General features: G+C 66.3%; 201 protein-coding genes, 5 tRNA genes and 1 pseudogene (2 of these 207 only partly in view). 108 read left to right on the top strand and 99 right to left on the bottom strand.

From position 1 onward, the window contains the following. From AC3DEZ_RS06185 to AC3DEZ_RS06175, 3 genes are all read right to left on the bottom strand, one after another. Positions 1-309 carry the beginning of an HNH endonuclease gene (locus tag AC3DEZ_RS06185; RefSeq protein WP_488387438.1) on the bottom strand. It extends 342 nt beyond the left edge of the window, so only the first 309 of its 651 coding nucleotides appear in the window; the start codon lies at positions 307-309; the stop codon falls past the left edge of the window. A 138-nt stretch (positions 310-447) separates the two neighbouring features. Beyond that, complete coding sequence (locus tag AC3DEZ_RS06180; protein ID WP_488387437.1) at positions 448-2,238, bottom strand: acyl-CoA dehydrogenase C-terminal domain-containing protein; 1,791 nt, start codon at positions 2,236-2,238, stop codon at positions 448-450. A gap of 143 nt (positions 2,239-2,381) precedes the next feature. Next, positions 2,382-2,858: an LEA/WHy family protein gene (locus AC3DEZ_RS06175; RefSeq protein WP_488387436.1), complete on the bottom strand. Its 477-nt coding sequence runs from the start codon at positions 2,856-2,858 to the stop codon at positions 2,382-2,384. Between the two features lie 209 nt (positions 2,859-3,067). Between AC3DEZ_RS06175 and AC3DEZ_RS06170 the strand changes: the two genes are divergently transcribed. From AC3DEZ_RS06170 to AC3DEZ_RS06155, 4 genes are all read left to right on the top strand, one after another. Continuing rightward, positions 3,068-4,912 carry a diguanylate cyclase domain-containing protein gene (locus AC3DEZ_RS06170; RefSeq protein ID WP_488387435.1) on the top strand — a complete coding sequence of 615 codons (1,845 nt, stop codon included), beginning with the start codon at positions 3,068-3,070 and terminating at the stop codon, positions 4,910-4,912. Between the two features lie 867 nt (positions 4,913-5,779). After that, positions 5,780-7,732, top strand: coding sequence for an RHS repeat domain-containing protein (locus AC3DEZ_RS06165; RefSeq protein ID WP_488387434.1), 1,953 nt, complete (start codon positions 5,780-5,782; stop codon positions 7,730-7,732). A gap of 2 nt (positions 7,733-7,734) precedes the next feature. After that, positions 7,735-8,013: a hypothetical protein gene (locus tag AC3DEZ_RS06160; protein WP_488387433.1), complete on the top strand. Its 279-nt coding sequence runs from the start codon at positions 7,735-7,737 to the stop codon at positions 8,011-8,013. Positions 8,014-8,164: 151 nt separating this feature from the next. Then, positions 8,165-8,518, top strand: coding sequence for a DUF5076 domain-containing protein (locus tag AC3DEZ_RS06155; protein WP_488387432.1), 354 nt, complete (start codon positions 8,165-8,167; stop codon positions 8,516-8,518). Between the two features lie 127 nt (positions 8,519-8,645). Here the strand turns inward: AC3DEZ_RS06155 and AC3DEZ_RS06150 are convergent, their stop codons facing one another. From AC3DEZ_RS06150 to AC3DEZ_RS06140, 3 genes are all read right to left on the bottom strand, one after another. Beyond that, on the bottom strand, positions 8,646-8,804 hold the full coding sequence (locus tag AC3DEZ_RS06150; RefSeq protein WP_488387571.1) for a helix-turn-helix transcriptional regulator: 159 nt from the start codon (positions 8,802-8,804) through the stop codon (positions 8,646-8,648). Positions 8,805-9,037: 233 nt separating this feature from the next. Then, entirely contained in the window at positions 9,038-10,225 is a 1,188-nt protein-coding gene (locus AC3DEZ_RS06145; protein ID WP_488387431.1) for a serine hydrolase domain-containing protein, read from the bottom strand. A 338-nt stretch (positions 10,226-10,563) separates the two neighbouring features. Continuing rightward, positions 10,564-11,745 carry a serine hydrolase domain-containing protein gene (locus AC3DEZ_RS06140; protein WP_488387430.1) on the bottom strand — a complete coding sequence of 394 codons (1,182 nt, stop codon included), beginning with the start codon at positions 11,743-11,745 and terminating at the stop codon, positions 10,564-10,566. A gap of 687 nt (positions 11,746-12,432) precedes the next feature. Here AC3DEZ_RS06140 and AC3DEZ_RS06135 point away from each other — a divergent pair. The 5 genes from AC3DEZ_RS06135 to AC3DEZ_RS06115 all read left to right on the top strand — a co-directional run bounded on the left by AC3DEZ_RS06135 (position 12,433) and on the right by AC3DEZ_RS06115 (position 17,357). After that, the gene (locus AC3DEZ_RS06135; RefSeq protein WP_488387429.1) at positions 12,433-13,548 is read left to right on the top strand and encodes a nucleoid-associated protein; all 1,116 of its coding nucleotides are present in this window, start codon (positions 12,433-12,435) and stop codon (positions 13,546-13,548) included. A gap of 1 nt (position 13,549) precedes the next feature. Further along, complete coding sequence (locus tag AC3DEZ_RS06130) at positions 13,550-14,494, top strand: GTP pyrophosphokinase (RefSeq protein WP_488387428.1); 945 nt, start codon at positions 13,550-13,552, stop codon at positions 14,492-14,494. Between the two features lie 128 nt (positions 14,495-14,622). Continuing rightward, positions 14,623-15,288, top strand: coding sequence for a hypothetical protein (locus AC3DEZ_RS06125; protein ID WP_488387427.1), 666 nt, complete (start codon positions 14,623-14,625; stop codon positions 15,286-15,288). Between the two features lie 11 nt (positions 15,289-15,299). After that, on the top strand, positions 15,300-16,481 hold the full coding sequence (locus AC3DEZ_RS06120; RefSeq protein WP_488387426.1) for a hypothetical protein: 1,182 nt from the start codon (positions 15,300-15,302) through the stop codon (positions 16,479-16,481). 3 nt (positions 16,482-16,484) lie between these two features. Beyond that, complete coding sequence (locus AC3DEZ_RS06115; RefSeq protein WP_488387425.1) at positions 16,485-17,357, top strand: phage tail sheath protein; 873 nt, start codon at positions 16,485-16,487, stop codon at positions 17,355-17,357. A 36-nt stretch (positions 17,358-17,393) separates the two neighbouring features. On the opposite strand, the gene AC3DEZ_RS06110 is transcribed toward AC3DEZ_RS06115, so the two are convergent. Together AC3DEZ_RS06110 and AC3DEZ_RS06105 are read right to left on the bottom strand one after the other, a co-directional pair. Next, positions 17,394-18,317: a hypothetical protein gene (locus tag AC3DEZ_RS06110; protein ID WP_488387424.1), complete on the bottom strand. Its 924-nt coding sequence runs from the start codon at positions 18,315-18,317 to the stop codon at positions 17,394-17,396. Between the two features lie 665 nt (positions 18,318-18,982). Then, positions 18,983-19,058 (bottom strand) — tRNA-Phe (locus AC3DEZ_RS06105). Positions 19,059-19,241: 183 nt separating this feature from the next. Between AC3DEZ_RS06105 and AC3DEZ_RS06100 the strand changes: the two genes are divergently transcribed. Beyond that, complete coding sequence (locus AC3DEZ_RS06100) at positions 19,242-19,691, top strand: DUF6491 family protein (protein ID WP_488387423.1); 450 nt, start codon at positions 19,242-19,244, stop codon at positions 19,689-19,691. A 50-nt stretch (positions 19,692-19,741) separates the two neighbouring features. On the opposite strand, the gene AC3DEZ_RS06095 is transcribed toward AC3DEZ_RS06100, so the two are convergent. From AC3DEZ_RS06095 to ftsY, 4 genes are all read right to left on the bottom strand, one after another. Then, a complete protein-coding gene (locus AC3DEZ_RS06095) occupies positions 19,742-20,011 on the bottom strand; it encodes an oxidative damage protection protein (RefSeq protein WP_447105091.1) in 270 nt (89 codons plus the stop codon). A 69-nt stretch (positions 20,012-20,080) separates the two neighbouring features. Continuing rightward, on the bottom strand, positions 20,081-21,130 hold the full coding sequence (gene mutY, locus AC3DEZ_RS06090; protein ID WP_488387422.1) for an A/G-specific adenine glycosylase: 1,050 nt from the start codon (positions 21,128-21,130) through the stop codon (positions 20,081-20,083). Further along, on the bottom strand, positions 21,127-22,377 hold the full coding sequence (locus AC3DEZ_RS06085; RefSeq protein WP_488387421.1) for a hypothetical protein: 1,251 nt from the start codon (positions 22,375-22,377) through the stop codon (positions 21,127-21,129). Before AC3DEZ_RS06085 ends, mutY begins: the two co-directional genes overlap by 4 nt. Then, complete coding sequence (gene ftsY, locus AC3DEZ_RS06080) at positions 22,374-23,630, bottom strand: signal recognition particle-docking protein FtsY (RefSeq protein WP_488387420.1); 1,257 nt, start codon at positions 23,628-23,630, stop codon at positions 22,374-22,376. Before ftsY ends, AC3DEZ_RS06085 begins: the two co-directional genes overlap by 4 nt. Here ftsY and rsmD point away from each other — a divergent pair. The 7 genes from rsmD to AC3DEZ_RS06045 all read left to right on the top strand — a co-directional run bounded on the left by rsmD (position 23,563) and on the right by AC3DEZ_RS06045 (position 29,410). Further along, positions 23,563-24,213 (top strand): 16S rRNA (guanine(966)-N(2))-methyltransferase RsmD, encoded by a 651-nt coding sequence (gene rsmD, locus AC3DEZ_RS06075; RefSeq protein ID WP_488387419.1) that lies wholly within the window; start codon positions 23,563-23,565, stop codon positions 24,211-24,213. The two genes, ftsY and rsmD, sit on opposite strands and share 68 nt — an antisense overlap. Beyond that, entirely contained in the window at positions 24,210-24,707 is a 498-nt protein-coding gene (gene coaD / locus AC3DEZ_RS06070) for a pantetheine-phosphate adenylyltransferase (protein ID WP_488387418.1), read from the top strand. Before rsmD ends, coaD begins: the two co-directional genes overlap by 4 nt. 57 nt (positions 24,708-24,764) lie before the next feature. After that, positions 24,765-25,259 (top strand): hypothetical protein, encoded by a 495-nt coding sequence (locus AC3DEZ_RS06065; RefSeq protein WP_488387417.1) that lies wholly within the window; start codon positions 24,765-24,767, stop codon positions 25,257-25,259. Between the two features lie 95 nt (positions 25,260-25,354). After that, positions 25,355-25,603: a YfhL family 4Fe-4S dicluster ferredoxin gene (locus AC3DEZ_RS06060; RefSeq protein ID WP_295382760.1), complete on the top strand. Its 249-nt coding sequence runs from the start codon at positions 25,355-25,357 to the stop codon at positions 25,601-25,603. 40 nt (positions 25,604-25,643) lie between these two features. After that, positions 25,644-27,401: a gamma-glutamyltransferase gene (gene ggt / locus AC3DEZ_RS06055; protein WP_488387416.1), complete on the top strand. Its 1,758-nt coding sequence runs from the start codon at positions 25,644-25,646 to the stop codon at positions 27,399-27,401. 176 nt (positions 27,402-27,577) lie between these two features. Beyond that, positions 27,578-28,468 carry an MBL fold metallo-hydrolase gene (locus tag AC3DEZ_RS06050; protein ID WP_488387415.1) on the top strand — a complete coding sequence of 297 codons (891 nt, stop codon included), beginning with the start codon at positions 27,578-27,580 and terminating at the stop codon, positions 28,466-28,468. A gap of 96 nt (positions 28,469-28,564) precedes the next feature. Beyond that, positions 28,565-29,410 carry an alpha/beta hydrolase family protein gene (locus tag AC3DEZ_RS06045; RefSeq protein ID WP_488387414.1) on the top strand — a complete coding sequence of 282 codons (846 nt, stop codon included), beginning with the start codon at positions 28,565-28,567 and terminating at the stop codon, positions 29,408-29,410. 3 nt (positions 29,411-29,413) lie between these two features. Here AC3DEZ_RS06045 and upp read toward each other — a convergent pair whose 3' ends face one another. Beyond that, on the bottom strand, positions 29,414-30,046 hold the full coding sequence (upp, locus tag AC3DEZ_RS06040) for a uracil phosphoribosyltransferase (RefSeq protein WP_488387413.1): 633 nt from the start codon (positions 30,044-30,046) through the stop codon (positions 29,414-29,416). Between the two features lie 110 nt (positions 30,047-30,156). Then, positions 30,157-32,493, bottom strand: coding sequence for a TonB-dependent receptor plug domain-containing protein (locus AC3DEZ_RS06035; protein WP_488387412.1), 2,337 nt, complete (start codon positions 32,491-32,493; stop codon positions 30,157-30,159). A gap of 173 nt (positions 32,494-32,666) precedes the next feature. Here AC3DEZ_RS06035 and AC3DEZ_RS06030 point away from each other — a divergent pair, with 173 nt between their 5' ends. After that, entirely contained in the window at positions 32,667-33,806 is a 1,140-nt protein-coding gene (locus AC3DEZ_RS06030; protein WP_488387411.1) for a phytase, read from the top strand. Next, positions 33,803-34,411 carry an inorganic diphosphatase gene (locus tag AC3DEZ_RS06025; protein WP_488387410.1) on the top strand — a complete coding sequence of 203 codons (609 nt, stop codon included), beginning with the start codon at positions 33,803-33,805 and terminating at the stop codon, positions 34,409-34,411. Before AC3DEZ_RS06030 ends, AC3DEZ_RS06025 begins: the two co-directional genes overlap by 4 nt. A 131-nt stretch (positions 34,412-34,542) precedes the next feature. On the opposite strand, the gene AC3DEZ_RS06020 is transcribed toward AC3DEZ_RS06025, so the two are convergent. Continuing rightward, positions 34,543-36,039 (bottom strand): aminotransferase class III-fold pyridoxal phosphate-dependent enzyme, encoded by a 1,497-nt coding sequence (locus AC3DEZ_RS06020; protein ID WP_488387409.1) that lies wholly within the window; start codon positions 36,037-36,039, stop codon positions 34,543-34,545. A 117-nt stretch (positions 36,040-36,156) separates the two neighbouring features. Between AC3DEZ_RS06020 and AC3DEZ_RS06015 the strand changes: the two genes are divergently transcribed. The 6 genes from AC3DEZ_RS06015 to secF all read left to right on the top strand — a co-directional run bounded on the left by AC3DEZ_RS06015 (position 36,157) and on the right by secF (position 42,484). After that, positions 36,157-36,588, top strand: a complete 432-nt coding sequence (locus AC3DEZ_RS06015) for an Lrp/AsnC family transcriptional regulator (protein ID WP_141453627.1) — start codon at positions 36,157-36,159, stop codon at positions 36,586-36,588. Positions 36,589-36,664: 76 nt separating this feature from the next. After that, positions 36,665-37,690 carry a tRNA preQ1(34) S-adenosylmethionine ribosyltransferase-isomerase QueA gene (gene queA / locus AC3DEZ_RS06010; protein ID WP_447105104.1) on the top strand — a complete coding sequence of 342 codons (1,026 nt, stop codon included), beginning with the start codon at positions 36,665-36,667 and terminating at the stop codon, positions 37,688-37,690. 135 nt (positions 37,691-37,825) lie between these two features. Next, entirely contained in the window at positions 37,826-38,947 is a 1,122-nt protein-coding gene (gene tgt, locus AC3DEZ_RS06005) for a tRNA guanosine(34) transglycosylase Tgt (protein ID WP_488387408.1), read from the top strand. A 249-nt stretch (positions 38,948-39,196) separates the two neighbouring features. Continuing rightward, positions 39,197-39,538 carry a preprotein translocase subunit YajC gene (yajC, locus tag AC3DEZ_RS06000; RefSeq protein ID WP_447105106.1) on the top strand — a complete coding sequence of 114 codons (342 nt, stop codon included), beginning with the start codon at positions 39,197-39,199 and terminating at the stop codon, positions 39,536-39,538. A 59-nt stretch (positions 39,539-39,597) separates the two neighbouring features. Beyond that, positions 39,598-41,502: a protein translocase subunit SecD gene (gene secD, locus AC3DEZ_RS05995; RefSeq protein WP_488387407.1), complete on the top strand. Its 1,905-nt coding sequence runs from the start codon at positions 39,598-39,600 to the stop codon at positions 41,500-41,502. 16 nt (positions 41,503-41,518) lie between these two features. After that, on the top strand, positions 41,519-42,484 hold the full coding sequence (gene secF / locus AC3DEZ_RS05990) for a protein translocase subunit SecF (RefSeq protein WP_447105108.1): 966 nt from the start codon (positions 41,519-41,521) through the stop codon (positions 42,482-42,484). Positions 42,485-42,636: 152 nt separating this feature from the next. On the opposite strand, the gene AC3DEZ_RS05985 is transcribed toward secF, so the two are convergent. After that, on the bottom strand, positions 42,637-43,467 hold the full coding sequence (locus tag AC3DEZ_RS05985) for an inositol monophosphatase family protein (RefSeq protein ID WP_488387406.1): 831 nt from the start codon (positions 43,465-43,467) through the stop codon (positions 42,637-42,639). 95 nt (positions 43,468-43,562) lie between these two features. Between AC3DEZ_RS05985 and AC3DEZ_RS05980 the strand changes: the two genes are divergently transcribed. The 3 genes from AC3DEZ_RS05980 (at position 43,563) to AC3DEZ_RS05970 (ending at position 47,449) form a co-directional block, all read left to right on the top strand. Further along, positions 43,563-44,336 carry an RNA methyltransferase gene (locus AC3DEZ_RS05980; protein WP_488387405.1) on the top strand — a complete coding sequence of 258 codons (774 nt, stop codon included), beginning with the start codon at positions 43,563-43,565 and terminating at the stop codon, positions 44,334-44,336. A 63-nt stretch (positions 44,337-44,399) separates the two neighbouring features. Then, the gene (locus tag AC3DEZ_RS05975; protein WP_488387404.1) at positions 44,400-45,332 is read left to right on the top strand and encodes a phosphate/phosphite/phosphonate ABC transporter substrate-binding protein; all 933 of its coding nucleotides are present in this window, start codon (positions 44,400-44,402) and stop codon (positions 45,330-45,332) included. Next, a complete protein-coding gene (locus AC3DEZ_RS05970; protein ID WP_488387403.1) occupies positions 45,329-47,449 on the top strand; it encodes a putative bifunctional diguanylate cyclase/phosphodiesterase in 2,121 nt (706 codons plus the stop codon). Before AC3DEZ_RS05975 ends, AC3DEZ_RS05970 begins: the two co-directional genes overlap by 4 nt. A gap of 139 nt (positions 47,450-47,588) precedes the next feature. On the opposite strand, the gene AC3DEZ_RS05965 is transcribed toward AC3DEZ_RS05970, so the two are convergent. Then, the gene (locus AC3DEZ_RS05965) at positions 47,589-48,218 is read right to left on the bottom strand and encodes an exopolysaccharide biosynthesis protein (protein WP_488387402.1); all 630 of its coding nucleotides are present in this window, start codon (positions 48,216-48,218) and stop codon (positions 47,589-47,591) included. Between the two features lie 5 nt (positions 48,219-48,223). Beyond that, a complete protein-coding gene (locus AC3DEZ_RS05960) occupies positions 48,224-49,531 on the bottom strand; it encodes a hemolysin family protein (protein ID WP_488387401.1) in 1,308 nt (435 codons plus the stop codon). A gap of 257 nt (positions 49,532-49,788) precedes the next feature. Between AC3DEZ_RS05960 and AC3DEZ_RS05955 the strand changes: the two genes are divergently transcribed. After that, on the top strand, positions 49,789-50,415 hold the full coding sequence (locus AC3DEZ_RS05955; protein WP_447105114.1) for a DUF47 domain-containing protein: 627 nt from the start codon (positions 49,789-49,791) through the stop codon (positions 50,413-50,415). A gap of 10 nt (positions 50,416-50,425) precedes the next feature. After that, entirely contained in the window at positions 50,426-51,547 is a 1,122-nt protein-coding gene (locus tag AC3DEZ_RS05950) for an inorganic phosphate transporter (protein WP_488387400.1), read from the top strand. A 101-nt stretch (positions 51,548-51,648) separates the two neighbouring features. Here AC3DEZ_RS05950 and AC3DEZ_RS05945 read toward each other — a convergent pair whose 3' ends face one another. Then, entirely contained in the window at positions 51,649-52,059 is a 411-nt protein-coding gene (locus AC3DEZ_RS05945) for a hypothetical protein (RefSeq protein WP_141453614.1), read from the bottom strand. Positions 52,060-52,178: 119 nt separating this feature from the next. On the opposite strand from AC3DEZ_RS05945, the gene AC3DEZ_RS05940 reads away from it, so the two are divergent. Together AC3DEZ_RS05940 and AC3DEZ_RS05935 are read left to right on the top strand one after the other, a co-directional pair. Continuing rightward, on the top strand, positions 52,179-52,517 hold the full coding sequence (locus tag AC3DEZ_RS05940) for an MGMT family protein (RefSeq protein ID WP_488387399.1): 339 nt from the start codon (positions 52,179-52,181) through the stop codon (positions 52,515-52,517). A gap of 43 nt (positions 52,518-52,560) precedes the next feature. Continuing rightward, complete coding sequence (locus AC3DEZ_RS05935) at positions 52,561-53,223, top strand: rhomboid family intramembrane serine protease (protein ID WP_488387398.1); 663 nt, start codon at positions 52,561-52,563, stop codon at positions 53,221-53,223. Positions 53,224-53,326: 103 nt separating this feature from the next. Here the strand turns inward: AC3DEZ_RS05935 and AC3DEZ_RS05930 are convergent, their stop codons facing one another. Then, a complete protein-coding gene (locus tag AC3DEZ_RS05930; RefSeq protein ID WP_488387397.1) occupies positions 53,327-55,333 on the bottom strand; it encodes a M13 family metallopeptidase in 2,007 nt (668 codons plus the stop codon). 149 nt (positions 55,334-55,482) lie between these two features. Beyond that, positions 55,483-57,591: a M13 family metallopeptidase gene (locus AC3DEZ_RS05925; RefSeq protein WP_488387396.1), complete on the bottom strand. Its 2,109-nt coding sequence runs from the start codon at positions 57,589-57,591 to the stop codon at positions 55,483-55,485. A gap of 183 nt (positions 57,592-57,774) precedes the next feature. Here AC3DEZ_RS05925 and AC3DEZ_RS05920 point away from each other — a divergent pair, with 183 nt between their 5' ends. Beyond that, positions 57,775-59,148, top strand: a complete 1,374-nt coding sequence (locus AC3DEZ_RS05920; protein WP_488387395.1) for an MBL fold metallo-hydrolase RNA specificity domain-containing protein — start codon at positions 57,775-57,777, stop codon at positions 59,146-59,148. Positions 59,149-59,167: 19 nt separating this feature from the next. On the opposite strand, the gene AC3DEZ_RS05915 is transcribed toward AC3DEZ_RS05920, so the two are convergent. Together AC3DEZ_RS05915 and AC3DEZ_RS05910 are read right to left on the bottom strand one after the other, a co-directional pair. Continuing rightward, positions 59,168-60,838 (bottom strand): CHASE2 domain-containing protein, encoded by a 1,671-nt coding sequence (locus AC3DEZ_RS05915; protein WP_488387394.1) that lies wholly within the window; start codon positions 60,836-60,838, stop codon positions 59,168-59,170. Next, positions 60,835-62,463 carry a FecR family protein gene (locus AC3DEZ_RS05910; protein WP_488387393.1) on the bottom strand — a complete coding sequence of 543 codons (1,629 nt, stop codon included), beginning with the start codon at positions 62,461-62,463 and terminating at the stop codon, positions 60,835-60,837. Before AC3DEZ_RS05910 ends, AC3DEZ_RS05915 begins: the two co-directional genes overlap by 4 nt. Before the next feature lie 144 nt (positions 62,464-62,607). Between AC3DEZ_RS05910 and AC3DEZ_RS05905 the strand changes: the two genes are divergently transcribed. Then, the gene (locus tag AC3DEZ_RS05905; RefSeq protein ID WP_488387392.1) at positions 62,608-64,203 is read left to right on the top strand and encodes a phytoene desaturase family protein; all 1,596 of its coding nucleotides are present in this window, start codon (positions 62,608-62,610) and stop codon (positions 64,201-64,203) included. 3 nt (positions 64,204-64,206) lie between these two features. Here the strand turns inward: AC3DEZ_RS05905 and AC3DEZ_RS05900 are convergent, their stop codons facing one another. The 3 genes from AC3DEZ_RS05900 to AC3DEZ_RS05890 all read right to left on the bottom strand — a co-directional run bounded on the left by AC3DEZ_RS05900 (position 64,207) and on the right by AC3DEZ_RS05890 (position 66,872). After that, positions 64,207-65,229 carry a serine hydrolase domain-containing protein gene (locus tag AC3DEZ_RS05900; RefSeq protein ID WP_488387570.1) on the bottom strand — a complete coding sequence of 341 codons (1,023 nt, stop codon included), beginning with the start codon at positions 65,227-65,229 and terminating at the stop codon, positions 64,207-64,209. Between the two features lie 188 nt (positions 65,230-65,417). Next, positions 65,418-66,191: a queuosine precursor transporter gene (locus AC3DEZ_RS05895; protein ID WP_447105123.1), complete on the bottom strand. Its 774-nt coding sequence runs from the start codon at positions 66,189-66,191 to the stop codon at positions 65,418-65,420. Positions 66,192-66,203: 12 nt separating this feature from the next. Then, entirely contained in the window at positions 66,204-66,872 is a 669-nt protein-coding gene (locus AC3DEZ_RS05890; protein ID WP_447105124.1) for a DUF502 domain-containing protein, read from the bottom strand. A 98-nt stretch (positions 66,873-66,970) separates the two neighbouring features. Here AC3DEZ_RS05890 and AC3DEZ_RS05885 point away from each other — a divergent pair, with 98 nt between their 5' ends. Beyond that, a complete protein-coding gene (locus AC3DEZ_RS05885; protein ID WP_488387391.1) occupies positions 66,971-68,293 on the top strand; it encodes a hypothetical protein in 1,323 nt (440 codons plus the stop codon). Positions 68,294-68,354: 61 nt separating this feature from the next. Here the strand turns inward: AC3DEZ_RS05885 and AC3DEZ_RS05880 are convergent, their stop codons facing one another. The 3 genes from AC3DEZ_RS05880 to AC3DEZ_RS05870 all read right to left on the bottom strand — a co-directional run bounded on the left by AC3DEZ_RS05880 (position 68,355) and on the right by AC3DEZ_RS05870 (position 69,780). Beyond that, complete coding sequence (locus AC3DEZ_RS05880) at positions 68,355-68,654, bottom strand: chorismate mutase (RefSeq protein ID WP_488387390.1); 300 nt, start codon at positions 68,652-68,654, stop codon at positions 68,355-68,357. Positions 68,655-68,808: 154 nt separating this feature from the next. Then, complete coding sequence (locus AC3DEZ_RS05875) at positions 68,809-69,264, bottom strand: DUF4442 domain-containing protein (RefSeq protein WP_447105127.1); 456 nt, start codon at positions 69,262-69,264, stop codon at positions 68,809-68,811. Positions 69,265-69,345: 81 nt separating this feature from the next. Beyond that, on the bottom strand, positions 69,346-69,780 hold the full coding sequence (locus AC3DEZ_RS05870; protein WP_488387389.1) for a hypothetical protein: 435 nt from the start codon (positions 69,778-69,780) through the stop codon (positions 69,346-69,348). A gap of 212 nt (positions 69,781-69,992) precedes the next feature. On the opposite strand from AC3DEZ_RS05870, the gene AC3DEZ_RS05865 reads away from it, so the two are divergent. The 3 genes from AC3DEZ_RS05865 to AC3DEZ_RS05855 all read left to right on the top strand — a co-directional run bounded on the left by AC3DEZ_RS05865 (position 69,993) and on the right by AC3DEZ_RS05855 (position 75,523). Next, a complete protein-coding gene (locus AC3DEZ_RS05865) occupies positions 69,993-70,811 on the top strand; it encodes an AraC family transcriptional regulator (protein WP_488387388.1) in 819 nt (272 codons plus the stop codon). A gap of 394 nt (positions 70,812-71,205) precedes the next feature. Continuing rightward, positions 71,206-74,295, top strand: a complete 3,090-nt coding sequence (locus AC3DEZ_RS05860) for a TonB-dependent receptor (protein WP_488387387.1) — start codon at positions 71,206-71,208, stop codon at positions 74,293-74,295. A 202-nt stretch (positions 74,296-74,497) separates the two neighbouring features. Then, entirely contained in the window at positions 74,498-75,523 is a 1,026-nt protein-coding gene (locus AC3DEZ_RS05855) for a helix-turn-helix transcriptional regulator (protein ID WP_488387386.1), read from the top strand. A gap of 55 nt (positions 75,524-75,578) precedes the next feature. Here AC3DEZ_RS05855 and trxA read toward each other — a convergent pair whose 3' ends face one another. Next, positions 75,579-76,436, bottom strand: coding sequence for a thioredoxin (gene trxA, locus AC3DEZ_RS05850; protein ID WP_488387385.1), 858 nt, complete (start codon positions 76,434-76,436; stop codon positions 75,579-75,581). A gap of 115 nt (positions 76,437-76,551) precedes the next feature. On the opposite strand from trxA, the gene AC3DEZ_RS05845 reads away from it, so the two are divergent. The 4 genes from AC3DEZ_RS05845 (at position 76,552) to AC3DEZ_RS05830 (ending at position 78,693) form a co-directional block, all read left to right on the top strand. Beyond that, positions 76,552-77,139 (top strand): hypothetical protein, encoded by a 588-nt coding sequence (locus AC3DEZ_RS05845; protein WP_488387384.1) that lies wholly within the window; start codon positions 76,552-76,554, stop codon positions 77,137-77,139. A 98-nt stretch (positions 77,140-77,237) separates the two neighbouring features. After that, a complete protein-coding gene (locus AC3DEZ_RS05840; protein ID WP_488387383.1) occupies positions 77,238-77,876 on the top strand; it encodes a hypothetical protein in 639 nt (212 codons plus the stop codon). Further along, on the top strand, positions 77,873-78,088 hold the full coding sequence (locus AC3DEZ_RS05835) for a helix-turn-helix transcriptional regulator (RefSeq protein WP_447105135.1): 216 nt from the start codon (positions 77,873-77,875) through the stop codon (positions 78,086-78,088). Before AC3DEZ_RS05840 ends, AC3DEZ_RS05835 begins: the two co-directional genes overlap by 4 nt. After that, the gene (locus AC3DEZ_RS05830; protein ID WP_488387382.1) at positions 78,085-78,693 is read left to right on the top strand and encodes a DUF998 domain-containing protein; all 609 of its coding nucleotides are present in this window, start codon (positions 78,085-78,087) and stop codon (positions 78,691-78,693) included. Before AC3DEZ_RS05835 ends, AC3DEZ_RS05830 begins: the two co-directional genes overlap by 4 nt. Before the next feature lie 48 nt (positions 78,694-78,741). Here the strand turns inward: AC3DEZ_RS05830 and AC3DEZ_RS05825 are convergent, their stop codons facing one another. Beyond that, entirely contained in the window at positions 78,742-80,025 is a 1,284-nt protein-coding gene (locus AC3DEZ_RS05825; protein ID WP_488387381.1) for a metal-dependent hydrolase family protein, read from the bottom strand. A gap of 148 nt (positions 80,026-80,173) precedes the next feature. Here AC3DEZ_RS05825 and leuS point away from each other — a divergent pair, with 148 nt between their 5' ends. The 5 genes from leuS (at position 80,174) to rsfS (ending at position 85,864) form a co-directional block, all read left to right on the top strand. Further along, entirely contained in the window at positions 80,174-82,807 is a 2,634-nt protein-coding gene (leuS, locus tag AC3DEZ_RS05820; protein ID WP_488387380.1) for a leucine--tRNA ligase, read from the top strand. A gap of 256 nt (positions 82,808-83,063) precedes the next feature. Next, positions 83,064-83,639, top strand: coding sequence for an LPS-assembly lipoprotein LptE (locus AC3DEZ_RS05815; protein WP_488387379.1), 576 nt, complete (start codon positions 83,064-83,066; stop codon positions 83,637-83,639). Further along, positions 83,629-84,660: a DNA polymerase III subunit delta gene (gene holA / locus AC3DEZ_RS05810; protein ID WP_488387378.1), complete on the top strand. Its 1,032-nt coding sequence runs from the start codon at positions 83,629-83,631 to the stop codon at positions 84,658-84,660. The genes AC3DEZ_RS05815 and holA overlap by 11 nt, the downstream gene beginning before the upstream one ends. A gap of 72 nt (positions 84,661-84,732) precedes the next feature. Next, complete coding sequence (gene nadD / locus AC3DEZ_RS05805) at positions 84,733-85,410, top strand: nicotinate-nucleotide adenylyltransferase (protein ID WP_488387377.1); 678 nt, start codon at positions 84,733-84,735, stop codon at positions 85,408-85,410. 31 nt (positions 85,411-85,441) lie between these two features. After that, positions 85,442-85,864 (top strand): ribosome silencing factor, encoded by a 423-nt coding sequence (gene rsfS / locus AC3DEZ_RS05800; protein WP_447105142.1) that lies wholly within the window; start codon positions 85,442-85,444, stop codon positions 85,862-85,864. A 70-nt stretch (positions 85,865-85,934) separates the two neighbouring features. Here rsfS and AC3DEZ_RS05795 read toward each other — a convergent pair whose 3' ends face one another. Continuing rightward, on the bottom strand, positions 85,935-87,491 hold the full coding sequence (locus AC3DEZ_RS05795; protein ID WP_488387376.1) for an alkaline phosphatase PhoX: 1,557 nt from the start codon (positions 87,489-87,491) through the stop codon (positions 85,935-85,937). Between the two features lie 119 nt (positions 87,492-87,610). Here AC3DEZ_RS05795 and rlmH point away from each other — a divergent pair, with 119 nt between their 5' ends. Continuing rightward, a complete protein-coding gene (gene rlmH, locus AC3DEZ_RS05790; RefSeq protein WP_488387375.1) occupies positions 87,611-88,081 on the top strand; it encodes a 23S rRNA (pseudouridine(1915)-N(3))-methyltransferase RlmH in 471 nt (156 codons plus the stop codon). Positions 88,082-88,227: 146 nt separating this feature from the next. Here the strand turns inward: rlmH and AC3DEZ_RS05785 are convergent, their stop codons facing one another. Next, positions 88,228-88,890 (bottom strand): energy transducer TonB, encoded by a 663-nt coding sequence (locus tag AC3DEZ_RS05785; protein WP_488387374.1) that lies wholly within the window; start codon positions 88,888-88,890, stop codon positions 88,228-88,230. Between the two features lie 226 nt (positions 88,891-89,116). Then, positions 89,117-89,857 carry an SIMPL domain-containing protein gene (locus AC3DEZ_RS05780; RefSeq protein WP_488387373.1) on the bottom strand — a complete coding sequence of 247 codons (741 nt, stop codon included), beginning with the start codon at positions 89,855-89,857 and terminating at the stop codon, positions 89,117-89,119. Between the two features lie 151 nt (positions 89,858-90,008). Here AC3DEZ_RS05780 and AC3DEZ_RS05775 point away from each other — a divergent pair, with 151 nt between their 5' ends. The 4 genes from AC3DEZ_RS05775 (at position 90,009) to tldD (ending at position 97,683) form a co-directional block, all read left to right on the top strand. Beyond that, on the top strand, positions 90,009-90,578 hold the full coding sequence (locus AC3DEZ_RS05775) for a Maf family protein (protein ID WP_447105147.1): 570 nt from the start codon (positions 90,009-90,011) through the stop codon (positions 90,576-90,578). Between the two features lie 96 nt (positions 90,579-90,674). Next, positions 90,675-92,162, top strand: coding sequence for a ribonuclease G (gene rng, locus AC3DEZ_RS05770; RefSeq protein ID WP_488387372.1), 1,488 nt, complete (start codon positions 90,675-90,677; stop codon positions 92,160-92,162). Positions 92,163-92,306: 144 nt separating this feature from the next. Continuing rightward, entirely contained in the window at positions 92,307-96,188 is a 3,882-nt protein-coding gene (locus AC3DEZ_RS05765; protein WP_488387371.1) for a YhdP family protein, read from the top strand. A gap of 52 nt (positions 96,189-96,240) precedes the next feature. Beyond that, a complete protein-coding gene (gene tldD / locus AC3DEZ_RS05760) occupies positions 96,241-97,683 on the top strand; it encodes a metalloprotease TldD (RefSeq protein ID WP_488387370.1) in 1,443 nt (480 codons plus the stop codon). A 44-nt stretch (positions 97,684-97,727) separates the two neighbouring features. Here the strand turns inward: tldD and yjgA are convergent, their stop codons facing one another. Beyond that, the gene (yjgA, locus tag AC3DEZ_RS05755; RefSeq protein WP_488387369.1) at positions 97,728-98,291 is read right to left on the bottom strand and encodes a ribosome biogenesis factor YjgA; all 564 of its coding nucleotides are present in this window, start codon (positions 98,289-98,291) and stop codon (positions 97,728-97,730) included. 109 nt (positions 98,292-98,400) lie between these two features. On the opposite strand from yjgA, the gene pmbA reads away from it, so the two are divergent. After that, positions 98,401-99,759, top strand: a complete 1,359-nt coding sequence (gene pmbA / locus AC3DEZ_RS05750) for a metalloprotease PmbA (RefSeq protein ID WP_488387368.1) — start codon at positions 98,401-98,403, stop codon at positions 99,757-99,759. A gap of 89 nt (positions 99,760-99,848) precedes the next feature. Further along, positions 99,849-100,277 (top strand): DUF4870 domain-containing protein, encoded by a 429-nt coding sequence (locus tag AC3DEZ_RS05745; protein ID WP_488387367.1) that lies wholly within the window; start codon positions 99,849-99,851, stop codon positions 100,275-100,277. 70 nt (positions 100,278-100,347) lie between these two features. Here the strand turns inward: AC3DEZ_RS05745 and AC3DEZ_RS05740 are convergent, their stop codons facing one another. The 25 genes and pseudogenes from AC3DEZ_RS05740 to rpsB all read right to left on the bottom strand — a co-directional run bounded on the left by AC3DEZ_RS05740 (position 100,348) and on the right by rpsB (position 127,023). Further along, on the bottom strand, positions 100,348-101,226 hold the full coding sequence (locus AC3DEZ_RS05740) for a polyprenyl synthetase family protein (RefSeq protein ID WP_488387366.1): 879 nt from the start codon (positions 101,224-101,226) through the stop codon (positions 100,348-100,350). Next, positions 101,216-101,476: an exodeoxyribonuclease VII small subunit gene (locus AC3DEZ_RS05735; RefSeq protein ID WP_488387365.1), complete on the bottom strand. Its 261-nt coding sequence runs from the start codon at positions 101,474-101,476 to the stop codon at positions 101,216-101,218. The genes AC3DEZ_RS05740 and AC3DEZ_RS05735 overlap by 11 nt, the downstream gene beginning before the upstream one ends. A gap of 61 nt (positions 101,477-101,537) precedes the next feature. Continuing rightward, positions 101,538-102,821 (bottom strand): tRNA lysidine(34) synthetase TilS, encoded by a 1,284-nt coding sequence (gene tilS, locus AC3DEZ_RS05730; protein WP_488387364.1) that lies wholly within the window; start codon positions 102,819-102,821, stop codon positions 101,538-101,540. A 30-nt stretch (positions 102,822-102,851) separates the two neighbouring features. Then, positions 102,852-103,037: a hypothetical protein gene (locus tag AC3DEZ_RS05725; protein ID WP_488387363.1), complete on the bottom strand. Its 186-nt coding sequence runs from the start codon at positions 103,035-103,037 to the stop codon at positions 102,852-102,854. 88 nt (positions 103,038-103,125) lie between these two features. After that, complete coding sequence (locus AC3DEZ_RS05720; RefSeq protein ID WP_488387362.1) at positions 103,126-103,878, bottom strand: tetratricopeptide repeat protein; 753 nt, start codon at positions 103,876-103,878, stop codon at positions 103,126-103,128. Next, complete coding sequence (locus tag AC3DEZ_RS05715; protein ID WP_488387361.1) at positions 103,875-104,597, bottom strand: transglycosylase domain-containing protein; 723 nt, start codon at positions 104,595-104,597, stop codon at positions 103,875-103,877. The genes AC3DEZ_RS05720 and AC3DEZ_RS05715 overlap by 4 nt, the downstream gene beginning before the upstream one ends. Before the next feature lie 11 nt (positions 104,598-104,608). Further along, the gene (locus AC3DEZ_RS05710) at positions 104,609-105,568 is read right to left on the bottom strand and encodes an acetyl-CoA carboxylase carboxyltransferase subunit alpha (RefSeq protein WP_488387360.1); all 960 of its coding nucleotides are present in this window, start codon (positions 105,566-105,568) and stop codon (positions 104,609-104,611) included. Between the two features lie 93 nt (positions 105,569-105,661). Further along, positions 105,662-109,228, bottom strand: a complete 3,567-nt coding sequence (gene dnaE / locus AC3DEZ_RS05705; protein ID WP_488387359.1) for a DNA polymerase III subunit alpha — start codon at positions 109,226-109,228, stop codon at positions 105,662-105,664. A gap of 144 nt (positions 109,229-109,372) precedes the next feature. After that, positions 109,373-109,882 (bottom strand): hypothetical protein, encoded by a 510-nt coding sequence (locus AC3DEZ_RS05700; RefSeq protein WP_488387358.1) that lies wholly within the window; start codon positions 109,880-109,882, stop codon positions 109,373-109,375. Positions 109,883-110,076: 194 nt separating this feature from the next. After that, positions 110,077-110,694, bottom strand: coding sequence for a ribonuclease HII (rnhB, locus tag AC3DEZ_RS05695; RefSeq protein ID WP_488387357.1), 618 nt, complete (start codon positions 110,692-110,694; stop codon positions 110,077-110,079). Positions 110,695-110,704: 10 nt separating this feature from the next. Further along, positions 110,705-111,877: pseudogene (lpxB, locus tag AC3DEZ_RS05690) on the bottom strand (lipid-A-disaccharide synthase); the annotation flags it as partial. Positions 111,878-111,885: 8 nt separating this feature from the next. Next, positions 111,886-112,668, bottom strand: a complete 783-nt coding sequence (lpxA, locus tag AC3DEZ_RS05685; RefSeq protein ID WP_488387356.1) for an acyl-ACP--UDP-N-acetylglucosamine O-acyltransferase — start codon at positions 112,666-112,668, stop codon at positions 111,886-111,888. After that, positions 112,665-113,123 (bottom strand): 3-hydroxyacyl-ACP dehydratase FabZ, encoded by a 459-nt coding sequence (gene fabZ, locus AC3DEZ_RS05680; RefSeq protein WP_183643174.1) that lies wholly within the window; start codon positions 113,121-113,123, stop codon positions 112,665-112,667. The genes lpxA and fabZ overlap by 4 nt, the downstream gene beginning before the upstream one ends. 2 nt (positions 113,124-113,125) lie before the next feature. Continuing rightward, positions 113,126-114,142, bottom strand: coding sequence for a UDP-3-O-(3-hydroxymyristoyl)glucosamine N-acyltransferase (gene lpxD / locus AC3DEZ_RS05675; protein WP_488387355.1), 1,017 nt, complete (start codon positions 114,140-114,142; stop codon positions 113,126-113,128). 115 nt (positions 114,143-114,257) lie between these two features. Further along, positions 114,258-116,735, bottom strand: coding sequence for an outer membrane protein assembly factor BamA (bamA, locus tag AC3DEZ_RS05670; RefSeq protein ID WP_447105165.1), 2,478 nt, complete (start codon positions 116,733-116,735; stop codon positions 114,258-114,260). 107 nt (positions 116,736-116,842) lie between these two features. Continuing rightward, entirely contained in the window at positions 116,843-118,204 is a 1,362-nt protein-coding gene (gene rseP, locus AC3DEZ_RS05665; protein ID WP_488387354.1) for an RIP metalloprotease RseP, read from the bottom strand. A gap of 30 nt (positions 118,205-118,234) precedes the next feature. Further along, the gene (dxr, locus tag AC3DEZ_RS05660; RefSeq protein WP_488387353.1) at positions 118,235-119,428 is read right to left on the bottom strand and encodes a 1-deoxy-D-xylulose-5-phosphate reductoisomerase; all 1,194 of its coding nucleotides are present in this window, start codon (positions 119,426-119,428) and stop codon (positions 118,235-118,237) included. A gap of 1 nt (position 119,429) precedes the next feature. Next, complete coding sequence (locus tag AC3DEZ_RS05655; protein WP_488387352.1) at positions 119,430-120,290, bottom strand: phosphatidate cytidylyltransferase; 861 nt, start codon at positions 120,288-120,290, stop codon at positions 119,430-119,432. Beyond that, on the bottom strand, positions 120,287-121,042 hold the full coding sequence (gene uppS / locus AC3DEZ_RS05650; protein ID WP_488387351.1) for a polyprenyl diphosphate synthase: 756 nt from the start codon (positions 121,040-121,042) through the stop codon (positions 120,287-120,289). The genes AC3DEZ_RS05655 and uppS overlap by 4 nt, the downstream gene beginning before the upstream one ends. A gap of 8 nt (positions 121,043-121,050) precedes the next feature. Then, positions 121,051-121,608, bottom strand: coding sequence for a ribosome recycling factor (frr, locus tag AC3DEZ_RS05645; protein WP_295382682.1), 558 nt, complete (start codon positions 121,606-121,608; stop codon positions 121,051-121,053). Between the two features lie 87 nt (positions 121,609-121,695). Then, a complete protein-coding gene (locus tag AC3DEZ_RS05640) occupies positions 121,696-122,613 on the bottom strand; it encodes a cation diffusion facilitator family transporter (protein ID WP_488387350.1) in 918 nt (305 codons plus the stop codon). Between the two features lie 67 nt (positions 122,614-122,680). Then, a complete protein-coding gene (pyrH, locus tag AC3DEZ_RS05635; protein ID WP_447101580.1) occupies positions 122,681-123,406 on the bottom strand; it encodes a UMP kinase in 726 nt (241 codons plus the stop codon). 107 nt (positions 123,407-123,513) lie between these two features. Further along, positions 123,514-125,001 carry a sensor domain-containing diguanylate cyclase gene (locus AC3DEZ_RS05630; RefSeq protein WP_488387349.1) on the bottom strand — a complete coding sequence of 496 codons (1,488 nt, stop codon included), beginning with the start codon at positions 124,999-125,001 and terminating at the stop codon, positions 123,514-123,516. Positions 125,002-125,208: 207 nt separating this feature from the next. After that, a complete protein-coding gene (gene tsf / locus AC3DEZ_RS05625) occupies positions 125,209-126,087 on the bottom strand; it encodes a translation elongation factor Ts (protein ID WP_488387348.1) in 879 nt (292 codons plus the stop codon). 132 nt (positions 126,088-126,219) lie between these two features. Continuing rightward, positions 126,220-127,023: a 30S ribosomal protein S2 gene (gene rpsB / locus AC3DEZ_RS05620; RefSeq protein ID WP_183643140.1), complete on the bottom strand. Its 804-nt coding sequence runs from the start codon at positions 127,021-127,023 to the stop codon at positions 126,220-126,222. A 320-nt stretch (positions 127,024-127,343) separates the two neighbouring features. Between rpsB and map the strand changes: the two genes are divergently transcribed. The 7 genes from map (at position 127,344) to bfr (ending at position 135,814) form a co-directional block, all read left to right on the top strand. Further along, positions 127,344-128,138 (top strand): type I methionyl aminopeptidase, encoded by a 795-nt coding sequence (gene map / locus AC3DEZ_RS05615; protein WP_488387347.1) that lies wholly within the window; start codon positions 127,344-127,346, stop codon positions 128,136-128,138. 26 nt (positions 128,139-128,164) lie between these two features. Then, positions 128,165-130,771, top strand: a complete 2,607-nt coding sequence (gene glnD / locus AC3DEZ_RS05610) for a [protein-PII] uridylyltransferase (RefSeq protein WP_488387569.1) — start codon at positions 128,165-128,167, stop codon at positions 130,769-130,771. Positions 130,772-130,799: 28 nt separating this feature from the next. Beyond that, positions 130,800-131,654: a 2,3,4,5-tetrahydropyridine-2,6-dicarboxylate N-succinyltransferase gene (gene dapD, locus AC3DEZ_RS05605; RefSeq protein ID WP_488387346.1), complete on the top strand. Its 855-nt coding sequence runs from the start codon at positions 130,800-130,802 to the stop codon at positions 131,652-131,654. Between the two features lie 104 nt (positions 131,655-131,758). Next, entirely contained in the window at positions 131,759-132,130 is a 372-nt protein-coding gene (locus AC3DEZ_RS05600) for a Spx/MgsR family RNA polymerase-binding regulatory protein (protein WP_488387345.1), read from the top strand. Continuing rightward, positions 132,127-133,263: a succinyl-diaminopimelate desuccinylase gene (dapE, locus tag AC3DEZ_RS05595; RefSeq protein ID WP_488387344.1), complete on the top strand. Its 1,137-nt coding sequence runs from the start codon at positions 132,127-132,129 to the stop codon at positions 133,261-133,263. The genes AC3DEZ_RS05600 and dapE overlap by 4 nt, the downstream gene beginning before the upstream one ends. Positions 133,264-133,559: 296 nt before the next feature. Beyond that, a complete protein-coding gene (asnB, locus tag AC3DEZ_RS05590) occupies positions 133,560-135,233 on the top strand; it encodes an asparagine synthase B (RefSeq protein ID WP_488387343.1) in 1,674 nt (557 codons plus the stop codon). A 95-nt stretch (positions 135,234-135,328) separates the two neighbouring features. Continuing rightward, on the top strand, positions 135,329-135,814 hold the full coding sequence (gene bfr / locus AC3DEZ_RS05585; protein ID WP_488387342.1) for a bacterioferritin: 486 nt from the start codon (positions 135,329-135,331) through the stop codon (positions 135,812-135,814). Positions 135,815-135,865: 51 nt separating this feature from the next. On the opposite strand, the gene AC3DEZ_RS05580 is transcribed toward bfr, so the two are convergent. From AC3DEZ_RS05580 to AC3DEZ_RS05565, 4 genes are all read right to left on the bottom strand, one after another. Next, the gene (locus AC3DEZ_RS05580; RefSeq protein ID WP_488387341.1) at positions 135,866-136,525 is read right to left on the bottom strand and encodes a thiopurine S-methyltransferase; all 660 of its coding nucleotides are present in this window, start codon (positions 136,523-136,525) and stop codon (positions 135,866-135,868) included. Next, positions 136,525-138,768 carry a DNA topoisomerase IV subunit A gene (gene parC, locus AC3DEZ_RS05575; protein ID WP_447101590.1) on the bottom strand — a complete coding sequence of 748 codons (2,244 nt, stop codon included), beginning with the start codon at positions 138,766-138,768 and terminating at the stop codon, positions 136,525-136,527. Before parC ends, AC3DEZ_RS05580 begins: the two co-directional genes overlap by 1 nt. A 114-nt stretch (positions 138,769-138,882) precedes the next feature. After that, complete coding sequence (locus AC3DEZ_RS05570; protein ID WP_488387340.1) at positions 138,883-139,260, bottom strand: carboxypeptidase-like regulatory domain-containing protein; 378 nt, start codon at positions 139,258-139,260, stop codon at positions 138,883-138,885. A gap of 133 nt (positions 139,261-139,393) precedes the next feature. Then, a tRNA-Leu gene (locus AC3DEZ_RS05565) sits at positions 139,394-139,478 on the bottom strand. Positions 139,479-139,687: 209 nt separating this feature from the next. Between AC3DEZ_RS05565 and rnr the strand changes: the two genes are divergently transcribed. The 3 genes from rnr to AC3DEZ_RS05550 all read left to right on the top strand — a co-directional run bounded on the left by rnr (position 139,688) and on the right by AC3DEZ_RS05550 (position 144,102). Next, positions 139,688-142,006 (top strand): ribonuclease R, encoded by a 2,319-nt coding sequence (rnr, locus tag AC3DEZ_RS05560; protein WP_488387339.1) that lies wholly within the window; start codon positions 139,688-139,690, stop codon positions 142,004-142,006. A 118-nt stretch (positions 142,007-142,124) separates the two neighbouring features. After that, entirely contained in the window at positions 142,125-142,868 is a 744-nt protein-coding gene (gene rlmB, locus AC3DEZ_RS05555; RefSeq protein ID WP_488387338.1) for a 23S rRNA (guanosine(2251)-2'-O)-methyltransferase RlmB, read from the top strand. A gap of 34 nt (positions 142,869-142,902) precedes the next feature. After that, positions 142,903-144,102 (top strand): DmpA family aminopeptidase, encoded by a 1,200-nt coding sequence (locus tag AC3DEZ_RS05550; RefSeq protein WP_488387337.1) that lies wholly within the window; start codon positions 142,903-142,905, stop codon positions 144,100-144,102. 15 nt (positions 144,103-144,117) lie between these two features. Here the strand turns inward: AC3DEZ_RS05550 and AC3DEZ_RS05545 are convergent, their stop codons facing one another. Continuing rightward, entirely contained in the window at positions 144,118-144,657 is a 540-nt protein-coding gene (locus AC3DEZ_RS05545; protein ID WP_488387336.1) for a helix-turn-helix domain-containing protein, read from the bottom strand. 117 nt (positions 144,658-144,774) lie between these two features. Here AC3DEZ_RS05545 and rhtA point away from each other — a divergent pair, with 117 nt between their 5' ends. Continuing rightward, positions 144,775-145,662 carry a threonine/homoserine exporter RhtA gene (rhtA, locus tag AC3DEZ_RS05540; RefSeq protein WP_488387335.1) on the top strand — a complete coding sequence of 296 codons (888 nt, stop codon included), beginning with the start codon at positions 144,775-144,777 and terminating at the stop codon, positions 145,660-145,662. A 28-nt stretch (positions 145,663-145,690) separates the two neighbouring features. On the opposite strand, the gene AC3DEZ_RS05535 is transcribed toward rhtA, so the two are convergent. From AC3DEZ_RS05535 to AC3DEZ_RS05455, 17 genes are all read right to left on the bottom strand, one after another. Then, the gene (locus tag AC3DEZ_RS05535; protein WP_488387334.1) at positions 145,691-146,203 is read right to left on the bottom strand and encodes an O-acetyl-ADP-ribose deacetylase; all 513 of its coding nucleotides are present in this window, start codon (positions 146,201-146,203) and stop codon (positions 145,691-145,693) included. Next, a complete protein-coding gene (locus tag AC3DEZ_RS05530; RefSeq protein WP_488387333.1) occupies positions 146,203-146,784 on the bottom strand; it encodes a methyltransferase family protein in 582 nt (193 codons plus the stop codon). Before AC3DEZ_RS05530 ends, AC3DEZ_RS05535 begins: the two co-directional genes overlap by 1 nt. Positions 146,785-146,832: 48 nt before the next feature. Beyond that, positions 146,833-147,456: a ribonuclease T gene (rnt, locus tag AC3DEZ_RS05525; RefSeq protein ID WP_488387332.1), complete on the bottom strand. Its 624-nt coding sequence runs from the start codon at positions 147,454-147,456 to the stop codon at positions 146,833-146,835. A 120-nt stretch (positions 147,457-147,576) separates the two neighbouring features. Further along, positions 147,577-148,326: an HvfC family RiPP maturation protein gene (locus AC3DEZ_RS05520; protein ID WP_488387331.1), complete on the bottom strand. Its 750-nt coding sequence runs from the start codon at positions 148,324-148,326 to the stop codon at positions 147,577-147,579. Next, on the bottom strand, positions 148,319-149,164 hold the full coding sequence (locus tag AC3DEZ_RS05515; protein ID WP_488387330.1) for an HvfB family MNIO-type RiPP peptide maturase: 846 nt from the start codon (positions 149,162-149,164) through the stop codon (positions 148,319-148,321). The genes AC3DEZ_RS05520 and AC3DEZ_RS05515 overlap by 8 nt, the downstream gene beginning before the upstream one ends. Positions 149,165-149,249: 85 nt before the next feature. Beyond that, the gene (locus AC3DEZ_RS05510) at positions 149,250-149,696 is read right to left on the bottom strand and encodes an HvfA family oxazolone/thioamide-modified RiPP metallophore (RefSeq protein ID WP_488387329.1); all 447 of its coding nucleotides are present in this window, start codon (positions 149,694-149,696) and stop codon (positions 149,250-149,252) included. A gap of 66 nt (positions 149,697-149,762) precedes the next feature. Further along, a complete protein-coding gene (locus AC3DEZ_RS05505) occupies positions 149,763-150,299 on the bottom strand; it encodes an RNA polymerase sigma factor (RefSeq protein ID WP_488387328.1) in 537 nt (178 codons plus the stop codon). A 128-nt stretch (positions 150,300-150,427) separates the two neighbouring features. Further along, the gene (phoU, locus tag AC3DEZ_RS05500) at positions 150,428-151,138 is read right to left on the bottom strand and encodes a phosphate signaling complex protein PhoU (protein WP_447101604.1); all 711 of its coding nucleotides are present in this window, start codon (positions 151,136-151,138) and stop codon (positions 150,428-150,430) included. 121 nt (positions 151,139-151,259) lie between these two features. Further along, positions 151,260-152,078, bottom strand: coding sequence for a phosphate ABC transporter ATP-binding protein PstB (pstB, locus tag AC3DEZ_RS05495; RefSeq protein ID WP_447101605.1), 819 nt, complete (start codon positions 152,076-152,078; stop codon positions 151,260-151,262). Continuing rightward, on the bottom strand, positions 152,071-152,922 hold the full coding sequence (pstA, locus tag AC3DEZ_RS05490) for a phosphate ABC transporter permease PstA (RefSeq protein WP_488387327.1): 852 nt from the start codon (positions 152,920-152,922) through the stop codon (positions 152,071-152,073). The genes pstB and pstA overlap by 8 nt, the downstream gene beginning before the upstream one ends. Position 152,923: 1 nt before the next feature. Then, on the bottom strand, positions 152,924-153,895 hold the full coding sequence (gene pstC / locus AC3DEZ_RS05485; protein ID WP_488387326.1) for a phosphate ABC transporter permease subunit PstC: 972 nt from the start codon (positions 153,893-153,895) through the stop codon (positions 152,924-152,926). A 74-nt stretch (positions 153,896-153,969) separates the two neighbouring features. Then, a complete protein-coding gene (gene pstS, locus AC3DEZ_RS05480; protein WP_488387325.1) occupies positions 153,970-155,067 on the bottom strand; it encodes a phosphate ABC transporter substrate-binding protein PstS in 1,098 nt (365 codons plus the stop codon). A gap of 307 nt (positions 155,068-155,374) precedes the next feature. After that, positions 155,375-156,391: a phosphate ABC transporter substrate-binding protein PstS gene (gene pstS, locus AC3DEZ_RS05475; RefSeq protein ID WP_488387324.1), complete on the bottom strand. Its 1,017-nt coding sequence runs from the start codon at positions 156,389-156,391 to the stop codon at positions 155,375-155,377. 221 nt (positions 156,392-156,612) lie between these two features. Next, positions 156,613-157,779 (bottom strand): OprO/OprP family phosphate-selective porin, encoded by a 1,167-nt coding sequence (locus tag AC3DEZ_RS05470; protein WP_488387323.1) that lies wholly within the window; start codon positions 157,777-157,779, stop codon positions 156,613-156,615. 253 nt (positions 157,780-158,032) lie between these two features. Next, positions 158,033-158,698 (bottom strand): endonuclease III, encoded by a 666-nt coding sequence (gene nth, locus AC3DEZ_RS05465; RefSeq protein WP_447101611.1) that lies wholly within the window; start codon positions 158,696-158,698, stop codon positions 158,033-158,035. Positions 158,699-158,703: 5 nt separating this feature from the next. Beyond that, positions 158,704-159,096 carry a hypothetical protein gene (locus AC3DEZ_RS05460; RefSeq protein WP_488387322.1) on the bottom strand — a complete coding sequence of 131 codons (393 nt, stop codon included), beginning with the start codon at positions 159,094-159,096 and terminating at the stop codon, positions 158,704-158,706. 7 nt (positions 159,097-159,103) lie between these two features. Further along, the gene (locus tag AC3DEZ_RS05455) at positions 159,104-159,886 is read right to left on the bottom strand and encodes an enoyl-CoA hydratase/isomerase family protein (protein ID WP_488387321.1); all 783 of its coding nucleotides are present in this window, start codon (positions 159,884-159,886) and stop codon (positions 159,104-159,106) included. Positions 159,887-160,056: 170 nt separating this feature from the next. Between AC3DEZ_RS05455 and AC3DEZ_RS05450 the strand changes: the two genes are divergently transcribed. From AC3DEZ_RS05450 to AC3DEZ_RS05435, 4 genes are all read left to right on the top strand, one after another. Beyond that, positions 160,057-160,758 carry an FKBP-type peptidyl-prolyl cis-trans isomerase gene (locus tag AC3DEZ_RS05450; protein WP_447101613.1) on the top strand — a complete coding sequence of 234 codons (702 nt, stop codon included), beginning with the start codon at positions 160,057-160,059 and terminating at the stop codon, positions 160,756-160,758. A 114-nt stretch (positions 160,759-160,872) separates the two neighbouring features. Then, positions 160,873-161,673 carry an NUDIX hydrolase gene (locus AC3DEZ_RS05445; RefSeq protein ID WP_488387320.1) on the top strand — a complete coding sequence of 267 codons (801 nt, stop codon included), beginning with the start codon at positions 160,873-160,875 and terminating at the stop codon, positions 161,671-161,673. After that, a complete protein-coding gene (locus tag AC3DEZ_RS05440) occupies positions 161,673-162,527 on the top strand; it encodes a sulfurtransferase (protein WP_488387568.1) in 855 nt (284 codons plus the stop codon). Before AC3DEZ_RS05445 ends, AC3DEZ_RS05440 begins: the two co-directional genes overlap by 1 nt. Positions 162,528-162,597: 70 nt before the next feature. Next, positions 162,598-163,935, top strand: a complete 1,338-nt coding sequence (locus AC3DEZ_RS05435) for a substrate-binding domain-containing protein (RefSeq protein WP_488387319.1) — start codon at positions 162,598-162,600, stop codon at positions 163,933-163,935. A 38-nt stretch (positions 163,936-163,973) separates the two neighbouring features. On the opposite strand, the gene AC3DEZ_RS05430 is transcribed toward AC3DEZ_RS05435, so the two are convergent. After that, positions 163,974-164,750: an enoyl-CoA hydratase/isomerase family protein gene (locus AC3DEZ_RS05430; RefSeq protein ID WP_488387318.1), complete on the bottom strand. Its 777-nt coding sequence runs from the start codon at positions 164,748-164,750 to the stop codon at positions 163,974-163,976. 38 nt (positions 164,751-164,788) lie between these two features. Between AC3DEZ_RS05430 and AC3DEZ_RS05425 the strand changes: the two genes are divergently transcribed. Continuing rightward, a complete protein-coding gene (locus AC3DEZ_RS05425; protein WP_488387317.1) occupies positions 164,789-165,238 on the top strand; it encodes a copper chaperone PCu(A)C in 450 nt (149 codons plus the stop codon). A gap of 139 nt (positions 165,239-165,377) precedes the next feature. Here the strand turns inward: AC3DEZ_RS05425 and AC3DEZ_RS05420 are convergent, their stop codons facing one another. Together AC3DEZ_RS05420 and uvrA are read right to left on the bottom strand one after the other, a co-directional pair. After that, positions 165,378-165,797 carry an acyl-CoA thioesterase gene (locus AC3DEZ_RS05420; RefSeq protein ID WP_488387316.1) on the bottom strand — a complete coding sequence of 140 codons (420 nt, stop codon included), beginning with the start codon at positions 165,795-165,797 and terminating at the stop codon, positions 165,378-165,380. Continuing rightward, positions 165,794-168,715, bottom strand: coding sequence for an excinuclease ABC subunit UvrA (uvrA, locus tag AC3DEZ_RS05415; protein WP_488387315.1), 2,922 nt, complete (start codon positions 168,713-168,715; stop codon positions 165,794-165,796). Before uvrA ends, AC3DEZ_RS05420 begins: the two co-directional genes overlap by 4 nt. A 384-nt stretch (positions 168,716-169,099) precedes the next feature. On the opposite strand from uvrA, the gene rplU reads away from it, so the two are divergent. From rplU to obgE, 3 genes are all read left to right on the top strand, one after another. Further along, complete coding sequence (gene rplU / locus AC3DEZ_RS05410) at positions 169,100-169,408, top strand: 50S ribosomal protein L21 (RefSeq protein ID WP_488387314.1); 309 nt, start codon at positions 169,100-169,102, stop codon at positions 169,406-169,408. A gap of 12 nt (positions 169,409-169,420) precedes the next feature. Further along, a complete protein-coding gene (rpmA, locus tag AC3DEZ_RS05405; RefSeq protein WP_141453508.1) occupies positions 169,421-169,681 on the top strand; it encodes a 50S ribosomal protein L27 in 261 nt (86 codons plus the stop codon). Positions 169,682-169,885: 204 nt separating this feature from the next. Further along, positions 169,886-170,938 carry a GTPase ObgE gene (obgE, locus tag AC3DEZ_RS05400; protein ID WP_488387313.1) on the top strand — a complete coding sequence of 351 codons (1,053 nt, stop codon included), beginning with the start codon at positions 169,886-169,888 and terminating at the stop codon, positions 170,936-170,938. Between the two features lie 274 nt (positions 170,939-171,212). On the opposite strand, the gene rpsT is transcribed toward obgE, so the two are convergent. Then, positions 171,213-171,482 (bottom strand): 30S ribosomal protein S20, encoded by a 270-nt coding sequence (rpsT, locus tag AC3DEZ_RS05395; RefSeq protein ID WP_488387312.1) that lies wholly within the window; start codon positions 171,480-171,482, stop codon positions 171,213-171,215. 110 nt (positions 171,483-171,592) lie between these two features. On the opposite strand from rpsT, the gene murJ reads away from it, so the two are divergent. The 10 genes from murJ to AC3DEZ_RS05345 all read left to right on the top strand — a co-directional run bounded on the left by murJ (position 171,593) and on the right by AC3DEZ_RS05345 (position 186,409). After that, on the top strand, positions 171,593-173,206 hold the full coding sequence (gene murJ, locus AC3DEZ_RS05390; protein WP_488387311.1) for a murein biosynthesis integral membrane protein MurJ: 1,614 nt from the start codon (positions 171,593-171,595) through the stop codon (positions 173,204-173,206). 83 nt (positions 173,207-173,289) lie between these two features. Next, positions 173,290-174,237 carry a bifunctional riboflavin kinase/FAD synthetase gene (locus AC3DEZ_RS05385; RefSeq protein WP_488387310.1) on the top strand — a complete coding sequence of 316 codons (948 nt, stop codon included), beginning with the start codon at positions 173,290-173,292 and terminating at the stop codon, positions 174,235-174,237. Beyond that, a complete protein-coding gene (gene ileS, locus AC3DEZ_RS05380) occupies positions 174,234-177,065 on the top strand; it encodes an isoleucine--tRNA ligase (RefSeq protein WP_488387309.1) in 2,832 nt (943 codons plus the stop codon). The genes AC3DEZ_RS05385 and ileS overlap by 4 nt, the downstream gene beginning before the upstream one ends. Before the next feature lie 277 nt (positions 177,066-177,342). Beyond that, on the top strand, positions 177,343-177,852 hold the full coding sequence (lspA, locus tag AC3DEZ_RS05375; protein WP_488387308.1) for a signal peptidase II: 510 nt from the start codon (positions 177,343-177,345) through the stop codon (positions 177,850-177,852). Between the two features lie 80 nt (positions 177,853-177,932). Continuing rightward, a complete protein-coding gene (ispH, locus tag AC3DEZ_RS05370; RefSeq protein WP_488387307.1) occupies positions 177,933-178,883 on the top strand; it encodes a 4-hydroxy-3-methylbut-2-enyl diphosphate reductase in 951 nt (316 codons plus the stop codon). Positions 178,884-179,372: 489 nt separating this feature from the next. After that, on the top strand, positions 179,373-180,377 hold the full coding sequence (locus AC3DEZ_RS05365) for a glycoside hydrolase family 16 protein (protein WP_488387306.1): 1,005 nt from the start codon (positions 179,373-179,375) through the stop codon (positions 180,375-180,377). 126 nt (positions 180,378-180,503) lie between these two features. Continuing rightward, positions 180,504-180,579 (top strand) — tRNA-Thr (locus tag AC3DEZ_RS05360). A 640-nt stretch (positions 180,580-181,219) separates the two neighbouring features. Then, positions 181,220-185,179 carry an RHS repeat-associated core domain-containing protein gene (locus tag AC3DEZ_RS05355; RefSeq protein ID WP_488387305.1) on the top strand — a complete coding sequence of 1,320 codons (3,960 nt, stop codon included), beginning with the start codon at positions 181,220-181,222 and terminating at the stop codon, positions 185,177-185,179. 11 nt (positions 185,180-185,190) lie between these two features. Next, positions 185,191-185,661 (top strand): hypothetical protein, encoded by a 471-nt coding sequence (locus AC3DEZ_RS05350; protein WP_488387304.1) that lies wholly within the window; start codon positions 185,191-185,193, stop codon positions 185,659-185,661. Between the two features lie 184 nt (positions 185,662-185,845). Next, a complete protein-coding gene (locus AC3DEZ_RS05345) occupies positions 185,846-186,409 on the top strand; it encodes a hypothetical protein (RefSeq protein ID WP_488387303.1) in 564 nt (187 codons plus the stop codon). Positions 186,410-186,658: 249 nt separating this feature from the next. Here AC3DEZ_RS05345 and AC3DEZ_RS05340 read toward each other — a convergent pair whose 3' ends face one another. Next, positions 186,659-186,991: a hypothetical protein gene (locus AC3DEZ_RS05340; protein WP_488387302.1), complete on the bottom strand. Its 333-nt coding sequence runs from the start codon at positions 186,989-186,991 to the stop codon at positions 186,659-186,661. A 126-nt stretch (positions 186,992-187,117) separates the two neighbouring features. On the opposite strand from AC3DEZ_RS05340, the gene AC3DEZ_RS05335 reads away from it, so the two are divergent. Then, on the top strand, positions 187,118-189,019 hold the full coding sequence (locus AC3DEZ_RS05335; protein ID WP_488387301.1) for a M61 family metallopeptidase: 1,902 nt from the start codon (positions 187,118-187,120) through the stop codon (positions 189,017-189,019). A 48-nt stretch (positions 189,020-189,067) separates the two neighbouring features. On the opposite strand, the gene AC3DEZ_RS05330 is transcribed toward AC3DEZ_RS05335, so the two are convergent. Beyond that, a complete protein-coding gene (locus AC3DEZ_RS05330; protein WP_488387300.1) occupies positions 189,068-189,925 on the bottom strand; it encodes an AraC family transcriptional regulator in 858 nt (285 codons plus the stop codon). 383 nt (positions 189,926-190,308) lie between these two features. On the opposite strand from AC3DEZ_RS05330, the gene radA reads away from it, so the two are divergent. Then, the gene (gene radA, locus AC3DEZ_RS05325) at positions 190,309-191,682 is read left to right on the top strand and encodes a DNA repair protein RadA (RefSeq protein WP_447101633.1); all 1,374 of its coding nucleotides are present in this window, start codon (positions 190,309-190,311) and stop codon (positions 191,680-191,682) included. Here radA and AC3DEZ_RS05320 read toward each other — a convergent pair. Together AC3DEZ_RS05320 and AC3DEZ_RS05315 are read right to left on the bottom strand one after the other, a co-directional pair. Further along, positions 191,621-192,919 (bottom strand): S41 family peptidase, encoded by a 1,299-nt coding sequence (locus AC3DEZ_RS05320; RefSeq protein WP_488387299.1) that lies wholly within the window; start codon positions 192,917-192,919, stop codon positions 191,621-191,623. The two genes, radA and AC3DEZ_RS05320, sit on opposite strands and share 62 nt — an antisense overlap. Positions 192,920-193,062: 143 nt before the next feature. Further along, positions 193,063-193,854, bottom strand: coding sequence for a cytochrome C assembly family protein (locus AC3DEZ_RS05315; RefSeq protein ID WP_488387298.1), 792 nt, complete (start codon positions 193,852-193,854; stop codon positions 193,063-193,065). Between the two features lie 121 nt (positions 193,855-193,975). Between AC3DEZ_RS05315 and ffh the strand changes: the two genes are divergently transcribed. From ffh to AC3DEZ_RS05275, 8 genes are all read left to right on the top strand, one after another. Further along, the gene (gene ffh / locus AC3DEZ_RS05310; protein ID WP_488387297.1) at positions 193,976-195,346 is read left to right on the top strand and encodes a signal recognition particle protein; all 1,371 of its coding nucleotides are present in this window, start codon (positions 193,976-193,978) and stop codon (positions 195,344-195,346) included. 122 nt (positions 195,347-195,468) lie between these two features. Beyond that, complete coding sequence (locus AC3DEZ_RS05305) at positions 195,469-196,266, top strand: aminotransferase class IV family protein (protein WP_488387296.1); 798 nt, start codon at positions 195,469-195,471, stop codon at positions 196,264-196,266. A gap of 86 nt (positions 196,267-196,352) precedes the next feature. After that, positions 196,353-196,604: a 30S ribosomal protein S16 gene (gene rpsP / locus AC3DEZ_RS05300; RefSeq protein WP_488387295.1), complete on the top strand. Its 252-nt coding sequence runs from the start codon at positions 196,353-196,355 to the stop codon at positions 196,602-196,604. 39 nt (positions 196,605-196,643) lie between these two features. Next, entirely contained in the window at positions 196,644-197,171 is a 528-nt protein-coding gene (gene rimM, locus AC3DEZ_RS05295) for a ribosome maturation factor RimM (RefSeq protein ID WP_488387294.1), read from the top strand. Between the two features lie 70 nt (positions 197,172-197,241). Next, entirely contained in the window at positions 197,242-198,000 is a 759-nt protein-coding gene (trmD, locus tag AC3DEZ_RS05290) for a tRNA (guanosine(37)-N1)-methyltransferase TrmD (protein WP_488387293.1), read from the top strand. Positions 198,001-198,146: 146 nt separating this feature from the next. After that, positions 198,147-198,551 (top strand): 50S ribosomal protein L19, encoded by a 405-nt coding sequence (gene rplS / locus AC3DEZ_RS05285; RefSeq protein ID WP_141453468.1) that lies wholly within the window; start codon positions 198,147-198,149, stop codon positions 198,549-198,551. A gap of 117 nt (positions 198,552-198,668) precedes the next feature. Beyond that, positions 198,669-198,950 (top strand): hypothetical protein, encoded by a 282-nt coding sequence (locus AC3DEZ_RS05280; RefSeq protein WP_488387292.1) that lies wholly within the window; start codon positions 198,669-198,671, stop codon positions 198,948-198,950. Positions 198,951-198,954: 4 nt separating this feature from the next. Beyond that, positions 198,955-199,365 (top strand): RNA-binding S4 domain-containing protein, encoded by a 411-nt coding sequence (locus AC3DEZ_RS05275; protein ID WP_488387291.1) that lies wholly within the window; start codon positions 198,955-198,957, stop codon positions 199,363-199,365. 150 nt (positions 199,366-199,515) lie between these two features. Here the strand turns inward: AC3DEZ_RS05275 and AC3DEZ_RS05270 are convergent, their stop codons facing one another. From AC3DEZ_RS05270 to mutS, 3 genes are all read right to left on the bottom strand, one after another. Continuing rightward, on the bottom strand, positions 199,516-200,127 hold the full coding sequence (locus AC3DEZ_RS05270; protein ID WP_488387290.1) for a DUF937 domain-containing protein: 612 nt from the start codon (positions 200,125-200,127) through the stop codon (positions 199,516-199,518). 182 nt (positions 200,128-200,309) lie between these two features. Beyond that, on the bottom strand, positions 200,310-202,496 hold the full coding sequence (gene katG, locus AC3DEZ_RS05265) for a catalase/peroxidase HPI (protein ID WP_488387289.1): 2,187 nt from the start codon (positions 202,494-202,496) through the stop codon (positions 200,310-200,312). Positions 202,497-202,933: 437 nt separating this feature from the next. Further along, entirely contained in the window at positions 202,934-205,564 is a 2,631-nt protein-coding gene (gene mutS, locus AC3DEZ_RS05260) for a DNA mismatch repair protein MutS (RefSeq protein WP_488387288.1), read from the bottom strand. A 322-nt stretch (positions 205,565-205,886) separates the two neighbouring features. Between mutS and AC3DEZ_RS05255 the strand changes: the two genes are divergently transcribed. The 12 genes from AC3DEZ_RS05255 to AC3DEZ_RS05200 all read left to right on the top strand — a co-directional run bounded on the left by AC3DEZ_RS05255 (position 205,887) and on the right by AC3DEZ_RS05200 (position 219,660). Next, positions 205,887-206,294 (top strand): hypothetical protein, encoded by a 408-nt coding sequence (locus AC3DEZ_RS05255; RefSeq protein WP_488387287.1) that lies wholly within the window; start codon positions 205,887-205,889, stop codon positions 206,292-206,294. A gap of 251 nt (positions 206,295-206,545) precedes the next feature. Continuing rightward, positions 206,546-209,134 carry a TonB-dependent receptor gene (locus tag AC3DEZ_RS05250; protein WP_488387286.1) on the top strand — a complete coding sequence of 863 codons (2,589 nt, stop codon included), beginning with the start codon at positions 206,546-206,548 and terminating at the stop codon, positions 209,132-209,134. Positions 209,135-209,259: 125 nt separating this feature from the next. Next, entirely contained in the window at positions 209,260-209,763 is a 504-nt protein-coding gene (locus AC3DEZ_RS05245) for a CinA family protein (RefSeq protein WP_488387285.1), read from the top strand. A 31-nt stretch (positions 209,764-209,794) separates the two neighbouring features. After that, positions 209,795-211,480 (top strand): 2-polyprenylphenol 6-hydroxylase, encoded by a 1,686-nt coding sequence (ubiB, locus tag AC3DEZ_RS05240; RefSeq protein ID WP_488387284.1) that lies wholly within the window; start codon positions 209,795-209,797, stop codon positions 211,478-211,480. An 86-nt stretch (positions 211,481-211,566) separates the two neighbouring features. Continuing rightward, a complete protein-coding gene (lexA, locus tag AC3DEZ_RS05235) occupies positions 211,567-212,208 on the top strand; it encodes a transcriptional repressor LexA (protein ID WP_488387283.1) in 642 nt (213 codons plus the stop codon). Positions 212,209-212,376: 168 nt separating this feature from the next. Beyond that, positions 212,377-213,414 carry a recombinase RecA gene (recA, locus tag AC3DEZ_RS05230; RefSeq protein WP_447101651.1) on the top strand — a complete coding sequence of 346 codons (1,038 nt, stop codon included), beginning with the start codon at positions 212,377-212,379 and terminating at the stop codon, positions 213,412-213,414. 62 nt (positions 213,415-213,476) lie between these two features. After that, a complete protein-coding gene (gene recX / locus AC3DEZ_RS05225) occupies positions 213,477-213,971 on the top strand; it encodes a recombination regulator RecX (RefSeq protein WP_488387282.1) in 495 nt (164 codons plus the stop codon). Between the two features lie 107 nt (positions 213,972-214,078). Continuing rightward, complete coding sequence (gene alaS / locus AC3DEZ_RS05220) at positions 214,079-216,727, top strand: alanine--tRNA ligase (RefSeq protein WP_488387281.1); 2,649 nt, start codon at positions 214,079-214,081, stop codon at positions 216,725-216,727. 149 nt (positions 216,728-216,876) lie between these two features. Beyond that, on the top strand, positions 216,877-217,086 hold the full coding sequence (gene csrA / locus AC3DEZ_RS05215; RefSeq protein WP_141453448.1) for a carbon storage regulator CsrA: 210 nt from the start codon (positions 216,877-216,879) through the stop codon (positions 217,084-217,086). 75 nt (positions 217,087-217,161) lie between these two features. Next, positions 217,162-217,254: transfer RNA gene (locus AC3DEZ_RS05210), tRNA-Ser, on the top strand. 307 nt (positions 217,255-217,561) lie between these two features. Further along, positions 217,562-217,948 carry a BlaI/MecI/CopY family transcriptional regulator gene (locus AC3DEZ_RS05205; RefSeq protein WP_488387280.1) on the top strand — a complete coding sequence of 129 codons (387 nt, stop codon included), beginning with the start codon at positions 217,562-217,564 and terminating at the stop codon, positions 217,946-217,948. A gap of 2 nt (positions 217,949-217,950) precedes the next feature. Beyond that, positions 217,951-219,660: a M56 family metallopeptidase gene (locus AC3DEZ_RS05200; RefSeq protein ID WP_488387279.1), complete on the top strand. Its 1,710-nt coding sequence runs from the start codon at positions 217,951-217,953 to the stop codon at positions 219,658-219,660. A gap of 586 nt (positions 219,661-220,246) precedes the next feature. Here AC3DEZ_RS05200 and AC3DEZ_RS05195 read toward each other — a convergent pair. Further along, positions 220,247-220,323 (bottom strand) — tRNA-Arg (locus tag AC3DEZ_RS05195). Positions 220,324-220,583: 260 nt separating this feature from the next. Here AC3DEZ_RS05195 and AC3DEZ_RS05190 point away from each other — a divergent pair. Together AC3DEZ_RS05190 and AC3DEZ_RS05185 are read left to right on the top strand one after the other, a co-directional pair. Next, positions 220,584-222,146: a right-handed parallel beta-helix repeat-containing protein gene (locus AC3DEZ_RS05190; RefSeq protein WP_488387278.1), complete on the top strand. Its 1,563-nt coding sequence runs from the start codon at positions 220,584-220,586 to the stop codon at positions 222,144-222,146. Between the two features lie 379 nt (positions 222,147-222,525). Then, positions 222,526-223,923 (top strand): TIGR03013 family XrtA/PEP-CTERM system glycosyltransferase, encoded by a 1,398-nt coding sequence (locus AC3DEZ_RS05185; RefSeq protein ID WP_447101657.1) that lies wholly within the window; start codon positions 222,526-222,528, stop codon positions 223,921-223,923. A gap of 31 nt (positions 223,924-223,954) precedes the next feature. Here AC3DEZ_RS05185 and AC3DEZ_RS05180 read toward each other — a convergent pair whose 3' ends face one another. Next, positions 223,955-224,869, bottom strand: a complete 915-nt coding sequence (locus AC3DEZ_RS05180; protein ID WP_488387277.1) for a glycosyltransferase — start codon at positions 224,867-224,869, stop codon at positions 223,955-223,957. On the opposite strand from AC3DEZ_RS05180, the gene AC3DEZ_RS05175 reads away from it, so the two are divergent. After that, on the top strand, positions 224,868-225,890 hold the full coding sequence (locus AC3DEZ_RS05175) for a polysaccharide deacetylase family protein (RefSeq protein WP_488387276.1): 1,023 nt from the start codon (positions 224,868-224,870) through the stop codon (positions 225,888-225,890). The genes AC3DEZ_RS05180 and AC3DEZ_RS05175 overlap by 2 nt on opposite strands. A gap of 16 nt (positions 225,891-225,906) precedes the next feature. Here the strand turns inward: AC3DEZ_RS05175 and AC3DEZ_RS05170 are convergent, their stop codons facing one another. The 4 genes in view from AC3DEZ_RS05170 to AC3DEZ_RS05155 are tightly spaced (at most 10 nt apart) and all read right to left on the bottom strand, a layout consistent with a single transcriptional unit that may run on beyond the window. Continuing rightward, positions 225,907-226,959, bottom strand: coding sequence for a GNAT family N-acetyltransferase (locus AC3DEZ_RS05170; RefSeq protein ID WP_488387275.1), 1,053 nt, complete (start codon positions 226,957-226,959; stop codon positions 225,907-225,909). 3 nt (positions 226,960-226,962) lie between these two features. Then, on the bottom strand, positions 226,963-227,943 hold the full coding sequence (nadE, locus tag AC3DEZ_RS05165) for an NAD(+) synthase (protein WP_488387274.1): 981 nt from the start codon (positions 227,941-227,943) through the stop codon (positions 226,963-226,965). Continuing rightward, positions 227,940-229,445 carry a class I adenylate-forming enzyme family protein gene (locus tag AC3DEZ_RS05160; RefSeq protein ID WP_488387273.1) on the bottom strand — a complete coding sequence of 502 codons (1,506 nt, stop codon included), beginning with the start codon at positions 229,443-229,445 and terminating at the stop codon, positions 227,940-227,942. Before AC3DEZ_RS05160 ends, nadE begins: the two co-directional genes overlap by 4 nt. Before the next feature lie 10 nt (positions 229,446-229,455). Then, positions 229,456-229,529 carry the end of an acyl carrier protein gene (locus AC3DEZ_RS05155; RefSeq protein ID WP_447101663.1) on the bottom strand. It continues 175 nt past the right edge of the window, so only the last 74 of its 249 coding nucleotides appear in the window; the start codon falls outside the window, past its right edge; it ends in the stop codon at positions 229,456-229,458.

Here is a 229,529-nt window from a genome sequence, read left to right as displayed (position 1 = left end):
CAGCGCGTGGGCGCGGGCGTGTCCGCGGGAGGCGACGATGGGGTGGAGTTCGATGACGCTCTGTTCGCCGGTCATCCGGCTGGTGCCGCCATGTACCCGCAGGCAGGGTTCGCCGAGGGTCCAGGCGACCGCGCCGCGCGCATACAGGCAGGTCGCATCCTGCCAGTTGATCCAGTCCAGCACGCGGCCATGCGCGTCGAGCGACAGCAGGCGCGGAGTGAAGCGGGAGGGGGATTGCGGAGCAATGACCGCCGGGCCGGATGCGCTGCCGGTGTCGACCAGGTGAAGCTGAGCTCTGTCTGCTTCCATGGGGAATCAGGTTATACCTGATTGATGACAATTTGGATAGCGCCGCTCCTGCGATGCCGGCGGCTATCGACGCCGGAAGAGGGAGGAACGGGCAATCCCGCCACGTGTCCGGGCGGGATTGCCATGTGTCGGACAGCGCTATTCGCCGAAGCGCTCCGAGGCCATCGTCATCAACGGTGCCGCGCCGGATGCAATCGCGGCGGCATGGCCGAGGGTCCGCGGCAGGATGCGGGCGAAATAGAACTGCGCGGTCTCGCGCTTGGACTGTTTGAACGCATCGGCTTGCGAGGACGCTTCCGCCGTCGCCACGCTGCGCGCCCACCAATAGGCGAGGGTGACGTAGCCGGAATAGAACAGGTAATCATGGCTGGCCGCTCCGATTTCCTCCGGATCCTGGCTGGCCCGTTGCAGGATCTCGCGAGTCAGGCGTGCCCACTCGGTGGTTTTCTCGCGCAGCGGGCCCAAGAATTCCGCGATGGCGGCATTGCCTTCGTGTTCGCGCAGGAAGGCTTCGATCTCGGCGAGGAAGATCTTCAGGCCGGCCGCCTGGGTGGACGCGGTCTTGCGTCCCATCAGATCCAGTGCCTGGATGCCGGTGGTGCCTTCATAGAGGGTGGTGATGCGCGCATCACGCGCCAACTGCTCCATGCCGTGTTCGTGGATGTAGCCATGGCCGCCGAAACATTGCAGCGCGTGGTAGGTGTTCTCGATGCCCCACTCGGTCTGGCAGGCCTTGGAGATCGGGGTCAGGAAACTCACCAGCGTGTCGGCGCGCTCGCGTTCGGCGGCATCCGGCGAATGGCCGGCGATGTCGATCAGCGTGCCGGCGTGCAGCGCCAGCAGGCGGCTGCCTTCGACCAGTGATTTCACCGTCAGCAGCATCCGCCGCACGTCGGGATGCACGATGATCGGATCAGCGGGCTTGTCGGGAAACTTCGGGCCACTCAGCGCGCGCGTCTGCAACCGTTCGCGCGCGTAGCGCAGCGCGTTCTGGTAGGCGCGTTCGCTCAGGGCGATGCCCTGCAGGCCTACGCCCAGGCGCGCGGTATTCATCATGGTGAACATCGCCTGCAGGCCCTTGTGCGGCTGGCCGAGCAGGTAGCCCTGGGCACCGTCGAAATTCATCACGCAGGTGACCGAACCCTTGATGCCCATCTTGTGCTCGATGGAACCGCAGTGCAGCGAGTTGCGTTCACCGACCTTGCCATCGCGATCGACCTTGAACTTGGGCGTCACGAACAGCGAGATGCCCTTGGCGCCTGCCGGTGCGTCCGGCAGCCTGGCCAGCACCAGGTGAACGATGTTGTCGGTCAGATCGTGCTCGCCGGCGGTGATGAAGATCTTGGTGCCGGTGATGGCGTAGCTGCCATCGGCATCGGGTTCGGCGCGGGTCTTCAGCAGGCCCAGATCGGTGCCGCAGTGGGGTTCTGTCAGGCACATGGTGCCGGTCCAGCGACCTTCGACCAGCGGCTTGAGGAACACTTCCTGTTGCCATGGCTCGCCGTGCTGTTTCAGCGCCTCGACCGCGCCGTGCGACAGCAAGGGGAAATTGCCCCACGCCAGATTGGCGGCATTGACCATCTCGTTGAGCGGCACGCCCATCACGTGCGGCAGTCCCTGGCCGCCGAAATCCGGCGACGCGGTCAGGCCGGTCCAGCCACCTTCGATGAACTGTTCGTAGGCCGCCTTGAACCCGGGCGGTGTGGTGACGGCCTGGGTGGCCTTGTCATAGGTCGAGCCCACTTCGTCGCCGACGCTGTTGAGCGGCGCCAGGACGGTCTCGGAGAAACGGGCGGCCTCTTCCAGCACCGCATCCAGGATGTCGCGGGTGGCTTCGCCGTAGCCAAGCCGGGCGAACAGGGCCTCTGCGCCCAGCACGTCGTAGAGGGCGAAGCGGATGTCGTTCAGGGGCGCGCGGTAAGCACTCATGGGGGAGATTCAGGCAGCGGCCGGAGGCCGGAAGCATCCAGCATACTACGGCGTATGGAATGCGGAATGCCGCGATGCAGCATCCCGGCCCGTAAATGCGAACGGCCCCTCCCGGGGTCGTTCGAACGCGGACAAGGGTCAAATCAGCGCAACACGCCGTCCAGGCCGGGGACCGGGTTCAGGGTGCTGCGGCCGGTGATGTCGAAGTCCCGCGGCTTGGCTTCTTCGGGCGTGGCGCTCGCCGTGCCTTTCAGGTTGTACGGCAGTGAGCGCCGGCCCGCCAGGGTATCCGCCAACACCATCTTGGCTTCGGCGCTGGGCGTGAACGGTACGGTCACCACGTCGGCCGACTCGGGTCCCACCGATACCCCGGGAGCGACTTCGAGCTTGCCGGCGTCATGGCCATCCACCTCCAGCGACAGGCTGACCCGATCGAACCGCATCGGAATGCTGCTGTAGTTCTGCAGGCGCAGATCCACCGACCAGCTGCCGTTGGCGTGCACCGTCAATTGCTGGATGCTCGCCGCCGGTTCCGACACGCGCCGCACCGGACCGCCGCTGCATGCGGCCAGCAGGGCTGTCGCCAGTAGAACCATTGCCATCAGACTGCGCCGAATCATGCCGTTGCTCCATTTCCGTGGATGCCAAGGATAGTACGGTCGGAACAACCGGGACGAGCTCGCAGGTTGCGTCATCGTCACCGGAGGAACGGATACACTGCCGCGGGGCATCGACATTTCGATGACGGGAGGAAGGCCAGCCTTGTCGTGACTGGCCGGCCGCGTGGATGGGTGGCGCTATGGGCGCTGGAAGGCAAAACGGCGGATGGATGGATCGGGCCGCGCTCGCGGTCCTGGTGGGAGGTACCGCCTGGCTTTCGCTGAAGTTGGGCAAGGGCGCCGATGAACTGGCCGCCGTCTGGATCTCGAGCGGCATCCTCACCGGCTGGCTGCTGGCGCGGGAAACACGTGTCTGGCCCGTGTATGTCGGCATGGGCATCGTGGCGGATCTGGCCGGGCAATGGTTGGCCGGTGTGCCGGTGAGGCAGGCGGGGTTTCTCGTGGCCTGCCATCTGATCGAGGTGCTGGCCGTGGCCTGGCCGGTGCGCCGGGTGGTGCCCAACGTCGGTGACCCCCAGCGATGGCTCACGCTTGGAGGCGTCGCTACCGCCAGCACCCTGGCGGGATGCGCGTTGTCTGGCGTGCTCGCGGCCTGGATGGCCGGACCGGCTGGTGGAGCCGGTTTTGCGCAGGCATTCCTGGGCTGGTACGCCGCGCATGTCGTCGGCATGGTGATTTTCGCCACTGCGACGCTGGTGATCCACGTGGAAGGACTGAGCGCGGTGGCGCCGCGCGGCAAGGGGCGCAGCTTCAGCATCAGCATGGCGCTCATCGTGGCGGTCGGCCTGCTGGTGTTCAGTGCGCCTTACCCGATCCTGTTCCTCACGTATCCGCCTTTGCTGCTGGCGGCGTTCAAGCATCGGTTCCCCGGCGTCGCGGTCGGCGTGATCCTGCTGGCCGTGGTCGGTGGCGTATTCACCGCGTCGGGACACGGACCGCTATGGGTGCTGGAGGATCTCGAGGACGCCGGGCGCATCGCGTTGCTGCAGTTGTATCTCGCCGGTGGCTGCCTGATCACCATTCCCGTGGTATTGGGCATGGCCGAGCGGGACAAGCTGACCTCGAAAGTACGCGAAAGCGAACATCGCTACCGGTTGCTCGCCGATCATTCCGGCGACCTGGTGGTAAGGCTGCGGCCGGATGGCGAGCGCGTCTATGTCTCGCCGGCGGCGGAGGAGATCCTGGGCTGGAAGCCATCGGAAATGCTCGGCCAGCGTTGGAGTCTGGTGCATCAGGACGACCAGCCGCGCCAGCGTGCGGCGATGGCGGAAGTGTTGGCTTCGGGGACGCCGCAGACGCTCAGATACCGCGTCCGCCATCGCGAGGGTCACTACCTCTGGATGGAAGTGGTGATGCGGCTCATCCCGAAGGAGAACGACCCGGCCGCGAACGATCTGATCCTGTCGGGCCGAGACATCAGCAAGCGGGTGGCCGCCGAAGAGGCGCTGGAAGCCAGTCAGCGCGAGCTGGAACGACTCAGCCGGGTCGACGCGCTCACCGGCGTGCCCAATCGACGGCAACTGGAAGAGCGGCTGTCGCTCGCGCTTCTGCGCATCGCCCGCAGCGGCGAGGCGATCGCGCTGATGTACCTGGACATCGATCACTTCAAGCAGATCAACGACACGCATGGGCACGCGGTGGGAGATCGCGTCATCCGCGAGTTCGCGCGCCGCCTGGTCGCCAGCGTCCGGGCCACCGATCTGGTGGTGCGGCTCGGGGGCGACGAGTTCGTGATCCTGCTCGAACAAATCGACGATCCGGACATGGCCAGGGTCGTCGCCAGGAAAATCCTGGCCGGCATGCGCGAGCCGGTGGACCTCGAGGACATGGCGTTGCGGATCACCACCAGTATCGGCGTCGCCTTCGCGCGCGAAGTGGAAGCGCAGGACGATCTGCTCGTCGCCGCCGACGACGCGTTGTATGAAGCCAAGGAGGGCGGCCGCAACCAGTATCGCCTGAGTGTGCTCGGCGAGACGGCATCCGGTACGGCCCCCCGGGGGGGCGGCGAAATGGCCGGCTATCGCCCAGGGAGAAATCAGAACTTAGAATCTTGACAGTTGATGGCTGAAGGCAGTGCTGAATAGGTACCCAGGTCACGTCACTATGTAGTGGAAACCCTTTCCGGACCCTACGGTAACGGAGAGTGCTACGGTCCAGGTATGAAGCTCAAGACCCAACGCCGAGTCGCTTTGGGCGCCCTCATCACTGTGGCGCTGTTCGCCATTGCGCATGGTATTTACTGGTGCATGGAGCCAGAGGCACAGGACGCGGCTACAGACGTCCCGCCAATTGCGGGAAGCGGCTAGAGGCTAGTGCCTCACGCCCCATTCACGAGGGATGATGCCCTCGCATGCTAGCCGGAACATGGCGTGGTGGTAGATGAGCGTCTTGTCGTCGGGACAGGCCCCACTACTAGTGGACTCCAAGCCCTCTCAATGCGCTGCCAGAGCGCTTCCCCAGTCAGACCGTCATCCTTGATGAGTGGAATCTCGGCCAGGAAATCCTGCCATGTTTGTGGGGCGCAGATGGTCATTGGGTGGTCCGTGCCGGCATCAACAGATGGCCAATTCGACATTACTACCCAATGAAACCGCGTCTATCAGGGATGACGGTTGGTGACAATCGCCTTGTTGTTGAGCGGAGTTGACGCGAGTATGGATGGAACGGTATTGATAGCCGGCATTTGATTTTCGCTTCAGGGGACGCGGCGCGCCGTCGCGCATTCAGGGAATTCGACCGGCCACGGTTGAAAGGGAAGAGGGAATGAGAGGCTCCATCAGGACACTGCTCCTGGCGACATCCGTTGCCGCACTGCCTGCCTTCGCGCAGGTCACCATTCCGCAGGAATACGAGAAGACCGTCCAGGCCAAACAGGTCATTGGAACCTTACCTATAACGCCAACCAGGAACTGTGTCGTTCGGTGGAACCGGAGACCGGGGCCACGCTGACGGGCTATGACGGGGCGGGGAACCTGAGCTGGAGCGCGGCGGGGCTGCCGGCGGCCACTGCCTGCGAAGCCGACGGCACCAGTGCGGCGGTGCTGGCCCGCAAGGCGGCACGGACCTATGACGCCCGCAACCGGGTCAAGACGCTGGTGTTCCCGGACGGACGGGGCAACACCACCAATACCTACACGCCCGACGGCCAACTGGCCAGCACGGCGGTGGACAACGACGGCACCAACGTGGTGACCACCAGCTACGACTACAACCGCCGCCGCCTGCCCACCAGCGAACAGATGCAGTGGGGCAGCATCAACTGGCCCATCAGCTACACGTACACGCCGTTGGGCCATCTGGCGTCGCATATCTATCCGAACGGGCAGACCGTGGCCTTTGCGCCCAATGCCCTGGGCCAGCCGACCCAGGCCGGACCGTATGCCACCGGGGTGCAGTACTACCCCAACGGGGGGATGAAGCAATTCACCTACGGCAACGGCATCGTCCACACGATGACCCAGAACGCCCGCCAGTTGCCGGCGCGCAGCACCGACAGCCATGGGGTGCTGGACCTGGGCTATGTCTACGACAAACATGCCAACGTCACCGGCATCACCGACTACACGACCGGCGCCCGCCAGAGCCGCGCCATGATTTACAACGGGCTGGACCAGTTGCTTCAGACCACCGGCGCCAGCTTCGGCGTGGCCAACTACGGCTACAACGTGCTGGACAACCTGACTTCGATGAAGGTCACAGGGGGGAGCCACGTCCGCGACCACACCTACCACTACGACGCCAGCAACCGGTTGACCAGCGTGACCAACTCGGCGAGCGGGGCCACGGTGGTGGGCCTGGGTTACGACGTGCAGGGCAACCTGGCCAACAAGAATGGACAGGTGTTCAATTTCGACTTCGGCAACCGGCTGCGCGGCGTGAACGGCGTGGCCAGCTATGTCTATGACGGTCATGGCCGTCGGGTGCGAGACTACACCACGGCCAGCAAGTACAGCCCGTACAGCCAGAGCGGGCAACTGGTGTTCGACAACGACGGCCGGGCCGGCAAGTCCAGCCAGTACGTGTACCTGGGCGGCAGCCTGGTGGCGATACGGGAGGCGGCTGGCAGCGTGGCGACGGTGAAGTACCAGCACACCGACGCCCTGGGCACGCCCATCGCGGTGACGGATGCGGCCAAGGCCATCGTTCAGAAGAGCGAGTACGAACCCTACGGACAATTGGTCAACCGGCCGCTGACCGATGGACCGGGCTTCACCGGGCACGTGCAGGATGCGGCCACCGGGTTGACCTACATGCAGCAGCGCTATTACGACCCCCTAACCGGGCGATTCCTGTCGGTGGACCCGGTGACGGCGTACTCAATGCCGGGGGCGAACTTCAATCGCTACTGGTATGCGAACAACAATCCATACTCTTTCACGGACCCTGATGGTAGAAAAGTCACCTGTGATGGGGCTACTTGTCGAATACAAAGCCAGAACCTCATAGAGTTCATTGCGGTAGACATGCCGGCATATGCCCGTATCGTGCTGGGAAGTACGGCGATTGATATCGCTGCTCAGCAAATAGATGCCTCAATCAAGATTGCAATTGTTCTTTCTGAGGCGACGGGGGGTGAGAAAGAAGGCGGAACAAGAGAACTTGGAGAATTGGAGCCAATTCATGCCTCTGATCACCCGCAGAACAATCCGGAAATAGGGAAGCTTTCTGATCGAGAGCTTGGCGAAGCAATCAACAACCCCACAAATGGAGAGAAGATAAAGGTTCGCGGCAACAGGGTTCTGGATGGAAATACTAGGATAAATGAGGCCAAAGCGCGTGGTTGGTCTGATAAAACCCCTATCCCCGTCCAAGAGGAAGATCCTCTGCCTGATAACATTGATGAAGATCCACTTGGGCCATATAGGGACCTATAAGGATGGAAAAATCGCAAGAAAATCAGATCAAACATGATGCGTTGCACTACATGCTACAAATGGCATTGATTGAGATTCGCGCCTCAGACTCTTTGGCTGCTGCAAGGAAATTTGCAGATGTTTTTCATAACTTACCGATGCGCTTGCTTAAGTGCTCCTCTGGCGAGGACTACGATGCCGAGTTAAAGACGCTGCTAGAAAGAGCAAGGCGATGGGAGTTGGATGGGTATTTGCAAGGCTTGTGGGAGACTGCAGTCAGAACTGTTACTCCGAGTTCGTGAATTTTTAGCAGTGAAGGGCGTGGTGTTCATCATTTTATTAGCCGCATTTCTTTGTGGCTTGGGTTGTTGCATGGCCTCAGGCGTATAGGACTGTCCCACGATGAAATAACCTCCGCAGGAAACGAAGCTTTTTTTTGGCAATTTGGTCTGGATGCGTGACATTGATTCCCCCCCCTGCGTCGCCTTAATGGCTAACATGAACAAAAGACCGATACCAGAAGCTGCATTGGAAGACCCAAACTCCGTGGAAATGCTGAGTGTGTGGATCGCCCAGAGAAATCTCCATTGCTCCCTAAAGGTTGGAATGTACAAAGCAATGGGAGTGAACGAAGAGGCCGCTTGGGGCCGAATATTGGCGGATGCCGCCCGGCATATTTCAAATGCATTCGCTGAGACTGAAGGTGTGGAACGCCAATCCACGCTCGACAAGATTGAAGCTTCTTTTATCAAGGAACTGAGTTCGCCAACGTCTGAAGCATCGGGAAAGTTCGTCAAGAAGAACTAGGAGCGACGGGAGCATGCTCGACCAAAACGGTTTGGCCTTGGCCATGTTTTGGTCGAGCTAGATCCTTCAGTTGTTGGGGCTCGGAAAGAGACTCCTTTACGATCAAGAGGTTGCTTTTTGCTGAGCCTCAGCGGAGTGTTCTGTCTCGAGCCTTGAGTGCAATCCAATCGTCGACCTCTGTTGTCAGCCAACGGCTGTTCCTTCCAACTTTGATAGGTGGCGGGAATTTGCCTTCCTTAAGCCAGGCGTAGATCGCGGATCTGCTTACCCCGAGACGCTCGGCAATCGAGGTGATGTTTTCGAGGGGGGTAGGGAGTTCGGCTTATCCATTGAGGCTGGGTCATGGCAGCACGACCGTTGTGCTGTGGCCAGTCTGCGACCCGTGTTGGATGCTCGTAAGTGGGGTTGAGGGGTGTTTCGTTTCTTCCCCAGATTTGTTGAGCTTCACCCCCCAAACGAGCCGCATGCCGGTTGGAGGCGTGGAGGTGTCCCCATGAAAGAGGCCAAGGTCTGCTGACGCTACCGGGATGGGCTCTGACCAGCGAGCTTCTCTTGGACGGCAATTCTCTCGACCAGCGTATTGATCGCCGTTTCCATGGCGCGCGCAGTGTGGTCGCCGCTCTGGTTGGTGATGACGAATATGCCGAGGTCGTACTTTGGGATGATGTAGATGTAGCACTGCGAGCGGGGCACGCCACCATGATGAGCGTAGTAAACGCCCTTCGATCGGTCGCCACTGATGATGTTCCAGAAATAGCCGATGCTGAACTCGGAATCGAATTTGACGAGGGTTCGATGCGATTCCGCCACGATGGGCCCACCGGCCAACTGGAACTTGAGGTACTTCATCATTTCCGGGACCGTCGCCTTTACGTTTCCGGATGCGCCCCAAGGCAATTGCGGCATTGGCGTGGTCGGTTCCGGGTTGTCGCTGTGGTAGCCAACCGCAAGCCGGGTCGCCTCGGTATCGCCCAGCCTGATTCTGAGGCCGGTCATCGCCACGGAATCGCGAAAGAATCCGCGTAGCAGCGACTCGTAGTCGCTCTTGTAAGCCGTCTCCAGAATATGCGCCGTCAGTTCGGTTCCTGTACTGGAGTAGGCATAGTCCTTCCCGGGCGCCTGGCGAATCTCGACAGCGTGCAGGTCCCTAAAGAAATCGGCTTGGCCGTAGCGCGCGTAGATGGCATTGAGTTCGCCGGGCGTGCGCTGGTCGGTGAAGTCCGCGAGCACCGTGTTCGCGCGCTCCGGCAACATGTTCGGCAGGCCGCTCGTATGCGACAGCAGGTGACGGATGCGAATGGGAGCGCCTCGGTACTCCAGGTTCGGATAGTCCCCCTGCAGATACATCCGGACGTCATCGTCCAGGCTCACCTTGCGCTCCAGGACGGCACTCGCCATCAGGGTCCCCGCCAGGGTCTTGCTCAGCGAACCGATTTCGTAGAGGGTCTCATCGGTCGGAGGGTTTGACTTCCCGGTTTCCATGTCGCCGCGATGACGGATGAATTCCGTGCCCCGATACATGACGCCGATCGAGGTCGAGTGGAGTAGTGGCTGCTCGATCAGCGTTGCGGCGACCTCATCGATGTCGGCCCCCAGATCTTTCGCTGGAACGTGTTGGTCCGTGCAGCCCGCGGCCAAGAGCGCGGTGGACAATATGACAGGATTAAGCCACCACCGGTTTCGAAACATCATCGAAATCGCTTGCATGCGTCAGGGTTTGGAGGGGGAATGTGAAAGGGTTCTCAAGATAGCCGATTGCCGGGGCACGTACCTGCCTCTGTTCTCGCGGTTGAACTAGGTCGAGGGCAACCCTCACGAGTGTGGAAGTTGGACTGGGGTCCAAATCCCACTAGTAGGGTGGGACCGGGGCGCACGCCACACAAGGAGTGGGACCCGCCTTGAAGCCGAGCCTGTCGCGCCATCCCTCGGAGCCTTCCTTTAGTGGGATTGGGTCCAGTCCCACGTAAAGTAGATAGGTGGGGCGGGGAACGATTCCCTTGCCGGTGCACCACTACGTCCGCGGTACGGCGTGCCGCACGGCTTGGTCAATGTGTGGCGGGTGGGCCGTAGAGCCGCAGCAGTTCCATCGCAGCCTCGCGGGAGGCCGTGCTTGCGGTTTCACTTCCCGCGTTCGTCAGGACCGCGACCGCGATGTCCCGCTCCGGCAGCAGGATCACGCGGGAAAAGAACGTGTCCGTGGAACCCGTGTTCCAGTGCGCCGCCGTGCCATCGAGCTCACGCAGGAACCACCCCATCGCATACTCACCGGGACCGGCATGCAGGCGCTGTATGGAAGAGGCCTTGAGCAGCCCGTCACGACCGGCGAGCCCTGCAAGATGGAGCTGCAGGAACTTCGCGTAATCGGCGAGTGACAGCGAGTAATCGCCGGCCGGCTCGAAGATGGCGCCCAGCGCCCAGCCGTCCCCAGGGGCCTGCGGCTCGACAGCATTCTGGTAGGTCGCCATGCCGAAGAATGCAGACTTCGGTTTATGCCCCCATGGTTGGGCGCTGTCGCCGCGCGCGGGCAAGCCGCGCACCAGGTGGATGCCCAAAGGCCGGGCCAGCCTGCTTTCGACCAGCGACTCCCACGCCTCTCCGGCGGCGGCTTCAGCCATGGCGGCGGCAATGGGATACCCGGCGTTCGAGTACTCCGGCCGCGTTCCCGGCATGACGTGTGGCCGCTGCTGCAGGAGCCAGACACTGAACGCGCGACGCTGGTCGCGCGGAGAGCCGGAGCCTGCCCGGGCCTCCGCTCCTCTTATCTCTGCGGTCGAATCGTACGGCGGCGTGCCTGCCTGGTGCCGCAGCAGTTGCTCGAGGGTGACGTCCCGATAGCCAGAATGGAGGGTCTCTGCGAGTTCCGGGAATACGTCGACGGGCCGTGTCGTCCACGAAAGCTTTCCTTCCTCGACCAGTCGGGCGACTACCGTCGCGGTGAGCGCCTTCCCCATGGAACCCAGATGGAAGCGGTCGGCCCGTTCGACCGCTTCCGGTTTTCCTTGCCGCCGCAGGCCGGTCACGGCCAGGTCGAGCGTCGCATTCGAGCTCACGACGACGGCCGCGAGCGCGGGCAGTCCGTGCTGCTCGCGCAGCCGGATCAGCAGCGCTTCCGCACGGCGCTCCTGGCTTCCGGGTGCCTCGGCAACCGGGTGAGCGGGCGCGTTGATTTCGGGGAGCACCGCGGCAGCGATGGCCAGCAGGGCGAATGCGAAGGCAAGGTTTTTCAAGCGTCCCCTTCGATGGCGTGGATTGGGCTGGCGGGCTAGATTCTATCTGCGCCCGGGGAGTGGACCACCCGAAGATTCGTGGGGTTGTTCGGCCTGACGTTGGTGGCCGCCTCGACGTCGGGACGGGTGCGTCCCGGAGACCAACGTTCCTGCCATCCATGACGGTTCAGCGGCTTTGATGGCATGTAGTCTGCGAATGTCTATTGCTGGCCGAAGCCGGTCCCTTTGACGTGGTGTAGGGCCTGATGCGTGATGATCACCAGTGAAGCGACCAGCACCAGCGGGGCGCCGAGCCTCACCGGCACGATGTCCAGATCCTTCCAGTGCCCGAGTGGCATTCGGCAAGCAAATTACGAACGGGCACCAAACGGGCACCAAAGCCATATCTTGGACAAAGAAAAAGGGCCTGCATTTCTGCAAGCCCTTGAAAATATGGTGGCCGGGGAGGGAATCGAACCCCCGACACAGGGATTTTCAATCACATAGTCGAACTGATGGAATTATGAGTAAAAACAATCACCTAGGTGCTACGCGAAGTAAATTTTACGATTGTCCAAAGGTGCTCAAGTTATTGATTTGACTGGACGCCAAGCCCGTTTTTTAGCGAGCGATCTGCTCCGTAGTTCGATATAGTTCGCTAGGGGATGCCAATGAAGGCGTCGGGCCTTGGGCCCTGGGGGAGAGGAAATGGCAGCAGTAGCAGAGGCCGTTGTCGTCGAAGCGGGCATTGGCGCGTTCGACTCATCGAACATTGTTGTCGAGCGCGTGATCGTCCATAGGATTCACAACAGAGCGCCCGACAAGACTATCCCGGACCCAATTTGTAGCGCCGCTTTGGCCGTCCTTCCTCAACTTGGAAAAGAGGCCCTCGAAAAGCGAATCGTATCTGCGTTGGGAAGCCGGTCGCACGGCGTTGAGATGTCCATCGAGTCAGTTGATGACCGAGACTTTTTTCAGGCCGCAGCTCATGGCATCCACCTGGCCGATAGCGAGTTCGTGCAGGTCACGCACGAACTTGCTCGCCTTCTGACCCGCGCTCAGGGCACTGCGAGTAGCGCTCCGCCAGGCATGCTCGCCGTTGTGACGGGACGTGTTGGGAATCCTCAGAAGCGCTTCATCACGGTGATCAAGGCCGATTTGCAAGACGGGTTCGGCACTGGAGATGACCCAGCGAATCTGGCAGTGACATATTTGCAGAATCTTGTACTCACGCCGACTCAGCGGTTCTACAAGGTTGGACTGCTGTTGGAACTGACTCCAGGCGTCATCCAGTCGCGAGGTGAATACGATCCAAGCAATTATCGGGCATTCCTCTTCGATCACCTGATTACGGCGACAGAGACAAGGTCCGCAGCCGCGTACTTCTACCAGCAGTTCTTGGGCATGGACATCCAGAAGTCCTCGAAGAAGTTGACCAAAGATTTCTTCGATTTTACGAAGGGGTTCATTGGCTCAGCTTCGTTGAGTGAAGAGCAGCGATTCGATGCAAAGGATGCTCTTCGCGTTGAGCTTAAGAGCGCCAGCACGATCATTAGCGCTTCGGATTTTGCGGAATCCTACCTGCCTTCGACTGTGCAGGGTGACTACATCAGGTATATGGAGCAGAAGGGGTTTCCTCGAAATGCAGTGCTGAAAGACACGAAGTACGTCGCTGCGCAGCTCAGAAGGCCAAGAAGGCTGAAATTCGTGCAGGGTATTCAGCTCACAATACCGCCCGATGTGCCCGCCTCCACCTTGTCCATTGACTCAGACGGACAAGACACCGTAGTGCGTATCTTAGGTGGTTATCGCGAGGAGGACTGATGTGGATATCGGCGCCTTTATCGAGCAGCATCGTTCAATGCTTAGTGCTTGGGGTGCATTTGTCGTAGGCAGAATTGGACCTGTCGCAAAGCCGCTCTTGAAGGTGGACGCGGCATTTCGTGTCAAGGACGTTACCTCAGCAAGGGTCAAGCAGATTCGGAAAGGCTACGCAGATCCGACTGCTCAGATGACAGATCTTGTGGGTGCACGATTTGTCGTCCTGACAGAGGACGACCTCACGCCCGTTCGCAACTTCATTGAAGGTTGCGGTGATTGGGTCGCTCGCAAGAGCAGGGATCCAATTTTCGAGCGGCTCGACGAGCCGACTGCTTTTGGCTATCAGTCATATCACTACGAGCTACGCCCTGCCGCGGATTTGGCCATCGACGGGACTGTTATTCAGAGTTCCATCTGTTGCGAAGTGCAAGTGCGCACGCTTCTGCAGCACGCTTACGCGGAGCTAACTCATGATTCCATGTACAAGCCCATCCAGGCCGTCCCGTCGCACGCTGAGCGACTGGTCGCGCGGAGCATGGCACTCATGGAGACGACGGACGAGCTGCTATGTAGGGCATTGGCCGCTGTGAAGGAGGCTAATGCACCTGCCGCCGGTCTCGCTGCTGCGGCTGTGGCGTCCGTCGGAGCCGAGCTCACCGCTGAAAGTAGGCTGCTGTTTGACATTCTTGCCCAAGAATTCAGGAGCGAAATTTCGGCTGACGCCGGGTTGCAGCTCGCCACCTTCGTCGACAAAAAGCCATTTGTGCTTGAACGAATCCGATCGCGCGCTGAGCGCGGCATCTTTCAGTTTCCGGCCGTCTCGCTGACCGCCTACTGGTTGGTGTCCCTGCTAGAGACGCCGATCCGCTCGCGCTGGCCTTTGGCCGGCAGTTTTGACGAGTTGGACACCATGTTTACCGATCTAGGTATTGGGATGGCGGTGGCGTAATCAGCGAGCCGCGGTAACCTGGCGCGGGAGACGGTTGTAGACCCGCTCGAACGTTTTGCGGTCAGCACCAGATCGAGGAACAGAGGGACAGCATCCTGGACGGGCTCGCGATCAGCGGATTCTCGCCCATGAACGATCGCGAAAAGCTGGCAGATGGCATGAAGCAATTGCGCGAGGCGATTGCGGGCGGCGACGCGGCCTCGGCTGCCGCCTTGTCGCAGTCTGTGCTAGGGCTCGGTCGCAACCTCTACGCATCAGGCGCCGACTACAACGATCTGTATGGGCAGGTGACCGAATTGATCGGCGGTATGGGTATCCCCAATCTCACGATGGACGACGGAACGACGATGGGCGATCTCGCGGACATCCTGCTGGGGCTCCCGAAGAACATTGCCTCGGCCCTGTTCGCCGATGCCTCTGGGGCGCTGCCACGGCCTCTGCCGCCGGCAACTCCGCCCACGACCCCGGCGGGTGGCAGCGGTCAGGTCCACGGCGGCACCGGTGGTACGAGCGATGGAAGTGAAGTCCTGACCCAGATTCGCGACGTGCTCTATCGGATTGCCGATGGCAGCGGCCGTGCCGGCGTGGATCGTGTGGTGGATCGCCTGTCGAAGTTGAACGGCCTGACATGGCCCGTCGCATCCTCCTGCTGGAAGTCGCCCCAAGCAGCCTCCCGGCCACGACGCCCGCGGCTCCCGCGTATGGCTCGTGGGTGCCGTCGACCTGGCAATCACCGCCGCCGCCGGTCCCGCTCGGATTGGCGGCATCCCCGCAGATCGGCGGGATTCGCCTGACGTGGCTGTCCGTGACCACCAAGGGCGTCCAGTACGAGCTCGAACGGGCCGTCGACAACGCGGGAGTACCCGGCACCTCGGCCAGTGTCTACACCGGCATGGACCGGGTCTACAACGCCAGCGAGTCCACCACCACCCATTGGCGAGTGCGTGCGGTTCTGCGGGGCATCGCGTCGGCCTGGTCGCCGTGGGTCATGCAGACGCCCGTGGCGCCGGCAGATCTGTATGGCGGCGGCAGCGGTTACAACCTGCTCGGCGACGAGTACGCCCGGTACAAGGTGACTCAGCAGCTGACGGTTGCCACGTTCCCGCCCGTGGCGTCCGCGCCCGGCGGCCTAGTCTACGCGGTGGTCGATGCAGGTGCAATTGCCGGCCGGTCCCTGAAGGTCACCACGACCGACACCAACGCCAACAACAATTTCGCCTACTTCAGCACCTCCGGCACCGACTACAACACGCCGTTGGCCCCGGGACGCTACCTGGTCTCGTTTTATGGCCGTGCGAGCGTCGCCGGCCATCAAGTGCGCGCGACCCTGAAAGACGGGGACGGCAACATCCGGGCCGCTTCCACGCTGGCCCTGACGACTGCGCGGGCCCGCTATTCAGCGTCCATCGACATGACGAGTGCAGTCGCCGACGGCGCAGCGCTGCTGTTCTATTTCAACCGGAGCGGCGTGGCTGGCCGCGAGGTGTACATCGACGGCTTGATGATCGAGCCGCAGATCGGTAGCTCGCTCACACCTTCGCCGTTCGTCCCGGGCCAGAGCACGCAGCAGGCGGATCGTGCGGTCTCGATGGCTACAGCCGCCCAGGTGGATGCGACCGCCTCACTGTCGCAGCTCAACGACATCGCCAACGACGGGAAGCTGACCGCAAACGAGAAGGTGACGACGAAGCGGGAATACGAGGAAGTCACCAGCGAACAGGCCGGAATCGATGCTCAAGCGACGGCCTACGGCCTAGCAACGGAGAAGACGGCATACGACAACGCCGTCACCGCGCTCAAGGTCTACGCCGTGCCGCGCGCGCTGTATCACTGGCGCATCAACGATCCGGATCTGGCGCCGAAGCCGGGCCAGGTCGGGCGCATCACTCATCCTCGATTCGGCCTCGCCGGAGGCAAGAAGGTTCTCGTGCGCGGTGTCGCCCGGAACCCCGTCACCGGCGACGTCACCCTTACGCTCTGGGGTTGAACCATGCTCATCGGATACGGAATGCCGACGGTGTCGGCCCCCACGCTGACCGGGACCGGAGCCGCATGGCTGACGGCCGACAATGGGACGGCGCTGTTCGACGGCAAGCCCGGGCGCCGGTCGCGCCTACGCTGGCTCTCCGGGGCGCCCAGTACCGGCCAGGCATTGATGATCTCCGCGGGCCTTGCCGAAGCCATAAGCCCCCGGGTGATTGCCGTTCTGGGCCTTAAAGGGGTTCCCGTCGGGGCATCGATCATGGCTGCCGGCAAGCGAGCGGGCGACAGCGCACATACGTACGTGATGGGCGGCGGCAACACCGGCGTCACGCGGCGCATGTCGGACGGATCGATTGGCTGCTGGCTGGTGGTGGGGGAAGGCAGCGATCCGATCGTGAGCGTGGCGATCAGCCTCTACAACAGCGCGGCTGGCGTGACCTGGGCGACCGCCGCGACGGAATTCGAGATCGGCGAGATCGCCGTGTTCCGCGCCGTGACGGTTGGGCTGTCCGACAACTGGGCCATCGAGCGTGTCGACCCGAGTTCGCACCTGCGCACGCGCGGTGGACAGGTCGGGACCGTCCAGGCGACCAGCTATCGCCGCTTCAGCGGCAATCTAGCAGGGGCACCCGTTGCCAGCGTGCGCGGCGCTGGCCTCGCCAATGGCGATGACTGGGAGACGGTAGCTACCGCCCTCGTCGGTGGCCGGCGTTGCTGCGTGATCCCGCAGTATCGGGACATCATCTCGAAGGTGTTTGATGCCGCGCTATGCAACCGGTCGGCCGTCTATGGACTCGCGACTGCGGTTCCTGGTCCCGAGAGCCTCCAGCGGCAGTATTTTCGCAGTTCGCTCACCATTGAGGAGTCGCCGGCTGGGTAGAATCTGTGCCTAGTAGAGCTGGTTTTATTTGGTGCCCTAGTGACGGATAGGGTCTGTGTATCCGTCGTTAGGTACGATTTTTGTAGACATGTAGAATCTTGAGCGTCGTTGAAAGTCAGGTCCCCAATTGATCGCCGGATCAAAGTAGGGATCTATTGGCCGATTGGTCGAGGATGGTTTTCCGCTTGTGCGTGGCTCGCGATCATCGCGCGCTGGCGGCACATAGTTGGCGAGCGCGATCCTCACGCGAACCAGTTGGCCCGGGGTTGGGCGACCACCCTGATCGTCAGCCGGATTCGGAGTCTTGTCTGGGTCGTCTGGCGGTTGGGGAGTTGGCTCGTCGGTGCCCATTGGTGGCGGAGTGCCTGCGTCTACCGGATCCTTGGGCTCCTCTTCTGGTTGAGCGGGTTCTACCTTGACGATGGCATGGAAGATAGCTTTCCCGCCAGATTTGATGCCTTCAACAATTATCTCTACAACTACTTTTTCTACCGCCTTTACTAGGTAAGGACGAGCAAGTTTGAAGACCTCACCCCAGAAGCCTGCGGCGGGGTCGCCCGTTCTCGAAATGGCGTCTCGGATGTCTTCTTTTTTCCCCAGTGTCCCGGAGTACGCGTTGTCGAGGATGGCCTGGGCGCCTTCGCGGGCATCCAGCTCGGACATGCCCGTCATATCGAATTCGAGAATCGGAGCCCGCGGATCGGAAAAGTCATAACGGCCCCCCAGGATTCCGCGCTCGCGTTTGGGGACATACTCGAATTTTATGGCAGTCGCGACGCCCGCTTTATTGCGAGAAATCGGCTGCATTTCGACCTGCAACGGCAGAAGGGATCCAGCAATCGAATCATGGTAGAGGCGCGTCGCGGCGCTGCCCTTTACACGTTCCTTTGCGGGCGCTTGTGCTGCCGCGTCGATGGATAGACTTAGCATCGCCAGTAAGAGGGCTGATTTGACAATCATGCTGGCCTCGGCTCGGTCGAGTCTCGTTGTCTGACTCAACGCCCAGCAACCCTCAGTGCGGACAACCGTTCGTCGGCAGCACGAGCAGGGCTAAGGTCGTCTCAGCGTTGACTAAGACAAGCTAACGGGCAGCCGCGATGAGTAGATGGGCTGTGTCCCGACGTCCAACCGGTACACCTTCCTTCAGCAGCTCAGCAGCGCGGGTGCTCGCCGCATTCCGCAGCTCCCGCAGGGTCGATTCACGGTACGGGTTAGGGGAGTCGTTCTTCATGGCGCGGAGCCCTCGGTAGCGGCGGCATGTTATCCACCACGCCAGGCGCGGCAAGTGAGACGGCACACACGCAGAGTGAGCGGGATGGCAGGAGGCAGGCGCCCCAAATTTAAGACGAAAGCCGAGTGGGCGGCTGCGCAGGCGGAAGACATGCGGGCGCGCGCCCACGAGCTCCGCTTCAGATCATCCTCCGGCTCGGCTAGGAGGGCTCGCCGCAAGTTCGATCAGGTGGCCCACCTGCAACGCGAGGCATCGAGATTCGATGCCCTGGCTGCCCGGTACCGGAAGGGCGGCCTGTAGCCCCCCTTCCCCATCAAACGCGAAGGTTTTTAGCAACGCCCAGAATATTTAGCAAAAAGGGTTCCGCGAATTGCTCGGGAACCCTTTCTGTATGTGGTGGCCGGGGAGGGAATCGAACCCCCGACACAGGGATTTTCAATCCCTTGCTCTACCAACTGAGCTACCCGGCCAAGGTTTTATCGCGTCGCGGCTACGTGGCCGGTGCGAGCCGCACATGATACGGGAAGGCCGGGCGGGCTGGCAAGCCGCACGAGGGCTGAACGCACCGGGGGAGCGCTTGCGCCGGCGGCCGATGGCTGGTGCATGATGCCGCCGGGAAGAGAAAAAACGTCGACCCGACCGGGAGTTACGCCATGAAACGTCTGTTCCTGCTGTGTGCCCTGGCCGCGCTGAGTGCGTGCGCCACCACCAAAATGAGTTCCACCGAGCGGCTTGCCATGTACCGCGAACACGCGGCCGCGCCGGTCAAGGATTTCAGCTATTTCGGCAGCCTCAACGGCTGGCAGCCGCTGGGAGATTCCGCGCTGGCTGTCTGGACCAAACCCAACGAAGCCTACCTGCTGGATCTGGCGGGTCCCTGCCAGGATCTGGAGTTCGCTCCGGCCATCACCATCAGCAGCATGATGGGGCGGGTGACCAACTTCGATCGCGTGCGCCCGCTGGGCGGTGGCAGCGGGGTGATGCGGATGTCCTGCCGGATCAAGACCATCAGCCCGCTGGACCTGAAGTCGCTCAAGGCGGCCGAGAAGGAAATGCGCAAGGCCGAAGTGGAAGCGCGCCAGGAGGGCGAACCGGCCAACTAGGCCGACACGCCCAGGGCAATGAAAAAAAGGCGGGGATTTCCCCGCCTTTCTCATGCCTCCGGTACGTAGCCGGCGGGCTTGTCGGCGCCGCCGCCGAACAGGAATTTCTCCAGTTCCGCTTCCAGGAAGGCACGGTGTTTGGGATCCCGTGGCGACAGGCGGTTTTCGTTGATCAGCATGGTCTGGTGGGCCAGCCAGGCTGCCCACGCCGTCTTGCCGATGTGGGCGAACACGCGCTTGCCGAGTTCTCCCGGGTAGGGCACGAAATCCAGGCCCTCGGTTTCGCGCTTTTCGTATTCGCAGTAGACAGTGCGTGGCATGGACGTGGAAATGCAGGCAACAGGGGGCGACAGGATAGCGGCTTCCGCCACGCGGAGTTGCGCGTCGGATCAGTTTGCCAGCAATTTCCGGATCGGAGCCGGCAGCCCCAGCTGGACCAGATCCTCGCGGGCAATCCAGCGCAGGTCGACGTTGTCGCCCACGCCGGCACGCGGTGCCAGCCCGCGCCAATGCAGGGGATGCATGCGCAGGCGATAGTGACTGAACACGTGCGGCAGTTCCGGCAGCGCCTCGGCACGGTCGTAGTCGCCCTGCAGATGGGCTTCGAACCAGCGCCGCGCGGCGTCATGATCATCGGCTTCCGGCAACGACCACAGCGAGGCCCAGATGCCGGTCGGCGGGCGCCGCTGCAGGAGTACCTGGCCGACATCGTTCTCGGCCAGCAACATGATGGCGATCCGTTCCGGCAACGGCTTGCCCGGCTTGGAGGTGGGCAACTCTTCCACCCGACCCTCGCTCAGCGCCACGCAGTCGTCGTGCACCGGGCAGAGCATGCAGGCCGGATCGTGGCGCGTGCACAGGGTGGCGCCCAGATCCATCTGCGCCTGGGTGTAGTCGGCCATGCGATCGGCGGGCAGATGGTCGGCGGCGAATCGCCACAGCTGCTTTTCCACCGCAGGCGTGCCCGGCCAGCCGGTGACGCCGTGATAGCGCGAGAGCACCCGTTTGACGTTGCCGTCCAGAATCGGGAAACGATCGCCCCACGCCTGCGACAGGATCGCGCCGGCGGTGCTGCGGCCGATGCCCGGCAGTGCCAGCAGCGCGTCGAAATCGCGTGGAAGGTCCCCCTCATGCAATTCCACGCAGGTGCGCGCGGCCGCATGCAGATTGCGGGCGCGGGCGTAGTAGCCCAGCCCGGACCATTGTGCCAGCACCTCGTCGAGCGAGGCGGTGCCCAGATCCCTGAGGGTGGGGAAGGCTTCGAGGAAACGGGCGAAGTACGGAATCACCGTCTTGACCTGGGTCTGCTGCAGCATGATTTCCGACAGCCACACGCGGTACGGCGTGCGTGGGTGCAGCCAGGGCAGATCATGGCGGCCGGACTGGTCGAACCAGGTCAACAGACGCGAAGCGAAGTGATCTTCGGTGGCGCGGGTCATGGGGCGGTGTCCGTCGCGGGCAGGGCGGGATCGTCCAGGCGCAGATCCACGCCTTCCAGGGTGGCGCCGGAGACTTCCAGGCGGGGCGCGGTGAGGCGGCCGCTCAGGGGCGGCAGCGGTGAACCGGAGCCGGCCTGCAGCGCATCCAGCCAGTCCATGACTTCGAACAGGCGGAAGCGGGCGTCGAACCGGGTGGTGTCTCGTTGCAGCCGCAGATGCGCGATGTCGGCCAGATCGGCGGTGCCACGATAGGCCAGCGCGAACGGGAGTGCCGAAGTGGAGCGGCCCAGCGGCGGCGGCAAGGATGGCCAAGCGGTCGGCCAGTTGGCCAATTGGCCGCGCCAGTCGAGCAGGAGTCCGTCATCCAGTCCGAGATCGCCGGTGGCGTCGAGTGATGGCATCGCATCCCGTCCGCGCAGCGCGATGGCGCCCGCGCGCAGGTGCAGGCCGTCGGCGAACTCCACCGGACCCGCCGCACCGAGCGCGAACGACTGCCGGACCGCGCCTGCCAGATAGTCCGCACGCGCTCCCAGGATCATGCGGTCGAGCCGCGATTCGGCCTGGCGCAGGTAAGCGGACAGCCGCAGCCGGAGCGGCAGGTGCCAATCCTTGCCGGCGGGCGTCACTTCACCGGCCAGGCCCAGTCCGCCGTCCTTGCCCAGGCGGCCCAGATGGAAGGCCAGATCCATCGGTGCCCGCAGTTCCGGGCCCTGGTACCGCGCCTGCAGTTGTCCGCGCAGCGGACGATCGGGCGCCAGATGCGGGATACGCAGGTTGATTTCTTCCAGCAACCAGCCCTCGCCCTGGATCCGGCCCCCGTCGACACGAATGCCATTGCTCAGGGTGGGGATGCGGGTTTCGCCCGGTGGTCGCCCGGTCAGCCAATGCTGGAACGCCGCCAGATTGAACACCGGCGCGTCCAGCTCCAACCGGACCGCGGTCAGGTCGCGGCCACGTGCGCGCAGGGTCGACCACGGCACGGAGATGAAGACGCGCTCGGCGGTCAGCAGGGGCGTGGTGGTGCCCGGCTCGCGCGCCACCAGGCCACGGACGATCAACTGCGGGGTCCCGCGCAGGCGGTATTCGCCGACGCCCGAAGCGGTGATTTCCAGGCCCAGCGCATCGCCGGCCACGCCCAGCAGCGCGGGCGTCAGGCGTTGTGGTTGCAGCAGCCAGTGCAACAGGCCGGCGCCCGCCAGCAACAGGACCGCGAGGGACAACAGCGCCAGCCGGCGGCGCCGGCTCACGCGCCCAGCGTTTCCGGCAGCAGCGCGTCGACGAAGGCTTCCGCGTCGAACACCCGCAGATCCTCGGAACGTTCGCCGATGCCGGCGAAACGGATCGGAATGCCGAACTCGCGCGCCAGCGCGAACACCACGCCGCCCTTGGCGGTGCCGTCCAGCTTGGTCACGACCAGGCCGGTGACGTTCACCGCGGCGTGGAACTGGCGCAACTGCGACAGCGCGTTCTGGCCGGTGGTGCCGTCGATCACCAGCAGCACCTCATGGGGAGCCGCCGGATCCAGTTTCTGCAGCACGCGTTTGATCTTGCCCAGTTCCGCCATCAGGCCCTGCTGGGTGTGCAGGCGGCCGGCGGTATCGGCGATCAGTACTTCGGTACCACGCGCCTGCGCGGCCTGCAGGGCGTCGAACGCCACAGAAGCGGCGTCGGCGTTCTGTCCCTGCGCGACCACGGGCACGCCGTTGCGCTCGCCCCAGGTCTGCAACTGAGCCACGGCGGCGGCACGGAAGGTGTCGCCGGCGGCCAGCATCAGGTTGCGGCCCTCGTCCTTGAAACGGCGCGCCAGCTTGCCGATGGTGGTGGTCTTGCCGACGCCGTTGACGCCGACCGTGAGCAGCACGAAGGGACGGGTGCCCCGCGGGATCTCCAACGGTTTCGCCACCGGCGCGAGCGCCGCGATCAGTTCCGCGCGCAATGCCGCGAGCAGCGCCCGCGCATCGGCGAACTCGCGCGCCTTCATGCGCTTGCGCAGGCCCTCGATCAGCGCGGTGGTGGCGGGAACGCCGACATCGGCGGTCAGCAGCGCGGTCTCGATTTCGTCGAGCAGGTCGTCGTCCAGGCGCGGGTTGCGCGAGAACAGACCGCCCAGGCCGCGGGCGAAACCGGTGTTGCGCAGACGCTCACGCCAGCCCGGCTTGCCGGCGGACGCCGGCGCGGGAAGGTTTTCCGGCTCGGCGGGCACGGGGGCCGCCGGTGCGGCCACGACCGGGGCGGACACTGGAACGGCGTGATCCGCGGGCGCGGCGGTTGTCGGGGCGGTGTTGTCGGAAACGGGAACGTCGGGCGCCGGGCGCTGCGTTTCGGGCAGGCTCACGGGCGCGTCAGGCTTCTTGCGTCGGAACCAGCTGACCATGACACAGGCAATCGCGGAGAATGGGCGCCATGGTAGCACCCGCCCCCTTTCCGGCCCGATGAAATCCGGCCGCAACCCACCCTCGCGCGACCCGCGTGCCACAGGGGCGGTCGGCAGCGTCCGCATCATCGGTGGGCGCTGGCGCAACACACGCCTGCCGGTGCCGGAGCGGCCCGGATTGCGCCCGTCCTCGGACCGGGTGCGCGAAACCCTGTTCAATTGGCTGATGCCGAAGCTGGCGGGCGCGCGGGTACTGGATGCTTTCGCCGGAAGCGGCGTGCTCGGCCTGGAAGCGGTTTCGCGCGGCGCCGCGCGGGCCGTCCTGGTCGAACGCGATACCGGCCTGGCCGATGGGTTGAGGCAGGCCGTCGACCGCCTGGGAGCTGGGTCGCAGGTGCGGGTAGTGGGAGCGGACGCACTGGCGTGGCTGGCGAATGCGCCCGTGGAGCCGTTCGACATCGTGTTCCTGGATCCGCCGTTCGCCGATGGTCTTTGGGACGCTGCGTTGCTGGCACTGCCACGGCATCTCGCGGACGACGCCTGGGTGTACCTGGAATCCCCGCGGGAACACGCGCCAGCGGTGCCGCCGGACTGGCAGCCACATCGCGAAGGCCAGACCCGCGACGTCCGCTACGCGCTCTATCGCGTCCCCGGCGGGCAGGGCGCTGCTACACTGCGCGGCGACTCCCATCGACCCGATTCCGCATGAGCGTGTCCCGTACCCGTACCGCGGTCTATCCCGGCACGTTCGACCCGATCACCAACGGGCATATCGATCTGATCGATCGCGCCGCGCGGCTGTTCGAGCGCCTGATCATCGGCGTGGCCGAGAGCCCGGGCAAGGGACCCGCATTGCCGCTGGAGCTGAGGGTCGAACTGGCCCGCAAGGCGGTGGCGCACCACCCGCATGTGGAAGTGCGCGGATTCGATGGATTGCTGGCCCATTTCGTCAAGGACATCGGCGGCGGCGTGCTGTTGCGCGGCCTGCGCGCGGTCTCGGATTTCGAGTACGAATTCCAGTTGGCCAGCATGAACCGGCATCTGATTCCCGAAGTGGAAACCCTGTTCCTCACCCCCGCGGAGCAGTACGGCTTCATCTCATCCTCGCTGGTGCGTGAAATCTCGCGCCTGGGCGGGGATGTGTCCGGCTTCGTCACCGCCGACGTGGCCGCCGCCATGAAGGCGCAGTGGCGGCGCACCTGAACCGCGTGCTTTTGTGGCACGATCCTTCCTACATCGACTCATTGAGGGGACAGAACCATGACCAACATCGCCACACGACTGCTGCTGATCGCCTGCCTGGTCGTGCCGTTTGCCGCGTGCAAGAAGGAAGAGGCCAAGCCGGCCGAGGCCGCCGAGGCGGCGCTGGTCGTGCCGGCCAAGGACGATGACGCCGGCTGGCGCACCTATCTGTCCGAAGTGGTGACCCGCAACATGGGCACCATCACCAACACGCCGTTCCTGTACTACCTCCCGCCGGAATCGGATCCGGAATTCCAGGCCAAGTACGACCGTTCGCTGGAGCAGGCCAAGAACGCGATCGCGCGCGGCATCGTCGGCGGCAACCTGCTGGCCTTCGGTTCGTCGGCGTCCACGCGGATGGCCGACCTGGTGGTCGCCTCGTTCCAGGGCGTCGAGCCGGACACCATGAAGGGCGTGCGCGTGGTCTTCATCGGTGACACCGCCGATGGCGAGCGCGTCAAGGCGGCCGTGGCCCCGGCCGGCGTGGACTACGTCTTCGTCGAAGCCAAGTAATACGCTCCGCGCGTGGCCGCGATCGCGGCCACGCCTTTGCGGGGGCATCGCGCCCCCGTGAAAGCGGGGCTCCCGGAATCGAGAAGTCCCCCGCAATGTCACTCAAGATCAACGAACTCTGCGTCAACTGCGATGTCTGCGAGCCGGCCTGTCCCAATCAGGCCATCTCGATGGGCGAGACGATCTACGTGATCGATCCGGCGCGCTGCACCGAATGCGTCGGCCATCATGACGAACCGCAATGTGTCGTCGTTTGCCCGGTGGAGTGCATCGACCCCGATCCGGCGTATCCTGAGACCCAGGAGCAACTGCTGGCCAAGTTGCGCCAGCTGCAGGGCGGCTGACGCGGGAGGGCCGCCCATTGCGTACCCTTCAGGAGATGTCGTGAAAGCACGCCGAGCCACCGCGCTGTTGTTGGCGCTCTGTCTTTTCATTCCAGCGCTGCACGCCGCCGACGCCGGCGATCGTTCCACCGGCACACCCGCCCATCCGCCCGGCGCCGCCATCGCCAGCGCGCATGCGCTCGCGACAGAAGCCGGATTCGAGATCCTGCACGCCGGTGGCAATGCCTTCGACGCCGCAGTCGCGGTGTCGTCGGTGCTGTCGGTGGTCGAGCCGATCAGTTCGGGCATCGGTGGCGGCGGTTTCTTCCTGCTGCACGACGCGCGGACCGGCAAGGACGTGTTCGTCGATGCGCGCGAGACCGCGCCGGCGGCGGCCACCCCCGAGGCCTATCTGCTGGCCAACGGCGAATTCAATCGTGATCGCGCCGAGAACGGACCGTGGGCCGCCGGCATTCCCGGTCTGCCCGCCGCGCTGGTCCATCTCGCGAAGAATTACGGCAAGCTGCCGCTGAAGACCTCGCTCGGTCCCGCCATCCGGATCGCCCGCGACGGCTTCCCGGTCTATGGCCGGCTGGCACGTGGCTACGCTTCGCGCCGCGAGGTGATGGAGCGCTTTCCCGGCACCCGCGCGGTGTTCCTCGCCGATGGCGATCCGCCGAAGGAAGGCGAGGTCCTGAAGCAGCCGGATCTTGCCCGCACCCTGCTGCTGCTGGCCGAGCGTGGCCACGATGGTTTCTACAAGGGCGAGATCGCAGGCAAGCTGATCAAGGGCGTGAAGGCCGAAGGTGGCCGCTGGACCGCCGACGAACTGGCCGCATACGAGGTCCGCGAGCGCGAGCCGCTGAAGTTCAAGTACCGCGACTGGCAGATCACCACCGCGCCGCCACCGTCTTCCGGCGGCGTGGCGGTGGCGCAGATGCTGCAGATCCTGGAAGGCTGGGATCTGGCCAAGCTGGATGATGTCCACCGCACTCATCTGACCGTGGAAGCGATGCGCCGCGCGTTCCGCGATCGCACCTTCTACCTGGGTGATCCGGATTTCGTCGATATCCCGCTCAAGACCCTGGCCAGCCGCGACTACGCCGCGGGGCTGCGCGCGACCATCAATCCCGACAAGGCGACGCCCAGCGACCTGCTCTCGGGCAAGCCCACCCCGCTGGAGGACGAGGAGACCACCCACTTCTCGATCATCGACGCCGAAGGCAACCGGGTCGCCGCGACCCAGACCGTCAATCTGCTGTTCGGTTCCGGCCTGATCCCGCCGGGCACCGGCGTGCTGCTCAACAACGAGATGGATGACTTCGCGCTCAAGCCCGGCACGCCGAACGCTTTTGGCGTGATGGGTTTCGAGGCCAACGCACCGAAGCCCGGCAAGCGCATGCTCAGCTCGATGACGCCGAGCTTCATGGAGTCGCCGGATCGCGTCGCCGTACTGGGTACGCCGGGCGGCAGTCGCATCATCACCATGGTGCTGCTGGGAATGCTCGGCTACGACCAGGGACTCGGCGCGCAACAGGTCGCGGCGCTGCCGCGCTTCCACCATCAGTGGCTGCCGGACGTGATTTCCGCCGAGAGCGGCGCGTTCACGCCGCAGGTCGCCGAGGCGCTGCGTGCAATGGGCCATCAGGTGGACCTGCCCGGCGACACCGCCGCCGGCGGCCGGGGTTCCAGCCACGTGTGGGGCAACCTGCAGACCGTGCTCTGGGACCGCAAGGCCAATACCCTCACCGGCGGCGCGGATCCGCGCAATCCGGTGGGCAAGGCGGAAGTCGAACCGAGCGAAGCCGCCGCGCGCTGAACGCGTGCGTCTCATCCCGCGCAACGGTGTACACCCGGTTGCGCCGGGAACGGCAGCCCGAAACGGCGCGAATCCGACCAGGCCCCCGCGGAGACCGTAGCGCGAGGCATGAAGTCTCCAAGCCCGCCGAAGCGGTTTCAGGTCCTCCCACTCTCCCCGGGAGTAGAATCAGCACCATGAAACTCTGGTCCATCCTCGGCAATTCCCAGAAGCTCGACGGCGGCGCGATGTTCGGCAATGCGCCGCGCGCGATGTGGTCCAAATGGCTGGCGCCCGACGCTCAGAACCGGGTGCCGCTGGCCTGCCGCGCATTGCTGGCGAGTCCGCTCAACGGCAAGACGGCGCTGTTCGAAACCGGCATCGGCGCGTTCTTCGATCCGAAGATGCGCGAGCGCTTCGGCGTGCAGGAAGAGCGGCATGTCCTGCTGGATTCGCTGCGCGGGGCCGGCTTCGGCCATGAGGACATCGACGTGGTGGTGCTGAGCCACCTGCATTTCGATCACGCCGGCGGGCTGCTCGCGCCGTGGAGCGAAGGCCAAGCGCCGGAGCTACTGTTCCCCAACGCGACTTTCGTGGTCGGCAGGGCGCATTGGCAGCGGGCGTTGAAACCGCATCCGCGCGATCGTGCGAGTTTCATTCCGGAACTGCAGGGCCTGCTGGAGGCGAGCGGACGGCTCGAACTCGTGGACGGTGAACACTCGCAAGCGCTGGGTGACAGTGTCCGCTTCGGTTTCAGTGATGGCCACACGCCCGGACTGATGCTGGCCGAAATCGTGGGGCCGGAACGCGTGGATGGCGCGCCGCACGGCGGCGTCGTGTTCTGCGCGGACCTCATCCCGGGCCGTTCGTGGGTGCATGTGCCGATCACGATGGGTTACGACCGCAACGCCGAACTGCTGATCGACGAGAAGCGCGTGTTCCTGGAGGACAAGCTCGCACGCAACGTGCACCTGTTCTTCACCCATGATCCGGAGTGCGCCCTTGCCCAGGTCACCCGCGACGAGCGCGGCAAGTTCGGCGTGACCCACGAAGTGGGGGAGCTGCACGCCCGTCCATGGGCGGCGTGAAGTGACTTCCGGCACTGCGGATTGATGACAACAGGCACCTGCCCGAAGCGGCGGGTGCCAGCAGACTGATCCCCACTTTCCAAGGGGATCTTCCAGATGAGCCAGCGTTTTCCGTTCCGTCGCGCCGTGGCGGCCGTGCTGTTGTCCTTTGCCGGCATCCAGAGCGTCTTCGCCGCGCCGACCGCCACGGTACCGTTGCAGGTATCGCCGCAGCGCGCCACTTCGATGGCGGTATGGGAGCCGGAAAGCGTACGCGGCGTGGTGCTGTTCTCGAGCGGGCACGGATCGTGGCCGGAGCGCTACGACGATCTGCTGCAGACCTGGCGCGACGCCGGTTTCGTGGTGGTCGCGCCGTTGCACGTGGACTCGGTGAAGCATCCGGACCGCGACAAGTTCTCCATGCAGCAGGGCTTCGGCGAGCGCATGGCGGACATGAAGGCGGCCAGCGCCTATGTGGCCGCGCGCTGGCCCGGCGCGCCGGTCGCGGCGGCAGGACACAGCTATGGCACGCTGGTATCGCTGGCCCTGGGTGGTGCCCTGGCCGAGCTTGCACCGTTGCGCGATCCCAGCGTGACGGCCGTGGTGGGGTATTCCTCGCCGGGCCGGATTCCCGGGCTTGTCACGCCTTCGGCCTATGCATCCGTCGCGGTGCCGGTGCTACTGGTGACAGGCGACAAGGATCTCGTGCCGGGATTCGTCAGCGACGCGCGCGACCACCTGTATCCGGTCGAGAGCGCACCCGCGGGCGACAAGTACGCGGTGGTGCTGACCGGCGGCGATCACAACCTGATCGGCGGCCAGCCGGAAGCGCTGTACCGGCGTGCGCGCGACATCGGCACCGCCTTCCTCAAGGCGGAAGTGCTGGATGACGCCGAAGCGGGCCGGGTGTTGTCTGCGGATGCCGCCGGCCCGGCCGAGGCCGAGCGCTGGATCCGCCGCTGAAACTCAACCGACCCGGGTGCCGAAGATGCGATCGCCGGCGTCGCCCAGGCCCGGGAGGATGTAGCCCTTGTCGTTGAGATGGTCGTCGATGGCGGCGGTATAGACCTCGACGTCGGGGTGGGCCGCTTCCAGCGCGGCCAGGCCCTCGGGCGCGGCGACCAGGAAGATGCCCTTGATGCGTTTCGCGCCGGCGCGCTTGAGCATGTCGATGGTGGCGATGAGGGTGCCGCCGGTGGCCAGCATCGGATCCAGGATGAGCGCGTCGCGCTCGTCCAGGCGGCCGGTCAGGCGTTCGAAGTACGGCACGGGCTGCAGGGTCTCCTCGTCGCGCTGCAGGCCCACCACGCTGACCTTGACGGCGGGAATCAGCGCCAGCACGCCGGGCAGCATGCCCAGGCCGGCGCGCAGGATGGGGACCAGCGTGATCTTGGCGCCGGCGATCTTGCGCACCTGGACCGGGCCGGCCCAGCCCGGCATGGTCGCTTCCTCGGTTTCCAGATCCGCGGTGGCCTCGTAGGCCAGCAGGGTGCCCAGTTCGGTCACCAGTTCGCGGAAACCCTTGGTGCTGAGCGAGGCATCGCGCAGCAGGCCGATCTTGTGCTGGACGAGGGGATGACGGACTTCGACGGTCTTCATGGCGGCCTGGGGCGATGACGGGTGGCGAAAGTCTGCATCAAACCCGTCAAACCCACAAAAAAAGGAAGCCGGCTCGCGCCGGCTTCCACTGGGCACGGGGAGGGCCGTGCTCAGAAGGCCCAGCGCATGACCAGCTGATAGCTCGGCCCGGCTTCTTCGGTTTCCAACTCGTACTCGTCGTAGTCGCGGGCGATCTGGTCCGCCTGGTTGTCGAACTTGTGGAAGAACTCGTCCTTCGATGCATCCAGCAGGTTGGCGGCGGTGAGCCGCATCGACATCGTCTTGCCGAAGCGCTTCTCCACGAACACTTCCAGGTCGTCGCCGTACTTGACCGTCACTTCCTCGGCGAGGATGCGGCTGAATGCATCGCCCTGCTTGCGGTAGGTCGCGCCGAAGCTGGCGCCGATCGACGGCAAATCCTGGATGAAGCCGACGTTGTAGACGCTCTTGGCCTGGTCATTGAAACGGCGTTCGCCGAGGAAGTCGGTGACCTTGCTGTTGAGGTAGGAGTAGTTGAGGAAGACACCGGTGTTCGGCATGCCCAGCGCGGTCAGCGGTGTCGACAGGTCGAACTCCACGCCATAGACCTTGCCGTCGCCGATGTTGGCCGAGGTGAACAGCCAGCTTTCCGGATCGAACTGGAAGTCGTCCTCGGTCGCCCCCGGATTCTCCGCCAGGAATTCCTCCAGCTCGTCGGCGTAGTTGTCCTGCGCGTCCTCGCTCATCTCGCCGGTGTTGACCAGTTCGATCAGGTTCTTCACGTCGCGGTAGAAGAAGTTCAGGCCGATCACGCCATGCTTGCCGAGGCGGCGTTCGAAACCCAGGTCGATGCCGTTGGCGGTTTCCGGATCGAGTTCCGGATTGCCGATGTAGTCGTTGTCGCCGAACTCGCCGTCCAGCAGCGCGGGGATAAGTTCGTTGAAATTCGGGCGCTTGACGCTCTTGGCCAGCGACAGGCTGATGCGGGTGGCTTCGTCCAGATCCCACTTCAGGTGCAGCGAGGGCAACAGTTCGTTGTAGTCCTTGCTCGCCGAGCCCTCGACATCGCCGTCTTCGCCGTAGCGGATGTCCGAACGGGTGGTTTCATAGCGCAGGCCGGCCTCCCAGGAGAACATCTGGCCCTTGCCGGAGAGCATGACGTAGGGGTCGACGCGGGTTTCCTTGATCAACGAACCGATCACGCCGTCCGGTTCGTAGGCCACCGGGTCGCCTTCGTCCTCGGCTTCCCAGGCGTAGTTGGTGTAGGTGACGTCGCGCTTCTTGCGACGGTAGTCCACGCCGAACTCGAGTTCGCCGGCACCCATTGGACGCTTGTGCGCGATCTTGAAGCTGGTCTCGGCGTCCTTGGCGTCCACGGCCTGTGATTCGGCCTCGGAGGCATCCCATTCGCCGTTCACGTACTCATGCTTTTCCTCGCTCTCGGCGCTGTCGTCCTCGAATCGGGCGTAGTCGAGATCCAGTTCGGTGGTGCCACCGGCCATGTCGAACTTGTACTCGGCGCCGATGCCCCAGTTGCGCTGATCGATCGGATTGAGGCCAGGCACGCGGGCGTCGATGACGTCATCATCGTCGTACTCCACTTCATGCGACACCTCGGTGACATCGCGGTCGGTCTTGACGTAGAAGCCGTCGATGCTGATGCGCCCGGTCTCGCCGACATCGGCGGTGTAGGACAGGTTGGCCGAATAGTCGCGGCCATCCTTCACTTCGGTCTGGTCTTCCCAGCTGACCAGTTCCTGGCGGGATGGATCCGAGAAACGGTCGGAACGCTTGACCTTGGAACGGTAGCGATCCTGCACGTTGATACCCGCCAGCAGGCGTCCGCCCAGCGCATCGACGCTGGTCACCGCGCCGAAGGTCGGATTCACTTCGCCGTCATGCCAACGGTTGGCGCCGACACGCAGGTAGCTGCCGTCGAACACGTAGGCGTCGCGCAGGACGATGTTGATGCTGCCGGCGATCGCGTCGCCGCTGCGGTTGGCGCTGTTGCTGCGCAGGATCTCGATGTGGTCGACCATCTCCGCCGGAATGCGATCCACCCAGAAAGAGCGATCATCGCCGGCGCCTGGCACCTTCTTGCCGTTGATCAGCACCTGGGTGTAGCCCGCGGCCATGCCGCGCATCATTGCGCCGTCGAACTCCATGATGTCCGAGCCGACGAAGGTCACGCCGGGTACGCGCTTGAGCATGTCGCCGACGGTGTTCGGCTCGAAACGCTGGAAGTACTCCAGGTCATAGGACAGGGTGGGGGCGATGTCGTCGGTGCGATCGCGGTAGGCGATTTCGCCCTGGACCACGATGGTGTCCAGTTGCTTGGGATCGTCGGCCGGCACGGCGGCGGCGCTGCCGTCGGGCATGGCCTGGGCGCTGGCCAGCGGGCTGGTGGCGATCATGCCGGCGCAGAGCAATGCCTGTGACAGGCCGATGGCCAGGGCGGTGCGTTTCATCGTCGTGTTTTCCCCAGGTGAAGATAAACGGCGATTTCTACGGGGCTTAGATGGCGGGAATGTGACCGCTGGATGGCAGGATGGCGAACGTGATGGCGACGCAACCAAAGCGTCATAATCCGCAGGTAGAACATTGCGGTTTGTTGACCGTCAATCGCTCCGGGGGAAATCGCATGTCGCATCGCTTGAACACACTCGCCAGCCTGCTGGTGGTCCTGTCCATGGTCGGTTGCGCCGGCGTCGCGCCGGCGGACCGGACGCCCGCGGATCGGGAGCCGGACGAGAACGTGGAGAAGGATCCGTTGCTGAGCGAGGCGAAGGTTCCGCACGTGGTCGTCGCCGAAGCCTTCCTGACCGCCGACACGCCGGCCGACAACGTCGATTCGCCGGCCAGCTGGCGCACACCGGATGGCAAGCGCTGGTTGATCGCCACCGCCAAGGCGACCGATCAACTGATCGTCTATGACGGTGTCAGCGGCGAACGCCTGCGCACGGTCGGGGGACCGGGCACCGGCGCGGGGCAGCTCCAGCGTCCGAACGGCATCGCCGTGATCGACGATCTGGTGCTGGTGGTCGAGCGCGACAATCACCGCGTGCAGATGTTCCAGTTGCCGGGGTTCCAGCCGCTGCTGAATTTCGGCGTCGAGGATCTGAAACAGCCCTACGGCCTGTGGGTGCGCCCGCAGAAGGACAGCTACGAAGTCATCGTCAGCGACAACTACATGTCGCCGCGGAACGAGGATCTGCCGCCGCCGCTGGCGGAACTGGATCGCCGGTTCAAGCGCTATCAGCTGCGGCGCGTCCCGCAAGGCTGGGCGGCGACGTTGACGGGTACCTTCGGCGACACATCCGAGTCCGGCGCCATCCGCATCGCCGAGTCGGTGTTCGGCGATGTCGCCAACGACCGCCTGCTGCTGGCGGAAGAAGATGTCGCCACCGGCACCCGCCTGCGCGAATACGGACTGGATGGCCGCTATCGCGGTCGTGACATCGGCGCGGATCTGTTCAAGGCCCAGGCCGAGGGCATGGCGCTGGCGCAATGCGCGGGCGGGGCCGGTTACTGGATCGCCACCGATCAGTTCAAGGATCGCAGCGTGTTCCACGTGTTCGATCGTCTCAGCCTGAAGCATCTGGGCGCGTTCACCGGCCAGCGCACCGCCAACACCGATGGCGTTTGGCTCGATCAGACCGTCGACAAGCGTTTCCCGGAAGGCGTGTTCTACGCGGTGGACGACGACAAGGCCGTGGCCGCGTTCGACTGGCAGGCGATTGCCCATGCGCTGAAGCTGCCTGCCTGCAAGCCCGCGCAATGAGCCGCGCCCTGATCCTGCTTGCGGGGATGATGGTCGCTTCGCTGGTCCATGCCGGTGACACGGTGATCCATCCGTTCCTGGCCGCGCAATCGCCGAAAGCGCCGGAGGAGGCCGTGCTGGCGGTGGAGATTCCGGCCGGCAGCTTCACCAAGTACGAGATCAACGAAGAGGGACTGCTGTTCGTCGATCGTTTCCAGTCGATGCCGGTCGCCTATCCGGCCAACTACGGTTCGATGCCGCGCACGCTGGCCGGGGATGGGGATCCCCTGGATGCGCTGGTATTGACCCGCGAGCCGCTGCATCCCGGCGTGCTGATCCGGTTCCGGCCGATCGGCGTACTGCGGATGGTCGATGACGGCGACGCGGACGAGAAGGTCATCGGCGTGCCCCCGGACAAGGTGGATCCCACGTATGCCGGGATTCGCGATCTGTCCGACCTGCCGGCCATCGAACGCGATCGCATCGAGGCGTTCTTCCGCGTCTACAAGGACCTGCCCAGGGGGCGCAATCCTGTGCGGCTGAATGGCTATGGCGACGCGACCGAGGCCAAGGCGTTGATCCAGGCGGCGATGGCGCGATTCGACGAGGCGAAGCACGCTCCGTAGCGCGCGGGGAGGGGGGAGGTTCCGGCAAGCGGAGCAAGCTCCGCTCTACACGCCGCGGATTGCCCCGCATGCAAAAAAGGCGGACACCGCCAAGGGTGTCCGCCCACGAGGAAAAACGAGCGAGGCGTGAATCAGGCGGCGGCGGCCTGCGCGTTGCGCGGGCCTTCCTGCAGCGCGCGCCCGACCAGGTGGACCAGCAGTTCCAGTTCGTCCGCGCCCATCGCGAAATGCGGGGTGAAGCGCAGCGAGTTGGCGCCGCCGTGGATGACGTTGATGCCGTGCTGGCGCAGCCATTCCTCGGTGGAATCGGTGCCGTAGCACTTGAACTGCGGGGCCAGTTCGCAGGAGAACAGCAGGCCGGTGCCCTGCACCTTGGTGATCAGGCCGCCCAGTTCGGTCTTCAGCTTCTCGAGGCTCGCCACCGCGTCGACGCCGCGGGCACGGATGTTCTCGCGGACCTGCGGGGTGAGTTGCTCCAGGGTGGCGCAGGCCACGTCCAGCGCGCGCGGATTGGTGGTCATGGTGTTGCCGTACACGCCCTTGCGGTACAGGCCGGCGGCGCGTTCATTGACCGCCAGCACCGACAGCGGGTACTGCGCGGCGTTGAGCGCCTTGGAATAGGTTTCCATGTCCGGCGCGTCCAGGCCTTCGAAGCCGGGGTAATCGACGATCGACAGCACGCCGTGAGCGCGCAGGCCGGCCTGGATCGAATCGACCAGGAACAGGCTGCCGTGATGGCGGGTAAGTTCGCGCGCGGCGGCGTAGAACGCCGGCGGCACCGAGCGGCCCGGATCGCCTTCGCCCATCACCGGTTCCAGGAACACCGCCTCGATGAACCAACCCTTGGTCTCGGCGTCGGCGAACGCGCGCTTGAGCGCCTCGACGTCGTAGGGCTCGATGGCGATCAGCGAATCCTCGCCACGGTAGCTGGCCAGGTGCTGCTGATAGGTCTTGCGCGAGGAGTCCGAGTACAGCGCCGGACGTTCGGTGCGGCCGTGGAAGCTGCCCTTCACGACCACGCGCTTGACCGCGCGGCCCTCGTGGCGGGCACCGGGGTCGGTCTGCAGCTTGGTGTTGATGTCGGCGATGCGGGCGGCCAGGCCGACCGACTCGGAGCCCGAGTTCAGGCACAGGAACTTCGCATACGGACAACCGCCGCGGGTCTGGCCGATTTCCTTGCGCAGGGCGCGGTCGAAGCGCAGCTGCGAGAGGCTGGGGGTCATGATGTTGGCCATCACCTGCGGGCGCGCCATCGCCGCCAGGATCGGCTCGGGGGTGTGGCCGAAGCCGAGCATGCCGTAGCCGCCGGCGTCGTACAGCACGGCGCCGTTGAGCGTGACCACCCATGGACCACGCGCGGCCAGCGCGACGTAGGGATTGACCGCATCGTCCGGGTAGAAATTGACGTAGCCGGCCTGGACGGCGCGCAGCTGCGCTTCTTCGTCCAGATCCAGCAGGTCGGCGAATTCGTCCTTCAGGCGGGCGTGTTCGGCCGCGGCGGCCTCGATGGCAGCGATCAGGGCCGGATGGCCGGCGGCGAAACGCTCGAGGGTGGCGTCGTCCAATCCGGTGGTCAGGCGCTTGCCCGCATGGGCGCGGAGGGGGGCGAGCAGGTCGAGGAGGGCCATGGTGTTCTCCGAGAGGACGGCAAACCTCTATTATGTGGATAAATTCGTCGTTTGACAGTTATGATTTGCACGAATTTTCTGTAGATTTCGTCGAATCGACGAGGCGAGTGCCCTGAAATGAAGATCTCCGCGACCGACCAGTTGCTGCTCAGCCTGTTGCGCGACAACGCCCGGGCCTCGACCGCCCAGATCGCGCGCCGGCTCAACCTGTCGCGAACGACCGTGCAGAGCCGGATCGAGCGGCTGGAACGCGAAGGCGTGATCAGCGGCTACACCGTGCGGGTCCACGACGACTACGAGCGCGGGCACATCCGCGCGCACATCATGATCACCGTGCATCCCAAGCAAATGACCTCGGTGGTCGCCTCGCTGCGCGCGATGCCGGAAGTGCGCCTGCTGCAGTCGGTCAGCGGCGCCTACGACCTGATCGCGGTGGGCGTGGTGCCGTCGGTGGACGGCATGGATCTGCTGACCGATCGCATCGGCGCCATCGATGGCGTCGAGCGCACCACCTCGTCCATCGTACTGTCGACCAAGTTCGAGCGCTGAACGCCGGCACCCGGGGGCAAACGTCCACCCGGGCGCGCTCCCTTACAATGGGCGGCTTGCCGGAACCGCTCCCCACGTGAAGAAATCCGATTTCCATTTCGACCTGCCCGAAGCCCTGATCGCCCAGGCGCCGCTGCCGGAGCGTTCGGCCAGCCGCCTGCTGGTGGTGCCGCCGGGCGATGGCGCCTTCGCCGATCGCCAGGTGCGCGATCTGCCGGAATGGCTGGCGCCGGGGGATCTGCTGGTGTTCAACGACACCCGGGTGATTCCGGCCCGGTTGTTCGGCCAGAAGGAAACCGGCGGGCGCGTGGAAATCCTGATCGAGCGCCTGTTGCCGGAAAACGAAGCGCGTGCGCAGGTGGGGGCGAGCAAGTCGCCCAAGCCGGGCAGCCGGATTGCCCTGGATGCCGGTGGCGAGGCCGAGGTACTGGGCCGTGACGGCGAGTTCTACCGCCTGCGCTTCCATGTGCCCACGGCCCTGGAAAGCTGGCTGCTGCAAGCCGGCCGACTGCCGTTGCCGCCGTACATCCAGCGCGAGGCGGGTGCGGACGACGACGAGCGCTACCAGACCGTGTTCGCGCGCGCGCCGGGCGCGGTCGCCGCGCCCACCGCCGGCCTGCATTTCGACGAACCGCTGCTGGCGACACTGCGAGAACGCGGCGTCGAGTTCGGCCATGTCACCCTGCACGTGGGCGCCGGCACCTTCCAGCCGGTGCGGGTGGACGACGTCCGCCAACACCAGATGCACAGCGAATGGCTGAACGTCGGCGCGGCGCTGATCGAACGCATCCACGCCACCCGCGCCAGCGGCGGCCGCGTGATCGCGGTGGGCACCACCGTGGTGCGCGCGCTGGAATCGGCGATGCGCGACGGCGAACTGCAGCCGTTCGCGGGCGAAACCCGCATCTTCATCTTTCCCGGTTATCGCATCCGCAGCGTGGATGCGATGATCACCAATTTCCATCTTCCGGAAAGCACGCTGCTGATGCTGGTGTCGGCATTCGCGGGCAAGGAACGCGTGTTCGCCGCCTACGAACACGCGGTGCGCGAACGCTATCGCTTCTTCTCCTACGGCGACGCGATGCTGCTGTTTCCGTCCTGAAGCGGTCGTTGTTGTTGTGGGAGCGACGTCAGTCGCGATGGTTCCAGCGCATCGGAAACGTCATCCTCGCGACTGACGTCGCTCCACATCAAGATCTGCAATCCGGCTCTCCCTCTTCACAGTTCCCGCCATCCCATGTCCCGACTCCAGTTCCAGCTCCAGACCACCGACGGCAACGCCCGCCGCGGCCGGTTGACCTTTCCGCGCGGCACGGTGGAAACGCCGGCGTTCATGCCGGTGGGCACCTACGGTTCGGTGAAGGGCATCCTGCCCGACCAGATCGAGGCGCTGGGCGCGGAGATCATCCTGGGCAACACCTTCCACCTGTACCTGCGCCCGGGCCTGGAGGTCATCGCCCAGCACGGCGGCCTGCACGGCTTCGCCCGCTGGGAGCGACCGATCCTCACCGACTCGGGCGGGTTCCAGGTGTTCTCGCTGGCGCACCGCCGCAAGATCACCGAGCAGGGCGTGACCTTCGCCTCGCCCGTGGACGGCAGCAAGGTATTCCTCGGCCCCGAGGAAAGCATGCGCATCCAGAAGGTGCTGGACTCGGACATCGTGATGATCTTCGACGAGTGCACGCCGTACCCGGCCACCGAGGACGTGGCGCGCAGGTCGATGGAGCTGAGCCTGCGCTGGGCCGAACGCAGCAGGCGCGCGCACGAGGGCAACGACGCGGCGCTGTTCGGTATCGTCCAGGGCGGCGTGCACGAGCCGCTGCGCGAGCGTTCGGCCGCCGGCCTGCAGGCGATTGGTTTCGACGGCTATGCCATCGGCGGCCTGGCGGTGGGCGAGCCGGAAGAGGAGCGCAACCGCATCCTGGATCACATGCATCCGATTCTTCCGCAGGACCGCCCGCGCTATCTGATGGGCGTGGGCCGGCCGGAGGATCTGGTGGAGGGCGTGGCGCGTGGCGTGGACATGTTCGACTGCGTGATGCCGACCCGCAACGCCCGCAACGGCCACTACTTCACCTCGTTCGGCACCGTGCGCATCCGCAACGCCAAGTACGAGAAGGACATGCAGCCGATCGAGCCCGGCTGCGGCTGCTACGCCTGCCGCAACGGGTTCACCCGGTCGTACCTGCGCCACCTGGACCGGTGCAACGAGATGCTGGCGCCGATGCTCGGCACCCTGCACAACCTCTGGTACTACGAAAAGCTGATGGCGGACATCCGCGCGGCGATCGAGCGGGGCGGTTTCGACGAATTCCGGCAGGCTTTCTACGCCGCGCGCGGGGCGGACGCACCCCGATAGCCGAGATCATGTGGAACCGGGCTCGCTCGGCTGAGCGGGATGTCCGGAATGTCCGGGATGTTCGGGACGCGGCGAGAGGCAGCGGGGCAAGTTCCGCTCCACGGGGGGCGGCGGCGTTGCGGAACCTTTCCTGGCCGGCACGGTCTTCACACCGTCCCGGCGTCCGTCGGGGCCGGCACCGCGCCGGGACGGGGATGCCCACCGCGTGGCATAATTCCCGGCTGCTTTCGCACATGAACGGATAACTCCATGAATCTGCTCGACTTTCTGATCGCCCCGGCCCACGCCCAGGCTGCCGGCGCTCCCCAGGGTGGCCTGGGTGGTTTCGGCCTGCTGATGCCGATCATCCTGATCGCCATCATGTACTTCCTGATGATCCGCCCGCAGATGAAGCGCGCGAAGGAACATCGCGCCATGCTGGACAAGCTCTCGCGCGGCGACGAGGTCATCACCAACGGCGGCATCGCCGGCACCGTCACCGACATCGGCGACAACTTCGTCACCATCGAAGTGGCCGACAACGTGCGGGTGCGCGTGCAGAAGGCCGCCGTGGGCAACGTCCTGCCCAAGGGCACCCTGAAGTCCGCCTGATATCCCTTTCCAACCACCGTTGAGCGTGCGCCCGGACAGGGCGTGCGCGGGTTGCCGCAATGCTTGAATTCCCTCGCTGGAAATACGTCGTCATCCTGCTGGTCGTTGCGCTGAGCGTGTTCTACGCGCTGCCCAACATCTATCCGCAGGATCCCTCGGTACAGATCACGCCGAATCGCGGTTACGCGATCGACGCGGCATTGCGACAGAAGGTCGAGACCAGCCTCAAGGAGGCCGGTGTCGCCACCAAGGCGCTGGACGACCAGGACGGCAAGAGCCTGATGGTCCGCCTGCCGGGCCTGGACGCGCAGACCAAGGCCAACGACGTCCTGCGCGGCGCGCTGGGCGAGAACTACGTGGTGGCGCTGAACCTGGCCTCGACGGTTCCGGACTGGCTCAGCCGGTTCGGTGCCCGTCCGATGGTGCAGGGCCTGGATCTGCAGGGCGGCGTGCATTTCGAGCTGCAGGTCGATCAGAAGGCCGCGCTGGACAAGCGCGTCGACGCCTATGTCGAGGACGCCCGCCTGACCTTGCGCGACAACCGCATCAAGTACCAGTCGGTCGAACGCCGTCCGGACAACAGCATCGCCATCACCCTGGCGCCGGGCGGGGACGCCAACAAGGCGCGCGACCTGCTGGCCAAGACGTTGGTCGCCTCGTCCAATGCCGGCGGCGCGCCGCTGGTCGGTGGCGGCGCCCTGACCTATGAGGTGGAAGGCGAACGCATCACCATCGGCCTGCCGGAAAGCGAACTGAACCAGATCGCCGGCAGCGCCATCGAGCAGAACATCACCACGCTGCGCAACCGCGTCAACGAACTGGGCGTCGCCGAGCCGATCATCCAGCGCCAGGGCAACGATCGCGTGGTCGTGCAGTTGCCGGGCGTACAGGACACCGCCGAGGCCAAGCGCATGATCGGCGCGACCGCCACCCTGGAATACCGCGCGGTGGTCGATGGCAATGCCTATGACGCGGTCGCCAGCGGCAACGTGCCGCCGGAAGCGCGCGTGTACTACCGTCGCGAAACCGGCCCGGACGGTAAACCCGTCCCGATCCTGTTGAACAAGCGCGTGATCGTTTCAGGTGACCAGATGGTCGGCGCCCAGTCCTCGACCGACCAGAACGGCCTGCCGGCGGTCAACGTGACGCTGAACAACATCGGTGGCCAGCGCATGCTCGACTTCACCGGCGCCAACGTGAACAAGCCGATGGCGGTGGTCTACATCGAGCGCATCCCGCAGGTGGACATCGTCAACGGCGAGGAAGTGCGCAGCACCCGGATCAAGGAGGAAGTGATCTCGGTGGCGAACATCAACGGCGTGTTCGGCAAGAACTTCATCACCACCGGTCTGGAAAAGACCGAAGCCGATGGCCTGGCCAAGCTGCTGCGCGCCGGTTCGCTGGCCGCGCCGATGGACTTCATCAACGAACGCGTGGTCGGCCCCAGTCTGGGCGCGGAGAACGTGGCCCGCGGCACCAAGGCGGTGATGTTCTCGTTCCTGTTCGCGCTGGCCTTCTTCCTGGTCTACTACCGGATGTTCGGCCTGCTCACCTGCATCGCGCTGCTGCTGAACCTGGTGATGGTGGTGGCGGTGATGTCGCTGTTCGGCGCCACCATGACCCTGCCGGGCTTCGCCGGCCTGGCGCTGTCGATCGGCATGTCGGTGGACGCCAACGTGCTGATCAACGAACGCATACGCGAGGAGTTGAGAGCCGGCGTGCCGCCGCTGACGTCCATCGCCACGGGCTACGACAAGGCCTCCGGCACCATCTTCGATTCGAACATGACCGCGCTGCTGGCCGGCGTGGCGCTGTTCGCCTTCGGCACCGGCCCGCTCAAGGGCTTCGCCATCACCATGATCGTCGGCATCCTGACGTCCGTGTTCACCGCCGTCACCGTTTCGCGCGCGCTGGCCACGCTGATCTATGGCCGTCGCCGCAAGCTGAAGTCGCTGGCCATCTGACGAGAGCAACCGAACCATGAAACTCTTCCCGCTGCATCTCGTTCCCAACGACACCAACATCGACTTCATGCGCCTGCGCTGGGTGTCGCTGGCGGTGGCCCTGATCCTCGCGGTGGTCGCCATCGGCGCCATGGCGTTCAAGGGGTTCAACTACGCGCTCGATTTCACCGGCGGCATCATGGTGGAGCTGCGCTTCGACAATCCGCCGGACGTGGATGCCGTGCGCGAACGCCTGGAAGCTTCGGGCTACCAGGGCGCGCAGGTCCAGACCTTCGGCACTGGCCGCGATCTGCTGGTTCGCCTGCAGCCGCGCGAGGGCCAGACGGATTCGGAAGCCGCCAACCGCACCGCCACCGAGGTGGTGAAGCTGGCGTCCTCGGCCGACAACCCGGCATCGAAGCTGCGCAGTGAAATCGTCAGCCCGCAGGTCGGCAAGGAACTGGCCATGAACGGCCTCTACGCGCTGATCTTCGTGGTGGTGGGCTTCCTGATCTACATCGCGTTCCGGTTCGAATGGAAGTTCGCGCTGGCGGCGATCTTCACGACCCTGCACGACGTGCTGATCTGCGCCGGTTTCTTCGCATTGACGGGGCGCGAGTTCGATCTGACCGTGCTGGCCGGCCTGTTGTCGGTGATGGGCTTCTCGATCAACGACACCATCGTGGTGTTCGACCGTGTGCGCGAGAACTTCCGCTCGCTGCGGGTGGACCCGGTGGAGGTCCTGAACCGCTCGGTCAACCAGACCCTGTCGCGCACCATCATCACCTCGTTCGTGGCGTTCCTCACCGTGCTGGCGCTGTACATCTACGGTGGCGGTTCGCTGGAAGGCATGGCGATCTCGCAGATGATCGGCATCGTGATCGGCACCATCTCCTCGATCTTCATCGCCTGCCCGCTGCTGACCATGGGCTTCATGAAGGTCACCAAGCAGGACCTGATGCCGAAGGCCAAGGACGAGGCGGCGCTGGCGCGGAGGCCTTGAGGCAGGGATTCGGGATGGGGGATGAACGGCCGTGCGGCCGTTGAAAGCCGGGATTCGAGAAAGCCACCCTTCCCGGAACAAAGAAGAAGGCCGCGCAATGCGCGGCCTACTTTGTTTCGTGGAGCGGAGTTTGCTCCGCTCCATTGAGCGGCTCAGCCCTTCGGCGGGTCGAAGCTGGCGGCGTAGCCGGAGGTGACGATGGCCTTCTGCAGGGCTTCGGCGACCTTGATGTTGCCGGCGACGATCTGGCGGGAGGCCGGTCCGCGGCCATCCATGCGCGGGGTGGCGGCGCCACGGAAATCGCAGATGCGGCCACCGGCCTCGCGTACCAGCAGCACGCCGGCGGCGATGTCCCAGTCCTTCACGCCCGCTTCGAAGTAGGCATCCAGCCGGCCGCAGGCCACGTAGGCCAGGTCCAGCGCGGCCGAACCGGTGCGGCGCACGTCCTCGGCCTGGACCAGCAGTTCACGCACGCATTCCAGCTGGGCGCCGGCACGGGCGCGCTCGCGCGGGGGAAAGCCGGTGCAGATGACGGTACCGGTCAGGTCCTTGCGCTCGGCGACCCGGATCTTGCGTTCGTTGAGCTGGGCGCCGGCGCCGCGGCTGGCGGTGAACAGGTCGTTGCGGAGCGGGTCGAAGATCACCGCGTCGGTCGGCTCGCCGTTCTCGACCAGCGCGATCGACACGCAGTAGTGCGGGAAGCCGCGCAGGTAGTTGCTGGTGCCGTCCAGCGGGTCGATGACCCAGGTATAGCGGCTCTGGCCCTGGATGCCGCCTTCCTCGCCGACCACGGCGTAGTCGGGATAGGCGCGCCGGAGCTCCTTGACGATGACCTTCTCGGCGTCCGCGTCTACTTCGCTGGCGTAGTCCATCCGGTCCTTCTGCACCACGTTCAGCGCATCCAGCTTGTTGATGTTGCGCAAGAGCACGTTGCCTGCCAGGCGGGCGGCTTTGACCATGACGGTGACGGCGGGTTTCTGCATGGCTTCGGACCTCGGAACAGGCAGGGGGCGGTATGGACGGTGGAAAAGAGCGGCTCGGCGCAGAGGCCGGCGCGCACAGTTTAACATCTGTGCCCATGAACACTCCCGCATTTCCGCTCCCCGCGGCCGCCCGGCTGCGCATCGTGCTGGTCGGCACCCAGCATCCCGGCAACATCGGCGCCGCCGCGCGCGCCCTGAAGACCATGGGTCTGGCCCGGTTGGTCCTGGTGGCGCCCGAACAGTTCCCCTCCGACGAGGCCCTCCGGCGCGCCGCCGGGGCCGACGACCTGCTGGCCGAGGCCGGGGTGATGGCGACGCTGGCCGAGGCCGTGGCCGATTGCCGCTACGTGCTGGGCTGCACCGCCCGCAGCCGTCGGGTCCAACTGGAGGAATTCGAACCGCGCCAGGCCGCCACCCAGGCCGTGGAGATGGCGGCCGAGGGCGAAGTCGCCCTGGTGTTCGGCCGCGAGCGGACCGGCCTGACCAACGAGGAACTACAGCTCTGCCACGCGGCCGTGCACATCCCGGCCAACCCGGAATACAGCTCGCTGAACCTGGCAGCCGCGGTCCAGGTGCTGGCCTACGAGTTGCGCCTGGCCCTGCGCGAGCACGCCCCGCCCGCGGCGGCGGAAAACCGCCATCCGGACGAAGCGCCGGCCAGTCACGCGCAACTGGAAGGCTTCTTCGCCCAGTTGGGGCAAACCCTGGACGAAATCGATTTCCACAAGGGGCGCACACCCGATTCGGCGATGCGCAAACTGCGTCGCCTGTTCCTGCGCGCGCACCCCAGCGAGCAGGAGGTGAGGCTGCTGCGCGGCATCCTGGCCGATGCCCAGCGGATGGCGCGGTTGGCGGACGGGCGCACGTAATCTACTGTCCCAAAGTCACATTTTCGGCTAGGCTCCCACCACCTTTTCGAAGGACCTTCCTCGTTGCCTACGTCCCGGTTCGCATTCGTCCTGACGCTGCTCGGGGCGTTCCTTTCGCCGGGCGCCGTCGCGCAGGCCAACGCCGCCGGTGGCGATGATCACGTACTGGTCCTGGGCCGCATCAGCGACGATCCCAAGGCCCATTACGAACAGCTCAAACCGCTGCTGGACTACGTGATCCCGCGCATGCGCGACGTCGGCATCACCGAGGGCCGGATCCTGATGGCGCGCGACACCCAGCAGATGATCAGCTATCTGCGCCGGGGCCGGGTGGACTGGGTGACGGAAACCGCCGGTACCGCGATGCGCCTGCAGGACCGCGCCGGCGCGCGACCGCTGCTGCTGACCGAGCGCGGTGGCGTCGGGCGCTATCACGGCGTGTTCTTCGTCCGCCGCGACAGCGGGCTGGAAAAGCTGCAGGACCTGAAGGGACGCGCGGTGGCGTTCCAGAACACCGCCTCCACCAGCGCCTATTTCGCACCGGCGGTGGAACTGCTCGATGCCGGCCAGCGGCTGGAGATTCTGCTGTCGCCGATGGATCGCCCGGCGCCGGATTCGGTCGGCTACGTGTTCGCGCGCACCGAGCTGAACATCTCCGCCTGGGTCCACAAGCGCCTGGTCGATGCCGGCGTGGTGAGCAGCCTGGACTGGAACGACGCGCGACGCATTCCGCCTTCTTTCCGCAACGATTTCCGGATCATCCACGAGACTCCGGAGTACCCGCGCGCGCTGGAAATGGTGCGCGGCGATCTCGCGCCGGAGGTGGAAGCGCGACTCCGCGAGGTGCTGTTGCAGGCCGCCAATGATCCGCAGGCACGCGAGGCGATGCGGCTGTTCTTCCGCACCACCGCCTTCCTGCCGGTCGATCCCGAATCGCGGCGCGCGCTGGAGCACCTGCGGCAGGGCGTGGGCCGCGTACGCGAGCAGGTCGAATGAAGAAGATCCGTTTCGGCCTGGAAGCCCGTTTCCTCACCGCCATGGCGATCATGCTGGCGGTGGTGATCGGATTGCTGGCGACCCTGCTGCACCGGCAGAAGGCGATGCAGCAGGAAGTGGCCGGGGTGGCCCGCGAAGCCATGCACGGCATGGCCGAGGACAGCCTGCGCCGGCATGGCGGCGCGACCGTCGATCAGCTCGCCGACGCGCTCGCCAACCCGCTGTACTACTTCGACATGGACACCATCGGCACGCTGGTCCGTTCCGCGCAGAAGGAACCGGATGTCAGTTACGTGCTGGTTTACGACCCGCAGGGCCGGATCATCCATGACGGCTCCGAGGAGATCGCGGTCTACGGCCAGCAGATGAGCGATCCGCTGGCCTACGAGGCGATCAGCACGCCGGAACTGCATACCCAGTGGTCGCCGCAGATCGTCGACATTTCCGAGCCGATCATGATAGGCAACCAGCGCATCGGCGGCGTGCGGGTGGGCTATTCGCTGGATTCGGTGCGTGGCCACGAGGACCGCGCGGTGGCGGCGGCCAAGGGGCGCCTGGAAGCCCTCGGCCAGCGCCACCTGATCTGGGTGTGGACGCTGCTGGCGGCGCTGGTCGCGGCGTGCGTGGCCATCATGGTGTACGCCCAGCGCACCCTGGTCCGCCCGATCCGGCAGCTGGCCGAGGCGGCGCACGCCATCGAGGTCGGCAACTACAACAGCGAGCGCCCGGTCAGCCATCGCAACGACGAGGTCGGCGAACTGGTGCGCGCCTTCAGCAGCATGAGCGACAGTATCGCCCGCCACGATCGCGACGTGCGGCGCATGGCCTACACCGACTCGCTGACCGGCCTGACCAACCGGCTGGCCTTCCGCGAGAGTCTGGACCACCGGCTGATGATGCTGCGCGGCGCTGGTCGCCAATTGGCGCTGCTGTTCGCCGACATCGACGATTTCAAGCGGGTCAACGACACCCTGGGCCATGAGGCCGGCGATGAGGTGTTGCAGCAGTTCGCCAACCGCATCCGCGAAGCGGTGGAACAGCTGGGCGGCGACGATGCGCTGCTCGCGCGTTTCGGCGGCGACGAATTCGTCATCCTGATCCAGGACGGCGACGTGCGGGCGGTCGCCACCCGGTTGGCGGAACAACTGGTCACCGAACTGGGCCGGCCGCTGGTCATCCAGGATCGGCAGGTATTCCTCGGCACGTCGATCGGCATCACCCTGTTCCCGGAGGATGCCTCCGGCGCCACCGCGCTGATGAAGAACGGTGACATCGCCATGTACCAGGCCAAGGTGGCCGGCAAGAACTGCTACCGCTTCTACAGCCGGGCGATGGACCAGGCGGTGGAGCGGCGGGTGCGGATGGAACAGGAACTGCGCGGCGCCTGGGAGCGCGGCGAACTGAGCCTGCTGTACCAGCCGGTGTTCCGGCTGTCCGACAGCCGCATCGTCGGCGCCGAGGCGCTGCTGCGCTGGCAGCATCCGGAACTGGGCATGGTGGCGCCTTCGGTGTTCATCGACGTGGCCGAGCAGAGCGGCCTGATCGAGAGCATCGGCCCGCGCGTGCTGCGCGCGGCCTGCACCGCGGCCGCGCGCTGGAGCGCGGATCGGGATCCGATGGATCAGCTGTTCGTGTCGGTCAACGTGTCGCCGCGGCAGCTGCGCAGCGGCGATCTGCCCGAAGTGGTGGCCGAGTGCCTGCGCGAGACCGGGCTGGCGTCTTCGCGCCTGCACCTGGAACTCACCGAGACCGCCGTCATCGCCGACGAGGCGCATGCCAGTGCGCTGCTGGCGACCCTGCATCGCACCGGCGTGAAGGTCTGGCTGGACGACTTCGGCACCGGTTTCTCCGGATTGAGCCATCTGCGCCGGGTGCCGGTCGATGGCGTGAAGATCGACCGCAGCTTCATCGCGGACATGCTGCGGGATCCGGACGATCTCGCGCTGACCAGCGCGATCATCGCCATGGCCCACTCGCTGGGCATCACCGTGGTCGCCGAGGGCGTGGAGAAGGAAGGCCAGTTCAACATCCTGCGCGAGCGGGGCTGCGATCTGGCCCAGGGCTACTGGCTGGGGTATCCGGTCACCGCCGCCGAGTTCGCCCAGCTGATCGCCTGAGCCCCGTCTCGTGCAGGAGTGACGTGAGTCGCGACCGTCAATTCGACGCGGCCACATGAAAGGCTGACCACCGTTTCATACGGGCAGATGCAAATGCACGGTCGCGACTTGTGTCGCCCCTGCAACGGGCGCTTGCAGGTCAGGAGAACCAGCGACCGACGAATTCCGTGGTGGCGGCGACCAGGTGGCCCGACAGGAAACCGAACACGATCACCGCGGCCCCGCCCGCCGCCCAGGCCACCAGCATCAGCGCGCCGTCGCGTTCCAGCAGGGCCAGCGCGAACAGCAGCAGCAACACGCCGAACACGTAGTTGGTGAACGGAATCGGCAGGGCCAGCAGCAACCCGAGCAGCACCAGCAGCAGACCGGTGAAGGAAAGCGCCAGCTTGTGATCCAGCACGGCGTGCAGGCGTGGTCGGATCAGTTTTTCCAGCCGCGCCAGCCAGGGCGAGAGCAGGGTGCGGAAGGTGATCAATGCACTGCGGTGAGGGCCGCGCCGGGCGATGAAGCCGGGCAGCCACAGCCGGGACAGGCCGAGCAGCAGTTGCGCGCCGACCAGGATCACCAGCGGTCCGCCGATGGCGCCACCGACGCCGGGAATGGGAATGAAGGCCGGCAGCACCGAGATGAACAGCAGCAGCCCGAATGCGCTCTGGCCGAAGCCGGAGAGCAGATCGCCCAGGCGCAGGACCTGGCCGGGATCGCCCAGCGCGAAATCATCCAGGAGGGCACGAATGCCCGCGTGGGGCGGGCGGTCGGAGGAATCCATGGTGCTCAGGCTGCCGCGTCCTCGCCGGTTTCTTCCGGCACGCGCTGCAACAGCAGCTTGTCGATGCGGGCGCCGTCCAGATCGACGACCTCGAAGCGCCAGCCGTCCAGTTCGAACGACTCGCCCACGTGCGGGATGCGGCCGAAGTGCTCGATCACCAGGCCGGCGATGGTGTTGTACTCGTCGTCGTCGGGCAGGTTCACCCCACCCAGCAGTTCGCGCAGGTCGTCGTTGGGCAGCGAGCCGTCCACCAGCAGCGAGCCGTCGTCGCGCATCACCACCAGCGCGTCGTCCTCGGTGTTCTCGGCGGCCTGCAGGCGACCCACCACCGCGCCCATCAGGTCGCTGATGGTCACCAGGCCCTGGATTTCACCGTACTCGTCCACCACCAGCGCCAGCGACTGCTGCTCCTCGCGGAAGATTTCCAGCAGCTTCATGGCATGGGTGGATTCGGAGACGAACAGCGGCTCGCGCAGGTTGCGGAAGATTTCCGGCGAGCGATCCGCGAAACGATCCAGCAGCGATTTGACCTCCAGCACGCCAACCACGTCCTGATCGCTGCCGCGGTAGACCGGGAAGCGCGAGAACTGCGATTCGCGCATGACCTGGAGGTTGTCCTCGTAGCCGGCGGCGGTGTCCAGCCAGACGATCTTCTTGCGCGGGGTCATCAGGCTGTCCGCGGTGCGATCGCCCAGGCGGAGCACCCGGTTCATCATGTTGCGTTCGTCGACGTCGATGACGCCCTGCTCGTGGCTCTCGGTCACCAGCAGGCGGATTTCCTCTTCGGTCACCGCGCCGCGGTTGTCGTCGCGGATGCCGAGCAGGCGCAGCACGGCCCGGTTGATCGCGCCGAGCACGAACACCACCGGACGGGCGATGCGCGACAGCCAGTCCAGCGGGATGGCCACGGCCGAAGCGATGACCTCGGCATTCGTCAGCGCCAGCCGTTTGGGGATCAGCTCGCCGAAGATGACCGAACTGGCGGTGATCAGGGTGACGGCGGTGCCGATGCCGATCGGGCGCGCGTACTGCTGGATGCCGGGCACCATTTCGGCCAGCCAGCCGGCGATGATCGCGCCGATGGCGTCGCCGCCGAATACGCCGGCCAGGATGCCGATCAGGGTGATGCCGATCTGGACCGTGGACAGCAGATTGTCCGGATGCTCGGCCAGATGCAGGGCGACGCGGGCGCCCCGGCTGTCCGGGGCCATCTGCTTGAGCTTGAGTTTGCGCGAGGTCATCAGCGCCATCTCCGACAGGGCGAAGAAGGCGTTCAGGATGATCAGGGCGATGACGATCAGCAGTTCAAGCACGGCGGCCCTCCGTCATGGCCGGAGGGGGCGTCGCGGAGGACGCATTTCGTGGGCGACAGTGCGCGGGGGAGGTAGGGTCGTCTTCCATAGATTGCACCCCTCGGGGTGCCCCGGGAGTGTACCAAACCTGGGCCGGCGGGCTCATGGCAGGGGGCCGGAGGAGCCGTCCGGACGCCGGGGGCGTCGCCAGGATGGTCACTAAACAGTCATAATTCCGCCCCTAAAGCCGTCCGCCCCGCGACGGCGGGATTCTCGCGATGTTCTCGCTGCAGACCATTTTCGGCTCCGGCCAGCAGTTCTACACCCTGCTCGAGGAGGCCGCCGAGGCCGCCCTGGACAGCGCCAAGGCCCTCCACGCGATGATGAAGGAAAGCGACCGCCAGCCGGCGCTGGACGCCTTCAAGCTGGCCCGCCTGCGCGAGCGCGCGACCTCGGACAAGATCAGCCAGGCCCTGGTCGACAGCTTCATCACCCCGATCGAGCGCGAGGACATCGAGGCGCTGGGTTCGGCCCTGTACAAGATTCCCAAGCAGATCGAGAAATTCGCCGATCGCTACTCGCTGGCCCTGCAGCACCTGGAAGGCATCGACTTCGCGCCGCGCGCGGCGATGCTGGAGCAGGCCGCCGCGGTGGTGGTGGAGATGGTCCACGAGCTGAAGAAGATGAACATCGATCGCATGACCGCGCTCAACGAGAAGCTGCGCGCGATCGAGAACGAGGCGGACCGCCTGATGCTGGAGCTGTACCGCGACATCTATTCCGGCCGCCTGGACCATTTGCAGATGTTCCTGTTGAAGGAGTTCTTCGAGATCCTGGAAAAAGCCATCGACCGCTGCCGCGAAGCCGGCGTGGTGGCTTACCAGATCGTGTTGAAGAACAGCTGAGGACCGCACCATGCTGACCCTGGTCCTGGTGGTGATCCTGGCCGCGCTCGTGTTCGAGTTCATCAACGGCTTCCACGACACCGCCAACTCCATCGCCACCGTGGTCGCCACCAAGGTGCTGACGCCCGGCCAGGCGGTGATGCTGGCGGCGCTGACCAATCTGGTTGGCGCGCTGACCGGCACCGCGGTGGCGAAGACCATTTCTTCCGGCCTGATCGACACCGGCGTGGTCGAGGTGACCTCGCAGGTGATCCTGTGTGCGTTGCTCGGCGGCATCGTCTGGAACCTGATCACCTGGTGGAAGGGGCTGCCATCCTCGTCCTCCCACGCGCTGATCGGTGGCCTGTGCGGCGCCGCGCTGGCCGCCGCGCACAACAACTGGGGTGCGCTGATCTGGTCCGAGAGCGTCGGAAACTGGGCCAAGAACAAGGGCATCCTGTGGAAGGTGGTGCTGCCGATGATCAGCTCGCCGATCGCCGGCTTCCTGCTGGGCATTGGCGTGATGCTCCTGCTGTGGGGCCTGATCGTGCTGTTCTCGCGTGCCGGCGGCTGGCTGGGACGACTGGCGCGGCCGAACTTCGTCAACAAGTTCTTCGGCAAGGCGCAGATCCTGTCGGCGGCCTACATGGGCTACGCGCACGGCCACAACGACGCGCAGAAGACGATGGGCATCATCGCCTTGACCTTGTTCGGTGCAGAGGCATCCGGTGCGCTGAATGATCTTCCGGGCTGGCTGGCGTTCCTGCATCCGGGCAGCGCCGGCGAGCAGGACATCGCGACCTGGATCGTGCTGACCTGCGCCGTGGTGATGGCGCTGGGCACCGCCTCGGGCGGCTGGAAGATCATCAAGACGCTCGGCCACAAGATGGTCAAGCTGCATCCGATCAACGGTTTCGCCGCGGAGACCAGCTCGGCGACCATCCTGACCGTGGCCGCGCATTTCGGCATGCCGGTCTCCACCACCCACAGCATCTCCACGGCGATCATGGGCGTGGGCTTCGCCAAGAACCCGCGCGCGCTGAAATTCAGCGTGGTTGAGCGGATCATCTGGGCGTGGATCCTGACCATCCCCGCTGCCGGCGGTATCGCGTATGGCCTGCTGAGGTTGCTCCAGGCGATGGGTTGGGCTTGATAGGTACGGGAATGGAGAATCGGGAATCGGGAATCGTAAAGGCGCTGCTGGCGCAGCCCGCTTTTTAACGATTCCCTATTCCCTATTCTCGATTCGCGGCTTCAGAGCAAGTCGCCTTCAGCGGAGAGCGCGCGCTCCATGCGATCGCCCAGGCCGCCGATTTCCAGCACCAGGCGATCCACTTCGGCCGGGGTCAGGCCGTCGTAGGGACGGTTTTCGCACAGTTGCAGGTAGGGCACGCCGTCGAGTTCGCCGATGGCCAGGTAACCGACGCTGCTGTGCCAGTTGAAGCCGAGCGCGCGACGGGCGTCGACGCCGGTGATCGGCGCGATGACCGTGCTGACGCGCAGATAGCTGCGCTCGTCGTCGTTGCTCAGTTCGGACAGGAAGATGGCCTGGTGCCGGCTCCCGCTGTCCAGCGACAGTTCCACGCAGGCCACATAGGGTTCCTGCACCGACACCCGGTAGCCGGACGTGGTCAGGTGGCTGCGGATCTGTTCGAAATTCTTCATGGCGTGACGGACTCGGGAAATTCCAGAACCGTATGGTAGGCCGGTTTGCGGTGGCCGGGGTAGCCAGCGGACGGGGCAGGCGCCACACTTCCGGCATTCATCGAACGGAACGACCCGCCATGGTGGAAGCCACGCCGGAAGCGAAAATCCTCGCGGCCATCCGCGCGATTCCGCGCGGGCAGGTGGCGGGTTATGGCGAAGTCGCACGCCGTGCGGGGCTGCCCGGGCGCGCCCGGCTGGTGGCGCGCATCCTCAGCAACAACGACGACGCGCGGTTGCCCTGGCACCGGGTCCTGCGCTCGGATGGCCGCATCGCCTTTCCCGAGGGCTCGAAGGGCTACCGCGAACAGAGCCAGCGGCTGCGCGCCGAAGGCGTGCGGGTCGAGCAGGGCCGGGTGCGCGGCGTGAAAGCTGCACGCACGCTGGACGAGGCGCTGTGGGGACCGCCGGGCGGCTGAGGCTCCGCGGTTATCATGGCCGCGTTCCCGAAGGATGCGAGCCATGTTTCCTCCCGTGCTGCCGGTTACCCGCGCGCTGCTGATCGCCAATGTGGTGGTGTTCCTGCTCCAGATGTTCCTGGGGCCGGCGGTCACCGATTTGTTTGTCCAGTGGCCCATCGACTTCACGGGTGTGGGTCCCCGTGACGGTGGTTTCATGCTGTGGCAGCCGCTCACCAGCGGCTTCATGCATGGCGGACCGGGCCATCTGTTCTTCAACATGCTGGCCTTGTGGATGTTCGGCTCCCCGCTGGAAGCCACCTGGGGCGAGAAGCGCTTCACCACCTATTACTTCGTGTGCCTGATCGGCGCCAACCTGTGCCAGCTGCTGGTGAGTTCGTGGGTGCTGGCCAGCGGTGGTCCCAACATCTATTCGCTGGGCGCTTCCGGCGCCGTGTTCGGCCTGCTGCTGGGCTACGGCATGCTGTTCCCGAACCAGCGCATGATCGTGTTTCCGATTCCCATGGAAATCCGTGCCCGCACGCTGGTGATCATCTATGGTGCGCTGGCCCTGTTCTTCGGCATCACGGGAACGCAGGCCGGCGTGGCCCATTTCGCCCATCTTGGCGGGATGCTGTTCGGTTGGTTGATGATCCGCTACTGGCGCGGGCAGCCGCCGTTCGGCAAGCGCCGGCCGCCGGGGCCGCGGATGCGGATCGTCAAGTAGGCGGATCCCGTCGGAGGCCATTCCGCACAAGAGGCCTTCCATTCGCACAAACAAAAACGGCGCGTTTCCGCGCCGTTTTCGTGGATTGGACTGGCGCGAACGCTCAGCGCCACTCGCCGATCAGATCCGCATCCTTGCGCTGCATCGGCTGGCCCGGCTTGCAGCTGAAGGCCTGGCCGAAAGCGGCCTGGTTGGACAGCGGCGCATTGGTGCGCCACAGGCCGGGAGCGCGCACGTCGGTGGCGGCGCGCTGGGCGGCTTCGGTGGCGTCCATGCGTTGCGCCCACAGCTGCGCCCAGGCGTTGAAGAACGATTGCTTCGCGGGCGTGGCCGCCTGCGGTTCGCTGGCGAGGTAGGCATCCCAGGCCAGTTCGACGCCGGCCAGATCGGCGAGGGCTTCGTCCTGGACCAGATTGCCGTTGACCTTGACGTCCTTCAGCTCGGGATAGGCGAAGGCGCTGTATTGCGCCGCGATCTTCGCGCCGATGGCGTTCCAGGCGGTCAGATCGGAAGCGGTCCACCAGTCGCGCAGGTCACCCTTGGCGTCAACCATGCGGCCCTTGTTGTCGAAGCCGCGGCTGAGCTCGTGGCCCACCAGCGCGCCGTAGGCGCCGTACTGGCTGGCGGCATCGCGCTGCGGATCGAATACCGGCGGCTGCAGCACCGCGGCGGTGACGATCAGGCGGTTCTGGGCCAGGTCGTAGGCCAGCGCGGGCTGCTGCGGCAGCACGTCCCAGCGGCGATCCGCGTTGCCCTTGCCGATCCGCTTCATTTCCTCGCGGTGACGCCAGGTCGAGGCGATCAGCATGTTGCCGCCGAAGCTGCCGCGGCCCATCGGCTGCACGCTGTAGTCGACATCGCGGTGCGGGGTGCCGACTTCGATCTTGAGCTTGCCCAGCTTGGCCTTGGCTTCGGACTTGGCGCCCTCGCTCAACCACGCGGCGCGCTCGATGGCGCGTCCGAGCGCGTCGCGCACCTGCCGGGCGATCGCTTCGGCCTGATCGTCGCTGGCCCTGGGCAGGTAGCGCTCGGCGTATTCCTTGCCCAGCATCGGACCGGCGGCGAGGTTGATCGCGCCCAGCACCTGTTGCCAGCGCGCCGGCGAGGTGGTTTCGCCACGCAGGACCTTGCCGCGGAACTCGAACTCGGCGTCGCGGAACGACTTGGCCAGGTACGGCGCCATGGCGTCGCCCACGCGCCAGCGCAGGTAGGCCTTCCACTGGTCCGGCTTGAGGCTGGCGACTAGTGCGTCGATCTGCTTGAACAGTGCCGGATCGGCCACCGACACGGTGTCGTCATTGACGCCCTGGGCCTTGAGGAAGGCGTCGATCTGCAGGTTCCGGTATTGCTTGCCCAGCTCCTTGGTGGCGACTGGAGCGAAGTTGGACATCGGGTTGCGCAGGTCCAGCAGCGGCTTGGAGACCTGGGCCAGGCGGGTTTCCAGATCCAGCACCGCCTGTGCGTCGGCATCCAGGCGGTTCTGGGCGGTACCGGTGAGGGCGAGGACCTGCTTCACGTAGGCGCGATAGCGATCCATCACCTGCTTGGTGTCGGCGTCGGTACGGGTGTAGTAGGCCGGATCCGGCAGGCCCAGGCCGCCCTGCATGAAATAGCCGATGTGGCGATCCAGCGCGCGCAGATCGACGTCCGGGCTGAAATTGAAGGCAACCGGGATGCCGACCTGGTGCAACGCCGCGATCGCCGGAGCGACATCCTTGGCCTTCTTGATGGCGTTGATGCGATCCAGCAGCGGTGCGATCGGCTTGGCGCCGTCGGCTTCGACCGCGGTTTCGTCCAGGCCGCTGGCCCAGAAATCACCCAGCAGCTTCTGCACGTGGCCCTGCGGCGACTGCATCGCCGCTTGCAGCAGATCGCGCTGCTGTTGTTCGGTGCGCTCGCGCAACTGACCCAGTGCGCTGGCGCCCGGGGTGGTGTTGGCCTTCAGCCAGTCGGCGTTGGCGTGCGAATAGAAGTCGCTGCAGGCAGGGCTGACGGCGGGAGCGCGCGGCGCCTTCTTCTTGGCGGCTTCGGCCTGCGGAATGCCCAGCGCGGCGACCAGGGCGAAAGCGAGCAGGGAGGGGTGGCCAAGGGCGGCGCGGGTCTTCGACATCAGGGAATCCGGGGTGTTGGAGTTGGCGGATTCTAGCAAGCAGGGCAGGCACTCCCTGAACGCGGCGCACACTTCCATGGCCGGGTTCGGAAACGAGGAAGGCCCGGGAATTCCCGGGCCTTCGAGGGTATCGCCGGACGTAGTCCGGATTACCAGATCACCACCTGCTTGTCGCCGTCGCGGACCATCGCGTCGCCGGCCTTGCACTGGAACGCCGAGGCGAACGCCGGCAGGTTGGACGGGGCGCCGATGGCGCGGAAGTTGGCCGGCGCGTGCGGATCGGTCTTCAGGCGCACGGTCAGTTCTTCCGGAGTGAAGTTGCGGCGCCACACCGTGGCCCAGTTCAGGAAGAAGCGCTGATCGCGGGTGAGCCCGTCGGTCTTCGGATCCGGCGTGGCCTGGGTGGCCGTCTTCATCGCTTCGTACGCGGTCGCCAGGCCGCCCAGGTCGGCGATGTTCTCGCCCAGGGTCAGGCTGCCGTTGACCTTGCCACCGCCTTCGGTGGTGTAGCCGTTGAACTGGTTGACGAGCTTGCCGGTGAGGCCGGAGAACGCCTTGGCGTCGCCGTCGGTCCACCACACTTCCATGTTGCCGGTCGGTCCGAAGCGCGAACCCTGATCGTCGTAGCCGTGGATCATTTCGTGGCCGATCACCGCGCCGATGCCGCCATAGTTCATTTCATCCGAGGCGTTGGGATCGAAGAACGGCGGCTGCAGGATGGCGGCCGGGAACACGATCTCGTTCTGCAGCGGGTTGTAGTAGGCGTTGACCATCTGCGGCGGCATGCCCCATTCGGTCTTGTCCACCGGCTTGCCGATCTTGCCGAGGTTCCACTTGTAGTTGAACTCCTGCGCGGCCAGCACGTTGCCGATGTAGCTGTCACGGCTGGTGGCCAGGCCGGCCCACTCGCGCCACTTGTCCGGGTAGCCGATCTTCGGGGTGAAGGTCTCCCACTTCGCGATGGCCTTCTGCTTGGTTTCCGCGCTCATCCACGGCAGGTTCTCCAGGCGGGTCTTCAGCGCGGTGCGCAGGTTGCCGACCAGGGTTTCCATCTTGGCCTTGGATTCGGCCGGGAAGGCGACCTTCACGTACATCTGGCCCAGCGCTTCGCCGGCCTCGCCTTCCACGGTGTCGAGCACGCGCTTCCAGCGCGGCTTGATTTCCTTCTGCCCGCGCAGCGTCTTGGCGTAGAAGTTGAAGTTCTCGTTGACGAAGGCGTCGCTGAGGTACGGCGAGGCTCCGTCGACGGTGTGGAAGCGCAGGTACGCGCGCCAGATCGCCGGGTCGGTGTCGCCCAGCATCCTGCTAACTTCCTGGTGGAAGCCCGGCATGGCCAGCGAGAACTTGTCAGCCTTCACGCCCTGTGATTCGAAGAATCGGGTCCACGAGAAATTCGGGGTGAGCTTGTCGGCGTCGGCCAGCTTGACCGGGTTGTAGTACAGCGAAACGTCGCGCGAGAGTTCCTCGCTGGTCTTTGACGCCTTGGCCAGGCGGGTTTCGAACGCGACCACGTCCTGTGCCTGCTTGGCGGCATCGGCGACGGCCACGCCCGACAGTTCCAGCACCTTGGCGATGTGCGCCTGGTAGGCCTGCAGCTTTTCCTTGTTCTCGGCCTTGGTGTAGTACTCCGGATCCGGCAGGCCCAGGCCGCCCTGCGAGGCATAGGCCATCACCATCGAGGAATCCTTGAAGTCGGCCTCGCCACCGAAGCCGAACAGGAAGTTGCGGCCCTTGGTGGCACTGGCGCTCAGGTAGTCGACGACCGCTTCCTTGCTGGCCAGGCCGTCGATGGCGGTCAGGTCGGCCTTGATCGGCTCGATACCCTGGGCATTGACCTTGGCCTCGTCCATGCCGGTGGCCCACAGGTCGCCGACGATCTTCTCCACGCCGGTGGCGTTGGCATGCGCGGCGGCCTGTTCGGCCAACTGGCGCTGCACGGCGGTGGAACGCTCGTCCAGCATTTCGAACGCGCCCCAGCTGGTGCGATCGCCCGGGATGGTGTTGGCGGCCAGCCACTTGCCGTTGGCGTAGCCGGTGAAATCGGCGCAGGCGTTCTTGCTGGTGTCCAGATCCGCGAGCAGGAAGCGGTTCACCGGCGGCAGTTTGCTCTCGTCCAGCTTCAGTTGCAGCTCGCCGCTGTCGGCGCCGGCCTTGGCGGCGGCGTCGGGGGAGGCGGCTTCGTTGGGCTTGGAGCAGCCGGCGAGGGCCGCGGTGACGGCCAGGGACAAGAGCAGTATCTGCGGTTTACGGAAGGTCACTTTCAACTCCGGCCCGGAAGGGCATTGGGATAGGTCTGTCCAGATGGACGTGCGCGGACTCTACTCCCCGCCCGGGAGGACGGGGGGGTGTCGAAGGTCATGGTAAGCGGGCGGCCCGCAAGGGCACGTCATGGCCCGGGCGCAGGGCCATGCTAGGGTTTCCGGACATTGCGGGAGTCGAGAATGCGGATCGAATTCCATGGCGCGGCCGGCGAGGTGACCGGTTCGATGCACCTGCTGCACGCGGCGGGCAAGCGGATTCTGCTGGACTGCGGGATGATCCAGGGCAGCCGCGAGGCCGAGGCGCGAAATGCCGATCCGTTTCCGTTCGATCCGGCGGCGCTGGACGCGCTGGTGGTCAGCCACGCCCATATCGATCACATCGGCCGGATACCGCTGCTGGTGCGGCGTGGATTCCGCGGCCCCATCCACGCGCAGGCGGCCACCGCCGAGTTGATGCCGGTGATGCTGATGGATTCGGCCTCGCTGGCCGAAGTCGACGCCGAACGCGCCAATCGCCGCCGACGCCACGATGAGCCGGAAATCCAGCCGCTGTACGACCGCGAGGACGTGCAGGCGGCGATGGCGCAGGTCCGTCCGCTGCCCTACGACCAGCGACAGCCGATCCTGCCGGGCGTCGACCTCGCGTTCCGCGACGCCGGCCATATTCTCGGCTCCAGCATCGTCGAAGTGTGGGCGGACGGGCGCAAGCTGGTGTTTTCCGGCGATCTGGGCCAGAAGGGCACGCCGATCCTGCGCGATCCCTCGCAGGTGCGCGAGGCGGATCTGGTCCTGATGGAGTCCACCTACGGCGATCGCAACCACCGAGATCGTCCGGCCACGGTGCGCGAGCTGGGCGACGTTCTCGAGCAGGCCTGGGCCGATCGCGGCAACGTGCTGATTCCCGCGTTCGCGGTGGGGCGCAGCCAGGAACTGCTGTATTGGTTCGCGCATCATTGGGACGAATGGAACCTGTCGCGCTGGCGCGTGTTCCTGGACAGCCCGATGGCGGGCAAGGTGGTGCAGGTATACGGACGCCACCATGACCTGTTCGACATGGAAGCGCAGGAAGTCTGGCGCGGTTCGCCCAATCCGTTCCGCCTGCCCAACCTGCACATCACCGAGAGCACCGCCGAGTCGATGGCGATCAACCAGATCGCCAACGGCGCGATCATCATCGCCGGTTCCGGCATGGCCAACGGCGGTCGCATCCAGCATCACCTGGCCCACAATCTCGAGCGCCAGCGCACGCATGTGGTGTTCGTCGGCTACCAGGCCGAGGGTACGCTGGGAAGGCGGCTGGTCGATGGCGCGCGCTGGGTGCGCATCCATGGACGCGATCACCGCGTCAATGCGCAGTGCCACACCGTGGGTGGCCTGTCCGCGCATGCGGATCAGCAGGGGCTGTTGGCGTGGTACGGCGGTTTCGAACCTTCGCCACCGGTGGTGCTGGTGCATGGCGAGGATCGCGCGCGCGAGGCCCTGGCCGGTGAGCTGGGCGAGCGTTTCGGGGTGAGCGCGGAACTGGCGCGCCCGGGGATGCGGCTGGACGTCTGACGTCCGGCCGCGACCTCCCTCAGGGCATCGCGGCGGCGTGGCTGACGCTGCGGTTGCGACCTGCCTGCTTGGCCTGGTAGAGCGCGGCGTCGGCGCGTTCGAACACTTCGGCCGCGTCCGGGGTGTCGCCGGCCTGGGTGGTGTGGATGCCGATGCTGGCGGTGAACGGTGGCGCATCGAGCGCACGCTCGGTACGCGCGGCCAGGTTGGCCAGATCGACATGGATGGTGGTGGCGATGGTCGCGGCCGCCTGCGCGGAGGTCTCCGGCAGCAGCACCGCGAATTCGTCGCCGCCCAGGCGCGCGATCACGTCGCGTGGGCGCCGCGCGCGCCCGCGCAGCACCCGCGCCAGCAACCGCAGCACGGCGTCGCCACTGGCATGGCCCTGGCTGTCGTTGAGCTGCTTGAAGTGATCGATGTCCAGCAGCAGCAGCGACATCGGCAGGTGGGTGCGCTGGATCGCGCGCAGTTCCTGTTCAAGCGCGTGGTTGAACTTGTTGCGGTTGGCCAGGCCGGTCAACGGATCGGTCTGCGCGGCGCGCTGGGTGCGGCGGATCAGCCGGTACACCCATACCGAGGCGCCGATGGCCAGCACCAGCAGGGTGGCCGAGGCGGGGAACCACAGGCGCGCGAACTGCAGCAGCAGCAAGGACAGCAGCAGGGTCAGGAGAATGGTGGCCAGCGCCGGCCGCCAGATCTGGCGGAACGCCGCGAAGCCGCACAGCAGCATGGGCAGGGAAACCAGCAGGATCGACAGCAGCAGTTGCCCGCCCAGCGACATCGGGGTGATCGCGCTGCCCTGGATCAGCATGTTGAGGACGTTGGCTTCGTATTCCACGCCGGTCAGTCCGCGCCCGCCGCGCTGGCCCGGCGCCTTGACGGTATCGCCCATGCCCATCGCGGTGGTGCCCACCAGGATCCAGCGCCCGCGCAGCAACGAGGCCGGTACCCGCTGGTGGATGACGTCGGTGTACGAGACCTGGGGGAATCCGTTGGGCGGCCGCGCGTAGGGAATCAGCACGCGATGGTCGCGCACCCAGCGTTGCGGCGACGCCTGTTCCTGATCCGAAAGACGTTCTCCAGGCAGATCGTCGTTCTGGGGCAGTGGCTGATCCAGTTGGCTCAGGGCCAACGCCAGCGCCGGCCAGCGCGGCGAGCCCTGGCCGGCGCGCAGGTAGGCGCTGCGCACCACGCCATCGTCGTCCGCGGCCAGATCCACATGGCCCAGTGATGCGACCGAGGCGGAGAATTCCGGAATCGGCAGCAGCTCCACCAGCGGTCCATTGACCTGGGTGGCCTCGGCCAGCACCGGCAGCACCACCTTGCCGTGCCGGCTCATCGCCCGGGCGAGCAGGGCGTCGCCTTCCGGATCGAACAGCGCCGGCTCGGACAGCAGCAGGTCCAGGCCGATGCCGCGCACGCCGATGCGCCCCAGTTCGTCGACCAGCCGGGCATGCTGGCGCCGCGACCATGGCCAGCGTCCAAGTTCGCCGAGGCTCTTTTCGTCGATGGCGACGATGGCGATGCGGTTGTCGGCTTCCTCCGCGGCCAGGGGACTCAGCTGATCGTAGAGCCACTGATCCATCCGGGCGACCAGTCCGGTCAGGATCAGGCAGGCCACGATCGCCGACGCGCCCAGCGCGATCAGCAGGCGGCTCCTGGGCTTGGGTGTGGAGGGCGAAGTGATCATAGGCTCAGCAGGATCAACAGCGCGCCCGCGCCGACGCCCACGCGGCACAGGCGACACGGCAGCTTGATCTTCTGGGCGGGAGCGAACTCGCCGACCTCGCCATCGGTGTCGATGGCCTGCGCGCGCAGGTACCAGGTGCCGCCGGCGAGCTTGGGCAGGGTGATTTCGGGCTGTTCGACCACCTCGTCCACCCGCGGCCGTTCGAAGGAGGGCGAACGCGACATCTGGAAGCGGTAGCGCTGGCCAGGCTGGCCGGCGCGCCAATGGAACGTGATGTCACTGGCGCGTGCGCCGTCTTCGTCCAGATCGATATCGTCGATCGGATCGAGCGGCCTGACCGTGAACTCGATGGCGTCTCCAAACGGCCCCTTCTTCCCCTGGGCATCGATGCTGCCCACGCGCCAATAGTACGCGCCGGCGGCAAGCGGCTCTGAGACGGTGATCGCTTCTCCGCGCACGTCGCCGCCCTGCGCGACGGGATTGCGGAACTCGGGGTTGTCCGCCACTTCATAGCGGTAGCGGTGGGCCTCCGGCGCCTGCGTCCAGCGCAGCGCCGGACGGTCCTGGCGGACCAGGCTGCCGGCCACGGGGGCGACGGCATAGGGCGGCACCGGGCGTCCCTCGATCCCGAACGCGACATCCGACTCGCGGCCTTCCAGTCCCTGGCCGTCGATGGCGCTGACCCGCAGGTGATACCGCCCCGGTTCCAGCGCGGGCGCGGTCACCGAAGGAGCGTCGACGGCGAGATCGGCCGTCAGCGCGGCGAAATCCTGATGGCGGCTGATCAGGATCCGGTAGCCGCTGGCGCCAGCGACCGCGGGCCAGGCGAATTGCGGGCGGACGCTGTCCTGCTGCGCGGTGATCGAGGACAGGTCCGGTGCGGGCAGCAACGCGAGCGGCCGCAGCGGGTCGCCATCGCCGGCCTGCGCACGGGTGCCGAATCCGGGCCTGAGCAAGGTGGCGCGCCGGCCGGAGGTCACCGCGACGTGCCCGTCCAGCACTTCCGCACGTGTTCCCTGTTCGCCGGCATGGATGCGGAAGCGGGTACCCCGCACGGCCGAAGAGGCGGTGGGGGTATCGACAATGAATTGATCGCCCGCGCCGCGCAGGCGTCGGACCTCGTTGTTGGCGCGGCCGCGCTGGAGGCGCACGCGGGTGTCGACCATGCCGGTGCGGCCATAGCGGGTGAGCCGATCCAGCACCAGTTCGCTGCTTTCGCGCAGGCGCAGGCGGGAGCCGTCGGCGAACTGCAGGCTCAGCGAAGCGCCGAGCGCGGTCAGCAGGCGGCTGCCGGTGCCCAGTTCCATGCCTTCGCTGACGGGGCGCTCCGCGCCGGCGGAGCTGACCGCGGTGGCATTGCCGACCAGCGCGATCACCCGCGCCTGCGCCGGCTGTTGACGCAGCCAGGTCAACGGAATGCGCAAGCGAAGACCAGGCGCGAGCCGGTAGGGATCGGCGATATGGTTATGCTGTTGAAGCCGATGCCAGTCGACTCCGGGTTTGAGATAGGCGCCACCGAGATCCCACAGGGTGTCGCCGGGCCGAACCCGGTAGATCCAGTCCTCGGCGAATGCGGGGACGCAGGCCGACGCCAGGGCCAGCAGCAGCCCCGCGCGGATTCCCATCCTCCGGACGAACGTCGTGATCGCCAAGCCTGTCCCCTGCCATCCAGTTTGCGTGCTTAGTCACAATTATAGGCGAGCCTGCCGCCGGACAGTGGCCGGTACCGGCCCCGGCTTCCGTTGTGGGGCGTTGGCCGGAGCGCGGCCGTGAGCGGGGTGGCCCGCGATGTGCTGCTGATCGGCGGCGGCCACAACGGCCTGGTCTGCGCCGCCTACCTGGCGCGGGCCGGCCTGAAGGTGACCGTGCTGGAACGTCGCGGGGTGCTGGGCGGGGCGGCGGTCACCGAGGAGTTCCATCCCGGTTTCCGCAATTCGGTGGCTTCCTATACGGTTTCGCTGCTGCAGCCCCGGGTCATCGCCGATCTGGAGCTGGCCCGCCATGGCCTGCGGGTGGTCGAGCGCCGGCGCAACAACTTCCTGCCGCTGCCGGACGGCGGCTACCTGCTGACCGGCGGTGGCCAGACCCGCGCCGAGTTCGCCAGATTCTCCGCCCGCGACGCCGAACGCCTGCCGGCCTACGAGGCCCGGCTGGACGCCATCGCCGACGTGCTGCGCGCACTGGCGCTGGAACCGCCGCCGAACCTGACCGACGGCGGCTGGTGGAAAGCGCTGCCGGAACTGCTGCGTACGGCGCGTCTGGGCCGGAAGCTGCATGCGCTGGACGAGACCCTGCGCCAGGAATTGCTGGATCTGTTCACCATCTCGGCCGGCGAGTACCTGGATCGCTGGTTCGAGAGCGAACCGGTCAAGGCGCTGTTCGGTTTCGACGGCGTGGTCGGAAATTACGCCAGTCCGTACACACCCGGCTCGGCCTACGTGCTGCTGCACCACGTGTTCGGCGAGGTAAACGGAGTCAAGGGCGCCTGGGGCCACGCCATCGGCGGCATGGGCGCGATCACCCAGGCGATGGCCGGTGCGGCGCGCGCGGCCGGCGCCGAGTTGCGTACCGGCGCCGGCGTGCGCGAAGTGCTGGTGGAACAGGGACGCGCGGTCGGCGTGGTGACCACCGATGGCGAGATCCTGCGCGCGCGCGCGGTGGTCGCCAACGTCAATCCCAAGCTGCTGTACGAACAACTGATGCGCGCGGACAACGTGCCCGCGCCGACCCGCGAACGGATGGCGAATTGGCGTTGCGGTTCCGGCACCTTCCGCATGAACGTGGCGTTGTCGCGCCTGCCGGATTTCACCGCCTTGCCGGGCGAGGGCGATCACCTGACCGCCGGCATCATCCTCGCGCCGAGCCTGGACTACATGGATCGCGCCTATCGCGACGCACTGGCGTACGGCTGGTCGCGCGAGCCGATCGTGGAGATGCTGATTCCCTCCACGCTGGACGATTCACTCGCGCCGCCCGGCCGGCATGTCGCCAGCCTGTTCTGCCAGCACGTGGCGCCGGTGCTGCCGGATGGACGCAACTGGGACGATCACCGCGAGGAAGTCGCGGACCGGATGATCGCCACGGTGGATCGCTTCGCGCCCGGCTTCGCCGATTCGGTGCTGGGTCGACAGGCATTGAGCCCGCTGGATCTGGAACGCACCTTCGGATTGATTGGCGGAGACATCTTCCACGGCGCGCTTTCGCTCAACCAGTTGTTCAGCGCCCGCCCCATGCTGGGTCAGGCGGGCTATCGCGGCGCCGTGCCCGGACTCTATCTGTGCGGCGCCGGCACCCATCCGGGCGGCGGCGTGACCGGCGCGCCGGGGCATAACGCGGCACGCGTGATCCTGGCCGATCTGAAGTGACGCTCAGCGCCCGCGAAACAGATCCGCGATGGCGATGGCGGTGCGATAGGGCTCTGGTTCGTTGCGATTGCTCAGAAGGATGACCGTGAGCTTTTCCTTCGGATAGCGCACGATCACGTTGCGGAAACCGATGCTCTCGCCGGAGTGCCAGACCGCATCGCCGTTGATGCGCCAGCCGAAGCCGTAATAGGGCACGTCCGGTTCGCTGGTTGGCGTGGCATGGCTGAAGGCGAGATCCAGCGATGCCTTCTTCAGCAGACGCTCGTCATACAGCGCGGCGTCCCAACGGGCCAGATCCCGGATCGAGGAATAGATGCCGCCATCGCCGAGCACCGCGCTGGTCGGACTCTGGTCGGTGCGTTCCCAGCGGCCATCGGTTTCGCTGTAGCCATATGCCCGGTTGACCACGGTGGAGACGCCTTCCTCCAGCGCCACCGTGTCGGTCATGCCCAGCGGCAGGAAGACGCGCTGGCGAAGGAAGCTGGCGAAATCCTGCCCCGAGGCCTTGCCGACGATCAGCGCCAGCAGCGCGTAGCCGCTGTTGCTGTAGCGATACGACGTACCGGGCGCGAAGTAGGTGCGATCCTGTCCTTCCAGGATGTGCAGCACGTCGATGTCGTGCAGCTGCCCCGTCAGATCCGCGGGCATCGCGTCCTCGTAGTCGATCAGGCCGGAGGTGTGGCTGAGCAGGTGGCGGAGCGTGATCCTGTCGGCGGTGGCCGGCAGCGAGGGCAGCCAGCGCTTGATCGGATCGTCCAGCTTCAGCTTGCCGTCCTCGGCCAGCATCAGGATGCTCGCGGCGGTGAACTGCTTGGTCACCGAGGCGAGGCGGTAGTTGGTCTCCGGCGAGGCCGGCACGCGATCTTCCAGGTTGGCCAGGCCGAAACCGCGTTCGACCACCGGCTGGCCATCCTTCAGCACCAGCAGCGAAGCGCCCGGCAACTGACCGTCGTAGCGCTGCATCAGGGTGGCGATGGCGGCGTCGCGTCCGGCATCCGCACCACCGGCTTGCGCATGCGCGCTCATCGGCAGGGACAGCGTCGCCATCAGCAGCAAGGGCAGCATCCGCATGGTCCGCGACAGGTTCATCCAGCCTCTCCCCGGTTTGAATGGAAGCCGGAGCATAACGGGTTGCGGGCGGGGGGCGCAGGGCGGAGCGGATGACGGAGCGGAGCAGGCTCCGCTCTACGCGGGCGCGTCCCGCGTCCGACCGATCAGTCCGCCGCCGCTTCCAGCCGCAACTGACGTTCGCGATCCTCGCCCAGGTAGCGACGGATGGCATGCCGCATCAGGTACAGCAGCGGAATCAGCGCGATCGCGGCGAGCATCTTGTAGACATAGTTGACCGAACTGACCGCCAGGAACAGCGAGGTCGGCCACTTCTGCGGCCCCAGCACGAAGGCGATCCAGATGACCACGAAGCTGTCGACCAGCTGCGAGATCGCGGTCGAGCCGGTGGCGCGCAGCCAGACCATGCGCTCGCCGGTGGCGGCCCGGATTCGATGGAACACCGCCACGTCGATCAGCTGTCCGATCAGGAAGGCGATGATCGAACCGACGATCGACCACATGCCCTGGCCGAAGATCGCGGCGAACGCGGCCTGGTAGTCCGGCACGCCCTGGTGCTCGGCGGCCTTGACCCACCAGCCGGCCGGCGCCGTGGCGATGGCGAGGAAGGCGAACACGAAGCCATAGACGATCAGCGCCACCGCCATCCAAGAGATGAAGCGCACGCCGCGACGGCCGAAGAACTCGTTGATGGTGTCGGTGAGGATGAACACGAACGGCCACAGCAGGGTGCCGACCGTGAAGTTGAGCGAGCCGCTCTGCCCGAACAGGTTCCATTCCAGCGGCGCGATGCCGAGGGTGTCCTCCAGGGCGAAGATCTTGACCCCGATGAACTCGGCCAGCACCGCGTTGACGCAGAAGAACGCCGCCAATGCGATGAACAACCGTACCGCGCGATCATCGAGGGTACGGCCATTCATCGTCGTCATCGATCAGCGCTCTCCCGCGCGGGTGAAAGGCATGGATTCGGGCGAGACCGCGCCGCCGGAGATGATGAAACTCATCGCCTGATCGACCGTCCAGTCGGTCGGGGTCAGCAGTTCCACCGGCACGATTTCCAGATAACCCGAGGTCGGGTTGGGCGTGGTTGGCACGTACACCGCCGCCAGCTCGCGGCCGGTGCCTTCCTCGCGGATCACCCGCGTCACCAGGCCCACCGACTTCATGTCGCGATGCGGAAAGTCGATCAACACCACGCGCTGGGTGCTGCCTGGCTTGGTCTGCAGGATGTCCAGCAACTGGCGCGCGCTGGTGTAGATGGTGCTGGCCAGCGGAATGCGCAGCACCAGCAGTTCGAACCAGCGCAGCAGCTGCTGGCCGATCACGCGGCGGGCGAGCACGCCGACCGCCAGGATTGCCAGCAGGGTGGCGGCCAGGGCGATCGTGTTCTGCACCCACTGCGCGTTGAACCAGCCCAGCGCCTGCGGGAACGAGGCGGCGATCTGGTGCGAGGCGGGGCCGACGAAGGGTTTGCTGATATCGGAGAGCAGCACGAACACGAACTTGACCACCACCCAGGTCAGCCAGATCGGCAACAGGGTGAGCAGACCGGTCAGGAACAGGCGCTGCAGGGAAGGGCGGGAGGCGGGGTCGGGGGGCATGGCGGCTATTGTAGGACCTGGCCTGGCCGGCGTGCGGGCTTTGCTACGCTGGGCCGGAGAACGCTGTGGGGAGCGATATGAAACGGAGTTTGCAGTTTTTGTCGGTGACTGCACTGGCGCTGGCGGTGCTGGTGGGGGCGCTGTTCGCGGTGTCGTGGCTGTTCTGGCCCACGCGCGCCCAGGAGCAGGCGCTGGCGATGCTCACCGCTCCGGTCCCGGAACCGCCGGGTCGAAATGCCTTCGCCGATGTCTGGCTGTTGCGCTATGACCTGCCGGCGGAAGCGCGCGAGCGGATCGCGGCCGAGGATGTGGCGCGCTTCAACCAGCGCCCGGCGGTGCCCGATGACGCCGCTTCCGCCGAGCCCTTTGTCAGTGGCGCCGAAGCCGGACATCGGGAAGAAAAACTGCCGCCTTCGTCCGACCATGGTTGTGGACTGCGCGCGCCGGATTGCCTGGGGCGCGTGCGGGATGACCCGGACAAGGCGGCCGCGCTGTTGTCCGCGCATGCGGGATTGTTGCAGCGAAGCCGGGACGCGCTGGAACACAACGACTATCTCCGGAGTCGGTTCCGCATGCAGGTCGACATGCCCTTTGCCATTACAGCGATGAGTGACGGTGCCACGCTCATGCGTATCGACGCGGCGCTGGCATTCGTGCGCGGCGAACGGGAGCGTGGCGTGGAGGGTGCCTGCCGGAGCGTTGTCGCCTGGCGGCGCTGGATGCGGCAGCCGGATCTGCTGATCGACGCGATGCTGGGCGATGCCGCGATCCGTGGCTGGCTTGAACTGCAAGGCCAGATGCTGGCCGAGCTGCCAGCGGACGTGCCGTTGCCGGCGGCCTGCCGGTCATTGCGCGAACCGCCTCCCCTGACGGACGACGCGATGTGCAGGGTGATCAAGCGCGAGTTCGAATTTTCGCGGCCCATGTTCGAACGGGATGGCGCCGGTGGAGCGGCGACATGGGGAGCGTCCACCGGCAGGAAGATACCGTTCGTGTACCGGCCGCACGCCACGCAGGCGATGATTGCCGAGACCATGACGTGGCCCTGCGGCGAAGCGGCCCATCGCCAACGCCTGGCGGATCAGCCGGTGACCGTCCCCGCGCCGGCGGCGCGGTTGCGGCTGGAGTGCGTCGCCAACAGCATGGGATGCATCCTGAATGACATCGGTCGGCCCGCCATGGCGCCTTACCAGCATCGCCTGCAGGACCAGCGCGCACGCCTGAACCTGATGGCGACGCTGCTGTGGCTGCGTGAGCAGCCAGTCGATGGACGCACGCTGGCTCGGCGCGTGGCGGCCAGGCCCGTGGCGTTGCGGCAGGGGCGGGACATCGAAGTGGTGGAGGACCGCCTGCGCATCCCGCTGTTCGACGCGGGCGAAAAAGCCTATTGGGAACTCGCCGTGCCGGAGGCGCTGCGCTAGGCCCGCGGCTCTTCCGGGGAGCCGGTGCGACCCGGCGCGCGTGCCTGCGTGGAACGAGGCGTCAGCGCGTATGCAACCGCGCGTGCTCGGCCGATTCCGCTTCGATGAAGGCCGCGATCATGGCGCGATAGGTGGCCTCGATCACCTCGGGATTGCCGCCCTGCGCGATGGCCAGTGCGCGTACGCGTTCGATGATGGCCGCCACCCGTTTCGGCGCCTGCACCTCGTCGGTGTTCCGCTTGAAACGTGCCGCCTGTTGCACATAGGCGCCGCGTTCGGCCAGAAGCCCGACCATCCGCTGATCCAGCGAATCGATGTGGGCGCGGACTTCGTCCAGGGAGGTACAGTCGATGATGTCCATGCGTCAGGTACTGGAGAAGGAAGGTCGCATCATCCAGCGTCCCGACGCGGGGCGCCAGCTTCCGGATCGGGGGTGATGGGCTCGGGTGTCCCGGCCTGGCGCTGCCGTCTGGCGGATCACCGCCGGGCCCGTGCCCGCGATGCGGCCGGCGCGCTCACGCGCGCGCCCTCGGCTTCAGCCGCACGTAAATCTGCTTGCGGACCCGCGCGACCACTTCGCCCTGCGCGTCGACCACGTCCACCGGCAGCCAGCGCAGGTGCTTCTCGCCGTTGGCGGCTTCGGCGCGGATGTCATCGAGCATGGCTTCGTCCACGCGGAACTCGGCATGCACGGTGCCCTTGCCGGGTTTGACGAATTCGATCTCGCCGGCCTTGTCCCAGACGAAGTAATCGCCGCCCAGGCATTCCTTCACCAGGATCATCCAGAACGGATCGGTCATCGAGAACAGGCTGCCGCCGAAATGGGTGCCGACGTAGTTGCGGTTCCAGGGACGCATCCGCATCTCCACCCGCGCGCTGCGCCAGTCGTCGGCCATGCGGGTGACGTGGATGCCACTGAACAGGAATGGCGGCCAGACATTGAAGATATGGCGAAGGGTGGAGGCTTTCATGGCCGGGCGTGGGGACGGACGGGCTTCCAGCCTACCATACGTATAGGTATGGTTTGTCCATCCGTCCCCGTGCCGAGGCGCCTAGCGCTGTTCGAGCAGAGCGTCCGCCAGTTCATCCGCCATGTCTCCGGAGTCGGCGACACGGAGCGGGACTCCGAATGCTTTTTCCAACTGGGTTGCCCGGGCCCGTTCCGCGCTGCGCCTGGCCGCATCCAGTTCGATCGTGATCATGCCCTTGCAGGATTCCGCGAGGACGTCCCGATTGCGCTTGAGCCACAGCGCCCGTTGCTTGCGTTCTTCCTGGGCCTGACGCATCGCGTCGCCGTCGAGCTGCTCCAGGTCGGCGTGATGACCGGGCGGGAAGATGATCACGAACGGCTGCGCGCGCCCGATGAGCGCTTCCATTTCCCGTTGCCACTGGGAGGCGACGCCAGCCTGTTTCTCCCTGGGCGTCGCGCGCACGAAGGGAAAACGGGAATCGTCGTGAAGCTCGAAGCGGAATCGACCGTCGGTCATGGGGGGTCTCCTGTATCCAGATGAATGAAGGACGCGGAGGCTGGCGGCCGGCAGGTGGCGGGCGAGCGCGTGGGTCATGCGTGCGACCGTGACGGGGGAAGCCCGCCTAGTGACGGTCACGTCTCCGGAATGGTCCGGAGCGGTTGGCCCGGGAAATATCGCCGCGGGCGGTGCTGGAATGATAACGGTATCTGGCCTATAAGTACTGGAATATGGCCAAGCGCAAAACTGCCCGGGAAACGGATGACAGGGACTACAGCGAATGGCGCGAGGGGCCATGGCTGATCGCCACGCGCGGGGACATGGCACCGGGAGGCGGGCGTCGACTGGGCGCCCGGGAGTACGACTGGCATCACCATGTACGCGCCCAGGTGTTCTGCGTCGAGGCCGGCCTGATCCATGTGCAGACCTCGCAGGGCTCCTGGTTGCTTCCACCCCATCGGGCCGGATGGATGCCGGGTGGCGTGTCGCACAAGGTCAGCACCAGCGGCACGTTGAGCGGATGGACATTGTTCGTCGCGCCGGACGCCTGCGAAGGATTGCCGCCGCAGCCATGCGTGATCGGGATCAGCGATGTGCTGCAGGCGCTGGCGCGGCGTGCGGCCGATTGGGACAAGCAACGGCCCATGGCGCCTGATCAGGCGCGGATTGCCGCCGTCATCCGTGACGAGATCGCGCGCGCGCCGCGCGAATCGCTGCACCTGCCGATGCCGCGGGATCCGCGCATGGTGCGCGTGACGCGCGCGCTGCTGGCCGAACCCGACAGCCCGCGCACACTCGACGACTGGGCCGCTTTCGGTGCGATGTCCCCAAGGACGATGCGCCGTCTGATTCTTGCCGAAACGGGTTTGACCTTCGCCCAGTGGCGCCAGCAGGCGCAGTTGACCCACGCGCTCGAGATGCTGGCGGGCGGCGATGGTGTCGCGGATGTTGCCGACGCGCTGGGATATGCCTCGCCCAGTAATTTCATCGCCATGTTCCGGCGTGCCTTCGGCGACTCTCCCGCGCGCTACTTTTCAAGGCGGCGCTGAAAAAAAAGCCCGGCTGGGGGCCGGGCAGTTGAGGGCGACGCTTGTCGAATTCGTCGACCTGACTCGACCGAGAGAGGAGTGGTCGGGGTGAGCCACTTTGCCGTCGTCGTGCCGATGACGGTTATCCACGAACGATGAAATGGCTGTGCGGCGATGCGCGTTGTCGCGGCCACTCCGTTGGAGCCAGGCATGGACTCCTATACCAGGATCCGGTCTTCGCGACGCATACGCGCTTCCTGATGGAATCTGCCGCGCCAATTCGTTTTCCATGCACAACTTCATTGTGAAGTTCCCGTTAGTTTCCTTCGGCAGGACGCCGGGCCCCGCATGCCTGTTCGCGGCACGTCCCGACGACGTCCATCTCCATTCATCCGATTCACTGCCGAGAGCGCCAATGACCAACCACCGGAATCAGAAACATCTCTCCAAAGGACTGCGCCGTACCGCCCTGTGTGCCGCGCTGGGTTTGTGCTTCGCGGGCGGCGTGCACGCGCAGTCCAATTCATCGGGTGCGATCGTGGGACGCGCCGCCGCGGGCGAGACCATCACCGTCACCAATCCGGCCACCGGTTTCAGCCGCGCCATCACCGCCGGCAGCGATGGCAGCTACCGGTTCTCCGCGCTGCCCACCGGGCAATACACCATCACCTCGGGCAGCGGCGGCAACCGCACCGTGACGGTCAGCGTCGGCACGGCATCGACCGTCGACTTCGCCGCGCGCGATGCTTCCACCCTGGATACCATCACGGTGGTCGGCGGATCTTCCATCAATCCCATCGACGTTTCGTCGGTGGAGTCCACCACCATCCTGACCGCCGAACAGATCGCCAAGGTGCCGGTGGCGCGCGACGCCACCAGCGTGGCACTGCTGGCGCCGGGCACGGTGCGCGGCGACGTGGCGTTCGGCAACCTGGCTTCGTTCGGTGGCTCTTCGGTGGCCGAGAACCAGTACTTCATCAACGGCTTCAACATCACCAATTCGTTCCGCAGCCTCAATTTCTCGCAGGTGCCGTTCGAGGCGATCGCCGAGCAGCAGGTCAAGACCGGAGGCTACGGCGCGGAATTCGGGCGTTCGCTGGGTGGCGTGATCAACCAGGTGACCAAGCGCGGTGGCAATGACTTCCATGCCGGCGCGAGCGTCTACTACACCCCGGACTCGCTGCGCGAGAAGACCCGCAGCACCTATCTGGCCAATCCGCTGGCCTGCGGCCCCGCACCGTACATCGCCTGCACGAAAGGGCAACTGCGCCAGGACAGCAGCCGCGACAGCACCTGGGACGTCGAAGGCTCGGTGTGGGCCAGCGGCGCGCTGATCCAGAATCGCCTGTTCGCCTACGGCCTGATCGGCTACAAGCGGCAGGAGCAGAAGTTGTGGGGCAACGTGCTGTCCAGCACCAACGTCGACAACTCCGTCAAGACGCCGACCTGGCTGTTGAAGATGGACTGGCAGATCAGCGACAACCACCTGCTCGAATTCACCGGCTTCTCCGACAAGGCCGACACCGAGACCACGGTCTACGGCAACACGATCGGCGTCCTTGATCGGCAGGCGCTGATCGGCACCTCGTACGGCGAGCAGGGTGGCGAGAACTATGTGCTGAAGTACACCGGCTACCTGACTGACAGTTTCACCCTGTCGGCGCTGTACGGGCATGGCGAGTTCTCGCGCGGTCAGTATCTGCGGACGGCGTCCGGCGTCGATGTCCGCTACAACGGCGATCTGCACCAACCCGCCACCGGTTGCCCGATCATCGTCGATGCCCGTCCATCCTCGCGCCAGCAGGCCACCGGTGTGTACGCCAGCCAGTGCAACCTGACCGGTGGCGCGATTCCGCGCTCCGACTCCGGCGATACCCGCGACCAGTTCCGCATCGACGCCGAATGGCTGCTGGGCGATCACCGCCTGCAGTTCGGCGTGGACATCGACAACTTCGAGTCGGTGGCGGGCACGTCGACCGAAGGCGGCCGCGTATGGCGCTATTCGACCCTGGCCGACGGCACCGACATCGTGCGCGAGCAGATCGTCAACCAGGGCTCGGTGAACGAGGTCAAGCAGCGCGCCCTCTACGTCCAGGACAATTGGAACGTCACCGACAATTTCGTCGCCTATCTCGGCGGCCGATGGGACACGTTCGACAACCGCGACGGGTTCGGCAACACCTTCGTGAAGGTGAGCAACCAGTTCGGCCCGCGTCTGGGTTTTGCCTGGGACGTCAACGGCGATTCGAGCTTCAAGCTGTTCGGCAACGCCGGCCGCTATGCGCTGCCGCTGACCTCGGACGTGGCCACCCGCGGCGCGTCGGCGTCGCTGTTCACCCGCCAGCAATTCACCTTCACCGGCGTGGATCCGGAAACCGGCGCGCCGCTCGGCCTGGTGCCGCGGGTGGGACCGCCGGGCCAATTGCAGTACATCAACGGTGAGTTCGGCGAGCCCAAGAATCCGTTGACCGTGGCGGCCAAGGATCTGGATCCGATGTACCAGGACGAATTCATCCTGGGCTTCCAGGCCGCGCTCGGCGATCACCTGTCACTGGGTGTGCGCGGCATCTACCGCAAGCTGAAGGCGGCGATCGACGACAACTGCGACTACACCGCGATCCTGGAGGCCGCGGGCTTCCATCTGGACGAAGACGATGGCTGGCTCGATGGCCAGGGCCGCAGCCCCGCGCTGCCGAGCGCCGGCTTCCCGTACTGCCGCATGTTCAATCCAGGCAAGGACGCGGTGTTCCTGACCGATCTGTACGGCGACGGCAAGTTGACCGAGGTGCGCGTCAAGGGCGATCGCCTGGCCCCGAAGGCCAAGCGTTCGTACCAGGCCGTGGAGATTTTCCTGGACGGCAACTGGGACAAGGTATTCCTGCAGGGCTCGTACACCTACGCCAAGAGCAAGGGCAATACCGAAGGCGGCGTGAAGTCGGACATCGGCCAGGTGAACACCAACGCCACCCAGGACTTCGACTACCTCGAACTGACCACTGATACCTTCGGCTATCTGCCCAATGATCGTCGCCACAGCCTGAAGCTGTTCGGCAACTACGAGATCACCGACGAGTGGTCGGTGGGTGGCAACCTGCTGGTCCAGTCCGGGCGGCCCATCAACTGTCTGGGCGTGCTCTATCCGTACCACGGCGATTTCCATCCCTACGGATCCTCGTTCATGCGCTGCGGCACGACCGCCGCGGGGCAGTCGGCCGATCCCGACACCGGCGAGCTCAACGGTCCGGTGGTGGCGGTGCCGCGCGGTACCAAGGGACGGCTGCCCTGGAGCTACTCGCTGGATCTCAATCTGCGTTACGCGCCCGCCTGGGCGAAGGGGCTGTCGTTCAAGGTGGACGTGTTCAACGTGCTCAACAAGCAGCGGGTGGTGTCGGTGGTCGAACAGGCGGAGGACCCGGACACCGGCCTGCCCTCGGATGTCTATCTGCTGCCCACGGCCTACCAGCCGCCGCGTTCCGTGCGCTTCATGGTGCAGTACGACTTCTGACCCGGGTTCACGGCGTGCCTGCCGTGCCGCTTCGATGGCCGCCTCCGGGCGGCCGTCGTCGTTGCGGTCCGGTGTTTGTCAGCCCGGTACGGGTACGCGCCGCGATGACGTCCGTCACCGTGGATTTGCGTTTCGTCACCGTCGGCTTGTCGGCGCGACGGCGGGTGGAGAGCATGCGGGGGTCTTGACGGGGTGGAGCGCCATGCGCGACGACACGGGCTTTGCGGATGAACTGGAAGCGGAGACGGAAATCCTCCACGCGCGTGAATCCGTCTGGCGGGAGCCGCCAGGCCAGCCGTGCGGGGTCGTCCTGATGGACGCGGAGGGATCCGACATCGTCCTGCCGCGCGCCGGTGAATGCGCGCTCTATCTGATCCACGCGTCGAGGCCGGGTGCGTTCCTCGAGCTTCCACCGGGGTGGTGGTCCATGCTGGTGCCCCTTTCAGGCTCCGTCGGCGCCACGGGCGACCGGCTGCGCTGGGACATCGAAGCGGGCCGGTGCCTGCTCTGGGACCGTCCGTTGCGGGTGATGGGAGCGCGGGCCCATGGTCGATGGCTGTGCCTGTGTGGTCCGGTGGAAGCGTGGATCCGCGTCGGCTGCGAACCGCAGGTGATGGCGGACCTGCTGGCGGACGAGATGGCGTGTCCACCGGATCTGGTGGCGCGATTGGAAGCATTGAGGGCGATGCTCGGCGCGGCGCGGGAAAGCATGGGGAGCGGAGAGCGCGGCGAGACGCGGGGCAATGGACGAAACGGCAATGCGACCGTCACCCGCAGCGTGTTCGGGGTGGCGGGAAGCATGCATGCGCAACAACAGGGGCTGCGCGCCCTGATCGAGCGTTGTCCCGGTCGCAGCCACCGACGCAAGCGCTGGTCGATGCAGCGCCTGTTGCGCATCCGTCACGCGATCATCAGCGGCCATCACGGCGAACGGATGAGCATGGACCGCCTTTCCAGTCAGGTGAGCTACTCGCGCGGACATCTCGCGCGGGTCTATCACAGCGTCTTCAGCGAGACCCCCAGTGAGTGCGCGCTCCGGATGCGCCTGCAACGCGCGCTGCATCTGGTGGAGCAGACCGGCCTGGCGTTCTGCGACATCGCCGAGTACACGGGCTTCGACAGCCAGAGTTCCTTCAGCCGCGCATTCAAGGGGCGGCACGGGATGACGCCCACGCAGGCGCGCCTGCGGCGCCATGCCTCGGCCGAGCAGGCGCCGATCTACGTGTAGCGCCGGACTTGCCCGGCGAGTGGAGTCTTCCGGAAGCGGAAGAGCCGCCCCGCGATCAGAACAGCAGCGAAGACATCCGGCGGCGATAGCGCCCGACGAGGTCCTCGTCCTCGACGACCCGGAAGGCGTCGATGAGCGCCTTTTTCGGCAGGCCGTCCTGATAGCCGCGATCCCGGCCGAGCATCTCGATGAACTGCGCCAGCGCGGCCTCGTCGTCCCCGGCGATGAGGTGGTGCACACCCAGCAGGTGGCGCGCGCGCAGATCGTCGGGATTGGCGGCGATCGCCGACGCCAGCACTTCCGCCGGCGGCGCGTCCTTGAGCGCCGACACGAACCCCAGCCGGGCGCGGGCACGGACCGCGCGGTCATCGGTGGCCAGGTTCGCGGGCAGGGCATCGAGCAACTGCTCGGCTTCCTGCGCGGCGCCGGTCTTCAACAGCGCCAGGGCCAGGTCCAGCTTCAGTTCGTCCCGGTCCGGCTCCGCTTCCACCGCGTGGCGCAGGGCCACCACCACGGCGTGCGGATCCTGCGCGAGCTCGGTGACTTCCTCGGGCTCGGCCGCGACGGCCGGCTCGATGCCATGCTGCTTGAGGAATTCGCGCAATTGTCCTTCGGGCAACGCGCCCGGGAAACCGTCGACCAGTTGCCCGTCCTTGACCAGGAACACGGTCGGCACGGAGCGGATCTGGAAGGCCGCGGCAATCTGCTGCTCCTTGTCCACGTCCACCTTCGCCAGCAGGAACGCGCCGTTGTATTCACCCGCCAGCTTTTCCAGGATGGGACCCAAGGTCTTGCAGGGACCGCACCAGGTCGCCCAGAAGTCGACCAGGACCGGGATTTCCAGCGACTTGCGCAGGACTTCGGTTTCGAAGGTTTCGGCGGTGGCGTCGAAGACGTGGGGCAGCTCGGTCATGGGAAGAGGGCGGTCGTGGACGGATGCGGCCTGAGATGGCGGCGGTTGTCGTTGGTTTCAAGCACGACGGCGGCATCGCCCCGGCCAGACCATCCACCACCCGAGATCGCATCGCATGAACCTCCTGTTCCGCCTGGCCGTCACCGGCCTGCTCCTGTGCGCTTTCCGCCCATCGTGGGCCGGCGAGGAAATCCGTCCATCCGTCGAGCGCAACGCGGCGCCTTCCGTGCAACTGGATCACTACGCCCGGTTCGAACTGAAGCCGGTCCAATTGCCGGCCCCCTACGCCGGGCAGGAGACCAACGAGAAGGCGCGTGGTTCGGTGCAGGACAATCTCCGGCAGGGACTGGGCCAGTGGGTCGCCCAGCGCAATGCCGAACCGGTCCGGGTCGAACCCGCGCGGACGCTGGTGATCGAACCGATCATCGAGAAGGTGCGCTTCATCAGTGGCGGCAAGCGCTTCTTCGCCGGCGCCTTCGCCGGCAGTTCACGCATCCTGCTGCGGCTGCGGCTGACCGACGCGGCCTCGGGCGAGGTCGTCGCCCAACCCGAGTTCTACCAGCACGCGCGCGGCATGGCCGGCGCCTGGACCGTCGGTGGCGCCGACAACGCGATGCTGGCGCGGGTGGCCAGCCTGGCCCGGGACTACGTGGCCGCCAACTACGCCGAGCAGGCGGGGGGACCGACGGGATGGGAGGAATAGCCCGGACTCCCGGGATGATCCCGGTAACGATGTAAAAAGAACTTGACATGTCCCGAACCGAATGTAAGGTTTACATTACATTCGATGGGGGATACGTCATGACGGGACATCCGGGCCGGACGATCGGCCGGTATGGCGTGATGTTGGTGGCGGGAGCCGCGCTGTGGCTGCTGATGGCCGGACCGGGGAAGGTGCTCGGTTTCGACCCCGGTCCCCTCGGCATGGTCCTGCTCGTCGCCAGTGCCTGGGCAGCCCTGTACCTGGTGCAGTTCTCCGCGCGGGACGAAGGGGAGCATGCGATCTCCCCGGGTGAATGGCGCGCCCGCATCGGCTTCGCCTTCATGCTGGGGGCGGTGGCGTACTTCGTGGCCAAGCTGGATCTGTTCGCCGGCCCCGGCGCGGTGGACAGTGCCGATGCCCGCGCGGTGGCCCGCAACCTGGTGATGCTGGGCATCGCCTGGGCGGTGCTGGGACAGGCGATGGCCTCGCGCTGGAAAGGCAGGATCCAGGAAGACGAGCGGGACCGCGAAATCGCGCGGCAGGCCGGTCACTGGGGACATGGCGTGCTGGTGATCGGCCTGATCGGACTGGCGGTCACGCTGGGTTTTTCGCCAGCGCACCGGTTGCAATGGGCAAGCCATTTCCTGCTCGCCAACCTGCTGGTGCTGGTCCTGATGCTGGGCTGGCTGTGCGAGTACGCCGTCACCGCGGTCTACTACTGGCGCGATCGCCGATGACCGGAACCCCGATCGCCAACGACATCCGCCGCCTGCGGACCGAGCGTGGCGAGATGACCCAGCAGGCGCTGGCCGATGCCTGCGGAGTGACCCGGCAAACTATCATTGCGCTGGAGGCGGGGCGCTACGCGCCCTCGCTGGAATTGGCGTTCCGCATCGCGCGGACGTTTGGCGTGGGCGTGGAAGAGGTGTTCCGTTGGGAAACGCAATGAATCGCTGGTTGCCGCTGACCGGTATCGCCGGCGCGGTCCTGTTCACCGCCACCCTCGTCGGCTTTGCGGGGGCGCTGGCGGGGTATTCGCACGTGACGCATCCGGTCGCGGTGCTGGGTGCCAAGGGCATCCCGAATGCCAATGCCTTCAATCTGCTGGGCCTGATGCTGCCGGGATTGCTGGCCTCGGCGGCGATGCTGGCGCTGCGCCAGCGACTGCCGCGCGATGCCGGCTGGATGGTGCGGATCGGCGCGCAACTGCTGCTCCTGTCCACCTTGGGTGTGGTCGCCCAAGGATTGCTGCCGCTGGACCCCGAGGATCTGCACAACGCCAGCAGCAGCTACCACGCCACCGCGTGGATGCTGTGGTGGGTCGCATTCGTGCCAGGCGTGTTGTTGTTGGCGGCGGGACTGCGGGGCCGGAGCGACTGGTGGATCGTGTCTCGCCTTGGCGTGCTGGCGGCGGCGGGCGTGCTGTTCACGGTGCTGTTCGCCGTCGACGTCCTGCCGGCCGGCATCGCCCAGCGGCTTGGCTTCGCGATCTGGTGGCTGTGGGTCGCCTGGGCGGGCTGGGCCGCGTGGCGGCGTCCGTCCGGCGCCACCTGAGCCAGCGCCACCGGAACTTCAGGATTGCCTGGACCCGGGGCGCCTGCGCTAGGGCTGCTTGAACAACACCCCATCCTTCATCACCAGCGCGGCGTCGAGCACGCGCTGGATGTCGGCGACCGGATCCCCGGGCACCGCCACGATGTCGGCGCGCTTGCCGGCCTCGATGACGCCCTGATCATCCACGCCCAGGACCTCGGCCGCGCGCACGGTGGCGGCCTGCAGCGCCTCGGCGGCGGGAATGCCGGCCTCCACCATGTAGATGAACTCGCGCGCGTTGTCGCCGTGCGGTCCCACGCCCATGTCGGTGCCGAAGGCGATTTTCACTCCGTTGCGGTAGGCCTTGGCGGCGGTGTCCTGGATCTGCGCGCCGATGCGGGCGGCCTTGGGGCGCACCACTTCCGGGAAATAGCCATCCACCTTGGCCTTTTCGGCGACGAATCGGCCGGCGTAGATCGTTGGTACGTACCAGGTGCCGTGCTGCTTCATCAGCCGCATCACCTCGTCGCTCATGTAGGTGCCGTGCTCGATGCTGGTCACCCCGCCCAGCACCGCGCGCTTCATGCCCTCGGTGCCGTGCGCGTGCGCGGCGACCTTGTAGCCGTAATCCCGCGCGGTCTCGACGATGGCCTTGACCTCATCCACGGTGAACTGCGGCGCATCGCCGGACTTGGCATAGCTGAGCACCCCGCCGGTGGCGGTGATCTTGATGACGTCGCTGCCGTCCTTGTAGCGCTGGCGCACCGCCTGGCGGGCGTCGTCGATGGAATTGATCACGCCTTCGGTCGGGCCGGGCGGGCCGATCAGATGGGCCAGATGGTCGTTGTAGCCGTTGCTGGGATCGGCGTGTCCGCCGGTGGTGGCGATGGACTTGCCGGCGGCGAAGATGCGTGGCCCTTTCACCAGGCCCTGGTTGACGGCGTCGCGCAGATGGGGCGCGATTTCACCGCCGAGGTCGCGCACGCTGGTGAATCCCGCCATCAGGGTCTTTTCGGCGTAGCCCACCGAGCGGTAGGCGAAATCGACCGGATCCAGGCGGAATCCCTCCGAATAGCTCTGCGGATTGGACTGGCCGCCCAGATGGACATGCAGGTCGGTCCAGCCGGGCAGGCAGGTGTGGCCGGCCAGATCGACGGTGCGAGCGCCGGGAACCTCCGCACGGCCCTCCAGCACCTCGGCGACGCGGCCCTCGCGGACCACCACCGTCCGCGCCGACAGCAGCTTGCCGCTGCGTGACTCGAACAGCCGCTCACATTGGAGCGCCAGCGGTTCGGCGGCGGTGGCGGATAGCGGGACGAGCAGGAAGGCCAAAGCCAGGACGGAACGGGACATGCGGGTCTCCGGAGCGGGTCCGGGCCATGGTAGCGGAGCCTCCGGGCGTGGATCCGCCAGTCGGCCCGTGACCTTCCGGAGTGGAGCCCCCTGCTGCACTGCGGTACCCTTGCCGACTTTGCCGTCGCCTTTCCCGCCTACGTCCGCCATGTCCGCTGCCGAACCCGTCGCCTACGAACCGCAATCCGTCGAATCCGCCGCCCAATCGTTCTGGGAGACTCGCCGGGCCTTCGAGGTCGACGAACAGTCCGACAAGCCCAAGTACTACTGCCTGTCGATGCTGCCGTATCCGTCCGGCGCGCTGCACATGGGGCACGTGCGCAACTACACCATCGGCGACGTGATCAGCCGCTACAAGCGGATGACCGGCCACAACGTGCTTCAGCCGATGGGCTGGGACGCGTTCGGCCTGCCGGCCGAGAACGCCGCCATCAAGAACCGCACCGCGCCGGCCAAGTGGACCTACGCCAACATCGATCACATGCGCAGCCAGCTGAAGCTGCTGGGCTACGCCATCGACTGGTCGCGCGAGTTCGCCACCTGCCGTCCGGACTACTACGTCCACGAGCAGCGCATGTTCACCCGCCTGCTGCGCAAGGGCCTGGCCTACCGCAAGAACTCGGTGGTGAACTGGGATCCGGTCGATCAGACCGTGCTGGCCAACGAGCAGGTCATCGACGGCCGCGGCTGGCGCTCCGGCGCGGTGGTCGAGAAGCGCGAGATTCCGCAGTGGTTCCTGCGCATCACCGACTACGCCCAGGAACTGCTGGACGGCCTGGACGAACTGCCGGGCTGGCCCGACGCGGTCAAGACCATGCAGCGCAACTGGATCGGTCGCTCCGAGGGCCTGGAAATCAAGTTCGCGGTGGACGGCTGCAGCGAGGCGCTGACCGTGTTCACCACCCGTCCCGACACGCTGATGGGCGTGACCTTCGTGTCGATCGCCGGCGAGCATCCGCTGGCGCTGAAGGCGGCCGCATCCAATCCGGAGCTGGCCGCGTTCCTGGCCGAACTGAAGCAGGGCGGCGTGTCCGAGGCCGAGCTGGAAACCCAGGAAAAGCGTGGCATGGATACCGGCCTGCGCGCCGTGCATCCGATCACCGGCGAGAAGCTGCCGGTGTGGGTGGCCAACTTCGTGCTGATGGGCTACGGCACCGGCGCGGTGATGGCGGTGCCCGGCCACGACCAGCGCGATTTCGAGTTCGCCACCAAGTACCTGTTGCCGATCCAGCAGGTCATCGCGCTGAAGTCGCCGCGCAACGAGGAAGAGAAGACCTACGATCCGACCACCTGGCGCGACTGGTACGGCGACAAGACCCGCGAGGATCTGGAACTGGTCAATTCCGGCGAATTCGACGGCCTGGGCTACCAGGGCGCCTTCGAGGCGCTGGCCGAGCGCTTCGAACGCCAGGGCCGCGGCCAGCGCCGGGTCAACTACCGCCTGCGCGACTGGGGCGTCAGCCGCCAGCGCTACTGGGGTTGCCCGATCCCGGTGATCTACTGCGACAAGTGCGGCGCGGTGCCGGTGCCGGATTCGCAGCTGCCGGTGGTGCTGCCCGAGAACGTCACCCTGGACGGCGTGAAGTCGCCGATCAAGGCGGATCCGGAATGGCGCAAGACCACCTGTCCGGAATGCGGCGGCGCGGCCGAGCGCGAGACCGACACGTTCGACACCTTCATGGAATCGAGCTGGTACTACGCGCGCTACACCTCGCCGGGCGCCAAGGACATGGTCGACAAGCGCGGCAACTACTGGCTGCCGGTGGATCAGTACATCGGCGGCATCGAGCACGCGATCCTGCACCTGATGTATTTCCGCTTCTATCACAAGCTGCTGCGTGACGCGCGGCTGGTGGACAGCGACGAACCGGCGACCAACCTGCTGACCCAGGGCATGGTCATCGCCGAAACCTTCTACCGCGACAACACGGACGGTTCCAAGGACTGGATCAACCCGGCCGACGTGGACGTGCAGCGTGACGAGCGCGGCCGCATCAACGGCGCGACCCTGCGCGCGGACGGCGCGCCGGTGCAGATCGGCGCGGTCGAGAAAATGTCCAAGTCGAAGAACAACGGCGTGGATCCGCAGGCGATGGTCGATCGCTTCGGTGCCGACACGGTGCGCCTGTTCTCGATGTTCGCCGCGCCGCCGGAGCAGTCGCTGGAGTGGAACGAGGCCGGCGTCGAGGGCATGGCGCGGTTCCTGCGTCGTCTGTGGACCCAGGTGCAGAAGCATGTCGCCGACGGCCAGGCGCCGGCCGCGGAGCTGGCTGCGCTGACCGCCGGACAGAAGGCGCTGCGCCGCAAGACCCACGAGACCATCGACAAGGTCGGCAACGACTACGGCAAGCGTCACAGCTTCAACACCGCGATCGCCGCGGTAATGGAACTGTCCAACGCGGTGTCGAAGTTCGACGACGCCAGCGGCAATGGTCGCGCCGTGCGCCAGGAAGCGCTGGAAGCGGCGGTGCTGCTGCTCAATCCGATCACCCCGCACGCCAGCCACGCGCTTTGGCAGGCGCTGGGCCATCCGGAAACCCTGCTGGAAGACGTCACCTTCCCGCAGGTCGACCCGGCCGCGCTGGTGCGCGACTCGGTGACCCTGGCCGTGCAGGTCAACGGCAAGCTGCGCGGCACCATAGAGGTCGCCGCCGACGCCGCGCGCGAGCACGTCGAGGCGCTGGCCCGGGCCGAACCGAACACCGCCAAGTTCCTGGAAGGGATGACCATCCGCAAGGTGATCATCGTGCCCGGCAAGATCGTCAACATCGTGGCCGGCTGATCACCGGCCACGGTTCCGTTCCGCGGCTCCTCAGCCGCGGTCTTCGGCTCCGCCATCCCGGCGAAAGCCGGGATCGTGGCGGGGCGAAACGTCCCTGGATGTCAGCGGAATCCCGCAGGTCCTGGCTTGTCCCGGCCATCCAGCGCCGCGGCGCCGGCCGCCGGTGGGCGTGAAACGGGGCAACGCCGTCACCGGTATTCACCTGCGGTCGGGCTAGGCTATTGCCGCCTTCCGCGGCCTCGTCCAGACTTCGCCCATGATTCGAACCCGACTCGTTGTCGCCGCCGCCCTGGCCCTGCTGCTGGCAGGTTGCGGTTTCCATCTGCGCAATCGCATCGCGCTTCCCTCCGATCTGGGACCGGTTCTGGTCCGCTCCTCCGCGACCTACAGCGACCTCGCTTACAAGCTGGTGCGCGGGTTGCAGGTGGCCGGTGCGGACGCGCGGACCCCGACGACCGAGGAACTGGCGGCGCAGAAGGCTGCCCGCGCGAATGGAGAAACAGTGCCCAGGAACGCCGAGCTGGTGATCGTCTCCGAGCGCTGGGGCAATCTGCCAATCGCGGTGGACGGATTGGGCCGCGCCCAGGAATTCAGCCTGCGCTACGCGGTGGTGTTCGTGTTCCGCAAGGCCGACGGCACCGATCTGGTGCCGCAGCAGGTCGTCGAGCTGTCGCGCGACTACGTGTCGCCGCCCGAGAACGCCACCGGCACCACCACCGAACGCGAGATCCTGGCCGACGAACTGCGTCGCGAAATGTCCGCGTCCATCCTGCGCCGCGTCGACGGCGTGGTGCGCGCCGGCCAGATGGTCAAGCCGGCCGATGGAACTTAAGCCCGAGCAGATCGCCGCACGCGCCGACGAGCCGCTGTGCCCGGCCTACCTGATCGCCGGGCCCGAAATGCTGCGGGTGCTGGAAGCCGCCGACGCGGTGCGTGCGCAGGCGCGCGCGCAGGGCATCGGCGAGCGCGAGGTCTTCGACGCCGACGGCCGCGATTTCGACTGGGACCAGCTGGATGCCAGTTTCAACGCCCCCAGTCTGTTCAGCGCACGCCGCCTGGTCGAAGTGCGCCTGCCCAGCGGCAAGCCGGGCAAGGACGGCGCCGAGGTCATCAGCCGGTTCTGCGCGAACCCGCCGCCGGATGTCGTCCTGCTGATCACGGCGGGCGAGTGGTCCAAGGCGCACCATGGCAAATGGGCCGATGCGATCGCGCGGATCGGGATCATCGCCGTTGCCTGGGCGATCAAGCCGCACGAACTCCCCGGCTGGATCGAAAGCCGCCTGCGCGCGCGCGGCCTGCGCGCCGACCGCGATGCGGTGCAGACCCTGGCCGAGCGCGTCGAGGGCAACCTGCTGGCCGCCGCGCAGGAAATCGACAAGCTGGCCTTGCTGGCGCAGGGCGAAAGCCTGTCGGCGCAGGCCATGCAATCGCTGGTGGCCGACGCCGCCCGCTACGACGTGTTCCGCCTGACCGACGCGATGCTGGCGGGGCAGGGACCGCAGGTGTCGCGGATGCTGGCCGGCCTGCGTGCCGAAGGCGAAGTAGTCGCCGGGTTGATGCCGATGGTGGTCAAGGAACTGCTGCGCACCGCCCACCTGGCGAGGGTGCAGGCCGCGGGCGGCAACCTGGCCGCGGAAATGAAGGCCCAGGGCATCTGGGAGTCCAAACAGGCGCCGTTCAAGCGCGCCCTGCAACGGCATGCGGCCGCGCAGCGCTGGGAGCGTTTCGTCGCCGAGGCTTCGCGCATCGATCGCATCGCCAAGGGACGCGCGCCCGGAGATGCCTGGGTCGCGATGGAGCGCCTGCTGCTGGCCGTGGCCGAGGCGCGCGCGGTGCGCCTGCTGGTGGCCTGAGCCGGGGGCTTTCCCGGTGACGGCGATCCCCGCACACTGGTTCCGACCCCCGGCGGGCAGTCCAGACTTCGCATGCTCCATCTCTTCCATGGCGGCACCTTCGACCCGGTCCACAACGGACACCTGGCGATCGCCCGCGCCGCCCGCGACGAACTCGATACGCTGATCGCGCTGACACCGGCCGCGGATCCGCCACACCGCTCGCCGCCCGGTGCCAACGCCGCGCAGCGGGCGCGGATGCTGGAACTGGCCATCGACGGCGAGGCCGGCCTGCATGTGGATCGGCGCGAACTGCGGCGCGCGCTGCGCCATCCCGGACGCCGGTCCTATACCGTCGACACGCTGCGCGAACTGCGTGGTGAACTCGGCGCGCGGACGCCGATTGCCTGGCTGGTGGGGGCCGACAGCCTGGTCGGGTTGCCGTCCTGGCACGAGTGGCGGGCGCTGTTCGAACTGGCCCATTTCGTGGTGGCGGAGCGTCCGGGCAGCCCGTTGGACGGCGAGTTGCCGGTTGAACTCGCCGCCATACTCGCCGGCCGCTGGACCAGCGGCGCAGGTGATCTGCGTGCGTCTCCGGCCGGCCGGATACACCGCCTGCACCAGCCACTCCAGCCGGAGTCGGCCAGCGACGTGCGCCGGCGAATCGCCGAAGGCAGGCCTTGGGAGGATCTGGTCCCGCCCGCCGTGGCCGCCTATATCGCGGACGAACGGCTGTACTTCACGTCGGCGGCCGTGGACGGTCCGGTATAATCACGCCCGAGTTCCCGGAGTCACCAGACCTTTGTCCAGCCAAGCACAAGTCATCAAGACCCGCCTTCCCAGCCCCCCGCCGGCCGTACCGGTCCTGCTCGCCAACGTGCATGCGGCGGTCGAAGAACTGAAAGCCAAGGATGTCGTCGAAATCGATGTACGCGGCAAGTCCAGCGTCGCCGATTTCCTGGTGATTGCCTCCGGCACCTCCACCCGCCACGTCAAGTCGATCGCCGACGAAGTGGTCAAGTTCGCCAAGAAGCTCGATGTCATGCCGTTGGGCGTGGAAGGCGAGCGCGAGGCCGAGTGGGTCCTGGTGGATCTGGGTGACGTGATCGTTCATGTCATGCTGCCGCGCGTGCGCGAGTTCTACGCGCTGGAGCGGTTGTGGACGGTGGGCGATCAGCCGCCGGAGCATGACGAAGTCGAGACCGGTGCCGAAGATCGCCTGTAGGCGGCTTCCGCTTGCGCGATGAAACAACGGCGCCGAAAGGCGCCGTTGTCGTATCCGGTGGATGCGGACGTTACAGCGGACCGCGCTCCCACGGCCCCGTGATCGCGAAGGTGATGCCCGGGGTCTGGATGTTGACGAACAGGGTGCGCGACAACGGATCCCAGCACGCGCCGCAGAACTCGGTGTCGCGATAGTCGTCCTCGGCGATCGTCTTGCCGGCGTTGGCAATCTCGGTCGAGGTCACCTGCACGTTGTTCTTGCACAGGTAGAACGATTCGCCCGCGCGGGTCAGGCCGATCAGGCGCGCGCCGGGGCCGTATTCGTCCGGGCTGGCGCCGCCGTCCTCGCACAGCACCACGCCGCCGCGCGCGCTGACGGTGATGTTGTCGGGATTGTGCGCGGCCAGCTGATGGCCGCTGACGAACAGCGCCTTCAACTGCTGGGTGAACAGATCCAGCACCCACACCGCGCCATTGCCGCGGCCCTTGCGGCCGCGCTCGTCGACGCCGGTGCTGGTGTCGACGATGAACATCTTGCCGTAGCTGTACCAGATGCCCTCGCCACGGCTCATGCGCAGTGCGCCGTCACTCCAGGCCTGGGCGAACGGACCGCTCAGCGTCTCGCCGGCGGAGATGTCCGGGAAGCCCGCGGGAGCGGCGATGGTGTCCAGATCCGGTTCCGGGACATCGACCCACTCCAACTGATATCGGTCGCCGATGGTGGCCACGGTGAGATCCGCATTGCGCTTGCCACGCACCCGCGCGGCCTGCAGGCGACCGCCGTTTTCCAGCGAGCCGTTGCGGCCACGGCGGTCATTGGGGATGAACCGGTACAGGCCGGCCTTGTTGCGATCGTCCTCGGTCAGATAGACGATGCCGGTGCGCGGATCCACCGCGACCGCCTCGTGGCTGAAACGGCCCAACCCCACCAGCGGGCGGCCGCTGGTGCGTTCGTTGTCCGGATCCACTTCGAACACGTAGCCGTGTTTGCGGCCGGTGCTGGAGGTGGCGTCGGTCTTGATTTCCTCGCAGCTCAGCCATGTACCCCACGGCGTCAGGCCGCCCGCGCAATTGACCAGGGTGCCGCCGAGACTGGGCTCCAGCGCGTTCCAGCCATCGCCGATGCGATAGGTGAGCGTGGTCGTGCCGCCGCCGGCCACCTGGCTGCCATCGACGGTACCGGTGTCGTACATGCCGGGCGCGCGGATGGGAGCGCCCGCGCCGCGTTCGTGATTGCGGATGAGCACGTATTCCAGACCACCGTGCCCGTGGCCATGCCCCCGTCCGTGCCCGTGGCCGCGACCACGATGCGCCAGCCGGGTGGCGACCACGGCCATGCCGTCGTGCCGATCCGGGCAGGGCTGCCCATCGTCCATGCGATCGCCGCTCCAGCCGAACGAGCGGTAGCTGAAGCCGCGCGGCAATTGCAGCAGCGGCAGGCCGGTGGTGCGGTCGGCGACCGGTGCGATCGGACCGTAGCGGCTGGGAACGGGGGACAGGCGCACCGATTCGGTGGCGGCGAGGGCCTGGCGCGAATACAGCGCGCCCAGACTGCCCATGGCGCCCACGGCCATGGCGGCGGCGCTGCCCTTGAGGACGTTGCGGCGGGCAGGATCGAAGATGGTCATCATGCGACTCCAGCTGGCGGGGAGTCGGTGACGCTAGGCATTCCGTGTAACCGTCGGATGACAAAGGCATGACGCTTGCATGCGGCCCGACGAAAGCGTGGCACCGGTATCATTGCCGCATGAAGAGCAGGTTGATCGCCACCGGCGAACGCGCCCCGGCCTGGGTGGCGCAGGGTTTCGCCGAATACCAGAAGCGCCTGTCGCACTGGCTGCCGTTCGAACTGGTGGAAATCGAACCCGGCCTGCGCGGGAAGGGCCGGGATCCGCAGCGTGCGATCGAGGACGAAGGCAAGCGGGTGCTCGCGGCGATACCGAAGAACGCCCACATCGTCGCGCTGGAAGTCACCGGCAAACCGTATTCCTCCGAACAGCTCGCGCAACGCCTGGAGCACTGGCGCGGGCAGGGGCGGGACCTCGCCTTCCTGATCGGCGGTCCGGAAGGCCACGCCGCCGACGTGCTGGCCGCCTCGCACGAGAAGTGGTCACTGAGCCCGCTGACCCTGCCGCACATGCTGGTCCGGCTGGTGGTGGCCGAGCAGATCTACCGGGCGGCGGCGATGCTGGCGAATCATCCGTATCATCGGGCCTGAGCCGGCCTCAATGGCCGTGATCACAACTGTTGCGAACATTCGTTCGGACAAGGTGCCACGTCGCGTTGTGAGTATCCTTGCCAAGGGATTCCAACATGAAGAAAGGCCCGCCGAAGCGGGCCTTTATCGTCTTGCCTACGTGGGAATCAGCGCAGTACGAAGTCGATGGGAACCAATCCATAGGCTTGCACCGCAATGCCATCACGCAGAGCGGGCTTGAAACGCCAGTGCTTCAACACATGCTGACGCGCCTCGCGGTCCAGATTGCGATTGCCACTGCTGGTTTCAATAACCACGTCCAACGGGGCGCCATCCACATCCACCAGTATGCGCAGCACGACAGTACCTTCGATACCGGCACGGGCTTCGGCGCGTGGATACGGCGGTGCCGGCGCTTTCACGTATTGCAGGCTGGAGCCGACCATCGGTGAAGTATTGACCGGTCCGATATCGCCGGTGGGGGCGGAATCGACTACATCGCTGGTGGCCGCGAGCGTGCCCTGATCGATGACCGGAGCAGTATCTGGAATGTTCGTCGGCGCGGCCACCGTCGGAGGCGTCATCGGAGTGGGGACGCGCTTGTCCGTGGAGGGCTCAACCGGCTGTGGCGGCACAGGTGGCGGGAGAATCGGATCGGCCGGCAGGGGGATCGGCACTCGCTGCTCGACGATCTGCGCGATCTGCGGCGCCGCCATCGGCATCAGCAGCAGGAGGAGGGCGAACACGTGCAGGGCGATGGCCGCGGCGATGGCCAGGATGCGGCCGATGTCCAGACGGGTCGGGGTGCGGAAGGGTAGTGCGCGAACCATGGTCCACCTCCTGAAGGGCTGTGACAGGAACAACGCTCGGCCGCGGAAAGTGGGGTTGCAACGTTCCCCCGCGCCGCACCTCCAGACTGTACTCCGCTGTGTGGTGGCCGCAAGAGGGGGGCGACCAAGGTCGTAGGCCCCGGCCCGGCGCCAACCGGAGCGGGTCGCCGGAAACGACGACGGCGCCCGTGGGCGCCGTCGTTGCGGATGTGGCGGATGGCTGGACTCAGCGGCCCAGTTCGAACACCACGTCCAGGTTCACCGACAGGGTGGTTTCGCCGGGAGAGACCGGAGTGGACTCCATCCGGCCGGCCTTGGCGTCCATCGCCATCGTCATCATCGGCACCGGGCGGAAGCCGCCGCCGCCCTCGGAGATGCTGACGATGCGGCGGACCCGCAGGCCCAGCGCCTTGGCGTAGGTCTCGGCGCGAGCCTGGGCCTTCTTCAGCGCGGCAAGGCGGGCTTCGTCGTAGACCGGCTCGGGCTGGTCGATTTCGAAGCTGGGACCGTTGATCTGGTTGGCGCCGACCGCGGCCAGCGCGTCCAGCACCTTGCCCAGCTTGGCGATGTCGCGGACCTTCAGGCTGACCGTGTTGCTGGCCTGGTAGCCGGTGATCTTCGGCGGCTCGTTCTCGGCGTAGCGGTACTGCGGGTTGAGGCTGATGCCGCTGGTCTGGACATCCTTCTCGGGAATGCCGGCCGCCTTGATGGCGGCAACCACCTTGGCCATCTGCTCGGCGTTCTGGCGCATGGCGGCGTTGCCGTCGGCGGCCTGGGTGACCACGCCGGCGGACAGGGTCGCCACGTCGGGCACGCGCGAGGCCTCGGCCTGCGCCGAGACGTTCAACAGGGTACCGTCGGCCGGCACGGCGTAGGCGGGAGCGGTCTGCGCTTGGGCAGTCATCGTGACGGTTCCTAGGGCCAGGGACAGGGCGAGCAGCAGGGGGCGGAGCGGGTGGTGGCGCATGGTTTCTCCTTGTATGCGTCGGTGGCTTGGGGCCAGTGGGAATGAAGCGTGTTCAGTACACGATGAACGCGTTGTGAGTCGAATCGGGTTTCGCTGTCCACGGGAGCGCTCAACCGGCGTTCAGTCAGTCGCCTCAGGTTATCCTTTCCCGATGTTGCATCTGGCCTCCCAATCCCCCCGCCGCGCTGAATTGCTGACCCGCCTGGGCCTGGACTTCGGCCGCATTGATCTGGACATTCCGGAACACCGCCAGCCGGGTGAGCCCGCCGAAGGTTACGTCCGCCGGGTGGCCCGCGAAAAGGCCGGGGCCGGACTGCTGAAGGTGATGACCGTGCCGGGCGCGGTGGTGCTGGGCGCCGACACCGAGGTGATCCTGGACGACGAAGTGTTCGGCAAGCCGGCCGACGCCGTCGATGCCGCCGCCATGCTGCGGCGCCTGTCGGGGCGGACCCACCTGGTCATTTCGGCCGTGTCGGTGGTCAGCGCCGCCCGCGAGGAGCAGGCGGTGTCCGTTTCCGAGGTGAGCTTCGCCGACCTGTCGGACGCGGACATCGCCGCCTATGTCGGCAGCGGCGAAGCAATGGGCAAGGCAGGCGCCTACGGCATCCAGGGACGCGCCGAGCAGTACGTGACCCGTCTTTCGGGCAGCTTTTCGGGCGTGATGGGACTTCCCCTGCACGAGACCGCGCGCCTGCTGCGCGCGTTCGGAGTGCTGGCATGACGGCAGGCGCGGCGCCGCCCGCCCTTGTTCCGCCCCATTTCCCGGAAACGGCCATCGCCGCCGCTTCCCTTCTTTTTCCTTCCATCGGACGGTGACATGAGCGAAGAAATCCTGGTCAATGTCACTCCCCGCGAAACCCGCGTCGCCGTCATCGAGAACGGCATGTTGCAGGAACTGCACATCGAACGCGGCTGGCGCCGCGGCGTGGTCGGCAACCTGTACAAGGGCAAGGTCCAGCGGGTGATGCCGGGCATGCAGGCGGCATTCGTCGAGGTCGGCCTGGACCGCGCGGCCTTCCTGCATGCCAACGACATCGTGCGACCGGCGCCGGTCGCCAATGGCGAGGCCGTCGAAGCGCCGCTGCCGCCGCCGCCGTCGGTGCCCATCATGGACCTGCTGCGCGACGGCCAGGACGTGGTGGTGCAGGTGGTGAAGGATCCCATCGGCAGCAAGGGCGCACGGCTGACCACCCAGATCAGCATCCCTTCGCGCTATCTGGTGCTGCTGCCGCAGTCGAAGGTGGTCGGGGTGTCGGCGCGCATCGAGGACGAAGCCGAGCGCCAGCGCCTGAAATCACTGGTGACCGATCTGGCCGCGACGCATGGTGGCCACGGCTACATCATCCGCACCAACGCCGAAGGCCAGCCGGCAGAGGCGCTCGCCGAGGACATTTCGTATCTGGCGCGGGTCTGGGCGCTGGTGGAACAGCGCAGCCGCGATGCCGCCGTCGGCGCCTGCATCTACGAGGACCTGACACTGCCGTTGCGCGCGGTGCGCGATCTGATGCGGCGCGATGTCGAGAAGGTGCGGGTGGATTCGCGCGAGACCAGCGAGCGGTTGCAGGCGTTCGCGGCCAAGTACATGCCGGTGCTGGCCGAACGCATCGAGCACTACAGCGGCGAACGTCCCATCTTCGATCTGTATGGCGTGGAAGACGAAATCGGCCGCGCGCTGGACAAGGAAGTGCCGCTGAAGTCCGGCGGCTATCTGGTCATCGACCAGACCGAGGCGATGACCACCATCGACGTGAACACCGGTTCGTTCCTCGGCCAGCGCAACCTGGAGGAAACCGTCTACCGCACCAACCTGGAAGCGGCGCAGGCGGTGGCGCGGCAGCTGCGCCTGCGCAATCTGGGCGGCATCATCATCATCGACTTCATCGACATGGATGATCCCGAGCATCGCCGCCAGGTGCTGCGGACGCTGGAGAAGGCGCTCTCGCGCGATCACGCCAAGACCACGGTGTACGAGTTCTCGCCGCTGGGGCTGGTCGAGATGACCCGCAAACGCACGGTGGAGAGCCTGGAGCGCCAGTTGTCCGAGCCGTGCCCGGAATGCGGTGGCCGCGGCAGCATCAAGACCGCCGAAACCGTCACCTATGAAATCTTCCGCGAGATCACCCGCGCGGTGCGCCAGTTCGAGGCCGCGCGCCTGCTGGTGATCGCCTCGCCCAAGGTGGTGGCGCGGATCACCGACGAGGAGTCGCAGTCGGTGGCGGAACTGGAGGAATTCCTCGGCAAGTCGATCCGCTTCCAGGCGGACGAGCAATACCTGCAGGAGCAGTTCGATGTCGTGCTGCTTTGAGGGGAATCGGGAATGGGGAATCGAAAATCGTGAGGGCGCGTCGCGCTTGAACGGCACTGGTTTCCACATGCGAGAGGCAAGGATCGTGCGGCTTTTGCCTTGCCGATTCCCCATTCCCCATTCTCCATTCCCGGCGAAAGCCTGATGCCGACCCCGATGCGCCGCCGCCTGCGTCTGGCCCGTCGTGGTGCCGCTTACGGCATCGCGATCGTGCTGGTGTGCATGGCCGTGGTGCTGGGTATCGCCAGCCAGGTGCTGCCACTGGCCGAACGCCATCCGGAGCGCGTCGCCGCGTGGCTGAGCGAACGCGCCGGGCGGTCGGTGGCGTTCGATCACGTGCAGACCCAATGGACACGGCGTGGTCCGCTGCTGCAACTGGACGGGCTGCGGATAGGCGAAGGCGATGGCGGTGTCCGCATCGGCCAGGCCGAGGTGCTGGTCTCGATGTATGGCGGCCTGTTGCCGGGGCATTCGTTCACCGAGCTGCGCCTGCGTGGTTTGTCGCTGACCCTCCAGCGTGCCGACGATGGCGTCTGGTCGGTGCGTGGACTGCCGGGACAGCAGCAACCCGGCGGGGATCCGCTGTCCAGTCTGGAAGGATTGGGCGAACTGCAGATCATCGATGGCCGGTTGGCCATCGACGCGCCCTCCATCGGCTGGCAATTGCAGGTGCCCGATATCGACATGCGCCTGCGGGTGAATGGCGACCGCGTGCGTGTCGGCGCGCGCGCGCGCATCCGTGCGGACAGCGCGCCGCTGAATGTCGCGGTCGATTTCGATCGCCGCAAGGGCGATGGCCGGGCCTACGCCGAGGTCACCGCGACGGATATCGGCGCATGGTCGCCACTGCTGCGGTATGCCGGCGTGGTGGCCGACCGTGGCAACGGCCAGTTGCAGGGCTGGGTATCGCTGCATCGTCACCGGGTGGTGATGGTCACCGCCGAGGCGCATGTGCAGAAGCTGGGCCTGCGCGGCGCGCCGCTGGTGGGCGGAAGCACGCTGCCGAGGGTGGCGTTCGATCAGCTGGACGGTCGGGCGCGCTGGCGGCTGGCGACCGGTGGCTGGCGGCTGGACGCACCGCTGCTGCGGGTCGGCAGCAATGACCGCACGCAGACCCTGGATGGGCTGTTGCTGGCCGGGGGGCGCGATCTGGCGCTGGTCGCGCAGCAGATCGATGCCGCGCCGCTGTTCGCCGTACTGGGCTTGAGCGATCGGGTGGACGATGACATGCGGCGCTGGCTCGGCCAGGCGCGGCCCACCGCGCGTCTGGCGCATCTGGAAATCGCCGGCAATCGACAGGGTGGCCTGCGCGGGCGCGGCGAGGTCGTGGAAGTCGGGTTCGCTCCGGTCGGTCATGCGCCGGGACTGAGCGGACTGGCCGGTGATTTCGAGGGCGATGCCGACGGCATGCGCCTGCGCCTGAAACCCGCGTCGCGCCTGAGGTTCGATTGGCCCAGTGGTTTCGGCGTGGTCCACGACGTCACCCTGGATGGCGAGATCGTCGGCTGGCGCGAAGGTGCGGGCTGGCGGGTGGGCACGCCCGCGCTGCGGGTGCGCGGCAAGGACTACGGCGCGCAGATGCGCGGCGGCATGTGGTTCCAGAATGATGGCACCCGACCCTGGATCGATCTGGCCGCGGATCTCGATCAGGCCCAGGTGCCGGCCGCCAGGGGATTCTGGATCCATCATCAGATGCCGAAGGCGGCGGTGGACTGGCTGAACGCCGCGCTGGTCGGCGGTCAGGTGAATCATGGCCGTGCGATCGTATCCGGCGATCTCGATGACTGGCCGTTCACGCAGCACAACGGTCGCTTCGAGGCGGTCGCGCGCATCAATGGCGGGCAGTTCAAGTTCCAGCAGGACTGGCCGGCGCTGGAACAGGTGGATGCTGACATCGCCTTCATCGGCAATGGATTCTCCCTGGACGGACGCGGCAGTCTGGGCGGTGTGGCGGTCGAGAAGTTCAGTGCCGGCATCGCCGATTTCCACGAGTCCAACCTGCGGGTCGACGCGGTGACCCGCACCGATGCGGGCCGGTTGCTGGCGATGCTGCGTCAGAGCGCTTTGCAGAAAACCTATGGCGAGACGCTGTCCGATCTGGAAGCCTCCGGAAGCGCGCACGCCACGTTCCATCTGGTGCAGCCCCTGAAGAAGGATTCGCCCACCCGCCAGCGGCTGGAAGGCGAGGTGGAACTGACGACCGCCAAGCTGGCCGGCAAGCGCTGGAATCTCGCGTTCACCGATGTCACCGGCAGGGCCCGCTATGACAATGGCGGCTTCGCTTCCGAACCGATGAAGGTGATGCTGCAGGGCCAGCCCGGGATGCTGTCGCTGCGTGCGGGCACTGGCGTGCGGGATCCGCAGCACGCCTTCGAAGCCGAACTCGCCGCGCGTCTGGACGCGAAGGAATTGCTGGATCGCGCACCGGAAATGGCGTGGCTGAAGCCGTACGTCGACGGGCGTTCGGACTGGAATGTCGGCGTCACCATTCCGCGTGGCGCGGCCAGCGACGCACCGAGCCAGCTGCAACTGCGCTCGCAACTGGTGGGCACCGCGCTGAGCTTGCCCGCGCCGCTGGAGAAACCGGCGTTCGCCGCCTTGCCGACGGTGGTGCGGACCTCGATGCCGCTGGGCAGCGGGCAGATCGAAGTCGCGTTCGGCCAGCGCCTGGCCCTGCGCGCGCGCAACAACGGCCAGCAGACCGGCGTGCGGGTGGTGCTGGGCAGCGACACCGTCGCCGAGGCGCCGCCCGCTTCCGGACTGATCGTCAGCGGACGCACCCGGCAACTGGACGCGCTGGACTGGATCGCGCTGTTCAAGGGCGGCGACGGTGACGGTGACGCCAGCGGGCTGCCGCTGCGCCACGTCGACATCACCGCCGCGCGCCTGCTGTTGATCGGCTCGGTGTTCCCTGACACCCGCTTGCAGCTGGCGCCGGCGCCCAATGCGCTGGCGGTGACCCTGGAAGGACCGGCACTGTCCGGCGGCCTGCTGGTGCCGGACACGCGCGGGGGGGCCATCGTGGGGCGGCTGGCTCGACTGCATTGGCAGAACGCTTCGCCTGCGGGCACTTCGGTGGCCGCGTCTCCGACGCGCGGCAGTGCCTCGGGCAGCGGTCCGGCAACGATCGGCGCACCCGCGCCCGCTGCCGACGACGGCGTCGATCCCGCCGGGATCCCGCCGCTGTCACTGGACGTGGACGAACTGCGCATCGGCGAGGCGAAGCTCGGCAGCGCCCGACTGCGCACGCGGCAGTTGCCTGCCGGCATGCACATCGAACAGCTGCAGTTGCGCTCTCCACAACACGCCATCGACGTGGCGGGTACCTGGCTGGGCCGCGGCGCGCATGCACGGACCCAACTGCAGGCGAAGGTCGACAGCCGCGACTTCGGCGCGCTGCTGGCCGATGCCGGTTATGGCAGTCGGATCCGCGGCGGTCACGGCATCCTGCAAGCCACCGCCGGCTGGCGAGGAAGTCCCGGCGCGTTCCGGCTGAGCGAACTGGAAGGCAGCATCAGCGTGGATGCGCGCGACGGCCACCTGCTGGAGCTCGAGCCGGGCGCCGGGCGGGTGCTCGGCCTGCTCAGCGTGGCCGAACTGCGCCGCCGCCTGACCCTGGACTTCAGCGACTTCTTCTCCAAGGGCTTCGCCTTCAACCGGATGGAAGGCAAGGTCACGCTGGGCAATGGCCTGGCACGCACCGACGCGCTGGTGATCGATGGTCCCGCCGCGGAGATCCGCATCGGCGGCACCACCGACCTGCGCGCGGAACAGTTCGATCAGGTGGTCGACGTGCTGCCGAAATCGGCCAACGTGTTGACCGCGGTCGGCGCGGTCGCGGCCGGTCCGATCGGCGCGGCGGTCGGTGCCGTCGCCAACGCGGTGCTCAAGCGCCCGCTGGGCGAGATGGGCGCCAAGACCTATCGGGTGACCGGCCCGTGGAAACAACCCAAGGTGGAAGCCGTTTCACGCGAGCAATCCCGCGAACAGGCATCGCCGTCCCCCGTGCATGCCGGCTTGCCCTGAACAGGGTTCCATCCGCCTTGCGCTGCTTCGTCTCCACCCCCATCTTCCTGCCATGACCGCATCACTGACGCTTGCCGAAACCCGCCTTCTGTTGCCTGCCGGACTCGACCAGCACGGCCTGGACCGTGCCTTCGGCGCCTTGCTCGGGCCCGGGATCGACTTCGGCGATCTCTACTTCCAGCACGCCCGGCGCGAGAGCTGGACAGTGGAGGACGGCATCGTCAAGGATGGCGCCCACTCGATCGAACAAGGTGTCGGCGTGCGCGCGATCTCGGGCGAGAAGACCGGGTTTGCCTATTCCGACGATATCAACGCGGTCGCGCTGCTCGACGCCGCGCGGTCGGCGCGCGCGATTGCCCGGGACGGCGCGGCGCATGCGCCGCGCGCGCTGGTGCGGGGCGGCGGACGCGCGCTGTACGGTGCGGACGATCCCATCGATGCGATGGACAACGCCGCCAAAGTGGAAGCGCTGCGTGCGGTGGACCGATTCCTGCGCGCCGCGGATCCGCGCGTGCAACAGGTGACGGTGAGCCTCTCCGGTGGATTGGACACGGTGCTGGTGGCGCGCAGCGACGGCGTGCTCGCCGCCGACGTGCGCCCGCTGGTGCGCCTGAACGTGCAGGTGCTGGTGGAGCAGGGTGGTCGCCGCGAATCCGGTTATGCGGGCATGGGCGGGCGTTATTCCTACGCCGAGCTGCTCGGCGATGGCCGGCCCGAGGAACTGGCGCGCGAAGCGCTGCGGCAGGCGCTGGTGAACCTGGACGCCATCGACGCGCCAGCCGGCGTGATGCCGGTAGTGCTGGGCGCGGGCTGGCCGGGCGTGCTGCTGCACGAAGCGGTTGGCCATGGCCTGGAAGGCGACTTCAACCGCAAGGGCACCAGCGTCTACGCCGGCCGCATGGGCCAGCGGGTGGCATCGCCCGGCGTGACCATCGTCGATGACGGCACCCTGCCGGGCCGGCGTGGATCGCTCAACATCGATGACGAAGGCACGCCAACGAACTGCACCACGCTGATCGAGGACGGCGTGCTGGTCGGTTACATGCAGGACACGCTCAATGCGCGCCTGATGGGCATGGCGCCCACCGGCAATGGCCGCCGCGAATCATTCGCGCACCTGCCGATGCCGCGCATGACCAACACCTACATGCTGGCCGGGCAGCACGATCCGGAAGAGATGATCCGCTCGGTGAAGAAGGGCCTGTACGCGGTCAACTTCGGCGGCGGCCAGGTCGACATCACCAGCGGCAAGTACGTGTTCTCGGCGACCGAGGCCTATCTGATCGAGGACGGCAAGGTCACCGCGCCGGTCAAGGGCGCGACCCTGATCGGCAACGGTCCCGAAACCATGCAGAAGGTCAGCATGGTCGGCCACGATCTCGCGCTGGACGCCGGGGTCGGCGTGTGCGGCAAGGACGGACAGAGCGTCCCGGTGGGCGTCGGCCAGCCATCGTTGCTGATCGAGGGCCTGACGGTGGGCGGCACCCGCGCGTGAACCGCGGGCGGGTGGACGGCGCCACGCGGGCGCCGGCACGCGGCTCAGTCTTCGTCGGTGTCCGTGCCGCCGGGCGCGTCGTCGCCCTCCGCGTCGGCGAACAATTCCCGGATCTCGCGAAACAGCTCGCGGAACGCATGCGGGGGTTTGTTCTTCGCGCGTTCCTCGCCGGCGTTGCGAATCAGCTGGCGAAGGCGCTGGCGATCGGCTTGCGGGAACTCTTCCAGCAGTTCGCCCAGCGCGCTGTCACCGTCGGCGAGCAGGCGTTCGCGCCAGTGCTCGGCGCGGTGCAACTGCCCGGCCTCGCGCCGGGCCGCGTCGCCGCCTTCGTCCATCGCGTCGCGGATCGCGGCCAGGACTTCATCGTCCTCGCGTCGCATCTGCTTGGCCAGGTATTGCAGCTGCCGCTTGTGCGCGATGTGCGAGGTGATGCGCCGGGTCTCCAGGATGTGCGGCATCAGGTCTTCGGGAATCGGCAGCTTGGCCAGGCGGGCCGGCGTCAGCGCCACCAGTTGTTCGGCCAGGCTGCGCACCTCCAGCGCGTCTTCGCGCTGCTGGGTGCGGCTGGGGCTATAGAATTCGCCGGTTTCGGGGTCGCGTCCGCGCATGGTCGATCTCGGTTGCCGGTCACGCGGCGGCGCCTGTTCGGCGCGCCGGGACATCTTTCACGGGGGAAACCGGGTTTTCCGGCTTCCTTCATCGCATAAGGATAAGCCATTGAACGCCATCACCGTTTCCGCCGACGACAGTCTGGCCCGGCTGGACACCCTCGCCGAGCTGTCGCAGCGCCTGCTGGCGGCCGCCCGCACGCGCGGCGCCAGCCAGGCGGAGGTCAGTTGCAGCGAGGAGCGCGGGCTGAACGTCAACGTGCGGCTGGGGGAGGTCGAGACGGTCGAATCGACCCGCGACCGCGGCATCGGCGTGACCGTCTATTTCGGCCGGCGCAAAGGCAGTGCCAGCACCGCCGATCTGCGCGAGGAGAGCCTGGAGGCCACGGTCGAGCAGGCCTGCGCCATCGCCCGCTACACCGAAGATGACGAGGCGGCCGGCCTGGCAGACGCGGACCGGATGGCGACCGCCTTCCCGGACTTCGATCTCTGGCACCCCTGGCCCGTGCAGGCCGACGAAGCGCTGGATCTGGCCCTGGCCTGTGAAAACGCGGGGCGCGAAGCCGACCGCCGCATCGGCAATTCCGATGGCGCCTCGGTGGGCAGTTCGGAAAGCCTTTCGGTGTACGCGAATTCGCATGGTTTCATCGGGCGCGAGCGCAGCACCCAGCACACCCTGGGCTGCGCGCTGATCGCCGGCGAAGGCGATGGCATGCAGCGCGACGGCTGGTACACGACCGCGCTGGATGCGTCCTCGCTGGAACGGGCGCAGGCGGTCGGCCGTCGCGCGGCCGAACGCACGGTGGCGCGATTGCAGCCGCGCACGGTCGCCACCGGCGAGTATCCGGTGCTGTTCGCCGCCGAGGTGGCGCGTTCGCTGGTGGGCCATCTGCTGGGCGCCGTCTCCGGCTCGGCGCTGTACCGGCGGGCGAGTTTCCTGCTGGATCACGCCGGCCAGCGCATCTTCCCGGACTGGTTCTCGATCGACGAGCGTCCGTTCCTGCGTCACGGCTGGCGTTCGGCCGCGTTCGATGCCGAGGGCGTGGCCACCCGCGAGGCGCCGCTGGTGCGCGCGGGCGTGCTGGAACGCTACCTGCTGGGCAGCTATTCGGCGCGCAAGCTGGGCCTGCAGAGCACCGGCAACGCCGGCGGCGTGCACAACCTGGACGTCGCGGCCAATGCCGGTGGCTTTGACGAACTCGTCCGCGGCATGGGCCGAGGCCTGGTCATTACCGAACTGATGGGGCAGGGCGTCAATCCGGTGACCGGCGACTATTCGCGCGGCGCCGCCGGGTTCTGGGTGGAACACGGGGAGATCAGTCATCCTGTGGACGGCATCACGATTGCCGGCCATCTCAAGCAGATGTTCGCGGGTATCGAGGCGGTGGGCAGCGACGTGGATCCGCGTTCGCACGTGGCCTGCGGCTCTATTCTGCTCGGACGCATGACCGTTGCCGGCGCCGACTGACGTGTCTTGACAGGGATCGCCCGGGCCCCGAAAGTGGCGCCCGGGGTTGTTCCATACCACCAACGTCAACAAGGAATGGGGATACACGCATGAGCGAGTTCGAGAACGTCACCACACCGCCGCCGCCGCCGGCCTCCGGCGCACCCAGCGCGGAAGAAAGGCAGTGGGCCCTGTTCGCCCATCTTTCGGCGCTGGTGGGCGGCATCGTCACCTCCGGCTGGGCCGGCAGCCTGGGCTGCTTCATCGGTCCGCTGATCATCTGGCTGGTCAAGAAGGACACCATGCCGTTCGTCAATGATCAGGGCAAGGAAGCGCTGAACTTCAACATCACCGTGGGCATCATCTTCCTGGTGCTGTTCCTGCTCACGATCGTGACGCTGGGCATCGGCGCGCTGATCACGCTGCCGCTGATGGTGATCGTCGGCATCGCCTGGCTGGTGTTCACCATCATCGCCGCGATCAAGGCCAACAACGGCGAAGCCTACCGCTACCCGCTGACGCTGCGGCTGATCAAGTAAGCGAAGTTCACGAGTCGAAGAAAAAGGCCCGGTCTGACCGGGCCTTTTTCATTGCGGTGTCGCCCGCCGATCAGTGGGTTCGGCGCACCGCCAGTTCGCCGAGTGCGCGCAGGGCGTCGGCGGTTTCGCCAAACGGAGCCAACGCGTCGCGCATCGCGGTGTCCAGTTCGTTCAACCGGGCCTTGGCGCCGTCCACGCCCAGCAGGGCCGGATAGGTCGACTTGGCCTGCGCGGCATCCTTGCCGGCGGTCTTGCCGAGCTGCTCGGAACTGCCTTCCACATCCAGGATGTCGTCGCGGATCTGGAAGGCCAGGCCCAGCGACGAGGCGAATCCGTCCAGGCGCTCCAGCGTTTCCGGCGTGGCGCGGCCTGCCAGGGCGCCGAGCCGCACCGCCGCGCGGATCAGCGCGCCGGTTTTCCAGGCATGCATGCGCGCCAGTTCGTCGAGGCTCTGCTGGCGGCCGGTCGCGTCGATGTCCAGCGCCTGTCCACCGCACATGCCGGCGACGCCGGATGCGGTGGCCAGCGCCTGTACCCAGGCCAGGCGGATGTCGGCCTCGGCGGAGGCCCGCGCCAGCACCTCGAATGCCCGCGTCTGCAAGGCGTCGCCGGCGAGGATGGCGGTGGCCTCGTCGAAGGCGACATGCACCGTCGGACGACCGCGGCGCAGGTCGTCGTCGTCCATGGCGGGCAGATCGTCGTGGACCAGCGAGTAGGCATGGATCAGTTCGACCGCCGCGGCGGGCGCGTCGAGCAGCGCCTCCGGCGCGCCGGACACGGCGCCGGCCGCATAGACCAGCAATGGACGCATCCGCTTGCCGCCGCCCAGCACGGCGTGGCGCATGGCGGCGTGGAGCCGGCCGGGGGCCTGGTCCGGGGACGGCAGAACCTGGTCGAGGGTGGCTTCGGTACGTGCGGCCCAGGCCGCGAAGCGGGCCTCAGTTGCCATCGGGCAGGGGCGCGAACGGCTCGGCGCTGTCCGGATTGGCGGGATCGCTGAGCAGGCGCACCCGCAGCTCCGCCTGTTCCAGCGCTGCCTGGCACTGGCGATACAGGCCGACGCCGCGTTCATAGGCGGCCAGCGAGTCCTCCAGGCTGAGCTCGCCGTGTTCCATGCGATCGACCAGGCGTTCGAGTTCTTCCAGCGACTGCTCGAAGTTCGCCACCGGGGACGCGTCGGGGGTGTTTTTCTTGGCCATGCGGGAAAGTGTGCGGAGCTGCCGCGGGAAGGTCAACGCGCGGCGTTCAGACGCTCACCCGTCAGCCCGCCCGTTGCCAGCGCAGGGTGGCGCCCGACTGCCGCAACCATGCGTCCAGGCGCGCGCCCAGCAACAGGTCGCCGGCGGCCAGCAGTTCGCCGTCGGCGTCCCTCAGCAGGGGCAGCAGCGCGCGCTCCCACGGTGGAATCCCCTCGGCCTGCAGCAGCTTCTTCAGGGAATGGGTATGGGAGCGGCCCGGCAGGCGCAGGCGCTCGCCTCCGTGCCGTGCGCCGACGCGCAGCGGAGCCGGCCAGGAGGCGCCTTCCATGACCAGGACATCGCCGCTGGGAAGCCTGAGCGGCGAACGGGTGTCCCACTCGACGTCCCGACCGGCGGGCAGCGGCGCCTGGGCGTGACTGGCATGCAGCAGATCGCGCCAGCGGCGCACGATGGCGCCCTGCCACGCGAATTCGGCTTCACCGTCCGCCGCCGCAGGCAGCAGATCCCGCTCGATCCGACGCACACCCTCGGCGGGGAGCGGCGGCAATGCGCGTTCGTCCAGCCAGCGGCGCAACAGGCGCGCCCGGCGCGCGGGGGGCAGCGCGAGCAGGGCGGTGACCGACAATGCCGACGGATCCAGCGTGCGCGTCATCGCCAGCGCATGCGCGTCTTCCTGATCCAGCAGGCCGGCGCTTTCACGGGCGAGCGCGGCGCTGCGGGCGAGCGCGGCCGATGCGTGCGGCCAATGCTGTTCCAGCAGCGGCATCACCTGCTGGCGCAGGAAATTGCGATCGTGGACGGCGTGCAAATTGCTGGGATCCTCGATCCAGTCAAGACCGTGCTGCCGGGCATGGCTTTCAAGCACGGCGCGCGGAATCTCCAGCAGGGGACGCCAATGCCAGCCCGCTGCGAAGGCGCGCCAGTCGCGCATCGCCCCGAGACCGTCCACGCCGGAAGCGCGCAGCGCGCGCAGCAGAAAGGTTTCCGCCTGGTCCTGCAGGTGATGGGCGGTCACCAGCACGGCGCCGGGTGTCATCGCTCCGGCGAACGCGGTGTAGCGCGCGTGGCGGGCCGCCGCCTCCAGACCCTGGCCGGCGTGGCTGGAAACCTCCGCCCGCGCCACCGCCAGCGGAACTGCCCAGGCATCACAGATCCGCTGGCAGTGCGCGACCCAGTCGTCGGCCGCGGGTTGCAAGCCGTGATGGACGTGAATCGCCCGCAGATCGTGGTCGCGGAATGTCCGGTCATGCCGGAGACGATGCAGCAGCGCGGTCGAATCCAGCCCACCGCTGAAACCGATGAGCAGGGACGACGCGTCGGCGGGCAGGGGCGGCAGGACGAACATGCCGCCCAGTCTAGCGGGCAGGCCCGCGGCTCAGCGCAGCTTGTCGAGGATGACGAGGATGGCGGCCAGCCAGCAGACACTCACGAACAGCCCCAGAACCCAGTTCTGGTTGACGCCATTCCGGTGCCAGCGCAGGCGGTTGTAGAACAGGCCGACCACGATCGGCAGGACGAACAGGATGAGCGGCAAGAGCCACCATGGACGCAGCAGATCCATCGTATTCCCCCGATGAGCCGGCCGATGCCGGCCCATGCATCCTAGCGCCGCCGGCACACCCGCGCCTGCGGCGGATCGTCGCGGCAACTCAGGACGAGGACAGGCTCGCCAGCTCACTGCGGGCCAGGGCGATCCATTCGCGCTGGTCACGCTGGTAGTACCGCGGGAGGGCGTCGGAACGGGTCAGGATCTCCTGGAATACCGACCTGGCCTGCGCCAGGTTGCCCTGGCGCTTGAGCAGCAGCCCGTAGCGGGCCCGTGCTTCCTCGCCGGGATAGCCCTGCACCACCACTTCGTACTCGTGCAGGGCGGCTGACGGATCGCCGAGATCCTCCACCGCGCGCGCATACAGCAGGTGGCCGTCGGTGGAACGGAAGCCGGGATTGGCGGCGATCAGCGCATCCAGCGTTTCGCGGGTCTCGCGCGCCTTGCCCTGTCCGTACTGGGCCCTGGCGAGGCCGAGCATCAGATCAGGATCCGTGCGGTACAGGCCCTTGAGGGCGTTGGCGAACAGATCCTCGGCGCGCGCGAAATCCCCGCTGCGCAGGCATTCTTCAGCGAGTTGGCGGCGGGTCTCCGGCGTATCCGACAGGCCCAGCTTGCGATCCGCCTTGCGCTTTTCGTGCTCGGGATCGATACGCGAGCGGACGCTGCGCGCGGCACGGCGAGCGGACGGACTGTGGCGCAGGTCCGGCAGCACTTCGGCGATGAAGTAGACCAGCACCGCGATGTAGGAAAACAACAACAGGATGAAGACCCAGTACAGCGGTCGCCCGGTGCGCACGACGTGCACACAGCAGGCAACCTGCAGGATCAGCGACAGGATGATGATCGGGCTCATGAGGAAATGCTGGAGACGGGAAGAGGAATGAAAGCGGCGGTGGGTACGGAACGGTCGCCGCAGGCAACGGGACGCAGGCGCTCGCGTGCGCGCGCCAGTGCGGCATCCTTGTCCGCGATGTCGAGGCGCGTGGACAGGAGACGAAAGCGTTGGTTGAAGCGGCCAGGCCGGCACCGCGGGTCGTAGAAGGAGGGGCCCCGCGTCAGCACGAGCAAGGCCAGTGATTCCTCCGGTCGCAGCGCCTCCGGAGACTGTCCGTACCAGGCATTGGCCGCGGCGGTCAGGCCACGCGCATCGCGGCCGAAGGAGCCCTCGTTCAACACGGTGGCGATCTGCTCGTCGACCGACCATGCGCGACTGACATGGATCATCGCGGCGAGCTCGGCGGCGTGCCGCCGCAGTCCGCCGATCGGGGTGGCCGAGCGGCGCACCAAGGCCCGGCCTGCATGGGCGGGAAGCCGCAGATCATTCCACGCCGGGGACTGCTCGCGGAAAAGGTACAGCGATACCGTCAGAGGATTCAGGCGGACGCCGTCCGCGCTCCGGATGCCCTCGCTGGCCAGATACTGGGTCCGCAGAAGCGGTGAGGGGAACTGTCGGTTGGGTTGCCGGTCCGCGGGGAGCGCGCCGGCGCCCCACAGATACACACCCAGACACAGCAGGACATAGCCGAGCACCGGCACCAGCAGCAGGGCAGATATCCATTTCTGCCAGGTCATCGCGCTTGTCCTCAGGCGGCCTCGTAGGCCCCGTAGCCGCGCAGGCGTTCGTAGCGGCGCTGCAGGAGCTGTTCCACCGGAATCTGTTCCAGCGCGTCGAGCTCGTTGAGCAGGACGGCCTTCAGGCGGGTCGCGGTCTGGCGCGGATTGCGGTGGGCGCCGCCGATCGGTTCGCGCACCACCTTGTCGACCAAGCCGAGCGAATGCAGCCGCTTGGCGGTCAGGCCGAGTTGCTCGGCGGCGTCCTTGGCCTTGTCGGCGGACTTCCACAGGATCGAGGCGCAGCCTTCCGGGGTGATCACCGAGTAGGTGCTGTATTCCAGCATCAGGGTGCGATCACCCACGCCGATGGCAAGCGCGCCGCCGGAACCGCCCTCACCAATCACGGTGCAGAGGATCGGGACTTTCAATTCCGACATTTCCAGCAGGTTGCGGGCGATCGCCTCGGACTGGCCGCGTTCCTCGGCGTCGATGCCCGGCCAGGCGCCAGCCGTGTCGATGAAGGTCAGCACCGGCAGGCGGAAGCGCTCGGCGAGCTTCATCAACCGCAGCGCCTTGCGGTAGCCCTCGGGCTTGGGCATGCCGAAGTTGCGCTTGATCTTTTCCTTGGTGTCACGGCCCTTCTGGTGGCCGATGACGACCAGCGAGCGGCCGTTGATGCGGGCGAGGCCGCCGACGATCGCCTTGTCGTCGGCGAACGCGCGATCACCGGCCAGCTCCTGGAACTCGTCGCAGATAACGCGTACGTAGTCGAGGGTATGCGGGCGGGCCGGATGGCGGGCCAATTGGGAGACCTGCCATGGGGTCAGGTCGCGGAAGATCTGGGCGGTGCGGACGCGCAGCTTGTCCTGCAGGGCATGGACTTCGGCATCGACATTCACCGCCGGCCCGGCGCTGGCGTTGCGCAGCTCCTGGATCTTCGCTTCCAGATCGGCGATGGGTTGTTCGAAATCGAGGTAGTTCGGATTCATCAAGCGGGCCATGGGCCGGAAAGAGGGGAGTTTATCCCAGCCGGGGGCTCCATACCGAGCCGTGTAGTACGGTCCGGAGCCCGGAAACCGGGCTCAGTGGTTCTGCGTCCAGGGGCGGCCCACCGCCAGCTTGACCGCGCGCACGCCGGGCGTGGCCCGGAGCGCGTCGACCAGTTCGGTGTCGACCCGTACCGACAGATTGCCATTGACGTCGAGCATCCCGGCGGTGGCCGACTTGCCGGAGGACAGCACCAGATCCAGGCGCAGGGGCGTATTGCCGGGCCGATGGCGGGCGAGCAGCGCGTCCACCCGCGACCACAGGCCCGGCTCGCGCAGATCCAGCCGCAGCGACAGCCGCTGCGCCTGCTGCGCGCACAGCTGCGAGTAATCCCAGCATTGGCGGATGCGCAGGCTGAAACCCCCGTTGAATTCGTCCTCGCGCAGGCCGCCCTTCATGATCAGGATGCGGTCGCGGGTCAGCAGTGGCCCGAACTCGGCCATCGCGTCGGAGAACGCACTGCACTCGATCCGGCCGCGGCCATCCTCCAGTTGCACGAACACCTGGCTGTCGCCCTTGCGGCGCACGCCGACCACCTGGCCGGCGATGAGCGCGCTGACTTCGGGGCGCCAGCCCTTCTTCTCGCCCGGCGACTGGTTGCTCCAGAGTTTCTCCAGATCACCCAGGTCGCTGCCGACCAGGGTCCGCAGATCCTCGCGATAGGGATCCATCGGATGACCGCTGAGGTAATGTCCCAGCGTCTCCCGTTCGCCATTGAGCAACTGGCTCAGTGGCGATTCGTCCACTTCGGTCAGCACCACTTCCAGCGCCGGCGTGGCATCGCCGCCACCGCCGAACAAAGAGCTCTGTCCGGCCGCGCGTTCCTTGGCCAGTTGATCGGTGGCCTTGAGCACCTCCGGCAGTTGCAGCATCAGCGAGGCGCGGTTGCGGCCCAGCGCGTCGAGCGCACCCGCATTCACCATCGCTTCCAGCGCGCGCCGGTTGAGCTTGGAGGAGTCGACCCGCTTGCAGAAATCCAGCAGATCGCGGAATTCACCGCCCTGCTGGCGTTCGGCGACGATGGTCTCGCACAGGCCCTGGCCGACGCCCTTGATCGCGCCGATGCCGTAGCGGATGGTGCGCGGGTCGGTCGCCTCGAACATGTAGTCCGAGTGATTGATCTCCGGCGGCAGCACGGTCAGCGACAGTCCGCGCGCTTCGTCCAGGAAGCCGACCACCTTGTCGGTGTTGTCCATGTCCGAGGACAGCACCGCGGCCATGAACTCGGCCGGGTAGTGGCACTTCAGCCATGCGGTCTGATATGACACCAGCGCGTAGGCGGCTGCGTGCGACTTGTTGAAGCCGTAGCCGGCGAACTTCTCCATCAGGTCGAAGATTTCGTCGGCCTTCTTCTCGTCGACGCCGCCCTTGCCGGCGCCTTCGCGGAAGATCTCGCGGTGCTTGGCCATTTCCGCCGGCACCTTCTTGCCCATCGCACGACGCAGCAGGTCGGCGCCGCCGAGCGAGTAGGCGCCGACGATCTGCGCCATCTGCATCACCTGCTCCTGGTACACCATGATGCCGTAGGTGTCCTTCAGGATTGCTTCGGTGCGCGGGTCGGGATACTCGACTTCCTCGCGTCCGTGCTTGCGGTCGACGAAGCTGGGAATCAGGTCCATCGGGCCGGGTCGGTACAGCGATACCAGCGCGATCAGATCCTCGAAGCGGTCGGGCTTGGCGTCCTTCAGCAGCCGGCGCATGCCGGAGGATTCGAACTGGAACACCGCGCCCGTGTTGCCGGATGCGAAGACCTGGCGATAGGTGGCGGCGTCATCCAGCGGAATCGTCGCGATATCGACCGGCGGTACGCCCGCGCGCGCGTGGCGGCGGTTGATGGCCTTGACCGCCCAATCGATGATGGTGAGCGTGCGCAGGCCCAGGAAGTCGAACTTCACCAGGCCGACTTCCTCGACGTCGTTCTTGTCGAACTGGGTGACCGGGTTCCGGCCCAGCATGCCCTCGTCGTGTTCGGCGAACAGCGGGCAGAAGTCCGACAACGGCGACGGAGCGATGACCACGCCGCCGGCGTGCTTGCCGGCGTTGCGGGTCAGGTCTTCAAGCTGCCGCGCCAGATCGATGAGATCGCGGACGTCGTCCTCGTTGTTGTAGCGATCGATCAGTTCCTGCGAGGACATCTCGCTGTTGCCTTCGCCCATCGCATCCTTCAGCGTCACGCCGAGGATGTTGGGAATCAGCTTGGCGACGCCGTCGACCAGGCCGTAGGGAAAGCCCAGCACGCGGCCGGCGTCGCGCACCACCGCCTTCGCCGCCATGGTGCCGTAGGTGATGATCTGGCTGACCCGGTCGCGGCCGTACTTGCGCGCGACGTAGTCGATCACCTCGTCGCGCCGATCCATGCAGAAGTCGATGTCGAAGTCGGGCATCGACACGCGTTCCGGATTGAGGAAACGCTCGAACAGCAGGTTGTAGGGCAGCGGATCCAGATCGGTGATCTTCAGCGCCCACGCCACCAGCGAGCCGGCGCCCGAGCCGCGACCCGGGCCGATCGGGATGCCGTGGTTCTTGCCCCACTGGATGAAGTCGCCGACGATCAGGAAGTAGCCGGGGAAGCCCATCTTGATGATGGTGTCGAGCTCGAATTCCAGTCGTTCGACGTAGTCCTCGCGGGACCTGCCCGGGGCGAGCGGGTTCTTCTCCAGCCGTTCTTCCAGGCCGGCCCGGGCCTGGCTGCGGATCCAGCTGTCCAGGGTCTCGTTTTCGGGCACCGGATAGGCGGGCAGGAAGTAGGTGCCCAGCCGCATCTCGATGTTGCAGCGCTGCGCCAGCGCCAGGGTGTTGTCGATGGCGTCCGGCACGTCGGCGAACAGCGCGGCCATCTCCTCGGCCGACTTCATGTACTGCTCGGCGCTGTACTCGCGCGGCCGCTTGGGATCGTCCAGCACGCGGCCGGAGGCGATGCACACGCGCGCCTCGTGCGCATCGAAGTCGTCCGGCGACAGGAAGCGCACGTCATTGCTGGCGATGACCGGCAGGCCGCGCTTGGCCGATGCGTGCAGCGCGAACGCGTTGAAGGCTTCCTCGCCCTCGCGCTGGGTGCGGGTCAGCTCCAGGTGCAGATCCTCGCCGAAGCTGCGCTGCCATTCGGCCAGATGCTGTTCGGCCAGTTCATGCCGCCCGCTGAGCGCGAGACGGCCGGCATGGCTCTGTCGACCCATCAGCGCGAACAGACCCTGGCGATCCTCGTGCAGCCATTGCGGCTCGATGGCGACGCCATCGTTGCGATGGCCTTCCATCCAGGCGCGGGTAAGCAGGCGCGACAGCGACAGGTAGCCTTCGCGATCCCGGCACAGCAGGGTTACCGGCCACGGTGTTTCGTTGCCTTCGGCCACCAGCACGTCGGCGCCTGCGATCGGTTTGATGCCGATGCCCTCGGCGGCCTTGTAGAACTTGACCAGGGCGAACAGGTTGTTGCGATCGGTGACTGCCAGCGCCGGCATGCGCAGTTCCACCGCGCGGCTGAGCAGGTTGGCCTGCTTGGCTTTCTTGGGGTCGGCCTGATCCGGTTTCTCGGGCACGCGGATAATTGAATCCGCCATCGAGAACTCGGTGTGCAGGTGGAGATGAACGAAGCGGGAGGACATGCCGGCTCGGAAGACTGTCCGGGCAGGTTACCGGCGGGGGTGGGGAGGGGCAAGGCTTGACATCGCCGCCGGGCCCGGCCGGTGCGGTCACCGGCCGGGTGCGAGGCGGGTCATGGTCGGCGGTGGCAAGCGACCAACACCGGCTCAGTGGATGCGGAACACCTCGGATGGCGTGGGCGCGTAGCTGGCCTCGCGGACGTGGCATTGGTGCTCGCGCAGGGCCGATTCCTCATCGCGGGCGTGTTCCCAGTCATGGCGGTCGAACGGAAAACCGCCGACCGGTGCGTGCCGCAGGCTGGATTCCAACTCGCGCAGGCGCAGGAAATCGCCATGGGCCCGGATTTCACGGGACAGATCGGGCCAGGAGAGATCCATCGGCAGTGGCGCCCCGGGGTCGTCGGTGCCGTGAATCCGGGCCATCACGGTGGTCAGTCCCGACCGGACGGCGGGATCGCATTCCCAGGTGGCGTCCTCCAGCAGCGCGGCGATCCGGCGCGGGCAGTCGACCCCCACCGGTGGCGCGTCCGGACAGAGCGCGCGCACGAGCGCATCCAGGCGTGGGTGGAGGCGATCGCCATCGGCGGTGGGCCGGGATGGCCGGTCGCACGACTGCGAGACGGGATCCGGAATCGTATTGTGTCGGCGCAGGTTCATGGCAGTTCTCGCGTGACCGTCGGGGGCCGGTGCGCATCACCGTGATCCGTGAAGCAGCGGCATTGCTCCCGGGGAGATGCCACGACAGCGTGCGATCTTGCCGCGATGGTTTCGCCTGCTGGAAGTGGGCGTGACCAAGGACAGGGCGTCCTGTTCATCCGACCGGTGGTGGCAATGGCGCGGGAACTCCGCGCTCAGCGCATGCCGTGTGCTTCCAGCGCGACCCGCACCGGCGCGAAACTGCGGCGATGTTGCGGGCAGGGTCCGTGCCGGGTGAGCGCGGACAGATGTTCGGGCGTGGAATAGCCCTTGTGGCTGGCGAAGCCGTACTGCGGGAACTGCGCGTGCAATTCGACCATCGCGCGATCGCGTGTCACCTTGGCCAGGATCGAAGCCGCCATGATCGCGGCATCCAGGCGATCCCCGCCCACCAGCGCCTCGGCCGGGCAGGACAGGCGTGCGGGAATGCGGTTGCCGTCGATGCGCGCGAGTTCGGCGGCCGGCTGCAGCGCACGGACCGCGCGGCGCATGCCTTCCATCGTGGCTTGCAGGATGTTGAGCTGGTCGATTTCCTCGCGATGCACGAACTCGACGCGCCAGGCGAGCGCGCGTTCGATGATCAGCGGGTACAGCGTCTCGCGCTGGGTTTCGGTCAGCTGCTTGGAATCGTTGAGGCCGTCGATGGGGCGATCCGGATCCAGGATCACCGCCGCGACGGAAACCGGCCCGGCCAACGGGCCGCGGCCCGCTTCATCCACCCCGGCAACCAGGCGGAACACGGGGGCGGGAAACAGGGAGTCGACCGGCAGCATGGGGAGGATCCTAGCCGACGACGGCGCGCGGCGTGGATGACAGCAGTTCCATCACCGCATCGGCCGCGCGCGCGGAGGCGTCCTGACGCAGTTGCTCGTGCAGATGCAGGTACCTGGGCTGGAGGGCGGCGGCGGCCTGCGGTGCGCGGAACCAATGCAGCACGGCATCGGCCAGCTTGTCGGGCGTGCAGTCGTCCTGCATCAGTTCCGGCGCCAGATCCTCGCCCGCCAGCACATTGGGCAGCGCGTAGCGCTCCACCTTCAGCAGGCCGAGCGCCTTGACGATGCGATAGGTCATCGGCGCGACCTTGTAACCGACCACCATCGGCCGCTTGGCCAGCATGGTTTCCAGGGTCGCGGTGCCGGAAGCCAGCAACACGACGTCGGCGGCGTACAGCGCGGTCCGGGCATGCCCATCCAGCAGGCGCAGGTTGGGCACCGCCAGGCGCGGGTCGGACAGCAGCGTTTCCAGCAGTCCGCGGCACGCCGCATTGGCGGCCGGGACACAGACCTGCAGGCCGGGCAGCTCGGCGGCGATTCGGCGGGCCGCCTCCAGGAACGGCGGCCCGAGCCGCTGGATCTCACCCAGCCGGCTGCCGGGCAACAGCGCCAGGACCGGGCCTTCCGCCGGCAGATCCAGCGCGCGGCGGGCCGTGGCGTGGTCCGGTTGCAGGGGCATGTCATCGGCCATGGGATGCCCCACGAAGCGCGCATCCACGCCATGGCGGGCGTAGATGGGGGGCTCCATCGGGAACAGGCACAGCACGCGGTCGGCGCTGGCACCGATCTTCTGCGCACGCTTCTCGCGCCAGGCCCACACGGAGGGGCTGACGTAATGCACCGTGCGGATGCCGCGCTGCTTGAGCCAGCGCTCCACGCCCAGGTTGAAGTCGGGTGCATCGATGCCGATGAAAACGTCCGGCTGCCAGGCCAGCACGCGCTCGCGGAACGCGCGCCGCAGCTTCAGCAGGCGGGGCAGATGGCGCAGTACCTCGGACAGGCCCATGACGGCGAGCTCACCGGCGTCGAACCAGGTCTGGCAGCCTTCGCGGCGCATGCCATCGCCGCCGATGCCGGCGAACTCGGCTTCGGGACAGCGCTCGCGCAGCGCCGCGATGAGACCGGCGCCAAGGCCGTCGCCGGAGGCCTCGCCGGCCACCAGCGCGATGCGCGGCCGTCGTGCCGGCGGGTTCATCTCAGCAGCGGCCTCTCGCCGCGCTCGATGAAATCGAGCAGCGCGCGCACGTCATCGCTGGACTGCGCCTGTTCGGCCAGTTGCAGTTTGGCCTCGGCCAGCGGCAGGCCGGCCACGTACAGGGTGCGGTAGGCGCGCTTGATTGCGCTGATGCGCTCGCTGTCGAAGCCACGACGCTTCAGGCCCTCGCTGTTGATGCCGCGCGGCCGGCCCAGCGAATCGCTGCCGACCATCGTGTACGGCGGCACATCGCCATTGACCAGCGCGCCCATGCCGATGAACGCATGCGCGCCGATACGGCAGAACTGGTGGGCGCCGGAGAAGCCGCTCATGATCACCCAGTCCTCGACGGTGACGTGTCCGGCCAGGGTCGAGTTGTTGGAGAACACGCAGTGGTTGCCGATCACGCAGTCGTGGGCGACGTGCGTGTAGGCGAGCAGCAGATTGTCGTCGCCGATGCGGGTGACGCCGCCGCCGCTGCCGGTGCCGCGGTTGAGGGTGACGAATTCGCGGACGATGTTGCGATCGCCGATGACCAGTTCGGTGTGCTCGCCGGCGAATTTCTTGTCCTGCGGGTCGCCGCCGGCGGCAACGTGGCCCACCAGGTGATTGTCACGACCGATCCGGGTCGGGCCGATGACGCTGCAATGCGGGCCGATGACGGTGCCGTCGCCGATTTCGACCCCGGCGCCGACCAGACTGAAGGGACCGACCCGCACGTTGGCGCCCAGGCGGGCGTTCGGATCGATCACCGCGCTGGGGTGGATGTCGGTACTCATGCCGGGGTCTCGGCGCACAGCACCTCGGCGCTGGCGACCTCGTTGCCGGCGACCTTGGCCACGCAGGTGTACAGGGTCATGTTGCGGATCACCCGCTTGATTTCCACATGCAGTTCCAGCACGTCGCCCGGCACCACCATGCGCGAGAACCGCACGTTGTCGACCTTGACCAGGTAGAACAACCGATCGCCGCCGCACAGGCCACGCGAGATCTGGGTCAGCACGCCACCGGCCTGGGCCAGGGCTTCGATCACCAGCACGCCGGGCATCACCGGATGGCCGGGGAAGTGGCCCTGGAAGAACGGTTCGTTGATGGTCACGTTCTTGATGCCGACGATGCGCTTGTGTGCTTCGAACTCCACCACCTTGTCCACCAGCAGGAACGGATAGCGGTGCGGCAACAGCTTCTGGATGGTGACGACGTCGATGGGCAGCTTCACTTCGGGTTCGGTCATGTTCATTCCTTGTCCGCGGCCAGCACGCGGCGTGCCAGTGCGTCGAGTTGCTTGAAACGGGCGGCGTTCTTGCGCCAGGTCCGGTTGTCGGTGAGAGGCGTTCCGGACGAGTACTCGCCCGGCTCATGAATGGAACTGGTCACCAGCGACATCGCCGTGATGACCACGCGGTCGCAGATTTCCAGATGGCCGAGGACGCCGGCGGCTCCGCCGATCAGGCAGTAGCGGCCGATCTTCGCGCTGCCGGCGGCGGCGCTGCAACCGGCCATCGCGGTATGCGCGCCAATGCGGACGTTGTGGCCGATCTGGATCTGGTTGTCGAGCCGGACGTCTTCCTCCAGCACGGTATCGTCGAGCGCGCCGCGATCGATGGTGGTATTGGCGCCGATCTCGCAGTCGTCGCCCACCACCACGCCACCCAGCTGCGGCACCTTGATCCAATGTCCGGCGTCCATCGCCAGGCCGAACCCGTCGGCGCCGAGCACCGCGCCAGGGTGAATCAGCACGCGCTGCCCCAGGCGTACCCGGGTGACCAGGGTGATCCGGGCGATCAGCTCGCTGCCGGCACCGACCACGCAGTCATCGCCGATCACGCAGTGCGGTCCGATGATGCAGCCTTCGCCGATTTCGACGCGTGCGCCGATGCTCACGAACGGACCGATATGCGCGCCCGGCGATACCCGCGCGGACGGGTCGATCACCGCGCTGGGGTGGATGCCCGGAGCATGCGCAGGTCGCTGCTCGAACAGCGCCGCGATCTTGGCGAAAGCGGTATAGGGATCCCGGGCGATCAGGGCGGTGCCGGGTGCCGCCGCGGCATCGTCCTCGCGCAATACCACGATGCCGGCGGCCGATTCCGCCAGTTGGGAGCGATAGCGGGAATTGGCCAGGAAGGCGAGCTGGCTGTGGCCGGCCCGGGCCAGGGTGGCGACGCCGTCGACGGCGATGTCACCGTCGCCGTGCAGGCCCAGCGAGAAGCGCTCGGCGAGCGCGGCGGCGGTAAGGGGGGACACGGTCATGGGGCGCAATTGTAGCGCCTCGCTCCGTCTCATCGCCGCGCCGACGGGGCGCGGGAAACGCGGGCTACACCATACGGGGGGCGATGGTGTGGCCCGTCAACGCACGGGCTCGCGATCAGAAGCCGCCGCCGAAGGTGAACTGCAGGCGCTCGATCTCGTCGCCATCCTTCTTCTTCAGCGGGAAGGCGTAGCTGATCGAAATCGGGCCGACCGGCGCACGCCACAGCAGCGCCACGCCCGCGGCCGCGCGCAGTTCGCCGGCATCGAAGTTGTCGTAGCCGTCGAACACGTTGCCGAAGTCGAAGAACGCCGAAATGCGGGCCGCGTTGGAGTCGAACAGGCGCGGGAAGTACATTTCCAGCGAACCCACCGTCTTCAGCGAGCCGCCGAGCGGCTGGCCGCGCCAGTAACCCTGAGTGACCTCGGAACGCGGGCCCAGGGTGTTGTCGCTGAAGCCGCGGACCGAACGCACACCGCCCGCGTAGAAGTTCTCGAAGAACGGCAGGCCGGTGGCGGTAAGGGTCCGATCCAGGACGGAGCCCGGTGCACACGGTCCAGTGCCGTCAGTGGCGGCCGCCGGATTGGCCTCGCCGGGAATGGACGGATCGGTAGGCAGCATCCTGCAGACATTCCGCGACGAATCGCTGCCCCAGCTGTCGCCGTAGCCGAAGTCGAAGCGGGTGTTGAGCACCAGCGACGGCGTGATCGGCCAGTACTTGGAGAACTCGTAGTTGAGCTTGTAGTACTCGACGGTCGAGCCGGGCAGGGTGATTTCAGCCGACACACGCTGGTACGTGCCGGCGGTGGGCATGAAATAGTCGTTGCGGGTGTCGCGCGCCCAGCCGATTTCGGTGCGCCAGGCGTGGAAGGTACGCTGGCCGATCGCGTTGATGTAATCGATGATCTGCGCGGGGGTGTAGATGTTGTAGTTGATCTGGTTGCGATCGATGCCGAACAGCAGCGACACGCTGTCGGTCTCGGTCAGCGGCAGTCCGAGCACCGCCTGCGCGGCGGCGCTGGTGGTCGAGTACTGGGCGGCGTTGAAGTCGGAGTAGTCGTACTCGCGCCACCACAGGTTGTAGCCGAGCGACATGCCCTCGTCGGTGAAGAACGGATTCAGGAACGAGAACGAATAGCGCTGCAGGTAGTCGCTGCGCTGGGCCTCGACCGATACCCGGTTGCCGCTGCCGAGGAAGTTGTTCTGCGACAGCTGGATCGAGGTGGTCATGCCGGACAGCTGCGAATAGCCGAGGCCGAACACGAAACTGCCGGAAGTGGTTTCCTTGACCGTGTAGACCACGTCGACCTGGTCGTTGGTGCCGGGAACCGCTGGCGTCTCGACGTCCACGGTCTCGAAGTAGCCCAGGCGCTGCAGGCGGATCTTGGAACGATCGATGGCCGCCTGCGAATACCAGGAACCCTCGAACTGGCGCATCTCGCGGCGCATGACCTCGTCGGAGGTGCGCGCGTTGCCCTTGAAGACGATGCGGCGGACGTTCACGCGCGGTCCGGGGACGACCTGGAAGTTGAGCGAGACGGTGCGCTTTTCGCGATCGACGGACGGAATCGGGTTGACCTGGGCGAACGCGTAGCCGATGTTGCTCAGGGTCGCGGTGATGCCGTCGGACGTGATTTCCAGCAGCCGGCGCGAGAAGATCTGGCCGGGCTTGACGATCACCATGCGCTCGACGTTTTCCTGGGGCAGCACGGTATCGCCGGTGACCTTCACCTCGGAAACCTTGTACTGCTCGCCCTCGGTGATGCCGGCGGTGATGAACATGTCGCGCTTGTCGGGGCTGATCGACACCTGGGTGGAGTCGATGCTGAAGTCGACGTAGCCGCGGTCCAGGTACCAGGAGTTGAGCTTCTCCATGTCGCCGGAGAGTTTTTCCTTGGAGTACTGGTCGTCGCGGCGGTACCAGGACAGCCAGTTGTGCTCCTTGGATTCCCAGGTCTTGAGGATGTCCTCGTTCTGGAACTTCTCGGTGCCGACCACGTTGACATGGCGGATCTTGGCCGCCTTGCCTTCCTTGACGGCGATGGTGATGTCGACGCGGTTGCGGTCCAGCGGACTGACGGTCGGGGTGATCTCGACGTTGTACTTGCCGCGGTTGTTGTACTGCTTGATGAGTTCCTGTGTCACGCGATCCAGGCTGAGCCGATCGAAGGTGTCGCCTTCGGCCAGGCCGATGTCCTTCAGGCCGGTCATCAGCTGCTCGGTCTTGATGTCCTTGTTGCCGGTGACGGTCAGCTTGTTGATGGCGGGGCGTTCGACCACGGTCACCACCAGGATGTTGTCCTGGCGATCCACCCGGACGTCCTGGAAGAAGCCAGTCTTGTACAGCGCGCGGATGGCGTCGCCGACGCGGGATGAAGTGACCGTGTCGCCACGCTCGATCGGCAGGTAGGTCAGGACCGTACCGGCGGAAATGCGTTGCAGGCCATCGATGCGGATGTCGCTGGCGGTGAAGCTGCCCGGTTCGGCCTCGGTGGGCGCGACAAGGGGGGGCAGGGCCGTCTGCGCCCAGGCGGGGGCGGTCAGGGCCGAGGCCAGGGCCAGGGCGAGCAGGCGGCGGGTGGGCTGTCGCGTCATCATCACATCCGATAGGTGGCGCGCCTGCACTGCAGGCGGTTGCCGGGAAGAGTCATGCTGGGGGCTGGCGGGCTTTGAGCAGACCGGCACAAGAAAGTTCAAAAGCATCAAGTCACCAGACGCAGGATGTCGTTGTAGAACGCAAGACCCATCAGGCCCGCCAGCAGGGCCAGGCCGACGTATTGCCCGGCAGCCATGCTGCGTTCGCTCAACGGACTGCCCTTGACCAACTCAATAAGGTAATACAGCAGGTGTCCGCCGTCCAAGACGGGGATGGGCAACAGGTTGAGAATCGCCAGGCTCAGCGACACCAACGCCAGGAAGTACAGGAACCAGGCCACGCCCCGCTTGGCGGTGTTGTTGGCGACCCGGGCGATGGTGATGGGGCCGGAAACGTTCTTGACCGAGGCGTGCCCGGTCAGCATGCGCCGGATCATGCCCAGCGAGTCGGCGGTCATCTTGCCGGTTTCACGCAGGGCGGCCGGGAACGCGGCGATGGGCCCGAACTGCTGGAGGGCGTCGTATTCGGCCGGCCGCAGTGACTTCGGTGGCTCGACCCCCAGCGCCCAGGCTTCCTTGCCATTGGCGGGATCCCGGAATTTCCGGGGCTGGAGCTCGAAAGCGTGCCGTTCACCCTTGCGATCGACCTCGATCATGCCCGGGCCCCCGCGTTCGCCCAGTTGGCTGACCAGCGGATACAGGTCGCCGAACTGGCGCACGGGCTGGCCATCCACCGCGGTGATGGTATCGCCGGGCAGGAGCACGCCATCGGCGGCGCTCCCGGGGGCGGTGGCGGTGACGGTTGCCGGCAGCAGCAGGTGCCGCCAGGACAAGCCCGCGGCACCGCTGATGTTTTCCTGGTTGAACCCGACCGGCAGCCGGGACAGGGCGAGGGTCCGATCCTGCTCGTTCCCGTCGGCATCGACGACCCGCAGACGCGCATCGCGGCCGTCCATCGCGGCCAGCGTCAGGGTCTGCAGGGCTTCCATCCAGGTATTGATGGTCCGGTCGTCGACCGCCTCGATGCGATCGCCGCTGTGCAGGCCGGCCGCGGCGGCGATGCCGGTGGTGGGTCCCAGGGTGGCGGAATAGTCCGGACGGCCAATGACGAACATCGCCCAGAGCAGGACCACGCACAGGACCAGGTTGGCGATCGGGCCGGCCGCGACGATGGCGATTCGCTGCAGGACCGGCTTGCGGTTGAAGGCCTGGGGCAGTTCCTCGGCCGGGACGTCCCCTTCGGCCTCGTCCAGCATCTTCACGTAGCCGCCGAGCGGAATGGCGGCGATCGCGAATTCGGTGCCATGACGATTCCGGCGCGACCACAGCGGGCGGCCGAATCCGACCGAGAAGCGCAGCACTTTCACCCCGCAGCGGCGGGCGACCCAGTAGTGGCCGAACTCATGGAAGGTGACCAGCACGCCGATGGCGACGATCATCCACAGCAGGGAGCCCAGCGCCTCGCTCATCGGAACCGCTCACGGGTTGTGAAAGGGCGCTCAAGCACGGGCGGCGTGACCTGCGATGGTGGTTTCGGTGATCCGTCGGGCCCGTGCATCGGCTTCCAGCAGCGCCTCCAGCGAATCCGCCGGCGCGGCGGGCAGCGCGGCGAGGGCTTCCTCGACCAGCACGGGAATGGATAGGAAACGGATTTTGCCCTGAAGAAAGGCTGAAACGGCCACTTCGTTGGCGGCGTTCAGGATGGCCGGCGCGGTGCCGCCCGCGTCCAGTGCCTCGCAGGCCAGCCGCAGACATGGGAAGGCGTCCGTGTCCGGCGCCTCGAAGTCCAGCCGCCCTTGGGTCAGCAGGTCCAGCCCGGCGACCCCGGAATCGATACGGTCGGGCCAGCCCAGACCCACCGCCAGCGCGGTGCGCATGTCCGGCAGGCCGAGTTGCGCGAGGGTGGAGCCATCCACGAATTCCACCAGCGAATGCACCAGGCTCTGCGGATGCACCAGCACGCCCAGCCTGTCTCCGGACAGGTCGAACAGGTGGTGGGCCTCGATCAGTTCCAGGCCCTTGTTCATCAGCGTCGCCGAATCGACGGAGATTTTCGGCCCCATCGACCATTTCGGGTGGGCGACCGCCTGAGCCGGCGTGACATCCGCCAGTTCCGCCCGGCGCCGGCCGCGGAACGGCCCGCCCGAGGCGGTCAGGACGATGCGGCGGACATCGCCCTTAGCCTGGCGTGAACGCAGGCACTGGAAGATGGCGTTGTGTTCGCTGTCGATCGGAATGATGTCCGCGCCGGCGGCGTCGGCGGCCCGCGTCATCAGTTCACCGGCCAGCACCAGCGATTCCTTGTTGGCCAGCAGCAGGCGCTTGCCCGCGCGCGCCGCGGCCAGGGTCGAGGACAGGCCCGCCGCGCCGACGATGGCGGCGACCACCGTGTCGCAGGCATCGCCAGCCGCGAGCGCGTCCAGCGCGGCCACTCCGGCGTGGGCTTCGGTCTCCACGCCACGTTCGCGCAGGCCGTCGCGCAGGGCGGGGAACAGATCCTCGCGGGCGATGACGGCGTGCCGGGGGCGGTGCCGCTGACACAGGTCCAGCAATGCTTCGACCTGGCTGCCGGCCGCCAGCACGGTCACCCGCAGGCGCTGCGGATGGCGCGCGCTCACGTCCAGCGCCGAAGCACCGATGGAACCGGTGGCGCCGAACACGGCCACCCGCTGGAGCGTGGTGCTGGCGGTCATGTCAGAACCCGAACAGTTCCTTGCCCAGCGCGAAGATCGGCAGTGCGGCCAGTACGCCGTCCACGCGGTCGAGCACGCCACCATGGCCGGGGATGACGTCGCCGGAATCCTTCGCACCCACGTGGCGCTTGAGCAGGCTTTCGAACAGGTCGCCGACCACCGAGAACAGCACCGTCGCCACCGCCACGATCAGCACGTAGGGCAGTTCGATCAGACCGGCGCCGGCAAAGAACGTGCCGCCCAGCGCCACCAGCAGGCCCGCGGCCACGCCGCCGAACACGCCTTCGATGGTCTTGTTGGGGCTGATGCGCGGAGCCAGTTTGCGGCTGCCGAACAGGCGTCCGCCGAAATGGCGGCCCGCGAAGTACGCGCCGCTGTCGGCGGCCCACACGATCGCCAAGGCCACGAACAGCCAGCGATGGCCATAGGGCTGGCCCGCATGGATGAGGCAGAGCGCGCACCAGGCCGGCACGATCGCCAGGGTGCCCGCCGCCAGCTTGAAGCCGCGCGCCCAGGTCTCGTGATCGGAGGCGAAATTGAAGAAGCGCAGCCACAACAGGGCCAGCACCCACCAGAACACGCCCAGCAGCGATACCAGCCTCAGCGGCACCAGATCCGGCGAGCCGGCCGAGGCCCAGACCAGCAGCACCATCAGCAGCAGGTTGGCGACCAGCAGCAGGGTGCGCGGCAGGGTGTCGTCGATTTCGGCCAGTTTGAACCATTCCCACAGGCCGACCAGGAACACCAGCGCGGCCAGCGCGGCCAGCCACGGGGTGGGCAGCAGGAGGATGGCCGCGATGGCGATCGGCGCCATCGTCAACGCCGCGATCACGCGGATCTTGGTGCCGCCGGATTGGGTCATGCGGAAGTACTCTCCGTCGCGTCTTGCGCGATCTGGGCGCTGGTCAGGCCGAAGCGGCGCTCGCGTCCGGCATAGTCGTCCAGCGCGCGTTGCAGGGTCGCCGCATCCATGTCCGGCCACAGCAGTTCGGTGAACCACAGTTCGGTGTAGGCCAGCTGCCACAGCAGGAAGTTGCTGACCCGGTGGTCGCCGCCGGTACGGATGAACAGATCCGGCGGCGGCAGGTCGGACAGGGCGACGCAGCGATCCATCGCCGCCTCGTCGATGTCCTCGGGGCGCAGGCGGCCCGCCGCCACCTCGATCGCGAGCGCCCGCGCCGCCTGGGCGATGTCCTGGCGACCGCCATAGCTGGCGGCGATGACCAGGGTCAACCGGGCGTTGGCTCCGGTCTGCGTTTCGGCCGCTTCCATGCGCTGGCGGATCGCCGGCGGGAAGCGATCGCGTTCGCCGATGAAACGCACGCGCACACCGCGCCGGTCGAGCTCGTCGACTTCGCGGTCCAGCGCGTTGAGGAACAGCTTCATCAGCGCGCCGACTTCGTCCTCCGGCCGGCCCCAGTTCTCGCTGGAGAAGGCGAACAGCGTCAGCACCTCGATGCCGCGTTCCAGGCAGAAGTCGATGCATACGTTGACGGCGCGCGCACCGGCGCGATGGCCGATCACGCGCGGGCGCTTGCGGCGCTCGGCCCAACGCCCGTTGCCGTCCATGATGACGGCCAGGTGGCGTGGAATTCCGGGTCTGACAGGGGACATGGCAGTCCTCAGACCGCCATCAGTTCCTGTTCCTTGGCCTTGACCACGTCGTCCACGTCCTTGATCGACTTGTCGGTCAGTTTCTGGATCTCCTCTTCCGCGCGACGCTCCTCGTCCTCGGTGATCTGCTTCTCCTTCAGCAGATCCTTGACCTGCTGGTTGGCGTCACGGCGGATGTTGCGGATGGCGACCTTGGTGTCCTCGCCCTCGCCATGGACGACCTTGGACAGTTCGCGGCGGCGCTCTTCGGTCAGGGCCGGCAGGTTCAGGCGGATGGTGGTGCCCGCGGTATTGGGGGTCAGGCCCAGGTCGGACGCCAGGATGGCCTTCTCGACGGCACCGACGATCTGCTTTTCCCACGGGGTGATCGTGAGCGAGCGTGCGTCGGACACGGCGACCGTGGCGACCTGGCTCAGCGGAACGTCGGATCCGTAGTAATTGACCTTCAGGTGTTCGACCAGGGCGGTCGAGGCGCGACCGGTGCGTACCTTGACCAGGGTGTGACGCAAGGCCTCGATGCTCTTGGTCATGCGCGCCTGCGCGTCTTTCTTGATGTCGTTGAGCATCACGGGTCCCGTGGCAATCCTTAAACGCCCGATTATAGGCGTTCCAGGCTCCTTTGCGGGCTCCGCGGCGACGGAACCGGGGACGGATCAGTGGGAATGGTGCGGTGCGGCATCATGCAGATCGTGGCCGCACTGGCTGCCTCGTTCGATCTGCAGGGTCGCGTGGTTGATCCCGAAGCGATTGTCCAGTGCGTGCACGGTGGTGTCGATGAAGAGGTCGTGATCTTCGTTCTCCGCCCTCACCAGGTGCGCGGTAAGGGCGATTTCACCGGCACCCAGTGGCCAGATATGCAGGTGGTGGACGGCCTGCACCCCCGGTTGGCCGGCCAGGAAAGCGTGAACCTCGGCCTGGTCGATGCTGTTGGGGACCGCGTCCATGGCGGCGTTGAAGCTGTCCCGCAGCAGGCCGAAGGTGCCGATCGCGATGACGATGCCGATCAGGAGCGCGGTGGCCGGGTCCAGCCAGGCCCAACCGAAGGCCAGCATGCCGAGCCCGGCGACCACGGCCGCCAGCGAGACGGCCGCGTCGGCGACCAGGTGCAGGAAGGCACCGCGCTTGTTGAGATCGTGGGCATGCCCGTCCTTGACCAGCCAGGCTGCGCCCAGATTGATGGCGATGCCGATGGCGGCGACGACGATCACCGGGGTCGCGGGGATCTGCGGTGGTGCGCTGAAACGGCGAACCGCCTCCCAGCCCAGGGCTCCGGAAAACACCATCAGCAGGATGGAATTGGCCAGTGGCGAAAGCAGCGTGGCCCGTCGCCAGCCGTAGGTGTGGTTGCCGGTGGGGGGGCGCCGCGCCAGCGCGGCGGCGGCCCAGGCCAGGCCAAGCCCGAGCACGTCGCCCAGGTTGTGCAGCGCATCGGACAGCAGTGCCAGCGAATTGGTGTGGAAGCCGTAGCCCGCTTCCAGCGCCGTGTAGGCCAGGTTGATCAGAGTGACCAGCGCGAAGGTCCGGGTAGCCGAACCGTGTGCGTGGGCGTGCGAACCGTGTGAATGTCCCATGCCGCAAAGGGTGCCGCGCGGACGCGGCGGACACTATTACAGCCGGGATTGGGGATTCGGGGCAGCGTCAGCCGCGGCCCTTCACCAGGGTGCCGATGTTCTCGCCACGCAGGATGCGCATCAGGTTGCCGGGCACCGACAGGTCGTAGATGCGCAGCGGCACATCGCTGTCGCGGCAGAGCGCGAACGCGGCGGTATCCATGACCTGCAGGTCGCGCGCGATGACTTCGTCGTAGGTCAGCTGGTCGTAGCGCGTGGCGTCGGCGTGCTTGCTCGGATCCTTGTCGTAGACGCCATCCACCTTGGTGGCCTTCAGCAGCAGATCCGCGCCGATTTCGATCGCACGCAGCGCGGCGCCCGAATCGGTGGTGAAGAACGGATTGCCGGTACCCGCCGCGAAGATCGCGATGCGGCCCTTCTCCAGGTGGCGGACGGCGCGTCGGCGGATGTAGTCCTCGCACACGTCGTTGATCTTGAGCGCGCTCATCACCCGGACCTTGGCGCCGAGCTTCTCCAGCGCGTCCTGCATGGCGAGCGCGTTGATGACGGTGGCCAGCATGCCCATCTGATCGCCGGTCACCCGGTCCATGCCGCCGGCGGCCAGGCCGGCGCCGCGGAAGATGTTGCCGCCGCCGATGACCAGGCCGATTTCGGCCCCGGCTTCGCGCGCCTCGATGATCTCGCGGGCGATTCGCCCGATCACCACCGGGTCGATGCCGTAGTCCTCGGACCCCATCAGCGCCTCGCCGGAAAGTTTGAGCAGGATGCGGCGATAGGCGAGGGGTGCGGTCATGGGGGCTCTCGGCGTGGGCAAACGAAACAATTCTAGCCGAGCGCCGCCCCGACGTCAGTCGTCCCGTCCGCGAAGGACCGCAGCCGGGCGCCGCGGCGATGCCGGGTTCATTGTTCCACCAAGCCCGCCACCACCCGGTTGCGACCCTCGCGCTTGGCGCCGTACAGCGCCTCGTCGGCGGCCTGCAGGAGCTGGTCCACGTGGGCGAACTGCTCGAGCGCGCCGTGCGTGGCCAGGCCGGCGGAGAAAGTCACGTGCAGGGGCCTGCCGTCCACGCGGGTCATCGGTTCCTGGCCCACCTCGGTCAGGATCCGCCGCATCACGCCGAGCGCCGCGCGCTCGTCGGTCCCGGGCAGGACGATGAGGAACTCCTCGCCGCCGTAGCGGGCGACGATGTCGCTGCTGCGCAGGTGTTTCTGCAGGGTGGAGGCGAACCCGCGCAGGACCTGATCGCCGACCAGGTGGCCCCAGCCGTCGTTGATCTTCTTGAAATCGTCCAGGTCGACGAAGGCGATGGACAGCGGCCAGCCGTGCCGCGACGAAGTCTCGAATTCCTTCTCGAGCACGCTTTCCAACTGGGTGCGGTTGTAGACGCCGGTGAGCGGATCGCGGCGCGCCTCCTCGGCCAGCCGCTGCGCACGGTGCTCGAACTCGTCCGCATCCTTGCGCGCCCGCGCCGCGTCCTGGATCTCGCGCAGGTTGCGCAGCACCAGCAGTTCGCGCGCCTCCTGCAGGAGCGCGGCGATGCGGCGTGGCTGGGTGATACGGACTTCGAACATGGTGGCGATTTCCGGCAGCATTCCGGTCATCTTCTCGATGATGCCGTCGATCGTGACCGGATCCATGTCCAGCAGCCGGTGCGCCGCATCGAAGGCGCGCAGGCGCGCCGCGGAGGTGTCCTCCAGCAGCCACAGATCGGCCAGGTGCCCGGATACCGCGACGCAGGCTTCGAACGGGGAGCCGGGTTCGGCCGATTCGCTGGCGCCGATGGCTTCCAGCAGCAGCGGTGGCAGGTTCCAGTGGCGGGCCATCCAGTGGCCGACCTCGGCGTGATCGCTGCCGAAGTGCTCGCGCTCCCGGCGCAACAGGGTGTCGTTGTCCGGGCTGCTGGCCAGCAGCGGGGCATAGGTCTTGCGGTCGAGTTGCAGCAGACCCAGCACGCCGATGTCCTGCAGCAGGCCGGCCAGCATCAGTTCCTCGAGCCGTCGTTGCCCGATCTGCTCGCCGAGCAGGCGACTGGCCAGTGCAGTGATGACACTGCGTCGCCAGACCTTTTCCTCGCCCGGCTCGTCGTGGTGCCGGGTCCGCATGCCGGACGAGAGCGAGAAGCCCAGGGCGAGGGTGAGGGTGGCGTTCAGGCCCAGCAGGGTCAGCGCCTGGCTGAGATTCTCCACCCGGCGCCGGCTGGCATAGAGCGGAGAGTTGGCGATGCGCAGCATGCGCGCGGTCAGCGCCGCGTCCAGGCCGATGGTGTCGGCAGCGGTGGCCATCACCACGTCCGGGTCGCGAGCGAGCGCGAGGATCCGCATCGCCACTCCCGGCGGAGAGGGCAGATCGCGGCAGCAGGAAAGCTTGGCTTCGAGTTCGGCTCGCATCGCTCGCGGCTGGACCTTGTCTTCTGGCGGCGGCGTTCCAGCCACCCTCGCCTCGCTATCGGCCGGGCGGTGGAGAAGTTTAGGGATGAATCCGCCAGACGGACGAAACGACGGCATGCCAGCGCCGGAAGCGGGCCCAGCCGTTGTCGCCCAAACAGAAAAGCCGCGGTTTCCCGCGGCTTTTCCGATGCTCCGTGAAGGAGGAAATCAGGCCAGGCCGGCCTGCTTCATCACTTCGGCGGCGTAGTCTTCCACCACCTTCTCGATGCCTTCGCCCACGGCCAGGCGCTGGCTGCTGACGACTTCGGCGCCGGCGGCCTTCAGCACCGCTTCGACGGTCTGGTTGGTGTCCAGCACGTACGGCTGGCCGTACAGGGTGACCTCGTTGACGATCTTGGCGATCTTGCCGCTGATGATCTTCTCCAGGATCTCGGCCGGCTTGGCCTTGTCCTTGTCGGACATCTTGGCCAGCTCGATTTCCTTTTCCTTGGCGACGAAGTCGGCCGGCACGTCGGCGGCCTTGATGTACGGCGGGTTCATCGCCGCCACATGCATGGCCAGGCCACGGGCCAGTTCGGCGTCGCCGCCCTTGACCTCGATCAGCACGCCGATGCGGCCGCCATGCACGTAGGCCGCGACGTTGTTGCTGCTGTCGGCACGGACCAGGCGACGGACCTGCACGTTCTCGCCGACCTTGGAGATGACGGCGGCGCGGGCTTCCTCGACCGTTTCACCGGAAGGCAGCTTGGCGGTCTTGAGGGCTTCGGCGTCGGCGGCGCCGGAGGCCAGGGCGACCTGGGCGACGGTGTCGGTGAAGCCGACGAAGTTACCGTCCTTGGCGACGAAGTCGGTTTCGGAGTTGATCTCCACCAGCACGGCCTTGCCGCCGTCCTGGGCGACCGCGATGCGGCCTTCGGCGGCCACGCGGCCGGCTTTCTTGTCAGCCTTGGCCAGACCGGACTTGCGCAGCCATTCGGCGGCCACGTCGATGTCGCCGTTGTTCTCGGTGAGCGCCTTCTTGCACTCCATCATGCCGGCGCCGGTGCGCTCGCGCAGTTCCTTGACCAGGGAAGCGGTGATTTCCACGGGATTACCTCGATTTGCGGATTTCGTTGGGCGGGCGGGGAGCCCGCCGACGGATTGAATAAGGCGGGTCATGGCCCGCCTGTAGGCATCGTTTGCCGCCGCGCACTGTGGCGCGGCGGCATTGCAGCGCGATTACTCGGCGGCGGCGGCTTCGTCGGCCTTCTTGCCGGCCTTCTTGGCCGGGGCGCGGCGGCCCTTGCCTTCTTCGTCCGATTCCACGAACTCTTCCTCGCGGACGGTGGCGGCGTTCGGCGAAGCGGCCTTGCCTTCCAGCACGGCGTCGGCGGCGGCGCGAGCGTACAGCTGCACGGCGCGGATGGCGTCGTCGTTGCCGGGGATGGCGTAATCGACCAGGGCCGGGTCGTAGTTCGAATCGACCACCGCGATCACCGGGATGCCGAGCTTCTTGGCTTCCTTGATGGCGATGTCTTCATGGCCGATGTCGATGACGAACAGGGCGTCCGGCAGGCGGTTCATGTCCTTGATGCCGCCCAGCGAGGCTTCCAGCTTGTCGCGCTCGCGGCGCAGGCCCAGCACTTCGTGCTTGACCAGCTTTTCGAAGGTGCCGTCGGTTTCGGCGGCTTCCAGTTCCTTCAGGCGGGCGACCGACTTCTTCACGGTGGCGAAGTTGGTCAGGGTGCCGCCCAGCCAGCGCTGGGTCATGTACGGCATGCCGCAACGCTCGGCTTCTTCCTTGATGGCTTCGCGGGCGCTGCGCTTGGTGCCGACGAACAGCACGGTGCCACGCTTCTGGGCCACGCCCGAGAGGAAGTTCATCGCGTCGTTGAACAGCGGAACGGTCTTCTCGAGGTTGATGATGTGGATCTTGCCGCGGGCGCCGAAGATGTACGGCGCCATCTTGGGATTCCAGTAACGGGTCTGGTGGCCGAAATGGACGCCGGCTTCCAGCATCTGGCGCATGGTGACTTGGGGCATTGCTTGAACTCCATGAACGTGGAACCCGCCGCCGGGAATGGGATGGCGGTTGCCCGCGAGGGCAGGGTTCCGGGGTTGGGCCTCCCTGCGGCTTCCGTGTCCGAACCTTCGACCCTAAGGGAATGATCCCAAAGGAGTTTTCAGGCACCCCGGCACGGAGGTTGGCAGCAGGTGTGGATTCGCCGGTGACGCCCGGCGTGGGCAGCCTGGACGGACAGGGTCCGACCAAGCCGCGGAAGTATAGCGGGAACAATGAGTTGCCCGCAACAAACCCCCTGTCGGGCGCTCAAAGGGGGGCGAAATCGGCGATAATCCTGGGCATGGCCATCACCCTCAAGACCCCCGAAGAAATCGAGCAGATGCGCATCGCCGGCCGGCTGGCCGCCGAGGTCCTGCAGATCGTCGCGCCGCACGTGAAGCCGGGCGTGACCACCGCCGAATTGGATCGCATCTGCCACGATCATATCGTCAACGTGCAGAAAGCCATCCCGGCCAACATTGGTTACGGCGGCGGCCACGGGCGGATTCCGTTCCCGTCCACGGTGTGCACCTCGGTCAACAATGTCATCTGCCACGGCATGCCCAGCGAGGGCAAGGTGCTGAAGGACGGCGACATCCTGAACATCGACGTGACCGTCATCAAGGATGGCTGGCACGGCGACACCAGCCGCATGTACTTCGTCGGCACGCCGTCGGTGATGGCGAAGCGGTTGGTGGACACCACCCGCGAGGCGATGTTCCGCGGCATCCGCGCGGTCCGTCCGGGCGCGACCCTGGGCGACATCGGCCACGCCATCCAGCAGTACGCCGAAGCCGAACGCTTCAGCGTGGTGCGCGAGTACTGCGGCCACGGCATAGGCAAGGTCTATCACGACGAGCCGCAAGTGCTGCACTACGGGCGCGCCGGCGATGGCGTGGTGCTGAAGCCGGGCATGACCTTCACCATCGAGCCGATGATCAACGAGGGCAGCCGCTTCTCCAAGGTGCTGCCCGATGGCTGGACCGTGGTCACCAAGGACCGCAAGCTCTCGGCGCAGTGGGAGCACACCGTGGCGGTGACCGCGGACGGCGTCGAGATCCTGACCCGCCTGCCGGGCGACGACAACGACCTGTGAGCAGTCCCCAGGCCGCGACTGATTCACTGCCGCGGCTGACGGGGATCGGCGCCGGAAGCGCGGACGATGGCGCCTGGTCGGCCGCCGCGCGCGCCGCGCTGGGGCACACCGATGCGCGGTTGAGCAAGCGCTTCGATCATGGCGACGGCATGGACCGGATCTTGGCCCTGCGCGCGCGCGGGGTGGATCACCTGCTGAGGGATGCATGGCTGCGCTGCATTCCCGCCGACAGCCTGATGGCGTTGTTCGCGGTGGGCGGCTATGGCCGCGGCGAACTGTTTCCGCAGTCGGACGTGGATCTGCTGGTGCTGGCCGAAGCATCCGCCCAGGCGCGCCACCATGAGGCGCTGGCGCGTTTCTTCGCGCTGCTGTGGGATGCCGGCCTGCCGATCAGCCATGCCGTGCGCTCGGCCGCCGAATGCACCGAAGCCGCGGCCGACCAGACCGTGCTGACCGCGCTCATCGAGGCGCGGCCGGTGGTGGCCGAACCGGTCGACGAGGCCCGCCTGATCGATGCGGTGTCGGCCGGGCGGGTGTGGCCCGCGCGTGATTTCTTCCTCGCCAAACGCGAGGAAATGAGTGTCCGCCACGCGCGCTTCGGCGACACCTCCGAAAACCTCGAACCGAACATCAAGGATGGCCCGGGCGGATTGCGCGATCTGCATACGCTGGGCTGGATGGCGTTGCGCACGTTCGGCGTGCGGGATCTGGAGCCGCTGGTCGGCATGAGCCACCTGGGGCCGGACGAAGCCGCGGCGCTGGCGCGCGAGCGTCGCGCGCTGGGGCGCCTGCGTTATGGCCTGCACATGATCGCGGGACGCCCCGAGGAACGCCTGCGCTTCGATTTCCAGAAGACGCTCGCGCAGCGCCTGGGCTTCGACGACGACGCCGAGAACCTGGGCGTCGAGAAGATGATGCAGGGCTTCTACCGGAGCGCGGCGATCGTCCGCCGCATCAGCGATCGCCTGCTGCAGCGTTTCGAGGAACAGTTTGACGGCGAAGCCTTGCCGGAACCGCTGGACGACGCATTCGCGCTGCGTCGCGGCTACCTGGCCGCGCGGGACCCGGCCTGGCCGCGGCGCGACGTTTCGCAGGTGTTCGCCCTGTTCGCGATGTGGGCCGCGCAGCCGCAGGTACGCGGGCTGCATTCGCTCACCGCGCGCGCGCTGGCCGAATCATTGCCGAAGCTGACCGCCTATCCGGCCGCGACGACCGCCCAGCGTGATGCGTTCATGGGCCTGCTGCGTGGGCCGCGCGCGGTGGAAACGCTGACCCGGATGGCCCGCCTGGGCGTGCTGGGGCAGTGGCTGCCGGCGTTCGCACGGGTATCCGGGCGCATGCAGTTCGATCTGTTCCATGTCTATACCGTGGATCAGCACACCCTGATGGTGCTGAAGAACCTCGCCACGTTCTCCTCCGGGCGCGCGGACGAACGCTTCTCCATCGCCCACGAGGTCTGGCCGCGCCTGCGCAAACCCGAACTGCTGCTGCTGGGGGGCCTGTTCCATGACATCGCCAAGGGCCGCGGCGGCGATCATTCCGAGCTCGGCGCGGTCGACGCGCGCGAGTTCTGCGCGGCGCATGGCCTGAGCGCTTCCGACACCGATCTGGTGGCCTGGCTGGTCGAACAGCACCTGCGCATGTCGGTGACCGCGCAGAAACAGGACATTTCGGATCCGGACGTCATCCATGCATTCGCCCGCCTGATCGGTGATCGCGAGCGACTGGACTATCTGTATCTGCTGACTTGCGCCGACATCGCCGGCACCAGCCCCAAGTTGTGGAACGCCTGGAAGGACCGGTTGCTGGCGGATCTCTACTTCGCCACCCGCCGGGTGCTGCGCGAGGGGCTGGAGTATCCGGTCGACGTCGACGCGAGACTGGCCGAAGCACGCGAATCGGTGCGCGTGTTGTTGCGCTTGCACGCCATCGGAGACGGGGACGCCGATGCCCTGTTCGCGGCAATGCCGGAAGAGAGTTTCCTGCGCTTCCGGCCCGAGCAACTGGCCTGGCAGGCCGAGGCGCTGCGCGGTCTTGGGCCCGGCGAGGCGCGCGTGCGTGCGCGGCTGATCGCCGAGGACGCCAATGCGATGGAAGTGTTCGTGCATTCACCGGATCGCGACGGCCTGTTCGCCGCGATCCTCGCCACGCTCGATCGCATGGGCTACGCCATCCACCAGGCGCGCGTGCTGGTCGGGCCGCAGGGCACGGTGTTCGATACCTTCGAAGTGCTGCCCGCCGACAGCTACGCCACCCGCGATCCCGCCGACGTCGAGCATGGCCTGAGCGTCGCCCTGGCCGGCGCGCTCGACAAGGTGCGCACGTCGCGGCGCGCGCTGCCGCGCCAGCTTCGGCACTTCCGGTTCGCGCCACGCTTCGAGTTCGGCCGGACTCCGGACGGACGGCGCACCGTGCTCAGTCTGATCGCGCCGGACCGCCCGGGTCTGCTGTCGGACGTGGCCCAGGTGCTGCGAGCGCAACGCCTGCGCGTGCACGATGCGCGCATCGCGACCTTCGGCGAGCGCGCCGAGGACATCTTCCAGATCACCGACGAGCGCGACATGCCGCTGGCGTCGGAAGAACAGCAACAGGCCCTGCGCGATGCGTTGCGCGCCGGGCTCGAAACCCACTGACGAAAACTCCCCCAAGGAACCCGGATTGATGAGCCCGAAGAAAGCCACTGCCATCGAAGAACTGAAGTCGACCATCGAGAGCGCGTTCGAACGCCGCGCCGAACTGACCACGATCGAGATCGAAGGCTCCACCCGCGCTGCGGTCGAGCGCGCCATCGACGGCCTGGAAAACGGCAAGCTGCGCGTCGCCGAGCCGGACGGCAAGGGCGGCTGGAAGGTCAACGAGTGGCTGAAGAAAGCGGTGCTGCTGTATTTCCGGGTCAACGAAATGGAACTGGTCGAGGCCTATCCCGCGCCGTTCTGGGACAAGGTGGAATCACGCTTCGGCGCTTTCGACGAGGCGGATTTCCGCAAGCTCGGCGTGCGCGTGGTGCCGGGCGCGATCGCCCGTCGCGGCAGCCATTTCGGCAAGGACGTGGTGCTGATGCCGAGTTTCGTCAACATCGGCGCCTACGTGGGCGAGGGCACCATGGTCGATACCTGGGCCACGGTCGGTTCCTGCGCGCAGGTCGGCAAGCACTGCCACCTGTCCGGCGGCGCCGGCATCGGCGGCGTGCTGGAGCCGCTGCAGGCCTCGCCGACGATCATCGAGGACCATTGCTTCATCGGTGCGCGCTCGGAGGTCGTGGAAGGCGTCGTGGTCGGCCACCACAGCGTGATCGGCATGGGCGTGTTCCTGGGCCAGTCGACCCGCATCTACAACCGCATGACCAAGGAAATCACCTACGGCCATGTGCCGCCAGGCAGCGTGGTGGTGTCCGGTTCGCTGCCGGCGGCCGACGGTTCGCACTCGCTGTACTGCGCGGTGATCGTCAAGCAGGTCGACGAGAAGACCCGCAGCAAGACCAGCGTCAACGAGCTGCTGCGCGGCCTGGCCGACTGATCACCTTCCCGTTTCGGGCGGGCGCGGATGGCGTCCGCCCGTCTTTCCGCCGTGAATGGCATGCGGGCAATCCGGTGCCGGCGCGGCGATGACAAGGACCGAGCATGACCACGACCCTGTACGGACTGAAGAACTGCGATACCTGCAAGAAGGCGACCAAATGGCTGGATCGCTTCGGCGTCGCCCACAGCTTTGTCGACTACCGTGACAACCGGCAGGCGCCCGAGGTGCTGAAGGGATGGGCGGAGCAGGCCGGCGGCTGGGACGGTCTGATCAACAAGTCCTCCACGACCTGGCGGCAGTTGCCGGAAAACCGGAAATCGCCGGGCTCCGAGGCAGAGTGGAAGCTGCTGCTGAAGGAATACCCGCAGTTGATCCGCCGGCCGGTGGTCGTGCGCGAGGAAGGTGGTGAGACCCTGTTTTCACAGGGCTTCAGTGACAATGGTTTCAAGAAGCTGTTTGGAGTCGGCAAGTGAGCGACGTCGTCGAGCTTTCCAGCGAACTGATCCGTCGCCATTCGGTCACGCCGGACGATGCAGGCTGCCAGCAGGTGCTGGCCACACGCCTGACTTCCGCGGGATTCCATTGCGAATCGCTGCGCTTCGGCGACGTCGACAATCTGTGGGCCACGCATGGGCGGGGCGCGCCCGTACTGGTACTGCTGGGCCATACCGACGTGGTGCCGCCCGGTCCACTGGATGCCTGGAGCAGCGACCCGTTCATTCCGACGGTGCGTGACGGTGTGCTGTACGGACGCGGCGCCGCCGACATGAAATGCAGCGTGGCCGCGTGCACGATCGCGCTGGAGCGTTTCGTCGACGCACACCCCGATCACCCCGGCACGGTCGCGCTGCTGGTGACTTCGGACGAGGAGGGCGATGCGTTGGACGGCGTGAAACTGGTGGCCGGAACCTTCCGTGAGCGCGGTCAGCGCATCGACTGGTGCATCACCGGCGAACCTTCCTCCAAGGAAGCATTGGGGGATCTGCTGCGCGTCGGCCGCCGCGGCACGCTCACCGGTACCTTGAGCGTGCGTGGCGTGCAGGGCCACGTGGCCTATCCGCACAAGGCGCTCAATCCGATTCACAAGGCGCTGCCGGCGCTGGTCGAACTCGCCGCGCGGGCCTGGGACGACGGCTACGAAACCTTTCCGCCGACCAGCCTGCAGATCTCCAACATCAACGCCGGCACCGGCGCCAGCAACGTCATTCCGGGCGAATTGAAGCTGGTGTTCAACCTGCGCTTCAATCCCAGTTGGACGGCTGCCCGCCTGGAACAGGAAATCGAAGCCGTGCTGCGCCGGCACGAACTCGACTACGGCATCCACTGGCATCGGGGCGGCGAGCCGTTCTACACCCCGGAAGGCCATCTGCGCGCCACCGCGCGACAGGTGCTGGCCGAGCTTTCCGGCGCGCCGCCGGAAGAGAGTACGGCCGGCGGCACCTCCGACGCGCGCTTCATGGCCCCGCTGGGTGCCGAATGCATCGAGGTCGGGCCGGTCAACGCCAGCATCCACAAGGTCGACGAGAACATCGCATTGGCCGACCTGGAAGCGCTTCCGGGCCTCTACCAGCGGTTGCTGGAGCGGCTCTTGCTGCCGGCCGCCTGAAAGGTCCGGAAATGGTTGCGGCTGAAACGATGGGAACGGGCGGAGACGGGACTTGCCAAACCCCGCCGGGACCGGTTAGGGTCGCTTCCATGCTTCGTCTCGCCACCGCCACCGCGAACAATTCGAACCGCCGCAACAATGCGCGCGCGAATAATCGCGCGTGGACACTGCGGGTCTGCGACTAGGCATAGAAGTACCAGCCGGACACAGAAAACCCGCATCGCGAGATGCGGGTTTTTTTTTCGCCCTTCGCAAACCACCCCTCCCAACACCCCACGTCTCCCAGGAGTTTTCCCATGTGTTCCATCTTCGGCATTTTCGGCCTGCAGGCCGGTGACGACGCCACCGCCCTGCGCCGGCAGGCGCTGGAGCTTTCCCAGCGACAACGCCATCGTGGCCCGGACTGGAGCGGCGTCCATCTGGACGACGGCGCCATCCTGGTCCACGAACGCCTGGCGATTGTCGATCCGGCCGGCGGTTCGCAGCCGCTGCGCTCGGCCGACGGCGGCCTGGCGCTGGCGGTGAACGGGGAGATCTACAACCATCGCGAACTGAAGAAGGAACTGCGGCAGCCCTATGCCTTCCAGACCGGGTCGGATTGCGAAGTCATCAACGCGCTGTACCGCGAAGACGCGCCGGAGTCGTTCCTCAATCGCCTCAATGGCATTTTCGCGTTCGCCCTGTGGGACGTGGCCGCGCGCCGTTTCCTGATCGCGCGTGATCCGATTGGCGTCTGCCCGCTGTACTGGGGACACGATCGCGAAGGTCGCCTGTGCGTGGCCTCGGAAATGAAGGCGCTGGCGGATCTGTGCGCGGACGTGGCGCAGTTCCCGCCGGGGCATTATTACGACAGCGCCATCGGTGAGCTGAAGCCGTACTACGGCAAGACCTGGCGCAGCTACGACGCGGTGCAGGGCGTGGAAGTCACCCGCGAGGAGCTGCGCGAGGCGTTCGAGCGCGCGGTGCATCGCCAGCTGATGACCGACGTGCCGTACGGCGTGCTGCTGTCCGGCGGCCTGGATTCCTCGCTGGTTGCGGCGGTGGCGGCGCGGTTCGCCCGTCGCCGGGTGGAGGACGACGACAGTTCCGAGGCCTGGTGGCCGCGCCTGCATTCCTTTGCCATCGGTCTGAAGGGTTCGCCGGATCTGGCCGCCGCCGAAGTGGCCGCGCAGGCCCTGGGCACGGTGCATCACGGATTCGAATACACCTTCGAGGAAGGGCTGGACGCGCTGCCGGAGGTCATACGCCACATCGAGACCTACGACGTTACCACCATCCGCGCTTCCACTCCGATGTTCCTGCTGGCGCGCCGGATCAAGGCGATGGGCGTGAAGATGGTGCTGTCGGGCGAAGGGTCGGATGAAATCTTCGGCGGCTACCTTTATTTCCACAAGGCGCCGAACGCGCGCGAGTTCCATGAGGAACTGGTACGCAAGCTGGATGCGCTCTACAACTACGACTGCCTGCGCGCCAACAAATCGATGATGGCCTGGGGCGTGGAGCCGCGCGTGCCGTTCCTGGACGTCGAGTTCCTGGATGTGGCGATGCGGATGGACGCGCAGTACAAGATGGCCGGCAAGGGCCGGATCGAGAAGGCGGTGCTGCGGGAGGCATTCGAGGGTTATCTGCCGGACGCGATCCTGTGGCGGCAGAAGGAGCAGTTCAGCGACGGCGTTGGCTATGGCTGGATCGATGGCCTGAAGGCGCATGCCGAGGCCCAGGTCAGCGATCGCGAACTGGCGGCGGCGGACAAGCGCTTCCCGATCAATCCGCCCCTGACCAAGGAGGCATACCACTATCGCAGCCTGTTCGAGCGTTTCTATCCCGGCCAGGCCTGTGCGGAGACCGTGCCTGGCGGCAAATCGATCGCCTGCTCCTCGCCGGCGGCCATCGCCTGGGACGCCAGCTTCGCGGCGGCGGCCGATCCGTCCGGGCGGGCGGTGGCGGGCGTGCACAACGCGGCCCTGTAAGGGCCGCGAAAGCGGCTGCGAGTGCGACTGATTCCGATTAGAACACCGGCGCGCGGGTTCGGGCATCATGCGCGCAGTTGCAAGGAGCTGAACCCATGAAAGGCCATCCCGAAGTCGTCGACTACCTCAAGCAGTTGCTGCGTGGCGAACTGTCCGCGCGTGACCAGTATTTCATCCATTCCCGTCGTTACGAGGACATGGGGCTGATCGCGCTCTACGAACGCATCGACCATGAAATGCAGGAGGAGACCGAACACGCCGACGCGCTGCTGCGGCGGATCCTTTTCCTGGAGGGTGAACCGGACATGAGCCCGACGCCGTTCACCGCGGGACGCACGGTCGAGGAGATGCTGCAGCGGGATCTGGAAGTGGAATACGAGGTCCGCGCCAATCTCGCCAAGGGTGTGGCGCTGTGCGAACAGCACGGTGACTTCGTCAGCCGCGAGATTCTGCAGACCCAGTTGAAGGACACCGAGGAAGATCACGCGCACTGGCTGGAACAGCAGTTGGGCCTGATCAAGCGCATCGGTCTTGAGAACTACCTGACCGCGCGGCTCGCGCAGAAGCCCTCGGCTGAGTGACTTCACCGCAAGATGCGATGCACCCCGGCGGCGACGCCGGGGTGTTTTTTTTCAGGCGCGCCTGCGCAGCCGGTAGACCGCGGTGTGCAGGGCGGTGACGCCCTCGGCGCGGAAGCCGGCCTCGTTGGCCAGGATGTCGCGGCGCTCCAGCCGCTCGATGTCCCAGCGCCCGGTGAACAGACGGTGGACTTCGGCTTCATCGACCGAGAATGGCGGACCGTTCTTTTCCGGCTGGGGATACTCCAGCGTGATCAGCAGGCCGAGACAGCCGATGGGCAGGCGACCGTAAACCTCGTCCGCGTAGCGCGCGCGCAGCTCCGGCGGCAGCGCGATCAGCGCGGCGCGATCGTAGACCGCGTCGCATGTCGCCAGGGTGGCGGCATCCAGGGCAAATACATCGCCCAGCATCAGCGCGATGCCATCGACCGCGTGCAGTTGGCCGGCCGGTGTATCCGCAACCTGCGGATGCAGGCCGTTTTCCTCGAAGAACTGCTGGACGGCGAGCGGCGACAGCTCGGCACCGAGCACGGGATGTCCCTGCGCCGCCAGCCAGATCATGTCCAGCGACTTGCCGGCCAGCGGCACGAACACCCGCCCGCCAGCGGGCAACGCCAGTGCCGGCCAGTGCTGGACCAGCAGCGGCATCACGTCTTCCCGATGGAAACCGATGCGGCCCTCGCGCCAGCGTTCCAGCCAGAACTCCGGCTGCATCACTCCACCCCGAGCCCGTCGACCTTCTGCCAGCCGCGCGGCAGCAGCCCGCCACGCGTGGCGCGCGCACCCAGGTAGGCGTCGAGATCCTTGAAGGACAGCGACATCGTGCGTTGGCCGCTGCGCACCTGCAGGGTATTGCCCGGCGATACCGCGGCGATGGCGACGACCCGCTCGGTACCCAGCTTGGCCTTGGGGATGTCGATGATCTTGTTCCCTTTGCCCTTGTCGAGCTCCGGCAGTTCGCTGATCGGGAAAGCGAGCAGATGGCCGGCGCTGGTGACCGCGACGATGCGATCGGTCTCGGGATTCGCCACGGTGGCCGGTTGCAGCACGCGGGCGCCGGTGGTCAGGTTGAACATCGCCTTGCCGGCCTTCTGCCGGCCGGTGAGGTTCTCGAAGCGGGTGACGAAGCCATAGCCATGCGAGGAGGCAAGGACCAGCCGGTTGTCGTTGTCACCGCTGGCCAGGGCCTGGAACGAGGCGCCCGGCGCCGGCGAGAAGCGGCCGGTCAGCGGTTCGCCATTGCCACGCGCGGAGGGCAGGGTGTGCACGCCGGTGGAATAGCTGCGACCTTCCGAATCCAGGAATGCCACCTGCTGGGTGCTGCGTGAGCGCACCGCCGCCAGCAGGCCATCGCCTTCACGGTAGGAGAGCGAGGCGGCATCCATGTCGTGGCCCTTGGCCGCGCGGATCCAGCCCTTTTCCGACAGCACGACGGTCATCGGCTCGGAGGCGACCAGGTCGGTTTCCGCCAGCGCCTGCGCCGCTTCGCGCCGCACCAGCGGCGAACGCCGGGCATCGCCGAACTTCTTGGCGTCGGCGGTCAGTTCGTCCTTGATCAGCTTCTTCAGCTTGGCCTTGGACTCGAGGATCGACTGCAGCTTTTCGCGCTCGGCGGCCAGCTCGTCCTGCTCGCCGCGGATTTTCATTTCCTCCAGCCGCGCCAGCTGGCGCAGCTTGGTGTCGAGGATGTAGTCGGCCTGGTCCTCGGTCAGCTTGAACCGTGCAATCAGCGCGGGCTTGGGCTCGTCCTCGGTGCGGATGATGCGGATGACCTCATCCAGGTTGAGGAACGCGATCAGCAGGCCTTCCAACAGGTGCAGGCGGCGATCGACCTTCTCCAGCCGGTGCTTGAGCCGGCGGGTGACGGTTTCGTAGCGGAAGCTGAGCCATTCGGTCAGCAGCGTCCGCAGGTTCTTGACCTGCGGACGCCCGTCCAGGCCGATGATGTTGAGGTTGACCCGGTAGCTCTTCTCCAGGTCGGTGGTGGCGAACAGGTGGCCCATCAACTGTTCGATGTCGACCCGGTTGGAACGCGGAATCAGCACCACCCGCACCGGGTTGGCGTGATCGGACTCGTCGCGGATGTCCTCTAGCCAGGGCAGTTTCTTGGCGCGCATCTGGGTGGCGATCTGTTCGATCACCTTGGAGGGCGAGACCTGGTAAGGCAGCGCGTTGATGACGAGGTTGCTGTTTTCCTTCGCATAGGTCGCGCGTGCGCGCACGCTGCCGTTGCCGGTTTCATACATCGCCCGGAGATCCGACGGCGGCGTGATGATTTCCGCGGTGGTGGGATAGTCCGGTCCGTGCACGTGCTCGCACAGATCCGCGACCGTGGCGTCTGGATCATCGATCAGGCGGATGCAGGCGCTGACGATCTCGTTGAGGTTGTGCGGCGGGACGTCGGTGGCCATGCCCACGGCGATGCCGGTGGTGCCGTTGAGCAGCAGGTGCGGCAGGCGCGCCGGCATCCAGGTCGGCTCTTCCAGGGTGCCGTCGAAATTGGGAGTCCAGTCGACGGTGCCTTGACCCAGCTCGCCCAGCAGGACTTCGGCGATCGGCGTCAGCTTGGCTTCGGTGTAGCGCATGGCCGCGAACGATTTAGGGTCGTCCGGAGAACCGAAGTTGCCCTGGCCTTCGATCAGCGGGTAACGATAGGAGAACGGCTGCGCCATCAACACCATCGCCTCGTAGCAGGCGCTGTCGCCATGCGGATGGTATTTGCCGATAACGTCGCCGACGGTGCGCGCGGACTTCTTCGGCTTGGAGGCGGCGCTGAGCCCCTGTTCGCTCATCGAGTAGATGATCCGGCGCTGCACCGGCTTGAGGCCGTCGCCGATGAAGGGCAGGGCGCGGTCCAGCACCACGTACATCGAGTAGTCCAGATAGGCCCGCTCGGCGTACTCGCGCAGGGGGATCTGTTCGAAGCCGTGGAAAGAGGTGCGGATGGTGTCGCTCATCGGTTGCGTCGGTCTGCGGTTTGTTCCAATCCGGCAATTCTACCGGTCAACGGCCTGATCCATGCCGCAAAAGAAAAGGCCCCGCGATGCGGGGCCTTGCGGAAGTCCGGGGCGTCAGCCGCCCGCGGGAGGTGCCGGTGCCGGCGCGGAATCACCGCCCGCTTCAGGCGCGCTTGCCTCGGGGGTCGGCGGTCGTGCGGTGCCGCCGGGACGCAGGGTCACGGTGGCGTTGAGGACATCCTCCTCGCCGCGGACGATCTTCACCTGGTAGGTACCCAGCGGAAGTGCGCGAAACCGGTACTTGCCGTCTTCGCCGGCCACGGCTTCGCGCTTGAGGCCGGTGCCGGTGTTGCTGACATAAACCTTGTCGCCGGGCGATGCGTCGCCGTTGATGTTGCCGTCGGCGCGCTGTGCGAACGCCGTGAATGCCACGAGCAGGAGCGCCATCGCCGAAGCGAACAGTCCCGCTTTCTTGCCGAATGCCTTGATCATGTCCTTCTCTCCCTGAGGAAAGCGCACATTCACGCGCGGCCCGCGGCCGTGACAGTGGCGGAAGTCATGGTTACAGATACAAAAAAACCCGCCGGAGCGGGGTTTCGTGTCGGCGGATTCCGCCGGTTTGCAGTGGTGCCCAGGAGAGGACTCGAACCTCCACGGTTTTACCCGCTAGTACCTGAAACTAGTGCGTCTACCAATTCCGCCACCTGGGCGAGGTGTGCAGGCCGCGAATTTTGGAGGTCATGCCCGGCTTTGTCAACGGTTGTTTTCTGGCGGCGGGCATTCAGGCGGGGTGTAACATGGCCGCATGAGCAAAAACACAACCAGGAAAGGCGGCAAGGCCGCATCCGGAAAGGGTGGCAGGGGCGGCGCGGGCGCCGCGCCGGGTGGTCCGCGAAAGAAAGCCCCGCTCCCGCCCTGGATGCCGGATCTGCCACCGTCGCGCGGCAAGGCCGCGGTGCCGAAACCGTCGTCCGGACGGGGCCCGCGGCCGGGCGGACGCGGTTCGTCCTCCTTCACCGATCCCCATGCCGCGCGCGAGGCCGCGCGCTACGACAACCCGATTCCCAGCCGCGAGGCCATCCTCGGCTTGCTGGAAGCGTCGGAAGGTCCGCAGACCGCCGAAGAAATCGCTCCCCGGCTGGGCCTGACCGCGCCGGATCGTTTCGATGCGCTGGGCAAACGCCTGGCGGCCATGCTGCGCGACGGCCAGGTCGTGCAGAACCGCCGTGGCGGCTACGCGCCGGTGCAGCAGACCGATCTGGTGGCCGGCGTGGTCATCGCCAATCCGGATGGATTCGGCTTCCTGCGTCCGGATGCCGGCGGCGACGATCTGTTCCTGCCGCCTTATGAGATGCGCAAGGTGATGCACGGGGATCGCGTGCTCGCCAACGTCACCGGCATCGACCGCCGCGGCCGTCGCGAGGGCAGCATCGCGCGGGTGCTCGAACATCGACTGACCCGCCTGATCGGACGGTTCGGTTTCGAAGCCGGCATCGCCTACGTGGCGCCGGACGACAAGCGCGTGCAGCGCAACGTGCAGATTCCGCCGGATGCCACCCAGGGCGCGCGCGACGGCCAACTGGTGGTCTGCGAGCTGACCCAGGCGCCGGACGCGCGTCGTCCGCCGATCGGCCGGATCCTGGCGGTGCTGGGCGACAAGCTGACGCCCTCGCTGGTGGTGGAAGCCGCCATCCACGGTCACGACATTCCCCACGAGTTTCCGCCGCAGGTGCTGGCCGAGGCCACCGCCGTACCGCTGGTGGTGGAAGAAGGCATGCTGGATGGGCGGGTGGATCTGCGCGCGGTGCCGTTGGTCACCATCGATGGCGAAGACGCCAAGGATTTCGACGATGCGGTCTATTGCGAGGCGAACCGCACCGGCTTCCGGCTGATCGTCGCCATCGCCGACGTGTCTCACTACGTCCGTCCCGGCACACCGCTGGACGATGAGGCGCAGAAGCGCGCGACTTCGGTGTACTTCCCCGGTTTCGTGGTGCCGATGTTGCCGGAGACGCTGTCCAATGGCATCTGTTCGCTGAACCCGAAGGTCGATCGCATGTGCTTCGTCTGCGATATGCAGATCGATCACGACGGTCACGTCACCCGCTCCAAGTTCTACGAAGCGGTGATGAATTCGCATGCACGCCTGACCTATACCCAGGTCTGGAACTCGGTCGGCCTGGACGACGAGGAAGCGAAGCGGCAGGTCGGGGCACAGCTGCCGCAGGTGGAGCGTCTGCACCAGCTGTACCAGGTCCTGGCCAAGGCGCGCCAGCAGCGCGGCGCGATCGAGTTCGAATCCTCCGAGGTCCGCTTCGTCCTCGACAACCGCGGCGAGGTCACCCAGGCCGGCATGCTCCAGCGCAACGACGCGCACAAGCTGATCGAGGAATGCATGATCGCGGCGAACGTGGAAGCGGCGAAGTACCTGCTGCAGAAGCACATTCCAGCGCCCTACCGCATCCACGACAAGCCGCCGGAATCCAAGTTCGAGGATCTGCTGGAGTTCCTCAAGGAGTTCAAGCTGAGCCTGCCGCCCTGGGGCAAGGTGCAGCCGCGTGATTTCACCCGCCTGCTGAAGAAAATCCGCGAGCGTCCGGATGCGGCGCTGCTGGAATCGGTGTTGCTGCGCAGCCAGAGCCTGGCGGTCTATTCGCCGGACAACGTCGGTCATTTCGGCCTGGCGCTGGAGGCGTATGCGCATTTCACCTCGCCGATCCGGCGCTACCCGGACCTGTTGGTGCATCGTGCGATCAAGTACGCGTTGAAGGGCGGCAAGCCGGACAAGTACCAGTACCCGCCACACGAGATGGCCGCGCTGGCGCTGCAGTGCTCCGAACGCGAGCGCCGCGCCGACGAGGCCGAGCGCGAGGTCGACGAGCGCTACCGCGCGGCATGGATGGAAAAGCACATCGGCGGCCAGTTCGACGGCGTCATCAGCGGGGTGACCAGCTTCGGCCTGTTCGTCGAGCTGGACGAGTCCAAGGTCAATGGCCTGGTCCATGTCACCCAGTTGCCGCACGACTATTACCACTTCGATCCGGTCCGCAAGACCCTGTCCGGCGAACGCCGCGGCAAGCAGTACCGGCTGGGCGATCGGGTGCGCATCATCGTGCTCAAGGCCAGCCTGGAGGAACGCAAGATCGACTTCCGCCTGGTCGAGGACAAGGCGGATCAGGGCGCGCCGCCGCCGCCGTCACGCGGCCAGCCGGCGAAACGCAAGAAACAGCCATATTGAACAGCCGGGATTCGGGAGTGGGGGTGGGGAATTCGCGGGAGCGTCGCAAGGCGAACGCCGCGTGCCCGGATCTTCCCGTCCGAATCCCGAATCCCCACTCCCGAATCCCCAATCAACAATGAGCAAACAGAACCAATGGATCGTCGGCGTCAACGCGGTGGCCTCGGCCATCGAGAATGATGCCGATCACGTGCGCGAAGTCCTGGTCGAGGGCGGCAGCAAGAACGCGCGCCTGACCGAAATCGAGGAGAACGCGCGCCGCAAGGGCATCGAGGTGCGCCGGGTGACCGCGCAGGCGCTGGATGGCGTGGGCGGCAGCGTGCGTCACCAGGGCGTCGTCGCGCGCTACGCGGCGGCGAGGACCTGGGACGAGAACGAGCTGGAAGGGTTGGTCGAGGCCGCCGAAGGCAAGGCGCTGCTGCTGGTGCTGGACGGCGTGCAGGATCCACACAACCTGGGCGCCTGCCTGCGCAGCGCGGCGGCGGCCGGAGTGACCGCGGTGGTGATTCCGAAGGACAAGTCGGCCACCGTCAACGCGACCGTGCGCAAGACGTCGGCGGGCGCCGCGGATCGCATTCCGGTGGTCGCGGTGACCAACCTGTCGCGTTGCCTGCGTGATCTGCAGAAGCAGGGCGTGTGGATCTACGGGCTGGCCGGCGAGGCCGATGCCTCCCTGTACGCCACCGATCTGCGCGGCAATGTCGCGCTGGTGCTCGGCGGCGAGGCCGATGGCCTGCGCCGGCTGACCCGCGAGCACTGCGATGGGCTGGTGAAGATTCCGATGCCGGGCGACATCGAAAGCCTCAACGTCTCGGTGGCCGCCGGCGTCACCCTGTTCGAGGCCGTCCGCCAGCGGCTGTAGCCCCGGCCGAGGGGAACGACATAGGATGGCGCGCATGACTGCCATGCGCGCCTCCTCCCGCTCCCTGTTCCCGTGGCTGCCGATCGCGGCCCTCCTGTTTCTCGCCGCCGCCGTTCCCGCGACGGCGCAATCGAACGAACGCGTCCGCGCCCGTGAACTGGGCGTCGCGCCCGGGATATTCCCGACCGGATCCCGCAACGCGATCACCGACGTGGCCGGCGTGCGGGTGGGGCAGGTCACCCTGAGCGAAGGCGAACGCGTGCGCACCGGCGTCACCGCGATCCTGCCGCACGCCGGCAACGCCTACCGTTCGCGGGTCCCGGCGGCGCTGCATGTCGGCAACGGCTTCGGCAAGTTCGTCGGCGCCACGCAGGTGAACGAACTGGGCGAACTGGAGACCCCGATCCTGCTGACCTGCACGCTGTGCGTCTGGAAGGCCGCCGACGCGATGGCGGCGTGGCTGCTGGAACAGCCGGACATGCATCAGGTGCAATCGATCAATCCGATCGTCGGCGAAACCAACGATGGTGGCCTGAACGATATCCGCGGCCGCCCGGTCACGGCCGAAGCGGTGCGCGCGGCATTGGACGGTGCCACCGACGGGTCGGTGCAGGAGGGCAGCGTCGGCGCCGGTACCGGCACGGTCGCCTTCGGCTGGAAGGGCGGCATCGGCACCTCGTCGCGGAAACTGCCGGCCTCGCTCGGTGGCTGGACGGTGGGCGTGCTGGTGCAGAGCAACTTCGGCGGCGTGCTGCAGGTGCAGGGCACGCCGGTCGGCCGCGAACTGGATCGGTTCGCCTTCCAGGAAGCGGTCGCGTCCCATCGAGCCGGTTCCGGTCCGGCCGATGATCGCGGCGATGGTTCGATCATCATCGTCATCGCCACCGACGCGCCGCTCGGCGATCGCAATCTCGGGCGGGTGGCGTCACGCGCGATGATGGGACTGGGCAGGACCGGCAGTTCGGCCTCCAACGGCAGCGGCGACTACGCGCTGGCGTTCTCCACCGCCGAGTCGGTGCGTCGCCGGTTCGGCGAACCCCGGCGGACCACCACCGAACTGGCCAACGATGAAATGAGCGCGGTGTTCCAGGCCACCACCGAGGCGGTCGAGGAAGCGATCTACAACTCGTTGTTCATGGCCACCACCACGCACGGCAACGGCCAGACGGTCGAGGCGATTCCGCTGGATCGCGTCCGCGCGATACTCGCGAAGTACGGCATCCGTCCGCGCTGAGCTGACCGCGCGGACTCAGTGCACGACGTTGCGGATGAAACGCAGCGGGGCGGCACCGTCGTTGCGGTAGGCGTAATCGCGATCGCTGGGGAAGACGAAGAAATCGCCGGCACCGATCCGCTGTTCGCCGTCCGGCAACTCCAGGGTCAGGCAGCCTTCGATGACATAGAACATCTCGTGCCAGCCCGCGGGATCGGCGAACGAGGTATAGCGCTCGCCCGGTGTCAGGGTCCAGGACCAGAACTCGACCTCGCCGCGGGCCGGGACGCTGGCCAGCAGGACCGCCTGCGAGGCCGGGTCACGGCCGCTCCAGGCCAGCGCCTCGATGCGCTCGCGGCTGGCGCCGACGGGCGCCTGGACCAGATCCGCGAACTTGACCCCCAGCGCCTCGGCGATCCGGTCCAGGGTGTTGAGGCTGACGTTGGCGTCGCCCGATTCGATGCCCACCAGCATGCGTCGGCTGACGTCCGCGGCCTCGGCCAGTGCCTGCTGGCTCAGGCCGGCGGCCTGGCGGAGGCGACGGATGTTTTCGGCGACGTGCTCCAGAACGCTCATGCGGATCCCATTGCGCAATATGTTGCACAGCGGTTAAGCTGCCAGTGTGCAATATAGTGCACCAACTTATTCCGCTCAAGCGCTGGTCCGGTCGGTCCGGCGATCGCAGGTCATGCCGTGAACACCGTCCGTACCTCTTCCCATCATTCGCTGTGGCTGCCGATTGGTCTGCTGCTGATTGCGATGGCCTCCATCCAGCTCGGCGCCTCGCTGGCCAAGAGCCTGTTCCCGGCCGTGGGCGCCGCGGGTGCGACCGCGTTGCGCCTGGGCGTGGCGACCGTGCTGCTGGCGGTGGCGTTCCGGCCGTGGCGGGTCCGGGTCGAGCGCGATCACTGGCCCGCGCTGCTGGTCTACGGCGCGTCGCTGGGTCTGATGAACCTGCTGTTCTACAAGGCGCTGGAAACCATTCCGCTGGGCATCGCGATCTCGCTGGAATTCACCGGCCCGCTGGCGGTCGCGCTGTTCGGATCGCGACGCCTGCGCGATGTCGCGTGGGTGGGACTCGCGGTCGCCGGCCTGCTGCTGCTGCCGAAAGGTCAGGGCCAGACGCTGGATCCGCTGGGCGTGGTGTACGCCTTGAGCGCGGGCCTGTGCTGGGCCCTGTACATCCTGTTCGGGCAGAAGGCGGGTGCCGAGCACGGACCACAGACGGTGGCGCTGGGCTCGATCATCGCTGCCGCGGTCGCGGTGCCGTTCGGCATCGCGCATGCCGGCACCGATCTGCTGTCGCCGGCGTTGCTGCCGGTCGCACTGGCGGTTGCCCTGCTGTCGACGGCGATTCCGTACAGCCTGGAAATGGTCGCGCTGACGCGGCTGCCGACCCGTACCTTCGGCATGCTGATGAGTCTGGAACCCGCCTTCGGCGCGATGTCCGGCCTGCTGTTCCTGCACGAGCAGCTCAGCGGAATGCAATGGTTGGCGATCGGCGCGATCATCCTGGCCTCCGCGGGCACCGCGATGACCACGCGGGCGTCGGTGCATGAGCCAGGCGCAGGCGAGGGCTGACGGGCCCGCGACGGCGACTTCGCGCGGGTCAGCCGGCTGCCAGCAGGCGCTGGTAGATCGCCAGGTCACCGGTGGAAAAGCAGCAGAAAAGGACGAGGTCGGGCATTCCGTCCTCTTCCGATTCCGTGCACACGGCATCGATCGCTATCCGCGCCGCCGGTTCCGCGGGAAAGCCGAAGATGCCGGTGCTGATGCAGGGAAACGCGATGCTGCGCAGGCGATGGGTGCATGCCAGTTGCAGGCTGCGGCGATAGCAGGAAGCCAGCAGGGCCGATTCATCATGATCGCCGCCGCGCCAGACCGGACCGACCGTGTGGATGACGTGGCGCGCGGGCAGCCGATGGCCGCCGGTGATCTTCGCGTCGCCGGTCTCGCAGCCACCCAGCAGGCGGCATTCGGCGAGCAGCGCCGGTCCCGCGACGCGATGGATTGCGCCGTCCACGCCACCGCCGCCCAGCAGCGAACTGTTTGCCGCATTGACGATCGCATCCACCGCCAGGGTAGTGATGTCGGCGTGGCAGATGTCGATGCGCACGTGCATCAGAACAGTCCCGGAATCAACGCGCGGGTGCGGCGCTGGTAGGCGAGATAGGGTTCGCCAAAGCGTTCCCGCAGCCAGCGCTCCTCGTGGCGCAGCTTGTACCAGAACGAGGCGGCGACGATGGCGAGCGCCAGCAGGCCGCGCCAGTCCCCCACCTTGATGGCGGTGCCGAGAACGGCGAGCAGGAGCCCGCTGTAGATCGGATGGCGCACATGGCGGTAGGGGCCGGCCTGGATCAATTCGTGGTCGCGCTTGATCTGCACTTCGCTGCTCCAGTTGCGGCCGAGCAGGAACCGTGCCCAACAGGCCAGGCCAAGCCCCGCCAGCGTCAGCAGCAGGCCGACGATCTTGACCGATGCGCTTTTCGGGACGAAGCGCTCCTGCAACAGGCTGTCTCCAAACCACTCGCCGGGTCCGAGCAGCACGACGGCGAGCGCCAGCGGCAACCAGTAGGCGCACAGGCGCAGCCACAGGGGTTCGGCGCGGACGACCGGTTTGGTGCCGCGCGCGCTGATGATCCAGTACAGCAGGAAGCCCAGCCAGGTCAGGTGATGCAGCCACCCCAGGATTGCTTCGTACATCGCATGCTCCGGCTTGAAAGAAGCACCGGGCGCATCGCGGGCGAGGAATCAGACCGGCGAAGGCCAGGCGTTGGCGATCTTGCAGAAAAGCCGCGCGGTCTGTTCGGCGTCGTATACCGCCGAATGCGCGTCCTCCGCGCTCCAGTCGAAACCGGCGGCCTGCACCGCGCGCGCCAACACGGTCTGCCCATAGGCCACGCCGGCCAGGGTCACCGTGTCGAATACGCTGAAGGGATGGAACGGATTGCGCTTGTGGCCCACCCGGGCGACCGCGGCATTGAGGAAATTGAGATCGAAGTGCGCGTTGTGGCCCACCAGGATCGCGCGCTGGCAACCATGCCGCTTGACTGCCGCGCGCACCGGGGCGAACACGTGATCCAGCGCTTCGCGCTCGGGTTTGGCGAAACGGAACGGATGATCCAGCACGATGCCGGTGATTTCCAGCGACTTCGGATCGATGTCCAGTCCGGGAGCGGGATGCAGATGCGCGCTCGTGGTCTGGCCGGGAACGAACAGCCCGTTCTCGTCGAGTTCGATGGGTACCGCCGCCAGTTCCAGCAGGGCGTGCCGGTTCCAGTCGAAACCGCCGGTCTCCACGTCGACCACCACCGGCAGATAGCCGCGGAAGCGGCGGGCCATGGGGGTGGTGGCGGGCAACTCGGCGGCATTCATGGGCGACAGGGTAGCAGAGCGCGGCGACGCTTTTGCTGCGCGCGGATGAACGCGGAGGGGCGTGATGCGCCGGAACGGAGATCGAAAAACGAGCGGCGCCGATGGCCGCCCGGCGAGGCCTCAGCCGGGCAGGGCGGTGCCCAGCAGGCTGCCCTCGTGGCGCATCCGCGACAGCATCGCCCCGCCCTGGGCGATGAACCCGTCGTCGGCCGCCACGCCGGCTTCCGCCGCCAGTTGCCGCAGGGCCTGGCGCCCGCTCAGGCGGCGCTCGCCCAGCAGTTCGAACAGGCGATATACCAGCGGTGACAGATCCGCGAAACGGATCGCATGGTCCGCGTCGCGACGGACCAGCAGCAGGGTCGGCGCGGTCGGCGGCGCGGCCGGCCGGTAATCCGGTCCGATGCGTGGCACCGGCCACCGATAGGCGAGCGCCCAGGCCTGCGGCGAGGTAAGCGGTATCCCATCGAGCAGATCACCGTCCGGATCATGGCCGGGGGCGGGCTCGTCGCTGATCTGCAAGGCCAGCTCCACCCATTCGTAGTGCGCCAGCTCGGCCAGCCAAGGCGCATCTTCGCGGACCGGACAATCCTGCAGGAAGCGGATGAACTCGCGCGCCACTTCCGGGAACAGCGGCGTGTGGCTGCGATGCCGCGCATAGAACCCGCGCACCAGGTCGCGCCAGTCCGCATCTCCCAGGGTCTGCCGGATCACCGGGAAATTCCCGGCCAGCAGCGCGTCGATGTTGTTGAAGAACAGATCCCGGTAGATCGCCATGCGGCGATCCTCGATGCCGGGCGGCGCCGGATGCCGTTGCGGATCGCGCAGGTGCCGCGCGAACGCGAACTGCTGCTCGCGCAGGTGTTCAGCCATGCGCGCTCTCGCGCGGCGAAGCCTGCGCCTGCAGCGTGTGGACGCGCCCCAGTTCGGCCAGCAGGGTCGCCAGCGGCGGGAAATTGAAATCGCGCTCCAGCAGCGTCGGGCGCACGCCATGCAGGCGGTAGGCGTCGGCCAGCAGCGTCCAGACATCTTCCTTCACGTCGGCGCCGTGGGTATCGATCTTCAGATCGTCGGCCTCGTCGTAATGGCCGGCGACGTGGTACGAGGCGATGCGTAGCGATGGCATCCGCGCAAGGAACGCGCGCGCGTCGTAGCGGTGGTTGATCGCGTTGACGTGGATGTTGTTGACGTCCAGCAGTAGATCGCAATCGGCTTCATCGAGTACCGCGTTGACGAAATCGACTTCATCCATCGCCTGGTAGGGCGCCGCGTAGTAGGACACGTTCTCCACCGCGATGCGCCGGCCCAGCGCATCCTGCACCTGGCGGATGCGGGCGGCGACGTGATGCACCGCTTCCTCCGTGAATGGAATCGGCATCAGGTCATAGAGATGACCGTCGTCGGCGCAATAGCTCAGGTGTTCGCTGTACAGCGCGACCTGATGGCGATCCAGGAATCGGCGGGTGCGCGCGAGGAAGGTGTCGTCCAGTGGTTCGACGCCGCCCAGCGACAACGACAGGCCGTGACAGGTCAGCGGCACGCGCGCCGACAGCCGATCGAGGGCTTCACCGAGACGGCCACCCACGCCGATCCAGTTGTCGGGCGCGCATTCGAGGAAATCGAAATCGCCGGGCGCTGCGGCCAGCAGTTGATCCAGCAGCGCGCGCCGCAGGCCAAGGCCGGCGGAAACGGGCGCGGGGGAACGATTCAAGGACACCACGTGGGCAGCGGGAAAACGATGGGCCGGCCATCACCCTCCCCCGGGCGGGGGAGGGCAGGAACGCAGGCCGGTTGTGTCAGGCCGCGCCGCCGCACTTGCCTTCGCCGCACTTGCCTTCGTGCGCGGCCTTGCCGTCGGCCTTGGCGCCGTCCTTCTTGTCACCGCCGCACTTGCCTTCGCCACACTTGCCCTCGTGGTGCGCCTTGGCCTCGGCGGCGTCGATGAAGCCGTCCTTGTTGGTGTCGATGGCGGTGAACTTGTCGCTCTTGCCGGGATGGGCGGTGTCGAACTCGGCCTTGGAGATCTTGCCGTCCTTGTCGGTGTCGGCTTTCTCGATGCCGCACTTGCCTTCACCGCACTTGCCTTCGGCCGTCTTGGCGTCGGTGGCCTTGGCATCCTGGGCGGCGAGCAGGTAGCCCTGCGAGAGCGGTTCCATCGCGAAAGCCGAACCTGCGAGGACGATGCCACCGGCCAGCGCGGTGCACATGGCGAGGGCGACGGGCTTCTGGTTGGACTTGGACATTGCAGTTTCTCCAGTTGAGGTGCGGGGGTTCCGCACGGCAGGGGGCGCCAGTGTAATCCGGCGTTGTTAGGGAAGTGTGGGGTCGTCGCGCAGGTATTCGCGGGCCAGCGCGCGGGCCCGGTGCAGCCGCGATTTGACGGCCTGCGGACTCAGCGCCAGGTGTGCGGCGAGCTCTTCGATGGTCATGCCTTCGAGATCCCGCAGCAGCAGGATCTGGCGATAGTGGGCTGGAAGCGTTTCCAGGACGCGCGCGACGTCGTGGCCCAGTTCCACGGGTTCGAAACGGATCGGCGGCAGCAGATCTTCCGAGATGGCCTCGCCGGCCAATCGTCGCAGGCCGCGCTTGAGCCGGTTGCATTCGCGCTTGACGATGCGGAACAGCCAGGAGGCGAACGCCTCGACCGCGCGCAGATCGCCGATCCGTCGGGATACCAGCAGCAGGCTTTCCTGCACCGCGTCCTCGGCGTCGTTGATCACGCAGTGGTACTCGGCGTAACGGCGAAGATCCTGCCGCGAGATGGCGAGCACGCGCTGCAACGCGGCCGCGTCGCCGTCGCGCGCGGCGGTCAGGTCCTCGATGCTAGCGGTGGCTGCTCCACTCATCCGTCGTTCTCCGTCGGCCAGCATCGCGCGTCCGCGCCATGTCCGCCAGCCATCAAGAGAAAGGGGGCGGGCGAAAGGATTCGCCCGCCCCCGGATCGGGTCAGCCTTCGTTCATCCCTGGAGCGGGATCAGACCGCGCCGGTGGTACTGGTGTCGTCGCGCTTGTCGCGGGCCGGCAGTGGCTGGTCGCCGTGGATCAGGAACCACACGTTCTCGGCGATGTTGGTGGCATGGTCGCCGATGCGCTCCAGGTTCTTGGCCATGAACAGCAGATGCGTGCACGGGGTGATGTTGCGCGGGTCTTCCATCATGTAGGTCAGCAGCTCGCGGAACAGCGCGGTGTACAGCGCATCCAGCTCGGCGTCGCGTTCGCGGACCTGCAGGGCGCGGGCATCGTCGTTGTTCTGGTAAGCCACCAGCACTTCGCGGACCTGCTGCGCGGCCAGCTTGCCGAGCGTTCGCAGACCGGTGATCTGCGGCATCGGCGGGGACACGTTGAGGGCGATCGAGCGCTTGGCCACGTTGGCGGCGTAGTCGCCGATGCGCTCGATGTCGGCGGGGATGCGCAGGCCGGCGAGGATCTCGCGCAGGTCGCGGGCCATCGGTCCCCGCAGGGCCAGATGCATCACGTCATGGCTGATCTGCTGCTCCAGCGTGTCGATGGCCTCGTCGTTGGCGATGATGCGCTGGGCGGCGCGGTCGTCGCGGCGTTCGATGACGTCCAGGGCGGCTTCCAGCTGCGCTACGGCGATCTCGCCCATGCGCACGATTTCTGTCACCAGCCGGCGCTGTTCTTCGTCGTAACTTTTCACAATGTGCTCGTGCGGTTGGGTGTTCATGGTTGGGAGCCGGGATTGGGGATTGGGGAGTCGGGATTCGATGCAGCGGGCGGGAGCAGGGAGGGGCGGGAAATCGCGCTTGCGAATCCCCAGTCCCGAATCTCCGATCCCGCGGGGCGTTTCATCCGAAACGTCCCGTAATGTAATCCTCGGTCTGTTGCTTGCTGGGCTTGGAGAAGATCGTCGCGGTGGCATCGTGCTCGATCAGCTCGCCCAGGTACATGAAGGCCGTGTAGTCGGACACGCGCGCGGCCTGCTGCATGTTGTGGGTGACGATCGCGATGGTGTAGTCCTGTTTCAGCTCCTCGATCAGCTGCTCGATCTTGCTGGTCGAGATGGGGTCCAGCGCGGAAGTCGGTTCATCCAGCAGGATCACGTCCGGGCGCAGGGCGACCGCGCGGGCGATGCACAGGCGCTGCTGCTGGCCGCCGGACAGTCCGAGCGCACTCTGCTTCAGCTTGTCCTTGGCCTCCTCCCACAGCGCCGCCTGGCGCAGGGCCTGCTCCACGCGCACGTCCATGTCGGCCTTGCCGATACGCTCATGGTGGCGGATGCCGTAGGCGACGTTTTCGTAGATCGTCATCGGGAACGGCACCGGCTTCTGGAACACCATGCCGACCTTGCTGCGCAGCCGGTTCATCGGGAACTTCGGGTCGAGGATGTTCTGGCCGTCCAGCAGCACCTCGCCCTTGGCTTCCAGCTTCGGGTACAGCGAATAGATGCGGTTGAAGATCCGCAACAGGGTCGACTTGCCGCAGCCGGACGGGCCGATCAGCGCGGTGACCTTCTTTTCCGGGATTTCCAGGTTGATGCCCTTGAGGGCATGGAAGCCGCCGTAGTAGAAATCGAGGTTCTTGGCCGCCAGCTTCACTCGCGCCGGCGTGCCGGTGTCGAGTTCGCGGTGCGGGGTCGCGACCGTGATACGGGCCACGTCATTCATGGGTCACCTTGTTTCGCAGGAGGATGGTCCGGGCCAACAGACTGAGCAGCAGGACGAGCGCGGTCACCAGGAACGCGCCGGCCCAGGCCAGCGAGTTCCAGGAGTCGTACGGACTCATGGCGTACTGGTAGATGACCATGGGCAGGTTGGCCATCGGCTGCATCAGGTCGGCGCTCCAGAACTGGTTGTTGAAGGCGGTGAACAGCAGCGGCGCGGTTTCGCCGCTGATGCGCGCCAGCGCCAGCAGCACGCCGGTCACCACGCCGGGCAGGGCGGAGCGCAGCAGCACCTGGGTGGTCACCTTCCACTGCGGCACGCCCAGCGACAGCGCGGCTTCGCGCATCTGCTGGGGCACCAGCCGCAGCATCTCGTCGGTGGTGCGGACAATCACCGGCAGGGCGATGAAGGCCAGCGCGACCGCGCCCGCCAGCGCCGACCAATGGCCCATCTGCGCGACCATGACGGTGTAGATGAACAGGCCCAGCACGATGGACGGCGCCGACAGCAGGATGTCGTTGACGAAGCGGATGGTTTCGCCCAGCCAATGCTTGTTGGCGTACTCGGCCAGGTAGGTGCCGGCGGCGATGCCGATCGGCGTGCCGAGCACGATGGCCAACAGGCTGATCACCACGCTGCCGAAGATGGCGTTGAGCAGGCCGCCGGGTTCGTTCGGTGGCGGCGTCATCATGGTGAACAGGTCGAGGTTCAGGCTGCCCAGGCCCTTGGTGATCGTGGTCCAGAGGATCCAGACCAGCCACATCAGGCCGAAGATGGCCGCGGCGATGGACAGGGTCAGCGCGACGACGTTCTTGACCTTGCGCCACGTATACAGGGAGGCGGACATGTCAGTTGCCCTCGCGCTTGGCGAGCTGGCGCAGCATCAGGCGGGCGGCGGCCAGCACGATGAAGGTCAGCAGGAACAGGGTGAAGCCCAGCAGCAGCAGCGAGCCGCGATGCAGCGGGTCGGTGGCTTCGGCGAATTCATTGGCGATGGTCGCCGCGATCGAGGTGCCCGGTTCCAGCAATGCCGCGCTGATGGCGTAGGCGTTGCCGATGACGAAGGTGACCGCCATGGTTTCGCCGAGTGCGCGACCCAGGCCCAGGAACACGCCGCCGATGACCGCCGAGCGGGTGTAGGGCAGGACGATGTCCCACATCACTTCCCAGCGGGTCGAGCCGAGCGCGTAGGCCGATTCCTTGAGCCGGCCGGGCACCGTGAGGAACACTTCGCGCATCACCGAGGACACGAACGGGATGACCATGATTGCCAGCACCAGGCCCGCGGTCATCATGCCGATGCCCAGTGGCGGACCGGAAAACAGCACGCCGATGCCGGGAATCTGGCCCAGGTTCTCGTCGATCCACGGATAGATGTATTCGCTCAGCTGCGGCGCCAGCACGAACAGGCCCCACATGCCGTAGATGATCGAAGGGATGCCCGCCAGCAGCTCGATCGCCATGCCGACCGGACCGCGCATCCAGGTGGGGGCGACCTCGGTCAGGAACAGCGCGATGCCGAAGCTGACCGGCACCGCGATCACCATCGCGATGGTGGCGCTGACCAGGGTGCCGTAGATGGGCACGAGCGCGCCGAACTCGCGCGTGCCCACGTTCCATTCGGTACTGGTGAAGAAGCCCAGGCCGAAGGTCTGCAGGGCTTCGCGGCCGCCCCACAGCATCGACAGGGCGGCGGCGATCAGCGAAACGAGGACGAACAGGCCCGCGGCGGTCAGTGTCCAGCGGAACAGGCGATCGGCGCGCGCATCGCGGGCGGTACGCAGATCGATCAGTGAAGCGGGGAGGGTGGCGGTATTCATGCGGTCGGAGGGTCCGGGCCGGCGTTGCGTGGGCGGGGGACGCGGCCGCGTTCAGGCGGCCACGCGCAGGCGGCTCAGAGCTTGATTTCCGCGGCCCAGTAGGCCTCGACCTGCTTCACCAGGTCCGGCGGCAGCGGCACGTAGTCCAGCTGTTCGGCCTGCGGCTTGCCCTGCTCGTAGGCCCACTTGAAGAAGTCCAGGGTGTTCTTCGCACGTGCCGCGTCCTTGGGCTGCTTGTAGACCAGGATGAAGTTGGTCGCGGTGATCGGCCATGCCTCCGCGCCCGGTGCGTTGGTGATCACCAGGTTGAAGTCCTTGGCGCTGGCCCAGTCCGCGCTGGCGGCGGCGGCGGCGAAGCTCTGCGCGGTCGGTTGCACGAAATGGCCGGCCGCGTTCTGCAGCGAAGCGTAGGCCATCTTGTTCTGTTCGGCGTAGGCCAGCTCGACGTAGCCGATGGAGTTCTTCAACTGGCGCACATAGGCGGCCACGCCTTCGTTGCCCTTGCCGCCGACGCCGCCGGCCCAGTTCACCGAAGTGCCTTCGCCGACCTTGCTCTTCCACTCCGGGCTGACCTTGGACAGGTAGTTGACGAAGTTGAAGGTGGTGCCCGAGCCGTCGGAGCGGTGCACGCTGTTGATCTTCTCGGCCGGCAGCTTCAGGCCCGCGTTGAGTGCGGCGATCGCCGGGTCGTTCCAGGTGGTGATCTTGCCCAGGAAGATGTCGGCCAGCACGGGGCCGCTCAGCTTCAGCTGGCCGGATTCGATCCCGGCCAGGTTGATCACCGGCACCACGCCGCCGATGACCGAGGGGAACTGGCCGAGACCGGCCTGCGCCAGTTCTTCCGGCGACAGCGGCTTGTCCGAGGAGCCGAAGTCGACCGTGGCCGCCTTGATCTGGGCGATGCCGCCGCCGGAGCCGATCGACTGGTAGTTGATCTTGGCGCCGGTGCTCTGGTTGTAGTCGCTGGACCAGCGGGCCATCAGCGGATAGATGAACGACGCGCCCGCGCCGGTGATTTCGGCGGTCACCTTGGCGGCGCCGGTACCGGCGCCATCGGCGGCCGGGGTGGCGCCCGTCGTGGCCGGGGCATCGGAGGCGGGCTTGCAACCGGCGACGAACAGGGCGGCGGCGATGGCGAGGGCCGCGAGGCGGACCGGCGAAGCGAAGGACATGGCGGGCTCCATAACGTGGGCGGTTTGTGTCATGGCGCTATGAAATGATGTTTTTGTTACAGCGTGATGACACTGTGGCCGGCGTCCGATTTCCGGCGTCCCGGAGAGGGGGCATGGCACCCGGCAAGGGCCCTTCGCCATGGCTTCGCGAGGATGCGGCGGACGGGCATCGCGCCAGGGCGAGGGGACTTCCCGGCGCAAAAAAAAAGCGGGCCGTGCGGCCCGCGTCAAGAAATGCCAGGAGGTTTGAGAAGGAGATCCCGACCGCGCGGGAGAGAGGGGTACGCGGCCGGGATCGGGGAGGGGATTACTTCAGGTTCTGCGACCAGTAGGTCTCGATCTGCTTGACCAGCGGATCCGGCAGCGGGACGTAGTCCAGGGCCTTGGCCTGGCCATCACCGTTGGCGTAAACCCAGCTGAAGAACTCCTGGGTGGCCTTGGTGCCGGCCGGGTTCTTCGGCTGCTTGCTGACCAGGATGAAGTTGGTGGCGGTGATCGGCCAGGAGTTCGCGCCCGGGGCGTTGGTCATCACCAGGTAGAAGTCCTTGGCGCTGCCCCATTCGGCGCTCGCGGCGGCGGCGGAGAAAGTCTCGTCGCTGGGCAGCACGTAGTTGCCGGCGGCGTTCTTCAGGCGCGAATAGGCCATCTTGTTCTGCAGTGCGTAGGACAGTTCGACGTAGCCGACGCCGCCCTTGATCTGCTTCACGTAGGCGGCGACGCCCTCGTTGCCCTTGCCGCCGATGCCGGTCGGCCACTGCACCGAGGTGCCTTCGCCGACCTGGCTCTTCCACTCGCCACTGACCTTGGACAGGTAGTTGACGAAGTTGAAGGTGGTGCCCGAACCGTCGGAACGGTGGACCACGGTGATCTTCTGCGCCGGCAGCTGCACGCCGCCGTTGAGCGCGACGATGCGCGGGTCGTTCCACATCTTGACCTTGCCCAGGAAGATGTCGGCCAGCAGATCGCCGTCCAGCTTCAGCGCGCCCGAGGCCACGCCCGGCACGTTGATCACCGGCACCACGCCGCCGATCACGGACGGGAACTGGGCGAGGTTGAACTTGGCCAGCTCGTCCGGCTTCAGCGGGGCGTCGGACGAACCGAAATCGACCGTGCCGGCCTTGATCTGGGCGATACCGCCACCGGAACCGATGGACTGGTAGTTGACCTTCTTCTGGGTGGCCCTGGCATAGTCGGCAGACCACTTGGTCATGACCGGGTAGACGAACGACGCGCCGGCGCCGGTGACGTCGGCGGCGGCGGCCTGGGCCGAAAGCACGCCGGCGATGGCCAGCACGGCGACGCGGGTCTTGAACGAGTTGAACACGGATGGCTCCTGGGAGTGGTGTCACGGCGCGGTGTGCCGTCGGCGTGCATTTCACGACGTTTGCGTGACAGCGCCATGTCGTCTTCATGACAGCGGGATGACAGGCGGCCGGGAGCGTGCAGGCGGGGCAGGCGGCCTTTGCGAACAGGGCGGGAACCCAGGAAAAAGCAAAGGGCGCGGCTTGCGCCGCGCCCTCCGCGAATGGCTGGAAAGCGCTCGGCTTACCAGTAGAACTGCAGGCGGGCTTCGACCACGTTCGGGTCGTCCTTCAGCACGCCCTTCTCCTGCTTGACCGCGACGTAGTTCAGCATGAACTTGAAGTTCGAGCGCCAGTACCAGTTCACGCCGGCGGTCCAGCTGTCCATCTCGCCGCCGACCACGGCGCCGTCGGTCAGATCGATGGTGTCGTAGCGCAGGCCCACCTGCCACATGCCCTTGACCGGATCGGCCGGGAGGCCGGTGGTCGGCACGCCCGCCTTGTAGCCCCAGGTCTCGCCGGTGATGTTCCACAGGCCCGACACGTAGAAGCCGTCGCCGCTGAAGTCGTCGAAGCTGCCGTAGCGCTTCACGTCAGTCTTCATGTATTCGCCCTGCAGCTTGAACGGACCATTGACCCACATGGCCTCGGCACCGAGCACGCTGTTGCGGTCGCTGGCGCGCAGGCCGCTGCTGCCGGTGTCGACGAAGCGGGTCGGGACCATGTCGGCCATCGGACGGGCGCGCAGGCGGATCACGTCGCCGTCGGTGTCCTTGTCGGTGTACGACAGACCCAGGTGCAGGATGTTGCCGGTCTCGTTGATCGGGGCCCAGTAGCCGCGGGCGGAGTAGCCGCCGCCGTGCTCGCGGTTGCGGGTCAGTTCACGGCCGAAGAAGCTGGCGGTCACGCCCCAGTTGGCGTCGCCGATGTTGTACTGCAGGCCCACTCGGCGCGGGGTGCCCAGCGAGTTGGTGATCGACGACTTGGAGATGAAGTCGTTGTTCTTGGTGCTGGACAGCTCTTCCAGGGTGGCGCCCGGCTGCTTGAACTGGCCGATCTGCAGGAAGTGGTTGGCGTTGCCGCCGATCTTGTACTTGACGTTGGCGTCCAGGAACTTGTCGTCCTTGGCGTCGTAACCCAGCACCCATTCGATGTTGCCCGGGCCCTTGCCCTTGAGCACCAGCTCGGCGCGACGCAGCTCGTTCAGATAGTCCTTGCCATCCAGATCCGAGGCCGAATCGGCACCATAATCGATGGTGTCGGTATCGAACTTGTAGAAGTCGGCCTGCACCAGGCCTTCGAACGAGACTTCGGAACCGCCAATCACGTCGATCGGAATCTCGGCCTGGGCGGCAGGCGCGGCGACGGCGGCCAGCAAAGCGAGCGTCAGGGTGCTGCGGGAGAGTTTCATTGGGTTAGCCCTTGGGGCAGGTGTGGAAGACGCTGCGCAGGCTAATTGGTGAAAGTTGCGTTATTGTTACAACGCTGTCTTATTTCGTCGGGATGACAGTTCGATGGCAATGGGGGCCGGGACTGGGGATTCGGGATTGGGGATTCGAGAAGAGCTGGCTTTTGCCTGTCCCTTTTAAAAAGGGCGGCGGGGATTGCGTTTCGGGACCACAGATCTCCCCCGGCTGGCCCCATCCCGAATCCCGAATCCCGGCTCAAATCGTCTTGTCGGGATAGCGACAGAGATCGCGGATCACGCACTGCGGGCAATCCGGCTTGCGCGCCTTGCAGACATAGCGCCCGTGCAGGATCAGCCAGTGATGGGCGTCGTGCAGGAATTCGGCCGGCACCGTCTTCAACAGGCCATCCTCCACTTCGCGCACGTTCTTGCCGGGCGCCAGCCCGGTGCGGTTGGCGACACGGAAGATATGGGTGTCCACCGCCATGGTCGGTTCGCCGAAGGCGGTGTTCAACACCACATTGGCGGTCTTGCGGCCCACGCCCGGCAGCGCCTCCAGCGCCTCGCGCGAGCGCGGAACCTCACCGTCATATTGATCCACCAGAATCCGGCAGGTCGCGATCACGTTCTTCGCCTTGGCGTTGAACAGGCCAATCGTGGCGATGTACTTCTTGAGTCCCTCCTCGCCGAGGGCGAGGATCTTCTCCGGCGTGTTGGCGACCGGAAACAGCCGTCGGGTGGCCTTGTTGACGCCGACGTCGGTCGCCTGCGCCGACAGCGTCACCGCCACCAGCAGTTCGAACGGACTGCTGTATTCCAGTTCGGTGGTGGGTTTGGGATTGAGTTCGCGCAGGCGCGAGAACAGTTCCTGCACCTCGGCCTTGCTCAGGGTGCGGCTGCGGCGTTTGCGGCGTTCGGTCATGCGTTCTATTGGGCTTCGGGCGGTTCGGAACCGCTTTTTCCCGCCGCGCGCACCTTTGCACGAGCCAGGATGGCGGCGGCGGAAGGGGGAAGTGAAGGGCGGGGCGCCTGCGGCGTCGCTGGCGCCGGTGCACGCCGGGCGTCGCGTTCGGCGGTGCGCCGGCGCAGCCGTGCCTGGCGCGCGAGATGGCGTCCGCGCGCCTCCCATGCGGCCCGCAACCTGCGTTGGGCATCCCAGACGGGCGCCAGTCCGGTGACGCACGTGCAGTCAGCGGAACAGGGCGCGACCTCCACCAGCCCGGCATTGATGGCGGCATCCAGATCGTCCCGCGCCAGCAGCGCCAGCAGGATGTCCCCGCGTGCCACCTGCCGGCAGAAGGAGGAAGACGCCTCGCCCATGGCCGTTTCAGCGGCCCGCGAACTGCGGCTTGCGGCGTTCCAGGAACGCACGCGTGCCTTCGCGCATGTCCTCGGTCGAGAACATCAGGCCGAACTGCGCCGATTCGTACTGCAGTCCTTCCTCGATCGCGCACTCGCCACCGACATGGATGACGTCCAGGTTGCCGCGCAGCGCCAGCGGCGCGGCCTGCGCCAGCTGTTCTGCCCACTGCAGGGTCTCGGCTTCCAGTGCATCGGCGGCGACCACCTTGTTGACGATGCCCAACTGGTACGCGCGTTCGGCGGTGATGGGCGCGCCCAGCAGGCACAGCTCCAGCGCCGCCGCGCGGCCGGCCAGGCGCAGCAGCCGCTGGCTGCCGCCGAAACCCGGAATCAGGCCGAGATTGATTTCGGGTTGCCCGACCTTGGCGTTCTCCGAGGCGATGCGCAGGTGGCAGGCCATCGCCAGTTCCAGCCCGCCGCCCAGGGCGAATCCGTTGACCATCGCGATCACCGGCTTGGGCAGGGTTTCGATGCGCCGCATCAGGCGCTGGCCGCGCAGGGAGAAGTCGCGCCCCTCGACCGCGCTGAGGGCGGACATCTCGGCGATATCCGCGCCCGCCACGAACGCCTTGGGACCGGCCCCGGTCAGCACCACCACCCGCACCGCCAGGTCGCCGGCGGCGGCCTCGAAAGCCTCGAGCAGGGCGTCCAGGGTGGCCGCGTTCAGAGCATTCAGCTTGTCCGGCCGGTTGACGGTGATGCGCCGGATGGCGCCCTGGTCGGCGACGGAAACGGGGGTGTCGGACATGCGCGGAATCCCGGTAAATTCGTGAATTTTAAGTGAAATTGAACTATTGGGCCGCCCCTTCGGTCGTACCCGGCGGTTGTCAGTGGCGGTTAAGCGCACTGACCGTTATCCTAGCGCGTCCATTCGAGGCGGTACGCCCGCCCTGTACCACCACCCTGGAGAAATCGTTGATGAAGTTGCGTTCGTTAGTGGTCGCTGTCGCGGCATTCGCCATGGCCGGTAGCGCCCTGGCTCAGGACACCACGTCCGAGAAGGGCAAGTTGAGCTATTACTTCGGCTACGACTACGGCAACAACCTGGCGGAGCTGACCGGACGTGGCGAGCAGTTGGACATCAACACGGTCATCAAGGGTCTCCAGGACGCGTATGCGAAGAAGCAGCCGGCGCTGACCGCCGACCAGCTCAAGCCCGCGCTGGAAGCTTTCCAGAAGCGCGAACAGCAGCGCGCGCAGACGGCCAAGGCCGAGTACGACAAGGTCGCCGCGGAAAACAAGACCAAGAGCGATCAGTTCCTGGCCCAGAACAAGGCGAAGTCGGGCGTGCAGTCGCTGCCCAGCGGCGTGCAGTACCGCGTGATCGAAGCCGGTGCCGGCGCCAAGCCGACCCAGGCCAGCACCGTCAGCCTGGAAGTCGCCGGTCCGTATCCGTTCGGCCAGAAGCCGGCGGAAGCCCGTCCGGCGCAGCAGATGCCGAACGTGAAGGTCAGCGAGATCGAAATGCAGGCCATGCGTGAAGTGCTGCTGCAGATGCCTTCCGGCGCCAAGTGGGAAGTCGCGCTGCCGCCGGACAAGGCCTATGGCGCCGACCCGCGCACGGGTTTCCCGCCGAACGTGGCGGTGGTGTTCGAGATCAAGCTGCTCAGCACCAAGTAATCCAGGTAGTTGGTTCTTCCCGCAGTCCCGCTACGCCGGCCACCAGGCCGGCGTAGTGCGTTTTGCGCGGCACGTGCGCGGTTTTCGCGCTAGGCTGCGCAGGCATGAAGGTTCATGAATTCCGCATTCCGCGCCGTGCTTAGCCCGTGCATCGGCGTCTGTACCCTGGGTGATGACGGGCTGTGCGAAGGCTGTCTGCGAACGACCGCCGAGATCGCCCGCTGGTCCCGAATGAACGATGACGAACGCCTCCGTCTGATGGAATCGGTGCTGCCCGCTCGCGAGCAGGGCCGGCTGCCGTTCGAGCAGCGGCTGCCCGAGGCGGCGAGGTTGCGGCATGTGCTGCATCCGCTGGACGACATCCCCACCGCGCGTGGCTGGAACCATGAAGAACTGCTGGACCTGCTGCCGCCGGGCGAACCGGCGGAAGCCGCGGTGCTGGCCGGACTGGTACCGCGCCCGCAGGGCACGCAGGTCATCCTGACCAAGCGGACCGACGGCCTGCGACACCACGCCGGACAGGTGAGTTTCCCCGGCGGACGTATCGAGATGGCCGATGCGGGCGTGGTCGCCGCCGCGTTGCGCGAAACCTGGGAGGAACTGGCCATCCCCGCCGGCCAGATCGCGCCGCTGGGTTTCCTGGATCCTTTCACCACCATCAGCGGCTTCCGGGTCGTGCCGGTGGTGGCGGTGATCGACCCCACCTACGTCGCCACGCCCGAACCGGGCGAAGTGGCGGACGTGTTCGAAGTGCCGCTCGACTACCTGATGGCGCCGGCCAACCTGCGCCGGGTGGAAGTGGACTATCGCGGCCGCCGTCGCGCCGTCCTGGAGTATGGCTGGCCCGGTCAGCGCATCTGGGGCGCCACTGCGGCGATCCTGTTCAATCTGAGGCAACGGCTGGAGGGCGCGTGATGCACTGGACGACGCTGGTGGACGTGGACGCACTGGCCGCGGTGCTGGGTGATCCCGGCCTGCGGCTCGTCGATGCGCGCTTTGCCCTGATGGATCCGGCCGCGGGCCGGCAGGCCTATCTTCAATCGCATCTGCCGGGTGCGGCGCATGCGGATCTCAACGAGAACCTGTCCGACCTTTCGCGTCGGGATCTTGGCCGCCACCCGCTGCCCGACGATGCCGCCTTCGCGCGCAAGTTGGGCGAGTGGGGCATCGGACCTGATCATCAGGTCGTGGTGTACGACGCCGGTGATGGCAGCATGGCCGCCGCACGGTTGTGGTGGATGTTGAGGCTGCTGGGACACCGGCGGGTTGCGGTGCTGGATGGCGGGTTTGCCGCGTGGCGTGCGCGTGGCTTGCCGGAGACGGCGGAACCCGGCGGGATCATCCCCCTGCCGGCGTATCCCGCAAGATTCGATGCGCGGCTCATCGCCGACGCCGACGAAGTGCGCCGGCGCCTCGACGAAGACAGCGGCTGGCTGTTCGATGCGCGTGCGCCCGAGCGCTTCCGTGGCGACGTCGAACCCATCGATCCGGTGGCGGGCCATGTACCTGGCGCGATCAATCGCCCCTTCGGCGCCAACCTGCGTGATGGCCGATTCAAGTCATCCTCCGAACTCCTCGCGGAACTGGCGCCGATGCTGGCCGGACGCCGGCCGGACGATCTGGTGCTGATGTGCGGATCGGGCGTGACCGCGTGCCATCTTCTGCTGGCGTTCGAACATGCCGGATTGCCGGGCGCGCGTGTCTATGCGGGCTCCTGGAGCGGCTGGATCACCGACTCCTCGCGACCGGTCGAACGCACCGCATCCTGACGCGGACCGGATCGTCATCGCCCTGTAACCGTCCGCGGTCACTCTCCCGCGCTTCACAGGGGGATGACCGATGTTGCACCGTTTGCCGCGCTTCGCACTGGCGATGTGCCTGTTGTTGCTGGCGTGTCCGCCAGCGTCCGCGCAGGATGATGGCTCCACCGAGCGTCTGCGCATCCATGGCTCCAATACGCTGGGCGACGCGCTGGTGCCGGCGATGGTCGAATCCTGGCTCCGCCATATCGGCTACACCGGCATCCGCCGGCAGGCGGCTTCACCGCTGCGCACCGACATCCGCGCGGTGCGCGATGGCGTGCCGCTGATTGTCGAAGTGGACAAGCGCGGCTCTGCGGCGGGATTCAACGATCTGATCGAGGGCAACGCGGAGATCGCGATGCTGGCGCGCGCACCGTTGGCGGCGGAACGCGAAGCGGCCTGGCAACTGGGCGATATCGAATCACCGGAACAGGAATTCGTGGTCGCCGTCGATGGATTGGCGGTGGTGGTCAATGAACGCAATCCCGTCCGCCGGCTGACGGTGGCGCAACTGCGCGAGGTGGTGAGCGGTCGCGTCCATGATTGGTCGATGATTGGGGGACGCAATGCGCCCATCCACCTGCACCTGGGGCGCGTACCGGGCGGAAACCGGGATTTCCTGCGCGAACGGGTATTGGGAACCGCATCGGTGGCCAGCTCGGCGCGGACGCATGCGACGCTTGCCCAGGCGGCGCGCGAAGTAGCGGCGGATCCGGATGCGATCGCGGTGGTGGGTGTGGCCAGTGCCATTCCGCCGGGCACTCGCACGCTCGCCATCGCCGATGGCGGCATCGCGGTCCTGCCCACCCGTATCAACGTGATGAGCGAGGACTATCCGCTGGTGCGGCGCTATCGCCTCTATGGCGGACCCTTGATGTCCGCGCTGGGCCGCAGCTTCGCCCAGTACGCGGTGGGCCGGGATGCGCAGCGGGCGGTGGAGCGTGCCGGCTTCCTGGCGGTGACCCTGCGTCCGGCGACGCAGCCGCGCGTGCCGGATCCCGCACAGCCCTACGGACAGGCGGTCACGGGTACCGCGCGACTGCCGGTGAGCCTGCGTTTCAATCCGGCCTCGCTGACGACATTCTTCGACAGTCGTGGCGCCAACGACATGGAGCGCCTGACCGCCTATCTTCGGTTGCCACAGAATCGCGGGCGCCAGGTGACCGTGGTCGGCTTCTCGCATGACGATGGCAGCAACCGGTTGATTGCCACCGTGCGCAGCAACCAGCGTGCCGACGCGGTCGCCGATCATCTGGTCAAGCAGGGCATCGCGGTACAGCGCTCCATCGGCATGGGCGCGAGTCGTCTGCTGATCGGGGGCGACGGCGCCGATGCGCGCTACCGCAACGAACGGGTGGAGGTTTGGGTGCGTTGACGAGACATGCGGTGGCCTGGGGAGGCCACCGGCACGCGTCACTTCTTCAGCTTGTCCACCAGCGCTTTCAGCGCGGTCTGGGTGTCGGGGGCGTCCCACGCGTCGATGAAGCGATCCAGCTGGATGAATTCCGGCGACATCGCTTCCACCACGTCGCGGCGGGCGATGGCGCGGGTCTGCAGCATCGGGTGGTGGGGCAGACGCAGCAGGTTCTCCAGCCAGGCCAGCGCGCGCGCGTCGACCTGATCCTGGTCGGCCAGTTCGTCCACCAGACCCAACTCCAGTGCACGCTCGGCGGGCACCATCTCGCCGGCCACCAGCAGGCGTTCGGCCCGATGCGGACCGACCAGCCGGCGCATCAACCGCTGGATGCCCTCGGGAGCGACCAGTCCCACCTGGGTTTCATTGAGGCCGATGCCGAAGGGGCGCGCCGGATCCGCGCTGCGCGCCATCACCCGGTAATCGCAGCACAGCGCCAGCACGCAGCCACCCGCTGGCGCATGGCCGCCGATGGCCGCGACCACCGGAATGCGCGAATCGGCCAGCGCGCGTGCGGCGCCAAAGAACGCCTGCCAGGCATCCATGAGCGCATGTCGGTTCTCGCCGAGCGACAGCAGGTACGGCACGTCCATGCCGGCGGAGAATATCTTCGGATTGCCGGCCAGCACGATGCCGTGCACGCCATCGCCCATGGCGGTGTCGACCGCGTGGATCAGGGCGCGGCACAGTTCGGTGTTGAGGGCATTGACCGGCGGCCGGGCCAGCCGGATCTCGCGGACGCTGCCATGGTCCCGGGTTTCGATCGGCGAAGACATTCATCTGCTCCAAGGGCGTGTGGGCCTATGATAGGCGCATGAATCACCGCCATGTATCCGCCCTGCTGTCCGCCGCGCTGCTGCTGGTCGGCAGCGCCTCCGCCCATGCCGCTGAATGTCTGCCCACGGCCCGCCAGGCGTGGATACGGCTGCCGCCGTCGCCGGCCATGCCGATGATGGCCGGGTTTCTCCGCATCGATAACGCCTGTGCAAAGGCGGCGGAGATCACCGGTGCCGACAGCCTGGCGTTCAGCGAGGTCTCGTTGCACGAATCGCGTCAGGTCGACGGCGTCAACAGGATGCGCGAACTGGAAACCCTGCCGATCGCCGCTGGCAAGTCGGTCGAGTTCAAGCCGGGCGGCCTGCACCTGATGCTGTACAAGCCCTATGCGCCGGTGAAGGAAGGCGACAAGCCTGTGATCACGCTCAAGCTGAAGGATGGCCGCAGCCTGCCGGTGACCTTCGAGGTGCGCAAGGCGGCACCGTAAGCGGGCTCCCTTCGGAGTCAGCGCGTTTTGATGATGAGGACCGCTTGATTGTGGGAGCGACGTGAGTCGCGATGCCTTTCGAGCCTGCGAAGAGCATTCGCGACTGACGTCGCTCCCACAGGGATGATCAATGAGGCCGTCAAACGGACGCGTTGCGCACGGCGTCCGGTAGCGGTGCGCTCTTGCCGGTGTGGGTATCCATCCACACCACCACCACGTTGCCGTCGCAGTACAGCACGCCATTCTGGTCGACGATGCGATGACCGATGGTGACGCTGCTGGTGCCCAGCCGATCCACGTACAGCTCGACCAGGATGTCGTTCGGCCAGGTCAGCGGTCGCCGGTAGTTGATGTTGTTGGCGGCGACCACGGGCGCGATGCGATCAGTCATCGAGACACCCGGGATGTCGAGGATCCAGCGCACGCGCGCCTCTTCCAGGTAGGACACGTACTTGGCATTGTTGACGTGGCCCATGCTGTCCATGTCGCGCCAGCGCACGCTGATCGGAATCGCCGCCAGCATCTTTCGTTCGGAGGAATTCTCGGGCGTCGTGCTCATTTGGCTTTCGCGGTCTTTTTCTTGTCGGACTTGCGCGGCGGCAGCACGTCGGGCTTGGCGACCGCGGCCGGCTTGCTGGCCTTGGGCGCCTTGCTCGCCGGCAGCAGCTTGGCCAGGAACTGGCCGGTGTGCGAATCCGGATGGGCCGCGATGTCCTCCGGCGTGCCGCTGACCAGGATGCGTCCGCCACGGTGGCCGCCTTCCGGGCCCAGATCCACCACCCAGTCCGCGGTCTTGATCACGTCCAGATTGTGCTCGATGACGACGATGGTGTTGCCCTCGTCGCGCAGCTTGTGCAGCACCGCCAGCAGGTGCTCGATATCGTGGAAGTGCAGGCCGGTGGTCGGCTCGTCCAGGATGTACAGCGTGCGCCCGGTGTCGCGGCGCGACAGTTCCTTGGACAGCTTGACGCGCTGCGCCTCGCCGCCGGACAGCGTGGTCGCGCTCTGGCCCAGCTTGATGTAGCTCAGGCCCACGTCCATCAGCGTTTCCAGCTTGCGGGCGATGGACGGCACCGGCTCGAACAGCTTCAGCGCATCCTCGACGGTCATCTCCAGCACGTCATTGATGTTGAAACCCTTGTAGAGGATCTCCAGCGTTTCGCGGTTGTAGCGCTTGCCGTGGCAGACATCGCAGGGCACGTACACGTCCGGCAGGAAATGCATCTCGACCTTGATCAGGCCATCGCCCTGGCAGGCCTCGCAGCGGCCGCCGCGCACGTTGAAGCTGAAGCGCCCGGGCGAATAGCCGCGCGCGCGCGCTTCCGGCACCTGCGCGTACAGCTCGCGCAGCGGAGTGAACAGGCCGGTGTAGGTGGCCGGGTTGGAGCGGGGGGTACGGCCGATTGGCGACTGGTCGATGTCGACCACCTTGTCGAACAGATCCAGTCCGACGACTTCGCGGTACGGCGCGGGCTTGTGCGAGGCGCCGTTGATCTCGTTGGCGGCCAGCGCGTACAGGGTGTCGTTGATCAGGGTGGACTTGCCGGAACCGGATACGCCGGTGACGCAGGTGAACAGCCCCGAGGCGATGTCCAGATCCACGTTCTTGAGGTTATTCCCGCTGGCGCCGCGCAGGTGCAGCATCATCTTCGGGTTGGCCTTGTGGCGGGCCTTGGGCACCTCGATGCTGCGCTTTCCGGACAGGTACTGGCCGGTCAGCGAACGCGGCGCCTTCAGGATGTCCTGCAGGCTGCCTTCGCCGACGATCTCGCCGCCGTGCACACCCGCGCCGGGACCGATGTCCAGCACATAGTCGGCCGCGCGGATGGCGTCCTCGTCATGCTCCACCACGATCACGGTGTTGCCGAGGTCGCGCAGGCGGGTGAGGGTGCCGAGCAGGCGTTCGTTGTCGCGCTGGTGCAGGCCGATGCTGGGTTCGTCCAGCACGTACATCACGCCGACCAGGCCGGCGCCAATCTGCGAGGCCAGGCGGATGCGCTGCGCCTCGCCGCCGGAGAGGGTGTCGGCCTTGCGTTCCAGGGTCAGGTAGTCCAGGCCGACATCGACCAGGAAGCCCAGCCGCTCGCCGATTTCCTTGACGATCTTGGCGGCGATTTCGCCGCGCCAGCCGGGCAGGGCCAAGCCGCGGAAGAACGACAGAGCTTCGTCCACCGGCATCACCACCAGCGCGGGCAGCGGGCGATCGGCGACGAACACGTTGCGCGCGGCCTTGTTCAGACGCGCGCCGCCACAGTCGGGGCAGGGCTGCTCGCTGATGTACTTGGCCAGTTCCTCGCGCACCGCCGGCGATTCGGTCTCGCGGTAGCGGCGTTCCAGGTTCGGTACGATGCCTTCGAAGCGATGTTTGCGCTGGGTGCGGCCGCCGGATTCGGTGAGATAGGTGAAGGTGATGACTTCCTCGCCGCTGCCGTACAGCACCGCCTGGCGGGCTTTCTCCGGCAGCGACTGCCAGGGCGCGTCCACGTCGAAGCGATAGTGTTTCGCGAGCGAGGCGATCAGCTGGAAGTAGTAAGCATTGCGGCGATCCCAGCCGCGTACCGCGCCGGCGGCCAGCGACAGTTCCGGATGCACCACCACCCGCGCGGGATCGAAGAACTGGGCCACGCCCAGGCCGTCACAGGTCGGGCAGGCGCCCACCGGCGAGTTGAACGAGAACAGGCGCGGTTCCAGTTCCGGCAGCGAGTAGTCGCAGACCGGGCAGGAATACTTGGACGAGAACAGCAACGGGTCGCCTTCCGGCTTGTCCAGCGACATCACCGAGGCCATGCCGTCGCCCAGCTTCAGCGCGGTCTCGAAGCTTTCGGCCAGGCGCTGCTTGATGTCCTCGCGCGGACGGAAGCGGTCGATGACCGCCTCGATGGTGTGCTTCTGGCGCAGGGCCAGTGGCGGCACGGCGTCGATTTCATGCAACTGCCCGTCCACCCGCACGCGCACGAAACCCTGCGCGCGCAACTGGTCGAACACCTGGGCATGCTCGCCCTTGCGCTCGCGGATGACCGGCGCCAGCAGCATGTAGCGCTGCTCGCCGTCCAGACCCAGCACCTGGTCGACCATCTGGCTGACCGTCTGCGCCTCCAGCGGGTAGCCGTGGTCCGGGCAGCGCGGGGTGCCGACGCGGGCGTACAGCAGGCGCAGGTAGTCGTAGATCTCGGTGATGGTGCCGACCGTCGAGCGCGGGTTGTGCGAGGTCGACTTCTGCTCGATGGAGATCGCCGGCGACAGACCCTCGATGTGGTCCACGTCCGGCTTTTCCATCACCGACAGGAACTGCCGGGCATAGGCCGACAGCGACTCGACGTAGCGGCGCTGGCCTTCGGCGTAGATGGTGTCGAACGCCAGCGAGGACTTGCCCGAACCGGACAGCCCGGTGATGACAATCAGCTTGTCCCGGGGCAGGTCGAGATCGATGTTCTTGAGATTGTGGGTGCGTGCGCCGCGGATGCGGATGCTGTCCATGCCGTGGGGTGGCCTGTTCAGAAAAGGGAGGGAAGGGGCTCCGGATCCGCCGGCGCGACCCGGTCGCGCCAGCGAATCGCCCAGCGTAGCGATTCCGTTATTTGGGGGCAAATCGCCACCAGGAAAGGCCCGGCGGGGACGGTCGGGAACGCTGCTCCGGTCCTGTTCACACCGTTGCCTGCTCCCGCGGCCATCCGCCTGCCAGTGGAGCCGGAGGGGGTCTCAGGACCTGCGACTGGAGGCGGGCATGGGCCGGAACCGGACCGCTTCGGTTCCGGAAGGGAGGCGACTTGACCCTAAGCTGCTGAAAGCCCTACAATTCCGCTTCTGACCGCCCTCGATGGTGGTCGGGTCAAGAGAATAACTACAGAAGAGGATTCACCAATGTACGCAGTTCTGGTCACCGGCGGTAAGCAATACCGCGTGATGAAGGGCGAGACTCTGCGCGTCGAGAAGCTCGATGCGGAAGCCGGTAAGGAAGTCATGTTCGACAACATCCTGATGCTGGGCGACGGCGAAAGCGTCACCCTGGGCGACGCGCTGAAGAGCGCGAGCGTCTCGGCCAAGATCGTCGGCCACGGCCGCGCCGACAAGGTCCGCATCATCAAGTTCCGCCGCCGCAAGCACCACATGAAGCGTCAGGGTCACCGGCAGCATTACACCGAAATCGAAATCACCGGCATCAACAAGTAAGGAGAATCAGTCATGGCACATAAAAAGGGCGTAGGCTCCTCGCGCAACGGCCGCGACTCCAATCCGAAGATGCTGGGCGTGAAGGTCTATGGTGGCCAGGCGATCGACGCCGGCAACATCATCGTCCGTCAGCGTGGCACCCAGTTCCATCCGGGTTCGGGCGTCGGCCTGGGTCGCGATCACACGCTGTTCGCGCTGGTCGATGGCAAGGTCGAGTTCTCGATCAAGGGCCCGAAGAAGCGCCGCACCGTCAGCGTGGTCGCGGAAGCCTGAGGCGCCGCGCACACGTAGCGAAGGGCCCCGCCGCGTGCGGGGCTTTTCGTTTTGAAAGTCCGGTAATAGGGAATCGAGAATCGGGAATGGGGAGATGCAAGAGCGCCCCGTGAATTCCGCGGCCATCGCCGCGAGTCCGATAAACTCTCCAGCCTCCATGCCGGCTTTCGATTCTCCATTCTCCATTCCCGATTCCCGGCACTTATGAAACTCGTAGACGAAGCGGAAATCCAGGTCATCGCCGGCAACGGCGGCAACGGTTGCATCGGCTTCCGGCGCGAGAAGTTCATCCCGCTGGGCGGACCGGACGGTGGTGATGGCGGCAGCGGTGGCAGCGTCTGGCTGATCGCCGACGAGAACCTCAACACGCTGGTCGATTTCCGCCACGAGAAGAACTTCCGCGCCCAGCGCGGCGAGAACGGCATGGGCCGGCAGATGTATGGCAAGGCCGGCGAGGATCTCACCATCACCGTGCCGGTCGGCACCGTCATCACCAATGTCGAGACCGACGAGGTCATCGGCGACCTGACTCTCCACGGGGACCGCCTGCTGGTCGCCAAGGGCGGCAAGGGCGGCCTGGGCAACATGCATTTCAAGAGCTCGGTGACCCGCGCCCCGCGCAAGGCGACACCAGGCGAGGAAGGCGAGCAGCGCCTGCTCAAGCTGGAGCTGAAGCTGCTGGCCGACGTCGGCCTGCTGGGCTTCCCCAACGCCGGCAAGAGCACCTTCATCCGCGCAGTCTCGGCGGCCACGCCGAAGGTCGCCGACTATCCGTTCACCACCCTCTATCCGAATCTGGGCGTCGTCAGCGTCGAGGCGCACCGCAGCTTCGTCATCGCCGACATCCCGGGCCTGATCGAGGGCGCCGCCGACGGCGCCGGCCTGGGCGCGCAGTTCCTGCGCCACCTGCAGCGCACCCGCCTGCTGCTGCACCTGGTGGACATGGCACCGATGGAGGGCGGGGTGGAAGGCATCGCCCCGGCCGATCAGGTCCGCGCCATCGAGCAGGAACTGATGAAGCACGATCCGGAGCTGCTGGAGAAGCCGCGCTGGCTGGTGCTCAACAAGGCCGACCTGATGTTCGAGGACGAGGCCCGCGAGCGCGCCGAGCAGATCGTGGCGGAGCTGGACTGGATGCATCCCTGGTATCAGATCTCCGCGATTTCCCGCGAAGGCACCTGGCCGATCATGCAGGACGTGATGGCGTTCTTCGATCGCCAGCGCGAAGAGGCCGAAGAGGCCCGGAATGCCGGCTGAGCCAGCCGCGCCGACGCCCCCCGCTTCGCTCCTTCCCCCGCATGCGGGGGAAGGCCGGGATGGGGGCAAGCCGGAACTCGTGACAAGCGTCCAGCCGACAATGTTTCGAATGAGGCAGGCGTCGGATGTTTACATGCATCCGTCCGCTCAAGACCGCTCGGCTTCGCCCCGCTCCCACCCCAACCCTCCCCCGCGGGCGGGGGAGGGGGTTGGATTCCGGGCAACAAAAAACCCGGCCGGAGCCGGGTTTTTTTGCTTTCCCGTGGACGCCTGGTCAGGCGGCCTGGAGCGCCTTGATGCGGGCGGTCAGGCGGCTCTTGTGGCGGGCAGCCTTGTTCTTGTGGATCAGGCCGCGCGAGCTGAAGCGATCCAGGATCGGCTGGGCGACGGCGAAAGCGGCCTGCGCGCCGGTGGCGTCGTTGGCGTCAAGCGCCTTGAGCACTTTCTTGACGGCGGTGCGCAGCATGGAGCGCTGGGCAGAGTTGCGCGCATTGCGCACGACGGTCTGCTTGGCGCGCTTCTTGGCGGACTTGATATTGGCCACGATGGGTTCCTGAAAGCTGGGATAATGGGGTTACGGGAAAATAGACAAAAAAGTATGGACTATTCAGAGGCTTGCGTCAACCTGGGTCAGCCGGCAGGGGAGGCCGCCCGATGAGCGGCAATCGGCTCCTGCGTTCCACCGCCGTTTTCAGCGCCATGACCTTCCTGTCCCGGCTGTCCGGGCTGGTCCGGGACCAGGTCTATGCCGCCGTGTTCGGCGCCACGGCCGCGATGGATATCTTCTTCATCGCGTTCAGGATTCCCAATTTCATGCGCCGGCTTTCGGCCGAAGGCTCGTTCTCGATGGCCTTCGTGCCGGTCCTGGCCGAGTACAAGGAAAAGCACGGCCCGGAGGCGGTCAGGGAACTGATTGACCGGGTCACCGGCACCCTCACTGCGGCGCTCGTGGTGGTGACCGCGCTGGTGTTCCTGTTCGCTCCCCAACTGGCCTTCGTGATCGCGTCCAAATACACCGGCGCGCATCACGACATGTTGACCGAGATGCTGCGCATCACTTTCCCGTACGCGCTGTTCATTTCGCTGGCCTCGCTGGTGGGCAGTGTCCTCAACAGTTACCAGCGCTTCGCGATTCCGGCGCTGTCGCCGATCCTGCTGAACCTGTCGATGATCGCGGCGGCGTTCTGGCTGGCGCCGCTGATGGGCGGTTCGGTGATGGCGCTGGCCTGGGGCGTGTTCATCGCCGGCATCCTGCAACTGGTCTTCCAGTTGCCCGCGCTGGCGAAGCTGGGCCTGCTGCCGCGTCCGAAACTGGGCCTGGCCCATGCCGGCGTGCGCAGGATCATGACGCTGATGGTGCCGACCCTGTTTGGTTCCTCGGTGGTGCAGTTCAACCTGCTGTTCAACACCTGGGCGGCGGCGTTCCTGCTGAGCGGCAGCGTCAGCTGGCTGTACTACAGCGATCGCCTGCTGGAGTTCCCGCTGGGCATGTTCGGCGTGGCGATCGGCACGGTCATCCTGCCGCACCTGTCCAGCCGCCATGCCGCGACTGATCCGGAAGGTTTCTCCAAGGGACTGGATTGGGGCTTCCGCCTGTGCCTGCTGATCGGTGTGCCGGCCTGCATCGGCCTGGTCCTGTGCGCCGGCCCGTTGATGGCGACGCTGTTCCAGTACCACAACTTCACCGCCTTCCATGCGCGGATGAGCAGCTGGAGCCTGATGGCGCAGTCCACCGCGGTGCCCGCCTTCCTGCTGGTCAAGGTGTTGGCGCCGGCGTTCTACTCGCGCCAGGACACCCGCACGCCGGTGAAGTCGGCGGTGGTGTCGGTGCTGGTGAACGCCAGCGCCACAATTCTGCTGTTTGCCGGCCTGTTGATGTTCACCGACGTGGGCCAGGCCGCGCTGGCCAAGGCCGACGGCAGGTACCTGGACGCGCTGGCCCATGTTCCGGGCGCGCACGCGCTGCTGGCGCTGGCGATCGCCATTGCCGGCTGGACCAACGCCGTGCAGTTGGCCTGGTACCTGCGCCGGGCCGGGGTCTACCGGCGTCAGCCGGGCTGGGGCCGGTTCCTGCGCCAGATCGGTCTGGCCTCGCTGGCGATGACCGTGGTGGTGCTGGCGCTGCGCTGGGTCTGGCCGGACTGGTCCGACTGGGCCTGGTGGGAGCGCGGCTGGCGGCTGGCGGTGCTGGTGGGCAGCGGCGGCGCGCTGTACGCGGCGCTGCTGTGGCTGCAGGGCATCCGCCCGCGCGATCTGCGGGGGCATTGAGACCGGACAGGACGGCTATACTTCGGGATTCGCGCGTTTCGCGCCGGCCCGCCCGCAATGGCGGGCCCCCCAACCAGGAATCTATGAGCAGGCTGTTTCGTGACGTCGACGGTGGACCGCTGAGTCCCCGGGGAAGCGTGGTCTGCATCGGCGCTTTCGACGGCCTGCATGGCGGTCACCGGGCGCTGGTGCGCCACACGGCCGCGCGCGCGCGCGCATTGGGCATGGACGCGGTGGCGCTGACCTTCGAACCGCTGCCGCGCGAATTCTTCGCCCGGGAGAACCCGCCGCCCCGCCTGACCCTGGCCCGCGCCAAGGTCGAAGGCCTGCGCGAGCTGGGTGCCGATGTGGTCGGCCTGCTGCGCTTCGACGCGGCGATGGCGGCGATGAGCGCGGAGGACTTCGTCCGCAGGATGCTGGTGGAACGGCTGTCCGCGCGCGAAGTCTGGATCGGACCGGAGTTCCGCTTCGGCCACCGGCGCGGTGGCGATCTGGCGTCGTTGCAGGCGATGGGCGCCGAACTGGGGTTTGCCGCCAACGAAATCGAAGCGGTGCAGTCGCAGGGCGAGCGCATCTCCAGCACCCGCATCCGCGAAGCGCTGAAGCAGGGCGACTTCGCCGATGCCGCGCACCTGCTCGGCCGGCCGTATGCGATTGGCGGGCGGGTCGTGCGCGGGCAGCAGCTCGGCCGCACGCTTGGTTTTCCCACCGCCAACCTGCGTTTTCCGAAGACGCCGGCACTGTCGGGCATCTATGCCACCTGGGTGCACGGCGTGGCGGAACAGCCGTGGGCTTCCGTCTCCAGTTTCGGCACCCGTCCCACCGTGGACGGTGTGGAGCCGCTGCTGGAAGCGCACCTGTTCGATTTCGCCGGCGACCTGTACGGGCGCCACATCGAAGTCGAGTTCGTCGCCAAACTGCGCGACGAACTGAAATTCCCCGATCTGCCCAGCCTGACCGAGCAGATGCACCGCGACGCCGAACAGGCGCGCGCTCTTCTTTCAAACGACAACCAACGAGCAACGGCGTGAGCCAGGACTACAAAGCCACCCTCCACCTGCCGGCGACGGATTTCCCGATGCGTGGCGATCTGCCCAAGCGTGAGCCGGACACCCTGGCGCGCTGGGAAACCGACGGCCTGTACGCGCAGCTGCGCGCCAACGCCAAGGGCCGCCCGCTGTTCGTACTGCACGACGGCCCGCCGTATGCCAACGGCGCGATCCACCTGGGCCACGCGGTCAACAAGATCCTCAAGGACATCATCGTCAAGTCGAAGTACCTGGCCGGCTTCGACGCGCCGTACATCCCGGGCTGGGACTGCCACGGCCTGCCGATCGAAATCGCCATCGAGAAGAAATACGGCAAGGTCGGCGTCAAGCTTGACGCGGTCGAGTTCCGGCAGAAGTGCCGCGAGTACGCAGAGTCGCAGATTGATCTGCAGCGCAAGGACTTCAAGCGCCTGGGCGTGATCGGCGACTGGGACAACCCGTACAAGACCCTGGATTTCCGCTTCGAGGCCAACGAGATCCGCGCGCTGGCCAAGATCGTCGCCAACGGCCACCTGACCCGCGGCGTGAAGCCGGTGCACTGGTGCTTCGATTGTGGCTCGGCGCTGGCCGAGGCGGAAATCGAGTACCAGGAGAAGGAATCGCCGGCCATCGACGTCGCCTACACCGTGCGCGATCGCAAGGCGCTGGCGGCGGCATTCGGCGTCGAGGTTCCCGACGACGTGGAAGTGGCGGTGCCGATCTGGACCACCACGCCGTGGACGCTGCCGGCTTCGCTGGCGGTTTCGCTGGGTCCGGATCTGGAATACGCGCTGGTCGAGGGACCGGCTCACCACGGCAGGCGCCGCTGGCTGGTGCTGGCCGACGCGCTGGCCGCGCGCGCGCTGCAACGCTACGGCGTGAATGAAGCGATGGTGCACGCACGTACCGCCGGTTCGTCGCTGGAGGGCGTGGTGCTGTCGCATCCGTTCTATGCCGAGCGCGAGATTCCGGTGTTGCTGGGCGACCATGTGTCGGCCGAGGATGGCACCGGCGCCGTGCATACCGCGCCCGGCCATGGCCAGGAGGACTTCGTGGTCGGCCAGCGCTACGGCCTGATCGACAAGTACACCACCGGCCAGCTCAACCCGGTCGATGGCCGCGGCGTGTACCTGCCGTCCACGCCGCCGGCGGGCAAGACCGCGCTGGCCGGCCTGCACATCTGGAAGGCCAACGATACGCTGGTCGAAGTGCTGCGCGACAGCGGCGCGTTGCTGGCGTTCGCCAGGCTGACCCACAGCTACCCGCATTGCTGGCGGCACAAGACGCCGATCGCGTTCCGCGCCACTCCGCAGTGGTTCATCTCGATGGAGCAGGCGCATCTGCGCCGCGACGCGCAGGCGGCGATCAAGCAGGTTGGTTGGTTCCCGCAGTGGGGCGAGGCGCGCATCGCCGGCATGGTCGACGGTCGCCCGGACTGGACCATCTCGCGCCAGCGCACCTGGGGCGTGCCGATCGCGCTGTTCGTGCACCGCGAAACCGGCGAGCCGCATCCGCGCAGCGTCGAACTGATGCGGGCCGTGGCCGATCGCGTGGAGCAGGGTGGCGTCGATGTCTGGTACACCCTGGACATGGCCGAGCTTCTCGGCGACGAGGCGGGCGACTACGAGAAGATCACCGACATCCTCGATGTCTGGTTCGATTCCGGCGTGACCCATGAAGGCGTGCTGCTGGAGCGCGGTCTGGGCAAGCCGGCGGATCTGTACCTGGAAGGCTCGGATCAGCATCGCGGCTGGTTCCAGTCCTCGCTGCTCACCGGCGTGGCCATCGACAAGCACGCGCCGTATCGGCAGTGCCTGACCCACGGCTTCACCGTCGACGAGCATGGACGCAAGATGTCCAAGTCGCTCGGCAACGGCATTGAGCCGCAGGACATCATGAAGAACCTGGGTGCGGACATCCTGCGCCTGTGGATCGCCTCGGCCGACTACAGCAACGAGATGTCGCTGTCGCAGGAGATCCTCAAGCGCAACGCCGACGCCTACCGCCGCCTGCGCAACACCGCGCGCTTCCTGTTGGGCAACCTGCACGGCTTCGATCCGGCGCGCGACCTGCGTCCGCTGGAGGACATGGTCGCGCTGGATCGCTGGATCGTGCACCGCGCCTGGGAAGTGCAGGAGAAGATCAAGGCCGCCTACGATCGCTACGACTTCGCCGAGATCGTGCAGGCGCTGCTGAACTTCTGCAGCGTGGATCTGGGCTCGCTGTACCTGGACGTCACCAAGGACCGCCTGTACACGATGCGCGAGGACTCGCGCGGCCGCCGCTCGACGCAGAGCGCGATGTACCGCATCGCCGAAGCGTTCGTGCGCTGGGTCGCGCCGGTGCTCAGTTTCACCGCCGACGAGATGTGGGGCTACCTGCCCGGCGAGCGCACCGGCAACGTGTTGTTCGCCACCTGGTACGACGGCCTGTCGCCGCTGCCGGCGGACGCCCCCCTGACGGCAGCAGACTTCGATCAGTTGCTGGCCCTGCGCGAGCAGGTTGCCAAGGTGCTGGAGCCGATGCGCGCCAACGGTCAGATCGGTGCGGCGCTGGAGGCGGAAATTGCGGTGTCGGTGAACGCCGCGCTCGCCGCCAAGTGGCAGCCGCTGGCCGAGGAACTGCGCTTCTTCTTCATCAGCGGCGACGTCAGCGTCGGCGCGGTGGACGCGGACGAGGTGTTCGTGCTGGCCCAGCCGACCGACAAGGCCAAGTGCGTGCGCTGCTGGCATCACCGCGCCGACATCGGCGCCAACCCGGCCCACCCGGAACTGTGCGGCCGCTGCGCCAGCAACGTCGATGGCCCCGGCGAAGACCGTCGCTGGTTCTGACTGACTCCCTTCCCCCGCCCAGCGGGGGAAGGGGGCGCGCAGCGCCGGATGGGGGCGGCGCGATGATTCCGAAGTACCCATCCGGAACCCGGGGACTTGAACACCAAAGCCCGCAAGTCAGCCCCCCTCCAGCCAGCCCTTCCCGGAGTGCCTCCCCGGTCGGCCCGGCCTGAAGCCTTCGGTCCTTCTTCCAAACACCCTGTAGAAGGGCATCAGGCGACCTAACCAGACCGTCTTACCCGGCATACTCACCCCTCCAGAAACCACGACCCGACCCATGACCCAAACCGCCGTCAAACCCACCGCCCTGATCTGGCTGCTGCTTTCGGCCGTCATCATCGGCCTGGACCAGTGGACCAAGGCCTGGGTGCTGGCCTCGCTGCCCGAGTACACCGCCGTGCCGGTCATCGAAGGCTTCTGGAACTGGTTCCGCACCTACAACACCGGCGCGGCGTTCAGCTTCCTCAGCGGCGCCGGCGGCTGGCAGATCTGGTTCTTCACCGCCCTCGCCATCGGCATCTGCGGCCTGCTGACCTTCTGGCTGGGCCGCACCCCGCGCGGCGACTGGCGCCAGGCGCTGCCGTACTCGCTGGTCATCGGTGGCGCGCTGGGCAATGTGGTGGACCGCCTCATCCACGGCCATGTCATCGACTTCGTCCAGTGGTACTGGCGCGACCATTACTGGCCGGCGTTCAACCTGGCCGATTCGGCGATCGTCGCCGGCGCCATCGGCATCGCCCTGTTCGGCCTGTTCGAGGGCAAGCGCAACAAGCCGGCCAAGGCTTGAGCCAGGGCAGGGTGAAGGGGATTCCGGGCCGGAAGCGCCGATTCACCGTTAACGCCGCCGGCTCCGGTAAAATCACCGCCATGGATGTCCTGCTCGCCAACCCCCGCGGCTTCTGCGCCGGCGTCGACCGCGCCATTGAAATCGTCAAGCGTGCCATCGAGACCCTCGGTGCGCCGATCTACGTGCGCCACGAAGTCGTGCACAACCGCTTCGTGGTGGACGATCTGCGCAACCGCGGCGCGGTGTTCGTGGAAGAGCTGGACGAAGTGCCGGACAACGCCACGGTCATCTTCAGCGCGCATGGCGTCTCGCAGGCGGTCCGCGTTGAAGCCGATCGCCGCGGCCTGAAGGTATTCGACGCGACCTGCCCGCTGGTGACCAAGGTGCATCTGGAAGTGGCCCGCCACTGCCGCGCCGGTCGCGATGTGGTGTTGATCGGCCACGCGGGCCACCCCGAGGTGGAAGGCACCATGGGCCAGTGGAGTCGCGAGGGCAGCACCGGCCGCATCTATCTGGTCGAAGACATCGACGATGTCGCGCAACTGGAAGTCGGCCAGCCCGACAACCTGTTCTACACAACCCAGACCACGCTGTCGGTGGACGACACCATCGGCATCATCCAGGCCCTGCAGGCACGCTTCCCGGCCATCCAGGGCCCGAAGAACGATGACATCTGCTACGCCACCCAGAATCGTCAGGACGCCGTGCGCGATCTGGCCAAGCAATGCGATCTGGTGCTGGTGGTCGGCTCGCCGAACAGTTCCAATTCCAACCGCCTGCGCGAGCTGGCCGAGCGCGACGGCGTGGAGTCCTACCTGATCGACGGCGCACACGAGATCAACCCGGCCTGGGTGCAGGGCAAGCAGCGGATCGGCGTCACCGCCGGCGCTTCCGCGCCGGACATCCTGATCGACGGCGTCATCCAGCGCCTGCGCGATCTCGGCGCCGGCCGCATCGGCGAGCTCGACGGCGAACCGGAAAACATGGTCTTCGCCCTGCCCAAGGAACTGCGGCTGCAACTGGTCAGCTGAGCGCGTCGCGCGGATTCCCTGCGTGGCCGCTTCTGCCCCTTCCCCCACTTGCGGGGGAAGGCTGGGATGGGGGCGCTTTCAGTGAACGTTTCCCATCACTCGCGGTTGGCGTAATGCCTGGCCAATGCTCTCTTCACCCGGGACCGACATCAGCAACACTTGCCATCGGCGGGATGCCCCGCGCGCTTTCCTGTCTTGACTTGCTGGTTGTCTCGAGAGTCAGGCGAGTACGTCCATTGGCGACAAGATGAGTCATTCCGTTTCCATCGAATGGGCAATTAGAGAAACAAGCGAATCCGGACTGCGAAGCTGATCTGCGCGCGCGTATCCAGAGCAGGATTTTGGATCGTGTCAGGTGTACTTCCGCAAGAAAGCACTGCTTCCAACGCCGCATGCAAGGCTGCGCCGATCATTTGACAACGTTGTCCTCAATGCGCCAGATTCGCCCCCTTCAATCCATCACGAATCATCCAGGAGAGGGAAGGGAACATGGCGCGGAATCGTATTTTCGTCGTAAGCCTGCTCGCTGCATCGCTTGCCGTTGTCGGCTGCGGTTCAAAAACCGGAACGGCCACGGATCAGGCAAACGCGCCTGCGGAAGCCAAGGCCGACGCGACCGCTGCGGCGCCCACCACGGCACCGGTTTTCTTCGATGATTTCAGCTACCCGGATTTCGCCGCGTTCCAGAAAAACGGCTGGAAGGTCCGGACCGAAACCGGTCACCCCGGCATCAAGGGCGCGACGTGGTCGGGTGATGGCCTGACGTTCCATGCGGACATTCCGGAGACCGAAGGCGGCGCGGTCCGCATGAGCTCGGTCACCAACGGCACCCCCGAGAAAACCCGCCAGACCCAGTTCTGCCACTCCCGCAAGTACCGCGAAGGCACCTACGCCGCACGCATCTTCTTCCGCGACGAACCGAGCTACGGCCCGGATGGCGATGAAGTCATCCAGACCTTCTATGCCATCAGCCCGCTGAAGGCGCCGATGGACAAGGACTACAGCGAAACCGACTTCGAGTACCTGCCCAACGGCGGTTGGGGCGAGAACACCAAGCCGGCGATGTGGACCACCACCTGGGAAACCTTCCAGCTTGAGCCTTGGACCAAGGTGAACGAGTTCTCCCGCAAGGAAGGCAGCTACGCCGGCTGGCGCACGCTGGTGCTGACCGTTGCCGACAACAAGGTCACCTATTACGTCGACGGCCAGCTGTTCTCCGAACACAACAGCGCCGTGTATCCGGAAGACTTCATGTCGATCAACTTCAACCTGTGGTTCATGCCCAAGGGAGCGGACGGCTCGCTGGGCCCGGTCGACTCCCCGGAAATGCGCGAGTACCAGGAAGACATCGACTGGGTGTTCTTCCAGGAAGGCGTCGCCCTGTCCACCGCCGACGTGGAAGCCCAGGTCGCCGGCCTGCGCGGCAAGAAAGTGGCGCACATCGACAACGTGAAGGAACAGAATCCGGTGCTGCCGTCGCCCTGTGGGCTCTGAGCATCGCTGATGAGGGCGCCTGTCCTGCGGATGCCCAAGCCGTCGATATCAGAACCCTTTTTGTATCAACCACTTGCATCCGACCAATTGACCGACTCCGGACTGCCCACTAAAATTCGCGGCTCCGCCGGAATAGCTCAGTTGGTAGAGCGGCGCATTCGTAATGCGTAGGTCGTAGGTTCGATTCCTATTTCCGGCACCAGTCCAAGACAGAACCCCGCTCCGGCGGGGTTTTGTTTTTGGTGATGGGCCGGAAGCGTGTATGGCGACAGCGTGACCCTGCACGGAGAGTTGCAGGAAGACCGAGACTTTCATGGATTGACTGGCGAGTTCCAGATTTATTTCTCGAGTCAGGCGGCAATACATGCTTCGTGCGTAGTTTCCCAGGATCGGGAACTTGTCCATACGAAGTGTCCTGCAAACGGCGCCCCGAGGCCGCGCGCTCTTTTTTAGGAAGATTCTGATTCCTGTACCAGCGCGCTCCCTATAGACAGAAAGGGTCGGCCAATGCCGACCCTTTCTGGAGAAATGGGGATGCGCATGGACACGACATATCAAAGAAACATCACCCCCGCCCCTCACAGCCATGGTGCTCAATGGGCAAGAGGAAAAAAAGCGGGGCTCCTGGTTGGCTTCAGGATGGTAGTACCCATGCTGTTGCTCATTCTGTTCTGGAGTTCCTTCGGATCACCAGCGTCTGCTCAGACCACTGACTTGGACGGCGTCACCTCTTTCGGATCTTGGAACAGGGCAAGGCTAGAGCGGATGGCAGGAATGATGGGTATCAGCCTCGTGAGTGGATACTCCATGACCTGGGAGATTCAAGATGGGCTGAGTCGATTGTGTACTCGCCGCCAGTGTCGGACGCTAGATCCTTCCAGGGGAAATGCGAATCGCTGCGTGGGAATCCGGTAACGATCACGACTGGGAACAAGGTTGAAACTGATGTTGATTTCTCTTTGCCTGAAGAAAAAGGGCTTTATCTGCAAAGAAGCTGGAACCAAGGCATCAATGACAGAGGCATTTTCGGATACAACTGGCTGAGCAACTTCGACAAGAAGCTGATTCTTAGACACGAAAATGGAACTGGAACCCGTCTGGTTCAGATCTATGCGCAAAGACCCGATGGTCGCAAGGTGCTGGTCTATCAATGGAGCTTTGGAACACCCAACGAGATGTATCCCATTACCGGATCCGAAGCTACGGGGTGGGTTCTCAGGATAGATGGTGAGAATACCGAGCACTACACAGGGGAAGGTCGAATCCTCAAGGAGACGAACCCGAATGGTATCAGTTGGACCTATACCTACGGTGGCGACAAGGGAATGCAACTGCAACGGGTTACCCATTCCAATGGACGCTACATCCAGTTCTTCTGGACTGGCAGGCAGGTCTCTTCTGTCGTCGACCCGGCAGGATCGAAGTATTCATACACAAACACGACAACGCAGGCGACTGTCTCTTATCCTGGCACGGTCGCCGATGTGCTGACCTATCATTTTTCCTCTGTCCCCGGGAGGATATACCTGGTGGGGAAGTCCTATAACGGCGTGCGTTACTCCACGTTCGCCTACGATGCAGCGGGGCGCGCAGTCCTCAGCGAACACGCGCGTGGCGTGGAGCGGACCCGGCTTGTCTATACCGAGGACAAGGACAGGAATGTCGTCAAAGTGGTTGAAACAAATCCCTTGGGAAGGGTATCAACTCACGTAATTGATGGCATGCAGATCAAGGAAACCACCGGGCACGCGTCAGCGAATTGTTCTGCATCAGTGCGTAGTTACACATACAGTGGATTTGGTAAGTATGACGTCCTGGTCGACAACAATGGTGTCATGCGTGACTACGACTACAACGGGGCCGGGCAACTGATAAAAGTCGCGGAGGCGGTAGGAACAAAGGCGGAGCGGACCACCTTCTACACCTGGGATGCACCACCACGGAACCGAATGCTCACCGAGACGCGTCCGGGACAGTGGTCAAGAAGTTATACATACACATCATCAGGCAGGATTTCTTCGATTACGGAAAAGAATTTAAGTCCCTTTGGTGTTCCCAACCAGACTCGGACGATTCTCTACGGCTACCAGTTTCATGCCAATGGATTGGTCGCCAGGATGGAGGTATCAACGCGCGGGCGGGGGAAATTGGTATTTGAGTACACGCAGAAGGGAGAGCTAGTCCGCGCCACTGATGCGCTTGGCCATCAGACGATCTATTCCGGTATGAATGGCATGGGTTTGCCTGGCAGATTCATGGGGCCGAACGGCGATATCAGAGACTACGTCTACGACGCCCGTGGACGTCTGATCAAGATGACTACTCATATCAATGGTGTGGCGTCGACGACAGGATTCTTCTATGGGGCCAACGGCCTGCTCGAGTACTCAAGCTATCCTGACGGGACATCGCATCATTACCTGTACGACCCAGCCCGCCGCCTGGTAGGTGAGTACAGAAAAAAGAGTTCCACCGCCTATGACTATAGGACCATCATCAGGGATCCCGCGTCCAACGTAACCGCAGAGATCATTGGTCGCACCACTGTGCGCCCCATTGTTGGAATGATGCTGGGCGCGGTGAAAAAGACATTCTATGAATATGATGAACTAAGCCGTGTTCGCGCCATTCGTGGCAACAACGGCCAACATGTTCGGATCACCTATGACGGAAATGGAAATCTCAAGACCATTACGGATGCAATCAACAGAACGACCACTTATGGGTATGACGAACTCAATCGGCTCATTACACAGACGAATTCAGCCAAAGGGGTGACGAGGACCGAGTACAACAACGCCGATAGAGTGGGGAAGATCATCGATCCCAAAGGAAACGCCACGACCTATGCCCCTGACGGATTCGGACAAGTCTGGTCCCAGACCAGTCCTGACACTGGCACAACAATTTTTACGTACAACGATGCAGGTCTGAGGGTGGGGATGCGCAGGGCCAACGGTGCCACGACCACTTTCACGTACGATAGTGCCGGTCGATTGATAAGTGCCTCTGGCGGCGGAAGCACCCAAACCTTTGGCTACGATTGGTGCAGCAATGGGAAAGGGCGTCTGTGCGATACGAGCAGCCCGGAGTACGCGCTTCACTATGCCTACACGCCTGAGGGTAGTGTTGCGATTCGTCGCGAAATAGCTTCGTTCAACGGAATCAAGGCGGATCACTGGAGCCGCTACTACTACGACAACCTTGGACGCACCAATGCCATTGCCTATCCGGATGGTTCCGCCGTGGGCTACGGTTACGCGGAAGGAGAGCTGAAATCGATGACCATCAACGTAGGCGGCGTGATCAGCAATGTCATCAAAGGCGCTGGATACACTGCATTCGGATTGCCCATTGGTTGGGCATATGGCAATGGCCTGACACGTCGCCTGTCCCTGGATCAAGGGTACGTGGCGGGCGATGGCCGAGTGACCGAAGTTGCAACCATGAATGAGAGAGAGACGCTGCAGAGCCAGGGGATGGCGTATAACGCGGTCGACGATGTGATCAGAATCGTGAACTACGTTGCCCCCAATCTGACGCAGAACTTCAGCTACGATGCCTTGAGCAGGCTCACAAGCTTTACGTCAGGGGTGGGAAATCAGTACTTCCAATACGACGCGAATGGCAACAAGACACGTCACACATGGACATGGGACGAAAGTCTGACGGTAGATCCCAAAAGCAATCGCATCAGCACCATGACGTCCCATGGCTACATCCATGACAGCATAGGCAACCGAAGCTCCCAGTCCTGGGGGGGATCTACGGCAACCTACGGCTATGATGCCTTCAATCGGATGGCGAGCGTGATGCGCGATATCGCTATCAATCAGGCGGAACCCAACTATTCCACCATCCATCTCGCGGCGGGAACCACCCGCTACCGCTACAACGCGTTCAACGAGAGGGTCTGGAAGACCACCCCCAGTCACGGGAGCTACCGCTATATATACGGCTCGGGCAGTGCGCTGCTGGCAGAACGAAAGGAGAGCACCGGCGAATGGACCAACTACTTGTGGTTCGGTGGTGAGTTGGTAGGAATGCTGCGTGGGAGACAGTTGTACTACATCCACGGTGATCATTTGGGGCGACCGGAGATTGCAACCAACAGCGCGAAGGCGGTGGTATGGCGAGCAAACAACTTCGCTTTCGACCGAAAAGTGACACTGGACAGTGTAGGGGGGCTAAATATCGGGTTCCCTGGGCAATACTACGATCAGGAGAGCGGGCTCTGGTACAACATCAATCGGTACTATGACTCTCGACTAGGACGGTACACGCAATCCGATCCGATTGGCTTGACTGGTGGAATGAATACCTATGGATATGCCAATGGTAATCCTTTGTTGTTTATCGACCCGATGGGGCTGACTTGGCGATACAACTCAAGGACGGGTGAACTGACTCACGACGGAGTTTACGTGGCAAGTGGATATGCCGGGCATGGGAGCGGCGTAAACAATCCATCGATGCAGGAGGTAAACAGTGTTGGTCCGATTCCTACAGGAACATATAGGATCGAACGGCAACAAGATAATGTGACAGGCAGCGGGTTGCGATTGCGCGCCTCAATGAGGTTGACGCCGGTGCCATCAAATAGCATGCATGGTCGTGCGGGATTCTTGATTCATGGAGACAATGGCAGGCGAAATCGGTCTGCTTCTGAAGGGTGCATGATATTTGATCGAGATGTTCGCGATCAAATCGGGAAGAGCGGTGATTCCGAACTAGTTGTTGAAGATCCACTAATCATCAACACGATTCCATTCTTTTCTAGTTACGAATTGGGTGAACAATGAGGAAATTATTGTTGACACTGGCGCTAATTTCCATTTGGCAGGTAGGGCGTGCCGGGAAAAAAAATAGAGATGTTCAGATTAAGGTAGTCGGAACTACCACGATGAGAACAAATGTCGAAGGGATGGATGTAAACGCAAATATTGATTCCATCAGCATTGGGGGTGCTGATGCTAGGGCGGCATTGTGTGCTGGAAACGTGCATCAATGCAGTGGGGTAAAGAAAATTGGCATTCTTGTGAATGGGAGGAGAATCATTATTCCGACTTCCGTTTTCTCCGATCTCGCGGACTTGAGGGTTGGGCGAATTGTTGGTTCAGGTAAGGGGGCAAAGTTAGTTTTAACGGGAGGTAATCAGTCGGAAAGTTATCGCGTCGACATTGAATTTGATGATACTCGGGTTATTTCTAGAACAGTTTCTAGTTTGCTTGAGTACGATAGGCCGCTGGAAAGGACGGTTTACTATGAAGTTGTGCTCGACTAGTGATGGCTTGGCGGAGTGAGTGCATGGATGAAGTGTGGACGGTGTGTAGTTGGTGAATCCTGAAAGGCAGATAGGTGCTAGGAATTGGAGTGAAAAATTTACACAACTGTCCCGCTTGGTGGTTGCTAAGTGAATTTGGCATATGGGTCCATGACTGTTTTCTTGCTTTTGGTAGTGGGATTTGATGATTTCGGAAACTAAATTATTCTTTCGCATGACAGGGGGTGTTATTCCCGATTTATCCTTGGCAAGGGAGTGGTTGAGTATTTGGGGTGAAGTGAGGAGTGATTTTTTTGCGCATGGTTATATTGTGATCCTTGCGCTGTTCCTGTTTCCAGATTTTGCCAGTGCTCGTGATAATGAATCTTTGCAGAGCAGCGTTTCCAGGCTTGTCGATAAGATGGCTAGATCAGAAAAGGCAGCGCAAAAGGCATTTGGTGAATTGGAGTCCCTTGGGAACCAGGTGGCGCCATATCTTGTTGGCCATCTTGGTGATATGCGACCGCTGGCGGCGCGGGAAATTAACCTTCAGAACAGGGCGTCGGATGCATTCGAGGGTGTCCGTCACTATGGCCCTGAGGTGACGCATGATGCCTTGGCTGCCATTTTGAGTCAGATGACGGGTGAAAGCTTTGTTTTTGTGTACAACGGCGCGACGGCTCAAGAGCGTCAAGAGAATAGAGATAAATGGATTGAGTGGTGTCTGGCCAGATATCCGGATAAGGGTGCTATCTGTAATGGTGAATAGGGTGGTAATCTCATTTATTTGATGGATTTTGTGTGCTGCCGACAGAGCACTAAATTTTCTTATTATGGTTGTCTTTCTTTTAGCAAGTACGTTTCAAAAACAGAAGAAGAGCTCCTGTTTGCTTCTCCGGACCTTATTTTCTCGCCATCGACGAAGCTAAATTGCGAAGGAATGGAGGGCTCTTGCTCTTTGGAGGATTCTTTAGAGTCGACGCAAGTTGTCGTTCTTGACTCAGCCATGAATACATCACTAGGGGCGTTGCGGCAGGAAGAACTCGACTTTTCCGCAGTGGCTGCAGCTATAGATCTCAAACTGTTCGCGATTGACCAGCAGTTCGCCAAGTTCGCCTAGCAGGAAAGGCGGAAGACGGGAGCCTTCATGGAATTTCCTGATGCCCACCAGCTTCAGCGGTGAGGCGCAGCGCAGACACTGCAACATGCGAAAAGATTCGTGCTGCGTTTCCTGGCCGCGGTCGAACGCTGGGTCGGGCGGTGTGCCGTCATGGCCGGTGCCGCATTGCCAGCAGATGTTGAATTCCTCTTCGTTGCTGGCGTTGCAGGCGGTGCAGATCCACTCTGCCATGGGAACTCCTGTCGGGGCGGATATGGACGGTAGGGTAGTCCGTCACGGCGACCATGACCAATGGCCTACGGACCCGTCCGGACCCAGCCCTTAGCATCGGGCGGTTACCGTTTCGTGGAACCCTCGATGAAGCCACTTGCCCTTGCCGTCTCGTTGTCTCTGTTGATGCCCCTGGCCGGACTGGCGTCGTCCGCCGCGCGGGCGGACGAAGTGCCCGCGCCGAAGGATGTACCGTTCAACGGGCAACTGCGCATCGAAGTGGACGCCACCGATCTCAATCGCCGCATCTTCCGCGTGCGCGAGACCATTCCGGCGCAGGCGGGGCGGTTGACCCTGTTGTATCCACAGTGGCTGCCGGGCAAGCATTCGCCGGCCGGTCCCATCGAAAAGATGGCGGGCCTGGTGATCACCGCCAACGGCCAACGGCTGCCGTGGGTGCGCGATCAGTTCAACGTGTATGCCTTCCACGTGGAAGTGCCGGCGGGCGTGAGTGAAGTGACCGCCGAGTTCCAGTTCCTGTCCTCGCAGGGGGGATCGCAGGGGCGGGTGGTGATGACCCCGGACATGCTCAACCTGCAATGGGATTCCACCTCGCTGTATCCGGCGGGGTACTACAGTCGCAACGTGCAGGCGCAGGCCTGCGTGAAGCTGCCGCAGGGCTGGTCGTACGCCACCGCGCTGACCACCGATACCCGCAATGGCGACACGGTCTGCTTCAAGCCGATCCGCTTTGACGATCTGGTCGACTCGCCGATGTTCGCCGGCAAGCACTACAAGCGCATCGATCTGGATCCGGGCGCCAAACAGCCGGTGCATCTGAATGTGTTCGCCGACGAAGCCAAGGATCTGGAAGCCAAGCCCGAGCACATCAAGGCGCATCAGGCGCTGGTCACCCAGGCCAGCAAGCTCTACGGCGCGCGCCATTTCGATCACTACGAATTCCTGCTCGCGCTGACCGACAAGCTGGGCGGCATAGGTTTGGAGCACCACCGCTCCAGCGAGAACAGCGGCGAGCGCGGCTATTTCACCGACTGGGACAAGACCTGGCAGGGCCGGGATCTGCTGCCGCACGAGTTCAACCATTCCTGGAACGGCAAGTACCGCCGTGGCGCGGATCTGGCCACCCCCAGCTTCAACGTGCCGATGGGGGACAGCCTGCTGTGGCTGTACGAAGGCCAGACCCAGTTCTGGGGTCATGTACTGGCCGCGCGCTCGGGCCTGTGGAGCCAGGAGCAGGCGCGCGATTCGCTGGCACTGGTGGCCGGCGTCTACGACCGCGGCCGCCCTGGCCTGGCCTGGCGCAACATCCAGGACACCACCAACGATCCGACCATCGCCTCGCGCCGCTCGCTGCCGTTCCGCAACTACCAGATGAGCGAGGACTACTACTCAGGCGGACAGATGATCTGGCTGGAAGTGGACGGCAAGCTGCGCGAACTGAGCCACAACAAGCGTTCCATCGACGATTTCGCCAAGGCGTTCTTCGGCATGGACAACGGCGTTTGGGAGGTGAATCCGTATACCTTCGACGACATCGTCGCCACCCTCAACGGCATCGCGCCGTTCGACTGGGCCGCGTTCCTGCGTTTGCGCGTGGATGGGCATGGTCCGCTGATCGGCGGACTGGAAGCGGCGGGCTGGAAGCTGGTCTACACCGACAAGCCCAGCGATGCGTTCAAGGCAATGGAAAGCGAGCGGAAGGATGCGAACCTGACCTATTCGCTGGGACTGTCCGCCAGCGGCGCGGGCGTGCTCGGCGACGTGCGCTGGGATGGTCCGGCGTTCAACGCCGGGCTGGCGCCGGGCATGACCCTGCTGGGCGTCAACGGGCGCGAGTACAGCGCCGAGGCGCTGAAGGACGCGGTGACCGCGGCCAAGGACAGCAAGGCGCCAATCGAACTAGTGGTCAAGCGCTTCGACCGCATCGAGACGGTACGCGTCCCGTACTTCGACGGCCTGCAATATCCGCATCTGGAACGCATCGCTGGCAAGCCGGATCGGCTGGCCGAGCTGTACAAGGCGCGCTGAGGCGCAAAGGCGCGGCGGCGGTGTCGCCGCCGCGCCATTCAATGCCGCTCAGCGCAAGGGCACGCAGATCGCCGTGCGCCATTCACTCGGTGGCGCGCTGCGCGGATCGTTGAGGTATTCCTCCATCACCGGCGCGTCGGCGGCTTCCTCGCCACTTGCCGGCAGCCATTCACCGAACAGCCAGCGATAGGGACGATCCAGTTCCGCGTACGGTCCCACGTGGACCAGCACCGCGTAGCGGCCGCCGGCGATCGTCAGCGGACGCAACGGCGCCTGCACGGCGGCGGTCGAGGCGATTTCCACGCAGGCATCGGAGCGCAGCGCGTCGGCGGGCACGCTTTCGGGATCGTCGTAGTACAGGCCGAACGATCGCGCCTGCGGCGGCACGCCCTGGCCGGCCGACCAGGCGGCAAGTTTCTCGAAGCTCTCGCCGATATCCTGGTAGTTGCCGCGATGGGGCAGGGCAGCCACCGTGAGATCGGGGAAGGTCTGGATGCTGACGTCGTACATGGGGAAATCCTCGGGTTCGGACAGGTCGGGGCGCGGCGGAAGCGTCGCTTCCATGCCGCGCTGGCGGAATGCGCCCGGAGGAATTCCGTAAGCCTGCGCGAATGCCCGGTTGAAGGCCGCCGCGCTGCCGTAGCCGCAACGGCCGGCGATGGCCGACAGCGAGCGCGTGCCGTGCCGCAGTTCGACCGCGGCGCGATGCAGGCGCATGCGCCGCAGGGTGTCGGCCACGGTTTCGCCCATCGCGCCGCGATAGATGCGGTGGAAGTGATAGGGCGAGAAGTGGCCGATCTCCGCCAGGTGCTCGAGGGTGAGCGGCTGGTCGAGGTGGGCGACCAGGTGGGTGACCACTTTCTCGATGCGGGCGGCGTAGCTGCGGCGGGTGGCGGGGCGTTTCATTCGGTCCGGGGTTCCTCGGGGCGCGGGGACAGCCTGCCGGGACGGCGTTGACCCGGGTTGCGCATTGTGGCGGGTGGGGAAGCAAATCCCCCTCAATCCCTTTTTCGCTTTCAACAGTCGAATGGCTGATCAAGGGGGAGGCAGAAACGGGGTTCCCTCAGCACTTTCTTTGGTCAGGAATACGAACGCTCGGAGTTCGAAAGGCTGCTTTCTTGACCCCCTTGATCAGCCATTCGGCTGTTGAGAAGCGCCTGGAAAAGGGGGCGGGCGGCCGCGCGGCGGCCGACGGGGGATTTCCGCGGGATGCCCCCCTCCAAGCGCGTCTCCATCCCTGCGATCCCGCTCCGGTATCCTGAGGGCCTCCAGTTTGGCAAGGCGAGACGATGGGCAAGGCCAGGACCGCGTATGTCTGCAACGAGTGCGGCGCGGAATTCACCAAATGGCAGGGGCAGTGCGGCGAATGCAATGCCTGGAACACGCTGACCCAGATCGCGCTGGAAGCGGCCGCCGGCCCACCCGCGACCCGCCGCAGCGGTTGGGCGGGCAAGGCCGACGCACCGAAGATCACCGCGCTCAAGGATGTCCGCCACAGCGAGGAAGCGCGGGTCAGCACTGGTATCGGCGAGTTCGATCGCGTGCTGGGCGGTGGATTGGTCGAGGGTGCGGTGGTGCTGGTCGGCGGCGATCCCGGCATCGGCAAGTCGACCCTGCTGCTGCAGGCGCTGGCGAAGATGTCGGCCAGTTTTCCGGCGCTGTACGTGACCGGCGAGGAATCACTGGCGCAGGTGGCCGGACGCGCGGTGCGCCTGGACCTGCCGCTGGACAACCTGCAGGCGCTGGCCGAAACCGGCATCGAGAACATCCTCCAGCATGCGTCCTCGGCGCGACCACGGCTGATCGTGGCCGACTCGGTGCAGACGTTGTGGACCGAGTCGCTGACCGCCGCGCCTGGTTCGGTCAGCCAGGTGCGCGAGAGCGCGGCGCGGCTGGTGCGCTATGCGAAGGAAACCGGCACCGCCGTGTTCCTGGTTGGCCACGTCACCAAGGAAGGCGGCATCGCCGGCCCGCGCGTACTGGAACACATGGTCGACGCCGTGCTGTATTTCGAGGGCGAGAGCGGCAGCCGCTTCCGCCTGCTGCGCGCATTCAAGAACCGCTTCGGCGCGGTCAATGAGCTGGGCGTCTTCGCGATGGGCGAGAAGGGCCTGAAGGAAGTCTCCAATCCTTCGGCGATCTTCCTGTCCGGCAGCAGCGCGCAGCAGCCCGGCAGCTGCGTGCTGGTGACCCGCGAAGGCACCCGCCCGCTGATGGTGGAAGTGCAGGCGCTGGTGGACGCCTCGCCACTGTCCAACCCGCGCCGCGTCGCGGTGGGTCTCGAACAGAACCGGCTGGCGATGCTGCTGGCCGTGCTGCATCGCCACGGCGGCATCGTGGTCGGCGATCAGGACGTGTTCGTGAACGTGGTCGGCGGCATCCGTGTACAGGAAACCGCGGCGGATCTGCCGGTGCTGCTGGCGGTACTGTCGTCGCTGCGGGATCGACCGCTGGCGGAGAAGACCGTGGCGTTCGGCGAAGTCGGCCTGTCCGGCGAAATCCGACCGGTGCCCAACGGCGAGGAACGCCTGCGCGAGGCGGCCACGCATGGCTTCAAACGCGCCATCGTGCCCAAGGGCAACGCGCCCAAATCGGGCACGTTCAAGGGGCTGGAGGTGATCGCGGTGGAACGGCTGTCGCAGGCGCTGGAGGCGGCGGAGTAGCCGCCGTCGCGCGAAGAGCGGGTTGCGCGAGCGCGGTGAGCAGGCGCTGCATGCCATCCCCATCGTGCAGGGCGATCGCGATGTCGGGCGCGATGCCTTCGATTTCGTTGGTGCCATCAGCGAGGAAGCGCGCGCAATTGGGCATGACCACGTCGAATGGCGCCACGCTCAAGGCGGTGCGCCCGCCGCCGTCGACATAACCGCACCCCGCGCCGAGCGTACGTTCGCCGAGAACCGTGGCGGCCTTGTCCTGCTGCAGCCAGGCGACCAGGTCTTCCGATGCCGAAGCGGTGCCGTGATCCGCGAGGATGAAAACGCGACCGGGCCAGGCGCCGCGCCCGGGGAGCCGTTCGCGTTCACCCTCTGGCGCCAGCACCGGACATTCGGTATCGCCGTACCAGACGCGGCCGCGATCACAGGCCGGTGCGCTCATGCGCGGTGCGGAACGCGCCAGTTCGCGCGGCGCGAGCAGGGTGATGACTTCTGATACCCATTCGCTGCCACCGCCATTGCCGGTCACGTCGACCAGCAGGCGGCGGGCACCGCCCGCATGCAGGGCGGCCAGCGTGCGGGCCAGTTCCAATTGCAGGTATGCGCGCACCCGCAGTTGCAAGGCACGTTGGCCGATGCCCGCCTGGAACACCTGCCGGCAGGCGGCCCGGTAACGCTGCTCGCCGAACTGGGCGATGCGCAGCACGCCGACGTCGCCGAATCGGCCGGCGGGGAAGTGCTTGCCCGGCAACGCGCGCCAGTCGGGCAGCGTCGCGAATGGCAGGATGAAGTCGTGTTCGTCCTTTTCGTAGCCGGCGGCTTCGCAGTCGGCGCCGGCCACGGGATCGGCAGGTTCGGTCGCGGTATCCGTGCTGGAGGCGAGCGGCTGCGGCGCAGGGCGCTGCGCCGGTTCCAGCCGCAGATGCGGATCACCGAAACGTTTGACGAAACTGCGCAGTGCCAGGAAGGCGCGCACGCGCGAATGCGCACGGTTCAGCGCGGCGGTGGTGTCGCGATCCAGCGCGGCCAGGTCCAGTCGCCGGTGCGCGGCGATCCAGTCCAGGTTCGCGTAGCCCTGCGCCATGTCGCGCTTGAGCCGCTGGTAATCGGCGAGCCAGGGGCGTGCATCGTAACTGGCGACATCCCAGGTGATTGCCGCCAGCACCAGCGCGGCGATGACAAGGCACAGCCGCCGCAGCCAGCGCCAGCGGCGGGGAGGGTGGGGAGCAGCATTCAAAGCGGCCATGCGCGTTCATTCCTTGACGGCGGAAGACGCGACCATAGCGAGGGCGGATGCGGGAAAGCGGGCGGATCCGATGGAAGCCGGCGCCGGGCGACGAACCCGGCTGCGACGACGACGAACATGGCGGCGGTACCGCCGTTGAGTGCTCAGGCGCGGTGCAGCACCTGTTCCAGCACGTACTTGCTGCCGAAGAACGCCAGCAGCAACAGGGCCATCGCGAACAGGGTCCAGCCGGCGGCCTTGCTGCCGCGCCAGCCGTAGCGCCAGCGGCCGACCAGCAGCGCGCCGAAGGCCAGCCAGGACAGCACGCTGAGCACGGTCTTGTGGACCAGGTGCTGGGCCAGCAGGTTCTCCACGAACAGCACGCCGGTCAGCAGGGTGGCGGTGAGCAGGGCGAAACCGACCGCGATGGTCCGGAACAGCAGATCTTCCAGCTCGGTCAGCGGCGGCAGGGCGCGCAGCCAGGCATGGAACTGGCGTCGCCGCAGCGCGCGTTCCTGGACCAGCAGCATGATCGCCAGCAGCGCCGCGACCGCCAGCGTGGCGTAGGCCAGCAGGGCCATCCAGGCGTGCAGTTGCAGGCGCCAGTCCAGACCGGGGGAGGGTTCGTGCCCGAACTCGTGGTAGGCGAGCAGCAGCACCGCCGCGAGCGGAAAGGCGACCACGCCCAGCGTCGCCATCCGGCCGCGCGCGCCAGCCAGCGCGGTCAGCGCGGCCATGCCCAGGCTGACCAGCGACAGCGCCGAATAGAAATGCATGTCCGGCCCGCCAGCGGTACGCCAGGCCACCAGCAGGTGGTAGCCGCCATGCAAGATCACCGCGAGCAGCGCCGGCCACAACCAGCCCCGCCGCGCGTCCAGCGCCGATTGCGCGGCCGCGCGGACCAGCAGGGCGGTGGCGGTCAGGTAGCCGAGGATGGCGATGAGAACGATTGTCATCGGCGAAGTGTCGCATAGGGCCGGAAGCGGGAACAGCGCGGCGGGCGCGGGAAAGCCGCGCGCCGGGACCTCCCGCCCCGCCGGGCTATAATCCGCGTCCGTTTTCCCAGGTTCCGTCCCCATGTTCGAGTCCCTCACCCAGCGTCTTTCCGGCACCATCGAGCGGCTGCGCGGCCGTGGCCGCCTGAGTGAGGAGAACATCCGCGAAGCCACCCGCGAGGTCCGCATCGCCCTGCTGGAAGCCGATGTCGCGCTGCCGGTGGTGCAGGCCCTGATCGAGCGCATCAAGGTGCGCGCGGTGGGCCAGGAAGTGCTCAAGTCGCTCACCCCTGGCCAGGCGCTGATCAAGATCGTCCGCGACGAGCTGACCGCGGTGATGGGTTCGCAGGCGACCGATCTGAACCTCAACGTGCCGGCGCCGGCGGTCATCCTGATGGCGGGCCTGCAGGGCGCGGGCAAGACCACCACGGTCGGCAAGCTCGCCAAGCACCTGAAGGAACGCCGCAAGAAGAAGGTCATGGTGGTCAGCGCCGACGTCTACCGCCCGGCCGCGATCGAGCAGCTCAAGACCCTGGCCGAGCAGGTGGATGTCCTGTTCTTCCCGTCCGAGGCTTCGCAGAAGCCGGAAGCCATCGTGCGTGCCGCGATTGACGATGCGCGCAAGTCGTTCGTCGACGTGCTGCTGGTCGACACCGCCGGCCGCCTGGCGATCGACGAGGCGATGATGACCGAGATCAAGGCGCTGCACGCGGCGGTCAAGCCGGTGGAAACGCTGTTCGTGGTCGACGCGATGACCGGCCAGGACGCCGCCAATACCGCCAAGGCCTTCAGCGAAGCATTGCCGCTGACCGGCGTGGTGCTGACCAAGACCGACGGCGACGCGCGCGGCGGCGCCGCGCTGTCGGTGCGCTACATCACCGGCAAGCCGATCAAGTTCATCGGCGTGGGCGAAAAGCCCGATGGCCTGGACGTGTTCCATCCGGAGCGGGTGGCCAACCGCATCCTCGACATGGGCGATGTGCTGTCGCTGGTGGAGCAGGTCGAGCAGAACGTCGATCGCGAGAAGGCCGAGAAGCTCGCCGCCAAGGTCGCCAAGGGCAAGAAGTTCGACCTCAACGACATGCGCGATCAGCTGGAGCAGATGCAGAACATGGGCGGCATCAGCGGACTGATCGACAAGCTGCCGGGCATGGGCCAGATTCCCGACCACGTGAAGCAGCAGGTCAGCCAGGGCAAGGAAGTGCCGCGGATGATCGCCATCATCGGCTCGATGACCAAGAAGGAGCGCCGCAATCCGGCATTGCTCAACGGCTCGCGCCGCGCGCGCATCGCCCGCGGTTCCGGCACCACGCCGGCCGACGTCAACAAGCTGATGAAGCAGTATCAGCAGATGGAAAAGATGATGAGCAAGATGGCCGGCGGCGGCATGAAGGGTCTGATGCGCGGCATGAAGGGCATGATGGGCGCGCGCGGCGGTCTGCCGTTCCGCTGATCCTGATGCCTCCTCCCGTGGGAGCGACGTCGGTCGCGAAATCCCGGATGTTCCACTGCCGTCGAATCGCGACCGACGTCGTTCCCATAGTGGTGTTCGACAACAACGGCTGAGACGGAACCATGCCCATCGCCCTGCTCAACGGACAGCCCGCCGACGCCGACGCGCTGCGCGCGCTGGCGGTGGTGAACTACGGTCACTTCACCGCGATGCAGGTGCGCAACCGGGCGGTGCAGGGGCTGGACTTCCATGTGGTCCGGCTGCAACGTGCCACCCGCGAGCTGTTCGGCACCGAGCTGCGACGCGAGCGCATCGTCACCGAACTGCGCGCCGCGCTGGGCGCGGGGCCGACGGACGCCTCGCTGCGATTCACCGTGTTCGCCCGCGATTTCGACTATCGGCAGCCACTGCGGCCGGTGACGCCGGACGTGCTGATCACCCTCGGACCCGCCGCCGCGGACAACAAGCCGGCGTTGCGGGTGAAGTCGTATCCCTTCCAGCGGTCGCAGCCGCACTTGAAACACGTCGGCACCTTCCCGCTGTTCCACTATCGGCGGCAGGCGCTGCTCGACGGCTATGACGACGCCCTGTTCGTCGGGCCGGACGGAACCCTCAGCGAAGGTTCCATCTGGAACCTGGGGTTCTGGGACGGCGAGGTGGTGGTGTGGCCCGAGGCGCCGGCCCTGCGCGGGACCTGCGAGCAACTGCTCCAGGCCGGACTGGCGGAGCAGGGCATTCCCCAGCGGGTGCGGCCGGTCACCCTGGCCGAAGCGGGGGACTTCCAGGCCGCGTTCGCCGCCAATGCCAGCGGCCTGCAGGCCATCCGGGGCATCGACGAGGCCGCTTATGCGACCGATCCGGCCTTCCTGGGGCGCCTGGGCGCGGCGCTGGCCAGCCAGCCCTGGGAAATCCCCGCCTAGGATCGGTTTCCTTCCGCCGTTCAATGGCTTAGAATAGCCGGCTTACCTCGCCATCCTGGCGACTGGGCAACACTGGAAATAAAGCAATGGTCAAGATCCGCCTTACCCGTGGCGGCGCCAAGAAGCGCCCCTTCTACCACATCATCGTCACCGACTCGCGCAGCGCCCGTGATGGCCGCAACATCGAGCGCGTGGGTTACTACAACCCGGTCGCCTCCGGCAACGAGAAGCGCATCGAGCTGGACATCGCCCGTGTGGACCATTGGGTGGGCCACGGTGCGCAGCTGACCGAAAAGGTCCGCAACCTGTACAAGGAAGCCACCAAGGCTTCGGCCTGAATCGTCAGGCCGCGCCCCGAGGCGCGGCCACGCTGACGCATGGATAACGAGCGCCCGCCGCGTCCCCGCAAGACCATCCTGCTGGGCCGCTTCGCGGGCGCTTTCGGTGTGCGCGGACAGGTCAAGCTGGAATCCTGGACCGAACCGCGCGACGCCATCTTCCGCTACCAGCCCTGGATTCTCCGCGAGGGCTCCGGTGCCGAGCGTGAGCTGTCGGGCGTCCGCGGCAAGGCCTCCGGCAAGCACCTGATCGCGGACGTGCCGGGCATCACCGATCGCGATGCGGCCGACGCGCTGCGAGGCATTGAAATCCTGGTCCCGCGCGATGCGCTGCCGCCGCCGAAACCCGGCGAGTTCTACTGGGTGGATCTGGAAGGGCTGCGCGTGGTGACGATCGACGGTATGGACTTCGGCACCGTCTCGCACCTGTTCTCCACGGGTTCCAACGACGTGCTGGTGGTGAAGGGGGAGCGGGAGCGCCTGATTCCCTTCATCGAACCCGATGTCATTCAATCCGTCGACTTCGATGCCCAGCGCATCACGGTCGACTGGGATCCCGAGTTCTGATCGCTGGAGCCGCTGTCGGGGCTGGGCAATACTCGGCTCCCGATTCTTGCCTTTCCCCTCCGGGCTTTCCATGCGCATCGATGTCCTGACCCTGTTTCCCGAGTTCATCGCCCAGGCCGCGGCGGTGGGCGTGGTCGGGCGCGCCCAGGAACGCGGGTTGCTGACCCTGCAGGGCTGGAATCCGCGCGACCATGCCGAGGGCGGCTACCGGCGGGTGGATGACCGTCCGTTCGGCGGTGGTCCCGGCATGGTGATGATGATCGAGCCCCTGCGCGCCTGCCTGGCGGCGGCCCGCGCCGCCGATTCCGCACCGGCGCCAGTCATCTATCTCAGCCCGCAGGGCCAGCCGCTGACCCAGCGCAAGGTCCGCGAACTGGCGGCTCGACCGCGCCTGATCCTGCTGTGCGGCCGCTACGAGGGTGTGGACGAGCGCCTGCTGGATGCCGAAGTGGACGAGGAAATCTCGATTGGCGACTACGTGCTGTCCGGCGGCGAACTGGCCGCGGCGGTGGTCGTGGACGCGGTGGCCCGCCTGCAGGACGGGGCCCTCGGGGATGCTGAATCAGCCGTTCAGGACAGTTTCGAGAACGACGGCCTGCTGGATTGCCCGCACTACACCCACCCGGCCCAGCATCCGGAACTGGGGGACGTCCCGGACGTCCTGCGCTCCGGCAACCATGCCGCCATCGCCCGCTGGCGCCGCCAGCAGTCGCTGGGCCGGACCTGGCTGCGGCGGCCGGACCTACTGGACGAGACCACCCTGTCCAAGGCCGACCGGGCCCTGCTGGCGGCCTTCCGGGCCACCCGGGACGGGCAGGACGAAAGCTAGCCAGAGCCAAGAAAAATCAGTAAGATGGCGGGCTTCCAGCGCCTGACCGGCCGGAAACCCCATAACAATATCGTGCAGCGCAATACGGCGACTGCATCAGTCATTGCTGTCGAACGACACACCCACGCATACAGAACGGTGCCACCATGAGCAGTCTCAACAAGTCCATCATCGCGGAATTCGAAGCCGCCCAGATCCAGCGTGAGCTGCCCGCTTTCGGTCCCGGCGACACCGTCGTCGTGAACGTAAAGGTGAAGGAAGGCAACCGCGAGCGCGTGCAGGCGTACGAAGGCGTGGTCATCGCCAAGAAGAACGCCGGCCTGAACTCCGCTTTCACCGTGCGCAAGATTTCGCACGGCTACGGCGTCGAGCGCGTGTTCCAGACCCACAGCGCCTCCATCGACTCGGTGGAAGTGAAGCGCCGTGGCAAGGTTCGTTCGGGCAAGCTGTACTACCTGCGCGATCTGGAAGGCAAGGCCGCCCGCATCAAGGAAGATCTGGCCGCCAACGCCGCCGCCAAGAAGGCGCGTCTGGCCGCCGCCGCCGAGTAATCCACTCGCAGGCGCCATCGCTGAACGGCCACCTTCGGGTGGCCGTTTGCGTTTGTGGCGCAGGCGGATTCGCCGATGCAGACTGTGTCCTCATTCCCGGCGCCGCGGAGCGTGACGATGCGTGGCTTCCACGGTGGGCGATGGAGCGTGGCTCTGTTGGCGGGCGTGTTGGCTGGCTGCGCCGGTGGCGATGCGATGACCCTGGATACCCGGTCGGATCTGCCGTATCCGTGGTGTGCCGACGAACTGCGCGCCGCCGCCCAGCAACCGTTGCCGGACAAGGTCACGCAGGAGCAGCGGCAGGCCGTGCGCGACTACCATGTTTCCAAGGCCTGCCAGGACGCCGGCCAGCACACCGTCACCGTTCCCTTGAGCCATCCCTTGCCACGCAAACCCTGATCCGATGAGCTCCGATTCACCTGTCGCCGCGCCTGGCGTTCGTCTCGATATCTGGCTATGGGCCGCGCGCTTCTACAAGACCCGCAGCCTGGCCAAACAGGCCGTGGAAACCGGCAAGGTGGACGTGGCGGGGCAGCGCGCCAAGCCCTCGCGCATCGTGCGTGTGGGCGATGAGCTCAAGGTCGTGCGTGGCGAGGACACCTATGGCATCCGTGTCGAAGGATTGAGCGAGCAGCGAGGCTCCGCGCCCGTGGCGCAGGCGCTGTATCGTGAAAGCGATGAATCGCGGCAACGTCGCGAAGCCGCCGCCGCCACGCGTCGCGCCGAACGCACCGGCTACCAGGCGCCGCTGTCGAAACCGGACAAACGCGCGCGCCGCCTGATCCGCGCGCTGGGCGACATCGACGCGACGTGATCACGTAGAGCGGAGCGTGCTCCGCCGAGGCGTATCGCGGAAAGGCAAACCGAGCAAGCCCGGCTCTACGGACGATGTAGAGCGGAGCTTGCTCCGTTTGGCGGCATCGGGAAAAAGGAAAAAGCAGCCGGGCAAGCCCGGCTCTGCCCGTCAGCGACCGCCACCCAGGAATCCGCTGCCGACCTTCAGCAGATCGCCCAGACCCAGCTGGCCGTCGCCATCCTGATCCAGCACCGCGCCGAGCAGGCCGCCGCCCAGGCCACCCTGCTGGCGGATCTGCTGCTGCTCCTGGCCCAGTACCTGGCTGAGCGCGCCGGGCGAATCCTGGCCGCCCTGGCTCATGCGCTGGGCGAGGAAGGCCAGCACGATCGGGGCGAGGATCTTGAGCAACTGACCGGCGCGGTTGCTGTCCAGGCCCGTGGCCTGGCCCAGGCCGGCCTCCGCACGCGGCTGGTTGCCGCCGAAGATATGGCCGAGGATGCCCGCGCCGTTGGATTCAGGCGTCGACGCGCCACCCAGGACGGAACCCAGCACGCTGCCGATATCCAGGCCGCTGTGGTTGCGCTGGAGCGCACCGAACAGCGCCTCGGCGCCCTGCGGCTGCTCCGCGTTGCGGCCGAGCGCGCCCATCAGCAGCGGCAACGCCGCGCCGACCGCGCCGGACGCCTCGGCCTGGCCGAGACCAAGCTGCTGGGAGACCTGCTGCAACGGCGCGCCCTGGAGCTGGGCGAAGAGTTCTTGCGCGAGTGACTGGTTGCTCATGACGGCCGTCCTCCTGGACGCGGGTTGGAACCACCGATGCTAGCGCCAAACTGTGACGCCGGTGGTTAACCCGGGGAGAAGACGGGCCATCCCCTCCCCGGAAGGAAACCGTCCGCCCCGGCGGAAAGGCCGGAGCGGACGGGGGGCGCGGGGCCCCAGGCCGACACCGGCCAGCCTTGTGTTCAACGCAGATCGAAGCGGTCCAGTTCCATCACCTTGGCCCAGGCGGTGACGAAATCGCGCACGAACTTCTCTTTCGCGTCCGTGCTGGCATAGACCTCGGCCAGGGCACGCAACTGGGAGTGCGAACCGAAAATGAGATCCACGCGGGTGCCGGTCCACTTGCGCTCGCCGGTCTTGCGGTCGAGTGCTTCGAACACCGTCTCGTTGTCCGAGGTGGCCTTCCACTCGGTGCGCATGTCGAGCAGATTGACGAAGAAATCGTTGCTCAGCACGCCCGTGCGATCGGTGAACACACCATGCGTCGTCTGCCCGACGTTGCCACCCAGGACACGCAGGCCGCCGACCAGCACGGCCATCTCCGGAGCGGTCAGGGTCAGCAATTGCGCCTTGTCGATGAGCAAGGACTCGGCCGGCACGCTGTACTTGCCCTTCAGATAATTGCGGAAGCCGTCCGCAGCTGGTTCCAGCACCGCGAACGATGCGATATCGGTCTGCTCCTGCGTGGCGTCGGTGCGCCCCGGCGAGAACGGCACCGCGACGGCATGGCCGGCTTTCCTGGCGGCTTCTTCGACCGCCGCCGCGCCGCCCAGTACGATCAGATCCGCGAGCGAGACTTTCCTGCCATCGGATTGCGCACCATTGAAGCCGGCCTGGATGCCTTCCAGCACCTTGAGCACCTTCGCCAGCTGCGCGGGTTCGTTGACCTCCCAATCCTTCTGCGGCGCCAGGCGGACACGTGCGCCGTTGGCGCCGCCGCGCTTGTCGGAACCGCGGAACGTGGAGGCCGACGCCCAGGCGGTGGACACCAGTTCGCCAATCGACAGGCCCGATTCGAGAATCTTCTTCTTCAGCGCGGCGATGTCCGCTTCATCGATCAGCGGGTGGTTCACCGCCGGCACCGGGTCCTGCCAGATCAGTTCCTCGCTTGGCACTTCCGGGCCGAGATAGCGCGCGCGCGGTCCCATGTCGCGATGGGTCAGTTTGAACCAGGCGCGGGCGAAGGCATCGGCGAACTGATCCGGATGCTCCATGAAGCGCCGCGAGATCTTTTCGTAGGCCGGATCGAAGCGCAGCGACAGATCGGTGGTCAGCATGTTGGGCGCGCGCCGCTTCGCGCCGTCATGGGCATCGGGGACCGTATCGGCGCCCGCGCCGTTCTTGGGTTTCCACTGGTGCGCGCCGGCCGGGCTCTTGGTCAGCTCCCATTCGTAGCCGAACAGGTGCTTGAAGAAGTCCTGGCTCCATTGCGTGGGTTTCGTCGTCCAGGTGACTTCCAGTCCACTGGTGATCGCGTCACCGGCGAAGCCGGTGCCGTGGGTGCTGCGCCAGCCCAGGCCCTGGGCGACGATGTCGTCGGCTTCCGGATCCGCGCCGACGTGCGAGGTCTCGCCCGCGCCGTGGGTCTTGCCGAAGGTGTGGCCGCCGGCGATCAGGGCGACGGTTTCCTCGTCGTCCATCGCCATGCGGGCGAAGGTCTCGCGGATGTCGCGCGCGGCGGCGACCGGATCGGGGTTGCCGTTGGGGCCTTCCGGATTCACGTAGATCAGGCCCATCTGGACGGCGGCCAGCGGGTTTTCCAGATCCCGTTCGCCCGAGTAGCGCTTGTCGCCGCCCAGCCATGCGGTCTCCGAACCCCAGTACACGTCCAGGTCCGGCTCCCACACATCCTCGCGGCCACCGGCGAAACCAAAGGTCTTGAAGCCCATGGTCTCCAGCGCGACGTTGCCGGTGAGGATCATCAGATCGGCCCAGGAAATGCGGTTGCCGTATTTCTGCTTGATCGGCCACAGCAGCCGGCGCGCCTTGTCCAGGCTGACGTTGTCCGGCCAGCTGTTGAGCGGGGCATAGCGCTGCTGCCCGCGTCCACCGCCGCCACGCCCATCGCCGATGCGATAGGTACCGGCGCTGTGCCAGGCCATGCGGATGAACAAGGGACCGTAGTGGCCGAAATCCGCCGGCCACCAGGGCTGCGAATCGGTCATCAGCGCGGCGATGTCCTTTTTCAGCGCGTCATAGTCCAGGCGCTTGAAGGCTTCGGCGTAGTTGAAATCCTTGTCCATCGGATCGGACTTGGACGAATGCTGGTGCAGCAGATCCACACGCAACTGTTCGGGCCACCAGTCGCGGTTGCTGGTGCCGCCGCCGACGCTGTGGTTGAACGGGCATTTGGCGGTTTCGAGATTCATGGACATGCTCCTTGGGCGGCGGCGGAAGAAGGAAGAAGAAACGTTCCAATGAGCGGGGCTGCGGCAGCCTGCGCGTCATGGGGAAAAGGAAGACTTGGTTGGCGTCCACACGGTGGTGGGCCGGGCACGGCGCGTCCAGGTCAACGCGGTCGTCGAAGCGAGGCAGCGCGGGTCGTGACGGGGCGGTGGAGCACGGACGTGTTCATGGCTGGCGTTTCCGTTGGCGATGAGAAGACACGGCCAGACTAGGCAGGCTCGGCGATTAATGAAAATCGTTTGTGACGAACAATCCGATAGCGCACCTCAATGGTGCGCTGCGGCAGCAGGAAGACCCGACAGGGTCACGATACGCGGCTCGCGTTACGCGCATGTTGTTGGCGCCAACGCAAACGATGCCGCACATCGCGGCATCGGATCCAAGCGCCCCGGGAGGAATTTCAGAGCAGGCTCTTGAGCCGGTACAGCGCTTCCAGCGCCTGCTTTGGGGTGAGTTCGTCGGGCTCCAGCGCGGCCAGAGCTTCCTGGGCGGCCGAAGGCACCGGCGCGAACAGGCCGATCTGTTGGGGGGCATCCAGGGATTGCGGCGCCATTGCCGAGGCATGGCTTTCGCGCCCGCGCTGTTCCAGTTCGGCCAGCCGCCGGCGCGCCTGGGCGACGGTGGCGCGCGGCAGGCCGGCGAGTGCGGCCACCTGCAGGCCGAAGCTGCGATCGGCGGGACCGTCCTTCACCGCGTGCATGAACACCAGCGTGTCACCGCGGTCGTGATCATGGTGTTCCACCGCGTCGAGATGGACATTGGCGATGCCGCTCTCGCCGCCCTCGACGGAAGCATCCGCCAGCGCGGTGAGCTCGAAGTAGTGGGTGGCGAACAGGGTGTAGCAGCGGTTCTGGCTGGCCAGATGGCGGGCGACCGCGTCCGCGAGGGCCAGGCCGTCGTAGGTGGAGGTGCCGCGGCCGATCTCGTCCATCAGCACCAGCGATTGCGCGGTGGCGTGGTGGAGGATGTAGCTGGTTTCGGCCATCTCGACCATGAAGGTCGACTGGCCGCGCGCCAGATCGTCGCCGGCGCCGATGCGGGTGAGGATGCGATCGATCGGCCCGATCTCCGCGCGCGCCGCCGGCACGAAACTGCCGATGTGGGCGAGCAGCACGATCAGCGCGTTCTGGCGCATGTAGGTCGATTTTCCGCCCATGTTGGGGCCCGTGATGATCAGCATCCGGCGCTGTTCGTCCAGATTCAGATCGTTGGGTTCGAACGGTTCCGCGCGCACCGCCTCGACCACCGGATGGCGTCCGCGTTCGATGCGCAGGCCGGGTTCGGCGACCAGAGCCGGTCGCGACCAGTCCAGCGTCTGCGCGCGTTCGGCGAAACCGGCCAGCACGTCCAGTTCGCTGAGTGCGGCCGCACAGCGCTTGAGCGGCTCCAGGTTCTGGTTGAGCGCATCCAGCAGGCCTTCGTACAGCGCCTTTTCGCGGGCCAGTGAACGTTCCCGCGCCGACAGCACCTTGTCCTCGAAGTTCTTCAGCTCCTCGGTGATGTAGCGCTCGGCATTGGTCAGCGTCTGGCGCCGGGTGTAGTGGACCGGCGCGCGCTCGGATTGACCCTTGCTGATTTCGATGTAGTAGCCATGCACGCGGTTGTAGCCGACCTTGAGGGTGGCGATGCCACTGCTTTCCCGTTCGCGTGCTTCCAGTTCGACCAGGAACTGATCCGCATGGGTGCTCAGGCGGCGCAGTTCGTCCAGATCGGCATCGAAGCCGTCGGCGATCACGCCACCGTCGACCAGTTTGAGTGCCGGGTGCGGCGCGACCGCGCGGGCCAGCAGGGTCGCGGTGTCGGTATGTTCGCCCAGTTCGGCGGCCAGTTCGGACAGGCGTGGCGATGCCACCAGGCGGGTGGAACTGGCGGCATCGCCGGCCAGGGTCTGGCGTATGTCCGGCAGCAGCGCGAGCGCGTCGCGCAGGGTGGACAGGTCGCGGGGACGGGCCGAGCGCAGCGCGACCCGGGTAAGGATGCGTTCCATGTCGCCCAGCGCGCGGAAGCGCTCGCGCAACGGGGTGTCCAGCCCGTTCTCGATCAGGCTGTCCACCGCCTGATGGCGCTCGCCGACCACGCGCCGGTCGCGCAGCGGGCGATGCAGCCAGCGGCGGAGCAGGCGGCCGCCCATCGGGGAGATGGTGGTGTCGAGCACGCCGAGCAGGGTATTGCCGGTATCGCCATCGACGCGGCTGTCCAGCTCCAGATGACGCCGGGTCGCCGCATTCATCGCGATCGCGTCGCCCGCCGATTCGGTGCGGATGGCGCCCAGGTGCGGCAGGCGTTGTTTCTGGGTTTCCTCGACGTAGCCGAGGAGGGCGGCGGCGGCACCGGTCGCCAGCGGCGATTGTTCGATGCCGAAGCCGTTGAGGTCGCGGACCTGGAAGAACTGCAGCAGCTGGCGGCGTCCGTTTTCCGGGTCGAACAGCCAGGGGGCGCGCCGGCGCAGGCCATGGCGGCCACGCACGAAGTCGGGCCAACCGTCCTCGTCCGCCAGCAGGATCTCGGCGGGCTCCAGGCGCGAGAGTTCCGCCTCCAAGCCATCCTCGCCGTCGACCTCATTGACCACGAAGCGCCCACCGGCCAGATCCGCCCAGGCCAGGCCGTAGCCCTTGCGGCCACGCGCGATCGCCATCAGCAGGGTGTCGCGGCGTTCGTTGAGCAGGGCTTCGTCGGTGACCGTGCCCGGGGTGACCACCCGCACGACCTTGCGCTCGACCAGCCCCTTGGTCTGGGCCGGATCGCCGATCTGCTCGCAGATCGCCACCGATTCGCCCATCGCCACCAGCCGGGCCAGGTACCCCTCGTAGGCGTGGTGCGGCACGCCGGCCATCGGGATGGGCGCGCCGGCGGAATTGCCGCGCTGGGTCAGGGTGATGTCCAGCAGCCGCGCGGCCTTGCGGGCGTCGTCGTAGAACAGTTCGTAGAAATCCCCCATCCGGAAGAACAGCAGCAGATCCGGATACTCCGCCTTGGCGGCGAAGAACTGTCTCATCAGGGGGGTGTGTTCCTGCGATTTGTCCTGCTTCATGGGATCTTCTGGAAAGCGCACTGCGGACCTGGGAACCCGGCGCCGCGGGCCAAGTCCATGGGCATGGCGTCGCGGGGGACCGCGCAGTGCCGGGCGAAAGGAATGAACGCGAGTTTATGGGATCGCGCCGGATCAAGGGAGATGACCTCCCGCGCTCGGGACAACCCGGCAGGGACGATGGCAGGTGACGTCGCCGCCCGACAGCACGTCGGACCGCGTGATTCGAGGAGGTAACGGATGTTGGTTCACATTGATCCGGAAGCGCGTGCGCGGGACAGGCGGTTGCTACTCTTGCTTACCCATCCCGAGTGCATCGAGTCCAATGTTCCCGCGTCTGTTGCTGGCGGTTTGTTCGGCCGTCGCTGTGTTGCTGGCCAGCACGCCATCCTGGTCGTCGGACAGTCCGGACGAAAGTCCCGATAGCGGAACCCGGCTTGACCAGCACGGGGCGATGGCGGCCTGCCGGGAAGCCGCTGGTCCGTTCCTTCGCGCACGCCATCGGGAACCGGATTCCGTGTACTACCAAGGCACCGGATTGAACGATGCGTCCGAGCCGGTGGCCATCCCGGATATCGACGCGAACTCGGCATGGACGGTCGCCCTGCCGATGACATTCACCGACCGCGAGGGCCGCCCGCGCGAATTCAGTCTCATGTGCACGTTCCGGCGCGATGGCGAGTTGCGGATGGATCTGTTGTCGTCCGAACCCTGGCCGGTTTCCGACCGATAACGGGCGGGGCGACTCCACACTTTCCCGGAAGGGCGGTAATCGATTTTCCGCACGGTCGTGCTTATTTCCCCGTGCAGGATGCGCTTTCTGCGTATGGGTGCGCTGCAAAATGCTTCGTCGCGGTGAGGGGTGCTAGCTTCCCTCGCACAGGGGGCGCGCCACGAGCGCGCAAATGAAATCAGCAGTCGCAAGGCAGGTCCGAATATCGCAGTCGATTGATCACATCCGACATGACCCGGGGAGGGGAACACATGGTCGTCGCCAAACCGCAGCATCGCGCACTCGCGCTCGCCATTTTCGCCGCACTGTCCGCCAATCTGCACGCGCAGGAAGCCACGCCATCCCAGGCCAAGCCCGACGAGGAGGCGACCACGCTGGCGACCATGACGGTCACCGCGCAAAAGCGCGAGGAGGCAATGCAGGATGTGCCCATCATGCTGACGGCGCTGCCGGAGCAACTGCTGCAGGACGCCGGCGTTTCCGACATCAAGGACGTGCAACTGCTGGTGCCGGGCCTGCATGTCAGTTCGACCACCAACGAATCGCAGACCACGGCACGCATCCGTGGCGTCGGTACCAACGGCGACAACGCGGGCCTGGAGTCGGCCGTGGGCGTGGTGATCGACGGCGTGTACCGGCCGCGCACGGGTGTCGGCTTCGGCGACCTGGGCGAACTGGAGCGCATCGAGGTGCTGAAGGGGCCGCAGGGCACCGTGTTCGGCAAGAACACTTCGGCCGGCGTCATCAACGTCATCACCCGCCGCCCGAGCTACACCCAGAGCGCGGAGGGCGAGCTGACCTTCGGCAACTACGGCGAGTTCGGCATTTCCGGTGGCTACAACGACGCCATCAGCGACCATGCCGCTTTCCGCATCTATGCCGCCAAGCGCACCCGCGACGGCGTGACCGATGTGAATACCGGGACCGGACCGCGCACGCGGCGTGAGGACAGCAACCGCGACTTCCGCACCCTGCGCGCGCAGTTGCTGTGGGAACCGAACGACGATCTGGACTTCACCTTCATCGCCGACTACACCCGCCGCGACGAGAACTGCTGCGTCGGCGTGACCACCGTGCGTGGCCTGACCGCCAACATCCTCGACGCGCTGGCCGGCGGCGCCGGGCGCGCGATCATCCCGGTGGCGGATCCGGAGCGGCGCCTGGCCTACAGCAACCGCGGCACCGAGCAGAGCGTGCTGGACAAGGGCTTCTCCACCCAGATCGACTGGAACACGCCCTGGTTCAACGGAGCGACGCTGACCTCGATCACCGCCGCGCGCGACTGGCAATCGGTCAACGCGCTGGACTTCGATTTCAGTGGCGCGGATCTGCTGTACCGGCGCAACAACTTCGATGACTCCTCGACCAAGTTCAAGACCTTCAGCCAGGAGCTGCGCCTGACCGGCAGTACCGACAAGCTCGACTGGATGCTCGGCTTCTTCTACTCGGACGAGGATCTGGAGCGCCACGACCAGTACATGATCGGCCGGCACTACGAGACCTACCTGTCCACCGCGCTATTGAGTCTGTTCGCCCGCCAGCTCGCGCCGCTGGGCATCACCGTCAACACCGCCAATCCATTCACGTTCGCGTCGCAGGCCACCGGACGCCCGTTCGGCAGCGTGTTTCCCGGCGAGAGCGAAGGCGCGCACGACACCTACAACCAGAACGCCAGGACCGCCGCGTTGTTCACCAACAATACCTGGCACGCCACCGACCAGTTGGCGATCACGCTCGGCCTGCGCTACACCCACGAGAAGAAGGAGCTGGATTCGGTCTATACCAATCCGAACGGCAGCCTGGGCTGCGCGGCCGCACTGGGCACCCCGGCACGGGTGGTGGGCGCGCTGATGGCGCGCGGCATTCCGCAGGCCGTGGCGCAGCAGCTTGCCCCGACGGCGATCGGCTACATGTGCCTGCCGTGGGCCAACGTCGCCCACAACGGCCGCCATACCCGGCAGGATCGCTCCGAGAGCGAATGGTCCGGCACGCTTAAATTCGCCTACCGCTGGAACGACCACCTGATGACCTATCTGTCCGGCGCGCGCGGTTACAAGGGCGGTGGTTTCAACCTGGACCGCGTGCAGTCGAACACGGGTTTGTCCAGCGGCACCGCCGGCATCCTGCCGGTCAGGGACACCTCGTTCCCGGGCGAGTTCGTCGACAGCTACGAGCTCGGCGCCAAGTCCACCTGGCTCGACGGCAACCTGCTGCTCAACGGCACCCTGTTCTACCAGGAATTCACCGACTTCCAGCTCAACAGTTTCCTCGGCACCAGTTATGTGGTGCGTTCGATTCCCAAGGTCACTTCCAAGGGCATCGACGCCGAAGTGCTGTGGCAGACCGGACTGGATGGCCTGATGCTGCAGGCCGGCCTGACCTACGCCGATACCCGCTACGGCGATGACAAACCCACTTCGGAATTCGTCGCTCCCGGCGGTACCCTGTACAAGCTGCCGGGCAACCACATCAGCTTCGCACCGCTGTGGTCGGGCTCGGCTTCGGTGACCTACCAATGGGATTTCGGCAGCAGCCTGATCGGCCGCTTCAACATCGGCGCCAAATACATCTCCGAGCACAACACCGGTTCGGACATGGACATCGAGAAGATCCAGGAGGGCTACACACTGGTCAACGCCCGCATCGGCTTCGGCGCGAAGAGCAAGCGCTGGATGGTGGAGCTGTGGGGACAGAACCTGACCGACGAGACCTACCAGCAGGTCGGCTTCGACGCCCCGCTGCAGAACTTCTCGCCGACGCCGGGGGATCCGACCAACTCGTTCAATGCGTTCCTCGGCGCGCCGCGCACCTACGGTGTGACTTTGCGTGTGACGTACTGAAGCACGGCGACTTCGCTGGCTGGACGCACGCACCCGCCCGGTTCCGGGCGGGCGCGTGCCGATGGCGGGCAGACAGGGGCGCCGAATTCGGCTAAAACGGGGGCTTCTCCCCCCGAGCCTTGCCGATGTCGACCGTGGCCGCCACTCCTTCCGACGCCGAACTGCGCCAGCAGGCCGAACTGATCGGCGATCGCCTGCGCGCAGAGCACGACCACCTGGTGACCGCGGAAAGTTGTACCGGCGGCTGGATCGCCAAGACGGTGACCGACATCGTCGGTTCCTCGGACTGGTTCGACAGCGGCATGGTGGCGTACAGCTACGAAGCCAAGCAGGCCTTGCTGGGCGTGCGTCCGCAGACTCTGGAAACCCATGGCGCGGTCAGCCGCGAGACGGTCATCGAGATGGTGTCCGGCGCGCTGGTCAATTCCGGCGCGAGCGTGGCCGTGGCGGTGACCGGCATCGCCGGCCCGGGCGGCGGCAGCGAAGGCAAGCCGGTGGGAACGGTCTGGATCGGCTGGAAGCGCCGCGGCGGCTATGCGCGCGCGGAGGTGTTCCTGTTCGATGGCGATCGCGATGCGGTCCGGCGCCAGACGGTGGCGGCCGCGCTGCAGGGGCTGGAAAGGCTGTGATGGCGCGGGTGGGCAGGGAAGGGTGACGCTGATGTGGGAAACCCTCGGAGCGGTACGCGATCTGGGGCGGTTGCAGGAAATCGCCTCGGTCCTGATCCGCAACGGTTTCGGCGACATGGTCCGCCGCATCGGCCTGGCCGGCGCATTGGAACGAGCCGGCCGACTCCTGCATTGGCAGCATGCGGAGGACGCGCTGCGAATGGAGCCGCCCGAACGCTTGCGCCGCGCGCTGGAAACCCTCGGCCCGACCTTCGTCAAACTCGGACAGGTGCTGGCCACCCGCATCGATCTGCTGCCGTCCGAATGGATAGCGGAACTGAGCCGGCTGCAGAACGCGGTACCGGCGTTGCCCTACGAGGTGATCCGCCCGCAGTTGATCGAGGATCTCGGCGACGCTCCGGAAAACGTCTTCGCCCGGCTGGATCCGGAACCGCTTGCGGCCGCTTCGCTGGCACAGGCGCATCGCGCCTGGCTGGATGACGGCCGCGCGGTGGTATTGAAGGTGCGTCGGCCCGGCATCCGCGAAGTGGTCGAGGCGGATCTGCGCCTGCTGGCGCGATTGGCCGAGATCATCGAGGCCCAGGTACCGGATCTGCGCCGCTACCACCCGGTCGGCATCGCGCGGCAGTTCGCCGCTTCGTTGCGCGCGGAGCTGGATTTCGCCGGCGAATGTCGCAACGCCGAACGCATCGCCCTCAATTTCCAGGATCATCCCGAGGTGATGATTCCCGCAGTGCACTGGCAATGGACCAGCGAGCGCCTGAGCGTGCAGGACTGGGTGGACGGCATTCCCGGCTGCGATCTGGCGGCGGTGGACGCGGCCGGCCTGGATCGCCATGCGCTCGCCCGCACCGGTGCGGCGATCGTGCTGAAGATGGTGCTGGTGGATGGCCTGTTCCATGCCGATCCGCATCCGGGCAACATCTTCTACCTGCGCGACGGGCGCATCGGGTTGATCGATTTCGGCATGGTCGGCTGGGTGTCCGAACAGCGCCGTTTCCAGGTGGCCCGCCTGCTCAACGGACTGGTCGGCGAGGACCCGGAAGCCGTCACCGACATCCTGCTCGACTGGACCGAGGGTGATGCGTCGGTCGATGAAACCCGCCTGCAGGCGGACGTCGGCGTGTTCACCGATCGCTATCGCGGCGTGCCGCTGAAACAACTGAGGATGGGGGCCATGCTCACCGACGTGGCCGCGCTGCTGCGCCGGCATGGCCTGAGCCTGCCGCCGGATCTGGCGTTGATGATCAAGGCGTTCCTGACCCTGGAAGGTCTGGGCCGGCAACTGGATCCGGAATTCGACATGGCCAGCGAGGCGCGCCCCTACCTGGAACGCGCCATCCTGGATCGCTACTCGCCGCGCGCGGTCGCCCGCCGCGGCCGGCGCAGCCTGTCCGGGGCACTGGATCTGGTCGGGGACATGCCACGCGATCTGCGCCGGTTGCTGCAGGCCGCGCGCCGGGGCCGCCTGCGCGGACAAATCGACATCACCTCGCTGAAAGCCTTCGGCGACCAGCTCAACAGCGCCGCCAACCGGCTGACCATCGGCGTCGTCACCGCCGCGCTGATCATCGGTTCCTCCATCGTCATGAACAGCGTGGGGGGCGGTACCTCCAACCGCTGGCTCATGGCGATGGGCGTGCTGGGTTTCGTGTTCGCGGCGATGACCGGGGTCTGGATCGTGCTGTCGATCTGGCGGAGTGGCCGCAAGCGCTGAGCCCGGCGCGGGATGGCCGGGAAGCGGGAGTTCCAGGATCCCGGAGGGCTTGCCAAGCCGGTTTGTTAGTAGTAATACTACTAACCATGGACCTGACCGATACCCAGCAAGCCATCCTTGCCCTGATCGCCGAGCGCATCGAGGCCGAGGGCATGCCTCCCTCCCAGACCGAGATTGCCCGGGCTTTCGGCTTCAAGGGCGTACGGGCGGCGCAGTACCACCTGGAGGCCCTGGAACAGGCCGGCGCCATCGAGCGGCTGCCGGGCCGCGCCCGCGGCATCCGGCTGCTCAAGGCGCCGGTACTGCCGCAGCCGGAACTGGCGTTCCCGTCCGCCAACGAGGACGGACTGCGGATTCCGGTCCTTGGCCAGGTCGCGGCGGGTGCGCCGATTGGCGCCGACGCCGGCCATCACGACTATGTCCTGCTGGATCGCGCTTTCTTTGCCCCGGCACCGGATTACCTGTTGCGCGTGAAGGGCGATTCGATGCGGGACGAGGGCATATTCGATGGCGATCTGATCGGCGTGCACCGGACCCGGGACGCACGGTCGGGACAGATCGTGGTGGCCCGGATCGATGACGAAATCACGGTCAAGCTGCTGAAGGTCGGCAAGGATCGGATCCGCCTTCTGCCGCGCAACCCGGACTATTCCCCCATCGAGGTCCAGCCCGACCAGGATTTCGCCATCGAGGGCCTTTATTGCGGCCTGGTGAGGCCCAATCGGTGACATGCCGACACGTTTCCGCGGGTTTGTCCGACGCCATGGCATCGGATTTCCTGATGGCTGACCTGCGGTCACCGGCCTTAATTTCAGATTCCCCGGGACTGTCGCAGCCTGTGCGATCCGCCCCCGCTAGCCTTGCATTCAACGATTGATTCTTCTGAGGAACCGATGATGGACGAGAACAAGAAGCGCGCCCTTTCCGTGGCCCTGACCCAGATCGAGCGCCAGTTCGGCAAGGGCTCGGTCATGCGCATGGGCGACCGTGTGATCGAACCGATGGAAGTGATTCCGACCGGCTCGCTGATGCTCGACATCGCCCTCGGCATCGGCGGTCTGCCCAAGGGCCGCGTGGTGGAAATCTATGGACCGGAATCCTCGGGCAAGACGACCCTGACCCTGCAGGCCATCGCCGAGTGCCAGAAGCAGGGCGGCACGGCGGCTTTCATCGATGCCGAGCATGCGCTGGATCCCATCTATGCCGCCAAGCTGGGCGTCAATGTGGATGACCTGCTCGTGTCGCAGCCGGATACCGGTGAACAGGCGCTGGAAATCGCCGACATGCTGGTGCGCTCGGGCTCCATCGACATCGTCGTCATCGACTCGGTCGCCGCGCTCACGCCGAAGGCGGAAATCGAGGGCGAGATGGGCGACCAGCTGCCGGGCCTGCAGGCCCGCCTGATGAGCCAGGCCCTGCGCAAGCTGACCGGCAACATCAAGCGATCCAACACCCTGGTGGTCTTCATCAACCAGCTGCGCATGAAGATCGGCGTGATGATGCCGGGCCAGAGCCCGGAAACGACCACTGGCGGCAACGCACTGAAGTTCTACGCCTCCGTGCGCCTGGACATCCGCCGCATCGGCGCGATCAAGAAGGGCGACGAGATCATCGGCAACCAGACCAAGATCAAGGTCGTCAAGAACAAGCTGGCGCCCCCGTTCAAGCAGGTCGTCACCGAAATCCTCTATGGCGAGGGCATCAGCCGCGAAGGCGAACTGATCGACATGGGCGTGGAAGCCAAGCTGGTCGAGAAGGCCGGCGCCTGGTACAGCTACGGCAGCGAACGCATTGGTCAGGGCAAGGACAATTCGCGGACCTTCCTGCGCGAGAATCCGCAGATTGCAGCCAGACTGGAAGGCGAACTGCGCGAGAAGTTCCAGCCGGCCGAAGCCTCGCGTAGCGAGGGCGATGACGCGGCTCAGGATGACTGAATCGTTCGGCGGGGAGAACGACCCGGAACAGGGACCGGCCTTCCGGCTTGACAGGTGGAATGATGAGCAGTGATGAGGAGCCGGGTACGCCGCGACGGCGGCGACCACGGGCCGAGCAGACCCCGGTCCAACGGGCGCTGGGGTTGCTGACCCGCCGCGAACATTCGCGGCGGGAGCTGGAACGCAAGCTGGCCTCCCGTGGCGTCGCCGAGGAAGAGGCCAGGGCGGTGGTGGAACGGTTGGCCGGAGAAGGCTGGCAGGATGACCGCCGGTTTGCGGAGTTGCTGGTCCGCAGTCGGGCCGGCAACGGTTATGGGCCACTCCGCATCCGAGCGGAGCTGGCCACCCATGGGCTGGATCGCGAAGCCATCGCGGCGGCCATGGACACTTTTGATGGCGACTGGACCGAAACGGCGCGCGACCTCGTCCGCCGCCGTTTCGGTCCGGGCGGCTTGAGTGACCTGGAGGGGCGGCGCAAGGCCGCCGACTTCCTGATCCGGCGAGGATTCGACGGCGGCAGCGTCCGCGCGGCGACCCGGCTGGACTGGGAGGACTGAACCCGCCGGGCCTGTTAATCTAAGGCATTGGGTTGCTTCGACCGGCCCGCGCCCGCATCTGTGGGGGACGCGGCGTCCGGATGCGCCCGTCAGCCAATGCCAGCCAGATGACCAGCTCCCCCAAAATCAGCACCCGCCAGATCCGCCAGGACTTCCTCGATTTCTTCCACAGCAAGGGCCATACCATCGTGCCGTCGGCGCCGCTGGTGCCGGGCAATGATCCCACCCTGCTGTTCACCAACTCGGGCATGGTCCAGTTCAAGGACGTGTTCCTGGGCGCGGAGAAACGCAGTTACGTGCGCGCGGCGGACGTGCAGCGCTGCCTGCGCGCCGGCGGCAAGCACAACGATCTGGATTCGGTGGGCTATACCGCGCGCCATCACACCTTCTTTGAAATGCTGGGCAACTGGTCGTTCGGCGATTACTTCAAGAAGGAAGCCATCGCCTGGGCCTGGGAGCTGCTGACCGGGGTCTGGAAGCTGCCGAAGGAACGCCTGTTGGTCACGGTCTACCACACCGACGACGAAGCCTTCGAGATCTGGAACAAGGACATCGGCATTCCGGCCGAAAGGATCGTCCGCATCGGCGACAACAAGGGCGCGCCGTTCGCTTCCGACAATTTCTGGCAGATGGCCGACACCGGCCCCTGCGGCCCGTGTACCGAAATCTTCTACGACCACGGCGACCATATCGCGGGTGGTCCGCCAGGCTCGCCCGACGAGGATGGTGACCGCTTCATCGAGATCTGGAACCTGGTGTTCATGCAGTTCGACCGCCAGCCCGACGGCACCCTGGTGCCGCTGCCGGCACCTTGCGTGGACACCGGCATGGGCCTGGAGCGCCTGACCGCCATCCTGCAGCACGTCCACAGCAATTACGAAATCGATCTGTTCCAGGCGCTGATCGAGAAGGCCGCCGAACTGACCGCCACGCAGGATCGCGAGAACAAGTCGCTGCGGGTCATCGCCGATCACATCCGCGCCTGCAGTTTCCTTATCGTGGATGGCGTGCTGCCTTCCAACGAGGGACGCGGTTACGTGCTGCGCCGGATCATCCGCCGCGCCCTGCGCCATGGCTGGATGCTGGGCGTGCGCCAGCCGTTCTTCCACAAGATGGTGGGCACGCTGTCCGGGCTGATGGGCGACGCCTATCCCGAATTGCCGGCCGCGCGCGAACTGGTCGAACGTGCATTGAAAGCCGAAGAGGAACGTTTTGCCGAGACACTGGATTCGGGCATGCGCATCTTCGACGACATCGCCGCACGCGCCCAGGGCGTGATTCCCGGCGTCGATGCCTTCCGTCTTTACGACACTTACGGTTTCCCGGTCGATCTGACTGCCGACATCGCCCGTGAGCGTGGCCTGACCGTGGACATGGCCGGTTTCGAGACGGCGATGGAGCAGCAGCGCGAAACCGCGCGCGCCGCGGGCAAATTCGCGTCCAGCGCCAGCCTGCCCGCGGATCTGGTGGCGCAACTGCAGCCGACCGGATTCCTTGGCTATGAGCAATTGGACGCGGGTGATCTGCGCGTCGTGGCGTTGCTGAAGGAAGGTCGCCCGGTCGACACGGTCGCAAGCGGCGACGAGGCGCTGGTGATCCTGGATCGCACGCCGTTCTACGCCGAGTCTGGCGGTCAGGTCGGCGATGTCGGTCGTCTGGTCGGGTCCGACGCGGAATTCGCGGTGGCCGATACGCAGAAACTTGCCGGCCAGTTCCATGGCCACGTGGGTCGGATGACCCGCGGCAGCCTCAAGGTGGGCGATCGGATTGGCGCGAGCGTGGACGCGCAGCGCCGTGCGGCCACCATCCTCAATCACTCGGCGACCCATTTGCTGCACGCCGCCTTGCGCGAAGTACTGGGTACCCACGTGCAGCAGAAGGGTTCGCTGGTGGCACCGGATCGCCTGCGCTTCGACTTCTCGCATTTCCAGGCGATCAGTGCGCAGGAACTGGCGGAGGTCGAGCGGCGGGTGAACGCGGAAGTCCGTGCCAACCACGAAGCCGAAGTGCATCACATGGGCATGCAGGAAGCGCTGGATTTCGGTGCGATGGCGCTGTTCGGCGAGAAGTATGGCGAGCACGTCCGGGTGTTGCGGATGGGGGATTACTCCACCGAACTGTGCGGCGGCACGCACGTGGGCCGGACCGGCGACATCGGACTGTTCAAGATTGTCAGCGAGGGCGGCGTCTCCGCGGGCGTTCGCCGCATCGAGGCGGTGACCGGGCAGGGCGCGCTGGATCATGTCGATGCCGAAGAGCAGCGACTGGAGCAGGCGGCCGAACTGCTGGGTGGCAATGCCAACGACGTGGTCGACAAGATCCGCGCCCTCACCGAGCGGCAGAAGAAGCTGGAGCGTGAGGTGGAGACCCTCAAGGCCAAGGCGGCCTCGGGTGCCACCGCCGATCTGGCGGGCTCGGCGCAGGACGTCAACGGCATCCGCGTGCTGGCTTCGCGGCTGGAGGGCTTCGATGCCAAGGCATTGCGCGATGCGATCGACCGGCTCAAGCAGCAACTGGGCGATGCGGTGATCGTCCTGGCGGGCACCGGCGACGGCAAGGCCGCCCTGGTCGCGGGGGTAAGCGGCGCTGCCGCGGGCAAGGTCAAGGCCGGGGAACTTCTGTCATATGTCGCCAGTCAGATTGGCGGCAAGGGCGGTGGCCGTCCGGATCTCGCCCAGGGTGGTGGCGAGGACGGGCCCGCCCTTGTGTCTGCCCTCAAGGGTGTGAACGATTGGGTTGCCCAACGCCTGCAATGAGCCCGACCGGCCGCGCGCCCGCGCTTGCGGGCGCGTGCTTCGGCCCGTACCATGATTCACGACGATGAACCTATCTGGAAGCTTCCTCGCGTCCAGCGATGCAGGAACGCTGCCCCGGCCTTAATCTTGCCGGATTCAGGAGAAGAAACATGCTGATTTTGACCCGCCGAGTCGGCGAAACCTTGATGATCGGTGATTCGGTCACGGTGACCGTGCTCGGCGTGAAGGGCAACCAGGTGCGCATCGGTATCACCGCGCCCAAGGACGTTGCCGTGCACCGCGAAGAGATCTACCAGCGCATCCAGCGCGGCGAGGAAGCGGGCTCCGCTTCCCACAACGACGATTCGTCCTCGAGCTGATTTCCGTTTGCCGCCGAACCGGTCTGCCGTTATCCTATGCGGCCGCCGCTGTTCGGCCGCGGTGGAACATTTCCCGGAGTGATGCCCGAGAGGCCGAAGGGGCTCCCCTGCTAAGGGAGTATAGGGTCAAAAGCCTTATCGAGGGTTCGAATCCCTCTCACTCCGCCAGTCGTACCAGAACCCCGCTTCGGCGGGGTTTTTGGTTTTCGAAACACGTGTCGCCTCATCTGTCCGCTGACTGGAAACGCCGGCATGTCTTGTCTTCCCGCGCATATTTGATGCCGTGTCGGGAACGATGCCGGGCCACGTCGGTGCGCGCGATCATCCCGAGGCCTGTCGTTCTCTTTTTCCAGAGAGGGGAGGTATCCGTCGGGAACCCGGCGCATGCGCCACCCCTGCCATTGGTCAGGCTTGACTACAATTGTAGTCACGGCTAGTTTGACTACATCTGTAGTCAAATCGGTGGAGGGCAGCGATGGCGCGCAAAAGCATCGGGGACCAGGAACTGGCCCTGCTCCAGTATGTGGGGCAGCAGGGTGATGCGTCGGTCGGGGAGGTCGCCGCCGGTTTCGGCGAGGCGCAGGGCCTGGCGCGCTCGACCGTACTGACCATGATGGAGCGGCTGCGGGCCAAGGGTTACCTGAGGCGGCGGCATGCGGGGGGAGTCTACCGGTACTCGGCGACCGCAGGCGAAGACGACGTGGTACAGGGCGCGGTGGCGGCCTTCGTGGAAAGGACCCTGCGGGGATCGGTCAGTCCCTTCGTGGCCTGGATGTCCAACCGTGGCGAGGTCAGTGACGAGGAACTCGCCGAGCTGGAAGCGCTGGTCGCGCGTCTGCAGTCCAGGCGGCAGGAGGAGTGATCATGGACGCGTTCATTGCAGCGTGCCTGGAACGCCTGGTCGCGACCAGTGTGCAGACCGTGGTGCTGGTGGCCATGGTCTGGGGGCTGTGCCGTCTGGTGCCGCGGATGCCGCCGGCGACCCAATGCTGGTTGTGGTGGCTGGTGGCCATGCAGGCCCTGTCGGGACTGGTCGCGCCACCGTTGGAGCTGCCATGGCTGGCACCGGCGACCACCGCGGTCGAATTCGTCCCGGCCGTGGCGGGGGGGAAAGCGGTGGCGCCCGTGGTGATGGCCGCTTCCGCGACCGCAATCGAGTTCTCCTGGCAGGCCGTCCTGGTGGCGTCATGGCTGGCCGGGGTGTTGGTCGTCGCGAGCGTGACGCTGCGTGACTGGCGGCGCAGCCGTGAGCTCCTGAAGCACGCTACGCCTTGCACCGACGATGCACTGGTCCGGGCGATGGCGCTGGCCGCCGAGGCGCACGGACTCCGCCGCGCACCGTGCCTGCGTGTTTCCGATCGCATCGATTCCCCGCAGTTGGTGGGACCGTGGCGACCGGTCCTGCTCCTGCCGGCGGGGAGGGGGCTGGGTGGCGACGACCTGGACATGGCGTTGACCCATGAACTGGTGCACCTGCACCGGCGCGATCTCTGGTGGGGATGGGGGCCGACCCTCGCCCGTCATCTGTTCTTCTTCCATCCCCTCGTCCATTTGGCGGTGCGCGAATACGGCATCGCCCGGGAAGCCGCCTGTGACGCGGTGGTGGTGGCGGGGGACCACCGTTGCCGGCAGGACTACGGCCGCCTGCTGGTGCGGCTGGGCACATCGACTTCGCTTCGCACCGGCCTTGCCAGTGCTTCTCCCACTTTCCTCAGCCTCAAAAGGAGATTGACCATGCTGCAGAACACCACTTCCTTCCCGCGAGCCGGTTCGTTCGTCCTGCTCGCGCTGGTCGCCGTTGCCGGCGTGATGCCGGTGCGGCTGGTGGCCGCCTCCAGCGATGGCGCCGCCGTCATCGTCCCGGCCGCCACCGCGATGGCCGCCAGCCCGGATGCCACCGCCACTGGAACGACGGTCATCCAGGCGAGCACGTCGCTGGTCAGCACGAAGAGCGGCGAGAGCGAAGTCTCCGGGCAAATCCACCTGTCCGAATCGGGGCCGGACCAGGCATACGTGCGCATCAATGGCAATGACGAACGTACCGTGATGAACGGTTCCACCGATGATCTGGAAGAAGCGCGCCGCGCGGTGGGTGGTCAGGGGCAGGCGTTGTGGGTCAGGCAGGGAAGCGCGCGCTACCTGATCCAGGATTCGGGGACGCTGCAGCGTTTCGATGCGCTGATTGCGCCCATCCGTCAGTTGGGCGAGCGGCAGGGGGAACTGGGGGAACGCCAGGGACGGTTGGGGCAGCAGCAGGGCAAGCTGGGCCAAGAGCAGGGCGAACTGGGACAGCGGCAGGCCCGTCTTGCGCTGGCTGCGGCGCAACGTGCACTGGAGGGCACTTCCCATGATGAATCATCGGCGGAACATCGCGAACAGGCGGACATCAATGCCCGCCAGAAAGCCTTGGGCGAACGGCAGGAGGCGCTGGGCCGCCAGCAGGCCGAACTGGGGCGGCAACAGGGCGATCTCGGTACCCGCCAGGCCGAAGCGACCCGACGCGCCAACGATGGATTGAAGCGCCTGCTGGATACCGCGCTCGCCAGTGGCGTCGCTCAGCGCATCGGGAAGTGAGGGCGAGCGAACCCCTCCCGCTCCACTCGATTCGCGCCCTGAAAAACCTCGCCTCGGCGGGGTTTTTCGGTTTTCGGGCCTTCGCCGACTGTCCATTTGCCATCACCGGCGCTTGCTCGCCGGGGGCGACACACACGCATCAGGCTCGCAATGATGCCGATGTGCCCGCACCGACAGCCTCGGCGGGATCGGGGAGGCAGCGTCGTTCAAGCCCAGGCATCGGTTGCGCCCCAAACATCGGCAACGACGGCGATATCACCTTCCTCCGCCCGCATCCAAAACCCGGCGCCGGCAAAGCCGGACTGGACGGCTTGCGCGTATCCGCCGGCCACGACTGGCGGGTAGTGAACGAGCCCTGCAAAGGTATGTCCGGTAGCTGGCAGAAGACGAACCGCTGAAATGGCTGAGGGAATGACGATGGCGATTCAGGCCATCACTTGAACGGGTTGTGGACCGCGCACGGTCGCCCCGCGTGCCGCCTCGTCCTTGCATCCGAAGGGGAGGAGAAGGTCGGACGGTCGCATCGAGTTCCCAATGCTCCGGACATAAAAAAACAGGCAGACCGAAGTCTGCCTGTTCTTGCAAATGGCGCGCCCGGAGAGATTCGAACTCCCGACCGCCTGGTTCGTAGCCAGGTACTCTATCCAGCTGAGCTACGGGCGCGTTGCGTTAGAGGCGGAATTCTGCACGATTCGATTTCGGGCGTCAATCATTTTTCCGTAACGAATTTCCCTGGCCGATACCCCCGCGGCACAGGACGCGCGGTTCCCCGGGGAGCTTTCAAGGCTGCTGAAACGCTGTCTGCATCCCATTTCCGAAGTCCCGGGAGGCATCGCGGGCCCCTGTTAGCGGGACTTTCACGGTCCGCCCGTGACAATGGCGCCCACAGGGGGAACAACCAGAATTCCGGGAGTTCCAAATCAATGCGTTTTTCCAAATCCTTGCTCGGCCTGGGGCTGCTTGCGGCTGTCCCGCTGAGCGCGGTGGCCGCCACCTACACGGTCGGCCCGTCCGGGCGCCAGTACACGCAGTTGTCCACGCTTTTCCGCAGTGTCGATCTCGCCCCTGGCGATATCGTGGAGGTGGACGGCAACGCCACCTACAGCGGCAACATCGTCATCGGTGACGACGACAGCGGTACCGCGGCCAATCCGGTGATCATCCGCTGGCGGCGGGTGGCCGGCGCCAGCCGCCCCATTCTCAGCGGCGGCACCCACACCATCAAGTTCGAACAATCCAACCACGTGGTGCTGGAGGGCTTCGAGATCACCGGTGGCAGCTCGAGCTGCGTTTTCAGCGAAGCCCACAACGTGACCGTGCGCGACGCCTACGTCCACGACTGCCCGTCGCACGGAATCCTCGGCGCGGATCAGAATTCGGGCTCGTTCACCCTCGAGTACAGCGAAGTGGCGCGGGCCGGACAGGGCGATCGTCGCCATGCCATCTACATGCAGTCGGATGAAGTCGCCTATCCGGACACGGTGTTCCGGATGCGCCACAACTACGTGCATGACGCCACCGGTGGCGTGCTGGTGCGGGTGCGTCACCAACGCGCGGAAATCTACTACAACTGGATCGAGGGTTCGGATCTGCACGAAGTGGAGTTGATCGGCCCGGATTGCGAGACCCAGAAGTCCGGCTGGACAGCGGACCTGCGCCGCGAGGATGCGGACGTGGTCGGCAATGTGATCATCCACCGCGCCGGCAGCCGGTCCGGCAATGCGTTCCGCATCGGCGGCGATCTCAATGGCCGCAACCAGGGCCGTACCCGCCTGGCCAACAACACGATCATCCTGGATCGCGGCGGCAGCGCCAACGCGGTGCTGGTGCAGCTTGGCCAGGGATCGCTGGAGATGCACAACAACGCCATCTACCAGAACGGCGGCAGCGCCCCGGCGATCGTGCGCGAGAATCCGGCCAGCGACGTGGCCGCGCCGTACTGCGGGCCGCCGAGCCGCGAACCGTGGTCGAACGGCCGCAAGGTCGCGGGCAGCAACAACTGGGTGCAATCCGGCGCGACCCTGGTGCCGGCGGAGTGGAGCGGCACCGTGCGCGGCGCCGATCCGATGCTCACCAACCTCAGCCAGCGCAGCCTGCGTCCCCGCGCCGGCAGCCCGTTGCTGGCGGCCGGCAACAACACGCCGGCGACACCCGCGGGTTTCCCGTTCCCGACTCCGCAGTTGCTGCCGGCCTACGATCCGCCGTTGCGGGCCAAGCTGGCGATCGGCGACGCGCACGCGCGGCTGGCGCCGAGCCGGATCGCGATTGGCGCGCTGGAGCAGAGCGACATCGACAACCGCATCCTGGTCAATGGCGCGCAGCCGCTGATTCCCGGACAGGGATCCGCCCCGGCCCAGCCAGCCTCCGGTGGACAGGTACAGCCGCAGCCACAGCCGGCGTATGGTGGCCGCGGTGTCTATCCGGGACGCTCGCCGTACCGGCAGGCGCCGGCCGCGCGCTATCGACGCTCGGTGGTCAGGCCCTGAGGAGGAGAGGCCCCTCGGGGCCGCTCTTTCCCATGACGAATCCAGGCCGGGGAAACCCGGCCTTTTTGTGGGCGCGTTTCGTGGGCGCGCGACGGGAACCGGGGAAGACATGGGGCCGGCGGTCTCCGCACCGTTCGGGTCGACGGGCGGCATGGCCGGGTCGCGCCTGAAGTCGCGTTGATAGCGGTGTTGCCAATGCAATCGCAAGCCGTGGGTATCCGCGAATGACCTTAGTACAGGCAGGCCGCAGGAACACCAGGGAACCGGGGGCCAGGACAGGGGGAAACATGCAGGACGGGTTGAATGCGTGCAGCCAGCGCTGCGCGCCGCAGGGGCCGCTCGCCGGCCGGGCGCGTGCGCCGCTGGCGGGAGTGATGCCATGAAGTCCAGTCAGGCCAGCCGCAAGGCGCGCGCCGCCCGCATCCTGTGGATCGCGGAAGTGATCGTGCTGATGGCCGCAGTGATGGCCGCGGCGTGGATCCGTTTCCACAACGAGCCCGAATATCACGTCGTCTTCGCCCAGCAGGCACCGATCCGGGCGGTGCTGGTGGCGCTGTTCCTCACCGGCGCGATGGCGGCCTTTGGCCTGTACCAGGTACACGTCCGGCACACGCGGCTGGACTTCATCCTGCGGTTGACCCTCTCGTTCGCGTTCGGCGGCATCGGCCTGGTGGTGCTGTACTACCTGATTCCGGCCACCTACATCGGCCGCGGCGTGCAGGCGATGTCGCTGGCGCTTGGCGTGGTCGGCGTCAGCCTGGTCCGTCTGGCCTGGATGCGCATCTACGGTTCGGACGTGCTGAAGCAGCGGATCCTGATTTTCGGCGCCGGCAAGAATGCCGACCTGATCAATTCGCGCATGCGTCGCAAGTCCGACCGGCGCTCGTTCCTGGTGCTCGGCTTCGTGCCCGTTCCCGGCCAACCGGTGCTGGTGCAGGAGGAACTGCTGGTGCGCCCGGGCGAAGAGGGACTGTCCGAACTGGTCGAACGCCTGCAGATCGACGAACTGGTCATCGCGCCGGACGAGCGTCGTGGCGGCCTGCCGATGGAAGAGATGCTGCTGTGCGTTCAGCGCGGCGTGTCGGTGGTGGATCTGTCCAGTTTCTTCGAGCGCGAGGCCGGCATGGTCCAGCTCAACGTGGTCGATCCATCCTGGCTGGTGTTCTCCGGTGGCTTCGACTATTCGACGCCGCGCCGGCTGAGCAAGCGCTTCTTCGATCTGGCCGCGGCGCTGGCGCTGCTGCTGATCGCCTGGCCGCTGATGCTGCTGGTGGCGCTTGCGGTCTGGGTGGAATCGGGCGGGCCGATTTTCTACAGCCAGACGCGGGTGGGCGAGCGTGGCCGCCACTTCACCCTGACCAAGTTCCGCAGCATGCGGGTGGACGCGGAGAAGGACGGCGTGGCGGTGTGGGCGAGCAAGGACGACGATCGCAGCACGCGCGTCGGCAAGGTCATCCGCAAGACCCGTCTCGACGAACTGCCGCAGCTGGTGGCGGTGATCCGCGGGGACATGAGTTTCGTCGGCCCGCGCCCGGAGCGGCCGCATTTCGTCGACATGCTCAACGACGAGATCCGCTACTACGGCGTCCGCCACAGCGTGAAGCCGGGCCTGACCGGCTGGGCGCAGCTGCGCTATCCCTATGGGGCCTCGGTGCGCGACGCCGAGGAGAAGCTGAAGTTCGATCTGTTCTACGTGAAGAACCACGGCCTCGTGTTCGACCTGATGATCCTGCTGCAGACGGTCGAGGTCGTGCTGTTTGGACGTGGCGCGCGCTGATCGCGTTCCCGGGATGCGGGAACGCCGCGTTTCAACCGGGAAGCAGGCTGCGGATCGCGCGCCGCGCGGCGAACGGCGCCAGCCGCAGCAGTTCGCGGCGAACCGCCGGGTCCGGCGTCAGCCGCCAGGCGTCCCGCGCCAGTCGCCAGCCATCGCGCCAGCGTCCACGGATCAGCATGCCGCGCGCGTTGCGCGCGTAGGTGCCGGCGAGCGCGCGATCCAGTTCCGCATCGGCGACCTCGCCGCGTGCGGCCCGCACGGCGCGCTCGACCACGCGCACGTAGTCGTCATAGGTGCTGGCTTCGGCCGAGAGGCCGTCGTGTCCGCGCATGGCGCGCACCAGCGACCGCTCGACCACGCCAATCGGCCAGCGCCGGGCGATGCGCAGATGGAAGTCGATGTCCTCGGCGGTGCGCAGGCTTTCATCGAAGCCGCCGACATCCTCGAACACCTCGCGGCGCAGGATGGCCGATGCCGGCGCCAGCGCGGGATTGTGGATCACCCAGCGCAGCACGCGACCGTCCTCGCGGATCACGTCGCGGCGGCGGAACACGTCGATCAACCGGCCCTCGCTGTCCACCCGTTCGACATCGCACAACACCATGCCGGCATCCGGATGCGCCTCCAGCCAGGCCAACTGATGCTCGGTCTTTTCCGGCAGCCACTCGTCGTCGCTGTCCAGCAAGGCGAAATAGCGGCCGCGGGCCAGACGCATGCCGTGGTTGCGCGCCGCGGACACGCCGGCATTGGCCTGCCAGACATAGCGGATGCGATCGCCGTAGCGCGTGGTCAGCAGGTCGCCGGTGCCATCGCTGGAGCCATCGTCGATGACGATGATTTCGTCGATGGCGCGGGTCTGCGCGAGCACCGTTTCGATCGCGCGCACCACCAGGTCCCGCCGGTTGTAGGTGGGTATAATCGTTGAAACCTCGATAGCTGGCGCCATGCTGAAGAATCTCTCCAAGAAGCTTCTATACGTCAGTGGTCTGCTGGGCCTGTACCACCGTGTGCGCAACGCGGACAGCCTGACCGTGGTGATGTTCCATCGTACCCTGAGCCCGGAGGATCCGCGCTGGCGGACCTGCGATCCGGATTACACGCTGGCGACCCGCTGGCTGGCCGATTCGCTGGCTTTTTTCCGCCGGCATTATCACGTGGTGTCGCTGGATCAGGTGCTGGCCTCGCGTCGCGCGGGCGCGCCGTTGCCACCCCGCGCATTGCTGATCACGTTCGACGACGGTTGGGCCGACAACGCCGACTACGCACTGCCCGAGCTGCGCAAGGCGGGCCTGCCGGCGTTGATGTTCGTGGTGTCCGACGCGGTCGGCACCCGCCAGCCGTTCTTCCAGGAACGCCTGATCGCGGCATTGCGCCGCGGCGCGTTGAAGCTGGCCGATCTGGGCGAGGCGATGCGGCCGCACCTGGCCGAACCGTGGCGGCCCCGCGATGAATCCCTTGGGGAGTTGCGCGAAGCGATCGCGCGGCTGGAACGCATGCCGGCCGAACACCGCGATGCGGTGCTGGCGCCGTTCATGGCCGCGCTGGACGATGGCCAGCGGCACATGGTGACCCCCGATGAGCTGCGGCATCTGGCCGCCGGTGGCGTGGCGCTGGGTCTGCATGGCAAGACCCACACGCCGATGAAGCATGCGGCGGATCTGGATGCGGAACTGTCCGGCGCGCGCGCCGCACTGGCGCAGCACCTGGGCCAGTCCGGGCCGAATGCCGAATCGATGTCGTTTCCGCATGGTTCCTTCGACGACGCGATCGCGCAGCGTGCGCGCGGCGCCGGCTACGAACTGATCTTCACCAGCGTGCCGGTGCTCAACCCGGTCGGGACCGGCGTGGGCTGGCTGCTGGGACGCACCGGTTTCGAGACCGATGCGGTGGTCGATGCGCACGGGCGTTTCCGTCCCGACTGGCTGGCGCTTTACCTGTTCCGCAAACCGGCGCAGCGGCTGGCCTGAGGCCACGCCGCCACGCTCATTCGTCTTCATCCGCCGAGGTCAGGAACCAGATCGGTTCGGTGCCGTTGGCGAGATTCCAGCGCACGAACACCGGCCGCCGGCCGCGTTCGCTGAAGCCGGTTTCGCGCCAGGCCTGCAACTGGCATTCCGGGCCGGTGATTTCCACCGACACCGAGCCATGACCCGCCGCGCGCGCGGCGGAGAGCAGGGCCAGCACGTAAGCCTGCGGAAGTCCGTGCGCGCCGTTGTCGGACCAGAAATCACGCACGTGCAGGGCACTGTCCTCCACCTGCACCGCGAACCAGGCTTTGAGTTCGCCACTGTTCCGGGCGGTGATCCAGAGATAGCGGGTGGTCGCCAGCGGCGAATCGTCGAAGCGCCATTTCGCATGCAGGTAGTCGCGCACGGCGAGCACGCCGTCGCCCTGGGACGACGCGTTCCAGAGGGCGTCCATGCGCGCATCGGCGCGGTTGCCCCATTCGGCGCGCAGGCGCGGGCCGTGCCAGCGGCGCCAGCCGTCGCGGACGGCCACCGCCATGTCGAGCAACCAGCCCGCGGGGGTGGCCAGCCACGCCACGGGCAGGCGCGTGCGCAGATAGCGGGCATGGCGCAGCACGCGCGCGTAGCGCACGAGGTCGGTCGGATGCTGGTAGCCCATGCGCTTGAACACCGCCGCGGCTTTCGGATTGGGAAATCCGTACAGCACGTCCACCTGTTCCCGGCCGGTGTCAATCAGTCCTTGCTGCAGCATCAGCGCCGGACCCAGCGAACGATGCTCGGGCAGTACCGCCAGATCCACCAGCACGCCGGCGCCCAGGTCACGGCCGCGATGGCGCATCCGGCGGCGGCCGGCGCAGGCGGTGCCGACCCATTGCCCGCTATGGGTCTCCTGCAGGAGTTGCAGTAGCGGTGGACCGTGCGGGCCGCCGAGGTAGAACCAGTCGTACTTGGCGGCGATGCGATCGGTGCGGCCCAGATTGCCCCACCAGATCGACAGCACGGTGTCCCGGTCGCGCAGGGGATCACCCGTGCGGACGAGATACTGGGGGGAGGGCGGTGCCTGGTTCACGGATCAGTCCAGCTCGGGTACGTCGCCGGCCAGCACGGGCGGCATGTGCAGGTAGCGGGTGGTGCGGCGCTTGTTGCGGATGTCCTCGTAGACGGCCTCGGCCTGCGCCGGGCTCAGGCCCAGCGCGGTCGCCAGTTCGCTGGCCGGGCGATCGTGGTTGAGCGCCCACAGCGCGAGATCCATCTGCTGGTAGGGGAGGGCGAAGTAGAACTCGTCCTGGCCCTGGCTGAGGCTGTAGGTGTCGGTGGTGGGGATGGCCGCGCACACGCGCTCGGGCAGGCCCAGGTGGCGCGCCATCCCGTACACCTGCGATTTGTACAGGTGGGCGATGGGCTTCACGTCGGCGGAGCCGTCGCCGTTCTTGACGAAGAAACCCTGGTCGTACTCGACCCGGTTGGGCGTGCCGACCACGCCGTAGTTGAGGCGATCGGCGTGGAAGTATTCCAGGGTCTTGCGGATGCGCTGCTTGAAGTTGGTCGCCGCCACGATGGTCAGGTAGTCGGCCAGGGCCAGCTCGCGCTCGTGGCGCTGGCCGTCCGGCGATTCGGCGATCAGGCGGAAGCGGTTGATGCGCCCCTCGGTGCCGCCGTCGATGACGATCTTGAACTTCCAGCCCTCGCCGTACTCGGGCAGGGTGTTGCGCACCGCCTGGTCGCGCGCGCGGTAGCAGCCGATGGCGTCGAGCGCGGGCGCGATGTCGACCGTTTCGGTGCGCACGCCCAGGTGTTCGGCCAGCAGGCGTGCGCGCGCCGCGCTGTCGTCGGAGGAATCGCGTTCCGGCAGGATCAGGGTGAACACGCGATCCGGCCCGAGCGCGCGCACGGCCAGCGCGGCGCTGACCGAACTGTCGATGCCGCCGGAGATGGCGACGACCAGGCCGCGCCGGTGCAGCTGCCGCGCGGTGATTTCGCGCAGGCGCGCGGCGATGCGGTCGGCTTCCTGTTCGTAGTCGATATCGAGGGCGTGGCGGTCGAGGCTGCTCATGGCGTTGCGGTCTGCTCCATCAGTTGGAAGCGTCGCACCTTGCCCGAAGCGGTCCGGGGCAGGGTGTCGACGAAGGTGATTTGGCGGGGAATCTTGTAGGGGGCGAGGCGGGCGCGGCAGTGCGCCTTGATGCGATCCTCGGCGCGGGGCGGCAGTTCGCCGGCGGCGACGACGAAGGCGCGGATGACCTGGCCCATCACTTCGTCATCGACGCCCACCACCGCCACTTCGCGGACGACGGGCAGTTCGGCGATGACTTCCTCCACGTCGGTGGGATGCACGCGGTGGGCGCCGGTCTTGATCATGTCGCTGCGGCGGCCCTGCAGGAACAGGAAGCCATCCGTGTCCAGGTGGCCGAGATCGCCGGTATGCAGCCAGCCGTCGCGCAGCGCCTGCGCGGTGGCCTCGGGATTGTTCCAGTAGCCGGCCATCACGTTCGGGCCGCGCACGCAGACTTCGCCGCTTTCGCCCGGCATGGCGGCGGTGCCGTCCTCGCGGCGGATCCGCCACTGCACGCCGGCCACCGGCACGCCGACCGAACCGAGCTTGTCATCCAGTTGTTCCGGCGGCAGCCAGCTGATCCGCGACGTGGCCTCGGTCTGCCCGTACATCACGAACAGGCGCGGCGCGGGCAGCAACTCGCGCAGGCGCCGGGTCAGCGCGGGGGACATCGCGCCGCCGGCCTGGGTGAGGTAGCGCAGCGAGGCCAGCGGGCGTTCGCGTTGGGCCAGTGGTTCCAGCAGCAGGGCGAAGGTGGAAGGCACGCCGGAAAAGCCGGTGGCCCCGGCCTGTTCGATCGCATCCAGCACCAGGTGCGGGAACATCAGGCCCGGACCGAGCACCACGCAGCCGCCGCTGATGAGATGGGTATGCAGCACCGACGCGCCGTAGGCGTAGTAGAGCGGCAGGACGCTGAGCACGCGGTCCGACGCATCCAGCCGCAGGTAGTCCACGATCGCCTGCGCGTTGGCCAGCAGGTTGGCATGGGTGAGCATCACGCCCTTGGGGGCGCCGGTGGTGCCGGAGGTGTACAGGATCACCGCCAGATCGGACGCCTCCGGCAGCAGTGCGGCCGGCAGGGATTCGGCGACGTCGTCGGTCAGCGCCTGCCCGTCCTCGAGCACGGTGCGGGCCGGCGCGGAGGGCAACTGCGCCACCGCGTCGGCGGCGTCGCGATGGGCGCTTTCGTACACCACGTGACGGGCGGCGCAATGCTGCAACCAGGGCAGGAAATCGCGCAGGCGCGCCTGTGCATTCAATGGAACGACCACACCGCCGGCCAGCCAGGTGCCATAGCAGGCGACGGCGGCCTCGATGCGGTTGGGCAGGATGATCGCGACCCGGTCCCCCGTCTGCAGGCCGCCGTCGCGCAGGCGCGCGGCAAAGCGCCGCGCCTGCCGCCAGAAGCCGGCGTAGTCGATCCGGCGTTCGCCGTCGATCAGGGCGAGGCGGGCGGGCGCATCGCGTGTGACGCGTTCGACCCGGGTGCAGAGGGTTTCCATCGGAGCGGGATCAGCCGGCCCGCTTGCGGGTGACGAAATCGTCGACTGTCTGGATGGTGTCGAAATTGGCGGGTGTCATTTCCT

Source organism: Pseudoxanthomonas sp. 134C1, assembly GCF_057773065.1.
Note: the sequence above shows the minus strand (reverse complement) of the source record. Positions and strands in the feature narration are given on the sequence as shown.

Coding starts and splice junctions, on each gene's coding strand:
- AC3DEZ_RS06180 (WP_488387437.1), bottom strand. CDS start 2,238: ATGAGTGCTTACCGCGCGCCCCTGAACGACATCCGCTTCGCCCTCTAC.
- AC3DEZ_RS06175 (WP_488387436.1), bottom strand. CDS start 2,858: ATGATTCGGCGCAGTCTGATGGCAATGGTTCTACTGGCGACAGCCCTG.
- AC3DEZ_RS06170 (WP_488387435.1), top strand. CDS start 3,068: ATGGATCGGGCCGCGCTCGCGGTCCTGGTGGGAGGTACCGCCTGGCTT.
- AC3DEZ_RS06160 (WP_488387433.1), top strand. CDS start 7,735: ATGGAAAAATCGCAAGAAAATCAGATCAAACATGATGCGTTGCACTAC.
- AC3DEZ_RS06155 (WP_488387432.1), top strand. CDS start 8,165: ATGCGTGACATTGATTCCCCCCCCTGCGTCGCCTTAATGGCTAACATG.
- AC3DEZ_RS06145 (WP_488387431.1), bottom strand. CDS start 10,225: ATGCAAGCGATTTCGATGATGTTTCGAAACCGGTGGTGGCTTAATCCT.
- AC3DEZ_RS06135 (WP_488387429.1), top strand. CDS start 12,433: ATGGCAGCAGTAGCAGAGGCCGTTGTCGTCGAAGCGGGCATTGGCGCG.
- AC3DEZ_RS06125 (WP_488387427.1), top strand. CDS start 14,623: ATGAACGATCGCGAAAAGCTGGCAGATGGCATGAAGCAATTGCGCGAG.
- AC3DEZ_RS06115 (WP_488387425.1), top strand. CDS start 16,485: ATGCTCATCGGATACGGAATGCCGACGGTGTCGGCCCCCACGCTGACC.
- AC3DEZ_RS06110 (WP_488387424.1), bottom strand. CDS start 18,317: ATGATTGTCAAATCAGCCCTCTTACTGGCGATGCTAAGTCTATCCATC.
- AC3DEZ_RS06100 (WP_488387423.1), top strand. CDS start 19,242: ATGAAACGTCTGTTCCTGCTGTGTGCCCTGGCCGCGCTGAGTGCGTGC.
- AC3DEZ_RS06095 (WP_447105091.1), bottom strand. CDS start 20,011: ATGCCACGCACTGTCTACTGCGAATACGAAAAGCGCGAAACCGAGGGC.
- mutY (WP_488387422.1), bottom strand. CDS start 21,130: ATGACCCGCGCCACCGAAGATCACTTCGCTTCGCGTCTGTTGACCTGG.
- rsmD (WP_488387419.1), top strand. CDS start 23,563: ATGAAATCCGGCCGCAACCCACCCTCGCGCGACCCGCGTGCCACAGGG.
- ftsY (WP_488387420.1), bottom strand. CDS start 23,630: ATGCGGACGCTGCCGACCGCCCCTGTGGCACGCGGGTCGCGCGAGGGT.
- coaD (WP_488387418.1), top strand. CDS start 24,210: ATGAGCGTGTCCCGTACCCGTACCGCGGTCTATCCCGGCACGTTCGAC.
- AC3DEZ_RS06065 (WP_488387417.1), top strand. CDS start 24,765: ATGACCAACATCGCCACACGACTGCTGCTGATCGCCTGCCTGGTCGTG.
- AC3DEZ_RS06060 (WP_295382760.1), top strand. CDS start 25,355: ATGTCACTCAAGATCAACGAACTCTGCGTCAACTGCGATGTCTGCGAG.
- AC3DEZ_RS06050 (WP_488387415.1), top strand. CDS start 27,578: ATGAAACTCTGGTCCATCCTCGGCAATTCCCAGAAGCTCGACGGCGGC.
- AC3DEZ_RS06045 (WP_488387414.1), top strand. CDS start 28,565: ATGAGCCAGCGTTTTCCGTTCCGTCGCGCCGTGGCGGCCGTGCTGTTG.
- upp (WP_488387413.1), bottom strand. CDS start 30,046: ATGAAGACCGTCGAAGTCCGTCATCCCCTCGTCCAGCACAAGATCGGC.
- AC3DEZ_RS06035 (WP_488387412.1), bottom strand. CDS start 32,493: ATGAAACGCACCGCCCTGGCCATCGGCCTGTCACAGGCATTGCTCTGC.
- AC3DEZ_RS06030 (WP_488387411.1), top strand. CDS start 32,667: ATGTCGCATCGCTTGAACACACTCGCCAGCCTGCTGGTGGTCCTGTCC.
- AC3DEZ_RS06025 (WP_488387410.1), top strand. CDS start 33,803: ATGAGCCGCGCCCTGATCCTGCTTGCGGGGATGATGGTCGCTTCGCTG.
- AC3DEZ_RS06020 (WP_488387409.1), bottom strand. CDS start 36,039: ATGGCCCTCCTCGACCTGCTCGCCCCCCTCCGCGCCCATGCGGGCAAG.
- AC3DEZ_RS06015 (WP_141453627.1), top strand. CDS start 36,157: ATGAAGATCTCCGCGACCGACCAGTTGCTGCTCAGCCTGTTGCGCGAC.
- tgt (WP_488387408.1), top strand. CDS start 37,826: ATGTCCCGACTCCAGTTCCAGCTCCAGACCACCGACGGCAACGCCCGC.
- yajC (WP_447105106.1), top strand. CDS start 39,197: ATGAATCTGCTCGACTTTCTGATCGCCCCGGCCCACGCCCAGGCTGCC.
- secD (WP_488387407.1), top strand. CDS start 39,598: ATGCTTGAATTCCCTCGCTGGAAATACGTCGTCATCCTGCTGGTCGTT.
- secF (WP_447105108.1), top strand. CDS start 41,519: ATGAAACTCTTCCCGCTGCATCTCGTTCCCAACGACACCAACATCGAC.
- AC3DEZ_RS05985 (WP_488387406.1), bottom strand. CDS start 43,467: ATGCAGAAACCCGCCGTCACCGTCATGGTCAAAGCCGCCCGCCTGGCA.
- AC3DEZ_RS05980 (WP_488387405.1), top strand. CDS start 43,563: ATGAACACTCCCGCATTTCCGCTCCCCGCGGCCGCCCGGCTGCGCATC.
- AC3DEZ_RS05970 (WP_488387403.1), top strand. CDS start 45,329: ATGAAGAAGATCCGTTTCGGCCTGGAAGCCCGTTTCCTCACCGCCATG.
- AC3DEZ_RS05965 (WP_488387402.1), bottom strand. CDS start 48,218: ATGGATTCCTCCGACCGCCCGCCCCACGCGGGCATTCGTGCCCTCCTG.
- AC3DEZ_RS05955 (WP_447105114.1), top strand. CDS start 49,789: ATGTTCTCGCTGCAGACCATTTTCGGCTCCGGCCAGCAGTTCTACACC.
- AC3DEZ_RS05950 (WP_488387400.1), top strand. CDS start 50,426: ATGCTGACCCTGGTCCTGGTGGTGATCCTGGCCGCGCTCGTGTTCGAG.
- AC3DEZ_RS05945 (WP_141453614.1), bottom strand. CDS start 52,059: ATGAAGAATTTCGAACAGATCCGCAGCCACCTGACCACGTCCGGCTAC.
- AC3DEZ_RS05940 (WP_488387399.1), top strand. CDS start 52,179: ATGGTGGAAGCCACGCCGGAAGCGAAAATCCTCGCGGCCATCCGCGCG.
- AC3DEZ_RS05935 (WP_488387398.1), top strand. CDS start 52,561: ATGTTTCCTCCCGTGCTGCCGGTTACCCGCGCGCTGCTGATCGCCAAT.
- AC3DEZ_RS05930 (WP_488387397.1), bottom strand. CDS start 55,333: ATGTCGAAGACCCGCGCCGCCCTTGGCCACCCCTCCCTGCTCGCTTTC.
- AC3DEZ_RS05920 (WP_488387395.1), top strand. CDS start 57,775: ATGCGGATCGAATTCCATGGCGCGGCCGGCGAGGTGACCGGTTCGATG.
- AC3DEZ_RS05915 (WP_488387394.1), bottom strand. CDS start 60,838: ATGATCACTTCGCCCTCCACACCCAAGCCCAGGAGCCGCCTGCTGATC.
- AC3DEZ_RS05910 (WP_488387393.1), bottom strand. CDS start 62,463: ATGGGAATCCGCGCGGGGCTGCTGCTGGCCCTGGCGTCGGCCTGCGTC.
- AC3DEZ_RS05900 (WP_488387570.1), bottom strand. CDS start 65,229: ATGAGCGCGCATGCGCAAGCCGGTGGTGCGGATGCCGGACGCGACGCC.
- AC3DEZ_RS05895 (WP_447105123.1), bottom strand. CDS start 66,191: ATGAATGGCCGTACCCTCGATGATCGCGCGGTACGGTTGTTCATCGCA.
- AC3DEZ_RS05890 (WP_447105124.1), bottom strand. CDS start 66,872: ATGCCCCCCGACCCCGCCTCCCGCCCTTCCCTGCAGCGCCTGTTCCTG.
- AC3DEZ_RS05880 (WP_488387390.1), bottom strand. CDS start 68,654: ATGGACATCATCGACTGTACCTCCCTGGACGAAGTCCGCGCCCACATC.
- AC3DEZ_RS05875 (WP_447105127.1), bottom strand. CDS start 69,264: ATGAAAGCCTCCACCCTTCGCCATATCTTCAATGTCTGGCCGCCATTC.
- AC3DEZ_RS05870 (WP_488387389.1), bottom strand. CDS start 69,780: ATGACCGACGGTCGATTCCGCTTCGAGCTTCACGACGATTCCCGTTTT.
- AC3DEZ_RS05865 (WP_488387388.1), top strand. CDS start 69,993: ATGGCCAAGCGCAAAACTGCCCGGGAAACGGATGACAGGGACTACAGC.
- AC3DEZ_RS05860 (WP_488387387.1), top strand. CDS start 71,206: ATGACCAACCACCGGAATCAGAAACATCTCTCCAAAGGACTGCGCCGT.
- AC3DEZ_RS05855 (WP_488387386.1), top strand. CDS start 74,498: ATGCGCGACGACACGGGCTTTGCGGATGAACTGGAAGCGGAGACGGAA.
- trxA (WP_488387385.1), bottom strand. CDS start 76,436: ATGACCGAGCTGCCCCACGTCTTCGACGCCACCGCCGAAACCTTCGAA.
- AC3DEZ_RS05845 (WP_488387384.1), top strand. CDS start 76,552: ATGAACCTCCTGTTCCGCCTGGCCGTCACCGGCCTGCTCCTGTGCGCT.
- AC3DEZ_RS05840 (WP_488387383.1), top strand. CDS start 77,238: ATGACGGGACATCCGGGCCGGACGATCGGCCGGTATGGCGTGATGTTG.
- AC3DEZ_RS05835 (WP_447105135.1), top strand. CDS start 77,873: ATGACCGGAACCCCGATCGCCAACGACATCCGCCGCCTGCGGACCGAG.
- AC3DEZ_RS05830 (WP_488387382.1), top strand. CDS start 78,085: ATGAATCGCTGGTTGCCGCTGACCGGTATCGCCGGCGCGGTCCTGTTC.
- AC3DEZ_RS05825 (WP_488387381.1), bottom strand. CDS start 80,025: ATGTCCCGTTCCGTCCTGGCTTTGGCCTTCCTGCTCGTCCCGCTATCC.
- leuS (WP_488387380.1), top strand. CDS start 80,174: ATGTCCGCTGCCGAACCCGTCGCCTACGAACCGCAATCCGTCGAATCC.
- AC3DEZ_RS05815 (WP_488387379.1), top strand. CDS start 83,064: ATGATTCGAACCCGACTCGTTGTCGCCGCCGCCCTGGCCCTGCTGCTG.
- holA (WP_488387378.1), top strand. CDS start 83,629: ATGGAACTTAAGCCCGAGCAGATCGCCGCACGCGCCGACGAGCCGCTG.
- nadD (WP_488387377.1), top strand. CDS start 84,733: ATGCTCCATCTCTTCCATGGCGGCACCTTCGACCCGGTCCACAACGGA.
- AC3DEZ_RS05795 (WP_488387376.1), bottom strand. CDS start 87,491: ATGACCATCTTCGATCCTGCCCGCCGCAACGTCCTCAAGGGCAGCGCC.
- rlmH (WP_488387375.1), top strand. CDS start 87,611: ATGAAGAGCAGGTTGATCGCCACCGGCGAACGCGCCCCGGCCTGGGTG.
- AC3DEZ_RS05785 (WP_488387374.1), bottom strand. CDS start 88,890: ATGGTTCGCGCACTACCCTTCCGCACCCCGACCCGTCTGGACATCGGC.
- AC3DEZ_RS05780 (WP_488387373.1), bottom strand. CDS start 89,857: ATGCGCCACCACCCGCTCCGCCCCCTGCTGCTCGCCCTGTCCCTGGCC.
- AC3DEZ_RS05775 (WP_447105147.1), top strand. CDS start 90,009: ATGTTGCATCTGGCCTCCCAATCCCCCCGCCGCGCTGAATTGCTGACC.
- rng (WP_488387372.1), top strand. CDS start 90,675: ATGAGCGAAGAAATCCTGGTCAATGTCACTCCCCGCGAAACCCGCGTC.
- AC3DEZ_RS05765 (WP_488387371.1), top strand. CDS start 92,307: ATGCCGACCCCGATGCGCCGCCGCCTGCGTCTGGCCCGTCGTGGTGCC.
- tldD (WP_488387370.1), top strand. CDS start 96,241: ATGACCGCATCACTGACGCTTGCCGAAACCCGCCTTCTGTTGCCTGCC.
- yjgA (WP_488387369.1), bottom strand. CDS start 98,291: ATGCGCGGACGCGACCCCGAAACCGGCGAATTCTATAGCCCCAGCCGC.
- AC3DEZ_RS05745 (WP_488387367.1), top strand. CDS start 99,849: ATGAGCGAGTTCGAGAACGTCACCACACCGCCGCCGCCGCCGGCCTCC.
- AC3DEZ_RS05740 (WP_488387366.1), bottom strand. CDS start 101,226: ATGGCAACTGAGGCCCGCTTCGCGGCCTGGGCCGCACGTACCGAAGCC.
- AC3DEZ_RS05735 (WP_488387365.1), bottom strand. CDS start 101,476: ATGGCCAAGAAAAACACCCCCGACGCGTCCCCGGTGGCGAACTTCGAG.
- tilS (WP_488387364.1), bottom strand. CDS start 102,821: ATGTTCGTCCTGCCGCCCCTGCCCGCCGACGCGTCGTCCCTGCTCATC.
- AC3DEZ_RS05725 (WP_488387363.1), bottom strand. CDS start 103,037: ATGGATCTGCTGCGTCCATGGTGGCTCTTGCCGCTCATCCTGTTCGTC.
- AC3DEZ_RS05720 (WP_488387362.1), bottom strand. CDS start 103,878: ATGAGCCCGATCATCATCCTGTCGCTGATCCTGCAGGTTGCCTGCTGT.
- AC3DEZ_RS05715 (WP_488387361.1), bottom strand. CDS start 104,597: ATGACCTGGCAGAAATGGATATCTGCCCTGCTGCTGGTGCCGGTGCTC.
- AC3DEZ_RS05710 (WP_488387360.1), bottom strand. CDS start 105,568: ATGAATCCGAACTACCTCGATTTCGAACAACCCATCGCCGATCTGGAA.
- dnaE (WP_488387359.1), bottom strand. CDS start 109,228: ATGTCCTCCCGCTTCGTTCATCTCCACCTGCACACCGAGTTCTCGATG.
- AC3DEZ_RS05700 (WP_488387358.1), bottom strand. CDS start 109,882: ATGAACCTGCGCCGACACAATACGATTCCGGATCCCGTCTCGCAGTCG.
- rnhB (WP_488387357.1), bottom strand. CDS start 110,694: ATGCTGCCGGTCGACTCCCTGTTTCCCGCCCCCGTGTTCCGCCTGGTT.
- lpxA (WP_488387356.1), bottom strand. CDS start 112,668: ATGAGTACCGACATCCACCCCAGCGCGGTGATCGATCCGAACGCCCGC.
- fabZ (WP_183643174.1), bottom strand. CDS start 113,123: ATGACCGAACCCGAAGTGAAGCTGCCCATCGACGTCGTCACCATCCAG.
- lpxD (WP_488387355.1), bottom strand. CDS start 114,142: ATGACCGTGTCCCCCCTTACCGCCGCCGCGCTCGCCGAGCGCTTCTCG.
- bamA (WP_447105165.1), bottom strand. CDS start 116,735: ATGACGCGACAGCCCACCCGCCGCCTGCTCGCCCTGGCCCTGGCCTCG.
- rseP (WP_488387354.1), bottom strand. CDS start 118,204: ATGAGCGAGGCGCTGGGCTCCCTGCTGTGGATGATCGTCGCCATCGGC.
- dxr (WP_488387353.1), bottom strand. CDS start 119,428: ATGACCGCCAGCACCACGCTCCAGCGGGTGGCCGTGTTCGGCGCCACC.
- AC3DEZ_RS05655 (WP_488387352.1), bottom strand. CDS start 120,290: ATGACCCAATCCGGCGGCACCAAGATCCGCGTGATCGCGGCGTTGACG.
- uppS (WP_488387351.1), bottom strand. CDS start 121,042: ATGTCCCCTGTCAGACCCGGAATTCCACGCCACCTGGCCGTCATCATG.
- frr (WP_295382682.1), bottom strand. CDS start 121,608: ATGCTCAACGACATCAAGAAAGACGCGCAGGCGCGCATGACCAAGAGC.
- AC3DEZ_RS05640 (WP_488387350.1), bottom strand. CDS start 122,613: ATGGGACATTCACACGGTTCGCACGCCCACGCACACGGTTCGGCTACC.
- pyrH (WP_447101580.1), bottom strand. CDS start 123,406: ATGACCGCACCCCTCGCCTATCGCCGCATCCTGCTCAAACTTTCCGGC.
- AC3DEZ_RS05630 (WP_488387349.1), bottom strand. CDS start 125,001: ATGCGAGCCGAACTCGAAGCCAAGCTTTCCTGCTGCCGCGATCTGCCC.
- rpsB (WP_183643140.1), bottom strand. CDS start 127,023: ATGCCCCAAGTCACCATGCGCCAGATGCTGGAAGCCGGCGTCCATTTC.
- map (WP_488387347.1), top strand. CDS start 127,344: ATGGCCATCACCCTCAAGACCCCCGAAGAAATCGAGCAGATGCGCATC.
- dapD (WP_488387346.1), top strand. CDS start 130,800: ATGAGCCCGAAGAAAGCCACTGCCATCGAAGAACTGAAGTCGACCATC.
- AC3DEZ_RS05600 (WP_488387345.1), top strand. CDS start 131,759: ATGACCACGACCCTGTACGGACTGAAGAACTGCGATACCTGCAAGAAG.
- asnB (WP_488387343.1), top strand. CDS start 133,560: ATGTGTTCCATCTTCGGCATTTTCGGCCTGCAGGCCGGTGACGACGCC.
- bfr (WP_488387342.1), top strand. CDS start 135,329: ATGAAAGGCCATCCCGAAGTCGTCGACTACCTCAAGCAGTTGCTGCGT.
- AC3DEZ_RS05580 (WP_488387341.1), bottom strand. CDS start 136,525: ATGCAGCCGGAGTTCTGGCTGGAACGCTGGCGCGAGGGCCGCATCGGT.
- parC (WP_447101590.1), bottom strand. CDS start 138,768: ATGAGCGACACCATCCGCACCTCTTTCCACGGCTTCGAACAGATCCCC.
- AC3DEZ_RS05570 (WP_488387340.1), bottom strand. CDS start 139,260: ATGATCAAGGCATTCGGCAAGAAAGCGGGACTGTTCGCTTCGGCGATG.
- rnr (WP_488387339.1), top strand. CDS start 139,688: ATGCCGGATCTGCCACCGTCGCGCGGCAAGGCCGCGGTGCCGAAACCG.
- rlmB (WP_488387338.1), top strand. CDS start 142,125: ATGAGCAAACAGAACCAATGGATCGTCGGCGTCAACGCGGTGGCCTCG.
- AC3DEZ_RS05550 (WP_488387337.1), top strand. CDS start 142,903: ATGACTGCCATGCGCGCCTCCTCCCGCTCCCTGTTCCCGTGGCTGCCG.
- AC3DEZ_RS05545 (WP_488387336.1), bottom strand. CDS start 144,657: ATGAGCGTTCTGGAGCACGTCGCCGAAAACATCCGTCGCCTCCGCCAG.
- AC3DEZ_RS05535 (WP_488387334.1), bottom strand. CDS start 146,203: ATGCACGTGCGCATCGACATCTGCCACGCCGACATCACTACCCTGGCG.
- AC3DEZ_RS05530 (WP_488387333.1), bottom strand. CDS start 146,784: ATGTACGAAGCAATCCTGGGGTGGCTGCATCACCTGACCTGGCTGGGC.
- rnt (WP_488387332.1), bottom strand. CDS start 147,456: ATGAATGCCGCCGAGTTGCCCGCCACCACCCCCATGGCCCGCCGCTTC.
- AC3DEZ_RS05520 (WP_488387331.1), bottom strand. CDS start 148,326: ATGGCTGAACACCTGCGCGAGCAGCAGTTCGCGTTCGCGCGGCACCTG.
- AC3DEZ_RS05510 (WP_488387329.1), bottom strand. CDS start 149,696: ATGTCCAAGTCCAACCAGAAGCCCGTCGCCCTCGCCATGTGCACCGCG.
- AC3DEZ_RS05505 (WP_488387328.1), bottom strand. CDS start 150,299: ATGAGTGGAGCAGCCACCGCTAGCATCGAGGACCTGACCGCCGCGCGC.
- phoU (WP_447101604.1), bottom strand. CDS start 151,138: ATGAACACCCAACCGCACGAGCACATTGTGAAAAGTTACGACGAAGAA.
- pstB (WP_447101605.1), bottom strand. CDS start 152,078: ATGAATGACGTGGCCCGTATCACGGTCGCGACCCCGCACCGCGAACTC.
- pstA (WP_488387327.1), bottom strand. CDS start 152,922: ATGTCCGCCTCCCTGTATACGTGGCGCAAGGTCAAGAACGTCGTCGCG.
- pstC (WP_488387326.1), bottom strand. CDS start 153,895: ATGAATACCGCCACCCTCCCCGCTTCACTGATCGATCTGCGTACCGCC.
- pstS (WP_488387325.1), bottom strand. CDS start 155,067: ATGTCCTTCGCTTCGCCGGTCCGCCTCGCGGCCCTCGCCATCGCCGCC.
- AC3DEZ_RS05470 (WP_488387323.1), bottom strand. CDS start 157,779: ATGAAACTCTCCCGCAGCACCCTGACGCTCGCTTTGCTGGCCGCCGTC.
- nth (WP_447101611.1), bottom strand. CDS start 158,698: ATGACCGAACGCCGCAAACGCCGCAGCCGCACCCTGAGCAAGGCCGAG.
- AC3DEZ_RS05460 (WP_488387322.1), bottom strand. CDS start 159,096: ATGGGCGAGGCGTCTTCCTCCTTCTGCCGGCAGGTGGCACGCGGGGAC.
- AC3DEZ_RS05455 (WP_488387321.1), bottom strand. CDS start 159,886: ATGTCCGACACCCCCGTTTCCGTCGCCGACCAGGGCGCCATCCGGCGC.
- AC3DEZ_RS05450 (WP_447101613.1), top strand. CDS start 160,057: ATGAAGTTGCGTTCGTTAGTGGTCGCTGTCGCGGCATTCGCCATGGCC.
- AC3DEZ_RS05445 (WP_488387320.1), top strand. CDS start 160,873: ATGAATTCCGCATTCCGCGCCGTGCTTAGCCCGTGCATCGGCGTCTGT.
- AC3DEZ_RS05440 (WP_488387568.1), top strand. CDS start 161,673: ATGCACTGGACGACGCTGGTGGACGTGGACGCACTGGCCGCGGTGCTG.
- AC3DEZ_RS05435 (WP_488387319.1), top strand. CDS start 162,598: ATGTTGCACCGTTTGCCGCGCTTCGCACTGGCGATGTGCCTGTTGTTG.
- AC3DEZ_RS05430 (WP_488387318.1), bottom strand. CDS start 164,750: ATGTCTTCGCCGATCGAAACCCGGGACCATGGCAGCGTCCGCGAGATC.
- AC3DEZ_RS05425 (WP_488387317.1), top strand. CDS start 164,789: ATGAATCACCGCCATGTATCCGCCCTGCTGTCCGCCGCGCTGCTGCTG.
- AC3DEZ_RS05420 (WP_488387316.1), bottom strand. CDS start 165,797: ATGAGCACGACGCCCGAGAATTCCTCCGAACGAAAGATGCTGGCGGCG.
- uvrA (WP_488387315.1), bottom strand. CDS start 168,715: ATGGACAGCATCCGCATCCGCGGCGCACGCACCCACAATCTCAAGAAC.
- rplU (WP_488387314.1), top strand. CDS start 169,100: ATGTACGCAGTTCTGGTCACCGGCGGTAAGCAATACCGCGTGATGAAG.
- rpmA (WP_141453508.1), top strand. CDS start 169,421: ATGGCACATAAAAAGGGCGTAGGCTCCTCGCGCAACGGCCGCGACTCC.
- obgE (WP_488387313.1), top strand. CDS start 169,886: ATGAAACTCGTAGACGAAGCGGAAATCCAGGTCATCGCCGGCAACGGC.
- murJ (WP_488387311.1), top strand. CDS start 171,593: ATGAGCGGCAATCGGCTCCTGCGTTCCACCGCCGTTTTCAGCGCCATG.
- AC3DEZ_RS05385 (WP_488387310.1), top strand. CDS start 173,290: ATGAGCAGGCTGTTTCGTGACGTCGACGGTGGACCGCTGAGTCCCCGG.
- lspA (WP_488387308.1), top strand. CDS start 177,343: ATGACCCAAACCGCCGTCAAACCCACCGCCCTGATCTGGCTGCTGCTT.
- ispH (WP_488387307.1), top strand. CDS start 177,933: ATGGATGTCCTGCTCGCCAACCCCCGCGGCTTCTGCGCCGGCGTCGAC.
- AC3DEZ_RS05365 (WP_488387306.1), top strand. CDS start 179,373: ATGGCGCGGAATCGTATTTTCGTCGTAAGCCTGCTCGCTGCATCGCTT.
- AC3DEZ_RS05345 (WP_488387303.1), top strand. CDS start 185,846: ATGATTTCGGAAACTAAATTATTCTTTCGCATGACAGGGGGTGTTATT.
- AC3DEZ_RS05340 (WP_488387302.1), bottom strand. CDS start 186,991: ATGGCAGAGTGGATCTGCACCGCCTGCAACGCCAGCAACGAAGAGGAA.
- AC3DEZ_RS05335 (WP_488387301.1), top strand. CDS start 187,118: ATGAAGCCACTTGCCCTTGCCGTCTCGTTGTCTCTGTTGATGCCCCTG.
- AC3DEZ_RS05330 (WP_488387300.1), bottom strand. CDS start 189,925: ATGAAACGCCCCGCCACCCGCCGCAGCTACGCCGCCCGCATCGAGAAA.
- radA (WP_447101633.1), top strand. CDS start 190,309: ATGGGCAAGGCCAGGACCGCGTATGTCTGCAACGAGTGCGGCGCGGAA.
- AC3DEZ_RS05320 (WP_488387299.1), bottom strand. CDS start 192,919: ATGGCCGCTTTGAATGCTGCTCCCCACCCTCCCCGCCGCTGGCGCTGG.
- AC3DEZ_RS05315 (WP_488387298.1), bottom strand. CDS start 193,854: ATGACAATCGTTCTCATCGCCATCCTCGGCTACCTGACCGCCACCGCC.
- ffh (WP_488387297.1), top strand. CDS start 193,976: ATGTTCGAGTCCCTCACCCAGCGTCTTTCCGGCACCATCGAGCGGCTG.
- AC3DEZ_RS05305 (WP_488387296.1), top strand. CDS start 195,469: ATGCCCATCGCCCTGCTCAACGGACAGCCCGCCGACGCCGACGCGCTG.
- rpsP (WP_488387295.1), top strand. CDS start 196,353: ATGGTCAAGATCCGCCTTACCCGTGGCGGCGCCAAGAAGCGCCCCTTC.
- rimM (WP_488387294.1), top strand. CDS start 196,644: ATGGATAACGAGCGCCCGCCGCGTCCCCGCAAGACCATCCTGCTGGGC.
- trmD (WP_488387293.1), top strand. CDS start 197,242: ATGCGCATCGATGTCCTGACCCTGTTTCCCGAGTTCATCGCCCAGGCC.
- rplS (WP_141453468.1), top strand. CDS start 198,147: ATGAGCAGTCTCAACAAGTCCATCATCGCGGAATTCGAAGCCGCCCAG.
- AC3DEZ_RS05280 (WP_488387292.1), top strand. CDS start 198,669: ATGCGTGGCTTCCACGGTGGGCGATGGAGCGTGGCTCTGTTGGCGGGC.
- AC3DEZ_RS05275 (WP_488387291.1), top strand. CDS start 198,955: ATGAGCTCCGATTCACCTGTCGCCGCGCCTGGCGTTCGTCTCGATATC.
- AC3DEZ_RS05270 (WP_488387290.1), bottom strand. CDS start 200,127: ATGAGCAACCAGTCACTCGCGCAAGAACTCTTCGCCCAGCTCCAGGGC.
- katG (WP_488387289.1), bottom strand. CDS start 202,496: ATGAATCTCGAAACCGCCAAATGCCCGTTCAACCACAGCGTCGGCGGC.
- mutS (WP_488387288.1), bottom strand. CDS start 205,564: ATGAAGCAGGACAAATCGCAGGAACACACCCCCCTGATGAGACAGTTC.
- AC3DEZ_RS05255 (WP_488387287.1), top strand. CDS start 205,887: ATGTTCCCGCGTCTGTTGCTGGCGGTTTGTTCGGCCGTCGCTGTGTTG.
- AC3DEZ_RS05250 (WP_488387286.1), top strand. CDS start 206,546: ATGGTCGTCGCCAAACCGCAGCATCGCGCACTCGCGCTCGCCATTTTC.
- AC3DEZ_RS05245 (WP_488387285.1), top strand. CDS start 209,260: ATGTCGACCGTGGCCGCCACTCCTTCCGACGCCGAACTGCGCCAGCAG.
- ubiB (WP_488387284.1), top strand. CDS start 209,795: ATGTGGGAAACCCTCGGAGCGGTACGCGATCTGGGGCGGTTGCAGGAA.
- lexA (WP_488387283.1), top strand. CDS start 211,567: ATGGACCTGACCGATACCCAGCAAGCCATCCTTGCCCTGATCGCCGAG.
- recA (WP_447101651.1), top strand. CDS start 212,377: ATGGACGAGAACAAGAAGCGCGCCCTTTCCGTGGCCCTGACCCAGATC.
- recX (WP_488387282.1), top strand. CDS start 213,477: ATGAGCAGTGATGAGGAGCCGGGTACGCCGCGACGGCGGCGACCACGG.
- alaS (WP_488387281.1), top strand. CDS start 214,079: ATGACCAGCTCCCCCAAAATCAGCACCCGCCAGATCCGCCAGGACTTC.
- csrA (WP_141453448.1), top strand. CDS start 216,877: ATGCTGATTTTGACCCGCCGAGTCGGCGAAACCTTGATGATCGGTGAT.
- AC3DEZ_RS05205 (WP_488387280.1), top strand. CDS start 217,562: ATGGCGCGCAAAAGCATCGGGGACCAGGAACTGGCCCTGCTCCAGTAT.
- AC3DEZ_RS05200 (WP_488387279.1), top strand. CDS start 217,951: ATGGACGCGTTCATTGCAGCGTGCCTGGAACGCCTGGTCGCGACCAGT.
- AC3DEZ_RS05190 (WP_488387278.1), top strand. CDS start 220,584: ATGCGTTTTTCCAAATCCTTGCTCGGCCTGGGGCTGCTTGCGGCTGTC.
- AC3DEZ_RS05185 (WP_447101657.1), top strand. CDS start 222,526: ATGAAGTCCAGTCAGGCCAGCCGCAAGGCGCGCGCCGCCCGCATCCTG.
- AC3DEZ_RS05175 (WP_488387276.1), top strand. CDS start 224,868: ATGCTGAAGAATCTCTCCAAGAAGCTTCTATACGTCAGTGGTCTGCTG.
- AC3DEZ_RS05180 (WP_488387277.1), bottom strand. CDS start 224,869: ATGGCGCCAGCTATCGAGGTTTCAACGATTATACCCACCTACAACCGG.
- nadE (WP_488387274.1), bottom strand. CDS start 227,943: ATGAGCAGCCTCGACCGCCACGCCCTCGATATCGACTACGAACAGGAA.
- AC3DEZ_RS05160 (WP_488387273.1), bottom strand. CDS start 229,445: ATGGAAACCCTCTGCACCCGGGTCGAACGCGTCACACGCGATGCGCCC.